This window comes from Microbacterium sp. BLY (genome assembly GCF_017939615.1).
Taxonomy (GTDB): Bacteria; Actinomycetota; Actinomycetes; order Actinomycetales; family Microbacteriaceae; genus Microbacterium.
In genome coordinates, this window is record NZ_JAGKSR010000001.1 from 1,506,943 (window position 1) to 1,734,198 (window position 227,256).

Below are 227,256 nucleotides of genomic sequence, written 5' to 3' on the forward strand. Positions count from 1 at the left end.
CCCGGGCTCTTCACGCCGACGACGGTGACCTTGTACTTGGAGCGCACGCCGGATTCGTTGAGCCCGACTCCGCGGATGAACTTCGGCGGATACATCTTGGCGAGCACGAAGTCGTCGTCGAACCGGATGAAGTCGAGCATGCGACCGCTGACGAGGTGGGCGACGCGCTCGCCGGCCTCGCGCTCCGGGTAGATGACGTGGTTCGCGCCGACGCGCGCGAGGATCTTCCCGTGCGACTGGGAGACCGCCTTCGCCCAGATCTGCGGCACCTTGAGGTCGACGAGGTTGGCGGTGATGAGCACGGACGCCTCGATCGAGGAGCCGACGGCGACGACGGCGACCTGGAAGTCCTGGGCGCCGATCTGGCGGAGGGCGTCGATGTTGCGCGCGTCGGCCTGCACGGTGTGCGTGACGCGGTCCGACCACTTCTGCACGAGTTCGAGGTTGTCGTCGATCGCGAGCACTTCACGGTCGAGGCGGTCGAGCTCACCGGCGCACGCGGCGCCGAACCGGCCGAGACCGATGACGAGGACGGGAGCGTCGCCCCGAAGGACTTCAACCAACGATCGGCCTTTCCACGGGCAGTGAGTAGTACTGCGTGCGCGATGTCGCGGCGACTGCCGCAGCGAGAGTCACTGTACCAACGCGTCCCATGAAGATCGTCGCGGCCATGACGTACGACGCGGAATCGGGCAGCTCCCCGGTGAGGCCGGTCGAGAGGCCCACGGTTCCGAACGCGGAGATGACGTCGAAGAGGACGTGGCTGATGTCCGCCTTGGTGATCTGTGCGATGACGATGGTGGACAGCGCCACGATCGTCGCGCCCCAGGCGACGACGCTGAGGGCGACGCGCTGCACGTCGCTGGGGATGCGCCGCCCGAAGGCCTCGACGGACTGGCGGCCTTTGGCCTCCGACCACACCGCGATCGCGAGCACGGCGAGCGTCGTGACCTTGATGCCGCCCGCGGTCGAGGCGGAGCCGCCGCCGACGAACATGAGCATGCTCGCCGCGAGGAGGGAGGAGCCGTTCAGATCGTCCATCTCGATCACGTTGAAGCCGCCGGATCGCGTCATCGCGGACAGGAAGAAGGCCTGGAAGGTCGTGTCCGCGGCGTCCATCGAGCCGAAGGTCTTCGGATTGTCGTACTCGAGGATGAGGAAGGCCGCCGCGCCGAGGATGAACAGGAGCACGGTGGTGACGATCGTGAGCTTGGAGTGCAGCGACCACCGCTTCACGTGCCAGACGTGCTTCGCGAGGGTGTAGATGACCGGGAAGCCGATGCTCCCGAGGAACACGCCGACCATCAACAGGGCGAGCACGAGGTAGTCGTCCGCGAAGACGGCCACGCCGCCGTCGTTGGGCGCGAACCCGGTGTTCGTGAATGCCATCGCCGAGAAGTAGGGGGCCTCCCAGAGGGCGGCGATGGGATCGACCCCGGCCATCACCAGCGCGGGGTAGAGCAGAGCCGCGAGGGCCGCCTCGATGAAGAGGGCGGAAAGGGCGACGGTGGTGAGCAGCTGCCCGACCTCGCCGAGGCGGACGGTCTGGCTCTCGTTGACCACACCGCCGTGGGCCCGGAGCGGGTTGGTGTCGCCCGCCGCCATGAGCTTCGCCCGCAGCCCCAGGCGCTTCGAGATGAGCATGCCCATGAGGGAGGCGAGGGTCAGCACGCCGAGGGCGCCGATGTTGACGCCGATGAACACCACCACGTGTCCGAAGGGCGACCAGTGGTTCGCCATGTCGACGGTCGCGAGGCCCGTCACGCAGATGGTGGAGACGGCGGTGAAGAGGGCGTCGCTGAGGGGGGTGACTGTGCCGCTGGCGGAGGCGATCGGCAGCGAGAAGAGGACGGTGAAGACGAGGATCAGCAGCGCGAACACCGCGATCGCGAAGCGGGAGGGCGACGACGTGATGAGGTGTTTCACGCGCCCGGCGGCTCCGGGAAGACCGGTGCGAGGGGACGACGCCGAAACGATGCCCGACATCGCTGGCCCCCTTCGTCTGCGCCGCCCGTTCTCCGGCGGCGGCGCGGCGCCTCTCGCCGAGCCTTCGTCATGGTACTCCGTGCCGGGGGCCACTACCCTGATCACATGACGGACATCTTCGACGTGATCGCAGACGGTACGAGGCGCGACATCCTCCAGCTCCTGCTCCGACGCACGTCCGAAGGGGAGTCCGGCACGAGCGTGAGCCAGATCGTGGCCGACCTCGGCATCAGCCAGCCCACGGTCTCCAAGCACCTCAAGGTGCTGCGCGACGCCGAGCTCGTGACCGTGCGCGAGGACGGGCAGCGCCGCTTCTACAGTCTCTCCGTCGCGCCTCTCGAAGCCGTCGACGACTGGCTGGTCCCCTTCCTCGTCGATGCGTACGGTGCTGCGGCTCCGGACATCGCCTACCCCGGGTCGGCGATCCCCGAGGGGGCCGCCCACGCCGCGGAGGTCGTCGGGCGGGCGGCGGCGTCGGCGAAGCACGTCGTCACGAACGCGTTCAAACGCCTCGGCGCCTGAGCGACGCCTCACTGATCACAACAGTCACGCGGGTTTACACGCGTCCCAGCGACCCCATAGAGTGTGCTCATCGAGAAAGGGGTACGTGGGATGCCCGAGGTTCCAGACGTCCGATTCCTGACGGTGGCCGAAGTCGCCGAGCTGATGCGCGTGTCCAAGATGACCGTGTACCGCCTCGTGCACGCCGGCGACCTCCCCGCCATCCGGTTCGGACGGAGCTACCGCGTGCCGGAGTCCGCCGTCGCGGAGGCCCTGCAGCGTCCCATCGCCGACGCCGGCTGACTCGGGGGCGCGGGGCACCCTCCCGAGTTTGCTAGGATGATCCGAGGCATTTTTCGTGCTCGTACCCGGGTGTCCGATTCCGGCGACACCCAGCCCCTGACTTAGTGAGGTTTCCGTGGGTTCTGTCATCAAGAAGCGCCGCAAGCGCATGGCGAAGAAGAAGCACCGCAAGCTGCTTCGCAAGACTCGCCACCAGCGCCGCAACAAGAAGTAAGCGGCCAGACACCGAGCGCCTGTCTTCGGACGGGCGCTTTGTGTCTCTGCGCGCCGTTCCGCACCGCCGAGAGGATGTCATGAAGTCGATCACCGTCGCCGAACTCGCCGAGCGCTCCGGCACGCCCCTCATCGACGTCCGGGAGGTGAACGAGTTCCAGGCTGGACACGTCCCGGGTGCCGTGAACATCCCGATGTCCGAGATCGGCAACCGTCTGGACGAGCTTCCCGCGGAGTCGTTCGACGTGATCTGCCAGGCCGGCGGACGCTCGGCCCGCGTGGTCGAGGCGCTCGAGGCCCGCGGCTACGACGCCACCAACGTCGAGGGTGGCACCGGCGAGTGGATCGCCCAGGGACGCGAGGTGGAGGTCCCGTCGTCGTGACGACGCTGACCCTCATCGGCAAGCCCGACTGCCATCTGTGCGACGTGGCCTCCGAGGTCGTCGACGCGGTCGTCGCCGAACTGCCCGAGGCCGCTGCCGAGCGCATCCGGATCGTGGAAGCCTCGATCCAGGACGACCCGGCCCTGTACGAGCAGTGGTGGGAGAAGATCCCCGTCGTGCTGATCGACGGGAACCTGCACGCCCATTGGCGCGTGAACCCCGAACGTCTGCGGGGAGCACTGGAGCAAGCCGTCGGTGCGGAGGCCCGCGCGGACGAGAAGGAGCTGCGATGACCATCCGTCATGTCGTCACCTGGAAGCTCGCCGCGGAGGACGCGGGAGAGCGCAAGGCCCAGGCCGCCGAGGTCGCGCGCCGCCTCAACGCGCTCGACGGCGTCGTCCCGCAGCTGCGCAGCATCTGGGCCGGCGCGAACGACGTCTACCCCGACGCGAACTGGGACGTGACCCTGGTCGCCGACTTCGACTCCGTCGAGGACCTGGAGCAGTATCAGGTGCACCCCGCGCACGAAGAGGTCGCCGGATTCATCCGCTCGGTCGTCTCCGGGCGTGTGGCCGTCGACGCCGAGCTCTGAGGCACGGTGCCGTCGAGCGGCACTGAAACACAAACGTAATGCGGCGCAGGCGCATGTCATTGGTCACGCGACGAGCCGCATGTTTAGATGAACTCCTACCCGTCCGTGGGCGCAGCAGCCCCCGACTCCCAGGAGCCGACATGTCCCGTCGTAACCTCTTCGCCGGCCTCGCGATCGCGGCCACCGCCACCCTCGCGCTCGCCGGATGCGCCACCGGCTCCTCTGACGCGGGCAGCGGCGGCGAGCCCGCCGCCGGCGACGAGTACGGCCTCGTCGAGGCGGGCAAGCTCACCGTCTGCTCCGACATCCCGTACCCGCCGTTCGAGTTCGAGGGTGACGACGGCGAGTACACCGGCTTCGACATCGACCTCCTCGGCGCGATCGCCGAGGAGCTCGACCTGGAACTCTCCGTGCAGGACGTCGGCTTCGACGCGCTGCAGTCCGGAACGACCCTCGCCGCCGGCACCTGTGACGTCGGCGCCTCGGCCATGACGATCACCGACGAGCGCAAGGCCAACATCGACTTCTCCGACCCGTACTACGACTCGCTGCAGTCGCTGCTCGTGCGCACGGATTCGGGCATCGAGTCCATCGACGACCTCGACGGCAAGAACGTCGGCGTGCAGCAGGGCACGACGGGTGAGGCGTACGCGACCGAGAACGCGAAGGGCGCTCAGCTCGTGCAGTACCCGTCGGACGGCGAGCTGTGGCCGGCGATCCAGGCGGGGCAGATCGACGCGATCCTGCAGGACCAGCCGGTCAACCTCGAGCACGAGAAGGCCGACTCCGCGTACAAGATCGTCGAGACCTACGAGACCGACGAGTCCTACGGCTTCGCCTTCGCCAAGGGCGAGAAGGACGAGCTCCTCGACGCGGTGAACGGTGCGCTCGCGGACCTGCGGGACAACGGCGAGTACCAGAAGATCTACGACCAGTACTTCACGGCGAACTGAGCCGGGGAACACGGAGGTCGGGAGGACCTTGACAATGGCGTTGAGGCGCACCACCAAGCAGAAGCTCTACCGGTACACCGTCTACGCGGTGCTGATCGCGATCGCCGTCTGGATCGCGTTCAGCACCGACTGGTCCCGACTCGGGCAGCTCTTCTTCAACCCCGAGGTCGCAGCCAAGATGCTGCCGGGGATCATCACGACCGCGCTCGTCAACACCCTGTGGTTCACGGCGGTGGCGTTCGCCGGCGGCCTGCTCCTCGGCGTCATCCTCGCGCTGATGAAGCTGTCGGAGATCGGCCCTTTCCGGTGGATCGCGACGGTCTGGATCGAGCTCTTCCGCGGACTCCCCGCGCTGCTCACGATCTTCGCCATCGGGTTCATCGTGCCGATCGCGCTCGGGGTCCGGGCGCAGGAGCTCGGCGGTCCTGTGGTGCTCGGTCTGATCGGTCTCGTGCTCGTCGCATCGGCGTACATGGCCGAGACCATTCGGGCGGGGCTGCAGGCCGTGCCGAAGGGACAGACCGAGGCGGCGCGTTCGCTCGGCATGTCGCCCATGAAGACGACCTTCTGGATCGTCGTGCCGCAGGGCTTCCGCATCATCATCCCGCCGCTGACGAACGAGTTCGTGCTGCTGTTGAAGGACACGTCGCTGCTGTTCGTCGTCGGCACCTTCGTCTGGTCGAAGGAGCTCACGACTTTCGCCCGTGACGCCAGTACGCAGAACGCCAACGGAACGCCGCTCATCATGGCGGCGATCCTCTACCTGATCGTGACGATCCCACTCACGCGTTTCAGCGCGTGGCTGGAGCGTCGGATGGCGAGGACACGATGAGCACCGACCTGATCGACGTGCAGGCCCCCGCGATCGCGATCCAGGATCTGCACAAGAGCTTCGGCGACAACGAGGTGCTCAAGGGCATCGACCTGACCGTCCTGGCGGGCGAGGTCGTCTGCGTGATCGGCCCGTCCGGTTCCGGCAAGTCGACGCTGCTCCGCTCGGTGAACCTCCTGGAGGAGCCGACGGGCGGGAAGGTGCTGATCGAAGGCATCGACATCACCGACCCCGACATCGACATCGACCGTGTGCGCACCCGCATCGGGATGGTGTTCCAGAGCTTCAACCTCTTCCCGCACCTGAGCGTGCTCGGAAACCTGACGATCGCACAGCAACGGGTCAAGAAGCGGTCGAAGGCGGAAGCGGAGAAGGTGGCCCGCGCCATGCTCGAGCGCGTCGGGCTCGCGGAGAAGGCCGACGCGTACCCCGGGCACCTGTCCGGCGGGCAGCAGCAGCGCGTGGCGATCGCCCGGGCGCTGTGCATGAATCCGGACATGATGCTGTTCGACGAGCCGACCTCTGCTCTCGACCCGGAGCTCGTCGGCGAGGTGCTGCAGGTCATGCGGTCGCTGGCGGACGAAGGCATGACGATGCTGGTCGTCACGCATGAGATGGGCTTCGCGCGCGAGGTCGGTTCGCGGCTGATCTTCATGGACGGCGGACACATCGTCGAGGAGGGCGACCCCCGTGAGGTGCTGGCGAATCCGCAGCACCAGCGCACCAAGGACTTCCTCTCCCGCGTCCTCTGATTCTCTCCCGGGCTCTCAGTCAGCCGCGGGGGCGTGCGACCACCGGGGCAGGGGTCACCGCGATGCGCACGCGGTCGCCGAAAGAGGGGTGCACGGTGGGAGCATGCTGCACGCGCACGAGCTCGCCGGACTCCGTGCGCACGAGCGTCCGCCGCATGCTGCCGAGGAAGGTGCTCTCCTCCACGAGGGCGTCGGTCGCCGCATCGTCCGCGGAGGTGAAGCGGACGTTCTCCGGGCGGAGGTACACGTCGACCGGACCGTCGGCGGGCGTCTGCAGCGGAAGCCGCTGCCCCCACACGATGACGTGATCGCCCTCGGCGACGCCGGACACGACGCTGGACAGCCCGACGAAGGCGGCGACCGCGGCGTTCGCGGGGGTCGTGTACAGCTCCTCCGGCGAACCGATCTGCTCGATCCGTCCGGCGTTCATGACCGCGATCCGGTCGGACACCGCGAGGGCCTCCTCCTGGTCGTGCGTCACGAACACCGTCGTGATCCCGAGGCGGAGCTGGATGCGACGGATCTCGTCCCGCAACTGCACGCGGACCTTGGCGTCCAGCGCGGACAGGGGCTCGTCCAGCAGCAGGACCCGCGGCTCCGTGACGAGGGCACGCGCCAGCGCCACCCGCTGCTGCTGTCCGCCGGAGAGCTGATGCGGGAAGCGATCCGCGAGGTCGGCGAGACCCACGAGAGCGAGCGCGTCCCATGCCCGACGCGCCGCTTCCGCCTTCCCGACGCCCCGCCGGCGGAGGCCGAACGCCGTGTTGTCGACGACGCGGAGATGCGGGAAGAGCGAGTACGACTGGAACACCATGCCGATGTCGCGCCGGTTGGTGGGCACACGGGACACGTCGCCCCCGCCGAGCAGGACCGCCCCGTCGTCGGCGGCCTCGAGCCCGGCGAGCACGCGCAGGAGCGTCGTCTTGCCGCAGCCGGACGGCCCCAGCAACGAGACGAACTCCCCGGGGGCGATGTCGAGGTCGACGCCGTGCAGCACCCGGGGGCCGCCGTAGCTCTTCACGATGCCGCGCAGCTCGACGCGGGTGCCCTCGCCGGCCTGGGCGAGCAGCAGGTTGTCCTTGGTGCGGGGAAGCGCGTGATCGAGGGTCATGACCGGGCCTTTCGCGAGCCGCGGGCGACGCGACCGATGAGGAGGAGCAGGAGGAAGGCGAGGAGCAGGGCGAGGAGGGTGAAGATCGCCGGCGCATAGGGGTCCTGCTTCTGCACCACGACCATCGCCGTCTGGAAGACCTGCCGGTTGAGGAGGGACGCGATCGTGAACTCGCCGAGCACCACCGCGATGGAGAGCAGGGAGGCGGCGAGCAGCCCCTGCCGCAGGTTCGGGGCGAGCACCCGGACGACGACGACCGGCCAGCTCGCTCCGAGCGAGCGCGCGGCTTCGGCGAGCGTCCGCAGGTCGGCGGCGTCGATCGACGCCTGGATCGCACGGAACGCGAACGGGAGCACCGTGATGCCGTACGCGAAGGCGAGCGTCCACGTCCCCGTCCCGAGAGTGCGCCCGATCTGCAGGTAGATCGGCGCCAGGCCCACGACGAGGACGATTGCCGGGATCGAGATCGGCAGGAGCGCCACGAACGCGAAGGACGACGCGAGGCGGGGGAAGCGCAGATTCACGAGGATCATCGTCGGCGCCAGCAGGAGAAGGACGATCCCGACGGTGACCAGCGCGAGCAGCAGCGAGTTGCCCAGGCCCGTCCAGATCGGCCGGATCGCCGCCGACGCGGCGGGGTCGAACAGCGCGGTCCAGTGAGCGAGCGTCGGGCCGTCCGGGCCGCGCAGCGTGAACAGGAAGGTGGACACCAGCGGCACCGCGAAGAACGCCCCCACGAGGAGACCGATCACCGCCCGGGTGAGACGGGACGGCGCGAGCGCGTTCATGCCTGCCACCGCGCTGCCCGTCGCTGGATGAGGGAGTACAGGGCCATGACGACGCCGACCACGAGGATCATGCCCAACGCGAGGGCACCGGCGAGGTTCTCGCGCCCCAGCAACGTCTCGCTGGTGAGGGCGGTACGGATCTGCAGCGGCACGATCTGCGACCCCTGGCTGGCGAGGGCGGCCGCGGTCGCGTACGACGAGAACGCGTTCGCGAAGAGCAGGAGCACGCTGGCCAGGAACGACGGCGCCAGCACGGGCAGGCCGACCCGCATCCAGAAGCTCGCCCTGTTGCCGCCGAGGGTGAGGTTCGCCTCCACCCACTGGGTCTTGAGCGCGGCGAGGGCGGGGAGGAACGTGATGACCATCAGCGGGATCTGGAAGTAGATGTAGGGGAGGACGAGGCCGGGAAGCTCGTAGAGCCAGGCTCCCTCGGCGAAGATGTCGAGACCGAAGGTGTCACGGAGGAACACGGTGATCACTCCCTGGAGGCCGATCGAGGCGATGAAGGCGAAGGCCAGCATGACGCCGCCGAACTGGGCGAGCACACCGGCTGCCGCGTCCACCGACTGCCGCACGACGCCGTCGGGATTCAGCCCGAGCAGGGCGTAGCAGACGAGGGCGCCGACGATCGCGCCCACGACCGCGGTGAGTAGGGACAGCCCCGCCGAGTTCGCGAACGTGGCGAGAACGACGGGATCGCCGAGAGCGGCGAGGTTCGTCCCGGTGAGCGCGCCATCGCCGTCGAAGAGCCCGGAGCCGATCGCGAGCACCGTGGGCACGGCGAGGAACAGCAGGACGTAGGCCGCGAACGGCACGAGTCCCAGCCACGCGAGAGAGGGCGCGGACGGCCGGGCCCGCGTGTGCGACGCGGGCACGGCCGGGGTGACGGGGGTGGGCGCCGCAGCGTCCACCCCCGGGGTAACGAGAGCGGTCACTGGACCGCCGCTGCCCACTTCTCGCCCAGCAGCGTGCCGGCGTTCTCGGACTGCTCCTCGGTCGGCACGACCGTCTCCTCCGGCGCCTCGGGGAGGGCCGACGCGAGCTTCTCGTCGATCGTGCCGGCCTCGGTCATCGCCTCCATGCGCACCGGGCGGGCGCCGCCCTTCAGCCAGAGGTTCTGCACCTCGTCGCTGTACAGGAACTCCTGCCACAGTCGAGCGGCGGCGGGGTGCGGGGCGTCGACGTTGATGGCCTGGTTGTAGTAGCCCGCGTATCCGGTGCCATCGAAGACGACGACCTTCCAGTTCGGGTTGTCGGCCGTGTGCGACGCGTTGAGGTAGTCCCAGTCGAAGACGACGGGAGTCTCGCCGCTCGCGACGGTCGCCGTAGTGACGTCGACCTTCAGCAGGTTCCCGGCCTTCTGCAGGTCGGCGAAGAAGTCGATGCCCGGCTGGTAGTCGTCGAGGGTGCCGTCCGACTGCACGGTCGCGAGGCCCACGGCCGCGAAGGCCGCTCCCGCCTGGGTGGGGTCGCCGTTGATGGCGACGGCGCCCTTGTAGTCTGCGGAGAGGAGGTCGGACAGCTCGGCAGGGGCATCGAACTTCGAGGAGTCGTAGCCGATCGACATGTACCCGCCGTAGTCGCCGACGAAGAGGCCGGAGGGCTCCTTCAGCTCCTCGGGGATGTCGTCCCACGTCTGCACCTTGTAGGGCGCGAACGTGTCGGTGTTCTGCAGGGCGACCGTCAGCCCGAGGTCGAAGACGTCGGGCGCCGTGTCGAGGCCCTTGTTCGTCTCGGCGGCCTGGATCTCCTCGGCGCTGGACACGTCCGGCGACGCCTCGTTGATCGTGATCTCGGGGTACTTCTCGGCGAAGAGGTCGAGGATCTCTCCGTAGTTCGCCCAGTCGCGAGGCAGGGCGATGACGTTCAGCTGCCCCTCCTCCTTCGCGGCGGCCTCGAGGTCGGCGAACGAGCCGAAGTCCTCGACGGAGGTCGCGCTCGCCGCGTCCACGGTGTCGTCGCCGGCGGCCGGGGCGTCGGTCGCCGAGGCGCAGGAGGTCAGTGCGATGACGGCCGTGGTGGCCAGGGCGATGCCGGCGCCGATGCGTGCGCGGCGGATGGAGCGTGCCATGAGTGTCCTCTCAGTGTCCGGCGTCGCGCGCCGGTGTCGGGTTGCGAGAGGACACTATGAGGCCGAGGTAGCCGCGCGGAGCGGCCCGGGTGAACGGTCGGTGACGCGCGGATGGCGTGCGGGGGCGGGGTGCTCAGTCCGCGGGGACCACGTATTTGAAGCCGCGGTGCGAGCCCACATAGCCGAGGCGCTCGTAGAAGCGGTGGGCGTCGGTGCGGGCGGCGTCGGAGGTCAGCTGCACCATCGCGGCGCCGAGGGCGGGTGCGGCGACCTCGCCGACCCAGCGCATGACGGCGGAGCCGATGCCGGACGAGCGGAGGTCGCTGCGCACCCGGACCGCCTCCACGAGAAGCCGCCGAGCCCCGCGCCGGGCCATGCCCGGGATCGAGGTGAGCTGCAGCGTGCCGACGACGGCGCCGCCGAGCTCGACCACGAGGAGGTCGTTCGAGGCGTCGGCGAGGATCTCGTGGAGCCCGCGTGCGTACGCGGGGCGGTCGTCCTCGGAGGCGACGTCGCCGCGGGCCGCGCTGATCGGATCGTCCGCGAGGAGGGCGATGACGGCATCCGTGTCGGCCGGGGTCGCCCTCCGAAGGACGGCGACCCCGCTCCGCGCGGCGAACGAATAGGGCAGCGGGAGGACGTCGAGCATGCCCCCAGTCTGACAGCGGAGCGGATGCGGGAGGGTGGCCCGGGGTCTGGAATCATGGCGGGGTGGATATCGGCAGCCTCCTCGGACTCGAGCAGCTCACCTGGGGGATGCTGATCCTCGTCGTCGTGGCGGCCTTCGGCGCCGGGTGGATCGATGCCGTCGTTGGCGGGGGCGGGCTGCTGCAGCTCCCCGCACTGCTCCTCATCCCCGGCATCGCTCCGGTCCAGGCGCTCGCGACGAACAAGCTCGCCTCCGTGTTCGGCACCGCCACGAGCAGCGTCACCTATTACCGGCGTGCGAAACCGGACATCCGGACCGCGCTGCCGATGGCGGTCATCGCCTTGATCGGCTCGTTCGGAGGGGCGGCCGTCGCGACGGTCCTGCCCCCGGCCGCGTTCAAGCCCATCATCGTGGTCGCGCTCCTCGCGGTCGCGTTGTTCACGGCGTTCCGCCCCCAGCTCGGTGCCGCCACGCAGCTGCGCTTCCACGGGCACAAGCACCACATCATGGCCGGTCTCGCCGGGCTCGGCATCGGCTTCTACGACGGCATGATCGGGCCGGGGACGGGCACGTTCCTCGTGATCACTCTCGTGGCGCTCCTGGGCTACGACTTCCTGCAGGCGAGCGCGAAGGCCAAGATCGTGAACTTCGCGACGAACGCGGGGGCCCTGCTGCTGTTCATCCCGCACGGGTCGGTGCTGTGGCTCCTCGGCGGGATCCTCGCGGTCGCGAACGTCGCCGGGAGCTACCTGGGCTCGCGCATGGCGATCTCGCGCGGCACGACGTTCATCCGCGTGGTGTTCCTCGTGGTGGTGGTGGCGCTGATCGCGAAGCTCGGCGTCGACGTGTGGAACGAGAACCTCGCACCGTTCCTGGCGTCACTCGCCTGACTCCTCCCGAGGCCCCGTGTACGTGACGAGACCCCGGGCTGCCAGCGGCAGTGTCCCGGGGTCTCGGCGGTAAGACGGGGTCTCGGCGATCAGGTCAGGCGTCGTCCTCGGGGGTGAAGTCGACGCCGGCCTCGGCGCGCTGCTCGGGGGTGATCGGCGCGGGAGCGGAGGTCAGCGGATCGAAGCCGTTGCCGGACTTCGGGAAGGCGATGACGTCGCGGATCGACTCGGTTTTCGTCAGGTGCTGGAGCACGCGGTCCATGCCGAGCGCGATGCCGCCGTGCGGGGGAGCGCCGAACTTGAACGCGTCGAGGAGGAAGCCGAACTGCTCCTGCGCGACCTCGTCGCTGATGCCCATGACCTCGAACACCCGCTTCTGGATGTCCTCGCGGTGGATGCGGATGGACCCGCCGCCGAGCTCCGAGCCGTTGCACACGATGTCGTACGCGTAGGCGAGGGCCGAACCGGGGTCGGTGTCGAACGTGTCCTCGAACTCGGGCTTCGGACCCGTGAACGCGTGGTGCACGGCCGTCCAGGCCCCCGCGCCCACCGCGACGTCACCGGAGGCGACCGCGTCGGCGGCCGGCTCGAACATCGGGGCGTCGACGACCCAGGTGAAGGCGAACTCGTCCGGGTTCAGGTAGCCGAGGCGGCGGCCGATCTCGACCCGCGCGGCACCGAGCAGCGCCCGGCTCTCCTTGGTGGACCCGGCGGCGAAGAACACGCAGTCGCCCGGCTCGGCGCCGACGAACTCCGCCAGGCCCGCCTGCTCGGCCTCGGACAGGTTCTTCGCGGCGGGACCGCCCAGGGTGCCGTCCTCGTTGAACAGGACGTAGGCGAGACCGCGCGCGCCGCGTTGCTTGGCCCAGTCCTGCCACGCGTCGAGCTGCTTGCGCGGCTGGCCGGCACCGCCGGGCATGCGCACGGCGCCGACGTACTCGGCCTGGAACACGCGGAACGGGGTGTCCTTGAAGTAGTCCGTCGCCTCGACGAGCTCGAGCCCGAAGCGGAGGTCGGGCTTGTCGGAGCCGTACTTCGCCATGGCGTCGGCGTACGTCATCCGCGGCAGCGGGGTCTGCACCTCGACCCCGATCGTCTTCCACATCGCGACGATGAGCGCCTCCATGAGGGCGATCACGTCCTCCTGGTCGACGAAGCTCATCTCGATGTCGAGCTGCGTGAACTCGGGCTGGCGGTCGGCGCGGAAGTCCTCGTCGCGGTAGCAGCGGGCGATCTGGAAGTACTTCTCCACACCGCCGACCATGAGCAGCTGCTTGAACAGCTGCGGGGACTGGGGCAGGGCGTACCAGCTGCCCGGGTGCAGACGGGCCGGGACGACGAAGTCGCGGGCGCCCTCCGGCGTGGAGCGGGTGAGGGTCGGGGTCTCGACCTCGGTGAAGTCCTCGGCGTGCAGCACGTCGCGGATCGCCTTGTAGACGTCGGACCGCAGGCGCAGGGCGGAGGCGGCCGCCGGGCGGCGGAGGTCGAGATAGCGGTACTTCAGGCGCGCCTCCTCGCCGACCGTCTCAGTGTCGGCCAGAGCGGTCGAGACCTGGAACGGCAGGGGCGCCGACTCGTTCAGCACCTCGACGTCGGCCGCGATGACCTCGATCTCGCCGGACGGGAGGTTCGGGTTCGCGTTGCCCTCGGGGCGGCGAGAGACCTCACCGGTGACCTTCAGGACGAATTCGTTGCGCAGCGGGTGGGCGACCTCTTCGTCACGGATGACGACCTGGGCGATGCCCGACGCGTCCCGCAGATCGATGAAAGCGACGCCTCCGTGGTCACGACGACGATCGACCCACCCGGTGAGGGTGACGGACTGACCGATGTTCTCGGCGCGCAGGGAGCCTGCGGAGTGGGTGCGCAGCACGGAGGATTCCTCCTGATCCGGGGAAAGATGAACCCGCCCAGTCTACGCGGGCGTCCCGGCCGTCCTCGGCCGGGTCGCGTGTGCCGAGCGACCACACCTCAGTAGGATCGCCAGGACGAAAGGCGCACCCCCATGAACCTCTCCATCTCGGACGGCAACGGCCTTCCCGACCTGTTCGGCGCGATCTTCTCCGGCACCACGGGACTCATCGCCCTCATCTTCTACATCCTCGTCGTGGTCGGACTGTGGAAGGTCTTCACGAAGGCGGGCTATCCCGGGATCCTCGCGATCATCCCGATCGTCAACGTCGTGTTCCTCGTGAAGATCGCCGGGATGTCGGGCTGGTTCGCCCTGCTCTATCTCGTGCCGATCGCGAACTTCATCCTCGGGGTGATCGTCGCGTTCAAGCTCGGCGCGCGCTTCGGCAAGGGCGGGGTGTTCTCGTTCTTCCTGCTCTTCCTGTTCCCCTACATCGGCTATCTGATCCTCGGGTTCGGCGACTCCCGCTACCGCGAGGTCTGACGTGGCGGCATCACTTCTGCACCTCGTCCGCCACGGGGAGGTGCACAACCCGTCCCGCGTGCTCTACGGACGGCTGCCCGACTATCACCTCAGCACCGCGGGGGAGGAGATGGCCCAGGCGGCGGCGGAGCACGTCGCGGGACTCGGCGATCCGGTGACCGCGCTGTTCGCGTCGCCCCTGGAGCGCGCGCAGGAGTCGGCCGCCCCGTTCGCGGAGGTGTTCGACCTCGAACCCGAGACCGACATCCGCCTGATCGAGCCGACGAACGTGTTCGAGGGCACCCGGATGCGGCGGTCGCTGATGAACCCGATGAACTGGTGGCACCTGCGTCAGCCGTCGCTGCCGAGCTGGGGGGAGCCGTACACCTCGATCGCGGAGCGGATGCTCGGGGTCATGGACGAGGCGTGGACGGCCGCGGCCGAGATCCCGACCGCGGGGGACATCGTGATGGTGTCGCATCAGGCGCCGATCTGGATCACGCACCTGCGCGTCGCCGGCCTCCCGCTGCAGCACGACCCGCGGACCCGCCGCTGCGCCCTGTCGAGCGTGACCTCATTCGCGCGCGTGGGCGACGTCTGGCGCGAGGTCTCGTACGCCGAGCCCGCCGCGACCGGCGGTGCTGTCGACGTCGGGGCTGTCTGACCCCCGTTCGAATCGCCGGAATGGCCCCCTCCGGCCCGGAAGGGGGACCAATCGGGCGATTCGAAGTCAGAGGGACTGGAGCGCCCCCACCGCGGCGACCTGTCCCGCGGCGGCGGCGAGCAGCACCGAGGCCATCGGACCGGGGAGGGTCGCGCGATGCGCGAGGTCGCCCGCGGCGAAGACGCCAGGAAGCGACGTCCGCCCGAACTCGTCGATCTCGATGGACCCCGACTCCCGCATCCCGAGCCCGAGGTCGGCGGCGAAGGGCGCCCGGTGCCGCATCGTGCCGGACGCCACGAACACCCCCGCGACGTCGAGGTCGCCCTCGGCGCTGCGCACCTGCACCCCGTCTCCGTGCGCGCTGACAGCCTCGACCGGAGCGGAGGTCACCCGGACCCCGAGCTCCTCCAGCGTGAGACGGTCATCCGCGGCGAACGGTTCTCCCACCGGGACCACCGTGATCTCGCCGACGATGCGGCCGAGCAACCCGATCAGGTGGGCCGCCCTGGGCGCCGCCCCGAGGATCGCGATCGGCCTCCCGGCGTGCTCGTGGCCGTCGCAGAACGGGCAGCTGAAGGCCCGGAGGCCCCACAGCTCGGCGAGACCCGGCACCGGCGGGAGGTCGTCCGCGACGCCGGTCGCCAGGATCACCCGTCGGGCGTCGGCCACCGACCCGTCGGCGAGGCTCACCGAGAAACCCGTCTCCTCGTCGCCGGAGATCCGCTGCGCCGCGACATCCCGCACCTCGACGTCCGGATACGCGGTGAGCTCGGTGCGGGCCTGCGCGCGGAGGTCGGCCGGGGCCTTCCCGTCGGCGCCGATCATGTTGTGCATGTGCTGCACGGTGCCGTTGCGGTACTCGCCGGAGTCGAGCAGGAGCACCGGTCGGTGCATCCGGCCGAGCGTCAGTGCCGCCTGGAGCCCGGCGGGGCCGGCACCGATCACGATCGCGTCGTACATGGGGGTTCCCTTCTCGCGTCTTGCGTTCGACCTCAGTCTGTGACTTCATGTCAACATGAAGTCAAGCGACCCGCACCCCTGGTCCGTCGGCGAGGTCGCCGCACGGTTCGACCTGCCGACGAACGTCCTGCGGCACTGGGAGACGGTCGGCCTGTTGCGGCCGCCCCGCGACCCGGCGGGCCGGCGACGGTACGGCGAGGACGAGGTCGTGCGCATCGCCGTCATCCAGCGCAGCAAGGCCGCGGGCATGAGCCTCGACCAGATCGCGGTGCTCCTCGACGACGGCAGCGCCGGGCGTCATCAGGTCCTGCAGCAGCACCTCGACGACATCGACCGGCGGATGGAGGAGATGCGGCGATCGCGGGAGATGACGGAGCACGCCATGGGATGCCGCGCGCATGACATCGCGACGTGTCCGCGGTTCCGCGCCGGAGTGGACGACGTGCTCGCGCGCTTCTGAGGCCCCCCGGGGGTACCCGGCCGATGCATAGGAAGCTCTGCGTAAACTCGGAGACGTGTCCCGCGCTTCCAGGATTCACCCGATCCGCAACGGCCGCCCCTCCCGTCTTCGGCCCCTCGGCCGCCTGGGCGGAGTCGCGCTCGCTGCGGTGCTCGGCGTCGGCCTGAGCGCCTGTGCGCCCGATGCCGTGAGCGAGTCGTTCCTGAACGGCGAGAACACCGGGTACGTCGCCGCCGACGGTGCGATCGTCGAGATCCCCGTCGCCGAACGCGGAGAGCCGGTCGAGTTCGCCGGGGTCACCGAGCACGGGGAGAAGTTCGACAGCGCCGACATCGCCGGCCAGGTCGCCGTGGTCAACTTCTGGTACGCGGGTTGCGCGCCGTGCCGCGTCGAGGCGCCCGACCTGGAGGCCGTCTGGCAGGAGCACCAGGACGCGGACGTGCAGTTCATCGGCATCAACACGCGGGATCAGGCCGACACGGCCGTCGCCTTCGCCGACGAGTTCGGGATCACGTACCCGAGCCTCATCGACGTCGACACCGCCCAGGCGAAGCTCGCCTTCGCGGAGGTCGTGCCGATCTCGGCCACCCCCACCACGCTCGTGCTCGACAAGCAGGGGCGCGTCGCCGCGAAGATCATCGGACCCATCGACGGCACGTCCGTCCTCTCCACGCTCGTCAAGGACGCGCTCGCGGAGGACTCCTGATGTCCGCGAGGTCGTCGTGAATCCCGACGCGATCATCGGATCCGGAGCCCTCTGGATCGCGGTCCCGGTGGCGATGCTCGCCGGACTCGTCTCGTTCCTCTCACCGTGCGTCCTCCCGCTCGTCCCGGGCTACCTCGGCTTCCTCGGCGGAGCCGTCACCCCGCGGGGATCGTCGGCGACCGGCGGCGCCACGCAGACGGCGACGCGCAGCCGCCTCGTGCTCGGGGTGCTGCTGTTCATCCTCGGCTTCACCGTGGTGTTCATCCTCTACACCGTGCTCGGCGGCACCGCCGGCGTGTTCCTGCTCCGGTGGGGCGATCTCATCACCCGCATCCTCGGCGTCGTCATCATCGCGATGGGCCTGGTCTTCCTCGGGCTCTTCGGGTTCGCGCAGAAGGAGCTCCGCTTCCACGTCGACTCGAAGGCCGGCATGATCGGTGCGCCGCTCCTCGGCGTCGCGCTCGGCATCGGCTGGGCGCCCTGCATGGGCCCCACGCTCGCCGCCATCCTCGCGCTCTCCTTCAACGCCGGCGACCCCGTGCGCGCGGGCTTCCTCGGCCTCGCGTACTCCCTTGGCCTCGGCATCCCGTTCCTGCTCGTCGCCCTCGGCTTCGGCTGGGCGACGAAGGCGATCGGCTTCCTGCGCCGCCACGTCCGGGTCGTGAACATCGTCGGCGGCGTGCTGCTGATCCTGCTCGGCGTACTGATGGTCACCGGCCTGTGGACCGACATCATGTCGCGGCTGACGGCGGTGATCGGCAGTGTCGACCTCCCGCTCTGACCGCTCCGAGACGACCATGACGAAGAACAAGGGTGCCGTGACCACCGACTCCAGCGATCCGCTCCGCCCGTCCGACCACGTCGACGGCGACGACACCATCACCCAGCCGCGCCTCGGCTTCGTCGGCTGGCTGCGGTGGGGGTGGCGCCAGCTCACCTCGATGCGCACGGCGCTCGTCCTCCTGCTCGTGCTGGCGATCGCGGCCATCCCCGGATCGATCTTCCCGCAGCGGATGGCCGACCCGAACGGCGTGACGCAGTGGGAGCGCGACAACCCCGACCTGTTCCCCGTCCTCGACGCGCTCAAGCTCTTCGACGTGTATCTGTCGCCCTGGTTCTCGGCGATCTACCTGCTGCTGTTCACCTCGCTCGTCGGCTGCGTCATCCCCCGCATCAAGCACCACGCCAAGGCGCTGCAGGCCCGCCCGCCGCGCACGCCCGCGCGGCTGCGACGCCTGGAGGACTACCGTGCCGTCACGCGCGACACGGTCGCCGACTCCGGCACCCGCACCGGTGACGCCGACGCGGAGGCGGCGGCCTCGATCGACGTCGCCACGAAGCAGCTCAAGGCGCTCGGCTACCGCGTCGAGCGCTACGACCGCGGGCGCACGTACTCCGTCTCGGCCGAGCGCGGCTACTGGCGGGAGACGGGCAACCTGCTCTTCCACCTCGCTCTCGTCGGCGTGCTCGTGACGATCGGCGTCGGCGGCGGCTTCGCGTACACGGGCCAGCGCGTGCTCGTCGAGGGCGAGACCTTCGCCAACACGCTGCTCGACTACGACTCCATGAACCGCGGACGCTTCGTCGCCGACGACGCCTTCGCGCCGTACTCCATGCGCCTCGACTCGTTCGACGTGACGTACCAGCCGTTCGGGGAGCCGGGCTCGGGCCAGGCGGGCGACTTCTCCGCGAACATGACCATCCAGGAGAAGGGCGAGGAGCGCGAGGGGGCCGTCAAGGTCAACGAGCCCTTGAGCGTGGCGGACGACGACGTGTTCCTGCTCGGCAACGGCTACGCGCCCACCGTGACGGTGCGCGACCCCGAGGGCAACGTGGTGTTCCACAACAGCACGCCGTTCCTTCCGCAGGACAACAACATGACCTCGCTCGGCGTGCTCAAGGTGCCGGACGGCCTGGCCGAGCAGGTGGGCCTCGTCGGCTTCTTCTACCCGACGACGGGTGTGCTCGACACCGGGGCCTTCTTCTCCGCCTACCCCGATCTCACCAATCCGACGCTCACGCTCGACGTGTACACGGGCGACCTCGGGATCAACGACGGCGTGCCCCGCTCGGTGTACGTGCTCGACACCTCCGACATGACGAAGCTCACCGGACGCAGCACGGACGTCGAGTCGATCGAGCTGTCCCCGGGCGAGACCGCGCAGCTGCCGAGCGGCCTCGGCTCGGTGACTTTCGACGACGAGTCGCCGGAGGGCGCCACCGACGCCTCGGAGTCCGTCAAGCGCTTCGCCTCCCTGCAGATCCACCGCGACGAGTCCGGGGTGTTCGTCCTCGGCTTTGCGCTGCTGGCCCTCGGCGGCCTCATGCTCGCCCTCTTCGTGCCGCGTCGGCGCGTGTGGGTCAAGGCCACCGCCGCCGACGGCGCTGTCGATCTCGAGTACGCGGCCCTGGCCCGGGGCGAGGACCCGACGCTCGCGCGCGCCGTGGACGACCTCCGGGCCGGGCACGCCCGGCTCCTCGACGCCGCGGGCGGCACGACCGCCCGCACCCCTGAAGACGCCGACGAGGACGCCGCGGACGCCGCCGCGGACCCCGCGGCCCCGGCACCCGGAAAGTAGACTGACACCATGCTCGAGCTCAACGTGATCTCGCCGGTCCTGCTCTGGACGGCGATCGCGATCTACGCGGCGGCCTTCGTGGCCTACGCCTTCGATCTCGCGCGCCGTTCGCAGGCCACGGCCGACGCCCACACGGTCCGCGAGGGCGTGCTCGTCGGCGCGGGCGGCGGGAGCGTCCCGGCATCCGTGGACGCGACCGGGGCACCGGTGTCGGCGCCGCAGCGCTTCGTCATGGCGCGGATCGGCACGTCGCTCACCGTCCTCGGCTTCGTCTTCCACCTGGCCGCGACGATCACCCGCGGCATCGCGGCCGGACGGGTGCCGTGGGCCAACCTGTACGAGTTCGGCATGGTCGGCACGCTGCTCATCATCGCCGTCTACCTGGCGGTGCTCACCCGCCTCGACCTGCGCTTCCTCGGCACCTTCATCACGGGCCTCGTGGTCGTCCTCCTCGGGCTGGGCGCGACGAACTTCTACGTCGAGGTCTCGCCGCTCATGGACCCGCTGAAGAGCGTGTGGCTCATCATCCACGTGTTCGTCGCCTCGCTCGCGACGGCGTTCTTCGCGCTCGCCTTCGCGCTCTCGGTGATCCAGCTGATGCAGGCCCGACGCGAGCGTCTGCTCGGTGAGGGGGCGGCCAAGACCGGCCCCGGCTTCCTGCGCACGTTCCCGCCGGCGGAGCGCCTGGAGAGCTTGGCGTATCTGTTCACGATCATCGGCTTCATCCTCTGGACCTTCACCCTCATCGCCGGGTCCATCTGGGCGTACTACGCCTGGAGCCGCTTCTGGGGCTTCGATGTGAAGGAGACCTGGACGTTCGTGATCTGGGTGCTCTACGCCGGTTACATCCACGCCCGCGCGACCCGCGGCTGGCGCGGCAACCCCTCGGCCTGGCTCTCGATCGTCGGCTTCACCGCCGTGATCTTCAACTTCACCGTCGTCAACGTCTTCTTCAAGGGCCTGCACGCCTACTCCGGCCTGAGCTGAGCCCATCGAGACGGAGCGTCAGCCGCCGAGGGGGATGACCTCGGCGTGCTCGACGCCGCCCTCGTACCAGACGAACTCGGCCTCGGTGACGACTTCCGTCGGAGCGGGGGTCAGAGGACGGGCCTCGGTCGCGGCGAGATGCTGCCACGTCTCGGGATCCAGCGTCCTGCCGTAGAGCACGGAGAGGTGGAAGGTCCACTCCTCGACCGAGAGCTCGTCGAGGCGGCGGAAGTCCGTCGGCCGGAGCGCCTCCGTCAGCGAGGCGTACGCGCGCACGAGGGCGGGCGTGCGGGCGAGGCGCAGGATCAGGACCTGCCACGGTGCGGGGAAGACGTCCACGGCGTCGGCGGTGAGTTCGAGAGGACCCTGTTCCGCGGCCCAGGCCCGGATCACGGCTCGGAGATCTTCGCGACGCTCCGGCTCGAAGAAGCCTCGAAGCGTCACGTGCTCCGTGTGTGGATGCCGCAGGGGCGTATCCAGACGCGCGAGCGCGGCCTCCTGGATCGCCCGGTAGGCCGCGGCGACCGCCCCGGTCGGCCGGAGGACGAGATACTGCTGCCCGTCGAGGCTCGCGAGCTGGTCCGGAGTGTCCATGAACGGTCGGCGCATGGCACGAGGGTACGGGGTGTCGTCGTCCCGTCTTTGCACGATTTCGGAGAGCGGACGCGACACGCCGCCGGCACGGGCTGTCCGGCGGCGTGTCGTCCGTGATTTCCGAAGATGTGACGGTGTCAGGCGGTGACGACGGCGCGGGCCGTGGTCGTGCGGCGGACCGCGACGACCACCGTCGTGGCGACGAGCGACAGCACACCCCAGACGACGAGGGCGGCGACCGCCGCGCCGCTCGCGTCGATGAGACCCGCGAAGGCCGGTGCGGTCGGCAGGGCCGCGCCGATGCTCGCGAGCCAGTCGGGCACGGTCGAGATCAACCCCGTCGCGACGGCCACGACGCCGATCAGCGCGGCGATCCAGCGTCCGATGCCGCCGAACACGGCCACGAGGGCCTGGTTCACTGCGGCGAACACCACCCCGGCGAGGACGGCCGTCCCGGCGAACGCCCACCAGTTCGCCGGGTCGTAGTCGGCAACGGTCTGCACGATGAGGGAGACGAGCAGCCCCTGTGCCGCGCCGATCGCCGCGGCCGGCCAGAACCCGCGGAGGGTGAGGGCAGCCGACGACCGACGGGACGTGAGCGTCCGCGCGGTGTGCGCCCGCAGGACGAGGAATGACGCGAGACCGCCGAACCAGAGCACCACCGCGGTGAGCAGCGGGATCGCGGTGGGACCGAAGAGCGAGCCCATCGAGGAGTCGGTCGCCACGGGGTCGGCGATCACCGACGCCAGCGACGTCGACTCCTCGTCGCTGAAGGACGGAAGGGAGTCCGCCGCGGTGCGCAGCCCGCCCGCGAGGTCGCCGGTGCCGGTCGCGAGCGTGTCGAGGCCGGTGGCGAGTTCGGTGCTGCCGTCGGCGAGCTGGGTCGCGCCGTCGGCGAGCTGCGTCGCGCCGGACGACAGCGCCCGGGCGCCCGCCGCGGACTGATCCACGCCCTCGGTCGCGAGCCGGTTGAGTCCGCCGGCGAGTTCGGTCGCCCCCGCGCCCGCCTCGCCCAGCTGGGTGGCCAGCGTGGAGAACGACCCGGGAAGCGCGGCCACGCCCGCGGCGATCTGCTTGTCGTTGAGGATGCCGGAGGCGGTTCCGGCCGACGTGGCCGCTGCCGCCGCCTGCGAGGCGAGGCCGGAGAGCTGCCCGCACTCCGGCGATTCCGGATCGGTGCCGCACGCCGTGGCCGCCATCGCCCCGAGCGTATGTGCGACCGCGGCCGAGTCCGCCGCGGCCGACTTCGCCGAAGCGCCCGCCGACTGGATGCTGCCCGTGAGCTGCTGGATGCCGGCGACCCGGCCCTGCAGCTCGGTCGCCCCGGAGGTGAGTCCGGCCCCCAGAGTGCCGGCGCCGGTCGCAGCCTGCCGGGTCTGCCCTGCGATGGTGTCCAGGCCGGATGCGAGGCTCGACGCCCCGGCGCCCAGCTCTCCGGCGCCCGCGGCGAGCTGCGTCGCGCCGTCCGGAAGGGCCGCGGCGCCGGTGGCCGCGTCGCGGGCGCCCTTCGCCAGCTCCAGTGCTCCGTCCGCCGCATCGCCGATCTGGTCGCCGATGGTGGTGAAGCCGACGAGGATGTTCTCGGTCGTGGCCTCGGACAGCGTGGTGCCGAGCGTCGAGGCCGCCACATCGGCGATCTGCCCCGTGATGAGGTCGTCCGCGACGAGCCCGTCGTCGGGGGTCGTCACCTGGATCGTCGCCTGCTCGGCATCCCCGCCGCCGTCCGCGACCGCCTGCCCTGCCGAGGTGGCCGCGGCCGAGAAGTCCTCGGGGATGGTGATGACGGCCTGGTAGGTGCCGTCGGCGAGCCCGTCGGCGGCGTCCTCCTCGTTGGAGATGACCCAGGTGAGGTTCGAGTCGAGATCGTCCGACCCCTCGACGAGCCCGGAGGCGAGCTGGCGTCCGAGGGGAGCGGTCTGACCGTCGATCTCGACGGGCTCGTCGAGATTCACGATCGCCGCGGTCATGGAGTCGAGGCGCTCGGTCGGGTTGTAGAGCGCCGCCATGAGGATGCCGCCGACGGCCGCCGGAAGCAGCAGCACGCCGAGGATCGTGAGCCAGGTGATCGGCTTGCGGGAGCGGGCACGCTCGAGGGGGAGGGTCATGCGGGCACCTCGGTGGTTTCTGCGGCGCTCGGGCGAGGCGCGCGCGTGTCGAGTACGTCGGCGGACGGCCATCCGGCATCCGCGAGGAGGGAGCGGGCCGCGTCAGGATCGGCGGCCGTGGCGAACACAGCGAGATCACGGCGCGACTTCGCATCGCGCAGCATGGCGGCGACCTGGTCGCGCGTGCCGTGGCGGAGGCGGTCGGCACCGTCGATCACCACGAGTGCGGAGCGGCCGCGGAGGGCTTCGCGGAGGTCCGCGAGGACGGTGTCGTCGTTCTCCGCCAGGACGCAGCCCACGTGGGCGCGGACCCAGGCCGCGCGGCCGGGGAGCAGGTGGCCTGCGACGCGGAGGCGTCCGTCGGCCGGGGCGATGCGGGCACCGACCGTCAGGGCAAGGGCGCGCAGGGATCCCGCATCCGCACCGCTGACGACGAGGGCTTCGCCGGGCGAGAGGCGCAGCGAGAGTCCCGCCACGGCCGGTGCGCCGGAACCGAGATCGAGGGCGTCCGCCGCGACGACCGATCCGTCGCCGGGCCACGCCTCGAGGTGGCGCTCGCGTTCCACCGCCTCGCCCTCGATGTCCACGCGGGGGAGAATCCGCTCGAGCCACGACGGGATCTCCCAGGCGCGCTCGCCGAGGATCGTCATGAGCGCCGGGATCAGCGTCATCCGCACGAGGAAGGCATCGAAGGCGATGCCCGCCGCGAGTCCGAGTGCGATGGGTTTGAGGGAGGAGTCGCCCTCGGGGACGAAGGCGACGAATACGGCGAACATGATGAGGCCGGCGGCCGTGACCACCTTGGCCGACCCGGTGAAGCCGCTCCGCACGGCCCGCAGGGCGGCGGCGCGGCGGGTGGCGCGGTCGGCGGTGCCCGCCGTGCCGCGCAGTTCGGGGTCGTGGACGAAGTCCTCGCGCATGCGCGACACCAGGAACACCTGGTAGTCCATCGCGAGGCCGAACAGCACGCCCATCAGGATGATCGGCATGAAGCTGATGATCGGCCCGACCTTCGCGACGTGCAGCAGGTCGGCGAACCAGCCCCACTCGAACACCGCCCCGACCACGCCGAAGGCGGCGACGATCGACAGCAGGTAGCCGGCCGCGGCGGTGATCGGCACCCAGAGGGAGCGGAACACGATGGTGAGGAGGATCAGCGAGAGGCCGATCACGAAGATCCCGAACGGAAGCAGGGCGGCCCCGAGCTGATCGGAGATGTCGATGCCGACCGCGGTGAAGCCGGTGACCTTGAGGTCGATGCCGAACTCGTCCAGCCATTCGTCGTGGTGGCTGCGGAGCTCGCGCACGAGGTCGGCCGTCGCCGGGTCGTCCGGGGCGGTCTCCGGGATGATCTGCACGATGCCGGTGTCGGCGGTCTCGTTCGGGGTGGCGAGCGCGACCTCCTTCACGCCGGGCACCTCGGACACGGCGTCCCCGAGGTCTTCCATGAGGCCGAGCGGGTCGGTGGAGGTGACGATGGTCCCGGTGAGGATGAGCGGTCCGTTGAATCCGGGGCCGAACTGCTCTCCGACGAGGTCGTAGGTCTGCCGGGCCTCGGAGTCCTTCGGCAGCACGCCGGCGTTGGGCAGGGCGAGGTCGAGGCTGAGAGCGGGCACGGCGACGATGCCCAGGCCGAGCACGACGGCGAGCGAGACGAGGACCGGGTGCCTGGTCACGCCCTCCACCCACCGACGGCTGCCGCGAGGGCGCGCGGCGGTGTTCTTCGCGGCCGCCTTCTTCGGGGCCTTCGCGCGCTTCGGTCGTCCCGCGACGCGCCTCTTGAGGAATCCGAGCAGGGCGGGGGTGAGGGTCACGGCGATCGCGACGGCGACGGCCACGGCGACGGAGGCGGCGACGCCCATCGTCGTGAGGAACGGGATCCCGGCGAAGCCGAGGCCGATCAGGGCGATCAGCACGGTGACGCCCGCGAAGACGACCGCCGATCCGGCCGTTCCGACCGCGCGCGCGGCGGATTCCTCGGGATCCACGCCCTCCCGCACCTGATCCTGGTGGCGCGCGACGATGAACAGCGCGTAGTCGATGCCGACGGCCAGGCCCAGCATCAGGGCCAGCAGCGGCGTCGTGGACGACACGGTCGCGAAGGCGGTCGCCGTGAAGATCCCGGCCATGGAGATGCCGACCCCGAGGATCGCGGTGAGCAGCGGGAGCCCGGCGACGACGAACGAGCGGAACGTGACGATGAGCACGAGGAGGGCGATGACCAGGCCGACGGCCTCGGTGAGGGTGACGCCGGGGATGGAGATCGCGAAGAGGTCGCCGCCGAGCGAGGTCTGTGCACCCTCCGGGAGTTCTCCGGCGAGGTCGTCGACGGCGGCCCGGAGGGCGTCCGTCGTCTCGTCCGACACGTCGCTGGCCTCCCCGTCGAACTGCAGGCGGACGATCGCGGCCGTGTCGTCGTCGTTGATCATGCCGGTGACCATCTCGTCGTACGGCGAGGTCGCGGCGAGGACCTGGTCGAGGTCGCCGAGGTCGGACACCGCATCCTCGATCGGCTCCCGGTACGCGTCATCGGTAACCTCGTCGCCGTCGGCCGCCACGACGATGAACTGCGCATTGGTTCCGCTCACCTGCGGGAACGAACGGGAGAGCTGCTCGAGACCCGCCTGCGACTCCGTGCCGGGGATGGAGAAGGTGTTGTCGGTGCCGGCACCGAGGAGGACCGCTCCGGCCCCGGCGATGCCGAGCGCGAGGAGCCACGAGACGAGGACGCGCCACGGGTGGCGGAAGGACCAGCGTCCGAGGGATGAGAGCAGTGTGGACACGCGAATCTCCGTGGGGGTGCGGGGTGGATACACAGGTGTATCCGATACATAGATGTATCGTAAGGTGATCGCCCACCCGGATGCTGTGCGCCGGGTGTGAATCGTCGAGAGGGAAGGTCAGGAGGTTCCGATGTCGTCACCCGCCACCCGCAGCCGCGAGAACACGAAGGCGCGCCTGCTGGAGGCCGCCGCGCAGGTGTTCGCCGAGGTCGGCCTGGAGGGCGCCTCCGTCGAGGCCGTCTGCGAGCGCGCCGGTTTCACGCGCGGAGCCTTCTACTCGAACTTCGACTCCAAGGACGAGCTCTTCCTCACCCTCGCGGCGGGCGTGGCGGACTCCCGGGTCGCGGCCGTCCGGACCCGTGTCGAGCAGATGCGGGCCGATGGCGAGCTCGCCGACGACTGCGACCCGAAGGACCTCGTGCAGCAGATCATGGAGCTCGGAAGCGACGACCGGGTCGGCGTGATGCTGATGAGCGAGATCCGCATCCGGGCGCTGCGCGATCCGCGGTTCGGGGAGGCCTATCTGACCCAGGAACGCGAGATGGTGGCGAGCATCGCGCGGATCGTGGAGGACATCGTGGAGGCGGCGGGGACGCTGCGCCTCCGCGTGCCCGCCGTCGATGCGGCGCGCATGCTCATGATCCTCTGGGAGGGCATGACCGTCCGCGGCGCCATGGCCGGTCGCGACGACGCCGCGCTGCGGCACTCCGGAGGCGAAGAGCTCGGTCGCCTCGTGGAGCTCCTCGTCGAGTCCTAGGCGCTGCGCGCCGCGAGCAGCTCGTGGTGACAGCGCGCCAGGCGGGCGGTCCACCACTCCCGACGCTCGTCCGCTGCGGCCAGTCGGGTGAGCGCTGCCGGGTCGGGGGACAGGCGTCCCACCGGGATCGCGCCGTCCACGGGGCGGAGGTCGGCGACGTCGTCCTGGAAGAGCGACGCGGTGCCCAGCCCGCAGTCGTAGTCGAGGACGGGGAGCGCCGCGGCCAGGGCGGCCCCCTGTGAGAGTCCGATCGCCGTGTCCAGCGCGCTGGAGACGACCGCGGGCAGGCCGGCCGCGGTGACGATCTGCAGGGCGTGCGTCAGCCCGCCGAGCGGCTGCGCCTTGATGACCACGATGTCCGCCGCGCCCGCGCGGGCGACAGCGAGAGGGTCGCCGGACTTGCGGATGCTCTCGTCGGCGGCGACCGGGATCCCCATGTAGGCGATGCGACGCCGCAGCTCGGCGAGCTCGGGCACGGACGCGCACGGCTGCTCGACGTACTCCAGATCGAAGGCGGCGAGCGCGTGCACCGCGTGCTCCGCTTCGTCGACGTTCCAGAGGCCGTTCGCATCGACCCGGATGCGCCCCTCGGGCCCCAGTGCCTCCCGGACGGCCTGCACGCGGGCGACGTCCTCCGCGAGGAGCTGTCCGGGCTCGGCGACCTTCACCTTCGCGGTGCGGCATCCGGCGAAGCGGGCGAGGACCTCGGGCACGCGCGCCGGCTCGACGGCGGGGACCGTGGCGTTGACGCGGACGTGGCGGCGCAGCGGTGCGGGCTGCGGCGCGTAGGCGTTGTCGATCGCCGCGGCCAGCCACGTCGCCGCCTCGGCGTCGTCGTACTCGACGAAGGGGGAGAACTCGGCCCAGCCTTCGGGCCCTTCGAACAAGAGGGCCTCGCGGGTGTCCACCCCGCGGAAACGGGTGTGCATCGGAAGGGCGACGACGCGGGCGGAATCGAGGAGCTCCGTGAGGGCGGGGATCATGACCCCATTGTGCGCCACCTGGTGGGTGCGCATGGCGCACGTATATGTGTCGTTGACAATGGTGTGTGACGCACAGTAATGTGGAGGGCATGAACGAGACGCTCGACACGCATCTGCAGGAGCTGCGCCGCGGCACCGTGGTGCTCGCCTGCCTGCAGCTCCTGCGCACCCCCGGCTACGGGTACAGCCTGCTCGAGCAGCTCGAGCAGCGCGGGTTCGCGACCGACGCGAACACGCTCTACCCCCTGCTGCGGCGTCTGGAGAAGCAGGAGTACCTGACGAGCGAGTGGAACACGGACGAGGCCCGGCCCCGCAAGTTCTACCGCACCTCCGAGGCCGGCGTCCGCCTGGCCGACACCCTCACCGACGAATGGCGCGCGCTCACCGCAGCGATCGCCTCCCTCACCCCCGAGGAGAACTGACATGCCCCCCACGGCCACTCTCACCGAGCGCTACATCAGCGCCACCGTCCGCAGCCTCGCCCCCGAGGCGCAGGACGAGGTCCGTGCCGAACTGGAAGCCGCCATCGCCGACGCCGTCGACGCCCGGCGCGAGCTGGGCGAGAACCCGGAGGAGGCGGAACGCGCCGTCCTCACCGACCTCGGCGATCCGGGCATCCTCGCGGCCGGGTACGCCGACCGGCCCCTGCACCTCATCGGGCCGCGGTACTACCTCACCTGGTGGCGGCTGCTGAAGCTGCTCCTGTTCATCGTGCCGCCGTTCGCGGCGATCGGAGTCGCGATCGGCCAGCTCATCAGCGGCGGAGGCCCGGGCGAGGTGATCGGTGCGATCGTCTCGGTCACCCTGTCCGTCATCGTGCACCTGTGCTTCTGGGTCACGCTCGTCTTCGTCGTGCTGGAGCGCACCGGCGCCGACACGGGCGTGCGCTGGAACGTCGACCAGCTCCCGGAGCCGACCGAAAACGGGGCCGCCCGCGCCGACGTGATCGCCTCGCTCGTCTTCCTCCTGGCCGGGATCGGTGCGATCGTGTGGGACGCGACGTTCGGCTTCTTCCCCACCGGTGGCGAGCCGATCCCGATCCTGGCGCCCCGCCTCTGGCCGGTGGGCATCGCCATCCTCGTCGCGCTCATGATCGCGGAAGCGGTGCTGGCGATCGTCATCTATGCGCGACGACGCTGGACCGTCGCCGCCGCCGTCGTGAACACCGTCCTGGCGGTCGCCTTCGCCGCCTGGGCGCTCACGCTGCTCCTGCAGGGAGAACTGCTCAATCCGGCCTTCCTGGAGTTCGTGTTCGCGGACAACGGGGTCGAGCCCGACACGATGCGCGTGCTCACCGTGATCACCGCCGTCTGCCTCGTGGCCTTCCCGCTCTGGGACATCGTCGACGGCTGGATGAAGACGGCCCGCGCCCGGGGAATAGGCTGAAGACCGTGACCGATGCCTTCGTCTCCGACCTCTTCGACCCCGCTGAGTGGGAGCTCGCGCCCGGCGCCGAGCACTACACCGACATCACCGCGCACGTCAGTCGCGACGGCGGGGTCGCCCGGATCGCGTTCCACCGGCCGGAGGTGCGCAACGCCTTCCGCCCGCACACCGTGGACGAGCTCTACCGCGCGCTCGACATCGCCCGCCAGGACGCCCGCATCGGGGCGGTGCTGCTGACCGGCAACGGCCCGAGCCCCAAGGACGGCGGGTGGGCGTTCTGCTCCGGTGGCGACCAGCGCATCCGCGGCCGCGACGGGTACAGGTACGCTTCGACAGGCTCAGCGACCCAGGGGGAAGGCGCAGCGACCCAGGGGGAAGCGGCGGCCCCGGGGGGAGCGGCCCCGGCCGTCGGGCGGCTGCACATCCTCGAGGTGCAGCGACTGATCCGGTTCATGCCGAAGGTCGTCATCGCGGTCGTCCCTGGCTGGGCGGCCGGCGGCGGGCACTCGCTGCACGTGGTGTGCGACCTGACGATCGCGTCGGCCGAGCACGGGCGTTTCAAGCAGACCGATGCCGACGTCGGCAGCTTCGACGCCGGGTACGGCTCCGCCTACATGGCCCGCCAGACCGGTCAGAAGTTCGCCCGCGAGGTGTTCTTCCTCGCCGAGGAGTACTCGGCGCAGCGGGCGTACGAGGCCGGTGCGGTGAACCGCGTGGTGCCGCACGCCGAGCTCGAACGCGAGGCGCTGAAGATGGCGCGCACGGTGCTGACGAAGTCCCCGACGGCGATCCGGATGCTCAAGTTCGCCTTCAACGCCGTCGATGACGGGCTCGTCGGCCAGCAGGTGTTCGCCGGCGAGGCCACCCGCCTCGCCTACGGCACGGACGAGGCCGTGGAGGGCCGCGACTCCTTCCTGGAGAAGCGCGACCCGGACTGGTCGTCCTTCCCCTGGCACTACTGAGACCGCACGAGCGAGACGGAGCTCACCGTGACCGCGCTGATCCCGACCGACGCCGACGACACCACGCTCCTCCGGCAGGCGCTGGTCCGGGCGCTCGACGAGGGGCCGGCTCTCGGCTTCGGGATGCTCGCCGATGCGCCGTCCGAGGTGGACGACGGCATCGCGGCGGTGATCGCGACCTCGGGATCCAGCGGCATCCCGAAGCGGGTGGCGCTGAGCGGCGAGGCGCTGCGGGCGAGCGCGGCCGCGACTGCCGAGCGGATCGGCAGCGGGCGCTGGCTGCTCGCGCTTCCGGCCGGGTACGTCGCCGGGCTCCAGGTGATGGTGCGGTCGATCCTCGCGGGCACCGAGCCCGCCCGGATCGAGGGGCGGTTCACCCCGCGCGCGTTCGCCGAGGCGTCGCGCGACCTGCAGCGCGCCACCGCCGCGGGCGTGGTGCCCGCGCTCTACACCTCGCTCGTCCCGGCGCAGATCGCGACGCTGCTCGACGCGACAGACGAGCCGGGAGTGCTCGCCGCGCTGCGGGCGTACGAGGCGATCCTCGTCGGCGGCCAGGCGCTCCCTGAGCCGCTGCGCGAACGGGCGGCCGACGTCGGCGTCCGCCTCGTGCGCACCTACGGCTCCACCGAGACGAGCGGGGGCTGCGTGTACGACGGCGTCGCGCTCGACACCGTGCAGGTGCGGGCGGTGGACGGCGAGCTCCGCATCGCGGGGCCGCTGCTGGCGGAGGGATACCTCGGCGATCCGGCGCTGACCGCGCGCACATTCGTCCGGGACGAGCACGGGATCCGCTGGTACCGGACCGGCGACCTCGGACTCGTCGAGGACGGCGTCGTGCGTGTGCACGGCCGCGCGGACAACGTGATCGTCTCGGGCGGGATCAACATCTCCCTCGACCGGGTCGAGCGCATCGTGCGGACGATCCCCGGACTGCATCAGGCGGTGGTCGTGGGGGTGCCGGATGAGCGCTGGGGGGAGGCCTCGGTCATCGTCGCCGCGCGCGGAGAGGCGCTCCGCCGCAGCGAGTCGGAGCAACTCGCCCACGCCAGGGAGGCCGTGGCCCGGGAGATCGGCGCCGCCGCCCGTCCGTCGCGCCTGATCCTCGTGGACGAGCTCGACCTCCTCTCCTCCGGCAAGCCCGACCGCGAAGCGATCCGCCGCATGGTGTCGTCGCTCTAGCCCGTCGACCCACCCCTTTCGCGCCGCCCCGGCCCCTTACGGACGCCCGGAAGAGGCCGGGACGCACGGAGAGGGGTGGGTCGACGGGAGTGCCAGACTGAGCGCATGGCCTCGTACACGCATGGACACCACGAATCCGTCCTCCGCTCGCACAACGTGCGGGACATCGCGAACTCGGCCGCCTACCTTCGACCGCACCTCCACGCGGACACGCGGCTGCTGGACGTGGGCGCGGGGCCCGGATCGATCACCGTCGACTTCGCCGGCGTCGTCGCGCACGTGACCGCGACCGAGATCGACGACTCCGCTCTCGCCCTCTCCCGCGCTCTCGCCGCCGAGCGCGGCCTCACGAACATCGCGTTCTCCGTCGAGGACGTGCACGCCCTGAGCTTCCCGGACGACAGCTTCGACGTCGTGCATGCGCATCAGGTGCTGCAGCACGTCGCCGACCCGGTGCAGGCGCTGCGGGAGATGCGCCGGGTGGCGGTGCCCGGCGGACTCGTGGCCGCCCGGGACGCGGACTACGCGGGATTCCTGTGGTTCCCGGTCATCCCGGCGCTCGACCGGTGGCTCGCGCTGTATCGGGCCGCGGCCCGAGCCAACGGCGGAGAACCGGACGCCGGACGGCGTCTGCTCTCGTGGGCGCGGGCGGCGGGGTTCACGGAGGTCGCGGCGACGGCGTCCACCTGGTGCTACGCGACGCCGGCCGAGCGCGAGTGGTGGGGCGGCCTGTGGGCCGACCGCATCCTCGAGTCGGCCCTGGCGCGGCAGCTGGTGGACCAGGACCTGGCGACCGCGGCCGATCTGCACGAGATCAGCGACGCCTGGAAGCGCTGGGCCGACGAGGGCGACGGCTGGTTCCTCGTGCCGCACGGGGAGATCCTCGCCCGCGCCTGACGGATACATCCCGCGACGGATGCCGCCTCCCGTGTGCTCGCGTAGCGTGGGGGAGTGATCCGTCCGCTGTCCCGCGCCGGCCTCGTCCTCGACATCGTCGGGGCGGCGCTGCTCTTCGTGCTCCTGACGCCGCTCAGCGTCGTCTTCTACGCGCCCCAACCGGAGCAGGGCACCTCGGCGGTCAACGTCATCGGCCTGGTGGCCTCGTCGGTGTTCCTCTTCGGCGGCGTCGCGATCGGACGGCTCGCACCCGGGCTCGCGCTCGCCGCCGCCTGGGCCGGGGCCATCGTGCAGATGCTCGCCGACTTCGGGCCGCTGCCGAGCGACTTCGCGATCCTCCTCGTGCTGTACGCGACCGCCGCGTGGGGCACCCGCCGCGTGCTGTGGTGGGGCTTCGGCTCGGTGATCGCCGGGGGGATCGTCGCTTCGCTCTACATGGTGTTCGTCGGTGGAGTGCGGTTCGGCTCCGGCAGCGGATGGGAGCTCGTGACGGGCGGCACCCTGCTCCTGTCGGCCTCGATCATGGCGCTCGGGTTCGCGTGGGTCTGCGGACTCCTCTGGCGCGTCGTCCTGCGCAACCGCCGGACCCGGTCCGCACAGCTGCAGGCGGAGGCGCTGGCGGCCGAGGAGCAGGAGCGGGTGCGCATCGCCCGGGACATGCACGACGTCGTCGCGCACTCGCTTGCGGTGGTCATCGCCCAGGCCGACGGTGCCCGATACGCCGCGGCCGTCAAACCGGAGATGGCGACGGAGGCGCTGGGCACGATCGCGCAGACCGCCCGCGGCGCGTTGAGCGACGTGCGGATGCTCCTCACCCAGCTGCGGCACCGGCAGGGCGACGGCCCGCAGCCCACCCTCGCCGATCTCGAGGCGCTGTTCGCACAGGTGCGGCAGGCCGGCATCGAGCCGCGGGTCACGGTCGACCCGATGCCGCCCGGAGAGCCGCCGGGTGCCATCCAGCTCGCCGTCTACCGGATCCTGCAGGAGGCCCTGACCAACGCGATCCGGCACGGCGACGGCGCGGTGGACGTGCATCTCGCGTGGCTGCCGGATCGGGTGGACATCGAGGTGCGCAACGCGGTGTCCGCCGACGGGACGTCCTCGGCCCCCGGCGGGCACGGTCTCATCGGCATGAGGGAGCGCGCGCAGCTCGTGGGCGGTAGTCTGCAAGCCGAGCGCCGTGGTGCGGAGTTCGTCGTCCAGAGCAGCCTTCCGATCGGAGCCCCGCAGTGATCAGAGTCGTGCTGGTGGACGACCAGGCGCTGTTCCGGGCCGGGATCCGCATGCTCGTGGCCTCGCAGCCCGACCTCGAGGTCGTCGGCGAGGCCGGCGACGGGCGGGAGGCGCTCGACGTCGTCGCGGCGACAAGGCCCGACGTCGTGCTCATGGACATCCGGATGCCGGTGATGGACGGGCTGACCGCGACCGCCGAGATCCTGGCGCGTCCGGAGCCGCCGCGCATCGTCATGCTCACCACGTTCGATCTGGACGAGGCCGCGGCGCGGGCCATCCGCCAGGGCGCGAGCGGCTTCCTCCTCAAGGACGCCGACCCGGAGTTCCTGCTCGCGGCGATCCGCACGGTGCACGCGGGGTCGAGCGTCATCGCGGCCTCGGCGACCAGGGAGCTGTTCGAGCACTTCGCGGAGGCGCCGAAGCCGGTGCCGCCGCAGTACGCGGAGCTGACGGAGAGGGAGCGGGAGATCTTCGCGCTCGCCGCGCGCGGCCTCTCGAACGCCGAGATCGCGGCGCGGGAGTTCCTCAGCGAGGCGACGGTGAAGACGCACATCAGCCGCATCCTCACGAAGCTCGCCCTCCGCGACCGCGTGCAGCTTGTGGTCTTCGCGTTCGAGCACGGTCTCGCCTGACCCCGACCCACCCCCTTCCGGTCGCCCCGGCCCTCTGCGGGCCGCCGTAAGAGGCCGGGATGAACGCAAAGGGGTGGGTCGAGAGGAGAGGCGGGATCATCCTCGCGATGTAGCGGGATGCTCCCGCAGGGCGACGCGGGGGACGGGAGCGCGGAAATAGCGTCGTCATCATGGAGATCACGACCACCGACCTCGGGCTCGCCGCCCGCGTCCAGCACCTGAAGAAGACCTACGGTTCGGGCGAGGGCACCGTCCACGCGCTCGACGACGTGAGCGTCGGCATCCGCCGCGGACAGTTCACCGCCATCATGGGCCCGTCCGGATCCGGCAAGTCCACGCTCATGCACATCATGGCCGGTCTCGACAGCCCGACCGAGGGGCGCGCGTGGATCGGCGACACCGAGATCACCGGCCTCGGCGACCTCGACCTGACGATCCTGCGCCGCCGCCGCGTCGGCTTCATCTTCCAGGCCTTCAACCTCGTCCCCACGCTCGACGCCCTGGGGAACATCCTCCTGCCCTTCGAGCTCGACGGCCGCCGCCCCAGCGCGATCGAACGCGCGCGGATCGACGGCCTCATCGAGACGCTCGGCCTCGGCAAGCGCCTCGGCCACCGCCCGCACCAGCTCTCGGGCGGACAGCAGCAGCGGGTGGCCATCGCCCGAGCCCTCGCCACGGCCCCCGACCTCGTCTTCGCGGACGAGCCCACGGGCAACCTCGACTCGCAGACCGGTCGGGAGGTGCTGCGCCTGCTCGCCGCCGCCAGCCGGGAGCACGGACAGTCGATCGCGATGGTCACCCACGACGCGATCGCGGCCAGCCACGCCGACCGGGTGCTCTACCTCGGCGACGGACGCATCGTCGCGGACCACCCGCGGCAGACCGCGGAGCAGATCTCGGCCTACATGCTCGCCGCGGAGGTGTCGGCATGACCGCGCTCGCCACGGTCGTCCCGGAGACGCGGACGACCGGACCCCGGCTGGCCTGGCTCCGCGACCGCGGCATGGGCGCGAGCGTCCTCGTCGCCGCGCTGTCGTCGGCGTTCGGCGTCTTCCTCGTCGAGATCACGGCGTACATCGGCGCCGTGCTCCAGGCGGACCCGTTCCTCGGCGACAGCGGCACGCTCGCCGTCGTCGTCGCCATCCTGTCCGTGCTGCTGACCGCGGTCGCGATGTACGTGGCGGCGATCGTGACGGCCAACACCTTCTCGACGATCATCGCCGGCCGCACGCGCCAGATCGCGCTCCTGCGTCTGATCGGGGCGACGTCGCGCTCGCAGCGGGTTCAGGTCGGTCGGCAGGGCCTCATCGTCGGCCTCCTCGGGGCCTCCCTCGGCCTGCTCGCCGGTCTGCTCCTCTCGGCGGCCGCCGTGCAGCTCGGCGCCCAGCTGGTCACCACGCCGCCCTCGTCCTTCTCGCTCGCGCAGCCGGGGATCGCGCTTCCCGCACTCGGCGTCGCCCTCACCACCTGGGCGGCCGCCTGGGTGGGGTCGCGCCGCGTGCTCGCCGTGACGCCGCTGCAGGCCCTCGGCGGGGCCGTCGAGCGCACGCGCGACGAGGTCTCCGGCCGCAAGGGCCGTCACGTCGGCGCCTGGGTGCTGCTCATCTCCGGAGCCGCGCTCCTGGTGGGCGGCGTGGTCCTGGGGCTCGTGACGCCGCTCGGGGTGATCGTCGCCTTCTTCGGCGGCATCCTGTCGTTCACCGGCCTGGCTCTGGGGTCCGTCCTGTTCATGCCGCCCGTCCTCCGGCTCGTCGGTCGGATGTTCGGGTCGAGTGCAACCGCCCGCCTCGCCGCCGAGAACGCCCTGCGGTACCCGGAGCGGTCGTCGCGCATGGCCATCGGCGTCGTCATGGGGGTCACGCTGGTGACGATGTTCGCGGTGGCGCTGGAATCGGCGAAGCGCCTGATGACGAGCCAGACCACGGAGGAGATCCCGGCCGAGTTCTTCGCGCCGTACGACGCCTTCGCCGCGATCATGATGGTGCTCGTGGCGGTCTCCGCGGTCATCGCCGCCGTCGGTCTCGTCAACCTCCTCACCATCGGCGTCGTGCAGCGTCGTCGCGAACTGGGGCTGCTGCGCTCGATCGGCCTGTCCAACCGCCAGGTGCGCCGCATGGTGCTCCTCGAGGCGACGCACATCACGGTGGCCGCGACGCTCACGGGACTCGTGCTCGGGGTGCTGTACGGATGGATCGCGGCGCAGTCGCTGCTGGGCTCGGTGCCGGTCCTGCCGGAGTTCACCCCCGCCGGCCTCGTGGCGCCGCAGGTGCCGTGGCTGCCCGTCGCGATCATCGTCGCGGCGACCGCGCTGCTCACGCTGGTGGCGGCGGCGACGCCGACCCGGCTGGCGACGCGCGTGGCCCCGGTCGAGGCGCTCGCCGCCGACTGACGGCTCTAGGCTGGACGGATGCCGTCGCCGTTCGATCAGTCTCCGTACCAGGTCCGACTCGACTGGGGTGTGGCCGGGCTCGCCCGGCTCGCTCCGGCCGACGTCGTGGTGGTGGTGGATGTGCTCCGGTTCTCCTCGACGGTGGCCGACGCGGTCGCCGGGGGAGCGGAGGTCGACCTCGCGTCCGCTCTCGAGTGGTCCCGCGACGGGGCGGCGGTGGCCGCCGCCGCCCCGGCCGGGTCCACCGTGCTGCTCGGCGCGATCCGCAATGCCGGTGCCGTCGCGCGGGCCGTGCAGGTCGAGCAGGAGCGGCGGCAGGGCCGCACCTCGGTCGCCCTCGTGCCGGCCGGCGAGATCGACGGCGCGGGGCAGTGGCGCGTGGCGGTGGAGGATCAGCTGGGAGCCGGAGCGATCGCGGCGGCTCTCACGGATCGGGGCATCGACCACACGGCGCCGGACGCGGCCGTCGCCGCCGAGGGGTTCCGCTCGCTGCGCCGCGCGCTGAAGCACCTGATCGGAGCGACGGGGTCGGGGCGCGAGCTCCAGGCCGGTGTCCCGGCGACCGAGCGGATCCGAGCCGCTGGGCTGGTGCCGACGAGCACGGCAGACGCGGCGCTGCTGGACGCGGTGGACGCGGTCCCTGTGCTGCGCGACGGGCGTTTCGTCCGCTACGAGTGAGCGGGCATCCCGCGTAGGGTCGAGGCATGAGGTTCCTCCCCGCTCTCCTCGTCGATGCCGTCTTCGTCCTCGTCTTCGCCGCCATCGGCCGGGCCTCCCACCAGGAGGACCCGGCAGGGTTCCTCCTCACGGCGTGGCCGTTCCTCGTGGCGCTGCTGCTCGGTCATGCGGTGGCGCTGGCCCTTCCCGCCCGCCCGCGCCGACCCTGGTCGCTGCTGTGGGGAGCGACGGTCTGGGTGGTCACCGTCGCGGGGGGCATGCTGCTGCGGGTGCTCAGCGGAGACACCGCGGAAGTGCCCTTCATCATCGTGGCCACCCTGGTGCTCGGCCTGTTCCTCCTCGGCTGGCGTGCGCTCGCCGTGCTCGTGCGGCGCCTCCGGGGCGGGCAGCCGCGGGAGACGGCTCCGCTGCCGGCGGACGGCTCCCGGGAGGACGACCCGTCCGCCTGACGCGCCGTCTGCGGCGATCCGCTCTACGGACGTCAGCGGGGTGCCTGCGCGGCCAGCCGTGTGTCTGTCGTGATCTCGCGCCGCGTCCACGCGAACAGGTGCTGCGCGTCGAAGGTGCGGGAGCAACGGGCGCAGGAGGTCGCGCGCGTCGGACGCCGATGCCGGTAGGTCACGTGCCCGGCCGGGCAACGGCCCACCCACGGCGCGAGCTCCACCGCGGTCTCCCCGCGGTGGGTCGTGCCGCCGACGTATCCGAGGTCGCGGGCGACGCGCTTCCAGGCGGGGCCGTGCGCGGCCTGGTGACCGGCCAGCGCATGAGCGACCTCGTGCAGGAGCACCTGGTGGATCTCGTCGTCCTCGAAGCGGGCGGCGAGGTAGCGCGACACCGTGATGCGTTTCCGGGTGTAGTCGCACTGTCCGGCACGCCGCTTGGCATGGTCGAAGTCGAACGACCAGGTGTCGTCCAGATGCAACCGGATCAGTGCTTCGCCCCAGACGCGCACGCGGTCAAGTTCCGCCATGCGCTCAGGTTATGGCATGCCGCCGACACCGGGGCGCTGCGACGTCATCCGGCGATGAGCTGGGACGGCCGGCGGCGCTCCACGGCCTCGATGGCGAGGAGGACGGTCTCGAGCTCGCGGTCCTCGGCGCCGGACTCGCGCCGCAGGAACAGCGACTGCTTGAAGCTCTCCCGCGCGGTCTCGTAGTCCCCGGCGTCGTAGGCGTTCTTGCCGTGGTGCTGGTACGCGAACGCCGCGATCGACAGCCAGCGCTGTCCTTCGGCCTCCGCCGCGCACGTGGCCAGCTCCTGCTCGGCGGCGGCATGGGCGCCCCGGTACTGCAGGATGGTCGCGTGGAGCACGCGGGCGCGGAGCACGTCCTTGCGGGTGCCCGCCATGCGCGCCTGTCGCACGGCCTCGTCGGCGAGCACGAGGGCGTCGTCGAGGCGGCCGAGCACCTTCAACAGCCAGACGCGCTCGAGCAGGGCGGGAAGGCTGCGCTGGTCCTCGATCTCGGACAGGCGGGCGGCGCACTCGTCGAGATCGACCCGTTCGCGGAGGCTCTCCTGGTCGTATCCCCGGATCAAACTCATTGCTCTCCTTCCGCGCGTCCCCGCCGCTGTCCTCGTCCAGTCTGCCTGCCGCATCCGTGCTCTGCGGGGCGGCGCGCCCGATCAGCGCAGGAACAGCGACGCATCCGGGCGAGGGGAGGCGACGGAATCGGCATCCGTGACGATCCGGGCGCCCTGGAGGAAGGCGCGGGCCTCGTCGCCCTGGGCGATCTTGGCCGGGTGCGGGCCGGCGGCGAGCAGGCGCGGCAGCCATTCCGTCGGCAGCGGAGCGGCGGAGGCGGCGACGACGAGGTTGCCGAAGCGTCGTCCCTTGAGCACCTGGGTGTCGGCGAGGATCCCGATCTCGGGGAGCACCTCGGCGATCGTCGCCGCCTGCCGTCGCGCGAATGCGAGGCCGGGCCCGTCGGCCACGTTCACCAGCAGCACGCCGCCCGGCGCGAGCAGGGCGGTCAGTTCGCGGTAGAACTCCACGCTGGTGAGGTGCGCGGGCGTCTGGGCGCCCGAGTACACGTCGGAGACGACGAGGTCGCAGGCGTCGTGCAGCGCGCTGGGGAGCTTCCGCACCCCCTCGCGCGCGTCGCCGATGCGTAGGCGGATCGCCGCGCCCTTCGGCAGGGGCAGGTGCTCGCGGACGAGCTGCACGAGCGGGGCCTCCAGCTCGATCACCTGCTGGCGCGATCCGGGCCTGGTGGCCTCGATGTAGCGGGGGATGGTGAGCGCGCCGGCTCCCAGATGCACCGCGGTGAGCGGTCCGGAGCGGAGCTGGTCGATCACGGCTCCCATCCGCACGATGTACTCGAAGTGCAGGTGGGTGGGGTCGTCCAGGTCGACGTGGGACTGCGGGGTGTCGTCGACGACGAGTTCGAAGCCGCTCGTGAACTCGGACGGCACGATGCGGGCGAGGCCGCCGTGGTCGAGCCGGGTCTGGGGGTGCTCGGCGTCCCGTGCTCTCGTCCGTCCCATGCCGTCGAGCCTACGCGGCGCCGACCACCGTCACCGCTGGTTGCCGAGCGCGCAGGTCTCCTGCTCGAGCGTCTGCCCCGAGATCTCCGGGGGCAGCGTCGCCCGCGGCGCCGGGGCGGCGGTCGCCTCGGGGGTCGACGGGGTCTCCGGTGTCGTGGGGGCCTCCGGGGCGGGGGTGACGAGCTCGACCCCGCGGTGCGTGGTCACGTCTCCGGTGAGCTGCAGCGGCCGGCCGGCCCGCACGGCGTCCCACAGGGCGGCCGCCGCGGTCTCGTTGGGCACCACCTTGTCGTCGTCGTCCGGGTCGGCGACGTTCGGGTACTGCACGAAGACGAAGTCGCTGAAGCGCACGTCCTTCAGGGCGAGGGTGAGCTGGGTCAGTCGGAGCGGGTCGGCGAGCTCGTCGCTGGGGTCGATGTTGTCGGCGATGGCGTTGGTCAGCCGCAGCACCTTGGGGACGTCGGTCAGCGTCTCCTCGCTGAGGACCTTCTTGGCCAGTCGCGACATGTACTGCTGCTGGTTGGAGATCCGCGCCAGGTCGCTCTCGTCTCCCACGCCGTGCCGTGTGCGGATGAACTGGAGCGCCTCGACGCCCGAGACCGTGCGCATGCCCGCCGGCCAGTCGATGCCGGTGTGGCGGTCGCGGATGCCGTCGCCGGCGATGCACACGTCGACCCCGCCGATCGCGTCCGTGACGTCCATGACGCCGTCGAAGCTGATGCGGGCGGCGAACTCGATGGGGATATCGCCCATCTCGCTGACGGTCTTCGCCACGCAGGAGAGCCCGGCGTGCTCGAACAGCGAGTTCATGGGCGCCTTCCGCATCGCCGAGGCGACGGAGCCGTCCTCGCGCGTGCATTCGGGAACGGGGACGCCGAGGTCACGCGGGAGGGAGACGACGGTCACGTTGCGCGGGGCGGCGGAGACGTGCACGAGGAGGTTGACGTCGTTGCGGCTCCGGCCGTCGGCTTCGGCGCAGCGCTCGTCGAAGAGCGCGGTGGCCTTGGGTCCGCATTCGTCGGTGCCCACGATCAGGATGCTGAAGGCCTTGTCGTCGGGGTACGCCCCGATCGTCGGCGGGTCGACCTCGGGCGCCGCCTCCAGGGTGACGGCTCCGTCGCCGATACGGTTGAACACGTCCCACACGAGGAATCCGGCGACCGCCGCCGTCGAGACGAGGACCACGGCGAGCCCGATCGCGAGACCACGGAGGACCCGGGAGGTGCGGCTGCGTGCGGACTGCGGCGCATGGCGGGCGAGGGGAGGGCGATCGGCGTCTGATCCACGTCGGGGCATGCGGGGGAGCCTACCGCGACGGCCTGATGTTACGGGGGTATGACGATTGTGGGAGGAACTTGCAGGGAATTAGTTAGTCGTGAATACTTTTTCCTAACCCCGGTACGCACCCGATGCACACCTGGACTTTCAAAGAGGAGATCCCCCCATGCACAAGCGCATTCTTCCGGCGGTGGCGCTCGGCGCCGTCGCCACGATCGCCCTGGCCGGCTGCGCCGGCGACAGCGGCGGCAACGGCTCTACCGACGGCAAGGGCCAGGAGCTGACCGTCTGGATCATGAAGGGGACCAACCCCGACGCCACCGCCTTCTACGACAAGGTCTCGGACGCCTTCGAAGAGGAGACCGGCGCGAAGGTCACCATCGAGGAGATCCAGTGGGCCGACGCCCACGACCGCTTCGTCACCTCGATCGCCGGCGGCACCACCCCGGACATCGCCGAGACCGGCACCACCTGGACCGCCGAGTTCGCCGACGCCGGCGCGCTCCTCCCGCTCGACGAGTACGTCGACGCCGAGGACGGCCTGCGCGACGACCTCGTCGAGGGGCTCGCCGTCGCCGGCACCTACGACAAGGAGCTGTACGGCATGCCGTGGTACGCCGGCGTCCGCTCCATCGTCTACCGCACCGACGTGTTCGAGGAGCTCGGACTCGAGGCTCCGAAGACCTGGGACGACATCGTCGCCGCTGGCGAGGCCATCAAGGCCGCCAAGCCCGACATGCTGCCCTTCCCCGTCGCCGGTGACGCCGAGTTCCAGGTCTACCCCTGGGTCTGGGGCGCGGGCGGCGAGATCGCCACGAAGGACGGCGACACCTGGACCAGCGAGCTCGACAGCGCCGAGTCGCAGGCCGGCATCGAGTTCTACACGGGCCTCGCCACCGAGCACGGCTTCTCGTCGGCCGGTGCGACCACCTGGAAGGAGACCGACCTCCGGGACGCCTTCACGCAGGGCAACGTCGCGATGATGCTCTCCGGCTCCTGGACGCCGAACGCGCTCATCGAGGCCAACCCGGAGCTCGAGGGCAAGATCGGCGCCGCGGTCATCCCCGGCCAGGACGGCGGCATCGCTCCGTCCGTGCTCGGCGGCTCGCACCTGTCGGTGTTCAACACCACCAAGAACGCCGACCTCGCGTGGGAGTTCGTCAAGCTGATGACCACCGGTGAGTTCGCCGAGCAGTGGTCCGACGAGACCGGCTACTTCCCGGGCGTCCAGTCCGCGATGGAGGAGGCCCTCGCCTCGACCGACCCGCTCGTCGCCCCGTTCGCGGAGCAGATGGTCGACGGCGGCGCGTCCGTCCCGGTCACGCCGAACTTCGGCGCCGTGCAGGCGAAGAAGACCACCAACGCCATGATCCAGGCCATCCTCAGCGGGCAGAAGGACGTCGCGACCGCGACGAAGGACGCCGCCGCCGAGATGACCGAACTGCTCAACCAGTAAGGAACCACTCCTTCCATGTCGATGGTGCAAGCGCCACTGCCGGCCACGAAGGCGGAGCCCTCCTCCGCCTCCGTGGCCGGCGGCCGGAAGCGTCGGGGTCTCTCGATCGTCACGGCCCGCCCCTGGCTCCTCCTCGCTCCCGGGCTGATCATCCTCGCGGGTCTCATGCTCTGGCCGCTCGTGCAGGTGTTCCTCTACTCGCTGCAGGACTACGGCCTGCGCGAGATCAACACCGGTGAGAGCAACTGGATCGGGCTGGACAACTACGCCGAGGCGCTCACCAATCCGACCCTGTGGACGGTGGTGCTCCCCAACACGGTCGGCTTCGCGGCCGTCGCGGTGTTCACCACCGTCGCACTCGGGACCCTCGTCGCGCTGCTGCTGGCGCGGCTGGGAACCGTGTGGCGCACCATCGTCTCCAGCTGCATCATGGTCGCGTGGGCGATGCCCGCCGTGACCGGCACCTACGTCTGGACCTTCATCTTCGATGCCGACCGCGGCATCTTCAACAGCGTCCTGCAGGACCTCGGCCTCATCGACGGCCAGGTCAACTGGTTCACGAACCAGTGGTCGTTCTACGCGATCGTGCTGCTGAACGTCGTCCACCACGGCTTCCCGTTCGTGGCGATCACCGTGCTCGCCGGCCTGCTCGGCGTCTCGAAGGAGATGCTCGAGGCCGCGGCGCTCGACGGAGCCGGTGCCTGGCGTCGCTTCTGGAAGATCATCTTCCCGACGCTCAAGCCCGTCTTCTCCGTCGTCATCATCCTGTCGACCATCTGGGACTTCAAGGTCTTCGCGCAGGTCTACCTCATGCCCGGCGGCAGCGGCGGCAACCGTCAGGTGCTCAACCTCGGCGTGTGGTCGTACGTCGAATCGTTCGGCCAGAACCGGTACGGCTTCGGCGCCGCGCTCGCGGTGCTGCTCACCCTCGTGCTGATCGGCATCACGATCGTGTACATCCGCTCCCTCATGAAGGAGGACGAGCTGTGAACCCCCGCCCCAGGCTCCGGTCGCGCATCGGACTCGGCATCGGCGTCGCCGCCGTCCTCGTCTTCACGCTGTTCCCCGTGTACTGGATGGTCTCCAGCGCGTTCGACGCCAAGGCCTCCAGCGGTGGGCAGTCGCTGCTCCCGCAGGAGTTCACGTGGGACAACTTCGCGTTCGTCCTCACCGAGGGCGGCTTCGGCACGTACCTGCGCAACTCCGCGATCGTGGCGCTCGTCACGGTGCTGGTCAGCGCCATCGTCTGCCTGCTCGCGGCGGTCGCCGTCGCGCGGTTCCGGTTCAAGTTCCGCACCACGGTCCTGATGATGATCCTCGTGGTGCAGATGGTGCCGCTCGAGGCGCTCGTCATCCCGCTGTTCCTCCAGGTCAAGAGCCTCGGCCTGCTCAACAGCATCATCGGCCTCATGGTGGTCTACGTGGCCCTGTCGCTCGCGTTCGGCATCTGGATGCTGCGCGGCTTCGTCGCGGCCGTGCCGGTCGAGCTCGAGGAGGCCGCGTACATCGACGGCGCGAGCTGGTGGCGGATGTTCCGCTCCATCCTGCTGCCGCTCGTGATGCCCGGTCTCGTCGCGACGAGCATCTTCAGCTTCATCACGGCCTGGAACGAGTTCATCTTCGCCATGACGATCCTGGGCGCGCAGACCGACCAGTACACGGTCTCCATCGGACTCAAGTCGTTCTTCGGCCTGTACTCCAACGACTGGGGCAGCATCATGGCCGCGTCGACGATCATCACCGTCCCGGTCATGATCTTCTTCGTGATCGTCCAGCGCCGGCTCTCCGCGGGCATGGTGGCGGGAGCGGTGAAGGGATGACCGACGACCTCGAGCGCCTCGCGAACGGCGTGCTCTGGCCCGGGTTCTTCGGCACCACCGCACCCGAGTGGCTCCGGGAGGAGCTGCGCGATGGGCTGGCCGGGGTCGTGTACTTCGGCCAGAACGTCGGAGAGGGACTGTCGGCACTCAGCGCGCAGATCCTCCACGCGAACCCGGACGCCTTGATCGGCGTGGACGAGGAGGGCGGGAGCGTGACCCGTCTGGAGTCCGCGACCGGCTCGACGCTCCCCGGAGCGGCGCAGCTGGGTGCCCTCGACGATGTCGACGCCTCGGAGCGCACCGGCGCGGAGCTCGCCCGTCGCGTGCGCGCGGTGGGGGCCAACGTCGTGCTCGGTCCGGTCGCCGACGTCAACACCGACCCCCGCAATCCCGTCATCGGCGTGCGGTCGTTCGGCTCCGAAGAGGCCCTCGTGACGCGCCACGTCGTCGCCACGGTCGACGGCATCCAGGACGGCGGCGTCGCCGCGTGCGTCAAGCACTTCCCCGGGCACGGGGACACCCATCTCGATTCGCACCACGCCCTGCCCGAGATCGCCCTCGACGTTGCCGAGTACGAGCGCGTGCACCTCGCGCCCTTCCGCGCCGCCGTCGAAGCGGGCGTCGACGCCATCATGACCGCGCACATCGTCGTGCCCGCGTGGGGCGCGCAGCCGGCGACCCTCAACCCGCGCGTGCTCGGCATGCTGCGGGAGTGGGGCTTCGAGGGCGTCATCATCACCGACGCGCTCGACATGGCCGCGATCAGGGAGACCGTCGGACTCGGCGGGGGCGCGGCGCTCGCGCTGGCCGCCGGTGCCGACCTCCTCTGCATCGGCAACCCGACGAACCCCGGTGACGCCGCGCTCCCCGATCAGGACCGGCGCGACTTCCTCGCCGCGCGTGACGGGATCGTCGCGGCCCTGCGCGACGGCACGCTCGCGCGGGAGCGGGTGGAGGAGGCCGCCGCCCGGGTGTCGGCACTCGCCGCTCGGCTGCGCGCCGGCACGCCGCTCGACGCGGCCGCACCGTTCGACGCCGCGGAGATCGTCCGTCGGGCTGTAGCGCTCGACGGAGGCGCTCCGGAGACCGCCGACGCCCTCGCGGTGATCGACGCCCGCCGACGCTCGACACTCGCCGTGGACAGCGCCGCCTCCTACGTGGCGGACGCGCTGGCGGGTGACGGCCTCCGGGTGCGACTGGACGTGGCCGCGCGGTCCGTGGACGAGCAGGATGCCGTGATCGACGAGGTCGCCGCGGCGCCCGGCACGACGGTCGTCCTGGTCGACCGTCCCGACGCCGAACCGGCGCAGCGCGCCCTCATCGAGCGGACGGCGGCCCGCGATCCGCACGCGGTCGTGGTGAACGTCGGTCTGCCCGTGCAGCAGCCGCTGCCGCTGCCGACCGTCGAGGTCGGTGCCGCCAGCCGGCTGGGCGCGCAGACCGCACGGGAGGCCCTGCTCGGGCGCTTCCGGCCCCGACAGAGGACGACCGCCGCCGGTTGAGACGGGATCAGCGCATGGACGACGACGTTCTGGCCGTGGTGCGGCGCTCCCTCCCCAAGCTGAGCGCGGCGGAGGGACGCGTCGCCGAGACCATCCTCGGAGACCCGACGCTCGTCGTCGATCTCGCGATCAACGACCTCGCGCAGCTCTGTCAGACCTCGCTCTCGACGGTCGCCCGCTTCGCGCAGTCGCTGGGATACAGCGGCTACCGGGAGCTGCGGGTGGCCGTCGCCCGCGCGGTCACGCTGGCGCAGGCGCAGCAGGCGCGGTTCGGTCTGGATTCCACGACGATCGACCGGGAGGACGGGCCGTCGGCCATCGCCGCCAAGCTCGCCGCCCAGGAGATCGATGCGATCGAGAAGACGGCGCGTGCGCTGGACGCGGAGGCCCTCGACCGGGTGGCCAGGGCCGTGGTCGCCGCCCGGCACATCGATCTGTTCGGTCAGGCCGCGTCGTCGCTGACGGCGCAGGACCTGCAGCTCAAGCTCTCCCGGATCGGCTGCTCGGTGACGCACTCGGCGGATCCGCACCTCGCGATCACCGCCGCGTCCCTGCGGTCCTCCGCCGATGTGGCGATCGCCTTCTCGCACGGCGGCGAGACGGCTGAGACCGTCCGGGCACTGGAGGTCGCGCAGGCCACGGGGGCGCTCGCGGTGGCCGTGACGAGCGCGGCCGACTCCCCGCTCGCGGCGATCGCCGACGTGGTGCTCCTCAGCCAGGCGCAGGAGTCACCGTTCCGGATGGCGGCCATGTCGAGCCGGATCGCGCAGCTCGCGCTCATCGACGTGCTCTTCGTGCGCATCGTCCAGCAGAGCGGGGAGCATGTCGCGGTGTCCTTGCAGCGGACGCATGACGCGGTGCCTCCGCGCCGCGGGCGCGAGACCGACTGAGGACTCCGTCAGTCGACGTGGTCGCGCGTGCTGGCGATGGCGCGCGTCGCGATGCGGTGCGCGCGGGCGAGGCTTCCCGCCAGCGACAACCCCGTGAGCACGCCGGCGAGGAAGCCGGCGGCGAAGGCGTCTCCCGCGCCGATCGTCTCCACGACGGGCACGTCCAGGGCATCGCTCTGCGCCCGCTCCGCCCCGTCGAAGGCCACGGCACCAGCGGGGTCGGTCACGACGAGGTAGCGGGGTTCGGGGAACAGCGCACGGAGGTCGTCCGGCGTGCTCGTGCCGAACACGATCGCGGCATCCGGGCGGGTGCAGAACACGATGTCGGCGCGGTGGGCCAGATCGGCGAGCAGGGCGCGGGCCTCGTCCTCGCGGCCGCGCCAGAGCGCGGGACGCCAGTTGAGGTCGAAGCTGACGAGGCGCCCCGGGCGCGGTGCCGCCACCAGGGCCTCCTGGGCGGCGCGCGCCGAGGGCGAGAGGGCGGGCGTGATGCCCGACGTGTGCACGAGCGCCGCCTCGGCGAGCAGCGCCGCGACTCCGGGCGACTCCAGCGTCCGCGGCGACAGCGCGGCGGCGGCGGATCCCGCGCGGTAGTAGTGCATGGTGCCGTCCACCGCGCCGTCCGCGCGCGGCGAGAGCTCCTTGACGTACAGGCCGGTCGGGGCGTCTTGGTCGACCTCGACGGCCCGATCGTCCACGCCGTGCGCACGGAGCTCGGCGGTGAGGAAGCGTCCGAAGCCGTCGTCGCCCACGCGCGAGACGACCGCGGCCCGCACGCCGGCGGACGCGAGGGCGATCGCGGTGTTCCACTCGGCGCCCGCGAGGGAGCGGTGGAACGTGCGGCTGTTCTCGAGCGGTCCGGCGGTGGCGGCGACGAGGGCGACCATGCCCTCGCCGAGGCACACGACGAGGGGGGTGGTGTCCGGCACGTTCTGGACACTACCGGATGCCGGGTGGCCGCGCGTCGATACCGGATCGCAATCTGCGACCCTTGGCATCCGCCGGGCCTCTGGGTACCTTCGAGGAATCACCGTCTCCGCGGCGACGCTGCCCGGAGACGCGCAAGGAAGCGCCCGACAGGGAAGGTCATACACCCATGCACCAGTCAGCCATGCCTCGGCGAGGAATCGCCGTCATCACCGGAGCGACCATCGCCGCTCTCGCTCTCGCCGGATGTGTCGCCAGCGAGCGCGGGGACAACGGGTCGGAGGGTTCCGGTGATGTCGACGGCACGTTCGTCTTCGCCGCCTCGTCCGATCCCGCGAGCCTCGACCCGGCGTTCGCGCAGGACGGTGAGACGTTCCGCGTCTCCCGCCAGATCTTCGAGGGGCTGGTGGGCACCGAGCCGGGGACGGCCGACCCGGCCCCGCTGCTGGCGGAGTCGTGGGAGTCGTCCGAGGACGGCATGTCCCACACCTTCGCGCTGAAGGAGGGCGTGACCTTCCAGGACGGCACGCCGTTCAACGCCGAGGCCGTCTGCGCCAACTTCGACCGCTGGTACAACTGGACCGGGCTGGCCGCCTCCGAGGCCTTCGGCTACTACTACAACAAGCTCTTCAAGGGCTACGCCTCCAACCCGGAGGACGCGGTCTACAAGTCCTGCACGCCGGACGGGGAGAACTCCGTCACGATCGAGCTGAACAAGCCGTTCGCCGGCTTCATCGCCTCGCTGTCGCTCCCGGCCTTCGGCATGCAGAGCCCGTCGGCCATGCAGGAGTTCGGTGCGGACGAGGTCGGCGGCACCGCCGAGGCCCCGCAGCTGTCCGAGTACGCCATGGGACACCCGGTCGGCACCGGGCCCTACCAGTTCGAGGAGTGGGCGCCGGGCGAGCAGGTCACGCTCAAGGCCTACGACGACTACTGGGGCGAGCCCGGCCAGATCGACGAGATCATCTTCCGCACGATCGACGACCCGACGGCCCGCCGTCAGGCGCTCGAGTCCGGTTCGATCGACGGCTACGACCTCGTGGGCCCCGCCGACACGAAGGCGCTGGAGGAGGACGACTTCACGATGGTGTCGCGTCCCCCGTTCACGATCCTCTACCTCGCCTTCAACCAGGCGATCCCCGAGCTGCAGGATCCGAAGGTGCGTGAGGCGCTCTCCTACGCGATCGACAAGGACGCCCTGATAAGCCAGGTCCTCCCGGAGGGCACCGAGAAGGCGACGCAGTTCGTCCCGCCGGTGGTCAACGGCTACAACGACGAGGTCACGACCTACGACTACGACCCGGAGAAGGCGAAGGAGCTCCTCGCGGAGGCGGGCTACGACGAGTCGAACCCGCTGGCGCTGGACTTCAACTACCCGGTCAACGTCTCACGTCCGTACATGCCGGACCCCGAGCAGATCTACACCGTCCTGTCGTCGCAGCTCTCCGAGGTCGGCGTGGAGACCACCCCGGTCTCCGAGGAGTGGGTCGAGTACCTCGACCGCACCACCGGCACCGCCGACCACGGCATCCACCTGCTCGGCTGGACCGGCGACTACAACGACACGGACAACTTCGTCGGCGTGTTCTTCGGCCAGAAGAGCTCCGAGTGGGGCTTCGACAACCCGGAGCTCTTCCAGGCGCTGACCGAGGCGCGCGGGGTCTCCAACCTCGACGACCAGACGGCGTTGTACGAGGACATCAACGAGATGGTCGCGGAGTTCATCCCCGGCGTCCCGCTCGCGCACCCGGCGCCGACGCTCGCCTTCGACCCGCGCGTCGAGAGCTACCCCGCCAGCCCGGTGAACGACGAGGTCTTCACGGACATCGTCCTCACGAAGTAGGCCTGACCATTTGATATGCCGTGCCCCGGTTCCGCTCTCGCGGGGCCGGGGCACGGCGTACCTTCTGATCGACGGAGAACTCTGTGCTGCGCACCATCGGCAGGCGACTGCTGTTCCTCATCCCCACCCTGTTCGGGCTCAGCATCCTGCTGTTCGCCTGGGTCAGGGCCCTTCCCGGCGGCCCCGCGGTCGCCCTCCTCGGCGAGAAGGCCACCCCGGAGGCCATCGCCAGGGTCAACGAGCTCTACGGCTTCAACAAGCCCCTCATCGAGCAGTACTTCATCTGGGTCACCCGTCTGCTGCAGGGTGACTTCGGTACCTCCATCCAGACCAACCGGCCGGTCACAGAGGAGTTCCTCCGGCGCTTCCCCGCGACGATCGAGCTGAGCGTCGCGGCGCTCATCTTCGCGATCGGCGTCGGCATCCCGCTCGGATACTGGGCGGCCCGTCGCCACGGCAAGTTCACCGATCACGCGTCGGTCGTGCTGAGCCTCATCGGCATCACGATCCCCGTCTTCTTCCTGGCCTTCATCCTCAAGTACGTCTTCGCCGTGCAGCTGGGCTGGCTGCCCTCGGATGGCCGGCAGGATCCCCGGATCGATGCCACCCATCCCACCGGCTTCTACGTCTGGGACGGCATCATCACGGGGGAGTTCGACGCCGCGTGGGATGCGATCCTCCACCTGATCCTCCCCGCGCTCGCCCTCGGCACCATCCCGCTCGCGATCATCGTCCGCATCACCAGGGCGAGCGTGCTGGAGGTGCAGAACGCGGACTACGTGCGGACGGGGCGGGCGAAGGGCGTCGGCTCCGGCACGCTGCGCAGCCGGTTCATCCTCCGGAACGCCATGCTGCCGGTCATCACGACGATCGGTCTGCAGACCGGACTGCTCATCTCCGGGGCGGTGCTCACCGAGACGGTCTTCGCCTTCCCCGGCATCGGGTCGTTCCTCGCGCGGGCCATCTTCACGCGCGACTTCCCGGTGCTGCAGGGGTTCATCATCTTCATCGCGATCGCCTACGCCCTCATCAACCTGGCTGTGGACGTGTCGTACAGCTTCATCGACCCGAGAGTGAGGGTGCAGTGATGTCCTCCTCCCTCATCCGAAAGGAGGCGCTCGTATGAGCATCGCCCTCCCACCCGCACAGGGACCGTCCGCCGAGAGCGGCGGGAGCATCGACACGGTCGCGATCGCGCAGGCCGACCTGAAGGACGGCGGCGGCGGCTTCTGGCGCGACGTCTTCCGCCGGCTGCGGCGCAATCCGACGGCGTGGATCGGCGCCGTCATCGTGCTCCTCTTCCTCCTCGTCGCGGTGCTCGCGCCGGTCCTCGCCCCCTACCCCGAGACCGCGCTCCCCGGGGCGAAGGAGATCACCCCCACGCACATCCCCGGACCAGGGGAGCTGCCGCAGTTCCCGCTCGGTCTGGACCGGTTCGGCGGCGACGTGCTGTCCAAGCTCATCTGGGGCGCCCAGGCGTCGCTGCTGATCGGCGTCGTCTCCACCGCCCTGGGTCTCGTCGGCGGCATGATCCTCGGGCTCCTCGCCGGCACCTTCGGCGGCTGGGTCGACACGGTCATCATGCGCGTCGTCGACATCATCCTCTCCGTGCCGAACCTCCTGCTGGCGGTGTCGATCGCCGCGATCCTCGGGCAGACCCCGTACGCCGTGATGATCGCCATCGGGGCGTCCCAGGTGCCGATCTTCGCGCGACTGCTGCGGGCGTCCATGCTCCAGCAGCGCTCCAGCGACTACGTGCTCTCGGCGCAGACGCTCGGCCTCGGCCGCGGCCGGATCACGATGTCGCACGTCCTCCCGAACGCGATCGGGCCCGTCATCGTGCAGGGCACCCTGACCCTCGCGACCGCGGTGATCGACGCGGCGGCGCTGTCGTTCCTCGGTCTCGGTGGCGGCGGCCCCGCGACGGCCGAGTGGGGGCGCATGCTCACCTACGCGCAGGCGGAACTGGCGATCGCCCCGTGGCTGGCGTTCCTCCCCGGCATCTGCATCGCCGTCACCGCACTGGGCTTCACCCTGCTCGGTGAGGCGCTGCGAGAGGCCATGGACCCGAGGACGAGGGCACGATGAACATCCGTGACGAGGGCGCCGTGCGCGCCGCGAAGGAGAACGGCATGGCGGACGAGCCCCTGCTGTCGGTCGAAGGCCTGGCGGTGGACTTCGCGACCATGGACGGCGTCGTTCACGCCGTCGAGGGTGTGGACCTCGAGATCCGCCCCGGGGAGACCGTGGCGATCGTCGGCGAGTCCGGTTCCGGCAAGTCGACGACCGCGATGGCGATCATCGGGCTGCTCGCGGGCGGAGGGAAGGTGGCCGCCGGCAGCATCAAGCTCGACGGGCGGGACATCTCCCACGCCTCCGAGAACGAGCTGCGATCGATCCGCGGACGGGACATCGGGCTCGTGCCGCAGGACCCCATGTCCAACCTCAACCCCGTCGCGAAGATCGGCACGCAGGTCGCCGAGACGCTGCTCGCCCACGGCCTCGCCACGCGGCAGAACGTGCAGTCCAAGGTCGTCGAGGCGCTCACCGCCGCCGGGCTGCCGGATCCGGAGCGCCGGGCGAAGCAGTATCCGCACGAGTTCTCCGGCGGCATGCGGCAGCGGGCGCTCATCGCCATCGGGCTGGCGTGCAAGCCGCGACTGCTCATCGCGGACGAGCCCACCAGCGCGCTGGACGTGACGGTGCAGCAGACCATCCTCGACCAGATCGCCGAGATGACGAGGGAGCTGGGCACCGCCGTGCTCCTCATCACGCACGACCTCGGGCTCGCCGCAGAACGCGCCGAGCGCGTGATCGTGATGCATCGGGGCAAGGTCGTCGAGCAGGGGCCCGCGCGGCAGATCCTGGAGGATCCGCAGCACCCCTACACGCAGTCGCTGGTGAAGGCGGCGCCGTCGGTGGCGGTGGCCCGGCTGCGTCCCGAGGCGTTCGTCCGGGACGCTTCGACGGGCTCAGCGACCCAGGCGGACGCTTCGACGGGCTCAGCGACCCAGGGTGCTTCGACAGGCTCAGCGACCCACCAGGGGTCTGGGTCCCTGAGCTCGTCGAAGGGCAACATCGTCGAGATCGAGAACCTCACGAAGGTGTACCCCGTGCGCGGGAAGCACGACGACTTCGTCGCCGTCGACGACGTCTCGCTCGCGATCCCGCGGGGGGAGACCGTCGCGATCGTGGGGGAGTCCGGGTCGGGGAAGACGACGACCGCCCGGATGCTGCTCAAGGTGATCGAACCCACGAGCGGACTCATCCGCTACGAGGGCAAGGACATCTCGACGCTGAACCGCGCGGAGACGAAGGAGTTCCGGCAGCGGGTGCAGCCGATCTTCCAGGACCCGTATTCGAGCCTGAACCCGATGTTCACGATCGAGCGCCTGATCGCCGAGCCGCTGGAGTTCTACAAGCGGGGGAGCGGGGCGGATCGGCGCAAGCGCGTGCGACAGCTGCTGGACGACGTCGCGCTGCCGCAGTCGATGCTGCGGCGCTACCCGTCCGAGCTGTCGGGTGGGCAGCGCCAGCGCGTCGCGATCGCGCGTGCTCTGGCACTGTCGCCGGATCTCATCGTGTGCGACGAGCCGGTGTCGGCGCTCGATGTGCTCGTGCAGGATCAGATCCTGCGGCTGCTGGGCGACCTGCAGCGCGAGTACGGGCTGAGCTACCTGTTCATCTCGCACGACCTCGCGGTGGTGCGTCTCATCAGCGACTACGTGTGCGTGATGAAGGACGGGAAGCTCGTGGAGGCCGCGTCGTCGGAGGAGATCTTCACGAACCCTCGCGACCCCTACACGCGTCGCCTCCTCGCCTCGATCCCCGGGAACGAGCTCAACATCGCCTCCTGACCCGAGACCCCGGTTTCGCGTCGAAACCGGGGTCTCGCCGGTCCCATTACCGCAGCATCGAAGATTGGTCAAGGATTGCGCTTGCCATGTCGCGAGATCGCGTCTATAGTTGGTAGTTGCGCTCGCTTCTCCCTGCCCTCATATGGTGGTCGGCATCTCGTGAGCTTCTGAGCGCACTCCACCTGACGACAAAGGAATCGAGAAGCCCTGCGGGGCTCACGGAGGTTATTCCCTTGGCTGCTGCTCCCAACGCATCCACATCCACCACCACCAAGAACGGACGCGGAGCTTCCCGTCTCTCGTTCGCCAAGATCTCCGACACGCTGACGGTCCCCGACCTTCTCGCCCTGCAGACCGAGTCCTTCGGTTGGCTGGTCGGCAACGACGCCTGGAAGGCGCGCGTGGCCGAGGCCAAGGCCGCCGGTCGCACCGACGTGAACGAGAACAGCGGTCTGGGCGAGATCTTCGAGGAGATCTCCCCGATCGAGGACCTCGGCGAGACGATGCAGCTGTCGTTCACGAACCCGTACCTCGAGCCGGAGAAGTACTCCATCGAGGAGTGCAAGGAGCGGGGCAAGACCTACGCGGCTCCGCTCTACGTCGAGGCCGAGTTCATGAACCACCTCACGGGTGAGATCAAGACCCAGACGGTCTTCATGGGCGACTTCCCGCTGCAGACCGACAAGGGCACGTTCATCATCAACGGCTCCGAGCGCGTCGTCGTCTCGCAGCTCGTGCGCTCGCCGGGTGTCTACTTCGACAAGACCCCCGACAAGACGAGTGACAAGGACATCGTCTCGGCGCGCGTCATCCCGAGCCGCGGTGCCTGGCTCGAGTTCGAGATCGACAAGCGCGACCAGGTCGGCGTCCGCGTCGACCGCAAGCGCAAGCAGTCCGTCACCGTCTTCCTCAAGGCGCTGGGCATGACCAGCGAGGAGATCCTCGCGGAGTTCGCCGGCTACACCTCCATCGAGGAGACGCTCGCGAAGGACACGATCGTCACCAAGGAAGACGCGCTGCGCGACATCTACCGCAAGCTGCGTCCGGGCGAGCAGGTGGCCGCCGAGGCCGCCCGCGCGCTGCTCGACAACTTCTACTTCAACCCGAAGCGCTACGACCTCGCCAAGGTCGGCCGGTACAAGATCAACCACAAGCTGGGTCTCGACACCCCGCTGACGGAGTCGGTGCTGACGGTGCAGGACATCGTCGCCACGATCAAGTACCTCGTGCGTCTGCACGCGGGCACCGAGGAGACCTTCGAGGGCATCCGCGGCGGCAAGAAGACCGAGATCCGTCTCGCGACCGACGACATCGACAACTTCGGCAACCGTCGCATCCGCGCGGTCGGCGAGCTGATCCAGAACCAGGTCCGCACGGGTCTGTCCCGCATGGAGCGCGTCGTCCGCGAGCGCATGACCACGCAGGACATCGAGGCCATCACGCCGCAGACCCTGATCAACGTGCGCCCCGTCGTCGCCGCGATCAAGGAGTTCTTCGGAACGTCGCAGCTGTCGCAGTTCATGGACCAGAACAACCCGCTCGCGGGTCTGACCAACAAGCGTCGTCTGTCGGCCCTGGGCCCCGGTGGTCTGAGCCGCGACCGCGCCGGCGTCGAGGTCCGTGACGTCCACCCCTCGCACTACGGCCGCATGTGCCCGATCGAGACGCCGGAAGGCCCGAACATCGGTCTGATCGGTGCGCTCGCGACCTTCGCGCGCATCAACTCGTTCGGCTTCATCGAGACGCCGTACCGCAAGGTCGTCGATGGTGTCGTGACCGACCAGATCGACTACCTGACCGCCTCCGAGGAGGTCGACTACAACATCGCGCAGGCGAACGCGCCGCTCGATGCGAAGGGTCGCTTCCGCGAGAGCCACGTGCTCGCGCGCCCCAAGGGCGGCAGCGGTGAGGTCGACCTGTTCCTCCCGGAGGAGATCGGCTACATCGACGTCTCGCCGCGCCAGATGGTGTCGGTCGCGACCTCGCTTGTGCCCTTCCTCGAGCACGATGACGCGCAGCGCGCGCTCATGGGCGCGAACATGCAGCGTCAGGCCGTGCCGCTGCTGCGTAGCGACTCGCCGCTCGTCGGAACCGGTATGGAGGGCTACACGGCCATCGACGCCGGTGACGTGATCACCGCCGAGAAGGCCGGTGTCGTCTCCGAGGTCTCCGCGGACCGCGTCGTCGTCATGCTCGACGAGGGCGGCACGCAGGAGTACCACCTGCGCAAGTTCGACCGCTCGAACCAGGGCACGTCCTACAACCAGAAGGTCGTCGTCTCGGCCGGTGAGCGCGTCGAGGTCGGAGAGGTCATCGCCGATGGTCCCGCCACCGAGAACGGCGAGCTGGCCCTCGGGAAGAACCTCCTCGTCGCGTTCATGACGTGGGAGGGCTACAACTTCGAGGACGCCATCATCCTGAGCCAGGACCTGGTGAAGGACGACACCCTCTCGTCGATCCACATCGAGGAGTACGAGGTCGACGCCCGCGACACGAAGCTCGGCAAGGAGGAGATCACCCGTGACCTCCCCAACGTCAGCCCGGAGCTGCTGAAGGACCTCGACGAGCGCGGCATCATCCGCATCGGCGCCGAGGTCCGCCCCGGCGACATCCTCGTCGGCAAGGTCACCCCGAAGGGTGAGACCGAGCTGTCGGCCGAGGAGCGTCTGCTCCGCGCGATCTTCAACGAGAAGAGCCGCGAGGTCCGCGACACGTCGCTGAAGGTGCCCCACGGTGAGCAGGGCACGATCATCGCGGTCAAGGAGTTCAACGCCGAGGACGGCGACGACGAACTCGGCTCCGGCGTGAACCGCCGCGTCGTGGTCTACATCGCCCAGAAGCGCAAGATCACCGAGGGCGACAAGCTCGCCGGCCGCCACGGCAACAAGGGTGTCATCGCGAAGATCCTGCCCGTCGAGGACATGCCGTTCCTCGCGGACGGCACCCCGGTCGACATCGTCCTCAACCCGCTCGGCATCCCGGGTCGAATGAACTTCGGCCAGGTCCTCGAGACCCACCTCGGGTGGATCGCGAAGCAGGGCTGGAAGGTCGAGGGCACCCCGGAGTGGGCCGCCAAGCTGCCGCAGCAGGCCTTCGAGGCCGCGCCCGGCACCAAAGTCGCCACCCCGGTGTTCGACGGTGCCAGCGAGGAGGAGATCTCCGGTCTGCTCGACTCGACGCTCCCGACCCGTGACGGCCTGCGCCTGATCGACTCGAGCGGCAAGACGCAGCTGTTCGACGGCCGCTCCGGCGAGCCGTTCCCGGCGCCGATCTCCGTGGGCTACATGTACATCCTGAAGCTCCACCACCTGGTGGACGACAAGATCCACGCCCGCTCCACCGGCCCGTACTCGATGATCACCCAGCAGCCGCTCGGTGGTAAGGCGCAGTTCGGTGGACAGCGCTTCGGTGAGATGGAGGTGTGGGCCCTCGAGGCCTACGGTGCGGCGTACGCCCTCCAGGAGCTCCTCACGATCAAGTCCGACGACATCCTCGGCCGCGTCAAGGTGTACGAGGCCATCGTCAAGGGCGAGAACATCCAGGAGCCCGGCATCCCGGAGTCGTTCAAGGTGCTCATGAAGGAGATGCAGTCGCTCTGCCTGAACGTCGAGGTCCTCTCGGCCGACGGCACGCTGGTCAACCTCCGCGACACCGACGACGAGGCGTTCCGCGCCGCAGAGGAACTCGGTATCAACATCTCCAGCCGCTTCGAGGCCGCCTCGATCGACGAGATCTAATCCTTCGACAGGCTCAGGGACCCAGTCTCTGGGTGGCTGAGCCTGTCGAAGCCCAGACTTCTCAAAAAGAATTTCCGACACAGGAGAACTAGTGCTCGAGTCCACAACCTTCGATGAGCTTCGCATCGGCCTGGCGACCGCAGACCACATCCGCGCGTGGTCCTACGGCGAGGTCAAGAAGCCCGAAACCATCAACTACCGCACCCTCAAGCCGGAGAAGGACGGTCTCTTCGGAGAGCAGATCTTCGGCCCGTCCCGTGACTGGGAGTGCGCCTGCGGCAAGTACAAGCGCGTCCGCTTCAAGGGCATCGTCTGCGAGCGCTGCGGCGTGGAGGTCACCAAGAGCTCCGTCCGTCGTGAGCGCATGGGTCACATCGAGCTCGCCGCTCCCGTCACCCACATCTGGTACTTCAAGGGCGTGCCCTCGCGCCTCGGCTACCTGCTGGACATGGCGCCGAAGGACCTCGAGAAGGTCATCTACTTCGCCGCATACATGGTCATCTCGGTCGACGAGGATGCCCGTCACCGCGACCTGGGCACCCAGGAGAACAACATCCGTCTCGAGCTGAAGACGCTCGGCGACCGCCGCGACGCGAAGATCGCGGAGCGCCTGGCGAAGCTGGAGGAGGAGCTCGCGGCCCTCGAGGCCGAGGGTGCCAAGGCCGACGCCAAGAAGAAGGTCAAGGACGCCGCCGAGAAGGAGATGTCGCTCATCCGCAAGGGTGCCGACGAGGCGATCCTGAAGCTGGAGCGCGTGTGGGAGGACTTCCGCACGCTCGAGGTCGGTGCCCTGCGACCGGAGGACGACGTCTTCCACGAGCTGCAGGACCGCTTCGGTCAGTACTTCGAGGCCTACATGGGTGCCGAGGCGATCCAGCGTCGCCTGGCCGCGTTCGACCTGGCCGCCGAGGCCGAGAGCCTGCACCTGCAGATCTCGGAGGGCAAGGGCCAGCGCAAGATCCGTGCGATCAAGCGCCTCAAGGTCGTCAACTCGTTCCTCGAGACTGGCATGAGCCCGGCCGCGATGGTGCTCGACGTCGTCCCGGTGATCCCGCCGGAGCTGCGTCCGATGGTCCAGCTCGACGGTGGCCGCTTCGCGACCTCCGACCTGAACGACCTGTACCGCCGCGTGATCAACCGCAACAACCGTCTCCGTCGCCTGATCGACCTCGGTGCCCCCGAGATCATCGTCAACAACGAGAAGCGGATGCTGCAGGAGGCCGTCGACGCACTGTTCGACAACGGCCGCCGCGGTCGCCCCGTCACCGGTACCGGCAACCGCGCCCTGAAGTCCCTGAGCGACATGCTCAAGGGAAAGCAGGGTCGCTTCCGCCAGAACCTGCTCGGCAAGCGCGTCGACTACTCGGGCCGTTCGGTCATCGTCGTCGGCCCGCAGCTCAAGCTGCACCAGTGCGGTCTGCCCAAGCAGATGGCGCTCGAGCTCTTCAAGCCGTTCGTCATCAAGCGTCTGATCGACCTGGGTCACTCGCAGAACATCAAGGCCGCGAAGCGTGCCGTCGAGCGCACCCGTCCCGAGGTCTGGGACGTGCTCGAGGAGATCATCCGCGAGCGTCCGGTGCTGCTGAACCGTGCACCCACCCTGCACCGTCTCGGCATCCAGGCGTTCGAGCCGCAGCTCGTCGAGGGCAAGGCCATCCAGCTGCACCCGCTCGTCTGCGCGGCGTTCAACGCCGACTTCGACGGTGACCAGATGGCCGTGCACCTTCCGCTGTCGGTCGAGGCTCAGGCCGAGGCCCGCGTGCTCATGCTCGCGTCGAACAACATCCTGAAGCCGTCGGACGGCCGTCCGGTCACCCTGCCCTCGCAGGACATGATCATCGGTCTGCACCACCTGACGACGGTCAAGGCCGGCGCCAAGGGCGAGGGTCGTGCGTTCGGCTCCGTCGGCGAGGCACAGCTCGCGTACGACGAGGGCACGCTCGACCTGCAGGCGAAGGTCCGCATCCGCATCCCGGGTCTGGCCTTCCTCGAGGGCGAGGCTCCCGAGGGCTACGAGAAGCACGGTCTGGTCGACGCGTCGCTCGGTCAGGCGATCTTCAACGACGCGCTGCCGAAGGGCTACCCCTTCGTCCGCGAGCAGGCCGATAAGGGCAAGCTGTCGCAGATCGTCAACAAGCTGGCCGAGGAGTACCCCAAGGTCGAGACGGCCGCCACGCTGGACCGCATCAAGGATGCCGGTTTCTACTGGGCGACCCGTTCGGGTGTGACCGTCGCGCTGAGCGACATCCTCACCCCGCCGAACAAGGCGGAGATCGTCGCCGGTTACGAGAAGCAGGCCGCGAAGGTCCAGTCCCAGTACGAGAAGGGCCTCACGACCGACGCCGAGCGTCGTCAGGAGCTCATCAAGATCTGGACCGAGGCGACCGACGAGGTGCAGGCCGCGATGAAGGCGCACTTCCCGGAGGACAACACCATCAACCGCATGGTGTCCTCTGGCGCTCGTGGTAACTGGCTGCAGATCCGGAACATCGCCGGTATGCGTGGTCTGGTGAACAACCCCAAGGGTGAGATCATCCCGCGTCCGATCATCTCCTCGTACCGCGAGGGTCTGTCGGTGGCGGAGTACTTCATCGCGACGCACGGTACCCGTAAGGGTCTGGCCGACACCGCTCTGCGTACCGCCGACTCGGGTTACCTGACCCGTCGTCTCGTGGACGTCTCGCAGGACGTCATCATCCGCGAAGAGGACTGCGGCACGTCGAAGGGCCTCGAGCTCCCGATCGCCGCTCCGAACTCGCAGGGTGAGCTGGTGCGCGACGCGAACGTCGAGAACTCGGTGTTCGCCCGTACGCTGGCCTCCGACGTGGTGAACGCCGCGGGCGAGGTCCTGGCCGCGGCTGGCGACGACGTGGGCGACGTGCTCATCGACAAGCTGGTCGCCGCGGGCGTCGAGACCATCAAGGTCCGCTCGGTCCTGACCTGCGACTCCGCCGTCGGCGTGTGCGCGCAGTGCTACGGCCGTTCGCTCGCGACCGGCAAGACCGTCGACATCGGCGAGGCCGTCGGCATCATCGCGGCCCAGTCGATCGGTGAGCCCGGTACCCAGCTGACGATGCGTACCTTCCACACCGGTGGTTCGGCGTCGGCGGATGACATCACGCAGGGTCTGCCCCGTGTGCAGGAGCTGTTCGAGGCGCGTACCCCCAAGGGTGCATCGCCGATCGCGGAGGCCGACGGCCGCATCACGATCGACGAGACCGAGAAGGCCAAGAAGGTCATCCTCACGCCCGACAACGGCGACGAGCCCGTCGTATACCCGGTGCTGAAGCGTGCCACCCTCCTCGTCGAGGACGGCCAGCACGTCTCGGTCGGTCAGCCCCTGCAGGTCGGCACGCTCGACCCCAAGGAGGTCATGCGCGTCATGGGTGCCCGCGAGGTGCAGAAGTACCTCGTCGGCGGCGTCCAGGGCGTCTACCGCTCGCAGGGTGTGCCGATCCACGACAAGCACATCGAGGTCATCGTCCGCCAGATGCTCCGCAAGGTCACCGTCGTCGACCACGCCGACACGACCCTGCTGCCGGGTGAGATGGTCGACCTGAAGCGCTACCAGCAGATCAACCGCGAGGCCGTGGCCGAGGGCAAGCGCCCCGCGTCCGGTCGCCCGGAGCTGATGGGTATCACGAAGGCGTCGCTCGCGACCGAGTCGTGGCTGTCCGCTGCGTCCTTCCAGGAGACGACCCGCGTGCTCACGCAGGCCGCCATGGAGGGCAAGCGCGACCCGCTGGTCGGTCTCAAGGAGAACGTCATCATCGGAAAGCTCATCCCCGCCGGAACCGGTCTCTCGAAGTACCGCGACGTCACGGTCGAGGCCACCGAGGAAGCCAAGAGCGAGCGTTACCCGAACCGGATCTTCGCATCCGACGGCGCGTACGCGGACGGCGACTTCGGCTACGTCGACTTCGACGCGTTCTCGACGGACGACATCACCCCCGGTACCTACAACTGAGGTGTGAGTGAGTGAACGAAGGCCCCGGGCATCAGCCCGGGGCCTTCGTCGTCCCGCGGCGCGTTCGGGTGTGCACAACTCAGGAGATCCGGGGCGGCACGCCGCCTTCGTGCGCCCCCCGCAGCCTGGGCGCCACGATCTCCTGAGTTGTGCACGCGCCCGCACGCGCTCCGGAGCGCGTGCGGGCGCGGTAGGGTCGGCGAGTGAGCACTGAGACTTCCCCCGGCGGGTCGGCCGTCGTCATCGGAGACGCCCTGATCGACGAGATCCGGGATGACAGCGGCGTCCGCGAGTTCGTCGGCGGAGCTGCCCTGAACGTGGCGGTCGGGCTGCGACGGCTCGGAATCCCCACGACGCTCATCGCGATGGTCGGGGAGGACATCGCGGGCGCGCACATCCGCGAGTATCTGGCCGATTACGGCGTGGGGCTGATCGCGAGTGCGGCGCCGCACGGGTCATCGCGTGCGGTCGTGACCCGGGCCACGAACGGTGAGCCGAGCTACGTCTTCAACCGGGCGGCGCAGGAGCGCACGATCCGATACTCGGAGGAGGCGAGGGCCGCCATCGCCGGCGCGGACATCGTCGCGGTCAGCTGCTTCCCCTTCGACGTCCCGGCAGAGGTCGATGCCCTCGCGGACGCGCTGGAAGGCGCGCGACTGGCGATCGACCCGAACCCGCGCACCGGCATGCTGTCCGAGCGGGAGGAGTTCGTCCGCGGCTTCGAGCGGCTGGCGGGCCGCGCGGAGCTGGTGAAGGTCGGTGCCGACGACGCGGACGTGCTGTACGACGGCGATCTCGACGCCCTGCGCGCACGGCTCCGGAGCCTCGGCGTCACGGCCGTGCTCGCGACGGCCGGTGCGGACGGTGCCGTGCTCGAGTCGGAGGCCGGATCAGTCTCGGCGCCCATCTCCACGCTCCCTGGTCGCGTGGTCGACACCGTGGGGGCGGGGGATGCGACTCTGGCCGCCGTCGCCGCCGGACTGGTGGACGGCGCCCCGCAGGCAGCCGAGGAGTGGTCGGCCCTGCTGGAGCGCGCGATGGACGTGGCCGCCGCGACCTGTCGCGCCGAGGGCGGCCTGCTGCGCACGCCGGAGTCGCTGCCGGACGCCGACCGCGGCGTGTACGGGAGCTGACGCCTCGATTTCTCGCGCCCGCATCCGGCAGGTATGATTGTTCTTCGTGCCCCCGGTTGGCTGTTCAAGTCGGACGGGTGCGCTCTGGCGAGTTACCCAAGTGGCCAAAGGGATCTGACTGTAAATCAGCCGTCTTCGACTTCGGGGGTTCGAATCCCTCACTCGCCACCACGGAAGCCCCCGCTCGCGGGGGCTTCTCCCGTTCCCGGCCTCACCTCCGCGCCGAGTTCCTAGACTGGAGCGATGCGACCTCTCACCGAAGCCGACGTCCGGGCCTCGTTCGTGAACGCGGACGCCGACGAGCTGCGCGTCATGGAGATGCCGCACGACTTCCTTCTCGTGGACTGGGATTACCTGGACTTCTTCGCCTGGCGGGATCCGAGCGCAGGCAAGCGCGGCTACGTCCTGATCCCGCACGAGGGGCGCGTGGTGGGCGTGGTACTGCGGGCGTCCGAGCCCGGGCGCGGTCGCTCGGGCATGTGCAACATCTGCCACACGATGCAGCCGGGCAACCAGGTGGCGTTGTTCGCCGCCCGGCGCACGGGAGAGGCGGGGGAGCGCGGCGACTCGGTCGGCACCTACATCTGCGCCGATCTGTCGTGTCATGAGAACGTGCGCCTGGCACACCCGCTTGCACCGAACGAGATCCGCGCGGCCGGTCAGGTGGACTTCCGGCTCGACGGCACCCGGCGGCGCATGGAGCGGTTCGTCTCCCGCGTCTGGGACGGCTCCTGAGCGCGACTAGCCTGGAGGCATCCACCTGTGCTCGAAGGAGACGCCATGAGTGATGCCATCCTGTTCGCCGTCGACGGAGGGCTGGCGCGCCTGACCCTCAACCGTCCGACCCGCCTCAATGCCTTCAACGCCGATCTGGCGTACGCGTGGCGGGATGCGACGGTCGAGGCGACGTCGCGGGACGACGTGCAGGCCATCCTCATCGACGCGGCGGGCCCGGCGTTCTGCGCGGGCGGCGACGTGATCGACATGGCGACGACGATGGGGTCGTCCGGGGCGGAGATCACCGCGCTGGCGGAAGTCATCAACACCGGGATCCGCGCGCTCACGGAGTCGAGCGTCCCGGTGGTCGCCGCGGCGCACGGCACGACGGCCGGCGGCGGACTCGGCATCCTGCTCGCCACGGACTATGCGGTGGTGGGATCACGGTCCCAGCTCGGGAGCCTGTACGCGAACATCGGCCTCACGCCCGACCTCTCCGTGTCCGCACAGCTCGCGCGCGCCGTCGGCCAGCGCCGCGCCCTCCAGCTCGTGCTGCAGGACCGGCTGCTCACCGCCGCGGAGGCCCTCGACTGGGGGCTGGTGGCGGAGGTCGTGGAGGGCGAGGACGGCAGGGCGGAAGCCGACCGCGTCCGCGCGCGAGCCGAGGAGGTCGCGCGGTTCTGGCTCGCCGGGGCCGCCGACGCGTACGGCCAGGCCAAGCGGCTGGTGCGGTCCCAGCCCGAACGCACCTTCGCGGAGCAACTGAGCGAGGAGGCCCGCTCCATCGGTGCCGCGCTGGAGACCCCGGACGCGCAGGCGCGGGTCGCGGCGTTCGCGGCAGCATCCGCGAAGAAGGCCGTCTGACCCTTCCTCCCCAGCCTCAGGGAGAGCGACTCCCTGTCGGATCCCCGAGGGAACCCCGGCCAAGCGGGTGCGCGCGTGGCAGGATGAAGGCATCGCCGCTCGACGAGAGGACCTCCATGTCGCAACCGGACACCGCCCGGCCACAGCCGCAGGGTGAGAAGAAGAACATGTCGCTGCTCATCCGGGGCTCGCTCTGGGTCGCCATCGGCGCGCTCATCGCCGCGGCCCTCGTCTGCGTCGTCTGGGTACTGGTGGGTGACCAGAACGGCCTCATCGGGCGCGCGTTCCTCACGATCCTGCTGCTCGCCGCGTTCGCCGGGATCGCTATCCTCGAGGCGGGCCTCGCCCCCAACCGTCCGGACTGGCTGCAGCTCGCGAGCATGGTCAGCTGGGTCATCGCGCTCCTCGTCGGTCTCGTGAAGATCTGGCTCCCGGAGGACGGCTTCTACTTCGGCGCAGAGCGCTTCTTCCAGCTGCTGCTCGTCATCGGGATCCTGCAGCTCGCGCTGCTGCATGTGCGGCTCTTCACCCGTGCCGCACAGCGCCACGTCACCTCGTTCACGCGGATCATCCACATCGTGACGATCGTCTTCCTCGGCGGGCTCGTGGCGATGCTGGTGTTCTTCCTCACCTTCCCGAACACCTTCGACTACAACGAGTTGTACTGGCGCATCGTCGTCGCGCTCACGATCCTCGTCGCCGTCGGCACCACCCTCATCCCGCTGCTGAACGCCCTCTTCGCGCCGAAGAAGGCGCCCGCCGCCCGCGCGGTCGCCACCGCGCCCGCCTGGCCGACCTATGCCGACGGGATCACGCCGCTCCCGGTCCTCCCGGACGGGAGCCCGGACTGGAACGCCTACTACACGGGCTACCCCTCCACGGCACCTCCGGCGCTGGGTCAGGCGCCCGCCGCGACGCTCCCCGCGTCGACGCCGCCGCCCGCTCCGTCCGTACCGCCGTTGCCGGACTACGCCGCGCCCGCACCGGGTTCGGCCCCGCCGGTGCCAACGCAGCCTGCTCCTCCGCAGCCTGCTCCTCCGCAGCCCGCGGCGCCGACGCACGGCGACCCCTCCGCGTTCCCGCCGCCTCCGCCCGCGCCCTCCCACCCGGCCCCGTGATCGACGCTCTGGAGCTCAGCGCCCTCGCCACGGAGATCGCTGAGGAAGCGGGAGCGCTCGCGAGTGCCCGGCGTCGTCAGGGCGTGCAGCTCGCCGCGACGAAGTCGACGCTGGCGGACATCGTGACCGAGGCCGATCGTGAGGTCGAGGCGCTCATCCGCGAGCGTCTGCGTGCCGCGCGACCGGCGGACGGGTTCCTCGGAGAGGAGTCCGGTGCGGCCAGCGGAGACAGCGGAGTCACCTGGGTCGTCGATCCCATCGACGGCACGGTCAACTACGCCTACGGCATTCCGTCCTACAACGTCAGCATCGCGGCGGTCACCGGGCCGCCGGAGCCGGATGCCTGGGAGGCGCAGGCCGCGGCGGTGCACGCACCGGCCATGGGGGAGACCTTCACGGCGGCCCGCGGCCACGGTGCGTGGACGGACGGCGGCCGGCTCGCGGTGACCGAGGTGACGGACGCCGGCGCCCTCCTGGCGACCGGCTTCGGATACGACCCGTCCACCCACGACGGAGACCTCGCGACGGTGCGGCGCGTGATGCCGATCGCTCGCGACGTCCGGCGGATGGGAGCGGCGGCCCTCGATCTGGCCTACGTCGCCGCCGGCCGCCTGGATGGCTACTTCGAACGGGGTCTTAAGCCGTGGGATCACGCCGCGGGCGCTCTGCTTGTCGAGGAGGCCGGCGGCCGGGTCAGTCGGATCGACCGCGAATCGTCGCGTCCCCTCCTCATCGCGGGTGGCGCGACCGTGCACGCCCGACTCCGGGCTATCCTCGATGAGGAAGAACACTGACCGATCCATGGCATTCTCAGGTGGATCCGGGTAGTGTTTACCCGATCGTTACTTTCACCACCCGAAGGTGAGAGTTGTCATTGCGCCCCCGAGCATCACGAACGACCGAGAGATTAGTTTTGCCCTTCGAGAACCCCCAGGCTGCCGCTGCGCCCACGCGCCGGTCCAGCCGCCCTCGCACTGCGGCCTCCGAGGCCTCGGCGAGCGGGTCGACGGCACCCCTCGCTGACGCGGAGACCGTGATCGCCCTCGCCGCCGCTGCCACGATCCCGCTCTCCCGCCGCGCTGCGCGCCAGCGCCAGGCCGGCGTCCCCCCGGTGCCGACCGCCCCCGACGAGCCCTTCATCGCCGCTGCGACCCCCGTCGTCGCCGATGTCCCCGCGGCACCCGTCGTCGCCGAGATCGTCGAGAAGGACGCCGACACCGTCCCCGCCGAGGACATCGCCCCGGCCTCCGAGCCGTTCGTCGCCGAGGCCGACGCTGACGGCGACGCATTCGAGCGGGCCTCGCGCGCATTCCGCCGCACCGGGCCCATCCCCACCGCGTCCACGACCCGGAGCGCCACGTCCGCGCCGAAGATCGACACCGCGGCGCTCACCGCCGTCGGCCCGCGTCGCACCCGCAGCATCCGCAAGGTGCTGACCGCGGGAGCCACCGTCGGCGCCATGGGGCTCGCCGGTCTCCTGGCCGTCTCGATGACCATGCCCGCCGAGGCCGTCGCCGCCGCTCAGAACGGCTCCGCCTCGACGTCGCTCGTGACCGCGGCCGCCGCTGACGCCGCCGGCGGGGCGGAAGAAGAGATCCAGGCGTTCGTCGCGCCCTCCGGCGTGCAGAACGAGCCGCTGTCCCGCGCCGACAACTTCAGCACCGTCTCGCTCGTCGAGGTCGCCGCGGAGCAGGGCATCAACTACTCGGGTGAGATCTTCACCAACGACCCGGACGCCGCGATCCAGTGGCCGTTCCTCGTCGGCGTCGGCATGAGCTACGGCTACGGCATGCGCAGCGGACGCCTCCACGAGGGCATCGACTTCGTCCCCGGCAACGGCGCGCCCATCCAGGCCATCGCCGACGGCACCGTCCGCATCGCCACCGAGCAGGGCGGCGCGTACGGCGTGACCGTGTACATCGACCACGTCATCGACGGATCCGTCATCACGAGCCACTACTCGCACATGCAGTACGGCTCGCTGCAGGTCAAGGCGGGCGACACCGTCAAGGTCGGCGACATCGTCGGCAAGACCGGTAACACGGGTCGTTCTTACGGCGCGCACCTCCACTTCGAGCTCATCGTCAACGGGACGACCATCGACCCGATGCCGTGGCTCAAGAAGAACGCCGGACGCACATCGCTGACGTCGGAGGAGTGACCGGCTCGATTTCATGAGGACGCCACAGGGATGGTATTCTCGTGTGGTTGCCCCGCGAGGGGCAGCACGCCCCGATAGCTCAGTGGCAGAGCACTTCCATGGTAAGGAAGGGGTCGTCAGTTCAATCCTGACTCGGGGCTCGGAGTTCGCATCTGCGATGCGGATGCCGTGCGGCAGGGTAGCTCAGTTGGTGAGAGCGCACGACTCATAATCGTGAGGTCGCGGGTTCAAGCCCCGCTCCTGCTACAGACGCAAACCCCCGGATTTCCGGGGGTTTTGTCGTATCCGAGAACAGCTGGCCTCCACGGCGGCGACACGGATGTCGGCACGACGGTACATCATGGCTACCGGAGGTGCAGATGAGTGACGTTGCTGTCGACAAGACCGGAACGCCGGTGACCATCGAGGCTGTCCTGCACATGCCGTCCGTGCCGGAACTCTGGTGCAACGGGAGGCTCCCGGATGGGTCTGCGTGCCGTGTTCCGCTCCGGGTGAAGGCATTGCACAGTGACTTCTACGCGCCCCACTTCCACGGCAGGCACCGGCCGGGCTGCGATCACGGATCCCAGCGATCACAGGACGAGCCCGGGGACCGCGGTCACGCCGTGGCGCAGGGGCCACGGAGTGTCACGTGGCGCCTGCAGCTGACGCGCTCCGCTCCCTCGACCGGTCCGGATGGGCGACGTCGCCCCGACGATTCCCTCCCCGCGTCGCGGACGCGGCGGAGCAGAATCGACGCGGGCATACGGCCCACGCCAGGCGTCGATCGTCATGCCCTGTCGGTGTTCCTGGATGCGGCGATGGCGGGGAGCCTTCCCCGCCGGATCGAGATCCCCCCGGCTCCGCCGCGCCCGACCGCCGACGTCGTGATCCCGGCGTCCGCCGCTCGACGTCGGCATCACGCCGGCCGCGAAGCGCTGTTCTGGGGAGAGATCGAAGGCATCCGACCGACGCCGCACAAAGGCGTCATGCTCCGGCTCACGGACGCCGCCGACGACGTTGCCATCCTTCTCACCCAGACCCAGCTGGAGCGGCTGCTCATCGACCCGGACAGACTCGTCGGGCGGCACGTCATCGCCTTCGGCATGTACGTGCAGCCCCACGACCGACGCCCGTACGTGAAGGCCGGATCCATCGACTGCGTCGCGTTCTCTCCCGGAGTCCGCGTCCAGAGGACGACCGGCCCCTGAGGCGACGGTCGACGACCGGGCCGCGTGTCACTCAGCGCCCGGGGGCGAAGGCATCGGGTGCGGACGCGCCGACCCGTCCGCGGATGAAGAGCATCAGCACGAGGCCCACGATGACCACGACGATGTTCCCCAGAGCCGCGAGCGCCGTCAACCCGCCCTCGGCGGGGTGCAGCGTCTGCAGGAAGATGCTCGGGTCGGTGCTGGCGTGCAGGAGGATCGGGGCCACGATGGTCCGTGTGACCCGGAGCGCGAGGTACATGCAGATGCCGAACGCGAAGGTGTAGACGAGCTGGAAGAGGGTCGGGAACAGATCCTGCCCCGTCAGCAGGTTGCCCGCGTGGAGCCCCGCGAACACGGCCGCCGAGACGACCGCGACGACGCGTTCGCGCGCCCCCGCGTCCCGCATCATCTTCACGACGAGGCCGCGAGTGAGGACCTCCTCCGCGAAGCCGATCGCGAGGCCGGCGAGCAACCACGTCGCCACCACGTCCAGTCCGACGCTGCCGTCGTCGATCGTGAGGAAGCGGAGGACGTTGAACAGCAGAACCGCGATGATCGCGACCCACATCCATCCCGCTCCCCGGATCGGCTGGCGCCCGAAGACGGGTCGCCACCATCCGACCGAGGCGATGAACGCGACGAGCAGCAGGCCGCCGACGAGGATCGGCAGGACGTCGTAGACGAGCACGCCGGCCGCGCTCGTCGGGTCGTCGACCTGACCGGCCAGCGGGAGGAACGCCAGCGAGAACAGCTGATAGAGGCCGTAGTACACCCCGGCCAGCAGGAGGGCGCGCCACCAGCCTCCGCGATCCCAGAAGCTCTGCCAGGCGGAACGGGGCGGTGCGGCGTCGATCGCGGGTGCTCCTCAAGGGGGAGGGGAGGGCGAACCGCTCCAGTCTGGCGGTTCCGTCCCGGCCCCGGCGGCGGTGCCCGACGACACGCCGTGTCAACCCCCTCGGCCCCGTGAGCATGCCCGCCCAGACTGGCCGTCCGGATCCCCAATCTCAGGAGGCGCGATGTCCGACACGTCGAACAGCCAGGACAATCAGGAGGAGATCGAGGCCATCGGCGTCGACCCCGACTTCGTCACGACCGACCACGACCCCGAGCCGGACGACCTTCCGTCGACCGGGGACGGGGAGGACGACGACGAGGTGGACGTCGCCGACCTCCCCTAGTTCGGGCTACCTGCCCGTGGACGCCGAGCCGGCCTCTCCCGGCTCGGCGTCCGTGCGTCCGGCGTCGACACGCCCTGCCGTGCGGAGCTCGGCCTCCAGACGCTCGGCCTCCTCACCGCTGATCGCCTCCCCGCGGGCGACGAGACCGGCCTGATCCGACAGCGGGATCTGCTTGAGGAAGAGCGACAGGATCAGCGCGAGCGCGATGAACGGGATGAGATACCAGAAGACGGGTGCGAGAGCGTCGGCGTACGCCGTCACGATGCCGTCGCGCACCTCGTCCGGCAGGGCGTTGAGCGTCGCCGGGTCGATGGTCGATGCCGCCTGGGATGCCGCCTCGGGAGAGGCTCCCGCCCCGGCGAAGACCCCGAGCAGGTTCTCCGTCAGCCGGGTGGTGAAGATCGTGCCGAACACCGCGGTGCCCAGCGAGGCGCCGACCTCGCGGAAGTAGTTGTTCGTGCTCGTGGCCGTGCCGATCTGACCCGCCGGGACGGCGTTCTGCACGACGAGCACGACCACCTGCATGATGAGGCCGAGCCCGGCGCCGAAGACGAACAGGAACACGCAGATCAGCCAGATCGGCGTCTCCGCCGACAGGGTGGTCATGGCGACCATCGCGACCCCCGTGATGATCGTGCCGAGGATCGGATACACCTTGTACTTCCCCGTCTTCGAGATCGCGATGCCCGAGAAGATCGAGGTGCCCATCAGACCCACCATCATCGGGATCATCAGCAGACCGGACGCGGCGGCGGACGTGCCGGACGACATCTGCAGGAACGTCGGGACGAAGCCGATCGCGGCGAACATGCCGATGCCGAGGACGAGGCCGATGGCCGTGGCGTTCACGAAGATCGGGTTGCGGAACAGGCTGAGCGGGATGATCGGGTCCTGCACGCGGGACTCGGTGACGACGAACGCCGTCGCCGACACCGCGAGCCCGGCACCCCACGCCCAGGTCGCGAGCGAGTCCCACCCGAACGCGGCGTCGCCGCCGAAGTCGGTGAAGAAGATGAGGCAGGTGGTCGCCGCCGACAGGAAGAGCACGCCGAGGATGTCGATCGGCTTCTCCGCCTTCTTGCTGGGCAGCTTCAGCGCCACGAGGGCGATGAGGAAGGCGGCGATGCCGACCGGGATGTTGATGTAGAACGCCCACTGCCAGGTCAGGTGGTCGACGAAGAACCCGCCGAGGAGCGGACCGGCGACGGCGGAAAGGCCGAACACCGCCCCGAGCGGCCCCATGTACTTGCCGCGCTCATTGGCGGGGACGATGTCGGCGATGATCGCCTGCGACAGGATCATGAGCCCGCCGCCGCCGAGACCCTGAAGGGCACGGAAGACGACGAACATCCAGAAGTCCGTCGCGAAGGCGCAGCCGATCGATGCCAGGGTGAACAGGGCGATCGCGACGAGGAAGAGCGACCGCCTCCCCAGCACGTCACCGAACTTCCCGTAGATCGGCATGACGATGGTGGTCGCGAGCAGGTAGGCGGTGGTGATCCACACCTGGTGGTCGACCCCGCCGAGCTGGCCCACGATCGTGGGCATCGCGGTCGAGACGATGGTCTGGTCGAGGCTTGCGAGCAGCATGCCGGCGATCAGGGCGCTGAAGATGATCCAGATGCGGCGCTTCGTGAGGAGGAAGGGCGCATCCGCGGTGGCCGTGGCGGACATTCACTGGGCTTTCTGTGCGGGGGCGTAGAGGGCGCGGGCGAGGCGGAGCCGTCGCTCGATGAGGTCGGCGAAAGGCTCGGGGGAATGATGGCGCAGCAGCTGCTCCATGCAGAGGCGCACGAGCGCGCCGACGGAGTGCACGAGCACCTCGGCTCGGAGCTCCGTGTCCGCCCCTTCGCCGATCCGGCGGGAGACGAGCGCGACGTCGCGGCGTTCATGCTTCTCCTGCTGCTCGAACGCTGCGCGCAGCAGTCGCGGTTCCTGCTCGATGATCGCGAACAGCTCCGCGGCCTGCTCGATCGGATCGAACAGGGAGAAGCGGTCGATGGTGAGCCGCACGAAGTCGTCGAGCAGGTCGTCGCTCCGCTCGAGGAAGGCCGCCTCGAGCTCCTCCTGGCGGGAGTCGATGACGGCGAACCCGAAGACCGCGTTCTCCTTGCTCTCGAAGTAGTTGAAGAACGTGCGCCGGGAGACTCCCGCCTCGGCGCACAGCTCCTCGACCGTGAAGCCGGAGAATCCGTGCGCGGTGGTCAGCCGCCGGGCGGCGTCGGTGAGCGCGCGAGCGGTGCGGCGCTTGCGCTGGTCTCGCGTCGATTCTGCACTAGAGGTCACAAAGTGCAACTTTGCACTTTCAACCTTGGAGTGCACTGAGAGCATCGGCTTACGGACGGGTCGAAAAATCACCCGAAGAAGTTTGTGACATCCGCCGCTCTCCGCGCGTCTTAGTGGTGTCGTGAGAACACGGCCCGCGCAGATCGCGCGGACACACGGATGAAGGAGCTCGAGATGGCGAACGTGACTGGGGGCACCCAGCCCAAGGCTCAGGTCGTTCCGGCGTCGCAGGGGGCGGCAGGGAAGACGACGATCGAGGATGCGGTGGTCGCGAAGATCGCCGGCATCGCGGCGCGTGAGGTCGACGGCGTCTATGCGCTGGGTGGCGGTGCCGCCCGCATGATGGGCGCGATCCGCGACGCACTCAACACCACCGACCTCGCCCAGGGCATCAGCGTCGAGGTGGGCGAGACGCAGGTGGCCGTGGACGTCACGATCGTGGCGGAGTACCCGGTCTCCCTGCAGAAGGTGGCCGAGCAGGTGCGTGCCGCGATCCACCGGGCCATGGTGGAGCTCGTGGGCATGGAGGTCGCCGAGGTGAACGTGACCGTCAACGACGTGCACATCCCGTCCGAGGACGACACCGAGGCCCCGGAGGCGCGAGTCCAGTGAACGCCTCGGTGATCGGCGGAGCTGCGGCGGCGGTGCTCGCGCTGACCTGGATCGCGCTCGGGTTCTGGGCGTTCCTGCTCGTCGCCCTCGCGATGCTCGTCGGCGCGGTCGTCGGCCGCATCGCCGACGGTCGCCTGGACGTGCGGGCGCTCGCCGAGGTGGTGCGGGGACGGCGATCGTCCTCATGAGCACCGCACGGACGGACGGGCACGGCGTGGCGGGGAGCACGATCGTCGAGGCCCGCGCCCTGCAGCGGCTCGCTCTCGGCCTGGTGCGCGACGCCGCCGCGGTGGACGCCCGCGACGTGAGCGTGGAGCTCACCGATCGCCACGGCGACCTGCGGGTCGCCGTGGTGGTGCCGGTGGTGCGCGGTCGCGGCCACGACGACCCCGTCGCCGTCCGCGGAGACGCGCTGCGTGAAGCGGTCGTGAACGGGATGCGCGATCTCGCGGCGCGCCGGGTGGGAGCGGTGGACGTGCGCTTCGCCGGACTGCGGCGCGAGACGGAGAGGAGAGTGGCATGACCACGCAGACGGCCCTGTCGCGGCGACTGCTGCGGCGGGAGACGCGGGCGACGCGCCGCGGTCCGGCGGTCGCGGTCGCCGTCGTGCTGACGGTGATCCTCCTCGTGCTGCTCGCCGGGGCGATCGCCTGGGCGGTCGACGGAGGTTTCCGGGCGCAGGCCGCGACGGTGATCGCGCCGGTGGCGACGATCGCGGGCACGCCTTCGGCGCTGATCGGGATGGGCGTGCTGCTCGTCCTCCTCGCCCTCCTTCTCATCGGCCTCGCTGTGGTGCCCGGTCGGCGCGCGCGCCGGACGCGCCTCACCGCGCGGACGGCGCTCGCGATCGATGACGGCGTGCTCGCCGACGCGATCGCCGACGGCGTCGCGCGCCGGCTCGGCATGCCGCGCGGCCAGGTGGCCGTGACGGTGGCGCGACGTGCCGCGCTGGTCCGCATCACGCCGACGAGCGGCGTCCCCGTGGCCCGGGCGGACGCGGAGGACGCGGCGAACCGGGTGCTGGGCGAGGCGGGTTTCCCGCTTGCGCCGCGGGTGCAGGTGGCGAGGGAAGGGGTGATCTCATGACGTCGTCGGGAACGGCTGCGAACAGGGGCGTCCTCCTGGGCGCGGGAGTCCTGCTGCTCGGCGCGGGCGCGGCTCTCCTCGTCGCGGGGCTGCGCGCCACGGGTGCGCTGCCCGCTCCCGTGGAGAGCGTGCTGGCACCGGTCGACGCCGCGGTGGAGTGGTCCGGCGCCCGGGGTCTCGTCCTCGCGGCGGGCTTCGTGCCGCTCGGCATCGTCGTCGCGATCATCGCCGCCGTGCTGCTCCTCGTCCTCCTGATCGCGTTCCTGCTGACGCGAGGACGGCGCAGGGAGCGCACGGTGCTGCGACTCGAGGGCCCGAACGGCGACACCGCCGTCGATCACAGCGTGGCCGAGGAGATCCTCGCGGCTCCGCTCGCTGAACGTGCGGACGTGCTCTCCGCTCGTGTGACGGCCCGGAGGATCGGTCACCAGACCGCTCTCGGGCTGGTCGTGACCCCGCGGCCGGGAGCGGCCCTGGGTCAGGTGCTGGCGGCCACCGATGCCGCGGTGCAGGAGTGGGATGCGCTCACCGGCGCGCGCATGCCCCTCGTGGTGCACGTCGCCGACCGCGGCTGGTGGGAGCTGTTCCGCTCGCGACAGCGCGTGCGTCGTTCGCTCGCCGGCGAGCCGACCGCCCCGTCGGGCGGACGGAGCGCCGGACAGACGTCGACCCCGACCGTCGGGGTCGTGTGAGGAAAGGAGGCGCCATGAGCGCGGAGGACAAGATCAAGGCCGCAGCGGAGAAGCTCGCCGGCAAGGCGAAGGAGGTCGTCGGCGAGGTCACCGACAACGACAAGCTCGTCGCCGAGGGCAAGGCCGAGCAGGCCAAGGGAGACGTCAGGAAGACGGCAGAGGATGTCAAGGACACCTTCCGCAAGTGACGGATCCGGAGGAGGCGCCCGTCGGGGCGCCTCCTCCCCGCGCGCGCACCGGACGGTTCCGATCCGATGCGCTGCGGGCTCCGAACGACGGGGGAACGGGGAACGAGGGGTGGGGGAATGGCAGCCGATCGGTGGGGCGAGGCTCTGGACCAGGCGGGCGACCGCATCGTCGCCGGACGCGCGATGGACGGCGACGTCGCCGCCTTCGCCGTGCTCGTGCGCAGGTACACGCCGATGATGAGGGCGTACACGCATCGCATGCTCAACGCCTCGGCCGAGGTCGACGACATCGTGCAGGACGCGTTCGTGACCGCCTGGCAGCGCTTCGGCGAGCTCGAGGACCCCGCGAAGGTCAAGAGCTGGCTGATGCGGATCGTGAGCCGCAAGGCCGTGGATCGGCTGCGACGGTCGCGCCCCGTGCTCGACGTCGACGAGATCGACCGGCCCGCGCCGCCCCAGGCGTCGCCCGCCGCGATCGTCGAAGCCAGAGAAGGCGTGGCGGCGCTCGGAGCCGCCCTCGGTGAACTCCCGGATGCGCAGCGCGAATGCTGGGTGCTGCGAGAGCTCGGCGGATACAGCTACGACGAGATCGCCGCGGAGCTCGGCATCCCCGTCAGCACGGTGCGCGGGCTGCTGTCGCGCGCGCGACGATTCCTGATCACACGGATGGAGGCCTGGCGATGACCGATCACCACGATGACGACCAGGTGCGCCGCCTGGGTCTGGAGCCCGGCGACCTGGACGGGCACACGATCGAGGAGCTCAGCGACTACCTCGAGGCCGGACGCACGCCGAGGAACGCCGCGATCGAGGAGTCGCCCGGGTGCCGGCTTGCGCTCGACGCCCTGGAGCGGCTGCACGGTCTCGGCGGGGCGCTGATGGTCACCGAGGAGTCGTCCGCGGCTCCGGCGGACGAGGGCTGGATCGACAGGATCCTCAGCGGCATCGCGATGGACGCGCAGGCCGGCCGGCGCATCCCCTACGCCGGTGACGACCCGGATGTCGACTTCGGGATCACCGAGGGGGCGGTTCGCGGCCTGGTCCGCGCCGCGGAGGAGGCCATCCCCGGTGTGCTCGTCGGCCGGTGCCGGCTGGACGGCGACGTGACCGCGCCGGGAGCGCCCGTCCGGGTCTCCATCGACGCGAGCGTGCGCCACGGTGACCCGCTCCGGGCCGTCGCGGACGGCCTGCGCGCCGAGGTCGATGCGCGGCTGCGGCGCCACACCACCCTGCAGGTCGAAGCGATCGACGTCGCGATCACCGACGTCCGGGAGGGAGCGTGATGAGCGGGTTCGAGATGACGGCGGACGCGCGGGCGGATCTCGCGACCCGCCTCGAAGCGGCGCTGCGTGCCTGCTCCGGCGTCCGCGGGGTGTACCGCTCGGGGTCGCTGGTGTCCACCGTGCTCCGGGCCGGCGCCGCGGCGCTGGGAGGACGGACGGGCACCGAGCCCGTCGTGTCGGTGACCGCAGGGGAGCGGGGCGTGGTGGTCGAGGCCGCGATCGGCGTGGATGGGCGCACGCCCGCCCTCGCGACCCTGCGGCACGCCCGTGCCGCGGTGGACGCGGTGCTGCGCGCGCAGGACCTGCCGCGGGAGAGCCTCGCGCTGACGGTGGTCCACGTGCAGGGACACCAGGAGCGGGAGGCGGGAGAGCGCCGCCGGCCGTGACGCGGTCGGCGGCGCTCCGCACCTCACCGCAGAGCGCGGAGGCCGTCGACGAGCGGCGTGGTCGGGCGTCCGATCAGACGGCGCAGTGTGCCGTCGGTGTCGGCGAGCGCCCCGTCGCGGATCCCGGAGTCGAGGGCGACGACGAATCCGGCCGTACCCTCGTCCAGGCCCGCGGCCCGCAGTGCGGCGAGCTGCTCGTCCGCGGAGAGCGGCACGAACGACACGTCGCGTCCCGTGACCTCGGACATCGCGGCGGCGAGCTCGCTGTAGGTCCACGCCACGTCACCGCCCAGTTCGTACACCGCGCCCTCGTGGCCGTCCTCGGTGGCGACGACGGCCGCCGCCTCGGCGAAGTCCCGGCGGCTGGCGGAGGCGACGCGGCCGTCCCCGGTGCCGGAGCTGAGCACACCGGTCTCCGCCGCGCGGGCGAGGTCGGCGGCGTAGTTCTCGGTGTACCAGTTGTTGCGGAGGATCACCGCGGGGATCCCGGCGGCGGCGATGAGCTCCTCGGTGGCCTTGTGCTCCGGCGCCAGGACGAGGGAGCTCGTCGTCGCCTTCGGAGCGCTCGTGTAGACGAGCTTCGAGACGCCGGCGTCCTTCGCCGCATCGATCACGGCCTTGTGCTGCGCGACGCGCTGGCCGACCTCGGACCCGGAGACGAGCACGACGGTGTCGACGCCGTCGACGGCCGCGGCCACGGATTCCGGGTCGGTGTAATCCAGATGCACGACGGGGACACCGAGGTCGGCGCCCTTGGCGACGTCGCGGGCGCCCGCGCGGATGGTCTGCGCGTCGACGCCGCGTGCGAGGAGCGCGTCGATGATGAGGCGGCCGAGGTGGCCGGTGGAACCGGTGACGAGGATGGTCATGGCAGTCCTTTCGTTGCTGACATCTGCGACAACCCCCGGGCCCTCCACGCGCATTCCTGCCAGGAGGTACCCACTTTTCGGTAAGGTACCCACATGGTGGTGAGTTTTGCGCAGATCCGGGGATCGCAGCCGGCACTTTTCGATCAGGGGTGTGGGACGCGTGTCGTCCTCGACCACATCATGAGCAAGTGGGGCGTGCTGGTGCTCTCGTGCCTCTCCGACGGGACCCGTCGCTGGGGCGAGCTGCGCCGCGAGGTGGACGGCATCAGCGAGAAGATGCTCGCCTCCACGCTGCGCACGCTCACGGACGACGGGCTCGTGCATCGCGAATCGCTGCCGACTGTGCCCCCGCACGTGGAGTACAGCCTGACGCCGCTGGGCCGCGACCTCATGGAGCGGATGCTGCCGTTGATGGAGTGGGTGGCGGCGCACGCCGACGGCATGCTGGGCCGCGACTGACCGACGGAATCCTTCGCAGCGCGTCGGAAGTAACGCGGAATCCGTCGCAGAAAGAAAAGGATTGACGGGATACCGCAGGTCCCCCTACTGTTCAGAACATGGCTACGACGCCCATTCACCTGGAACGACCCGACGGCAAGGGATTGGCCGCAGGCACGCTCGGCCTGTGGGGATCCACCGTCATCGGTCTGGCCTCCACGGCCCCCGTCTATTCGCTCGTCGCGACGCTCGGATTCGTCGTGCTCGCCGTCGGCGCGCAGGCTCCGATCGCCTTCATCATCGCCTTCGTGCCGATGCTGCTGATCGCCTTCGCCTACCGCGAGCTCAACAACGCCGTCCCCGACTGCGGCACCACCTTCACGTGGGGCACGAAGGCCTTCGGGCCCTGGGTGGGCTGGATGGGCGGCTGGGGCGTCGCGGTCGCCGGCATGGTCGTGCTCGCGAACCTGGCGCAGATCGCCTCGGTGTACTTCTGGTCGCTGATCGGTCAGGACCTCGAGAACAACGACTGGCGGGTCGTCGTGGTGGCCGTCCTCTTCATCGCGGCGATGACCTGGGTGAGCTGGCGGGGCGTCGAGATCGGCGAGCGCATCCAGAACGTCCTGCTCGCGATCCAGTACCTCGCCCTGGCGATCTTCATCGTCGCCGCCCTCTGGCAGTTCTTCACGGGGGACGCCCCCGACGCCACCCCGTTCTCGTGGGAGTGGCTGAACCCGTTCGCGTTCACCGACTGGTCGGGCTTCACCGAGGCCATCCTCCTCGCGCTCTTCATCTACTGGGGTTGGGACACCTGCCTCGCCCTGAATGAGGAGACGAAGGACCCGAAGCGCATCCCCGGCCGGGCCGCGGTGCTCACCTGCGTCATCCTCCTGGTGACCTACGTCGCCGTGACGATCGCCGCGATGATGTACGCCGGTCTGGGGGAGGACGGCACGGGCCTGGGCAACGAGGCCAATGCGGACGACTTCTTCCTGGCCATCAAGGACGGCCTGCTCGGACCGTTCGGGTGGGTGCTCGTGGTCGCGGTCATCATCTCCGCGATCTCGTCCACCCAGACGACGATCCTCCCGACGGCCCGCGGCACCCTCGCGATGGGCGTGTACCGGGCGCTCCCGGCGAAGTTCAAGGAGGTGCACCCCGTCTACAAGACGCCGTCGTTCTCGACCATCGTCATGGGCGTCGTGGCATCCCTCTACTACGTGGGGATGACCCTCATCAGCGACAACATCCTGCAGGACTCGATCCTGTCGCTCGGCCTCGCGATCGCCTTCTACTACGCCATCACGGGCTTCGCCTGCGTCTGGTACTTCCGGGCCGACTTGCGCCGCTCGACGCGCGACCTCTTCTTCAAGGGCATCTTCCCGGTGCTGGGCGCGCTGCTGCTGACCGGGGCGTTCATCCAGTCGGCGATTGACATGTGGGATGTCGACTACGGCTACACCGTGCTCTTCGGCATCGGTGGCACGTTCGTGATCGGCATCGGATCGCTCGCGATCGGTCTCGTCCTGATGTTCCTCTGGTACCTCTTCCCGCGGTCGAAGCGGTTCTTCCGCGGCGAGAGCCTGAACCGCGACACCGAGGTGATGGTGCCGGAGGAGCCGGGCGCGATGATCCGGTCGGTCGACGGCGGCATCTGACGCAGGGTGCGCGCGCGGCTGTCCTAGGCTGGCTCCGTGCGCATCCGGCTCGACATCGCCTACGACGGCACCCACTTCCGCGGGTGGGCCACGCAGCCCACGCTCCGCACGGTCCAGGGGACACTGGAGGCGGCGCTCGCCCGGATCGTCGGCTCCGACGTGCGGTTCGTCGTCGCGGGGCGGACCGATGCCGGCGTGCATGCGAGCGGGCAGGTGGCGCACGTCGACCTCGACGACGCCCAGTGGGCGCGGATCCAGGCGCGGCACGGCCGTGCCGCCGAGGACCCGGCGGGCAGCATTGCGGCGCGGATGCGCGGCGTGCTCGGCGCCTACCCGGACGTGACCGTCACCCGCTCCTCCCTCGCTCCGGAGGGGTTCGACGCCCGATTCTCCGCCGTCTGGCGGCGCTACCGCTACCGCCTGGCCGACGACCTCGCCGGCTATGACCCGCTGCGGCGTCTCGACACCACGACGATCCGCGGTCGGCTGCACGCGGAGGCCATGGACGCCGCCGCCCGGACGCTCATCGGGCTGCATGACTTCGCGGCGTACTGCAAGCCGCGGGAGGAGGCCACGACGATCCGCACGCTGCTGGACTACCGGTGGGCGCGGGACACCGAGGGAGTGCTGGTGGCGGAGGTCAAGGCGGACGCGTTCTGCCACAGCATGGTGCGGGCCCTCGTCGGCGCGTGCGCGGCCGTGGGGGAGGGGCGCCTCGACGTGGGCGATCTCGTGGTGCTCCGCGACGCGCTGACCAGGACGAGCGAGTTCAAGGTGCTCGCGGCCCGCGGCCTCACCCTCACCGAGGTGGGATACCCCGCCGACGACCTCCTCGCCGCCCGCGCGGCGCAGACGCGCGCCCGTCGCGACCACGAGACCGACTGATCCTCGGAATCGGAGCCGGGGCACAGATGGGGCGGGTAGCGTGGGGACGATCATGAAGGTCATCTCCTACAACCTGCGCAAGCACCGGGCCGCCGGCGAGCTCGCGGCGCTCGTCGATGAGCATGATCCCGACATCCTCTGCCTGCAGGAGTGCGACGTCCCGGAGCTGCCGGACCGGATCGGCGGTCTCGTGCTGGCGGATGCGACGCAGGGCAACCGCCTCGGACTCGCGCTGTTCTACCGCGAGAGCACCTATCGACTGCAGGGCATCCGCACCCTCGGCCTGAAGAAGTCGCTGCACGACCGGATCGCCAAGCCGGCCCACGAGCGCGTGCTCGGCGCGCGCCTGCGCGACATCGACGACGGCGGCGAGTTCATCGTCGCCTCCTTCCACGCCGCCCCGCTGACGGCGCTGAACTCGCTGCGCCGCCACCAGATCCGCGCGGCTCTCGCGGAGCTCGCCAGCCTCGGCGAAGGCCTCCCGCAGCTCATGGTCGGGGACTACAACTACCCCGTCTTCAAGGAGAACCTCGGGCAGGCGGTCCGCGACCAGGGCTACGCGCTCTCCCTCAGCGACGACCACACCTACACGCGGTACCGCGTCTTCCGCGGACACTACGACTTCGCCACCTCGTCCGGCTTCGAGATCGAGCGCATCACCACGCTGCCGCAGCGGTCCAGCGACCACCGGCCGATCCTCGTGACCGTCCGGCCGGACTGACGTCGCCGGACGGGTTTGGGAATGCCGTTCCGGTGGCGTATGCTGACTCTTTGGTGCCCTTCCCTGCCTGCGGGGAAGACGCACATCCGAACGTGAGCCCTCCACTGGCGTGTTCCTCCCCGTAGGGAAGAACCACCCCGGAGTGGGATTCACGAACACCTCCGTTCGACAAGAAAGCAGCACTATCGTGACGCGCACTTACACCCCCAAGGCTGGCGAAGTCCAGCGCGACTGGGTCGTCATCGACGCCACCGACGTCGTTCTCGGCCGTCTGGCTTCGCACGCGGCGACGCTCCTGCGTGGCAAGCACAAGCCGACCTTCGCCAACCACATCGACTCGGGTGACTTCGTCATCATCGTGAACGCCGACAAGGTCGCGCTCACCGGTCAGAAGCTCCAGAAGAAGATGGCCTACCGCCACTCCGGCTACCCGGGTGGCCTCAAGGCCGTCAGCTACGCCGAGCTCCTCGAGAAGAACCCGGTCCGTGCCGTGGAGAAGGCCATCCGTGGCATGCTCCCGAAGAACAGCCTGGGCCGCCAGCAGCTGTCGAAGCTGAAGGTGTACGCCGGTGCCGAGCACCCGCACGCCGCGCAGCAGCCCCAGCCGTACACCCTCGACCAGGTCGCCCAGTAAGCGCCGTACAGACTAAGGACATACTCGTGGCTGACATCCAGGACTCCACCGAAAACCTCCAGAACTTCTCGACGTCGACCCCGGAGACCGACGCGGTCGAGGCGGCTCCCCGCCCCGTGCTGAACGTCCCCGGCGCCGCTGTCGGCCGTCGCAAGCAGGCCATCGCCCGCGTGCGTCTGGTTCCCGGCTCGGGCACCATCACGGTCAACGGCCGCACGCTCGAGGACTACTTCCCGAACAAGCTGCACCAGCAGCTGATCAACGACCCGTTCACCGCGCTGAACCTCGCCGGTGCCTACGACGTGATCGCCCGCATCTCGGGTGGTGGCGACTCCGGCCAGGCCGGCGCCCTGCGTCTCGGCATCGCCCGTGCCCTCAACGGCATCGACGCGGAGAACAACCGTCCGACCCTGAAGAAGGCCGGCTTCCTCTCGCGTGACGCTCGCGTCAAGGAGCGCAAGAAGGCCGGACTCAAGAAGGCCCGTAAGGCGCCTCAGTACTCGAAGCGTTAAGGTCCACTGCTCCGATGCCGATCTTTGGCACGGACGGCGTGCGAGGACTCGCCAATGGCATCCTCACCGCCGACCTGGCGCTCACCCTGGCCCAGGCGACTGCTGTCGTCCTGGGCCAGGGCCGTACTGCGGAGGCTCGCAAGGCCGAAGGCAAGCGACTCACCGCAGTAGTCGCCCGTGACCCCCGGGTCTCCGGACACTTCCTGACCGCCGCCGTCTCCGCGGGTCTCGCCTCCTCCGGAGTCGACGTCCTCGAGGCCGGGGTCATCCCCACGCCCGCTCTGGCGTTCCTTGTCGCGGACCGCGACGCCGACTTCGGCGTCATGATCTCCGCGTCGCACAACGCGGCACCCGACAACGGCATCAAGATCTTCGCCCGCGGCGGTCGCAAGCTCCCCGACATCGTGGAGCAGCGGATCGAAGAGGCCATGCACGGCGAGATGCTGCGTCCCACCGGCGCCGGCGTCGGCCGCATCGACCGCTTCTCCGATGCGGAGGACCGGTACGTGGTGCACCTGCTCGGCTCGCTGCCCCACCGGCTCGACGGGGTCCACGTGGTGCTCGACTGCGCCCACGGCGCGGCCTCCGGCGTCTCTCCCGAGACGTTCCGCGACGCCGGTGCCGAGGTCACGGTCATCGGTGCCGACCCCGACGGGTGGAACATCAACGACGGCGTCGGCTCCACGCACCTCGACAACCTCGCGGAGGCGGTCGTCCGGCTCGGTGCCGACGTCGGCATCGCCCACGACGGCGACGCGGACCGCTGCCTGGCCGTCGACGCGCAGGGCAATGTCGTCGACGGCGACCAGATCATGGCGATCCTGGCCCTGTCGATGAAGGAGCGCGGCCGTCTCACCGACGACACGCTCGTCGCGACGGTCATGAGCAACCTCGGTCTGCACGTCGCGATGCGCGAGCACGGCATCACGGTGCGCCAGACGGCCGTCGGAGACCGGTACGTGCTCGAGGACATGAACGAGGGCGGCTACGCCCTCGGGGGCGAGCAGTCCGGCCACGTCATCATGAGCGAGTACGCCACCACGGGTGACGGTCTGCTCACGGGCCTGCACCTGGTGGCCGAGATGGCACGCCAGGGCAAGTCGCTCGCAGAGCTGGCGTCGGTCATGACGGTCTACCCGCAGCTGCTGATCAACGTCCGCGACGTCGACAAGGATCGCGTCGCGGATGACGAGGTCGTGCAGCAGGCGGTGCGCGATGTCGAGGCCGAGCTCGGTGACACCGGGCGTGTGCTGCTGCGCAAGTCCGGCACCGAGCCGCTCGTGCGGGTGATGGTCGAGGCGGCCGACTCCGAGTCGGCCCGGGCCTATGCCGAGCGCCTCGCGGCGGTCGTGCAGGAGCGCCTGGCGCTCTAGGACGCGTTTCTCCGAACCGGTCGGTCGCCTCGGCGGCCGGCCGGTTCGTCGTCTGCGGGGACCGCGTGTCAGGGAGCCGCGCAGAGGCGAGCGGTCGTCCCCTCGGCGAGGGTCTCGGTGGTGCAGGCCTCCCGCGTGAGCCGCGGCGCATCCGACATCGCCGGGGCATCGTGCAGCCCCAGGTGCGCCCCAGTGAGCACCACGAGGGGTACGGCCCAGCCCCAGGGCTCCGCGGCCACCCACTCGACGTCGTTCTCCTGCACCCACGCCGTCAACGGGGCGACGTCGGCGCGTTGCTGGGCCAGCGTCGGCTCGCGCGGCGTGAACGTGCCGGCGACGTGCAGGACGGCTCCCGCCGCGACGATGACCGCGACCAGCGCCACGGCCACACGGCCGGCGATGCGCCACGCCCGTCGCTCGGGGAGCCGGGAGACCGCCCAGACGGCGACGGCGGCGAGGACGGGGAAGAACGCGAGGATGCCCGGTGCCGGGTGGCGCACCCACAGGGGCAGCCGCGAGGCCGTCGCCCACCAGCCGACGAACGCGAGGGCCCCCACGATGGCGGCGAGGGCGGACGCGATGACGACGCGCTCGTCGGGGGTGGCGGTGCGCCAGCGCCGGATCACGCCGACGGTCGCGAGCGCGAGGACGAGGACCGCGCCGAGCACCGCGATGGCCGGGGGCAGGGACCACGAGTCGGCCAGGGCGCCGAGCTTCTGCAACACGGTCGTCGCGGCATCCGTCTGGCCCCCGCTGCGCACGAAGCGGACGAACGCGCGCAGGTGCTCCACGAATCCGGCCGGTCCGAGGGCCAGGAGCGCCCCCAGCTCGAACAGCAGCGTGGGCACGGCGGCGAGGAGCAGCGGCAGCCAGGCGCGCCGGACGGTGTCGCGGAGACGCGCCCACCCGCGACCGTCGGCCAGCACCCACAGCGCGATGGCGAAGGCCGGCAGGGCGAGCGCGGCGATGAGCTTGGCCTGCACGGCGAGGCCGACGAGCAGACCGGCCAGCCACGCCCGCCGCGGCAGCACGAGGAGGGCCCAGACCAGGAGGGCGGCCGCGGGGATCTCGCCCAGGAGGTCGGCCGGCCCCTGCAGGGGGGAGACGCCGGCGTCTCCGGTGAAGGCGAGAGGGACGGTCACGGCCAGCAGGGCGGCCCAGCGTCCTCCGATCCGGCGCCCGAGCACCGCGAGCCCCGCGAGCAGCAGGACCCAGAAGGCCAGCGGGACCAGACGCGCCGCCAGCACCGGGTCCATGCCGGTCGCCAGCAGCGCCGCCACCGGGAGGAGCACGACGGGACCGGTGGAGATGCGCGGGTCGAACGGCGTGATGGTCGATCCGGAGAGGGCGCCGTCGCTCGCGTAGCCGAGACCGGCGAGCAGGTTGCGGGGCACGGTCAGGTTGAAGGCCTCGTCCTCCCAGAAGCGCGCCACCGTGAGGCTGTGCCAGGCGAGGAGGACATGGCCGACCAGGAGGGCGGCGACCGCCGCCCAGAAGAGGGCCGTCCGCAGCCGCGTCATCGTCGCACGGGCTCCGGGCGGCGGACGGCCCGGAGGGGCGCGTGCGGGCGCAGCGAGAGGAGCCAGGCCTCGGTGAGGGCGGCGCGCACGAACACGCGCAGACGCTTCGGGGGCAGGGGAAGGCCGCCCCCGCGCCCCCACATGGTGCCGGTGGCCGATGTGCCCCGGCGCGGGATACTGGCGACCCGGACGTAGCGGACGCGGAATCCTCCGCGGGCCTCGGCGAGGGAGAAGTGCACGTGCGGCACCGTCGCGTCCGCCGGGACCGCATCGACGAGGACCTGCAGGGCCTCGGGGCGGTAGGCCCGCAGCGGCGTGTTCACGTCCGGGATCCGGCGCCCGGCGGCGGCCGCGATGAGGAGTCCCACCGCGCCGGTCAGGACCTTCCGGTACCAGGGGTCGGTCCGGCCGTCCCGCACGCCGTGCACCACGTCGGCCTGCTCGGCGACGAGGGCGCGGAGGAGCCGCGGGAAGTCGGCGCCGTGGAACTGTCCGTCACCGTCGACGTGCACGAGGGCGTCCGGGGCGGCGGCGAGACCGGCGCGGTAGGCCGCGAGGGCGGTCGGGCCATGGCCGCGGTTGGTCGGCTGCACCAGGACGGTGGCGTCGGCGACGTCGTCGAACGCGACGGCGGTGGCGTCGGTCGAGCGGTCGTCGGCGATGTGGAAGGAGACCTGGTCGGCCAGCGGGGCGACGGCACCCCGGATCTCGTCGATGAAGCCCCGGATGCCCTCGACCTCGTTGTAGGCGGGCATGACGATGGCGAGGTGGCGGAGAGTCACGGAGTCCTTGCGGTGGCGGTCTGCGGGGGGATCAGCCAGTAGCCTAGTTGAGCCATGAACCCTCCCTCCCGACTGCGTCGCCTCGCCGGCGTGGGCAGCCGCTTCCTCGTGGTCGGTGCCTTGAGCACGCTGATCGAGGTCGGCGTCTTCAACCTGCTGGTCTACGCCTGGGGATGGGATGTCGTGGCCGCGAAGATCGTGGCCTCGCTCGTCGCCCTCATCAACGCGTACATCGGCAACCGGGAGTGGACCTTCCGGCATCGGGACCGCCGGGGCCGCGTCGCCGAGGTCGCCCTGTTCCTCGCCACGAACGCCGTGTGCACGGCTCTCGGTGCGGCCATCGTCTGGGTCGGTGTGGAAGCGGTCGGCGGCATCCTCGGTCGCGCGCCGGGAGCCGTGGCCGTCAACGTGGTGAACCTGATCAGCATCGTGATCGTCGTGTTGCTGCGGTTCGTGCTCTACCACGCGATCGTGTTCCGGGTCGCGACGCCGAAGGCCTGAACGGCCGACGGCCTCCGCGTCAGACACGGGCGGTCGTGCGCTTCTTCGGAGCGCTCTTCCTGCCCTTCCAGCCCCCGAGCTTCGCGGTGGGCTTGGCGGACGCGGTGCCGTCGAGTTCGTGGGTCGCCCCGTAGGTGTACGCGCCGTAGCCGTAGCTGTCCGGTCCCTTGGTCGGGAGCATGGTGACCACGACGCCGAGCATCGGGACGCCGGCGTTCTCGAGGGCGCGCAGCGCGCCCGAGAGCTCCTGCTTCTTGGTCTTGCCCGAGGCCGCGGCGAGGATCACGCCCCGCGTCTTGGTGCCGAGGACGGCCGCATCCGTGACGAGGAGGAGCGGCGGAGCGTCGATCAGGACGTAGTCGAAGTACTCGCCCAGCGCGCGGAGCACGTCGTCCATCGCGGCGGAGCCGAGCAGCTCGCTCGGGTTGGGCGGCACCTGGCCGCTGGGCAGCACGTAGAGGTCGTTCCGGCCCCACTTCTGCAGGGCGTCGGCGACGTCCATCCGGCCGATCAGCACGTCGGTGAGACCGGCGCCGCCCTCCAGGCCCATGTAGTCGGCGACACGGGGGAGTCGGAGGTCGCCGTCGAGGAGCGCGACCCGTGCCCCCGTCTCGGCGAGGGCGATGGCGAGGTTGGCGGTGGTGGTGGACTTGCCCTCGCCCGGGCCCGCGCTGGAGACGACGAAGATGCGGGGGCCGCTGTCGAGGTTCAGGAACTGCAGGTTCGTGCGCAGGCTGCGGAAAGACTCGGCCCGCGGGCTGCGGGGATCGGCGTGGACGATCAGCGGCCGCTTCGGCGCCTCGGGGTCGAAGGCGATGCCGCCGAGTACGGGACGATCGGTGAGCGTCTCGATGTCGTGCAGGGTGTGGATGCGGTTGTCGAGCATGGTGCGCAGCACCGCGATCCCGACGCCCAGCGCCAGGCCGATGACGCCGCCGAGCAGGACGAGCATGCGCGTGTTGGGGCTCACCGGGGAGGTGGGCACCGCGGCCGGCTCGGTCACGGTGATCTGCACGGGGCTGACCGCGCCCTCGGCGGCCGGCTGCTCCAGGGTGTTCTGAACCGCGTTCTGGAAGCTGGCGGCCACGGCGTCGGCGATCTCGGCCGCCCTGGCCGCGTCGCCGTCGCTCACGCTGACGTCGATGAGCACCGTGTTCAGCGGCGTGGTGGCGGTGATCTTCCGGCTCAGGCTCGAGACGGTCTCATCGAGATCGAGCTCCTCGATGACCGGTTCCAGCACGAGGGCCGTGCCGACCACGTCGACGTAGCTGGTCACCATCTGCCGCGCGAAGGTCGTGCCCTGCACCAGGTCGCCGGTCGCGGCGCCCTCGGTCCGCACCGACACGTACAGCTGCGTCGAGGCGACATAGGTGGGCTGCTGCAGCGCCGCGTATCCGGCACCGCCCGCGACGCCGAGGACGAGCAGGATCAGGATCATGATCCAGTTGCGGTGCAGGATGCGCACATAGTCGCGAAGTTCCACGCGGCGGTTCTTTCTGTTGCTGGGCAGCTCCCGGTCGTCGGTGAGCCGCGGAGTCAAATCCCGATATTCTCACAGAACACGCGCGGCGCGCCCCACGTCTTCGTCATCCTGCGGCCCCGCCCGCGGCCGAGGCCTGGGCGGCGGCGTCCCGTCGACCGAACGGCACCTTCGTCAGGACGGTCCCGAGGACGGTGGCGCCGACCGCCTCGATGCTCTTCGCGGCGGCCGACAGACGGCCGGCCGGGGTGCTGCCGGACGCGGCGACGAGGATCGCTCCCGTCGTCACCCGCGCGACCACGGCGGCGTCGGTGACCAGCAGCAGCGGCGGCGCATCGATGATGACGACGTCGAACGCGGCGGACGCCGCCTGCACGAGCTCCTCCATCGCCGAGGACCCGAGCAGTTCCGCCGGGTTCGGGGGCACGGTGCCGGCGGGGAGCAGGAACAGCGCGCTGCGTCCCCAGCGCTGGATCACGTCGTTCAGGCGCACCCGGCCGACCAGGACGTCGCTGAGGCCGACCCCGCCCTCGATCCCGAAGTACTCCGCGACGCGGGGCAGGCGCAGATCCGCGTCGATGAGCGCGACGCGGTGGCCGGCGTCGGCGAAGGCGAGCGCGAGGTTGGCCGCCGTCGTCGACTTGCCCTCACCGGGACCGGAGCTCGTGACGACGAAGACGCCGCGGTTCTCCCGGAACAGGAAGTGCACGTTCGTGCGCAGCGCCCGGTAGGCCTCCGCCCGTGCGCTCTGCGGCGCCGCGCTGATGGCGAGGGGCCGTTCGGCGGTGTCGGTGTCGAAGGGGATGCGGCCGAGGAGGGGTACGGGCACCGCCGCCTCCACGTCCGCCGCCGTGCGCACGCGCTGATCGAGCAGCGAACGCAGCAGCGCGGCGGCGAGCCCGACGCCGACACCCAGCACCGCACCCACCGCGAGGGAGAGCTGCATGTTGGGGGCGACCGGCGTCGTCGGCACCTGCGCGGGCTGCAGGGTGACCACGCGGATGGAGAACGGGGTCTCCTGGCCGCGGTTCTCGAGGGTGTCGGCGACGACGGCCGTGAAGCTCTCCGCGATGCCGTTCGCGACCCGCGCCGCCTGCCCCGGATTCGTGTCGCTCACCTGGATGGACAGGATCGCGCTGTTCAACGCCGACGACACCGACGTGGCGCCGGCGATCTCGGACGGCGAGGCCGACAGACCGAGGTCGTCGATCACGCGGTCGAGCACGAGCGAGCTCGTGACGACGTCGCGGTAGGTCTGCACGATCTGGGTGGCGTAGCCGGTGGCCTGCGCGCGCTCGGTGGGGGAGGCGGTCTCCGAGAGCTGCACCGTGACCATGACCTGCGTGGTGGCCTCGAAGCGCTGCGGGGTGAGCATCGCCACCACCGCGCCGACGGAGAGCCCGATGAGCAGGCCGGAGAGGATCACGACGATCTGCCGTCGGACGACCCGGAGATAGTCCTGGAGCTGCATCGGTCTCCCGTGTGGTCGGTCCGGATCGGCGGTATGTTCTCTTGAGACTACCGATTCCCTGAAGGCGGCATGACGGCTCTCGACGAACTCTTCCCGGACGGCCGGCGCGCGGAGCACGGACGCTCCGCCGCCCCCGCGGCCTCGTCCGACGCCCGGCTGCGGGCGCTCGTCGGTGATCCGCGTTCCCGATCGCCGCGGCCCGCCGCCCTCACGGACACGCGGGAACTCGCCCGCCGCGCCGACGCCGCCGCCCGCAGCGCGGTCCCGTTCGCGGCCCTCGCACCCGCCGCGACACGGGAGGCCCCGCGTCGCCGTCGCCGCCCCGATCTGCTGTCAGCCTCTGCCGCCGGGCTCGCGGTGGTCGCGGTCGCCACGGCGGTCACCGTCGGCGGCATCCAGGCCGCGACCGCGAGTCCCGCGGTGAGCGCACTCGAGACCCTGCAGGCGGATGAGGCGACCATCCAGAACGCGCAGCAGGCGCTCACGGCCAGCCGGGACGGCATCGTCGCCGACATCGGCACGCAGACCGCGGACGCCACCGCGCTGCGGGCCGCTCTCCTCGACACGGCCACCGTCCCCGATCCGCTCGGCGCGGAAGGAGAGGTCCTCGATGTGACCGACCCGGCGCTCCGCCAGGCGGCCGTGACGGCTCTGGACACCTATCTCGCGGGTCTCGCGGCGATCGAGGTGCCCGCCGCCCCGGCGGAGTACCGGCGGGGAGAGCTCGACGAGGACTCCCTGGTCGAGGTCGGCAGCGCGATCGACGAGGCCCAGGAGTATCTGGACGCCCTCGACGGGGAGACGGCCGCGCTGCGCGCCGTGCGCACGAAGCTCGACGGCCTCCGCCCCGCGGCGGATCCCGCGCTCGCCGCCTTCGCCGCGTCCTTCGTCCCCGCTGCGGAAGCGGCGACGGGGGAGCGGCCGGGGGCCGAGGAGGCATTCCGGGTGGCCGTGACGCAGACGGCCGCCGCCGCGGCCGCCGCCGACCCCTGGACCGCGGAGGCGCGTGCCGCCTACGCCGCGTACCGGGATGCGTTCGGCGCTCTGGTGGACGATCAGCTGCGTGCGGAGCGCGAGGAGGCCGAGCGCCGCGCGCAGCAGCAGCCCAGTGTCCCGCAGAACCCGCAGAACGACGGGAACACCACGCCGGACCCGGGCGAGTCCCCGGCACCCACGGAGCCGGACACGCAGAGCGGCGAAGGAACGCCCTAACGCACCGACCTTCTCGTTCCCTGTGAGAACATTGCTCTCAGGTGGAGGAAGACGCGAGGGGGCAACAGGACGTGAGCGACGCACATGCGGTCGTCGACGAGTTCGGAGACACCCGGGTCGCGTCGCAGGCGTCGGTGAAGCAGCGGCGACGCCGCCTGTTCGCCGCGCTGGTGGACGGGGCCTGCTGGAGCTTCGGGGTGGTGCTCGCCGTCGCGCTCCGGTTCGAGTTCCAGATGGCCCCGCAGGGATGGATCGCGACCGGCGTCCTCGCCCTCGTCGCCGGGGCCATCCAGATCGTCGTGGGATTCGCGATCGCGCTCTATCGCGGGCGGTTCACCTACGGATCGTTCGACGAGGTCCGCACGCTCGCGTTCATCGTCGTGGCCGAAGCGCTCGCGCTGTCGCTGGCCGTCATCCCGCTCGGTCCGCTGATCGGGATCCCGCGGGCCACCCTGCTGCTGGCGTTCCCGTTCGTGCTCCTGCTCATGTTCGGGGTGCGGTACGTGGCCCGTCTCGTCATCGAGCGCTCCCGCAAGCCCGGGGCGGACGCCGAGCCGGCGCTCATCATCGGCGCCGGATTCGTCGCCGACAAGCTCCTCGCCAACATGACGACGGACCCGCTGTCGCCGATCCGGCCCGTCGGCCTCCTGGAAGACGACCCCGACAAGCGCAACCTGCGCCTGCGCGGGGTCTCGGTGATCGGCACCACGCGGGACATCGCGTCCGCGCGTGCCCGCACCGGGGCGACGCTCGCCGTGATCGCCATCGCCCGCGCCGACAGCGCGCTGCTGCGCGCACTCACCGACCGGGCCGAGGCGGCGGGGCTGCGCGTCGCGGTTACCCCCAGCATCGAGATGATGACCTCGGGGAAGCGGGCGCTCACCGACGTGCGCGACATCAGCATCGAAGACCTCATCGGCCGCCACCCCGTCGACACTAACGTCGAGCTCATCGCCGGGTACATCACCGGGCGCAGCGTGCTGGTCACCGGCGCCGGCGGCTCGATCGGCTCGGAGCTGTGCAGCCAGATCGCCAAATACGGTCCTCGCGAGCTCATCATGCTCGACCGCGACGAGACCGGACTGCAGGTGGCGCAGCTCGGCACCGCCGGTCACGGACTGCTCGACACCAGGGACGTCGTGCTCGCCGACATCCGCGAGACCGCGACGCTCGACCGGATCTTCGACGAGCGGCGACCGGAGGTCGTCTTCCACGCCGCCGCCCTCAAGCACCTGCCGATGCTCGAGCAGTACCCGGACGAGGCGTGGAAGACGAACGTCATCGGCACCCTCAACGTGATCAACGCGTCCCGTCGCGTGGGAGTGAGCACGTTCGTCAACATCTCCACCGACAAGGCGGCCAATCCGACCAGCGTGCTCGGACACTCCAAGCGCGTGGCGGAGAAGCTCACGGCGTGGGCCGGGGAGGACACCGGCATGCGGTACCTCTCCGTGCGCTTCGGCAACGTGATCGGCAGCCGCGGCTCGATGCTCCCGACGTTCCAGCGGCTCATCGCGGAGGGCCGGCCCATCACCGTGACGCATCCGCAGGCGACCCGGTACTTCATGACCATCCCGGAGGCATGTCAGCTGGTCGTGCAGGCGGGCGGCATCGGGCGGGCCGGCGAGGTGCTCATCCTCGACATGGGCGAGCCCGTGTCGATCCTCGAGGTCGCGAAGCGGATGATCGCCATGTCGGGCAAGAACGTCGAGATCGTCTTCACCGGGCTGCGCACGGGCGAGAAGCTGCACGAGGAGCTCGTGGGCTCCCGCGAGAGCCTCGAACGGCCGTTCCATCCCAAGATCTCCCACACGCGCGCGGACACCATCACGCCCGATCGCCTCGACAAGGAAGGCTGGCTGCGCCGGATGGTCGCGACGCCCCGACTGAACGACACCGTCACGATCGCCCCGGTGAAGATGGGGCAGGTGGCCGAGCGATGAGCACGCGGATCTACATGTCGTCCCCGGACGTCGGCGTCGCGGAGGAGGAGGCGGTCGTCGCGGCGATGCGCTCCGGGTGGATCGCGCCCCTCGGACCGGACGTCGACGCGTTCGAGCGGGAGCTGGCGGGCCGGGTGGGTGTCGCGCACGGCGTCGCGCTGAGCTCGGGCACCGCGGGGCTGCACCTGGGCCTGCTCACCCTCGGGGTGAAGCCGGGGGACGTGGTCCTCACCTCGTCGATGACGTTCGCCGCCACGGCGAACGCGATCACCTACACGGGCGCCGAGCCCTACTTCATCGACGCCGATCCGCGCACCGGGAACATGGACCCCGCGCTGCTGCGGGAGGCGCTGAGCGAACTGCGCGACGCCGGTGAGAGCGCGGCGGCCGTCGTGCCCGTCGACCTCCTCGGCAAGGCCGTCGACTACACCGCGATCCTGGCGGTGGCGGACGAGTTCGGCGTGCCGGTGCTGGCGGACGCGGCCGAGTCGCTGGGCGCGACCCACGCCGGGCGCGCGGCGGGGAGCTTCGGGCGCGCGTCGGTGGTGTCGTTCAACGGCAACAAGATCATGACCACGTCCGGCGGCGGCATGCTGCTGACCGACGACGAGGGCTTCGCGCAGCACGTGCGGTACCTCGCGACCCAGGCGCGGCAGCCGGTCGTGCACTACGAGCACACCGACATCGGCTTCAACTATCGGATGAGCAACCTCCTGGCGGCGCTGGGACGGGCGCAGCTCGCCCGCCTCGACGCGATGATCGCGCGGCGGCGGGAGATGCGCGAGCTGTACAAGAGCCTGTTCGCCAGCGTCGACGGCGTCGAGGTGTTCGGAGCCGAGGGCGACGAAGCCGACAACGTCTGGCTCACGTCGATCCTCGTCGACTCCGCGGCGACCGGGTGGGAGCCGGCCGCGCTGGCCGCGGCGCTCGCGGAGGACGACATCGAGAGCCGCCCGCTGTGGAAGCCGATGCACGCGCAGCCGGTCTTCGCGACGGCCCGTCGACGGGTCACCGGTGCCTCGGACGCCCTGTTCGCCCGCGGCCTGACGCTGCCCAGCGGATCCGCCCTCACGGACGACCAGCGGGAGCGCGTGGTCACCGCGATCCACCGCTTCCTCGCGCGATGAACACCCGATTCCGCCCGTACGACATCGTCAAGCGCGGCCTCGACGTGCTCGTCGCCGCCGCGGCCCTGATCCTGCTCTCACCGGTGATCGTCGCGACGGCGATCCTCGTCGCGGTGCGACTCGGCCGGCCGGTGCTGTTCACCCAGCCCCGCCCCGGCCGGCACGGCCGCATCTTCACGCTGTACAAGTTCCGCTCCATGCGGGCGGTGGACCCGACGCGAGGCTGGGTGACCGACGCCGACCGCCTCACGCCCTTCGGGATCCGCCTGCGGGCCACCAGCCTGGACGAGCTCCCGAGCCTGTGGAACGTGCTGCGCGGCGACATGAGCATCGTCGGACCGCGCCCCCTCCTGGTCGAGTATCTCGACCGCTACACGCCGGAGCAGGCGCGCCGGCATGAGGTTCGACCGGGCATCACCGGGCTCGCACAGGTGACGGGACGCAACGCCGTCACCTGGGAGCAGCGTTTCGCTCAGGACGTGCGCTACGTCGATCGCCGCAGCGCCGGGCTGGATCTGCGCATCGTCGTGGCCACGATCGGCGCGGTGTGGCGCCGCGAGGGGATCACGGCCGAGGGGCAGGCGACCATGACGAAGTTCGGAGGCGACGCATGACGGAGCGCATCATCGTGCTGGGGGCCGGCGGTTTCGGCCGGGAGACCCTCGACGTCGTCGCCGCCCTGATCGCGGGCGGTGCCGCGCTCGAACTCGTCGGCGTGATCGACCCCGGCGCCAGGGACCTCGACCGCGAGCGGCTCGCGGCGCGCGACGTCCCCCTGCTCGGCACGTTCGAGGAGTGGCGGGAGGAGGCGCGTGGCGACGAGCGCTTCGTCGTCGGCATCGGGGCGCCCGCCGTGCGCGGGAAGGTCGCCGCCTCCCTGCACGACGCCGGCTTCCGCGCCGCCACCCTGATCCACCCGTCGGCCGTGATCGGCACCCGGACGCGGATCGGCGAGGGCGTCGTCATCACGGCGGGGGTGCAGGTATCGACGAACGTCGACATCGGCGCCCACGTCCACCTCAACCCGGCCAGCGTGATCGGTCACGATGCGGCGCTCGCCGACTACGTCTCCGTGAACCCCGGGGCGATCGTCTCGGGGAACGTGGTCGTCGAGACGGGCGTCCTGCTCGGCGCCGGCTCCGTCGTCCTCCAGGGACTCACGGTGGGGGCGGATGCCACCGTCGGAGCCGCGGCCTGCGTGACCAGGGACGTCGCTCCGGGGGCGACGGTGGTCGGGGTGCCCGCGCGCCCGCTGGTGAGCGGGGGTCCGGCATGAGGGCTGTCAGAGAATGCACGCGTTGCATCATGAACTCCGACGTGGACCCGGACATCGTCCTGGTGGGCGGCGTATGCAACCACTGCCTCCGGTACGACGCTCTGTTGGAATCCCGTGTCGTGCCCGTCGAGCAACGCCCGGCGAAGCTGGCGCAGGTCGTCGAGGCGATCTCCCGCGCCGGCAAGGGGCGTGAATACGACTGCATCATCGGGGTGAGCGGGGGTGTGGACAGCTCGTATGTGGCGCTGCAGGTGAAGCGACTCGGCCTCCGTCCACTGGCCGTCCATGTCGACAACGGATGGAACTCGGCCCTCGCGGTCCTGAACATAGAACGCCTCCTCCGCACCCTCGACATCGACCTCCACACCGAAGTTCTGCGTCTCGACGAGTTCTACGACCTGCAGCGGTCGTTCCTGCTGGCGTCGACCCCGGACGCCGACATCCCGAGCGACCATGCGATCCAGGCGACGCTCTGGAAGGTCGCGCGTGAGCACGGCGTCAGGTTCATCATCTCCGGCATGAACTTCGCCACGGAGTCGATCAGCGTGCCCTCGTGGTCGTACGGTCATTCGGACTGGCGGTACCTCAACGACGTGCACCGCCGATTCGGCCGGGTGCCGTTGCGTACCTACCCGCACTTCGGATTCGTGACGCTCGCGTGGACGACGTTCGTGCGGCGGGTGCGGATCGTCTCCATCCTCAACTACCTCGAATACGACAAGTCGAAGGCGATGGAAGAGCTCGTCGAGAAGCTCGGCTGGGTGCCGTATGAAGGCAAGCACTACGAATCCATCTTCACCCGTTGGGTGCAGGGCTTCTACCTTCCGAAGAAGTTCGGCATCGACAAGCGTCGCGGCCACTACTCCGATCTGATCAATTCGGGACAGATCTCGCGCGAGCAGGCGCTGGCGGCTGTCGCGGAAAGCGACTACAGCGAGCGGCTGCGCGCTGAGGATGAGCTTCTGCTGCTCAAGAAGCTGTCCCTGACTCCCGCACAGCTCGCCGACATCGTCGAACGACCCGCGTCGAGCTACCGTGCCTATCGGAACTCTTACGGCTTTGTGCAGTTCCTTCGCGGCACGGTCAATCGGCTGAGAAAGCTGGGGCTCTATCCCCGATGACCGAGAACATGAACATCCACGTCTATCCCGCACCGATCGTCAACGAGAGCCGCATCTTCCGCGAAACGAAGGCGGTGGCGGAGGCAGGCCTGTTCGAGCAGGTGGTCGTGACCGGACAGAGAGCCACCGGTCTGCCCGACGTCGAGCGACTCGACGAAGTCCGGTCGATCGAACGTGTCGGTTCCGTCGGGGATGAGAGGCCGCGGTCGATCGTGGGACGCATCCTGGAACAGATCTCCTGGTCGTTTGCGGTCTACCGTCGGTGGCGATCGCGCCCGGTGCGCGTCGTCAACGCCCACTCCGTGGCCGTTCTTCCGGTGTGTCATGCGATCGCGCGCCGCCATCGCGCCGCATTGATCTACGACACACATGAGCTCGAGACCGAGACGTCGACGTCGAACGGCATCCAGGGGAAGATCTTCCGGATGATCGAGAGGCACTACGTGCGTCGGTGCGACGCTGTGTTCGTCGTCAACGAGTCGATCGCGGACTGGTACCGGGCCGCGCACCCCGGAGCGCGTGTGACCAGCGTGCGCAACGCACCTACCCGGGAGCGGGATCCGCAGGCCGTCGATCTGCGGCGGCGGTTCGCCATCCCCGCCGGCGACCGCATCTACGTGCACGTGGGCAACATCGTCGCCTATCGCCGCATCCCGGAGATCCTGGAAGCGTTCCGCGCGCGTGAGTCCGCCGGGGATCACATCGTCTTCATCGGGGCCGGGGTGCTGCAGAGCCTCGTGCAGGTCGCCGCGGAGCGGCACACGAACATCCATCTCCTCGGATCCGTCCCTGCGGACGAGGTGGTCGACACCGTCGCGGGCGGGGACGTGGGTCTCTGCCTGATCGAAGCGACCTGTCTGTCGTACGCGTTGTCGCTGCCGAACAAGGCACTGGAGTATTCGATGGCGGGCATCCCCTTCTTCTCCACGGACCTCGTCGAAGTGGACCGTCTTCTCGGATCCGAGGCAGCAGCCTGGAAGGTCGATGGCGATGCGGCATCGATCCTCCGCGCCCTGTCGTCGCTCAGCGACGCCGACATCGCGGCCGGACGCCGTGCGGTCGCCGCTGTCGAGCTGCCGGACTGGCCGACGGAATCCGCGCGCATGCTCGATGAGTACCGACGAGTGCGGGGAGCGGCATGAAGACCGTCTGGATCGTCAACCACTATGCGACGGACCCGCAGGAGACCGCCTCCGGGTCTCGTCACTTCTCGCTGGCACGGGGACTCGTCCAGCGTGGTTGGACCGTGGTTCTGCTCGCCGCAAGCACCGAGCATCCCTCCGGTCGCCGTCGAGCCGGACTCCCTGATGCGCGGGTGAGTGACCGGATACGCGACGGCGTCCGGTTCCGGTTCCTGCGAACTCCGCAGTACGACGGAGGGCTGGGCCGCCTTCGAAACATGGCCGCCTTCACTGTGGCTCTTCTGCGTCGGTCGAATGTGGCAGACCTCCCTCGCCCCGATGCGGTGATCGGGAGCACGGTCCACCCGCTCGCGGCGTGGTCGGCTTCGGTCCTGGCCCGCCGCGCCGGAGTTCCGTTCGTCTTCGAGATCCGCGACCTCTGGCCGCAGACCCTCATTGACATGGGGAAGCTCTCGCCCCGGAGTCCCCTTTCCTGGATGCTGCGCCGGCTAGAGCGCGTGCTGTGCGACCGTTCCGCAGCGGTCATCACGCTGCTTCCGTTCGCTTCGGAGTATCTGGTCGCTCAGGGGGTGCCGGAGGAGAAGGTGGTGTGGATCTCCAACGGCACGGATGCCGACGATTTCGACGGTGTACCGCCGACCGGTGGAGACGACTTCGTCTTCATGTACCTCGGGTCTGTCGGGCGAGCGAACGGTCTCGGAGCCATTGTGGAGGGTTTCCTCTCCGCCGCCGCAACCGACCCGAGGTTGCGGCTCGACATCGTCGGGACGGGCGCCGAGCTTCCGGCGATCCGGCAGCGGGCGGCGGAATCTGCCCAAGGTGGCCGGATCACCTTCGAGCCGCCGGTGCCCAAAGACCGGGTTCCCGCACTGGTCGGTCGAGCCGATGCGATGGTCATCAACATCCTTGATCTCGATGTCTACCGCTTCGGGGTGAGTATGAACAAGATCTTCGATTACGCCGCTGCTGCCCGCCCCATCCTCGTGGCGAGCAGTGCCCGGAACAACGTGGTGGCCGAAGCGGATGCCGGTATCGTCGTCCGCGCTGACGACGCGGAGGCCCTCGGTGCCGCGATGATCCGAATGGCATCCCCGGATGCCGCTGGTCACCGGGCACGATGGGCTGCGAATGCACGCGCTCATGTCATCGCCAACTATGACTATCGCGCCCTGGCCGAGCAACTGGACGGTCTGCTCGAGCGATGCGTCGCGCGGAATGGAGACGAGCAACGATGATCACGATCGTCGACTACGGGGTGGGGAACATCGGGTCCCTCATCAACATGTTCCGTCGGATCGGCCAGGAGGCCGAACTCACGTCGGAGCCGCAGCAGATCGTGAGCGCCGAGCGACTGCTGCTTCCGGGGGTCGGGGCCTTCGACGCCGCCACCGCGAAGCTCAGCGACGGAGGGTTCGATGTGGCGATCCGCGAGTTCGTCCGCACCGGACGCCCGCTTCTCGGGATCTGCCTCGGCATGCAGCTCCTGCTCGATTCAAGCGAGGAAGGCACCTCGCGAGGGCTGGGGCTTATCCCCGGCGGAAGTGTGCGCTTCGACGACTCCGGGGGGACCCGCGTGCCGCACATGGGCTGGAACCAGTTGGCCGTGCAGAAACCGGCGGCGATCGTCGACGGACTGCCGGAGAACCATCGCTTCTACTTCGTGCACAGCTATCGCGTCGTCGTCGCGGACGCGCGTGATGAGCTGGCACGGAGCGAGTACGGAGGTGAATTCACTTCGATGGTGCAGCGGGAGAACGTCACCGGTGCGCAGTTCCACCCGGAGAAGAGCCACGCTTTCGGGATGCAGATGCTCGACCAGTGGGCACGCTCATGATCGCCCCGCGGGTGATTCCCGTCCTCCAGATCGATGACGGAGGCTGGCTGGTCAAGACACGGCAGTATCGAAGCCCGCGCTACCTCGGCGATCCGATCAATGCCGTGAAGATCTTCAACGAGAAGCAGGTCGACGAACTCGTGGTGGTCGACATCGCCGCCAGCCGGACGCGTCGTGATCCCGCATACGAGATCCTCGCCGACATCGCCTCCGAGGCGTTCATGCCGGTGGCATACGGCGGCGGCCTGAGCTCGGTCGACCAGGCGCGCCGTGTGATCAATCTCGGCATCGAGAAGGTGATCGTCAACTCCGCCCTGTTCATCGTTCCGGAAGCGGTGGAGGCGATGGCGGCGGCCCTCGGATCGCAGAGCGTGGTCGCGAGCATCGACGTGCGCCGTGACGCGGACGGCAAACTCGTCACGACCAGCGGATCGGGCACACTCGCGGAGTCGGAGAAGGCCGACGCGCTGGCTGTGCGTGCCGTCTCGATGGGTGTCGGAGAGGTCCTGGTCTCTTCGACGGATCGTGAGGGTATGCGTGGTGGATACGACCTGGAGGCGATCCGCACCATCGCGTCCGTCGTGAGAGTCCCGGTGATCGCTCTCGGAGGGGCTGATGATATCGACGACTTCGGCGCCGCCCTGCGATCGGGCGCGAGCGCTGTCGCGGCAGGCAGCCAGTTCGTCTTCTATGGCCGTCGCGAGGCCGTGCTGATTACCTACCCGGATCCGAACGTCGTGTCTTCACTGGTCGGCAACCGTGCGAGCTAGGTCAACAACGATTCGGCTACCGATAGGCTCCCGGGTATGCGGGGGTATGCGAACACATCACGCGGTCCAGGTCTCCGCGTACGCACCGGCTGGATCGCCACACATGTCGGACGCACAGGCGAGTACGAGTGATGCGCGCTGACAAGGTGCGCCGTCCCAGCGGAACCTTCGGAGCCGTGGTTCTGGCGATCTTCGTTCACTCCGGTTCGCTGAAGTCGAACCCACTTCTCGCATGGGTGCCCGCCGACCTCACTGTTCTCCTCGGCGCTCTCCTCGCCGTCCTCGTCTTCGCGGAGATCATGCGGACGGGGTACATTCCACGAGCCATCTGGGTCCCTCTCACGATCGCGGCCACCATGCTTCTCGGCGTCGCCCGGATCCAGACGTCGTATGGCGCCGATAAGGCCGCGTCATTCTTCACGATAACGATGCTCGCCCTCATAGGCGCCGTCATATTCCTGCAAGAAGATGGCCAGCGGCGTGCCTTTCTCGGAACGCTCGCGGGTTTGGGTGTTGTCGTCGCGCTACTCGTCACGATCCTCCCGGAGCGCACAGCGGAGTGGAGTGAGGTCGTCACACTCGCCGGCACGAATACGATCTCGACGTCGCAGATGATCGTCGCCGGCGCCGTCATCCTTGGCATGTACGCGATCGTGGGGCCCAGTTCGACGTATCGCCGCGTCATCGCCGCGTTCAGCGCTGGCGTGATGCTCTTCATTGCTCTCGGCACCGGCTCCCGAGGGCCGATCGTCGCGGTGGCGATCAGCATTGCGGTGGCACTGCTTCTCGCGCCGGTCTTCAGCCGGCGCAGAGTCCGGTCGGTTATTGCTATCTGCGTGGTTGGAGGCGCCGGGCTCTTCGTCGCCCTGCAGCAGGGTGGCGAGGGGTTCTCGCGGGTCCTCGGCTTCCTTGCCGGCGAGCAGGACACGTCCACTGCTGCACGAACCGTGCTCTGGTCAACCGCCTGGAATCACATTTCTCAGCTACCGTTCGGCGGTGGCTGGGGCTATTTCGGTACGATCCCCGAACTTGCGATCAACGCCGTCAACGGCGGGCAAGCCTATCCGCACAGCGCCCCCCTCGAAATAGCGCTCGAAGCCGGTTGGGCGACCGGGATGTTCTTCGCCCTTCTCGTTCTCGCTAGTTTCGTGCGACTCGTCCGGCGCGCACAGGACCCCACTTCGGTGATGTTCCTCGTGCTCCTGATCTTCACGATCACCAACGCGCTGCTTTCCGGAGACATCAATGACAACCGATTGATGTGGGTGCTAATCGCAGCCGCGTGGGTGATGCCCGGACGCACTGAAACCAACGCCAGGGGTGCCATTAGCGGAAGTGGCGCGGAGCCGATGCCGTCGGCGCAGAAAGCGGCGGGCTAGAGGTCGCTCCGTTCACCGCCGCGCGACTCGCCTTTCGGTCCATCTCCCTACCCGCCCGGCCTGCCGCGGGTCAGGTAGGGAGCTCACCTCGTTTGATGTAAGCGAGGCGTCGGCCGACAACCACGCTTGTCGTGGGTGCAACTTCCGTGAAACCCGCGCGCTGGATCCCCTTCTGGGAAGCGGTGTTATCTGCCGAGGTGTCGACCGTCACTCGTGTTGCGCCCTGCTCTCGTGCCCAGGCGGTCGTCTCGTGCAGCATCTGCGCGTAGAGACCCCGACCACGCTGCTCCGGTGCCACGTAGCAGTAGTGGATCAGACTCTCTCCCGCCGTGAGCTTCGCGTAGGTGTTCACCACCTGCGGCCGGTCCGCGGGGGCCGTGACCCAGGCGTGGCCCACTACTGCTCCCTCGACCACGGCGAACACGCCGAAGCGACGGGAATCGAGGAACCGACGGAAGGTAGCGGCTACCGAGGCGTTTCTGAGTCCTTCTACCTGGCCGACGTTCTCCCGCGTGATCGGACGCAATTCCAGCGTGCGAGCAGGAGGCCGCACGTCGTCCGGCCAGACGTAATTGCGGTTGCGATAGACCTTCAGCAGGCGGCTCATGCAGTTCCCTCTCGAGAGACGATTCGGAGGCCATAGGCCCAGGTGACGATGTAGTTGAGCACCTGCGCCGCGTAGAGCGCCCATACAGCCGCCACCACATCGGCGCCGGTCGCGTGGACAACCGTTGCAGCCACGGCGATCAATGCGATTCGTGAGCCGTCAATGGCGAGCGACGCGGCAGACTGATGGACAGCGTAGACAGCGCTGAGCGGCGAGACGATGAGCCCGACGCTTGCGGATACGGCCATGGCTTGTGCGAGCAGCCCGCTCTGCTGCCAGCCTGGCCCGAGCAGCCAGGGCAGAAGCCATGGGGAGGCGATAAGGATTGCCAGGCACATCGGTGCGGCGACCATGCCGATCCTGAACGTCGCTTTCAGGTAGAGGCCGCGTGAGCTTCCTGCTCGATTTCGCAGGCGGTCCGCAATCTCGGCGCCGAACACCTGGGCGAGTGCTGCTCCGAGCAATGCCGCGGGCAGGAACACCAGCCTCTGGGCCATGCCGAGCTGCCCGGCTTCCGCGGTACCGAACCAGGCGGCCACGATGACCAGCGGAAGCTGGCTCCCGAGTGCGTTCAGTAGCGCAGAAGGGGCGAGGATGACAGGGCTTCGCCAATAGCTCCGGAAGAGTGCGCGTTGCGACGCCCCGCCGCGTTCAGCGAGTAAAGGCCTGAGGCCCCGATATAACGCGCCGAAGCCGAGAAGGCGGCCGAAGAGCGCGCCGCCGAGGAGGCCCGTCGCGCTGGGACTGAGCAACCCGAGCCCGAGCTGCCCGATCGTGATCCCGACGGATTGGATGGTGGAACGCCACCCCACGAGGCCGTAGCTCTTGGCTCGTAATGCGGCTTGCACGAGACTCGTGAACAGCCCCGTCATCAGAACCAGGCCGAAGATCCAGAGTGGCGCGAGCGGGATCTGGGCCCATGCGTCGGAGAGCATCGTCGGACCGAGGAACAGCGCTGCGAGTCCCGCTAATGCCGATACCAACAGCGTCGAGACCAGTGACAGACCGAGAACCCCGCGAGCGTCGTTCTCCGCTTTCGGCAGCAGTATCGCGGAGTCGAACTTCAGCGCGGCCGCAGGCCCGATCGCGCTGGCGATGGCGAGGATCGTAGAGAACGCGCCGAAGGCCTCGGGCGGATACATGCGCGAGAGCACTGGGGTGGCGAGAGCCACGACGAGCTGCCCGAGCAACGTCCCTGACGTGATCACCACCACGCCCCGAGAAGCTGAGCTCAATCGCAGACGCCGGACTCTCACCCGTTCATTGTGTCGCATCGTGCGCGGCGGATAGTCCGCCGACCTCTCCAGTAAGCTCGGCGCGATGGCCATGACGACCTCGGGAGACTTCCACGCAGTCTCGATCACGCAGAGTATTGCGCCGAACAAGCAAGTGGACCTCGGTGCCTCTGACGCTCGCTCCGCCGAATGGCAGGGGGTCGATTCAGACATCGAGATGAACGTGTTGGCCGTGTGGGCGGCAGAGGATCCCCTGCCGGTGCTCTTCGTGACGCTCGACCTCCTGTACCCCGGACAGAGGATCCGCGAGGCCGTCGAGGCGGCTGCGCCGAGTGTACCTGCTGACCGCATCGTGGTCGCGGCAAGCCATACGCACCGGGCCCCTATGACGGACCCCTCGAAGCCCGCCCTGGGAACCCCCGACGAAGAGTACATGCAGTGGGTGACGGGAGTGATCACACAGACGGTGCGGACCGTTCTGCTGTCGCCGCGGCAGCCGGTGTCGATATCTGTTGGGGACACGTCCGCGGCGCACAGCATCAACCGTCGCTTGCGGAAGAGGGTCGTCGTCGCGCGACGCCCGCGGCTTAACGCCGTCGTCAATGCGCCGAACCCTGACGGCCCCACGGACGAACAGCTGACCGCGCTCATGGTGAGGGACGCCGCCGGGAAGCCCCTGGCCCTGGTATGGAACTACACCTGCCACCCAGTTGGAGGGCCGGTGCGCAACGCCGTCAGCAGTCACTACCCAGGAGCCGTCCGTGAGACCGTTCGCGAGGCACTGGATGCCCCGGCGCTCCCGGTCCTCTTCTTCCAGGGATTCTCCGGCGACGTTCGCCCGAACGCCAGCACCAAGGTTCACAGCCTCCGCCGCCGGATGCGTCAGCTCATATCCGGTCGACTGTTCGAGGATATGACGTGGACGGACTACCGCGAATGGTGTCGAGGGCTGTCGGCGGTCCTCCTACGCGCGCTGGATGAGACCACAACGGTCGGAGCCGCCGGCCTCACTGGTCAACGGCACCTCGTCCCGGTGGAGCGTCTCGTCAAAGGCCGAGACGCGGGAGTCATGAGCTTCGGACGGCTGGGGATCGGTGACCTGGTCACGATCTACACAGCCAGCGGGGAACTCGTCGTCGACTACGCGCTACATGCGCGGAGAGCGGCCACTTCACGCTTCGTGCTCTGCGTGGGCTGTGTGGACGATGTGGTCGGCTATATCCCGAGCCACCGTGTGCAGGACGAGGGCGGGTACGAAGGCGGAGGATTCGCCCGAGCCTTCGGCCTCGAGGGTCTCCAGGACGACGTCCAAGAAGTCGTCGTCGACGCGTTCCGCGCTCTTGATAAGACCGGAGATCGCTGGGGCGATGGCCGGGGTCGCCTTGAGAGGAGCATCTAATCGTGGAGGCCAACGAATGATCCCCGCCTCGCAGTCTCTTGGAGGAGCGGATGTGCTCCTCGCTCCCGGTCTGGTCGAATGGAACGAGCGGCGCTGGGGGTTGAGCGCCCGCCACGTGGAGTACCTCTCCGAAGGCCGATCGGCCGCGCGCCTGCGCGCGGTGCTGTATACGGATGACCGCGGTCGAGTACGGCAACCCCGCCTCGATCCATATCTCGCGCTCTCCTTCGAGTCGTCAGCCCCTGAAGGGGGGCCGCAGCGCGAACGTCAGTGGCTGAGCGCCGCCTCTCAGCTGGCAGCCGACCTCGCCGATGGGCGGCTTCACGGAGCGGCCAACCTGCCCCCCGGGCTCGGCGACGCACGACCGTTCGCATGGCGCGGACTGACGACCGCTGTCCGCTACACATATACCGGGCCCCTCCCGCACGACGTATCACGTGCAGAGGCAGCCGTCCGCAAGCGCATCTCGAAAGCACGTCGCACCGGTTATACCTTCGAGTCCCATGCCAGCGCGGAAGATCTCCAGCGCATGCTCGACAGCACGGGCGCACGCCAGGGCTTCTCCTATGGATTGAATTCAGCTGATGTGGACGCATTGACCCGTCTGCTGGGCCCCGAGGTGTTCAGACGTCATGCCGTGAGAGACCCGCTGGGTGAAGTCGTGAGCGCAGGTGCACGGTTGGTGCAGGCGGGTGGTGTCGCTCTGGATTGGGTTCAGGGCACAGATCCCCGCGCGCTGAATGACGGAGCGGTCCAGCTCATGTACGCCGGCGTCCTTCAGGATCTTGACGAGGTCGGCGCCTCGACCTTCGACTTCGGTGGCGCGAACATCGCGGCGGTCGCGCGGGCGAAGTCTTCCTGGGGTCTTCGACTCACGCCCTACGTCGCAGTCTCCCGCCCGTCGGTGAAGCAGTTGGCTTTGCAGGTTCCTGCTCTGAGGGCACTAGCGCTTCGGGTCAGAAGATAACCACTCGCGCGGTGGCACGCGCAGCGTTGGCACGAGTCGCGCAGACAACCGTGGTTGAATCGCCGAGTGACTGATCCCGGCCTTCCGCCTGCGACGCGGCGGGAGCAGCGCGCGCTGCGCGCATCTCCCTCCGACGCTCCGACGACCGCTGCCGCCGACAAGGAGCAGGTTCGGCCACGCCGCCGACGCCGCGCCTGGCTCTGGGTGGGGGTCGTCGGCGTGCTCCTCGTCGCTCTCGCCGTCGCCGGAGTGTGGGCAGGCAGCCGGATCTACTCGCAGGCGATGCAGGCGCGCTCGCATCTGCTCGCTGCCATGCCGTACGTCGCAGAGGTGAAGACAGCGATGCTCGCCTCCGACCCCGAGGCGGCCGCGACGGCGGCGGCGGCCTTCCGGTCGGAGGCGGCGGAAGCGCAGGCGGCCGCATCCGGCAGGGTCTGGGACTTCTTCGAGTCGATCCCGCTCCCACCGCTCGAGAACCTTCGTGCCGTGAGCACCGTTGCCGATGTCGCGGTATCGCTGGCCGATGATGTGCTCGTCCCGGCGAGCGGTGTGAGCGTGGCAGCTCTCGCCCCGTCGGGCGGCAAGATGGATGTGGCGGCTCTTCGTTCTCTCTCGGGGTTGCTCGATCAGATCGAGGCGGGGACCGATGCTGCGGACGAGCGCCTGGCAGCGCTCGATCACGGTGCCCTGATGGACGAGGTGCGCTCCGGCGTGCAGCAGGTCGAGACGGCACTCACCGAGATTCAGGGGGTGGCAGGGCCGGCTCGCGATGTCGTCGCCGTGCTGCCAGACGCCCTCGGCGCGTCCGGGCCGCGCAACTATCTCGTCATGTTCCAGGGCAATGCCGAGGTGAGGGCGAGCGGCGGCGGCCCCGGATCGTTCATCCTCCTGAGCGTCGACGACGGTTCTCTGTCGATCGTCGGAGAGGCGGCGGCGACCGAGTTCGACTTTGCCATCCCCGAGCCCGTCGTGCCCATCGACGCCGAGACGGAAGCGCTCTACTCCGACATCGTCGCCCGGTGGATCGCGAACCTGACGGCGACCCCGGACTTTCCCACGAGCGCCGCACTCGCGAAGGGGTGGTGGTCGACACTGCACGGCGATCGGATTGACAGTGTGATCTCGATCGATCCGATCGGCCTGTCTTACATGCTGAACGCGACCGGACCGATCACGCTGCCGACCGGCGACGTGCTCACGAGCGAGAACGCAGCGCCCCTGCTTCTCAACGAGGCGTACTTCAAGTACCCGGACGGCGCCGACTCCAACCGGTTCTTCTCCGCCGTCTCCCTCTCCGTCTTCAGCGCCCTCACCGGGGGGAGCATTGAGCCCGTTCCAATGATGGCCGCGCTGACGCGAGCCGCTGACGAGGGCCGCCTGAAGATCTGGAGCTCCGACGAGGACGAAGCCGCGCTGCTTGGGGAGTCCCCGCTGTCCGGACGACTCCCGTCGACGAACGACACGGAGAGTGCAGTCGGGGTGTTCTTCAACGACACTACGGGTTCGAAGATGGACTACTACGTCGATGCCGCGGTCGCGGTTGATGCGGATACCTGCGCCGCTGATGCCCCGCGTTGGACGACGACGGTCACACTTCAGAACCACATCACAGCGGGTGAGGCCGGAGAGCTCCCGCGGTACATCACGGGCCCGTACTTCACGCCTGGGAACATCGGGACGGACTTCGTCGTCTATACGCCGGTCGGTGCCACGATCGAGGGATGGACGTTGAACGGCGAACCGTTCGACGCGATCGCACACACGACTCATCTCGGGCGTGACGCGGTGCGGGTGAACGTCGTTCTTCCGCCGGAATCGACGGCCACGCTTGAGGTCACTATGAAGGGCACAGCCGGGACCACAGCGGATGACCTCGGGCCGACGACGGTCCGTCACACGCCGATGGTGCGTGAGACGCCGGTGAGCATCGACGAGCCGACATGCGGCTAGCCGGTGCGTCGCGTCGTCTTAGCGGAGCGCCGCCCGGACGATGCGTTCGACCTCGTCGAGCGCGGGGGTGAGCTGGGCGGCGGAGAGCGCGTAGGTCTCCCGCGACCGGCGGTAGGGGTCGATCACGTCGTCGTCCTCGGGGGGTGCGGGTGTGAGGCCGCGCTGCTCGCCGACGGCGCGGAGCACGGCGGTGAACCGGTCGCGCGGCGATCCGTCGCTCTGCCGCGCCGCTTCCTGGGCCTCCTCGGTGCTCAGTGTCGAGGCGAGCCGGGCGAACTCGCGGAGCGTGAACGTGCGCCGGAGCGCGCCGGGCATCATCTTCACGACGGCGGAGCGGTGCTCGCGCGCCATCGTCAGCACGAGGTCGGCGTCGGCGAGGTACGGCTCCACGAGGTACCGGGCGCGATGGGCGGCCGCGGCGGCGGGGTCGGCGCCGGCTCGCGCGGCGAGTTCGAGCGCCTCCTCCGGCATGCCGTGTCCCTCCAGCGCGTGCGTCCCGGCGCTGTGCACGCGGACGCCCAGAGCCTCGAGTCGCTGTCGGAGCAGCACCTCGGCGAGGGGTGACCGGCAGATGTTGCCGGTGCACACCGTCAGGATCGTCAGGGAGTCGTCCGCCGTCGCGATGGTCGCGGGGGCGGCGGCGGTCTCGGGCGCGGGCTGTTCCTGCTGCTCGCGCCACTCTCGGCGGCTCATGCCGGACGGCGGGCCGTCGGGGGGAGGGATGGTCACGAGCCCAGCCTACGATCCCGCGCCCGCGCGGGATCGCGCGACAGAAGGGCCACCAGGACGGCCGCGACGAGGGCCCCGAGGAAGGTGCCGGTCGTGTTGGCAATCACGTCGCTGAGCGTCGGGAACCGGGACGGCATGAGTCCCTGCACCGTCTCGATCAGGACGCTCATCAGCCCGCCGGCGAGCGTGACCTGCCACAGCCGCAGGCGCGGCGCGGCGAAGGCGAGCAGCAGCCCGACGGGGACGAAGAGGGCGACGTTCGCGAGGATCTCGAGGAGCACGGCGCTCTGCTGATACGGGGCGATGCCGGCCTCGGCGATCCAGCGGGCCGTGATCCCCACCAGCCCCGTGACCTTCGAGGACACGCTCGCGGGGAGCCAGACGGTGAAGCCCACGAAGAGCAGGTAGACGACCAGGGCGACCCGCGCCGTCACCACGCCGCGGCGCGGGCGGACGGCGAGGGTCGAGGTCATGGCGTCATGCTATCCACGCTCCCGGGGCGTCCCTCTCAGGATCGGGGACCGAGCTGCTCGATGTAGCGCAGGAGCACGCCCTCGCGCAGCGCCCACGGCGACACCTCCAGCTCGTCCACCGCCAGCGCGGTCATCGCCGCATGCAGCGACACCGCCGCCGCCACGATCTGGAAGGTGCGATCGGGGGTGATGCCCGGCAGCTCCTGCCGGGCCGACGCGGGTAGCCGCGCGAGCCGGGGGAGCCACGAGCCGAGCGCCGCGCGCGGCAGCAGCATGCGCTCGATCCCCGACCAGCCAGGGGCGGGGTAGCCGACGAGCCGGGCGAGCGACCGGATGGCCTTGGAGGAGCCCACGACGTGGTCGGGTCGGGGGAGGGCGCGGAACCGGGGCACGACGGTCTCGAGCGTCGCCGCGGCGTGTGCCCGCAGTCGCTCGACCGCCTCCTCTCCCGGTGGGTCGGACGGCAGGAACCGGACCGTCATTCGTCCGGCGCCCAGCGGGACGGAGGCCGCGACGTCGGGGAGCTCCTCCGCTCCCGCGGCGATCTCCAGCGACCCGCCGCCGATGTCGAGGAGGAGCAGCTGTCCCGCTGACCACCCGAACCAGCGCCGCACGGCGAGGAAGGTGAGCTCGGCCTCGGTCTCGCCATCGAGCACCTGGAGCGGCTGCCCCAGCACGGCCTCGATGCGGGCGATCACCTCGGCGCCGTTGCGGGCGTCGCGCACCGCGCTCGTGGCGGTGGCGAGGAGCGCGTCCACGCGTTCGGCCTCGGCCACCCGCCGCGCCTGGGCGACCGCGGCTTCCAGCGCCCGCACGCCCTCCTCGGCGATCGCCCCGTCGGCGGTGAGATACCGCATGAGGCGCAGCACGGTCCGGTCGCTCGTCGTGGCGAGCGGCCGTCCGCCGGGGCGCACGTCGGCCGCGAGCATGTGGACGGTGTTGGATCCGATGTCGAGGACTCCCAGGCGCACGGGATGAGGATACTCGCGCGCGGTTACGATGGACCACGTGACCACCGCCGACCCCACGCTGCCGCTGTCGCCGTACCGGGAGATCGGGCGCGCGGAGTGGGCGCGTCTCGCCGCCGGACTCGACCAGCCCCTCACCGAGACCGAGGTCGTGGAGCTGCGGGGCATCGGCGACCGTCTCGATCTCACCGAGGTGCGGGAGGTCTACCTGCCCCTCAGCCGGCTGCTGAGCCTGTACGCGAGCGCGACGAAGCAGCTCGGCGCGGCGACCTCGACGTTCCTCCAGGAGGACGATTCGACGACGCCGTTCGTCGTGGGCGTCGCCGGCTCCGTGGCCGTGGGCAAGTCGACGATCGCCCGTCTGCTCCGTGAGCTGATGAGCCGCTGGCCGGGCACGCCGCGCGTCGAGCTCGTGACCACCGACGGCTTCCTCTACCCGAACGCCGAGCTCGAGCGCCGCGGCCTCATGGACCGCAAGGGCTTCCCCGAGTCCTACGACCGCCGGGCGCTGATCGAGTTCCTCACCGAGGTCAAGAGCGGTGCCCCCGAGGTGCGCGCGCCGTTCTACTCGCACATGCGCTACGACATCGTCCCCGACGCGCACGTCGTCGTGCGCCGGCCGGACGTCGTGATCGTCGAGGGGCTGAACGTGCTGCAGCCTCCGCCCGCCCCGAACGACGTGGCCGTCAGCGACCTCTTCGACTTCTCGATCTTCGTGGACGCCGACACCGCGCACATCGAGAAGTGGTACGTCGACCGCTTCCTCGCGCTGCGCCAGGGGGCGTTCAGCAACCCCTCCTCGTACTTCAACGTGTTCGCGCACCTCACCGACGACGAGGCGATCACGACCGCGCTGGGGTACTGGAACGAGATCAACATGCCGAACCTCGTCGAGAACGTCATGCCCACCCGGCATCGCGCGCGACTCGTGCTGCGCAAGGGCGCGGACCACGACGTGGAGAGCGTCCTCCTGCGCAAACTCTGACAGCACCGCGGCGGCGCTCTATTGTTCGGACGACTCGCAAAAATTGCCGCTTACCCTTATCCCCATGTGTGGAATCGTCGGATACGTGGGCCCGCGGCCCAGCCAGGACATCCTTCTCGCCGGCCTCGCCCGGCTCGAGTACCGCGGCTATGACTCCGCGGGCATCGCCGTGATCGACGGCCAGGGAACGCTGGGCATGCGCAAGAAGGCGGGCAAGCTCGCCATGCTGCGCGATTCGCTCGGCGACGCGCCCCTCGCCGACGGCACGACCGGCATCGGGCACACCCGGTGGGCCACGCACGGCGGCCCGACCGACGTCAACGCCCACCCCCACCTCGCGGACGACGACAAGCTCGCGGTGATCCACAACGGCATCATCGAGAACTTCGCCGCCCTCCGCGACGAGCTCCTCGCGGACGGCGTCGCGTTCCGCAGCGAGACCGACACCGAGGTCGCCGCGGCCCTCCTCGGTCGCGAGTACGCGAGCAACGGCGGTGACCTCGCCCTCGCGTTCCGCGCGGTCGTCAACCGCCTCGAGGGCGCCTTCACGCTCCTCGCCATGCACCAGGACCACCCGGGCCTCGTCGTCGGTGCCCGCCGCAACTCGCCGCTCGTGATCGGGCTGGGCGAGGGGGAGAACTTCCTCGGCTCCGACGTCGCCGCCTTCGTCGAGCACACCCGCAAGGCGCTCGCGATCGGCCAGGACCAAATCGTGTCGATCACCCCCGACGCCGTCACCGTCACCGACTTCGCCGGCACGCCCGTCACCGCGGAGCCCTTCGATGTGTCGTGGGACGCCGCCGCTGCTGAGAAGGGCGGCTGGTCGAGCTTCATGGCCAAGGAGGTCGCCGAGCAGCCGGAGGCCGTCGCCAACACCATCCGCGGCCGCATCCGCGACGGCCAGGTCGTGATCCCGGAGCTCGACGGCCTGGACGACCTGTTCATCGGCATCAACCGCGTCATCATCACCGCGTGCGGCACGGCCTCGTATGCCGCGCTCGTCGGCAAGTACGCGATCGAGCAGTGGGCCCGCGTGGCCGTCGACGTCGAGCTCGCCCACGAGTTCCGCTACCGCGACCCGGTCATCGGCGCAGACACCCTCGTCGTCTCGATCAGCCAGTCCGGCGAGACCATGGACACCCTGATGGCCGTGAAGTACGCCCGCGAGCGCGGCGCCCGCACGCTGTCGGTCTGCAACACGCAGGGCGCGACCATCCCGCGGGAGTCCGACGCCGTCGTGTACACGCACGCCGGCCCCGAGGTCGCCGTCGCCTCCACCAAGGCGTTCTCCGCCCAGATCACGGCCCTGCTGCTGCTCGGCCTGCACATGGGACGGGTCCGCGGCGTCGTGGCCGATGCCTCCACCGACGTCGAGGAGCTCTCGGCACTGCCGGAGAAGGTCGCGAAGGTGCTGGAGAGCGAGCACGAGCACGTCACCCAGCTCGCCGGCTGGATGGCCGACACCCGCTCGGTGCTGTTCCTCGGTCGCCACGTGGGCTACCCGATCGCGCTCGAGGGTGCGCTCAAGCTCAAGGAGATCTCCTACATCCACGCCGAGGGCTTCGCGGCCGGCGAGCTCAAGCACGGTCCGATCGCGCTGATCGAGCCGGGCCAGCCCGTCTTCGTGCTCGTGCCGTCGCCGCGGCACTCTGCGCTCGTGCACTCCAAGGTCGTCTCCAACATCCAGGAGATCCGCGCCCGCGGTGCCCGCGTCATCGTCGTGGCGGAGGAGGGCGACGCCGCGGTGCTGCCCTTCGCGGACGAGGTCATCCACATCCCGCTGGCCGGCCCCATGTTCGAGCCGCTGCTCGCCGTGGTGCCGCTGCAGATCTTCGCGATGGCGCTCGCCACCGCGAAGGGCCTCGATGTGGACCAGCCGCGCAATCTCGCGAAGTCCGTGACGGTGGAGTGACCGCCGACCCACCCCTTTCTGTTCGCCCCACCCCTCTGCGTAAGTATGCAGAGGGGTGGGGCGTTCGTATCGGGGTGGGTGGAGGAAGCGCGAGTAGGCTGAACGCGTGATCATCGGCACCGGCATCGACCTCGTGGACATCCCCCGGTTCGAACGCACGATGACCAGGACGCCGCGGCTGAAGGAACGGCTGTTCGCCCCCTCCGAACGCGACCTGCGACTGCCGTCGCTCGCCGCCCGGTACGCCGCGAAGGAGGCGCTGATCAAGGCACTCGGCGGCTCCGACGGCGTGCACTGGACGGAGATCGAGATCGCCTCCGAAGCCTCCGGGCGCCCGCACTTCGTCCTCTCGGGCTCCACCGCCGCCGTTGTCGAGGAGCGCGGCATCGTCACCCTCCACCTCACCCTCACCCACGATGCCGGCCTCGCCGCCGCTTTCGTCGTCGCCGAAGGAGCCCCGCTGTGACCGTCCCGTTCCGCGAGGCCACGATCGACCTCGATGCGATCGCCGACAACGTCCGGCACTTCCGCCGCCTCACCGGTGTGGAGGTGCTCGTCGTCGTGAAGGCCAACGCCTATGGGCACGGGGCGGCCGCGGCCGCCGTCGCCGCGCTCTCCGCCGGCGCCACGCGCCTCGGGGTGGCCGAGATCCCGGAGGCGCTCGAGCTGCGCCGCCAGGGCGTGCACGCGCCCGTCGTGGCCTGGCTGCATGCGCCGGGGGAGCGGTTCGTCCAGGCGGCGGCCGAGGGGATCGAGCTCGGCATCTCGTCGTACGAGCAGCTGCAGGCCGCCGCCGCGGCGGCCTCCGCCGACCGTCCGGTCGCCGTCCACCTCAAACTCGAGACCGGGCTGTCGCGCAACGGCATCGCCCCGCACGACTGGAGCACGGTCCTCGCCGAAGCCGCACGCCTCGAGCGCATCGGACGGCTCCGCATCGTCGGTCTCTTCAGCCACCTCTCGAACGCCTCGCCCGCGGACGACCGCGCCGCCCTCGCGCGCTTCGAGGAGGGCGTGGGGCAGGCCGCGGCACTCGGTATCCGCCCCGAGATCCGTCACATCGCCGCCACGGCCGCCGCGATCGATCTGCCGGAGACCCGCCTGGACGCCGTCCGCATCGGCATCGGCACCTACGGCCTCTCGCCCTTCGACGACCGCTCATCGGCGGAGCTGGGGCTGCGCCCCGCGATGACCCTGCGGGGTGCGGTGGCCGCGGTGCGTCGCGTCCCCGCCGGCACCGGGGTGTCGTACGACTACGCGCATCGCACCGACACGGAGACCACGCTGGCGCTCGTGCCCCTCGGGTACGCCGATGGAGTGCCCCGCAGTGCCTCGGGGCGGCTGCCCGTCGCGATCGGCGGCCGGCGGTACACGAACGTGGGCCGCATCGCCATGGACCAGTTCGTCGTCGACGTCGGCGACGCCCCCGTCGCAGTCGGAGACGAGGTCACCCTCTTCGGCGACCCGACGCTCGGGGTCCCCTCCGCCGCCGACTGGGCGGAGGCAGCCGGGACCATCGGCTATGAGATCGTCACGCGCATCGGGAACCGCGTGCCGCGGAGGACGACGTGAGCCTGGACCCGGCGTTCCTCGGACGCCGAGACATCGCCACCTCGGAGGAGATGGAGCAGCTCGGCCTGCGCATCGGGGAACAGCTCGAGCCGGGCGACCTGCTGATCCTCACGGGGCCCCTGGGGGCGGGCAAGACCACGTTCACCCGGGGACTGGCCGAGGGACTGGGCGTGCGAGGACCGGTGCAGAGCCCGACGTTCGTCATCGCCCGCACGCATCCGTCCCTGGTGGGCCGGGCCCCGCTGGTGCACGTCGACGCCTACCGCCTCGGCTCGGCCGCCGAGCTGGATGATCTCGACCTCGATCTCGACCGGTCGGTCGTCGTGGTGGAGTGGGGCCGCGGCATGGCGGAGGACCTCGCCGACGCCTGGTGGGACATCGAGATCGAACGTCCCGTCGGAGCGGGCGACGACGACCTCGATCCCGCCGAACTGGACGCCGACGCCCCGCGCTCCGTCACGATCACCCGCGAGGAGCGCTCGTGAGCGCCGAGGAGGCGGCGCCCCTCGTCGCCGTCATCATCGAGGACGACCCCGGCGTGCAGTCGCTTCTCGATGAGGTGTTCCTCGCCGCCGGCTTCCGCACGGTGCTGGCGGGCTCCGGCTCGGAAGGCCTCGACGCCATCGCGACCCACCGTCCGATCATCACCACGCTCGACATCAACCTCCCCGGCATCGACGGCTTCGAGGTGGCGCGCCGCATCCGCCAGGTGAGCGACACCTTCATCATCATGCTCTCCGCGCTGGCCGAGGAGTCCGACGTGGTGCTGGGCCTGACCTCCGGCGCGGACGAATACCTCGTGAAGCCCTTCCGCCCGCGGGAGCTCCGCGCGCGGATCGAGGCGCTCCTGCGCCGCACCCGCGCCACGGGGACCGATGCCGGGCCGCCGGCCGCCGCGCACGCCCCCGTGCCGACGACCATCGCCTCTTTCTCTCCGTCCGCGCCGCCGGGCTCTCCGATCCCGCCGGCCCCCGCCGCCGATGCCACGGTCGCCACGTGGCGCGGGCGCGTGCACCGCGACCTCAGCCTCGACCTCGACACGCGTCTCGTGCTCGTCGCCCAGCGGCCCGTCGAACTCACCCCCACCGAGTTCGACCTGCTCGCGGCGCTCCTGGACGCGGGGCGTCGCGTCTGCAGCAAATCCGAGCTCGCCCGCGGGCTGCGCGGTATCCCGGCCGATGCCCCCGACCGGGTGAGCGAGCCCGACAAACGTGCCATCGAGACCCATATGGCCAACCTGCGCCGGAAGCTCGGCGACAGTCCGACCACCCCGCGGTACATCGAGACGGTGCGCGGCGTCGGCTACCGGCTGACCTCCGACGATCGTCCCGTCTGAGGCGAGAGGCCGGGGCCGCGGCTCCCCCACCACGGCCCCGGAAGCCTGCGAATCCCCACTCGCGCGGCCCCAGCTTCTGCGAAATCCCCAGTCGCAGCGTCGGCTCCCACTCAGAAGCGTAGGGGGCCGGAGCCACCTGAAGAGCGCGAAGTGGCGATCTTTGAGTAATCTTGCGGGAATGCTGAGGATCGACCGGGAGGCGGGCCTTGATGATCCGCACGGTGTCGATCTGGCGCTGGCAACTGGTGTTCACGGCGAGCATCGTCGCCATCGTGGTGATGGTCGCGGGTTTCAAGCCGCTGGCCCTCACCGTCCCCCTGTTCCTCGGGGGGATCGCCCTCATCGTCCTGACCACTCTCGCCGCGCTGATCGTCCCGTGGCGTCGCCTGCCGCGGAGCGCCGTCACGATCGTCCCGCTGCTGGACGTGCTGGGGGTGGGGCTGACGACGAACGTCGCCGACCTCCGGCTCGGCTTCCTCTGGGTGTTCCCGGTGGTGTGGCTGGCGACCTACTTCTCGATGCCGTGGGTGTTCGCGGGCATCGCGCTCAGCGCCGGCTGCCTGGTGTACTTCTCGGACCGCTCCGGCCCGCCGGAGGACGTGCTGCTCCGCGTGCTCACGGTCGTCATCACGCTCAGCTTCCTCGGGGTGACCGTCCGCATCAACGCCCAGCGCTCCGGGGCGGGGCGGCGGCTGCTGGAGCGGCGTTCGGAGCAGGTGAACAGGGCGGCGGAGCGCGCGGAGACGAACCAGCAGCGGGTCACCCAGGTCATCGATGCGCTCGGTATCGCCCTGGTGGTCGTCACGGACAGCGGTCGCATCCTCCAGATGAACGACGCCTACCGCGCCCTCTACGGTCGTGACCGCTTCGGCACGGCGCTGCGGTCGGCGGCCGTCGAGTACGACGCGCGCCGCGGCACCGCCCTCACGCCCGAGCGCACCACGCTGGCGCGCGCGGCCGCGGGGGAGCAGATGCGCGAGGAGCGGGTGTGGCTCTTCGACGGCGCCGGCCAGTGGCACGCGCTGGCCGTGACGACGCAGCCGATCGCCGGCGCCAGGGAGGGCGAGCGCATCACCCTCGTCGTGATCGACGACGTCACCGCCCTCCTGGAGGCCGCCGAGGAGCGCCGCGCGCTCACCGCCGTCATCTCCCACGAGCTGCGCAATCCGCTCACCGCGATCATCGGGCACGTGGAGCTCCTGCGCGAGCGCGACGACCTCCCCGGAAGGGTCCCCGCGCAGATCGAGGTCATCGCGGACGCCGGCGAGCGGATGCGCGACCTCGTCACCAGCATGCAGAGCCAGACCGGACGGCCCTCGCACGATCCGTTCGAGCCGGTGGACCTGCGTGTCGTGGTCGAGGAGTCCGCGGCCTCCTTCGCGCCGCTGATGGCCGCCGCCCGGCAGGACCTGGTCGTCGAGGGGGCGGATCGGATGGTGATCGACGGGGACGCGTTCCGCCTGCGCCAGGTGCTGGACAACATCCTCGGCAACGCCGTCAAGTACACGACGGGAGGCGGACGCATCACGGTGCGCCTGGAGGAGTCCGGCGAGCATGCCGAGGTCACGGTGGCGGACACGGGCATCGGGATCGCCGAGGACGAGCTGCCGCGGCTGTTCGAACCCTACTTCCGCGCCGACAGCGCCATCCGCGGCGGCATCGCCGGCACGGGCCTGGGCATGGGGATCGCCCGGGACATCGTCGCGGCGCACGACGGCGTCATCCTCGTGGCGAGTGAGGTGGACGTGGGCACCACCGTCACCCTCCGCTTCCCCCGTCGATCGAAAGAGGTCACCGAATGACACCGCTCGTGCCCGTGAGCGCCGACGTCACCACCAGCATGGTCGCCGTCGTCACGGTGCTCACCGCGGTGGTCGTGAGCCTGGCGACGCTCGCCCGCCCGAGCAGGGCGACCGTGGTCTGGGGCGTCGCCTTCGGCGTGGGGATGCTGGGGGCCTACCTGTGGCTCGCCGGTCACCACACCGGCATCCCCGTGCTGCGCGCCGCGGCGTCCGCCGTCGTCGTCTCGTCCATGCCGCTCATCTGGATCGGCGTGCGGATGCACTTCCGCCGCTCCGCGCCCTGGCTGCCCGTCGTGCTCTCCCTGATCGGCGTGCCCGCGGCGCTCATGCTCACCGCCGGGACGCCCTGGTACCTGCCGGTCTTCCACGTCGTCTTCCTCGCGATGGCCGTGTTCGCCGGCCTCCTCGCCTGGGAGCTGCTGCGCGGGCAGCCCGCGCGGGACATCGTGATGCCGCTCGCGCTCGCCGCCTGCGCCTTCGTCGTCGTCGCCATCGTCAGTGCGGGATCGGCGCTCGCCTCCGGCGGGGTCAGCACGGCGGCGCAGCTGGACGCCCTGCGGGGGATGAACGCCATCGGGACCATCATCGTGAGCACCTGCGCGGCGTTCACGCTCGTGCTCCTCGTCCGGGCGGAGGAGGCGGCCGGTGTCGATGGCGGCCCCGCCGCCCGCGCCAGGGAGCGCCTGCGGAAGGCCGAGGCGCAGAACGACCCGGCCTGGTCGGTGCTGGACATCCGCCTCGACGACCCCACCGACCTCCGCGAGGCGTCGAGCAGTGGTGACTTCCGTCGCATCACCGACCGATTCCATGCCGACATCGGCGAGTCGCTGCCGGCGGCGGCCGACGCCGAGCGGGTGGCGGACGACCATTCGATCGTGCTCATCCACGGCAGCGATGAGGCGGTGCGCTTCCATCTGCGGGCCATCCTCGCGCGCATCTCCCTCATCGACCCGGACGCGCCGATGAGCGGCATCCGCTCGTCGGCGAGCATCGGCTGGGCCACGGCGTCCGTGGCCGGTTACGACTACGACGCGCTCGCCGCGGCGGCGGCCTCGGCCGCGACACGGGCACGCGACGCCGGGGGAGACCAGTGGAAGCGGGCGCAGGAGGCCGACCTGGTCGGCGGCTGACCGCCGGGGGAGACCCGGATCATCCGAGCAGGCCCGCGACGGCGTCGAGGTGCGCGCGGGTGAGGGCGGCGGCGCTGTCCGCCTCGCCGTTCGCGATGGCGTCGCGGATGCGGGCGTGGACGTCGTGGTCCGCGGCGTCGCCGTGGTGTCCCCGCAGCCGGAGCATGTCGGTCATGGCGGGGATCCAGCGCGGTGCGAACCCATCGAACAGGTCCAGCAGCACCGGGTTGTGGGCCGCGGCGACGATCGCGCGGTGGAAGGCCCTGTCCGTCTCGACGTGCGTCACGACATCCGCGCGTCCGCGGTCCCGCGCCGCGAGCGTCTGACCGAGTCGGTCGAGATCCGTCGCCGTGCGTCGCCGCGCGGCGAGGGACGCGGCCTCGACCTCGATCGCGGTGCGCGCCTCCAGGACGGCCACGATGTCGGCGCGCCGGACGACGTCGTCCCACGTCCCCGGGGCCTCCGTGGCCGTGACGAAGACGCCGGAGCCCTGACGCGTGGCGAGCACGCCGCGCCCGGCGAGCAGGCGGATCGCCTCGCGCGCCGTCGAGCGCCCGACGCCGAGCTGCGGCGCGAGGGTCGTCTCGCCCGGCAGCTTGCCGCCGACCTCCCATTCGCCCGCGACGATGCGCGCGAGCAGCAGCGCGGCGGCCTGCTCGGCGAGGGATTCCCGTCGCACGATGGTCATGCCGTCATTCTCCCACTTCAGGACTTGTCTACTTGTCTGAGGAGTTGTGCTACGGTCGATCCATGCACTCCTCCCGGTTCCTCCTCCTTCGCCGCCACGGCGGGGCCTGATCAGACCGGCTCCCCGTCGTGGAGCCGCTCTCGGTGCCGGTCGCCCCTCCCGCGACCCGAACAGGAACCTCCCCATGTCGACCACCGACGCCTTCCCCACCCTCACCACCCCCGCCGGAAGGATCCCCGACGATGCACCGTCGTGGAACCGCCAGCGCCCCTCCCGGATGCCGTCCCACCGCTATCGGGACGTGTACTCCCGCGTGGACATCCCGCTCGCGACCAGGGACTGGCCGACCGCGCGGCTGACACAGGCGCCGCTCTGGGTGCCGGTCGACCTCCGTGACGGCAACCAGGCCTTGGCCGAACCGATGGACCCGGCGCGGAAGCGGCGGTTCTTCGAGCTGATGGTCGCGATGGGATACAAGGAGATCGAGGTCGGGTATCCGTCCGCGTCCCAGACCGACTTCGACTTCGTCCGGCTCCTCGCCGAGACGGACCTCGCCCCCTCCGACGTGACGATCGTCGTGTTCACCCCGGCGCGCCGGGACCTCATCGAGCGCACCGTCGAGTCGGTGCGCGGCATCCGCAATCCCGTCGTCATCCACATGTACACGGCCACGGCCCCGGTCTGGCGGGACGTCGTGCTGGGCCAGGACCGCGCGGGACTGACCGCGCTGATCCTCGCCGGAGGTCGCGACGTGCTCCGATCCGCGGGCGACCTGGACAACGTCCGCTTCGAGTTCTCCCCGGAGGTCTTCACCCTCACCGAGCCCGACTTCGCCCTCGAGATCTGTGACGCGATGACCGGGCTGTGGGACGCGACGCCGGACCGTCCCGTGATCCTGAACCTCCCGGCGACGGTCGAGATCGCGACGCCGAACGTCTACGCCGATCAGATCGAGTACATGCACCGGAACCTCGCGCGCCGCGACGGCGTCATCCTCTCCGTGCACCCGCACAACGACCGCGGCACCGGCGTCGCCTGCGCGGAGCTCGCCGTCCTCGCCGGGGCCCAACGCGTCGAGGGCTGCCTCTTCGGCAACGGCGAGCGCACCGGCAACGTCGACCTCGTCACCCTCGCGCTCAACCTCCACGCGCAGGGCGTCGACCCGATGATCGACTTCTCGGACATCGACGAGATCCGGCGCACGGTCGCCCACTGCAACGGCATCGACATCCATGCCAGGCACCCCTACGCGGGGGACCTCGTGCACACCGCGTTCTCGGGGACCCACCAGGACGCCATCCGGAAGGGTCTCGCCGAGCATCGCGCCCGCGCGGCGGCGGAGGGGCGCGCCGAAGCGGACACCGAGTGGCGCGTGCCGTATCTGCCCATCGACCCGTCGGACATCGGGCGCAGCTACGACGCGGTGATCCGGGTCAACTCGCAGTCCGGCAAGGGCGGCATCGCGTACCTGCTGGAGACCGCATACGGCATCGAGCTGCCCCGGCGGCTGCAGATCGACCTCGCGCGGCACGTCCAGCGCCGCACCGAGCAGACGGGGCGCGAGGTGACGGCCGCCGACGTGTGGCGCATCTTCGCCGAGACGTATCTCCAGTCCACGGGCCCCGGTCCGGTGGAGCTGGTGAACGTGGACGTGGCGGGTCGGCGCACGACGATCACGCTGCGTGCGGACGGGGTCGAGACGCACTGCCAGCGCGACGACGTCGGCCCGGTCGAGGCGCTGGTCGCCGCGCTCGCCGAGCGCGACGTCGCCGTCGAGATCCTGAGCCTGCACCAGACCAGCGTCGGAACCGGAAGCGCGACCGAGGCCCTCACCCTGATCGAGTATCGGGACGGCGCGCGTTCCCGCTGGGCGGCGGGCCGCCACCGCTCGGTCCTCACCGCGACCCTCGACGCCGTGCTGAGCGCGGCGGGTCGGGCGGAGGGCGGGGCCTCCTAGGGCGTCTGCTTCTCGCGCCCGCGTGCGAGGGCGGCGGTGATGGCGTCGGCGGCCGCGGCGTCGGAGTCGGCGGCCGCGGAGACGTTCTCGGCGACGACGGCCTCGATGATCTCGGTGCGCTGGATGCGGGTCTCGCGCGGGGCCTTGACGCCGATGCGCACGCTGTCGCCCTTGATGTCGAGCAGCGTCACCTCGATCTCGCCGTCGATGCGCACGCTCTCACCGATCCGCCTCGTCAACACCAGCATTCGTTCAGCCTACTGGTGCGGCGGGCACGGCCCCGAGCGACGCGGTCGAGGAGTCGCGGACCACCCCGATCGTCTCGATCGTGAGGGGCGCCGCGGTCGCCTCGCTGTACGAGAGCACGGGCAGACCGTCGGTCTGGGCGGAGATGAGGCGGCGCACGGCGGGGCGCAGCGACGGCGCACACACGAGCACCGGTTCGCCGCCGTCCGTCTGCGCCGCCACGGCCTGCTTCACCGAGGCGATCACCGCCTCCATCCGCGGCGGGTCGAAGACGATCTGCGACCCCTCGTCGCCGGGACGGAGGCTCTCCAGCATCGCCTGCTCCAGCAGCGGGGCGATCATGACCACCCGGAGGGTGCCGTTCTCGGCGAACCGGGCGGCGATCGCCGGCCCCAGGGCCGCGCGCGCCGCCTCGATCAGGCCCTCCGGGTCGGTCGACGTCTTGGCCCGCAGGGCGAGTGCCTCATAGATGCGGCCGAGGTCGTTGATCGGCACGCGCTCCGCGAGCAGCCCCTGCAGCACGCGCTGCACCTCGGCGAGGGACAGCAGCGCCGGCGTGAGCTCCTCCACCGCCGACGGGGACACCTGCTTGAGCGCGTCGGTGAGCTGACGCACGTCCTCCCGGCTGAGCAGACGGGCCGCATGCGTCTGGATCACGCTCGACAGGTGCGTGATGATGACGCTCGCCCTGTCGATCACCGTGGCACCGGCGAACTCGGCGCTGTGGCGCATCTCCATCGGGATCCACTTGCCCTCGAGCCCGAACACCGGGTCCGGCGCCGCGGTCCCCGGCAGGCTGTCGAGTCCCTGGCCGAGCGCGAGCACCGAACCGACGGGCGCGGTTCCCCGCCCGGTCTCCACGCCCGCGATGCGGATCACGTAGGTGGCCTGCGGCAGCTCGATGCTGTCCCGGGTGCGGACCGGCGGGGTGACGAGCCCGAGGTCGAGCGCGATCCGACGGCGCAGGGCCTTCACCCGGGCGAGCAGATCGTCGGGCCCGCCCGTCACCAGGTCGACGATGTCGGGAGCGAGGAGGATCTCCAGCGGATGCACCCGCATGCGCTCGATGAGCTCCTCCGGCTGGTCCACCGGTGCGGGGGCGGGCGCCTGGGCGGCTTCCGCCTCCTCCCGCTTGCGGGTCGCCGTGATGCGCTGGGCGATGAGGAGCAGCAGGGCGCCGATCGCGACGAACGGGAGCATCGGCATGTGCGGGATGAGCGACATGATGATCGCCGCGCACCCCGCGATGATCAGGGCGTTGCGCGACTGGCCGAGCTGCGCGGACGCCGCCGTGCCCATCTCGGCCTCGGCGGTGGAGCGGGTGACGATCATGCCGGTCGAGACCGCCATGAGCAGAGCGGGGATCTGGGTGACCAGGCCGTCGCCGATCGTGAGCAGGCTGTACGTGCTGACGGCCTGGTCGATGGCCATGCCGCGCTGCACGAGGCCGATCGCGATCCCGCCGATGAGGTTGATGATGATGATGACGAGCCCGGCGATCGCATCGCCCTTCACGAACTTCGAGGCGCCGTCCATCGCGCCGTAGAAGTCGGACTCGGCTGCCACCTCCGCCCGGCGCTCCCTGGCCTCGGTGTCGGAGATGAGCCCGGCGTTGAGGTCGGCGTCGATGGCCATCTGCTTGCCCGGCATGGCGTCGAGCGTGAACCGCGCGCCGACCTCGGCGACGCGCTCGGCGCCCTTGGTGACCACGACGAACTGGATGACCACGAGGATGAGGAAGACGACCGCGCCGATGATGAGCGAGCCGCCGACCGCGATCGCCCCGAACGCCTCGATGACCTGTCCCGCATACGCCTCGCCGAGGACGAGACGGGTGGAGGCGACGTTGAGGCCCAGCCGGAACAGCGTCGCCACGAGCAGCAGCGACGGGAACACCGAGAAGTCCAGCGGCTTCTTCACGAACATCGACGTGAGCAGGATCACCAGCGCGAACATGATGTTGAGGATGATCAGCACGTCGAGCAGGAACGGCGGCACCGGCACCACGAGCAGCATGATGATGCCGACGACGCCGATCGGCACGCCGAGGGTGGGGAGCAACTTCTTCATACGGTCCTCCGGTAGGGGAGCGAGTGGATGCCGCGGGCGGCGCCGCGACGCCGCAGCGCGTCGACGAACACGAGCACGCGCGCCACGGCGTTGTAGAGGTCTTCGGGGATCTCCTGGCCCAGCTCGCACGCGGCGTGCAGGGAGCGGGCCAGGGTGATGTCGCGCACGAGCGGGACACCGGACTCCAGCGCCTTCTCGCGGATGCGCTCGGCGACGACGCCGCTGCCCTTCGCCACCACGCGCGGCGCGGACGTGCCGGGGTCGTATTCGAGGGCGATGGCGATGTGCGTCGGGTTGACGACCACGACATCGGAGCCGGCGACCGCGGCGATCATCCGATTGCGGCTCACGGCGAGCTGCCGCGACCGGCGCTGCTGGCGGATCAGCGGATCGCCCTCGGAGTTCTTGTTCTCGTCGCGCACCTCGCGCTTGGTCATGCGGGTGTGCTTGCGGTTGCGTCGCATGACCACGAACAGGTCGATGGCCGCGAGGACCAGACCGACCGCGATGGCCGTCTGCAGGAGCGCGGCGGTGCCGTCGCCCGCCGTGCCGAGGAGCCGGGAGATCGAGTGGGCACCGCTGGCGGTCAGCACCGGCATGAGCCCGGCGATGACCACCCAGAGGGCGAGACCGATCGCGGCGGTCTTCAGCAGCGCCTTCGCCCCCTCCCAGAGCGCCTGCAGGCCGAACACCCGCCGCACCCCGGAGACGAGGTTGAACTGCTCGTAGCGGCCCGACAGCTTCCGGAGGTGCACGCCGCCCTGCACGACCGCGCCGGACAGCGTGACGATCGCGACCGCGGTGAGCATCGCCCCGAGGGTCGGGAGGACGGACGCGAGCCCGCGCCCGAGGGAGGCGAGCGCGGCCTCCGGCGACGGCGCCTGCATGAGCGAGGTGAGGGTGATCAGCTGCTCGGTGCCCGCGGCCGCGCCCGCGGCGATCGCCGCCGGCATCATCACCGCGGCCGCCCCGATGCCGAGCCACGCCGTCAGGTCCTGGCTGCGGGCGATGCGCCCCTTCTGCCGCGCCTCGCGGAGGTGCTTGTCGGTGGCCTTCTCGCTGCGCTCCCCGCTGTCCGCGCCGCTCACGGGCCCACCCCCTGCATCAGGCGGAAGGCCTGGGTGGCGAGCGCGTCGACGATGCCCGGGAACGCCACGTAGACGGCACCCGCGAGCAGGAGCGTCAGCAGGATCTTGACCGGGAAGCCCATCGCGAATGCGTTGAGCGCCGGGGCGACGCGGGTGATGAGCCCCAGGCCGACGTCGGCGAGGAAGAGCACGAGGACCAGCGGACCGGCGATCTGCACGGCCGCCAGCACCATCTGGGACACCCCGTCGACGAGCAGCTCGGCGGGCCCGGCCACGCGGAAGACGCCGTCGACCGGCACGGCGTCGAAGCTGCGCGCGAGCCCCGCGAGGATGAGCTGGTAGCCGCCGGAGGCGAAGAGCAGCGTCAGGGCGGTGAGGTGGAACAGCCGGGTGAACTGCGCGCCGTTCACCATCGCCGCCGGATCGAAGGCCTGCGCGAGCTGGAAGCCGCCGAAGACGTCGATGAGGCTGCCCGCCGCCTGCACGGCCGAGAAGCAGACCAGCACGAGGAACCCCAGCAGCGCGCCGGTGAGCAGCTGGATCACGAGTGCGCCGAGGAACGGGCCCGTGTCGAGGCTCTCGTATCCGGGCGCGACGGCCCCGCCCACCGCGAGCGCGAGCCCGATCGCGAGCATCGCCTTCACGCGCACCGGGATCGCGCCGTACGAGAACGGCGGGGCGATCATGATGAACGCCGTGATGCGCACGGCCGCGAGCAGGGTGGCCTCCAGCCACGCGAAGTCGATCGGGATGAACATGCGCTCATCCGCTCAGCAACGACGGGATGCGGGCGAACATCTCGTTCGTGAAGGCGATGATCTCGGCGATCATCCAGTTCCCCGCGATGAGCAGGGCGATGCCCACGGCGACGATCTTCGGCACGAACGACAGCGTCACCTCCTGCACCTGCGTGATGGACTGCAGCAGCGAGATCGCGAAACCCACCACGAGAGCCGTGATCAGCATCGGTGCGGCGAGCTTCGCGGCGATCAACAGACCCTGGGCGCCGATGTCGAGGACGGCTTCGGGACTCATCCCACACCTCCGTAGCTCTCCAGGAGCGCTGTGATGATGAGCCCCCAGCCGTCCACGAGGATGAACAGCAGGATCTTGAACGGCAGCGAGATCATGACCGGCGGGAGCATCATCATTCCCATCGACATCAGCGCGGCGGCGACGACGAGATCGATCACGAGGAACGGCACGAAGATCACGAAGCCGATGATGAAGGCGGCCCGCAGCTCCGAGATCATGAAGGCCGGGATGAGGGTGTACATCGGGACGCTCGCGGCGTCCTCCGGGTTGTCCTGCCCGGCCATGCGGGTCATCAGCGCGAGATCCTCCTCGCGCGTGTAGTGCAGCATCCACTCCCGCAGCGGCCCCTGCCCGACGTCGACGGCCTGCGTGAAGGTGAGCGCCCCGTCGATGTACGGCTGGACGGCGAGCGTGTTGATCTCCGTCAGCACCGGCCACATGATGAACAGCGACAGGAAGAGCGACAGCCCGGCGAGCACCTGGTTCGGCGGGATCGTGGGCAGCGACAGGGCGTTGCGGGTCATCGCGAGCACCACGAAGATCTTCGTGAACGACGTCATCATCAGCAGCAGCGCCGGCGCCACCGACAGCAGCGTGATGCCCAGCAGGGTGAGGATCGAGCCGGAGGGGCCGCCGTCGATCCCGTTGATGTCGATCGTCACGCCCTCGCCGTCGTCCGGAGCGACCTCCGCGTGGGCGGCCGGGGCGGTGAGCAGGGCGAGGAGCACGGCGAGGAGGATCGCGACCGCGACGAGGACGAGCAGCCGCGAGGCGCGACCGCGGTCGACGGCACGGGGCGCGGTCATCGCGCGCGCCGGAGGGCCTCGGCGGTCTGCCGCCAGGTGTCGGGGGAGAGGATGGAACCGCGGAGCGGGTCGGCGCGGTGCCGGACGCGGCGACGGAGCTCCGGGGCGGGGGCGTCGGCGGCCGGGCCGCCGGTGAGGGCGGAGGCGGCGAGGATGCGGTCGAACTCGGTGTCGCCCGTCGCCGGTGCGGTGTCGCCCGGCGGCGTCCCGTCCTCCGCGGGCTCCGACCGGACCGGAAGGCGGTCGACCACGCTGACGCCGTGCTCGGTCACCCCCAGCACGTAGCGCGCGTCGTCGGTCTGCACCACCACGAGCTGCGCCTTCGGGCCGATGCCCTGCCGTCCGAGCACCGTGATCGCCTCGGCGTCGCGACGCCGCGCCTGGGTCTTCGCGACCCGGCGCTGCAGGAACCAGAGCAGCCCGAGCACTGCGGCGAGCGACAGCCCGACCCGCAGCGCGAGCAGGAGGTCGTCCAGGGTCAGGCCTCGACGTTCTCGAGGATGCGGGTGATCCGCACCGCGTAGTCCTGATCGACGACGACGACCTCGCCGTGCGCGATCGTGCGGCCGTTGAGTTTCACATCGGCGGGGGCGCCGGCCGACCGGTCGAGCTCGACGATGCGGCCGGGCTCGAGGTCCAGCACGTCGCGGACCGCCATGCGGGTGCGTCCGATCTCCACCGTGAGCTCCATCTCGACGCCCGCGATGCGGTGCAGCCGCCCGTCGCCGCTCGACGGGCGTGCGGGACGATGGGTGATGCGGACGGCGAGCCGCCCGATCGTGCGCTCGGTGTGGTCCACGAGGTCGAAGAGCTGCGTCTGCGGATCGGCGAACACGGCCGAGGCGTCCCCGACCGCGGCCTCGCCGAGCAGGCCGGGACCGAGGGCGGTCGCGGCGGCCTCCAGCGCGTCGAGCAGGCGATCGGTGAGCGGGCGGTCGCCCAGGCCGTCGACGAGGACGTCGGCGTCGAGGAGCTGGACGGCCAGCTGCGCGCTCGCCTCGCCCACGAACTGCGCCACGACGGCCTCGCCGGTGTCGCCCGAGACCTGGGAGGCACGGGCGGTGACCGGGGCGGCGGTGGGCAGCCGGGCCGCGAAGGCGGCGGCGACGGCGGACTCGTAGGCGGTGGTGCTGATCACGCGGACTCCTGTGCGGGGGCGGTGGCGGGGACGGTGGCGGTCACGACGCAGGCGAGGCGGGCGCCGGCGCTGCCGACGGCGGCCGTCGCGACGGCCTGGTCGCCGACCGTGAGGAGCAGCGGACGGTCGGCGGCGTGCGGCAACGGCAGCAGGTCGCCCACGGCGAGGTCGAGCACCTCGCGGGGGAGCACCGTGCGGGGAGCCAGACGCAGCGCGACCTCGACCGGGGCGGCCTCCACCTGCCGACGGACGAGGCCCGGGGTCTCGGTGCGGTCGGCATCGGCGGCGCGCACCGCGAATCCGGCGAGCACGGAGGCGGGGAGCATGATGCTCGCCGGCACCGTGCGCCCCCCGTGCCGCATCGACAGGCGGGCCACGATCACGGGTTCACCGGCGGCGGCGACCTGCGCGAACTGGGAGCTGTACTGGATGCCGGCCACGGCGACCCCCGCGGGCAGCAGGCCGTCGAGACTGCCCGTCAGGTGGTCGATCGCGTCCGTGACCAGCGAGCGGATGAGGGCCTGCTCGATCGGGGTGAACGTGCGGTCCTCGGCCGTGGTCGCCGACCGGCCGCCCACCATCTGCACGATCCAGGACGTGGCGGTGGGGATCGGTACCTGCACGATCATGCGCTCGTCCGAATCCGGCAGCGCACAGACGATCATCGTTGTGGTCGTGGGCAGCGACTGCGCGTACTCGCCGTACGTCAGCATGCCCACGTGCTCGACGGCGATGGTGGCGCGCACGTGGATCTTGCCGGACAACTGCGCGGACCACTGGCGGGCGAACGTCTCGAACGCGAGCTCCAGCGTGCGGGCATGCTCGCGCGACAGCGTCGCCGCCCGTCCGAAGTCGTAGACCTCGACGTCGGCGGTCGCCGTCTCCGTGCGCACCCGGGAGCGCACGCCGTCATCCATCACCACGACCCCGACTATCGGGCGGTGACCGGCGTGCGTTAGAGGACGGTCAGGGCGAGGTCTGCGCCGCACCCGCCGCCGGGATCAGCGCTCGCACCTCCTCGCTCGCGTCGGAGAGGATGACGATGTCGACCCGGCGGTTCTCCGCGAGCTGCTCCGCGGTGCTCCCGGCGGCCACCGGACGGGTGTCGCCGAAGCCCACCGACTTGAGGTGCGCGGGCGGCAGGCCGGCAGACTCGACGAGGTAGCGCAGCACCTGCGTCGAGCGTCCGGCGGAGAGCTCCCAGTTGGTCGGGAACGGGGCGACCGAGCCGCGGGCATCGGCATGGCCCTCCACCGAGATCTCGTTCGGCGCGGTGACCAGGACCGATCCCAGCGCATCGAGCACCTGGGTCGCGGCGGGGCTGAGGGCGGTGCTGTTGGTAGTGAAGAAGGTCTCCGCGCTCACGAGCCCGATCGTCAGCCCCCGCTCATCGATCGTGAAGGTGACGTCGGTCTCCAGTCCCCGCTCCGCGAGGACCTGGCGGAGGCGCTCGCGCAGCGCCGAGAGCTCATCGAACTCCCGCTGCGCGGCCTCCAGCCCGGTGTCGGCGAAGTCCTCGCCCTCGTCGTCGACGAGCTCCGGCGGGACGACCACCCCGCTGGTCACGTCCACGTCGTCGGAGGGCTCCTGGCCGAACCCGGTGGCCAGCGACGCGCTCAGCGCCTCGAACTTCTCCTGGTCCACGGTCGACATCGCGAAGAGGACGATGAACATGCACATCAGCACCGTGACCATGTCGAGGTACGACGCCATCCAGCGCTCATCGGGCCCGCTGTGCTCGGACTCCGGGACGCGCCGTCGGGTGCGGACGCTCACGAGAAGAGGTCCTCGTGATCCTCCGTCTCCGCGGGCTGCTCGCGGCGACGGGAGCGGCGGCCCCCGGAACGGTCGGAGACGAGGGCGCTGAGACGCTCGCGGACGTGGGCGGGAGCGGCACCGGACTGGACGGCGAGCATGCCCTCCATGAGCACCGTCATGCGCTCCAGCTCCAGCTCGCCCAGACGCTGCAGGCGGCCGCCGATCGGCAGCCAGATGAAGTTCGCCGACAGCAGGCCCCACAGGGTGGCGACGAAGGCGGCGGCGATCATCGGTCCGAGCGTGTCCGGCTTGTCGAGCTTCTCCAGAACGTGGGTGAGGGAGACGACCGTGCCGATGATGCCGACGGTGGGGGCGAACCCGCCGAGGGTCATGTAGAAGCGCGAGGCCGTGCGGTTGCGGGCGGCGGTCGACGTCAGCTCGTCCTCGAGCAGCACCCGCAGGTCTTCCGCGTCGGTGCCGTCGGCGATGCTCTGCAGGGCCTGCCGCAGGAACGGGTCCTTCTCCTCGTCCAGTCCCTGCTCCAGCGCGAGCAGGCCCTCGGCGCGGGCCTTCTCCGCGTAGCCGACGACCGTGTCGATGGTGCTCTGCGCGGTGCGGCGCTCGCCGCGGAACGCGCGGGGGAGGGACTTCACGGCGTGCAGGGCGTCGCGCAGGGTGCCGCTGGCGAGACCGACCGCGATCGTCGCACCGAACACGAGCACCATCGGCGCGGGGAGGAGCAGCGAACCGATCGTCGCGCCCTCCAGATTGATCATGGCGACCAGAGCGCCGAACGCGAGGACGAGACCGAGGATGAGGGACGGATCCATCAGACATCCCCTCCCGTCACAGGGGCGCCGGACGGCGCGCCGTCGATGTCGCCGTCGGCGGCGATCAGCGCGGCGGCCGTCGCGAGGACTCCGGCGCGGAACCGGGTGATGCGGGCGATCACGTCGTCCATCGTCTCCGTGACGACGAAGGTCGCGCCGTCGACCATCATGATCGTCGTGTCCGGCGTGGCCTGGACACGTTCGATCAGGTCGGGGTTCACCGCGAACCGGGAACGGTTCAGGCGCGTGAGGACGATCATGGGCTCCATCCTGGAAAGCTCGCCCCGCCCGGAGGCGAGGAACCGACGGCCCGTCCTGGGCTGTCGGAGGGGACTGTCGGCCGGACGCCGCGCGGCGTTAGCGCGGGGGCGGGACCGGGCGGGATCTTTCTCACGACGGGCGCGTCGCCGCCGATAGGGAGCAGGGGCGGGGGACGATGAGCAGCGGGCGAAGGGAGCCTTGTGCGGGATCGGAACGTGGAGGAGGCCGCCGCGACGGCGGCCGAGGAGTGCGGGTGCGCGCCGACGGCGGCCGAGCGGGGTGCCCTGTGGGGCCGCCCGGTGAGCCGGCGCAGCGCGTTCGGCATCGGCGCACTGGGCGTGGTCGCGCTCGCCGCGTTCGGCGTCGGTTCGGGCGTCACGGCCGCGCACGCCGCGTCGTACCCCAGCTGGGACGACGTGCAGCGCGCCAAGAACAACGAAGCCGCGAAGGCCGGCGAGGTCACCCGCATCCAGGGGCTCATCCAGTCGCTGGAGCAGAAGGTCGCCGACACGCAGGCGGCGGCACAGGTCGCGTCGGACGAGTTCTACGCCGCCCAGCAGGCCTACTTCGCGGCGATCACCGAGGCGGAGACGCTGCAGGCGCAGGCCGATGAGCAGTCCGCGCTCGCGGAGCAGACGGCGAAGAAGGCCGGTCAGATCGCGGCGCAGCTGTATCGGAGCGGCGGCGACGACACCGCGCTGGAGCTGTTCTTCGCCGGGTCGGGGGCCAACGCCGACGAGCTGCTGTCGCGCCTCGGCACGATGAACAAGTTCCTCGAGTACAACCAGACCACGTACGACAACGCCGTCTCGGCCCGCGACACCGCGCAGGCGCTCACCGCCCAGGCGCAGGTCGCCCGGGACGAGCGCGACCGCCTGCAGCAGGTCGCGGAGCAGAAGATGATCGCGGCGCAGCAGGCGGCGGACGCCGCCCAGGCAGCGCTCGACGAGCAGGCCGCGAACCTCGAGACCCTCAAGGCACAGCTGGCGGCCCTCAAGGACACCACGACGAAGACGGTCGCCGGATACCAGGCCGGCGTCGAGGCCCGGAAGCGGGAAGAGGAAGCCCGCCGCAAGCGCGAGGCGGCCGCGGCCGCCGCGGCGGCAGCCGCCGCCGGTCGCGGGAACAGCGGCGGCGGCGGTGGCGGCGGCGGATCGGCGGGCAACGGCGGCTGGGTGCGCCCGCACGGCGGTGCGCGCAGTTCGAGCTACGGTCCGCGCACTCCCATCTGCGGCCCCCAGGGCTGCTCGTCGAGCTTCCACTACGGGGCGGACCTCGCCAACGGCTGCGGCGCCCCCATCTACGCCGCGAACTCCGGCACCGTCGACTACGCGGGGCCGAACGGGAACTACGGCAACTACATCCGCATCCAGCACGGCGGCGGCGTCAGCACCGGATACGCCCACATCAAGCCCGGCGGCATCAACGTCCGCAGCGGACAGTGGGTGCGCTCCGGTCAGGTCATCGCCTATGCGGGGGACACCGGTCGCTCGTTCGGCTGCCACCTGCACTTCGAGGTCTACATCAACGGCGGGTACACGAACCCTGTCCGCTTCATGGAGCAGCGCGGCATCTACGTCTGACCCGCCCCGCCGCCCCGCGTTGTCGCCGACGCCCCGCCGTATCCGTGTGGAGAGGGCGGGGCGTCGGCGCGAAGACGGGGTCTCGGGAAGGGGTCAGCGCTTGAGGTTCGTGAGCTCCTGCAGCACCTCGTCGCTCGTGGTGATGATGCGGGCGTTCGCCTGGAAGCCGCGCTGCGCGACGATGAGGTTGGTGAACTCCTGCGAGAGGTCGACGTTCGACATCTCCAGGGCGCCGCTGATGATGCCGCCGAGGCCGCTCGTACCGGGCTGACCGAGCTCGGCCTCGCCCGAGTTGCCGCTCGGACGGAACTGCGACGAGCCGACCTTCTCCAGCCCGCCGGGGTTGACGAAGCCGGCGAGCGCGATGCGGGCGAGCACCTGCGTGTCGCCGTTGCTGAAGGTGCCGACGAGGCTGCCGTCGTTCGTCAGCGCGTACGAGCTCAGGGTGCCCGCCGGCTTGCCGTTCTGCTCCTTGATCGCGATGTCGCTGACATCGGCGAAGCCCGTCACCCCGGACAGGTCGACCGTGACGCCGCCCGAGACGATGCTCCCGGCGCCGTTCTGCACGCCGTCGGTGAACGTCAGTGCGGTGCTCGCGCCCGCGCCGTCGGTGACGTCCCAGCCGGTCGCGCTGCGCGTGAACGTCAGCCGCAGGGTGGACGCGGAGCCGTCGGCGCCGTAGGTCTTGATGTCGCGCACGAGCGTCTCGCCGACCGCGGCCCCCGACGGCAGGTTGCCGGTGGCGCGCGCGGTGGTGGTGGCGGCCGCGGGGCTGAGGGCGCCGACGGGGAGGGTGATGTCGCCGATGCCCTGTCCGGGGACGATCGCGCCGTTGCGCGCGGTCCAGCCCTGCACGAGAGCGCCGCCCGCTCCGACGAGGCGGCCGCTCGCGTCGAACGTGAAGCCGCCGTTGCGGGTGTAGAGGGTCTCTCCGCCGGAGCGGACGACGAAGAAGCCGTCGCCCGAGATCATCAGGTCGGTCGGAACACCGGTCGGCTGCGGGGCGCCGCCGGCGAAGTTCGTGCTGATGCCGGCGACCTGCACGCCGAGCCCGACCTGGGCGGGGTTCTGCCCGCCGGTCGCCTGCTGCGGCAGCATCGAGTTGCGCAGCAGCTGCGAGAGCGAGTCCTGGAACTGCACGGACGACGCCTTGAAGCCGGTCGTGTTGACGTTGGCGATGTTGTTGCCCGTGACGTCGAGCATGGTCTGGTGCGAGCGGAGTCCGGAGATGCCGGAGAAGAGCGAGCGGAGCATGGGGATGCCTTTCTGGGGAGCGGGGTCAGGCAGCGGTGCCGGGGACGAGGGAGACGCCGGAGACGGCGTCGAGGGGGATCGAGGCGTCGCCGATGGTGACGACGGGGACGGCTCCGGCGTACGAGACGGCGGTGACGATCCCCTTCCGGGTGGTGCCGTCGGCGTCGACGTACTGCGCCTCCTGGCCGAGGAGGGCCGCGGCGGTCTGGCGCATGCTGAGGGCGAAGCTCTCGGTGCTCGTGGAGGCGAGCGCCGTCAGCTGCTCCATGGAGGCCAATTGCGTGGTCTGCGAGATCATCTCGTTCGTGTTCATCGGCGAGCTCGGGTCCTGATTGGTGAGCTGGGTGACGAGCAGCTTGAGGAACACCTCGGAGTCGAGCGTCTTCTTGCGCTCGGTCGCCGGCGTCGTGCTGCCGGTCTGCACGCCCGTCGTCGGTGTGGCACCGGGGGGAAGCGTGCCGGGGATGGAGTCGACCGTGGTCATGGGGTCCTCTCTGGTCAGGCGTAGACGTCGATGCCGCCGCGGGGGGCTGCGAGCGGGGCGGGCGGGGAGGGGGGAGCGTCCGGGGGCGCCGGTGAGGCCGCCGGGGTACGGGCCGCCGGGTGCCGCTGGGCCTCGGGGCCGCCGCCCCCGGTCTGGCCTCCGTGCGCCGCTCCGTGCTGCGGCGAGGAGGGCGAGCCGTCCGAGGTCGTGAGTCCGAGGGTCGCCTGCGGGGCCGCGATGGCCAGGTCGCGGCGGAGATCTGCGAGGATGGCGCGCAGCGCGTCCCGCCCGAGCTCGCCGGGGGCGTGCAGTTCGATGCGGATCGAGGATCCGGCGATGAGGGCGCGCACGGTGACGGGACCCAGGTTCTCCGGGGAGACCGTGAGCGTGATGCGGTGGTCGCCGTCCGGGGCCTGGGCGAGCGAGACGACGGGCGCCGCCACCTGCGGAAGGAGAGCCGGTCGGGGCGGTGCGGCGACCGCGGTCGGCGGGGCTGCGGGGGCGAGGGGCGTGCCCGCCGCCGGGCTGGGGGCTGCGATGGCGCCCGCGGCGACCGGCTCGACGCTCGGCGCGGCCCCGGGCGAGGACGTCACCGCGGGAGGCGTCGGGGGTGTGGCCGCTCCGGAGGCGGTGGTCGTCGCCTCCGCGGTCGCCGGGGCGACGGTCACCGGGTCGGGTGCCGGGGCGGTCGCCGGGACCGGGAGGAGCAGGCCGTCCGCCGCGGCGCCCGGTGCGCTCTCCGCGCCGGCGAGCGCACCGGCCGCGGACCCTCCGGAGGGCGCACCGGCCGGCAGGCCCGCGCCGCTGCGCACGGAATCCGGAGACGGGGCCGCTGGCGGCGCGGAACTCGGGAGAGGGGCAGGCGCGGGCGCGGCGTGCGCGCCGGCAGGCGTCGCCTCGGGCATCAGGGGTGCGGCGGCGTCCGGGGCCGGGGCCGAGGAGAGGGTGCTCCCGGGTGCCCCGAGGGGCGCATCCTGTCCGGCAACGGACGGGAGGAATGCCCCCGCGGCCGCCGGAGTGCTCTCCGTCGACGCGGGAGGCGCGTCCGGCAGCGCCGCCGCGTCCTCGACGACCGGAGTGGGAGCCCCGGGCAGCGTGCCCGCAGTCGGCGGCGGCACGGGAAGCCCCAGCGGTGCGGCGGCCCCGTCGGTCGGGACCCCGGCCGCGGGATCGCCGTCGGTCCCGGGGGCCGGGGCCGTGTCCGCGCCGGCGGATGCGTCAGGACCGGCGGGCGTCGTCTCCCGTGCCGCATCCCGGACGGCCGCGGCGAACGCGGCCGCGCCGGCCGTGCCGGTGCGCGCGTCCGCGGCGGAAGCACGCGGCCCGCGCGCATCCAGAGCGAGGAGGAGGTCGAGGGCGGTCATGCCGGTCCCTCCGTCCGGGGGCGTGAGCCGATCTCGTCCAGCTCCGCCTGCTCGGCGTGCAGGTCGGCGGCCCGCACCCGGTCGGCATGGCCCTCCGCGAGTCGTTCGAGGCCGCGGAGCGTGCGCCGGGCGTCGGCGTGCGCGTCGCGCGCCTCCGCCACGGTCTCCTGCTGCAGGTCGGCGAGGGCGGTGAGATCCGCGAGCAGGGCGCGACCGGAGACCCGCGCGGCCGCGAGCGCGGCGAGCGTGCGCACGTCCACGGCCTCCGTCTCGGTTCCGGCGAGGTGCGCCCGCAGCGCGCGCTCCCTGGCCTCGGTGTGCTGCGCGTCGATCACCGCGCGCGACAGGCGCTGGGCGGCCGCACGTTCCTGGATCTCCCGCACGCGCAGGAGACCGGCGAGGGAGAAGCCTCTGCTCATGACACCCCTTCGAACGCGGCGACCAGGCTCTCCAGCCGCTCCCAGGAGTCGCCGATGCGGCTCGTCTCGTCCAGCGGCTGCGTGAGGAAGGCGGTGATGGCGCGCTCGTGCGCGATGGCCGCGTCGATGCGCGCGTCGGCCCCGGCGTGGTACGCGCCGATGTCGATGAGGTCGGTGGCGCGGCGGCGGGCCGCGAGCACCGCACGGAGGGTGGCGGCGTGTGCCCGGTGCTCCGGGCTCGTGATCTTCCCCGCGACGCGGGACACCGATCCGAGGACGTCGATGGCGGGGTGGTGCCCGGCGAGCGCGAGGGCGCGGTCGAGCACCACGTGCCCGTCGAGGATGGAGCGGACCGTGTCGGCGATGGGCTCGTTGTGGTCGTCGCCGTCGACGAGCACGGTGTAGATGCCGGTGATGGAGCCGGCGCGGTCGGTGCCCGCGCGCTCCAGCAGCCCGGCGAGGAGGGAGAAGGTGGAGGGCGGGTAGCCGCGTGTCGCCGGGGGTTCGCCGGCCGAGAGCCCGATCTCGCGCTGGGCCATCGCGACCCTGGTCAGCGAGTCCATCATGAGGATCGCGTGGGCGCCCTCGTCGCGGAAGGCCTCCGCGATGCGGGTGGCGGTGAAGGCGGCGCGGATGCGGGCCATCGCCGGCTGGTCGGAGGTCGAGACGATGACGACGGATCGCGCGAGTCCCTCAGGCCCCAGGTCGTCCTCGATGAACTCGCGCACCTCGCGGCCGCGCTCGCCGACGAGGGCGATGACGGTCACCTCGGCCTCGGTGCCGCGGGCGATCATCGACAGGAGCGACGACTTCCCCACCCCGGAGCCGGCGAACAGGCCGACGCGCTGCCCGCGTCCGACGCTGACGAGGGTGTCCAGAGCGCGCACGCCGAGGGGCAGCGGGGTGACGATGCGGTCGCGTTCCATGATCGACGGCGTCGCGTGGTCGAGGCTCACGTGCGGCGCCGTCAGCGGGCCCTTGCCGTCGATGGGCCGTCCGAGACCGTCCAGCACCCGACCGAGCAGGGCACGCCCGGTGGGGACGCGCACGGGGCCCCCGCGTCCGCGGACCGGTGCGCCGACGGTGAGTCCGGCGACGGGGGCCAGCGGCATGCAGCGCAGCCCATCCTCACCCGTCGCGACGACCTCGGCGTCGATGCCGTCGAGGGTGACGACGTCGCCCACGGCCCCGTCGAGTCCGCGGACCTGGACGCTCAGTCCGCGCACCTGCGACACCTCTCCGACGCGTTCGGGGAGCGCGGCCGCACGTACGGCGGTCCACACGCTCACGACGCGTTCTCCCGCAGGGCGCGGCGGGCGCGGTCGAGCGCCGCGCCGACCCGGGCATCGATGACGCCGTGGGCGAGCACGGCCACGGCGTCGCCGCGGGTGAGCGTCACGTCGGACAGGAGGGGGAGCGCGCCGTCGCCGTCACCGTTCTCCGCGGCGAGGACGCGGAGATCGTCGGGGTGCACCCGGATCGCGCGCACGGCGGCGGCATCGGTCGCGCTGAGGGCGCGGCGGGCGGCGGGGGCCGCGGACGACCCCGCAGTGCTCAGCTCGGCCGCGAGGATGAGCTCCGCGAGGTCGATCGCGTGGGCGAGCACCTGCGTCGTCGCGGCGGCCTCCAGCTCCGCCTCTCGGGCGGTCAGCGACCGCGCCGCGGCATCGAGGGCGGCGATCGCGGCGGCGACGTCCGCGGCGCGCACACGCTCCCGCTCCGTCGCGGCGGCTTCGGCGGAGCGTCGCGCGGCGGCGGCCTCCGCGGCGCCGGCCCGGAAGCCCTCGGCGTGCCCCTCGGCGTACCCGCGGCGGCGGGCGCGCTCCTGCTCGGCCCGGTGGTCGGGACCGCCCAGCCGGGGGAACGCCGCGGGCGCGAAGGCGTCAGTAGACATACTCGTCCTCGTCGGCGCGCTGCACGGTGATGTCTCCCGCCGCCTCGAGCGCCCGGATCGTGCGGACGATCTCGGCCCGCGCCTCTTCCACCTGCGACACCCGCACCGGGCCCAGCGTGCGGGCCTCCTCGTCGAGGTTCTCGCGGTTGCGCTCCGACACGTTGCGGCGGATCAGGTCGACGATCGGCTGCTGGGCGCCCTTGAGCGCGAGCGCCAGGGAGCGGATGTCCATGCCCCGCAGCACGCGCTGGGTGTCGCGGTCGTCGAGCTTCACGATGTCGGCGAAGGTGAACATGCGCGAGCGGATGTCCTCCGCGAGGGCGCTGTCGCGGTCCTCGATGCTCGCGAGCAGGGCCTTCTCGATCGTCGCGCCCGAGCGGCCGATGATCTCCACGAGCGGTTCGACGCCGCCGAGCACCTCGGGGCTGTCGCGCGAGGCGAGACTGCCGGTCCGCGCTTTCAGAGCCTCGGCGACGATCGCGATGGCGTCCTGCGAGGCCGTGCCCATCGTGGCGATGGCCTGGGCGACGTCGGTGCGGGCCGGGTCGGGCAGCGCGGCGAGGACGGCGGCGGCCTGATCGGCGGGGAGGTGGGCGAGCACGAGGGCGACCGTCTGCGGCAGCTCCCCGTCGAGGAGCGTCGCGAGGTGGGCCGCGTCGGCGGAGGCGAGGAATTCGAAGGAGGCGCTCATCGAGCTCGACCCGACCCGGCCGAGCACCGCGGCCGCCCGCTCCGATCCGAACGAGGCCTCCAGCAGCCCGGCGGCGATGTCGCGACCGCCGCGGGCCGGGGGAAGGTGACCGGCGGCGATCCGGTGGAACTGCCCGAGGGCCTGCGCGGTCGTCTCGACATCGAGGTCCTGCAGGCCGATGATCTCGGCGGCGACCGCCTCGGCCTCCGCCTCCGAGAGGTGCTTCATGACCTCGACGGCCTGCGCACGGTCGAGGTTCATGAGCACGATGGCGGCGGTCTGCCGGTCCGTCAGTCCGCTCATGCGTGCGACCTGTCGTCGATGAGGGTGCGCAGCAGCTCGGCGGTGCGCTGCGGGTCCTGCCGGGTGAGCGCGTCGATCTCGGCGCGGCGGCGCTCGAGGCTGATCTGGGCGGGCTCCGGCTCCGGGTCGGGGTCGAGGTCCGGCGCCGTCTCGAGGAAGGCGAGCGGGGTGGTCGGTGCCTCCAGGACGGCGGTCGGCGCGTCCGCGGAGAGCGCGGACAGCTCGGCGGGACGCTCGCCGAAGAGCTGGTCGAACTCCTCGACGCGTTCCGCCTTCCGCCGGGAACGGACGATGAGGGCGGCGATCGCGGCGATGAGGGGGATGGCGATCGCGGCCGCGACGATGATCGTGTTCAGGAGCGCGGCCTGACGCGCGGAGTCCTCGGCCTCCTTGGCCGCCTGCAGGGCGGCCTGCGCGGCCTCGGCGTCGGTCTGGCTGAACGCGACGAGCTCGACGGCGAGCTCGTCGCCGCGGGTGCGGTCGATGCCGGCGGCGGTGGCCACGAGGTCGCTGAGCTGGCCCGCGCCGATGTCGCCGCCCGCTCCCGCGTCCACCGCGACGGACACGGACTGCCGCAGCAGGGTGCCGGCGGGGGTCGAGGTGCTCTCGGTGGCCTTGTTGACGGCGTTGGTGCGGGTCTCCTCGGTGGCGGTGTAGGTGCCGTCGCCGTTCCCGTTGGGCACGGCGATGTTGTCGGGGCCGAGCACGCCGGCGTCGGAGGTGGAGCCGTTGCTGTTCTGCTCGCGCACCTCCTCGGTCAGCGGGGGTGCGCCCTCGGCGGGCGTGTAGGTCTCCTCGACGCGCTCGTTCACCGACCGGTCGATCTCCGCGACGACGGTGACGGTCGCGTTGCCGGGTCCGACGACGGTGTCGAGCATCTGCTGCACGCTCGCGGCGACGCGGGCCTCGTAGTCGCCGGCCTGCTGGTCGAGTCCGCCGGTGGCGCCGCCGCCGACCGTGGACAGCGTCCGTCCGGTCTGGTCCACGACGGCCACGTTCTCCGGCTTCATGCCGCTCACGGCGGCCGAGGTGAGGTGCACGATGGCCTCGACCTGCTTCTGGTCGAGCGTCGTGCTCCCCGCGGTCTCCACGAACACGGAGGCGGTCGGGTCGACGGTCTCCGCGACGAAGACGCTCTCCTCGGGGATCGCGAGCTGCACGGAGGCCGCGGAGACGCCGTCGATGGCGCTGATCGTCGCGGCGAGCTCGCCTTCGATCGCGCGCTTGTAGGTGACCGACTGCTGGAACTCGCTCGTCGTGACGCCCATGTCGTCGAGCAGCGAGTAGCCGGCCGATCCGGCACTGGGCAGTCCGGCGGAGGCGGCGGCGAGCCGCTGGTCGTACACGTCCTTCTCGGGCACCAGCACGGTGGCGCCGCCGTCGGCGAGCTCGTACGGCACGGAGGCGGAGCGCAGCTGCTCCACCACGGCGTTCGCGTCCGACGCGTTCAGCCCGGAGAACAGCGGCGTGTAGGTGGGGCGGCTGAGCCAGCTGGACAGGGCGATGATGCCGAGCGCGAGCACGGCGATGCCGATGACGGCGATGGTGCGCTGCGCGAGCGAGAACCCGGCGATCATGCGCCGCATCCGCTGGAACGCCCCGGTCACTGCGGGAGGCATCAGGCCTGCATCCGCATGATCTCGTTGAACGCGTCGACGCCCTTGTTGCGGACGGCGGCGACGAGTTCGAGGGTGACGGCGGCGCGCGAGGAGGCGATCATCGCGGCGTGGATGTCGTCGAGGTCGCCGGTCACGGCGGCGACCTTCAGGGTGTCGGACTCGGACTGCAGCGAGCGCAGCTCGTCGATCGCGCCGGTGACGCTGTTCGCGAAGGCGGCGTCGTCGCCGGTCTTCGCCCCCGTCACGGGTGAGGTGGTCATGCCGAGGGACGAGGCGACGGCTTCGATGCCGGCGACGGCGCTCACGCGTTGCGTCCGATCTGCAGCGCCGCCTCGTAGGAGGTGCGGGCGCGGTCCACGGTCGCCGCGCTCGCCTGGTATCCGCGCTGCGCGAGGATCAGCTGGCTCATCTGGTCTCCGAGGTCGATGTCGGGGTAGCGCACGTAGCCGTCGGCGTCGGCGAGGGGGTGGTCGGGCTGGTGCACGAGACGGCCCTCCGCGTCGCCCTGGACGGTTCCGGCGACGTAGACCCCGGGGGATCGGTCGCTGGTCTGTGCCAGGATGTAGCGGGCCCGGAACGCCGCGCCGTCGGTCGGTGTCGCCGTGTTGATGTTGGCGATGTTGTCACTGATGGCGTCGAGCCACTTGCGGTGCACGGTGAGTCCCGTACCGGCGATGCCGATCGCGTCGAAGGTCATGAGGTCCTCATCGCCGTGCGCATCGACGAGAACGAGCCGTTCACGGCCTGTGTCGCGAACTGGTACCGCAGCATCGTGTCGATGCTGGAGAGCGTCTCGGTGTCGAGGTTGACGTTGTTGCCGTTCAGGCGGGTCGGTTCGAGCGAGGTCCCGACGGTGGCCGTCACGTCCCCGTCGCCGGCGGCGATCGAGTCGGCGAGTGCGGCCTCGAACTGCACGCGCTTGGCGTGGTAGTCGGGGGTGTTGATGTTGGCGATGTTGTCGGCGATCGCTCGCTGGCGCAGCGAGAGCCCGTTCAGCGCACTCGTCAGCGCGGTGATGGTCACAGAATCGAACACGAAACGGCTCCCCGTGTGTGGGTGAAGTGGCCGTTCCCTGGCCGAGTCTTGCGAGCGATCCGTGCTCTCGGGGCACTGTCGGCCGGCCCGGTGGTTTCGTTAGGGGAGTCGCTCAACCGTCCACGTCGAGGAACGCGGGGGCGTCAGGGGTGCGGGGCGCCGGGATCCGGCGGACCGCGCCGAGGTGTCGCCGCAGCCCCTCGAGCTCGGAGCGGGCGCGCGTCATGGCCTCGTGCTGCCGGTCGATCACGGCGCGGGCCCGGGCGGCCAGGTGCGCGGGCAGCGGGGTGGGCGGCGGGGCCCACGGCACGATGTCGTGCACCTCGACCGCGCCCGGGGGCGCTGCGAGGATCCGGTCGGCGTCCGCTTCCAGGCGGTCCAGCAGCGCGCTCCAGTCGTCGTCGGTCACGCGCGGCCCTCCGCGACGGCCAGGGCGGCGGCGTGCCACGCGTCGCGCAGCGGCACGACGAGCTCCCGGCAGGCGCGGGTGCGCTCGGGGTCGCGGCCGATGTTGGCCCCGATCAGGGTCTGGGTGAGGAAGACGTAGAGGGAGCGCAGCCCGGCGCTGCCGTTCCAGTCGTCGGTGAGGGACGACGACAGCTCGGTGACGATGGCCTGCGCGTGCTGGAGCTGGGCGTTGGCCTCGCCCCAGTCGGCTGCCCGCTGCGCGGTCTCGGCGCGTTCGATGTCGAGCAGAAGGCGGTCGTAGAGCATCGTCACCAGGCGCTCCGGCGGGGCGGAGAGGATGGCGTCCTCGCGGTAGCGCTGCTGGGCGCGCAGGGCGGCGTTCATGCTCATGAGTCCCCCGAACGGCTGCTGGGCAGGGCGCTGATCTGCGACGCGAGGTACGAGGACTGCGACTGCATCTGCGACAGCATCACCTCGAGGCGGGCGTAGGTGCGCTCCAGGGAGGCCTTGCGCTGGGCGAGGCGCACGTCCCAGCGCTCCATCTGCTCGCCGAGGCTCTTGACCTCGCTCTCCTGCCCGGTGATCCGCGAGGTCAGCAGGCCCTCGTACTTGTCCGAGTACGACGTCGCCGTCTCCTCGATGCGGCTGGCGACCGCGGAGAAGAGGCTGCCCACGGCCGCCGGGTCCTTCGCGAGCGCCTCGGCGAACTTCTCCTCGTCGAAGGTGAGCTTGCCGTACATGTCGGTCGAGATGCCGATCGTGGAGGGCGAGACGCCGTCCACGGGGTACTGGACGGCGTCGGCGAGGGCCGTGCGCAGACTGCGGATGGTGCTGTCTCCGGTGAACACACCGAGCGTCGTCTTCTCGCCCTGTCCCGTGGCGACCGTGGCCTTCGAGCCGTTGTCGATGCGGGTGAGGATGTCGGTGAGGAGGGCGATGAACTCGCCGGAGGCCGCGGTCCTGGCCTCGCCGTCCACGGCGACGGTGACGGTGACGGGCGTGGCCGATACGGCGGAGACCGTGACGTCGACGCCGTCGAAGAGATCGGTGAAGGTGTTGCCAGACGAGGTGATCACCTGTTCGGCGGCAGTGCCGGCCCAGAGGCGCAGCTGGGCGTCGGTGCCCGTCGCGATGACGGCGGCGCCGGGCTCCGCTGACACGTCCGCGGCGGTGCCGGCGGCGACCGCGGCGAGGTCGCCGCTGTACACGCGGAACCGTCCGGCCTCGCCGGACTCCTCGGCCCGGAGCTGCAGGCGGTAGACGGGAGTGCCGTCGGCGGCCGTGCCGGCGGGGACGGCGGTGGCGAGGATGCCGGTGTCGGCGTCGTTGATGGCCTGGGCGATGTCCTGCATCGAGGTCGAGTCGGCCTGCACCTCGATGCGCTCGCCCGCGGCGTCCTCGAGCACCAGGACGGGCGGGTCCGCGGGCCAGCGGGACGCGGCGGCGGAGACGACGGTGTGCGCCTGGGCGAGACGGTCGACGACGATGTCGGTCGACACGGGGGCGGCGCCGGTGCGCAGCGCGACCTTCACCGATTCGGAGGACGAGGTGCCGGTGAAGCGGTCCAGACCGCCGGGCGCTGCGGCCTTCTCGGCGGCGGCGGCGAGGTTCTGCACGGCCGTGTTGAGGGTGCGCAGCTGCGTCATGATGACGTTCTTGTCGTCGATCTTGGCCTTGAGCAGCGTGCGGGGGATGGCGTGCACGTCCATGAGCGCCTTGATGACCTCGGTGGTCTTGAGCCCCGAGACGAGGCCGTCGAGCGAGAGCGACATGCGGCTTCCCTTCTGTGTGCGGCGGGGCCCGGGCGATGGCCGAAGCCGTCACCCGGACCCCCGGAGTGATTCCGTGCGGCGGCGCGGATCAGCGCAGCAGCTGGAGCACGCCCTGGTTGGCCTGGTTGGCCTGGGCCAGCATGGCCGTTCCCGCCTGCGACAGGATGTTCGCGGACGTGAACTTGACCATCTCGGACGCCATGTCGGTGTCGCGGATACGGCTCTCGGCGGCGGCGAGGTTCTCCGCCGACACGTTGAGGCTGTTGATGGTCGACTCGAAGCGGTTCTGCAGCGCACCGTAACCGGCGCGTGCGGTCGAGACCGCCTGGATCTCGGTGTCGATGTCGGCGAGTGCGGCGCCATACGTCGCCGCGTTCGTCATCGTCGCCGCGTAGCCCTTGATGTCCGCGCCGAGGTCGGCGAAGTCGGTCAGGGCGACCGAGATCTGGTCCTCGGCGGCGACCGCGCCCGCACCCACCTGGAACGTCAGCGTCGTGCCGCCCGAGAGCAGCTTGATGCCGTTGAAGTTCGTGCTCTCGGCGATCCGGGTGAGCTCGTCACCGAGGGTGTTGATCTCCTTCTGGATCGCGTCGCGCGACTTCGCGTTGTTCGAGTCGTTCGCACCCTGAGCGGTCAGGTCGCGGACGCGCTGCAGGATGGAGTGGACCTCGGTCAGGGCGCCTTCTGCGGTCTGGATGACCGAGATGCCGTCCTGGGCGTTGCGGGCCGCGACGTTCAGGCCGTTGACCTGCGAGCGCAGGCCCTCGGAGATCGCGAGGCCGGCAGCGTCGTCCGCTGCGCGGTTGATGCGCAGGCCGCTCGAGAGCTTCTCGAGCGACTTCGACAGGTCGTTCTGCGTGCTGGACAGGTTGCGGTAGGCGTTGAGCGCCGACACGTTGGTGTTGATCTGCATACCCATGAGGGTTTCCTCCGTGATGTGTTGTACAGGAGACCGTCCGTGGTCTCCTGCTCTCACCTATCGGCGGAGGGCGGGGGTGCGTTAGGCGGGCGCGGCGGCGCGGAACACATCGCCGATCCGGGCGCCGGCGGCTTCCGCGATGCGGCCGAAGTAGGCGTCCCGCGCCGCGGGTGACACCCGCGTGGTGGTGGGCGCGGGCACGGCGCCGTCGGCGAAGTACCGGTCGAGGGCGTCGCGGAGCAGGCGCACCGCCTCAGAGCGCTGCTGGGAGACGGCCGAATGGGTGACGCCGAGCTCCTCGGCGATCTCCTTCACCGGACGCTCCTCGAAGTAGACGGCCACGATGATGCGGCGCATGCGCTCCGGGAGAGCGGTGATGGCGTGCTCCAGCACCTCCCGCCGTTCGCCGACCAGTGCGGACTCCTCCGGGAGGGGGATGTCGGCGACGAGTTCGCGGGTCGCAGGGTCGTCGAGGGTCGACACCGTGCGGGCGGCGTCGGCGAGGGCCTCGACCACGGCCTCCTTGGGGGAGCCCATCGCGGTGGCGACCTCGGTGGCCGTGGCCGTGCGTCCGAGCGCGGCGGTGAGAGTGTCGCGGACGGCGACGGTCTCCTTGATGCGTTTGCGGATGCCCCGCGAGGCCCAGTCCATCGCGCGCATCTCGTCGGCGAACGCGCCGAGGATGCGACGCCGGGCGTAGGCGCCGAAGGGGACGCCGAGCGCGGGGTCGTACGCGTCGGCGGCGGTCACGAGGGCGAGCGCGCCGACGGCGGCGAGCTCTTCGCGGGGGATGTGGGTTGCCCGAGCATGGGTGTCCGCGGCGAGATAGCCGACCAGGGGGAGGTTGGCCTCGACGAGGCGGTTGCGCTCAGCGCGCGACGACATGGGGGATGATCCACCTCTCTGGATGCACTCCGGAAGCTCCATGACGAGAGGTAGATGGCCATATCACAAGGTCCGAGATATGTCCATGGGGAGAACTACCCACCGCCGCTCCACATAGTAACCTTAGGGGCGCGGTGGCCGATAGAGATTAATGAACCGTTAACAGGCGGGTCGATCACACCGGCGTTGGGGCGGGGGATCGCTGGGGGAACAAGGGGATCATGGGAGCCAACGAACTATCGATGCAGCTCTGGCGAGAGCGCGAGCTGCTCGAGATGCTGCTTTTCAAACTCGATGAGCAGCAACTGCTGCTCGCCGCCGGACGTTCGCAATGGATACAGTTTGCGGCACGCGAGATCGATCAGGTACTCGATCGTCTCCGCTCCGCGGGACTGGCCAGGACCGTCGAGGTCGCCGGCGTCGCCGAGGAGTGGGGGGCGCCGGAGGACGCGACCATCTCGCAGCTCATCGAGCACGCGCCGGACGGCGCCTGGGGCGACGTCTTCTCCGACCACATGCGCGCCCTCGTGCGGCTGACCGCGGAGGTCGAGCAGATGCGCGACTCCACCGCGGAGCAGCTCAGCGGGGTCCTCCGCGCCACGCAGGAGACCATCGCCGCGCTCGGCCAGGAGAGCGGCGAATACACCACGCGCGGCGACCGTGCCCGCGAGGACGCCGCCCGCATCATCGACACCGAGATGTGACCGAGAGGGGATCATGTCGACCTTCAGTGGATTGACCACCGCCGCCAGCGGCCTCGCCGCCGCGCGGCGGGGCATGGACGTGGTCGGGCAGAACATCGCCAACCAGAAGACCGAGGGGTACACGCGGCAGCGCGTCGAGACCTCGTCGATCGCCGCCGTCGCGCAGACCGGACGATTCAGCATGGGCGCCCTGCCGGGGCACGGCGTGTCGATCGACGGCGTCGCCCGGCTCGGCGACGCGCTGCTCGACGCCCGGGTCCGTGACACGATCGGCGCCGCGGGCTACTGGGCGACGCGGGCGCTCGCGGCCACGACGGCGGAGTCGGCGCTGGCCGAACCGACCGACAAGGGCCTCGCGAACCGGCTGACGACGTTCTGGGCGGGGTGGCAGGACCTCGCCAACACCCCCGACTCGGGGGCGGCCGCCGCGAGCGTGCTGGAGTCGGCGAAGGAGCTCGCCGCGCACATCTCGGGCGGCTACCGCACCGTCGCGGCCCAGTGGACGGCAGCGCGCGGGACCGCGGAGCGGACCGTCAGCCAGGTCAACGCCGCCGCCGACCAGATCGCCGTGCTCAACACGGAGATCCGCGACGCGCTCGCCGCGGGACGCTCCGCCAACGAGCTCACCGATCGCCGCACCGTGCTGGCGGAGGATGTGGCCCGGCTCGCCGGAGCGACGGCGACGGTGGAGGCCGACGGGACGCTCACGGTGCGACTGGGCGGCAACGCGCTGGTCGCCGGCGGCGACGCCCGGCACATCGCCCTGACCGGATCCGCGACCATCGACGGCGCCACCCGCGTCGGCGTGGCGTGGGAGTCCGTGCCCGACCTCCCCCTCGTCGTCGACGGCGGAGAGCTCGGCGGCTCGCTGTCCGTGCTGGCGCCGGCCGCCGACGGCGGGATGCTGGCCCAGCTCGCCGCGACGTACGACCGCGTGGCCACGGCGCTGGCCACGGCGCTCAATGAGCAGCACCGCGCGGGCGTCACCGCGACCGGACAGCCCGGAGGGGACTTCTTCACGGTTCCGGCGACCGGTTCGGCCGCGCTCGGCCTGCGGGTCGCCGTCGCGACGCCGGCGGAGCTCGCCCTTGCCGCACCGGGGGCGGGCGCGAAGGACGCGAGCAACGCCGACCTGATCTCGCAGATCGGTCAGCGCGCGACGTCCCCGGACGCGCTGTGGACGGACCAGGTGACGCGCTTCGGCGTCGCGACCGCCGCCGACGTGCAGCGGGCCACGGTGTCCGACGCGGCCGCGGTCGGCGCGGTCGGGGCCCAGCAGTCGGTCGCCGCGGTCGACGGCGACGAGGAGACGATCAGCCTCCTCACCTACCAGACCGCCTACCAGGCCGCGGCCCGAGTGCTCACCGCCGTCGATGAGGCGCTCGACGTCCTCATCAACCGCACGGGCGTCGTCGGACGCTGATCGGAGGAGCATCGTGATCTCTCGCGTGACCCAGACCACCATGACGCAGACGGCGATGCGCCAGCTGCAATCCCACCTGTCCGAGCTGGCGCGGCTGCAGGACCAGGCGACGTCGCAGAAGGCCTTCGCCGCCCCCTCCGACGACCCGGCCGCGGCCGCGGCGGCGCTCGCGCTGCACGCGGAGCAGCGGCGCACGGAGCAGTACGCGCGCAACATCGACGACGGCCTGGCCTGGGTGACGGCGGCGGACTCCGCCATCACCTCCAGCACGTCCCTGCTGTCCCGCGTCCGCGATCTCACGGCGCAGGGGGCCAACGACGGGGCGTTGGACGCCGCGGCGAAGGAGGCTCTGGCCGTCGAGCTCGAGGGCATCCGCGACGAGCTCCTCGCCCAGGCGAACACCCGGCTGCTCGGCCGTTCCGTGTTCGCCGGCACCTCGGACACGGCGGCGTTCGCCGCCGACTACTCGTACAGCGGGGTGGCGGGTTCGGACGTCTCCCGGCGGGTGTCGGATGCGGCGGCGGTCCGCGTGGACACGGACGGCGCCGCGGTGTTCGGCGTCGGCGACGACTCGGTGTTCGCCCTCGTCGACCGCATCGCCGCCGACCTCCGCTCCGGCACCAACGTCGGCCCCCGGCTGGCGGAGATCGACTCCCGCCGGACGGCGATGCTCGGTGTGCAGGGCTCGGTGGGCACCAGACAGGCTCAGATCGAACGCGCCAAGGAGGCGGCAGTGCAGAATTCCGTGTCCCTCGAGTCCCGCCGGGCGGCGGTCGAGGACGTCGACTCGGTCGAGGTGCTCATCCGCCTACAGGCGCAGGAGCTTGTGTACCGCTCGGCGCTCGCCGTCAATGCGCGGGTGCTGCAGCCCACGCTGATGGAGTTCCTGCGATGACCGCGGCGCTCACCTTCACGTCTCCGCCGCCCGGGCTCGCCCCGCACGTCGACTTCGCGCTCGCGCCCGTCGACGGCGCGGACGGCCTGTTCGCGATGCGGGCCGTCCAGGACGAGTCCCTGCGGCTGTATCTGGTCGACCCGAACACGGTGCTCGCCGAGTACGCCCCGACGCTCAGCGACACCCAGGTCGCCGACCTCTCACTGGGCTCTCCGGAGGACGCCCTCGTGCTCGTGGTCGCCCACCCGGCATCCGACGGCGTGAGCGTCAACCTCCTCGCGCCGGTCGTCGTCAACCGCACGACCGGGGCGGCGGCGCAGGTGATCCTGGAGGATCAGGACTACCCGGTGCGGGCCCCGCTGGGCTGACCGGCGGGGGCCGAGACCGGGCGTTCCCCGGCGGCACGGCGACTACCCTGGAGGGGTGATCCTCGCCGTCGACACGTCCCTTGGCACCGCCGTCGCCCTCATCGACCCGGATGGCACGCGGCGCGCCGACGCCGGCACCGCCGACCCGCTCGGTCACGCCGAGGTCATCGGCGACCTGGTGCGCGACGTGCTCCGCGACGGCGGCGCCGACAGCATCACGCACGTCGTGGCCGGCATGGGGCCCGGTCCCTTCACGGGGCTGCGCATCGGCATCGCCACGGCGCGTGCGTTCGCGCTCGGCCGCGGCGTCCCCGTCGTCCCCGTCCCGAGTCATACGGCAGCGGCGCTGACCGTCCTCGAGACGGTGACCGGACCGTTCGCGGTCGTCACCGACGCCCGGCGGCGCGAGGTCGCCGTGACGGTGTTCGACGGCCAGGACGAGGACGGGATCCCGCGGACGGTCGCCGACACGGTGCTCGTGCGGGCGGCGGACGCGGATGCGCACCTGGGCGACATCCGCCGCGTCGACGTGACGACGCTCTCCGCGGTCGACCTCGCCCGCGTCGGTGCCCGCGCCCTCGCCGCCGGCCGGACACTCGCCGGCGACGAACCGCTCTATCTGCGGCACCCGGATGTGACGCTGCCGGGCGCCCCGAAGAAGGTGGGTGTATGACGCTGCGGGAGGCGCGTCCGGACGATCTGGACGCCGTCATGGCGATCGAGGATCGCTCGTTCCCGACCGACGCCTGGAGCCGGGAGACGATGGCGAGCGAACTGTCGAGCCCGCACGGCCGCTACCTCGTGGACGAGGAGGCCGGGGCGATCATCGGCTACGGCGGAGTACGGGCGCTGCAGGGGAGCCCCGACGCCGACATCCAGACCATCGCGCTCGACAGGGCGTTCCGCGGGCGGGGACGCGGGCGGGCGCTGCTGCACGCGCTGCTCCGCGCAGCCGCGGCGCGCGGGGCCCGAGAGGTGTTCCTCGAGGTCCGCGCCGACAATCCGGCGGCGGAGAACCTGTATCGGTCGGAGGCCTTCGAGGAGATCGGCAGGCGCCCCCGCTACTATCAGCCCGACGACGTCGACGCGATCGTGATGCGACGGGATCTGCGCCGCCACCCCGTGGCCGCCGACACGCCGGAGGAGGCGAACGCATGAGGGAGCCGCTGGTGCTCGGCATCGAGACGAGCTGCGACGAGACCGGGATCGGCATCGTGCGCGGTCGCACGCTGCTGTCCAACACGATCGCGTCGAGCATGGACGAGCACGCCCGATACGGCGGCGTCGTCCCGGAGGTCGCCGCCCGCGCCCACCTGGAGGCGCTGCAGCCCGCCATCGATGCCGCCCTCGCCGAGGCCGACGTGCGCCTCGCCGACCTCGACGCGGTCGCAGTGACCAGCGGTCCCGGGCTCGCCGGTGCGCTCATGGTCGGCGTCGGGGCGGCGAAGGGCCTGGCGGTCTCCCTCGACAAGCCCCTCTACGCCGTCAACCACCTGGTCGGACACATCGCCGCCGACATCCTCACCCCGGACGCCGCGCCCCTGGAGTACCCGACGATCGCGTTGCTCGTATCGGGCGGCCACACCTCGTTGCTCCACGTGCGCGATCTCACGACCGACGTCGAGCTGCTCGGCGAGACGGTGGACGACGCGGCGGGCGAGGCCTTCGACAAGGTCGCGCGGCTGCTCTCCCTGCCGTACCCGGGCGGCCCCGAGATCGATCGGGCCGCGGTCGGCGGCGACCCCGACGCGATCCGCTTCCCGCGCGGTCTCTCCCGGGCGTCCGACCTCGCGAAGCACCGCTACGACTTCTCGTTCTCCGGTCTCAAGACCGCGGTCGCCCGGTGGGTGGAGCGCTTCGAGGCCGAGAACGCCGCGGCCGGCGCCGAGGCGCGCGCGCTGCCGATCGCCGATGTCGCGGCGAGCTTCCGGGAGGCCGTCGTCGACGTCCTCGTCACGAAGGCGCTCAACGCCTGTGCCGACCTCGGGGTGCCGCGGCTGCTGCTCGGCGGCGGTGTGATCGCGAACCGGCGGCTGCGTGAGGTCGCGCTGGCGCGGGCCGCCGCGGCCGGGGTCACGGTGCGCATCCCGCCGTTGTCGCTCTGCACCGACAACGGCGCCATGATCGCCGCGCTGGCCGCGGAGCTCATCGCCTCAGGACGCCCGGCGTCGACGCTCGGCTTCGGTGCCGACTCGACGCTGCCGGTGACCGAGATCCAGGTGGCGGAGGCGGTGCCGGCGTGAGCGGGCTCCCCGAGGATCCGGCGCCCGGCGCGGGCACTCCCCGCGCCCGGGTCGAGCGCGCCAGCGGCCAGGTCGAGCGCCCGGCGGGGTCCGCCCGCCTGCCCGGGGCGCCGCGGGAGGGGTACACGAAGCTGCCGACGGGTCCCGTGGGCATCGAGCCGGTCGTGGTGAGCGGCCCGGACCTCGATCACGCGGAGGAGGATACCTGGGAGCCGGCCACGGAGCCGGCGACCGTCGACGATACGCGCCTGGCACCGTGGGCGCTGCTGGCAGCGATCGTCGCGCTCGGCGCCTCGTTCTTCGTCGGCTGGGGCATCCCCGTCGCCATCGTCGCGGTGATCGCCGCGATCATGTCCCTCCGCCGCCCCGTCGAGAACCGGGCGATCGCGCGCTGGGCGCTCGTCCTCGGGCTCTGCGCCACGGTGTACAGCCTCGGGTGGCTGGTCTGGGCGGGCATGCAGTTCGAGAGGCTGGGGTAGGCGGGATGAGCGCGGCGAGCGACGACGGAGTCGAGGAGCGCAGGGCCCTGCAGCGCAAGGCCTTCGGGCCGGGCGGTGATCTGACGGAGGCCGAGGCCGCGCGGCTGCGCGAGCTGGATGAGGCTCGCCGGCGTCCGCCCTCCGCCGCGCTCTCCCACGACAGCACCGAGCCCTCCGCTCCCGTCGCCGCGCCTGCGGACGACGACGATTCCCCTCACGCCGCCGCACCCGCCGGGGAGGAGACGGGTGACGACGGCGCCGTCCCGGAGCCCGGGACCGGCAGCGAGGACACGGAGCCGAGTGCGGAGCCGTCCGCGACCGCGCCCGTCCGTCGTCGGCGGCTCGGCGTTCTCGCGCTCGCCGCCGTCGTGGTCCTGCTCCTCGGCATCGGCGTCGGGTGGCTGGCCTTCGGGCGGGGCGGCGAGGCCGTCGCCCTCGGGCCGGAGCAGCAGCAGTGGCAGGCCGACCTCATCGCCTCCGGGCGGTACGACAGCGGATCGGTGCGCCCGATCGCGGTCGAGGACGACGCGGTGATCTGGATGGCGACGCAGAACGGCGGGAAGAGCATCTGCCTCGTGCTGGGGTCAGGGACCAGCGTCACGCCGAGCTGCAACGGCCGTGAGGCCGTGCAGGCGGAGGGCCTCTGGGGCTCGATCACGACGAAACGGGACGCGGAGGACTCCCGGGAGGTGATGGCGCAGCTGCTCCTCACCGCCGACGGGCAGCCGGCGGTGGCCGTCAGCGTGTCCGAGTACGGGCCGGACGGTCTCGGCGGCATCACCTACTCCACCGAGGCGGAGACCGCCACGGCTGAGCGGCTGGCCGCCGAGGGGTTCGCCGCGAACTCGATCTGGATCGCCGGTTACGACGGGGACGTGCCGGTCTGGACCGCATCCGACAGCGAGACCGGGCGGCAGTGCCTCATCTACGACGGCTCCACGCCGGACGCCCCGATGGTGTGCGAGACGACGGAGACCCTGCAGGAGCACGACGGCCGCCTGCGCCTGCAGGTGACCGACACGGAGAGCGGCGGCGTCACCACATACGAGCTGCCGACCGCGGGCCCCGGGTCGTTCGTGATCATCCGAGAGGGGATGGGCGTCGGTGCGGGAGGAGACTGAGCGGCCGGACGGCGACGACGCGGACGAGCTCCGCGCGCTCGAACGGGCGGCCTACGGCCCCGACGGCGGCCTGGACGCCGCCGGCGCCCGGCGACTGCGCGAGCTCCAGGACGAGCGCCGCCGGCGCACCGCGGCCCCGATCGCCGACGCCGGGACTCCCGTGCCGCCGCCCCCGGCTACGGCTGCCCGGGAGGACGAGGACGCGGCCGCCCCCGGTTCCGCCCTCGCGATCGCGCCGTCACCGCCGGAGTCGGCGCCCGCCGTCGCCGTCGCGCGGCGTCCGCGCATCCTCCCGGTGCTGGGCGCCGCCGGCGCCCTCCTCGCGATCGGCCTCGGCGCCGGATGGGCGCTGTTCGCCCCGCGGGCGGAGACGCCCTCGCTGACCCCCGCGCAGGAGCAGCGTCGCGCCGGGCTGGCCGAGGACTACGATCCCGGCTCCGTCCGCGCGGTCGCGGAGGGGGAGGGCGCGCTGGCCTGGTACGCCTCGCAGGACGACGGCGACACCCGCTGCCTGATCCTCGACGTGGGCGAAGACTCCCAGTCGACCTGTCTGCCGCGGGACGAGGTGGCGCCGGGGCTGTACGCCTCGGTCCCGGTGGCCGGCACGACGTCCGCCGACGAGGAGGACGCGTACGCCGTGGACAGCGTCACCGCGACGATGGTGTTCTCCACCACGGACGAGCCGATGGTCAGCATCCAGCGCTGGGGGTCGTCCTCGGCCCTCGTCGACCAGTTCGGCGCGGCGCAGCGCCCGCGGGCGGAGGAGCTGATCGAGGACGGCTACACCCTCGGTCTCACGCTCCTGGGCTCGTTCCGCGAGCAGCCGGTCTGGCTCGGCGACCGGCCGGTGGACGAGGGCCCCGTCCAGCGGTGCCTCATCGTCGACGTCGACGGCTCGCGCCAGTGCACGGCCCTCGCGGATGCGATCGACGCGGGCCTCGGCGTCCAGGTCGTCGACATCGCGCAGGAGACCGGCGAGGTGCTGTCCGTCTCGGTGATCGAGGTCGCCTTCACCCGCTGGCAGGTGCCGTACCTCACCGTCACCACCGCGTCGGCCACCGCGACCTCGGCCTCCGGCGACTCGTTCCTCGTGACGACCGGGCCGCCGGGGGACCCGATCCGCGTGGACATCCCCGGTCGCGATCCGGACGGCTGACGCCGTCAGTCCGCGGCGGGCACCCGGTCGGCGAGGATCGCGCGGCGCTGATCGCCGTACCGCGCGAGGATGAGGGTCGCCTCCGCATCGCCGCGCAGGGTCAGTCGGCGCCGGAAGGCGGCGGGGTCGACATCGACACCCCGCTTCTTGATCTCGATGCGGCCGATGCCGTGCGCCTTCAGGGCCGCGTTGATCGTCTTCGGCGTGATCGGCAGCGTCTCCCGCACGCGGAACGACTGCACGAACGGACTCGTGAGAGCCGCGTCCGACGTGAGGTAGGCGATGCGCGGGTCGAGCATCCCGGCGTCGAGACTGCGCGCGACGTCTCCGATGAGGCGGGCCCGGATGACGGCGCCGTCGGGCTCGTGGAGGAAGGTCCCGAGCGGCCGGACGGCGGCGTCCTCGGCGTCGTCGGCGCCGGTGAGCTCGTGCGAGCGCTCGCCGCGGATCACGAGGGCGGACCGACGGACCCCCGCGCGCGCCAGCTCCCTCGTCCACACGACGAGCTCGACGACGCTGCCGTCGGCGCTGACCCACTGGGTCTCCGCGTCCGGGGGGAGCAGATCCCGGTCGTGGGCCGGACCGAGCTTGATCCCGGTCGGCCGCTGCGCGGCGACGGCGAAGGCCCAGTCGAGAGAGGGGGAGTAGTCGTCGGCGGAGACGCGCCGCGTCTCGCCGTGGCCGGCGGTGCGCCGGGCGGGGTCCATCCAGATCGCCTGTCCGGGCACGGGGTCGCCGAGCGCCTCCTCGGCGGACTGGTGCCGGACCGTGGCCTCGTCCCCGAAGGGGGCGAGGTTGTAGGCGGCGAGGGCGGCGGTCACCTCGTCCGCATCGACCGCGAGGACCGTCAGCCCCGCGCCGGCGAACGCGAGGGCGTCGCCGCCGATCCCGCAGCCGAGATCCGCGACCCCGGTGAGGCCGACGCGGCGGATCCGCTGGGCGTGCCGCGCGGCCACGGCGAGGCGGGTCGCCTGCTCCAGGCCCGCACGGGTGAAGAGCATGCGCGCGGCGAACGGACCGAACTTCGCCGTGGCCTTGGCGCGCAGGTGCGCCTGCCCGACGACCGCGGAGACGAGGTCGGGGGAGTGGCCGGCGGCGCGGAGCCGCGAGACGGCGGTCGCGGCCTCGGCGGTGGACGTGATCGGCCCGACGGCGTCGAGCAGTTCGAGGCCGGCAGGGGTCAGCAGGGCGCGCAGCTCGGACATCTCCACCCTCTCAGCCTAGGTCCCGACCGGCGACCGACCCGGGTTGGCACTCGCATTGCATGAGTGCCAGCCGACCGCCTACACTGGCATTAGCACTCTCGGGTTGAGAGTGCGAACGAGTCTTTCGTGTCAGCGTCAAGAAAGAAGAGGTAGACCGTGTCGGTTTCCATCAAGCCGCTCGAGGACCGCATCGTCATCAAGCAGGTCGAGGCCGAGCAGACCACCGCGAGTGGGCTGGTCATCCCCGACACCGCCAAGGAGAAGCCCCAGGAGGGTGAGGTCGTGGCGGTCGGCCCCGGCCGCATCGACGACAACGGCAACCGCGTTCCGCTCGACGTCGCCGTCGGTGACCGCGTGCTCTACAGCAAGTACGGCGGCACCGAGGTGAAGTTCGGCGCGGACGAGTTCCTCGTCCTGTCGGCGCGCGACGTCCTGGCGGTCGTCGTCCGCTGATCGCAGACCCCGGCTCCCTCCGCCCGCGGACGGGAGCGCCGGTCCGAAGAGGGCCCGGATGCTTCGGCATCCGGGCCCTCTTCCGCGTCCGGCGCGACAGCGGGCGGTCCGCCGGGCATAGGGTTGTGCGGTGACCCCCGAGACGACCCGCGCCACCCGCACCGCCGGCGTCGCCTTCGCCGGGAGCGCTTACCTGCTGTGGGGCGTTCTCCCGCTGTACTTCCTGCTGCTGCAGCCCACCGGCGCGTGGGAGACGGTGGCCTGGCGCGTGCTGCTCTCGTTCGTGTTCTGCCTCCTGCTGCTCACCGTCACCCGCGGCTGGCCGGCGTTCCTCGCGATCGTCCGCAACCCGCGGCTCCTGGGGTGGACGGCGCTGGCCGGCCTCCTCATCTACGTGAACTGGCAGGTCTTCGTCCTCGGCACCCTGAGCGGGAATGTGGTCGAGACCGCGCTGGGCTATTTCATCAACCCGATCACGACCGTGCTGCTCGGGGTCTTCGTGCTGAAGGAGCGCCTCCGCCGCTTGCAGTGGGCGGCCATCGGGATCGCCGGAGCGGCCGTCCTCGTCATCGTCCTGGCCTACCGTTCGTTCCCCTGGATCGCCCTGTCGCTCACCGCCTCCTTCGGCCTGTACGGGCTCATCAAGAAGAAGATCGGGCCCGCGGTCGACGCGATCAGCGGGCTGACGCTCGAGTCCTTCTGGCTGATCCCGATCGCGGTCGTCCAGCTCGTGGTCGTGGCGCTGACGCCCGCCGGGCTGACGATGGGGACCAACGGCTGGCCGCACGCCGTCCTGCTCGCCTTCGCGGGCGTGGCCACGGCCGTCCCGCTTCTGCTGTTCGCGGCGGGCACCCGCCGGGTCGACCTCACGGTGATCGGCATGCTGCAGTTCCTCACCCCGGTCCTGCAGTTCGTGATCGGCGTCGCCGTCCTGCACGAGCCGATGCCACCGGAGCGCTGGATCGGGTTCCTCCTGGTGTGGGTCGCGATCGCCGTCTTCGTCGCCGATCTGCTCCTCGCCGGTCGTCGTGGCCGTCGCGTCACGCGCGCCGCCGCCCTCTGAGATCGCCGCGTCCGGCCCGGAAACCCGGGGTTCGGATCGTTAACGCACCGAAACACTTGCCCCTCCTGTGCGGAGGCCTCACGCCCTAGTGTTAGAGCACCCGACTGTGGTCACCATCCACGTTCGTTTACGCAAGGGAGCATCATGAACGCACTGAAGGGCTCGCGCAGCGCGAGGATCTTCGCCGGGATCGCGCTGGTCAGCGCCTCCGCCCTCATCATCGCGGGCTGCAGCAGCACGCCGAACGCGGAGCCGTCGGACGGGGGCGGCGAGAAGCCCGCCGCCGACCTCACGCTCAAGCTCGGTTCGCTGCTGCCCGCCACCGGTACGCTCGCGTTCCTCGGCGCGCCGATGGAAGCCGGTGTCCAGCTCGCCGTCAACCAGATCAACGAGGCCGACGCCGGCATCACCATCGAGCTCACCGGTGCCGACGAGGGCGACCTCGACAACAAGGCGTACGAGACCTCGATCACGAACCTGCGCAACGAGGGGATCACGGCCATGGTCGGCGCCGCGTCCTCCAGCGTCACGAAGCTCATCCTCGACGGCAACGCGGGCGCCGACATCCTCACGGTGTCGCCGTCCAACACGTCGCCGGACTTCACGGGCATCAACCCGCTGTACTTCCGCACCGCCCCGAGCGACCTGCTGCAGGGCGAGGTGCTGGGCAACCAGATCGCCGAGGACGGCCACAAGACGCTCGGCATCATCTACCAGAACGACCCGTACGGCACGGGCCTGTTCGAGGCGATCAAGTCGACCTTCGAGAGCACCGGCGGCGAGGTCGTCGCCGACGCCTCGTACAACCAGGGCGACGGTCAGTTCAACGCCCAGGTGTCGGAGATCGCCGCCGCCAACCCGGACGCGGTCGCGGTCGTCTCCTACGAGCAGTTCGCCACCATCGCGCCGCTGCTCGGCAACGCGGGCGTCGACACCAGCTCGCTGTACCTCGTCGACGGCAACCTCAAGGACTGGGGTTCGGACATCTCGGTCAACCTCGAGGGCTCGAAGGGCACCCGCGCCGGAGCCGAGCTGCCGCAGGACTTCCTGGACCAGCTGAACGAGGTCTGGACCGCCGAGGGCAACGACCCGATCGACGCCGTGACGTACTCCGCCGAGGCGTACGACGCCGTCATCCTCATGGCGCTGGCGGCTCTCAAGGCCGGCTCCGTGGAGGGTCCGGACATGGCCGCCGAGATGATCGCCGTCTCCGGCGGTGAGGGCGACGGGGAGAAGTGCGACAACTTCGCCGACTGCGCCGCGATCATCAACGACGGAGGCACGCCGGACTACGACGGCCTCTCGGGCGAGATCACGTTCGACGAGAACAACGACCCGAAGGGTGCGGCGATCGGCGTCTACGAGTTCGACGCCGAGAACGTCACCTCGCGCATCAAGTAATCCGCACGAGGAAGGCCCCGGATGCATCGGCATCCGGGGCCTTCCTCGTGTCCGCGGGGTGTCAGGCGGCGTCGGTGCCGAGCGTGCCGAGGTAGAGGCCGATGACCTTGGGGTCGTTCAGCAGCTCCCGGCCGGTGCCCTCGTAGGCGTCCTTGCCTTGGTCGAGCACGTAGCCGCGGTCGCAGATCTGCAGGCAGCGACGGGCGTTCTGCTCGACCATGATCGTCGTGACGCCGGCCTTGTTGATGTCGGAGACCCGGATGAAGGCGTCGTCCTGGCGCACGGGGGAGAGGCCGGCGGACGGCTCGTCCAGCAGCAGCACGGACGGGTCCATCATGAGCGCCCGCGACATCGCGACCATCTGCCGCTCGCCGCCCGAGAGCGACCCCGCGCGCTGCTTGAGGCGCTTGCCGAGCTCGGCGAAGATGCTGCTGACGAACTCCAGCCGCTCCGCGAAGATCTTCGGGTTCTGGTAGAGGCCCATCTCCAGGTTCTCCTGGATGGTGAGCGACGGGAACACGTTGTTCGTCTGCGGCACGAAGGCGACGCCGCGGCGCACGAGCTTGTCGGCCTTGAGGCCCACGATGCTCTCGCCGTGGAGCGTGATGTCGCCGTCGCGCACGTTCACCATGCCGAAGATCGCCTTGAGCAGCGTCGACTTTCCGGCGCCGTTCGGGCCGATGATGCCGATCAGCTCGCCCTTCCGCGCCACGAGGTTCGCGCCGTTGAGGATGTTCACGCCGGGCAGATACCCCGCGTGCACATCGGTCAGCTCGACGACGACCTCGCCGGTGGGGGCGGTGCCCTCGGTGGGGGATGCGGTGCTCATGCCTTGCCCTCCTCGGCGGCGTCCTCGGCCTCGACCTCGGCCTCGACCTCCGTCTCGATCTGCTCGCGGATGCGCTCCGCGTCGGCGTCGGAGATCACCGGGAGACGTCCGGTGACGGCGCCGAGGTCCACGTCCTGGTGGGCGCCGAGGTAGGCGTCCACCACCGCCGGGTCCTCCATGACGGTCTCCGGCGGCCCCTCGGCCACCACTCTGCCCTCGGCCATCACGACGACCCAGTCGGCGATGTGGCGCACCATGTGCATGTCGTGCTCCACGAAGAGGACCGTCATGCCGAGGTCCTTGAGGTCGAGGATGTGATCGAGGAGGGACTGCGTGAGGGCGGGGTTCACCCCGGCCATCGGCTCGTCCAGCATCACCAGGCTGGGGTCGCTCATGAGCGCCCTGGCCATCTCCAGGAGCTTGCGCTGCCCGCCCGACAGGGACGCCGCGAAGTCCTGCTCCTTCGCGTCGAGCTTGAAGCGCACGAGGAGCTCGTGGGCGCGCTGCTCGATCTCCTGCTCCTGCTTCCGCCAGAGGAAGGGGAACAGGCCGGCCCAGAAGCCCTCGCCGCGCTGGTCCTTCGCGCCGAGCTTCATGTTCTCCAGCACGGTCAGCAGCGACAGCGACTTGGTGAGCTGGAACGTGCGGACCTGCCCCATCCGGGCGACCTTGAAGGACGGGATGCCGGAGAGGTTCTTGCCGTCGTACGACCAGGTGCCGCTGTTGGGCTTGTCGAAGCCGCACAGGAGGTTGAACAGCGTCGTCTTGCCGGCGCCGTTCGGTCCGATCAGAGCGGTGATGGCTCCGCGGGGGATCTCGAGGTGATCGACGTCGACGGCGGTGAGGCCGCCGAAGCGCCGCTGGACGGCGTCGACGACGAGGATCGGGTCGACCTTCTTGACGCCGGGCGCCGGGGGACCGACGGCGAGACCGGTGGTCTTGGCGCGCGGGGTGCTCTTCGCGGGCGTGACGGCCGCGTCGTTCTCACTTGACAAAGGTCATCTCCCTCTTGTTCCCGAGGATGCCCTGCGGGCGGAACACGACGATGAGCATCAGCACGACGCCGATGAGGATGTAGCGGACCACGTCGGCCTGCGCGCTCGTCATGGGCAGGTAGCCGGCGGTGGCCATCGCGGGCAGCAGGGCGCCGAGGAAGGCGAACACCACCCAGAACAGCACCGCGCCGAGGGTCGGACCGAACACCGTGGCCGCGCCGCCGAGGAGGAGGATCGTCCACAGGAAGAACGTCAGCGACGTCGAGTAGCTGCCGGGGATGACCGCCGACGGGAGGACGAAGACGATGCCGCCCAGGGCACCGATCACGCCGCCGACCACGAGCGCCTGCATCTTGTAGGCGAAGACGTTCTTGCCGAGCGACCGCACGGCGTCCTCGTCCTCGCGGATGCCCTTCAGCACCCGGCCCCACGGGCTGCGCATCAGCGCCCACACCACGAGGATCGTCAGCGCGAGCGTGAGCAGACCGAACACGCGCACCCACAGGTCGTTCGCGTTGTAGGTCCACGGCCCGAAGCCGTACGTCCCCGGGGGGAACGGGTTCGCGTCGCGGAAGCTCTGGTGGTAGCCGGAGAGCCCGCCCGCGGAGTTCGTCCAGTCCTTGAACAGCTCCGTCACGAACATCAGGCGCACCACCTCTGCGGCCGCGATGGTCGCGATGGCGAGGTAGTCGGCGCGCAGGCGGAGGGTCGGGATGCCGAGCAGCAGGGCGAAGAGGGCTCCGCCCGTGACGCCGACGAGGACGCCGATCCACCACGGCACGCCGAAGGTGAGGATCGAGATCGCGTAGCCGTAGCCGCCGATCGCCATGAACGCCGCCATGCCGAAGTTGAGCAGACCCGTGTAGCCGAAGTGCACCGCGAGTCCGGTGGCCGCGAGCGCGTAGGCGATCGTCGTCGGGCTGAAGAGGTAGGAGGCGGTGTTGCCGAAGATGCTTCCGAAGTCCATGTGTCAGCCCAACCTTTCCTTGCGTCCGAGGATGCCCTGCGGTCGCACGAGCAGGATGATGATCAGCGCCACGAGTGCGCTGGCGTACTTGAGGTCGGTCGGCACGCCCAGCAGTGTGGAGACCTCGACCGCGAGTCCGACGATGATCGAGCCGATCAGGGCGCCGATCGCCGAGCCGAGGCCGCCGAGCGTAATGGCGCAGAACATCAGGAGCAGCATCTGCATGCCCATGTCCCACTTCACGCCGGGCCGGAAGTACGCCCAGAGGATGCCGGAGATCGCCGCCAGGGTGCCGGCGAGGATCCACACGATCCGGATGACCTTGTCGACGTCGATGCCGGAGGCCGCGGCCAGCTGCGGGTTGTCGGAGATGGCTCTGGTCGCCTTGCCGGTGCGGGTGCGCGTGAGGAAGAACGCGACGCCGAGGATGACGATGATGCTGACCGCCATGCCGACGAGGTCGATGTACGACAGCGAGATCGGCCCGAAGCGGATCGGCTCCGGGCTGGCGCCGGGCAGCTGATACGTGTTGCCGCCGATGATGTACTGCAGGCCGTAGCGCAGGGCCAGCGAGAGGCCGATGCTGACGATCATGAGCTGGACGACGCCGAGGCCCCGCCGCCGCAGCGGCTTCCAGATCCCCGCGTCGAGGGCCCAGCCGAGCGCGGCGCCGCCGATGACCGCGGCGATGATGCCCGCCCAGAGCGGCAGCTGCCAGAAGGAGGTGAAGACCAGCGTGATCACCGCACCCCAGGTCACCATCTCGCCGTGCGCGAAGTTCGACAGCCGCGTGGTGCCGTAGATCAGCGCGGCGCCCATCGAGGCGAGCCCCAGCAGGAGCCCGAAGTTCAGACCACCCACCATGCGGGACAGGAGCTGGTCGAGGAAGGACACGGTCACCCGCTCGCCTTCGCCGAGGAAGAGGTTCACGATCTTCGTCCCGGTGAGACCGAACTCCAGCTCGAACGAGGCGGTGGTGCCGGAGACCGGCTGGATCCCCTCGGGCAGCTGCGTCGCGTCCACGATCACGCCGTCCGGGAGGGTCGATTCGTCCACCGTGAGGGTGTACGTCTCCTTCTCCGGCACATATAGCCGCCACTTGCCCTCGGCGTCCGTCTCGGTCTCGGCGTCGAAGCCATTGCCCTCGATCGTCATGACGACGCCCTCGACCGGCTCGTCACCGTTCGTGACCACGCCGGCGAAGTAGAAGTCGGTGACCTCCTGGCCGTCGTCCGTGGTCTCGGCGGAGGCCGCTGAGGGAGGGAGGAGGAGCGATGCCGCGAGCGCCATCAGGATTCCGAAGAAGGCGAAAGCCCAGGGGCGCTTCCGCGGTCCGGCGAGTGCTGTGGGTCCCACGCAACCTCCACTGTGAGTGCTGTCTCCGCGGACTCGGGTCGAACCGCGGGGATGGACGACGCATTTGAGCGTAATGCGCGATCGGCGATTCACCTATCGTCCGGACCAACGGTCCGGTAACGACCCGGGGCTGGGAATGTTCTCGGGCGTGTCTCGCTTAGAATCTCCATACGGGTCACGCCCGCGCACCGGCCGACGTCGACCACCCACTCGCACCCGGATTCGCGCCACTCGCGCAGGAGGAGATTCCATGGACCAGCACGATCCCTTCGGCTTCGTCGGACTGACCTACGATGACGTGCTGCTGCTCCCGGGGCACACCGACGTCATCCCCAGCGAGGCCGACACGTCGTCCCGGATCACGCGACGCATCTCCGTCGCGACGCCGCTGCTCTCCAGCGCGATGGACACCGTGACCGAGTCCCGCATGGCGATCGCCATGGCGCGCGAGGGCGGCATCGGCATCCTGCACCGCAACCTCTCCATCGCCGACCAGGCCGCGCACGTCGATCGCGTCAAGCGCAGCGAGTCCGGCATGATCACCGACCCCATCACCACGACGCAGGACGCGACGGTGGAGGAGGTCGACGCGCTGTGCGCCAAGTACCGCATTTCCGGCCTGCCCGTCGTCGACGACGATGGCCGGCTCGTCGGCATCATCACGAACCGCGACATGCGCTTCGTCTCCGGCTTCGAGCGGCAGAGCACCTTCGTCAAGGACGTCATGACGAGCGAGAACCTCGTCACCGCGCCGGTGGGCGTGGCCGCGGGCGAGGTCATCGCCCTGTTCGCGAAGCACCGCGTCGAGAAGCTGCCGCTCATCGACGAGGACGGCAAGCTCGCCGGTCTCATCACCATCAAGGACTTCGACAAGAGCGAGAAGTACCCGCTCGCCACCAAGGACGACCAGGGTCGGCTGCGCGTGGGCGCGGCGATCGGCTTCTTCGGCGACGCCTGGGAGCGCGCCGAGGCCCTCCGCGACGCCGGAGTGGACGTCCTCGTCGTCGACACCGCCAACGGCCAGTCGCAGGGCGTGATCGACCTCGTCAAGCGCCTCAAGGCGGATGAGTCGTTCGCGCACATCGATGTCATCGGCGGCAACGTCGCGACCCGCGAAGGGGCGCAGGCGCTCGTGGACGCCGGTGTCGACGCGGTCAAGGTGGGCGTCGGCCCGGGCTCCATCTGCACGACGCGCGTCGTCGCCGGCGTCGGGGTGCCGCAGGTGACCGCGGTCTACGAGGCGTCGCTCGCCGCGCGCCCCGCCGGCGTGCCGGTGATCGCCGACGGTGGCCTGCAGTACTCGGGCGACATCGCCAAGGCCCTCGTCGCCGGGGCCGACGCGGTCATGCTCGGCTCGCTGCTCGCCGGCACCGACGAGTCGCCGGGCGAGATCGTCTTCCAGTCCGGCAAGCAGTTCAAGCAGTACCGCGGCATGGGGTCGCTCGGCGCCATGCAGACGCGCGGCAAGCAGACGTCCTACTCCAAGGACCGCTACTTCCAGGCCGATGTGCCCAGCGACGACAAGCTGATCCCGGAGGGCATCGAGGGCCAGGTGCCGTATCGCGGGCCGCTCTCCGCCGTGGCGTACCAGCTCGTCGGCGGGCTGCGGCAGTCGATGTTCTACGTCGGCGCCCGCACCATCGAAGAGCTCAAGCAGCGCGGCAAGTTCGTCCGCATCACCTCGGCCGGGCTCAAGGAGTCGCACCCGCACGACGTGCAGATCGTCGTCGAGGCGCCGAACTACAAGAAGTGACCGCGGCCCCCGACCCGCGGGAGCGCACGAGGGGCCGGATGCGATGCATCCGGCCCCTCGTCGTGTGCGGTGCGGTCAGCCGCAGCGGTAGGTGACCCCGCCGACATCCCAGACGCCGGGGCCGAGCTCGGCGCACATCCCGATCACGCCGGCCAGGACGGTCACCAGCAGGACGATGCCGATGATCGCGAGGATCGTCAGGATCGCGCCGACGACGATGCCCGCGATCGCAAGGCCCTTGGGCGCCTTCGCCTTGCCGAGCTGGACGGCCGCGATGATGCTGAGGATGAGCCCCACGGGCGGCAGCAGGAACGCCAGCACGAGCCCGATGATCGACAGCACCCGCCCCGGGGGCGACGTCGGCGCGTCCTGCGCGTACGGGGAGCCGGGAGGCGGCGGAGCGGGCGCCGCGGGGAAGGACGAGGGCTCGCCGCCGGCGGGAGGCGGGGCAGCGGGCGGCGGGGAGTCGGGGGGTGGCGGGTTCGTCATGGTCTCTCCTTGGTTTCCGGTCGTTGCCCAGAGCGTAGCGACGGCGGCGCGGACGTGCCATCCCCCTTCCGTCGCCCGGGTGCCGGGCGTACCGTGCCGGTATGTGCCGGAACATCGTCCCGTTGAACAACCTCGAACCCGCGGCCACCGATGAGGAATGCCGTGAGGCGGCCCTGCAGTTCGTGCGCAAGATCGCGGGGACGACGGCGCCGTCGCGCGCGAACCGCGAGGTCTTCGACCGCGCCGTGACCGAGATCGCGGACGCGACACGGCGACTGCTCGACGACCTCGTCACCTCCGCGCCGCCGAAGAACCGCGAGGAGCAGGCCGAGAAGAGACGCGCCCGGTCGGCGGAGCGGTACGAGGCCATCCGGCGCTACCAGGAGGAGAAACGGACGGCGCGCGCGGGCTGAGGAGCCTGCGGGCCGGGGCCGAAGCCCTGTGCCAGAATCGACGTACCCCGCTCGACTTTCCCCGCGGCCCGGTGATGAAGGCACCGCCGCCGCTATGCCGATCCCCCTCGGCAGGGAACCTCCCCAAGGAGAGCTGTACATGGCCGAGGCCGCCCCTCGCATCCTCGTCGTCGATGACGACCACGACGTCGCCCTGCTCGTCAAGACCGTCCTGGAACGGCGCGCGGGCTGTGTCGTCGACCTCGCCGACGACGGCCCCTCCGCGATCGAGAAGGCGGCGCAGACGCCCCCCGACGTCGTGGTCACCGACATCGAGATGCCGGGGCTCAGCGGCCTCGAGCTTCTCGAGGAGCTGCGGCGCACGATGCCGACCGTGCCGGTCGTCGTGATGACGGCGCACGTCTCGGTGGAGTACGCGGTGTCCGCCCTGCGGGCGCAGGCCGACGAGTTCCTCACCAAGCCGCTCGACAACGCCCGCCTCGTCGAATCCGTCACGCGTCTCGTGGAGGAGTCCCGGCGTCGGAGGCGGGAGGCGAAGGACGGCGAAGTCGTCCTCGCGATCGGGGCGCACCCCGACGACGTCGAGCTCGGCGTCGGCGGCATCCTCGCCGCGCACGCCGCGGCCGGCGACCGGATCACGATCCTCACGCTCTCCCGCGGCGCCCGGGGCGGCGATGCGGACAGCCGTCAGCACGAGTCCCTCGCGGCGGCGGAGCTGCTGGGCGCCCGCCTCTTCGTCAAGGACCTCGTCGACACCGAGATCTCCGGCGGGGGGTCGACCGTACGCCTCATCGAGGAGGTCGTGCAGGAGATCCAGCCCACGATCGTCTACACCCACTCGCATCAGGACCGTCACCAGGACCATCGTGCGGTGAACGAGGCGACCGTCGTCGCCACCCGCCGCGTCGGGACGGTCGCGTGCTACCAGAGTCCGTCGGCGACCATCGACTACCGGCCCACCCGGTTCGTCCGGATCGACCGCTTCCTCGACGACAAGCTGCGCCTGCTCGCGTGCTTCGAGTCGCAGACCTCCGTGAACCGCGACTACCTCGCTCCGGAGCTCGTCACGGCCACCGCCCGCTACTGGTCGCGGTTCGGCGGCGGACAGGCCGTCGAGCCGCTGGAGGTCGTGCGCGAGACCGCCGAGTTCGTCGGCGCCCATGAACTGACTCGACGGGAGAGTTGAATGACGAAGCGCGTACTGGTCACCGGAGCCGGCGGTCCCGCCGGAGTCGCCGTGATCCGGTCCCTCCTGAAGCGGGCCGACCTGACCGTGTTCGCCGCCGACATGGACGGATGGGCGAGCGGCATCTACCTCGTGCCTCCGGCGCAGCGCCGCCTGGTGCCTCCGGGGCGTGACGCGGACTTCGTCCCGGCGATCGCGCGGATGGTCGAGGAGGACGGCCTCGACCTCGTCATCTCGACGGTCGATGTGGAGCTGATCGCCCTCGCGGACCGCCGGGAGGAGCTGGCGCCCGCCGTGCTGGCCGCGCCGCCCGCGGACACCCTGCACACCGCGCTCGACAAGCTGGCGCTGGCCGAACGCTGCGCGCCGACCGGTCGGGTGCCGCGCACCGTGCTCGCCGGCCCGGACGCCGCGGAGGTCGCGTGGGAGTTCCCCGTGTTCGCCAAGCCCCGCCAGGGTGCGGGCAGCCGGGGCGTGCGTCTCGTCCCCGATGCGGATGCCCTGGCGGCGCTGCCGCTGGACGAGGGCCTCATCGTGCAGGACTTCCTGCCGGGCGAGGAGTACTCGGTCGACGTGATCGCCGATGCGGCGGGCGGCGTGGTCGCCGCGGTGCCCCGCACCCGTGCCCGCGTGGACTCCGGCGTCGCCATCGCCGGCCGCACGCTGCGCGATCCCGAGCTGGAGGAGACGGCGGCGGCGATCGCCCGGGCGATCGGTCTCGTGGGCGTCGCGAACGTCCAGCTGCGCCGCGACCGGAACGGCCGCGCGGTGCTCCTCGAGGTCAACCCGCGTTTCCCCGGCGCGCTGCCGCTGACCATCGCGGCCGGCGTCGACATCCCGTCGCTCGTCGCCGACCTCTTCCTCGGCCGGGAGATCCCGGTGCAGGTACCCTTCCGCGAGGTCGCCTCCGTGCGCTTCCTGGAGGATGTGATCGTCGAGGTCGACGACGTGCTCGTCTCCGCCCATGCCGGGCACCAGGAGGAACTGTGAGCCATCCCGCCCTGCGCGGGGACCACCACGTCCACTCCACGTTCTCCGACGACGCGGTCTCCACCCTCGAGGAGAACGTGGCGGCCGCGGCGGCCGCGGGACTCGAGACCGTCCGTCTCGTCGATCACGTCCGGCAGAGCACCACGTGGGTGCCGGAGTACCTCGCGGCCGTCCGGCGCCTGCGGGTCCCCGAGGGGCTGACGGTGCTCACGGGGGTGGAGGCGAAGATCCTGGATGTGTCGGGCGCCCTCGACATCCCGACGCTGCCCGAGGGCATCGACCGCATCCTCATCGCCGACCACCAGTTCCCGGATGTCGACGGGCCGCTCGGCCCCTCCGCCGTCCGGGAGCGGATCGCCGCCGGCTGGGCGCCCGCCGACGTGCTGGACCGGTTCGTCGACGCGGTCATCGCGACCATGCGCCGGCACCCCGGCAACCAGCTCGCGCACTGCTTCTCGATCCTGCCCAAGATCGGTCTCGCCGAGGAGGACCTCGGGGCGGAGCGCCTGGACGCGTGGGCCCGTGCCGCCGCCGAGACGGACACCCTCGTCGAGGTCAACGAGAAGTGGACCTGCCCCGGCACGGACGCCCTGCGCGCCCTGGAGCGCGCCGGCGCCGCGATCGTCGCCTCGACCGACAGCCACGTCGCCGCGGATGTCGGCCGCTACGCGCGCATCCTCCCGCTGCTCGCGCGGACGGAGGGCCGCTGATGCCCGAGCTCACCGGGATCGAGACCGTCGTCGTCGTCCTCCTGCTCCTGTGCGTGCTGATCGGCACCCTCCCGGTCGTGAACACCGGCCTGCAGTTCCTGATGCTGCCGTTGCACGCCTTCCGCAACCACTACGCCCGCGCCGCACCCCACCACCCGCACGTGGCGGTCGTGATCCCGGCGTGGAACGAAGGACTCGTGATCGGACCCGCGATCGAGCGCCTGCTGCAGCTGGAGTATCCCGCCGACCGGCTGCGCGTGTTCGTCGTCGACGACGCCTCGACCGACGACACCCCCGCGATCGTGCAGCAGAAGGCGGCGACCTATCCGGGCCGCGTCGTGCACCTGCGGCGGGAGAAGGGCGGGGAAGGCAAGGCGCACACCCTCAACCACGGCCTCGACGTCGTCCTCGCGGACCCGTGGACCGAGGCGGTGCTCATCATGGACGCGGACGTGATCTTCGCGCGGGACTCCCTGCGCAAGCTCACCCGCCACCTCGCCGACGAGAAGGTCGGCGCGGTCACGGCGTACATCGCGGAGGGCAGCAGGGACCGCAACTACCTCACCCGCTTCATCGCGATCGAGTACGTGATCGGTCAGCTCTCGGCCCGTCGGACGCAGAACGTGGGCGGAGCCATCGCCTGCCTCGCCGGGGGCGCGCAGCTGCACTCCCGTGCGAACCTCGAGGCGATCGGCGGCCGCATCCCGACCGGGACGCTCGCCGAGGACACCATGACCACGTTCGAAAGCCAGCTCCACGGCCGCCGGATGGTGTTCGAGCCGCACGCGGTCGTGTACGCGGAGGAGCCGCGGACGATCGACAGCCTATGGAAGCAGCGTCTGCGCTGGGCGCGCGGGAACGTGCAGCTCACCTCGATCTACAAGAACCTCTGGTTCCGGCCAAGCCGCGCGCACAACCTCGGCAGCGTCTCCTTCGGGCTCGCCTGGTTCACGATCCTGCTGATGCCGGCGCTCATGCTCCTCGCCGCCGCCGCGATGATCGTCCTCCTCGTCCTGCACAGCGACATCGCGGAGTTCGTCTTCCGGTTCATGTGGGTCGCGGCCGCGGGCATCTACATCTTCTCGATGCTCTTCTCCGCGCAGCTCGATCCGCGCATCGGGCGGCAGTCGTGGCGCGAGGTGATCATGTTCCCCGGACTCGGGGCCCTGATGCTCATGGCGCTGGCGCTCTTCCCCTGGGCGCTCGACGACCTGATCCGCGCCGTCGGACAGGAGCCGACCGAGCAGGCGCGTGTGCTGTGGCTCATCGCGTTCAACCTCTGGGGACCCGTCTCCCTGCTCGGCATCTGGCTCGCCCGTGCGGTCGAGCCGCTGCCGGGCGGGCGCTTCTTCGCCGGGCTGCTGCTCTACGTCTGCGGGTACGGATCGCTGCTCTGCGCGATCACCGCCGATTCCTACCTCAAAGAATGGCGCCGCGCGGACGCCTCCTGGATCAAGACCGAGAAGATCGGACGGGTCGACTCATGAGCGATGCCCCTGCGCACGATGCCGAGGTCGAGGAGATCGCCGCCGACCGGCGCGCGGAGTGGCGCCTCATCCCGCAGGCGCTCCTCTCGCTGGCCGTCGTCGTCGTGATCGTCGTCGTCCGAGAGATGCTGCTGCGATGACCGGACGGCCGCTCGCCCTGGTCGTCGAGGATGCGCCGGACCAGGCCACCCTCCTCGGACGCTACCTCGATCGCGAGGGCTTTGACGTGTTCATCGCCCCCGACGCGGAGTCCGCGATCGCCGCCTTCCCCGACATCGATCCCGTGGTGGCCGTGATGGACCTCCTGCTCCCGGGGATCTCCGGTCAGGCGTGCTGCCGTCTCGTCCACGAGCGCTACCCGGACTGCGTCCTCATCGTCAGCTCGGTCCTCGACGTCACCGAGTATCCCGCGGCCGACGTCGCGCTCCCGAAGCCCATCACCGGAGCGGATCTGCACCGGGCCGTGGAGCGGGTGCCCCGGTGAGGGCCACGCCGCTGGAGCGGGCCGAGAGCCGCTGGTACCGCGTCCTCGACAATCCGAGCCCGATCGTCAAGCAGATCCCCACGCTCGTCGCCACGAGCATCGCGGCGGGGCTGACGTTCGCGATCCCCGACCTGCCGTTCACGGACACGACCGCCGCGTTCCTCGGCATCGGCCTCGTCCTCGTCGCCACGGTCCACGCGGGCATCCTGAGCGCGCTGCACCGCCGCGAGGGCGTGATCGTCCTCCTCGTCCCGCTCCTCGACATCATGGGGCTCGGTCTGTTCCGCGACGGGACCGGCGGGGCGACATCGGTGTTCACCTCGCTCGTGCTCCTCCCGGTGGTGTGGATCGCCGCCGCGCCGGGCATCCGGTGGGTCTTCGTCGTGGGGGCCGCGACGTCCGTGGCACTGCTGCTGCCGTATGTCACCGATCCGCCGTCCAGCCGCGTCGAGTGGCTTCGCGGCGTGGTCGGCCCCCTCGTGTTCGCGACGCTCGCCGCCGTCGTCAACGAGCTGTCGCGTCAGCAGCGGGTGCGGGTCCAGCAGGCGGAGCAGCTGGTCACCGAGCGGACGGCCGCGCTCTCCGACAACGTGTCGATGATCGTGCAGCTGCGCCAGAAGGAACACGAGTACCGCGTACTGCTCGACTCGTTCGAGGGGCTGTGGGCCTCCATCACCGCGCAGGCCGTGATCGGCACGGACAGGACGGGGACCGTCACCGCCTGGAACCCGGGATCCGTGCGTCTGCTCGGCCTGTCGCACGACGAGGCGCTCGACGGCGTGCGCGTCGACCGCTTCTTCTCGACGTCCGCCCTGTCGCTGCTCGCCGACGACAGCGCGGCGCGCGACGAGCTCGCGGGGGCGTCGCCGCTCCCCGACGGTCCGGCGGAGCCGTCGGACCTGCCGGACGGTCTCCAGCGTCTCTTCGCACAGGCGGATGCCGGACGGACCGTCGACGGCGACATCGAGGTGAGGACCGCGGGCGGGACCCGGGTGCCCGCGCGCGTGACCGTCACCCCCCACAGGGATCCCTCGGGAACGCAGCAGGGGTATCTGTTCGTCCTCACCGACGAGACCAGGGCGGTCGAGGTCGCGCGGATGAAGGACGAGTTCGTCGGCATGATCTCCCACGAGCTGCGCACCCCGCTGAGCGCCATCATCGGCTTCCTCGACCTGCTCCAGAACGATCCGGCGCAGCCGCTGACCGAGGAGCAGCAGGAGTTCGTCGGCATCATCGAGCGGAACGCGAAGCGCCTCCTCAACCTCGTCGGGGATCTGCTCTTCACGGCGCAGGTGGAGTCCGGGCGCTTCCCTCTCGAGAGGGACGAGGTCGACATCGCCGACCTCGTGCGTTCCGCGGTCGCGTCGGCGGGTCCCCACGCGCAGCGGGAGGGCATCGAACTGGATCTGCGGGTCGGCGACGAGCCGATCCCGCTGTTCGTCGATCCGGGGCGCATCGGGCAGGCCGTGGACAACCTCCTCTCCAACGCGATCAAGTTCACCCCCCGCGGCGGCCGGGTGACGGCGAGCGTGCGTCGCTCCGACGGCGGCGTGCAGATCGCCGTCGCCGACACCGGAGTGGGGATCCCGGAGGACGAGCAGGGCATGCTCTTCACCCGGTTCTTCCGGGCATCGACGGCCACCCGCAATGCGGTGCCCGGCGTCGGCCTCGGACTCACGATCACCCGGGCGATCGTGCTCGCCCACGGCGGGACGATGGACGTGACGAGCCAGGAGGGCGTCGGCACCGAGTTCCGTTTCGCGCTCCCGGCCACGCCCCGCACCGAGATGCTGCAGGTGCTCAGTCGTCCGGACTGATCGGCCGGAGCCGGCCGTCGTCGCGGGACGCCCGGTGGGCTGATAGCCTGGTCGGCTCGCTGTCCGCGGGCGGAAGGACGGCCACGCTCGTGGGCTACATCGACGCATCCGGGATCTCACTGACGCTTCCCGACGGCAGACCGCTTCTCGACGACGTCTCGTTCCGGGTCGGCGCGGGATCGACCAGCGCCCTCATCGGGCCGAACGGGGCGGGGAAGACGACGCTGCTGCGCATCATCCGCGGCGTCCAGCCCGCCGACGACGGCGTGGTGACGATCGACGGCGGCCTCGGGGTCATGGACCAGTTCGTCGGACACGGCGAGCCGGGGCAGACCGTGCACGAGCTGCTGGTGCGCGTGGCATCGACCCGCATCCGCGCCGCCGCCGAGGCGCTGGACGCGGCGGAGAACGCCCTCATCGACCGGGACGAGCACGATACGCAGATGGCGTACGCCGCCGCGATCGCCGAGTACGCGGACGCCGGGGGGTACGAGCACGAGACGGTCTGGGACCAGTGCACGGTCGCGGCGCTCGGCGTGCCGTTCGAGCGCGCCCGCTACCGTGAGCTCACCTCGCTCTCCGGCGGCGAGCAGAAGCGGCTCGCGCTGGAGGCGCTGCTCCGCGGCCCCGACGAGGTCCTCCTGCTCGACGAGCCGGACAACTACCTCGACGTGCCGACCAAGCGCTGGCTCGAAGAGCAACTGCGGGCCACCCCCAAGACCGTGCTCCTGGTCTCGCACGACCGTGAGCTGCTCGCCCGCGCCGCCGACCGTCTCATCACGCTCGAGCCCGGCGCGGCCGGGTCGACCGCCTGGGTGCACGGCGGCGGGTTCGCGACCTACCATCAGGCCCGGACGGATCGGATGGACCGCCTCGACGAGCTCCGCCGCCGCTGGGACGAGCAGCACGAGAAGCTGCGGGTCCTCGTGGCGAACCTCAAGGTGAAGGCCGCGGCGAACGACGGCTTCGCGTCGCGGTATCAGGCCGCCCAGACGCGGCTGCGGCGGTTCGAGGACGCGGGACCTCCCCAGGAGCGTCCCCCGGCCCAGGAGTTCGACATGCGACTGCGCGGCGCGCGGACCGGGAAGCGGGCGATCGTCACCGACCGTCTCGAGCTGACCGGGCTGATGCGTCCGTTCGACGCGGAGATCTGGTACGGCGACCGGGTCGCGGTGCTGGGCTCGAACGGGTCCGGCAAATCGCACTTCCTGCGGCTGCTGGCCCGGGGAGGGACCGACCCCGATCCGTCGCTCGGTCACGTGACCGCGGCGGCGGAGGAGCTGCGTCCCGTCGCGCACACCGGCCGGGCGGTGCTCGGCGCGCGGGTGGTGCCGGGGCTCTTCGCCCAGACGCACGCGCATCCGGAGTTCGTCGGACGCACCCTGCTGGAGATCCTGCACCGGGGCGACGACCGCCGCGCGGGCCTGCCCCGCGACGCGGCGAGCTCGGCCCTCGACCGCTACGGTCTCGTGCGTCAGGCGCAGCAGACGTTCGACTCCCTGTCCGGCGGGCAGCAGGCGCGGCTCCAGGTGCTCCTGCTGGAGCTGTCCGGCGCGACGCTGCTCCTGCTCGACGAGCCCACTGACAACCTCGACCTGGAATCCGCCGAGGCGCTCGAGGAGGCGCTGGTGCGCTTCGAGGGCACCGTCGTCGCGGTCACGCACGATCGCTGGTTCGCGCGCTCGTTCGACCGGTTCCTCGTGTTCGGCACCGAGGGGGAGGTGTACGAGTCCGACGAGCCGGTGTGGGACGAACGGCGGGTGGCCCGTGCGCGCTGACCGCCGCGGGGGCGGCCGGGCGCCGGGTAGGCTGGACGGGTGACCATGGAGATCGAGCTCGGCCGAGGAAAGCGCGCGCGTCGCGCGTACACGTTCGACGACATCGCGGTGGTGCCCTCGCGGCGCACGCGCAACCCGGAGGACGTGTCCACCGCGTGGACGATCGACGCCTTCGGCTTCGAGATCCCCGTGCTGGGAGCGCCGATGGACTCGGTCGTCAGCCCGCGCACCGCCATCATGCTCGGCCAGCTCGGCGGTCTGGGCGTGCTCGACCTCGAGGGCCTCTGGACCCGGTACGAGGACCCCGAGCCGCTGCTCGCCGAGATCGCGGGACTCGCCGAGGACCGCGCGACCGTGCGCATGCAGGAGCTCTACTCCGAGCCGATCAAGCCCGAGCTCATCACCCGCCGCATCGCCGAGATCCGTGAGGCGGGCGTCACCGTCGCCGGCTCGCTGACGCCGCAGCGCACGCAGGAGTTCTACGACACCGTCGCCGCCGCCGGGGTCGATCTCTTCGTCATCCGGGGGACCACCGTCTCCGCCGAGCACGTCTCGAGCGTCGCCGAGCCGCTGAACCTCAAGAAGTTCATCTACGACCTCGACGTGCCCGTCATCGTCGGCGGAGCGGCGACCTACACCGCCGCCCTCCACCTCATGCGCACCGGTGCGGCCGGCGTCCTGGTGGGCTTCGGCGGCGGCGCGGCCTCCACCACCCGGGCGACCCTCGGCATCCACGCGCCCATGGCCACCGCGGTGTCCGATGTGGCCGCGGCGCGCCGCGACTACCTCGACGAGTCGGGCGGGCGCTACGTGCACGTCATCGCCGACGGCGGCGTCGGCACGTCGGGCGACATCGTGAAGGCGCTGGCGATGGGTGCCGACGCGGTCATGCTCGGCGTCGCCCTGGCCCGTGCCACGGACGCCCCCGGTCAGGGGTTCCACTGGGGCCCCGAGGCACACCACCCCAAGCTTCCGCGCGGACGACGCGTCGAGGTGGGCGGCATCGGCACGCTGGAGGAGATCCTCTACGGTCCTGCGCCCGTCGCCGACGGCACCGCGAACCTCATCGGCGCGCTGCGCAAGTCGATGGCCACCACCGGGTACTCCGACCTCAAGGAGTTCCAGCGGGTGGAGGTCGTGCTTGCCCCCTACGAGGCCTGAGGTCTCCGCTCCACCGTGACTTCCCCTGCCCCCTTCCCGCCCACCCTTCGTGAGGTGATGCTGCGGGGACGCTGGATCGCGATGCTCCTGCTGTGTCTGGTCGTCGCCGGCGTCTTCGCCTGGCTCGGGCAGTGGCAGCTGGAGCGGGCGATCGAGACCGATCCGCCGCCGCCGGGCGCCACCGAGCAGGTGCGGTCGCTCGATGAGGTGGTGGCGCCGGGGGAGTACCTCCCGGAGCCGCTCGTCGGCCAGCGCGTGGAGACCGAGGGCTCCTGGATCCCCGGCGACTTCCTCGTCGTCGGGAGTCGTTTCAACGACGGCGTCGAGGGCTACTGGGTCACCGGCCAGCTCCGGGTCGCCGAGCGCGTGTCCGTGGCGGTCGCCATCGGCTGGGCGCCCGACCGCCGGTCCGCGGACGCCGCGGTGGAGCGGCTGGAGGCGGAGGCCGACGGCCAGGTGGTGGAGGTGACCGGCCGCATCATCTCGGACGAGGGCCCCTCCGTGCCGCCGCGCACGGATCCGATGCAGATGGACCGGATGTCGCCGGCCGCGCTGCTGAGCCGCTGGCACGATGTCGAGCAGCTGGACGTGTACCGCCCCTACCTGGCGTCGACGACGGCCACGGCCGGTCTCGACGACATCGCCTCCCCGGCGCCGGAGGAGAGCTCTCCGATCAACTGGCTCAACGTGTTCTACGCCGCCGAGTGGGTCATCTTCGCGGGGTTCGCGTTCTACCTCTGGTACCGCCTCGCGAAGGACGCCTGGGAGCGCGAGCTAGAGGAGTTCGAGGACGCCGAGGCCTCCGCCGCGGTCTGAACGGACCTGCGCATCCGCGCGCGTCATCGTGCGCTTCTGCGCGCCGTCGGCTCGTCGTGTGAACCTTCGTCAGGGGGTCTCGCGGCCATTCGGTGAGCGCTCGGTGACCAATGGGAAAACTCCGTTGAGGATGTCCGAACCGCTCCGTATGCTCGCTCCATGTGCGCACGCTGGGAGTTCCCGATGTGTGCGATGACAGCGTCCTGAGCAGCGCCGGAACACGATCGAGGAGACAGCACCGATGATGTCCGCTCCCGAGCACGGGGAGACCCTGACCCCCGTCTCACCCCGCAGAATCGGAGGGCGCGTCGGCGCTCTCGCCGCGACGTGCGTCGCCGCCCTGAGCCTCGGCTCGCTGGTGGTCGCCCCCGCGTCCGCGAACACCGAGGGCACCGGGGTGGTGATCAACGAGGCCTACCTGTCCGGCGGCAGCGCCGGGGCGGCGTTCGCGAACAAGTTCGTCGAGCTGTACAACCCGACCACAGCCCCCGTCACGCTCGACGGGATGTCCCTGCAGTACCGCTCCGCCGCGGGCACGGGAGCCTTCAACGGCGTCGCGCCGCTGACCGGCACGATCCCCGCCGGCGGCTACTTCCTGGTGCAGGCGAACAGCAACGGCGCCAACGGTGCCGCGCTGCCCACACCCGACGCGACCACGACGCTGAGCCCGAGCGGCACCAACGGCACCCTCGCCCTTGTCGAGGGCACGGCGGCGGTCACCCTCACCCCGGGCTCGACGGTCGGCGTCGACGGCGTGATCGACCTCCTGGGCTACGGCTCCTCGAACACGTTCGAGACGGCGGCCGCCGCCGCCCCTTCGAGCAACACCGACGTCCGCTCGCTGAACCGCACCGCGGGTGCCGACCAGGACGACAACAAGTCGGACTTCACGCTCTCGGCCACCATCACCCCGCAGAACTCCGGCGGCACCGACCCGGGCGAGGAGCCGGGGGAGGAGCCGAAGACCGCCACGATCGCCGAGGTCCAGGGCACCGGTGACGTCTCGCCTCTGGCCGGACAGCGCGTCCGCGTCGAGGGTGTCGTCACGGCCGACCACCGCACCGGCGGCTACAAGGGCATCGTCATCCAGACGCAGGGCTCCGGCGGGGCCACCGACGCCACTCCCGGCGCGTCGGACGGCGTGTTCGTGTTCCTGAACGCCCTGGCGCCCACGCTCGAGATCGGCGACCTCGTGTCCGTGACGGGCACCGTCAGCGAGTACTACGGCCAGACCCAGATCGCCCCCGCCGCGGTCGCCGACGTCTCCGTCGTCACCGCCGGCGTGGGCGTCCCCGAGCCCACGCCGCTTCCCGACACGGTCCGCGGAGCCGATCGCGAGCAGTACGAGAACATGTACGTCGTCCCGACCGGCACGTACCGTCTCGCCTCGAGCCACCAGCTGTACAACTACGGCACGCTGTGGCTGAACGCCGGAGACGACCTCAACGTCAAGAGCACCGAGACCACGCGTCCCGGCGTCGACGCCGCCGCCATCGCGGCCGAGAACCGCGCCAACCGCATCCTGCTCGACGACGCCTGGTCCATCCAGGTGACCAACAACGGCCACCCCGGTGAGCAGCCGTACTTCACGGAGGACACGGTCGTCCGCAACGGCGACACCGTCGACTTCGGCTCCAACGGCTACGTGCTCCAGTGGGGCTTCGACGACTGGCGACTCCAGCCGGTGGTGCCGATCGACGACGCGTCGCCGGCCGACCGCAAGGTGACGTTCGAGCCCACGAACCCGCGCCCCGAGAAGGCTCCGGACGTGGGCGGCGACGCGCAGGTCGCCTCGTTCAACGTCTACAACTACTTCACGACGCTGAAGAGCGAGAACGCCGACGCCCGCGGCGCGGCGAACGCCGCCCAGTTCGCGATCCAGAAGTCCAAGATCGTCTCGGCCATCAACGGCCTCGACGCCGAGATCGTGGCGCTGATGGAGATCGAGAACTCGGTCAAGCTCGGCAAGCCGGTCGACACCGCCCTGAAGGACCTCGTCGCCGGCCTCAACGCCGACGCGGGCTCCGACGTCTGGGACTACGTGCGCACGCCCGAGGCGCTGCAGGACCCGGCGACGACGGACTACATCACCAACGCGATCATCTACAAGAAGGACGCCGTGAGCGCGGTCGGCGACAGCGCCACCGTCACGGACGAGTCGGTGTGGGGCAACGCCCGCGAGCCGATCGCGCAGGCCTTCGACATCGACGGCCGCGTCGTCACGGTCGTCGCCAACCACCTGAAGTCCAAGTCGCCGCCGCAGGGCGCCGGTGCCGAGCCGGCCGACGGTCAGGGCTTCTTCAACGCCGACCGGGTGACGCAGGCGCAGGCCGTCCTCGCCTTCACGGACGAGCTCGCCGAGACCAGCGGCAGCAGCGACATGCTGCTCATCGGCGACTTCAACGCCTACGGCAAGGAAGACCCGATCGACGTCTTCACCTCGCAGGGGTGGAGCGACGTGGCCGCCGACAAGGCCGCCGGCCAGTACACGTACACGTTCGACGGCGAGCTCGGCTCGCTCGACCACGTGATCGCGTCGCCGTCGCTCGCCGCCTCGATCACGGGCGCGGGCGTGTGGGGCATCAACTCGCCGGAGTGGAGCGACCGCGGGTACGCGTTCGGTGCCGCCGAGGAGGGCACGCCTTACCGTTCCAGCGACCACGACCCGATCCTCGTCGGCGTCTCCTCGGAGATCCCGCCGGTGAACATCGACGTCGTGACCGTCAACGACTTCCACGGCCGTATCGAGGCCGACGGGGCGGCGGCGGGTGCCGCGGTGCTCGCGGGCGCGGTACAGCAGTTCCGGGAGGCGAACCCGAACACGATCTTCGCCGGCGCCGGCGACCTGATCGGTGCCTCGACGTTCACCTCGTTCATCAACGATGACAACCCCACGATCGATGCGCTCAACGCCGCCGGTCTGGACGTGAGCGCTGCGGGCAACCACGAGTTCGACCAGGGCTGGGAAGACCTGCGTGACCGGGTGCAAGAGCGCGCCGACTGGGAGTACATCTCCTCGAACGTGTTCCTCACCGAGACCGGGGAGCCCGCGCTCGCCCCGGCCTGGGTCAAGGAGCTCGACGGGGTGCGCGTCGGTTTCGTCGGCGCCGTCACGGAGGACCTCGACTCGCTCGTCTCGCCCGAGGGCATCAAGGACCTCGAGGTGCGCAGCATCGTCGACTCCGTGAACGCCGTCGCCGACGATCTGCGCGACGGAGACCCGGCCAACGGCGAGGCGGATGTCGTCATCCTGCTCGTCCATGAAGGCGCCGAGAGCACCGCGCTGTCCGCGATCACCGAGGACTCCCCGCTGGGCGAGATCGTCTACGGGGTCGACGACGACGTGGACGCGATCGTCTCCGCGCACACGCACCTCGCGTATAACCACGTCATCGACGGGCGTCCGGTCGTCTCGGCCGGGCAGTACGGCGAGAACCTGGGGCTCATGAACATCCAGGTCGACCCGAAGACGAAGGAGCTGCTCTCGATCACCAACGAGATCAAGCCCCTCACATCCGCCGGCAAGCCGCTGTACCCGGCGGTGCCGGAGGTGCAGGCGATCGTCGACAAGGCCAAGGCCGAGGCCGACGTGCTGGGGGCCGTGAAAGTCGGCGACATCACCGCCGACTTCAACCGCGCGCGGCAGACCAACGGCTCGGAGAACCGCGGTGGCGAGTCCACCATCGGCAACTTCGTCGCCGACGTGCAGAAGTGGTCGACGGGGGCGGACATCGCTCTGATGAACCCGGGCGGTATCCGCGCGAATCTGACGTACGCGTCGAGCAACGCCGAGGATCCGGACGGCAACGTCACGTACCGGGAGGCGGCGACGGTGCAGCCGTTCGCCAACACCCTGGTGACGCTGACGCTCACCGGCACGCAGCTGAAGGCGGTGCTGGAGGAGCAGTGGCAGCCGGCCGGATCGGCGCGGCCGTTCCTCAAGCTGGGCGTCTCGGAGGGGCTGGTGTACACCTACGACCCGACGGCCGCGCAGGGCTCGCGGATCACCTCGATCACGCTGAACGGCACCGCGATCGATCCCGACGCGGAGTACACGGTGGCGGCGAACTCCTTCCTCGCAGCGGGCGGCGACAACTTCGCCACCTTCAAGGAGGGCGCGGGCAAGCGCGACACCGGCAAGATCGACCTGCAGTCCATGGTCGACTGGTTCGACGAGAACAAGACGGCCTCGCCCGACCTCGCGCAGCGGGCGGTCGGTGTGACCGTCAGCCCGGCGGACGCCGACGGCTACCGCGCGGGTGACCAGGTGACGGTCTCGCTCTCGTCGCTGGCGTTCAGCGGTGGCGAGGCGGCTCCCGGAGCGGTCACGCTGTCGCTCGGCGACACCCAGCTCGCGGCCGGCACGGTCGACCCGACCATCGTCGACACCACCGACGAGGGTGGCCGTGCCACCCTCACCTTCACGGTGCCGTCGGGTGTCTTCGGAGACCAGCAGCTCACGGTCGAGGTCCCGGCGACGGGCACGACGGTGCAGATGCCGTTCACCATCGCCGGCGAGGAGGAGTTCGCGGGGACCATCGCGCTCGGCTCCTCGAAGGTGGCCGCGGGCAAGAAGCTCGATGTCACGGGCACGGGCTACCAGCCCGGCGAGACGGTCACGGTGGAGCTCCGGCCGAAGAAGGGCCAGGGCGTCCAGGTGGGGACGGTGCAGGTCCGTCAGGACGGCACGTTCCGCACCTCGGTGACGGTGCCGAAGAACGCCCAGCCCGGGAAGTACACCGTCGCGGTGGCGCAGGCGGACGGTGACGAGGCCACGGCCACCGTCACCGTCAACCGGGCCGGCGGCATCGGCGGCATCATCAAGGACATCGTCGACTGGCTGTGGGACCTCCTGACCGGGTGGTTCTGACGCCGATCGGCGGATGACGAGGCGGAGGCCGTCGGGGCGACCCGGCGGCCTCCGTCGTTCCCGCGGGGTCGGGGTGCTGCCCGCCGCCGACTAGACTGGGGGCATGCCCGAACCGAAAGTCGCCAGCTTTCCGGCGATCCGCGGTGCGCTGAAGTTCTACCAGATCGCGTCGATCATCACGGGAGTCATGCTGCTCCTGCTGCTCGCCGAGATGGTGCTGAAGTACACGCCGATCCACCTCGAGCTCTTCGCCGGGGGTTCGGGCGGCCCGCTCTGGTTCGCCGGCGTCATCGCCGGACCGGACTGCCAGTGGTGGTCGCTGTTCGCCCCGTGGACGAACTCGTGCGAGATGACCTCCCTCGGGGACGGCTTCAACATCTCGCTGTTCATCCTGGTCGCCCACGGCTGGTTCTACGTCGTCTACCTCTTCGCGTGCTTCCGCATGTGGAGCCTGATGCGCTGGCCGTTCCGCCGGTTCATCCTCCTCGCGCTCGGCGGCGTCATCCCGCTGCTGTCGTTCTTCATGGAGGCGATCGTCGCCCGTGAAGTCAAGACCTATCTCGCCACCCGGGAGGCCGCCGAGGCCTCCGCGATCGCCCCGGAAGGTGTCCGTTGACCGAACAGTCCGAGACCCAGCAGCGCCCCGCGCTCGTCGTCGACTTCGGCGCCCAGTACGCGCAGCTCATCGCCCGCCGCGTGCGGGAGGCGGGTGTCTACAGCGAGATCGTGCCGCACACGGCGACCGCCGAGGAGATCGCCGCGAAGAACCCGGTCGCGATCATCCTCTCCGGCGGGCCGTCGTCGGTGTACGAGGAGGGGGCACCGCAGCTCGACCCCTCCGTCTTCGACCTCGGCGTCCCCACGCTCGGCATCTGCTACGGCTTCCAGTACATGGCGCAGACGCTCGGCGGGGAGGTCGCGCACACCGGCCTCCGCGAGTACGGCGCGACCGACGCGGTCATCTCCGGCGATGGCGGCACCCTCCTGGGCGGCCAGCCCGCTGAGCAGAACGTGTGGATGAGTCACGGCGACCAGGTCGCCAAGGCTCCAGAGGGCTTCGAGGTGCTCGCGACGACGGAGGCCACCAAGGTCGCCGCCTTCGCGAACGAGGAGCGCGGCTTCTACGGCGTGCAGTGGCACCCGGAGGTCAAGCACTCCGACCACGGTCAGCGCGTGCTGGAGAACTTCCTCCACAAGGGAGCGGGTCTGGCGTCCGACTGGAACCCCGACAACGTGATCGCCGAGCAGGTCGAGCGGATCCGCGAGCAGGTGGGTGACGCCCGCGTCATCTCCGCGCTCTCCGGCGGCGTGGACTCCGCGGTCTCGACCGCTCTCGTGCACAAGGCCATCGGCGACCAGCTCACGGCCGTCTTCGTCGACCACGGGCTCCTCCGCAAGGGCGAGCGCGAGCAGGTCGAGAAGGACTACGTCGAATCCACCGGCGTCCGCCTCATCACGGTCGATGCCGCCGAGACCTTCCTCGGCCACCTGAAGGGCGTGACCGACCCGGAGGAGAAGCGCAAGATCATCGGCCGCGAGTTCATCCGCGCGTTCGAGAAGGTGCAGCTCGACCTCGTCGAGGAGGCGAAGGCCGATGGCGGTGCGCCCGTAAAGTTCCTCGTGCAGGGGACGCTCTACCCGGACGTGGTGGAGTCGGGCGGCGGCGCGGGGACCGCGAACATCAAGTCGCACCACAACGTCGGCGGCCTGCCGGACGACCTCGACTTCGAGCTCATCGAGCCGCTGCGCGCGCTCTTCAAAGACGAGGTCCGTGCGATCGGGCGCGAGCTCGGCATCCCGGAGGCGATCGTCGGCCGCCAGCCGTTTCCGGGGCCCGGCCTCGGCATCCGGATCATCGGTGAGGTCACCGCTGACCGTCTCGAGATTCTGCGTGAGGCCGACGCCATCGCCCGCGAGGAGCTGACGAAGGCCGGACTCGACCAGGAGATCTGGCAGTGCCCGGTGGTGCTGCTCGCCGACGTGCGCTCGGTGGGCGTGCAGGGCGATGGTCGTACCTACGGCCACCCGATCGTGCTGCGCCCGGTCTCCAGCGAGGACGCGATGACCGCGGACTGGACCCGGTTGCCGTTCGAGGTGCTGGCGAAGATCTCGAACCGGATCACGAACGGCGTGCGCGACGTGAACCGCGTCGTGCTCGACGTCACGTCCAAGCCGCCGGGGACGATCGAGTGGGAGTAGGGGGCACGATGCCCCCGGTCTCGGCGCCGGTCCTCCCGAACGCCGAGTACCTCGTGCTGTCCAGCCGGCTGATCCCGGGGCTGGACGGCGGCTACACGATCGCGACGCTCGCGCGTGCGCGGCTCCTCGCCGCCGCCGGTGCAGGCGGGGGCCGGGGCCCGGAGCTGCTGACGTTCGATCCGGGGACGGCGGCGGATCATGCCGCGCATCGCCGGGTGTTCGCCGAGCGCGGGGCGCTCACCGATCCGTCGCGCCTGCGGAACCTCTTCGATGAGGCCATCGGCCCGGACGGCGGAGCGTCCGCCTGGCTGCGCGCCGCCGCCGACACGGCGGTCACGGCCGACCCCGATGTGGAGTACCGGGTGCTCGCCGACGTCGAGGGACGTCCGTTCGCGGCGCTGCCGGTGATCCCGGGCAACCCGGACTGGCATCTGACCGAGGAGCCGGTCCTCGTGTACGACGAGGCGGGGACGGTGACGGGGGCGTTGCACGGCTTCCGCGGGCTCTACCGGGCGTGGCTCACCCACGTGACCGCGCGACGAGGAGACCGTCCGATCGTCGTCATCTGCGAGTCGCGTCAGCTCGGCGAGCTCATCGCGGACTGGGACGACCCGCGGGTCCGCATCGTCCACACCGTGCACACCATCCACGTCGAGGCCCCGTACACGCCCGATGCGGACATGAACACGCTGTGGACACGGTGGTTCCGGCTGGCCGACCGGTTCGACGCCGTGGTCTGGCCGACCGCCACGCAGCGGGACGACGTCGTGGCCCGTTTCGGCGGCGCGGCGAACCACGTGGTGGTGCCGAACCCCATCTCTCCGGTCGAGCGGCGCGATCACCTGCGCGAGGACGGGCTCGTCGTGGTGCTGGGCCGCCTCGCGGCGGGCAAGCGCATCGATCACGCCATCCGTGCCTTCCTCGCGGCGGACGTGCCGGGCACCCGCATGGAGATCTGGGGCACCGGTCCGGAGGGGGAGCGGCTGGCGACGCTGATCGACGAGCTCGACGCCGCCGACCGGGTCCGCCTCTGCGGCTACACCACGGATCCGGCGACGGTGCTCGACCGCGCCGCGCTCCTGGTCACGTCGACCGCGTTCGAGGGGCAGCCGCTCGGAGTCGTCGAGGCGCTTCTGCACGGCACGCCCGTCGTGTCCTACGACGTGCGGTACGGTATCCGCGATGTGCTCGGCGCCGGGGGCGGCGCGCTCGTGCCTGCCGGCGATGTCGAGGCGTTGGCGGCAGCGCTGCGGCAGCTGCTGACCGATCCGGAGCGTCTCGCCGCCGCGCGTGCGGAGGCGCCGTCGGTCGCGGCGGCGTGGAGCCCGGAGCGTTCTCTGGCGGCCCTGGCTGAGACGATCACCGCGGTCCTGCAGGCCCCGCCTCGACGCTGACCGTGAGGTGCGCTCCGGCCGCAGGGAGGTCGGGGACGACATCCCGGCGGCCGGAGGGGGTCAGCGCGTGCGGCGGCGCGACGCGGCCACGCCGGCGGTGACGGCGCCGGCGGTCAGCAGCAGCCCACCCAGCAGCAGGCCTCCGAAGGGCACCTCACCTCCGGTCGCGGCGAGATCATCGCGGTCTCCGCGCGACGCGCTTCCCGGTGCGGCGGCACCGCCTCCGTCGCCCGCGGTGTCCGGGTCGGTGGGCGTCGCAGGGCCTGTCGGATCCGTCGGCGTGCCGGGGCCGGTCGGGTCCACCGGGTCGACCACGACGGCCGCGGGCGCGCTCTCGACGGCCGCGGCATCCAGCGCGGTCACCACCCACGTCACCGCGGCGGCGCGGGCGGCGAGCGGCGCGGTGACGCTGGGGAGCGGGTAGCGGAGCGCGGTGGCCCCGCCCGCCCACACGGTGTCGATCAGGGTGCCGGGTGTCGCGACGATCGTCGCGGGATCGCCCGTGCCGCGATAGATCGCGTACCGGCGCGCCTCCTGTGCGTCCCCGGCCTGCCAGCGGAGCTCGCCGTCGACCACGGTGGGAGCGGCGGGGGCGGTCACCGGGCCGTCGGAGAGCCAGGGCTTCGCGGGGACGAGCGTGGGGTGGGCGAAGGCCTCGTTCGTGAGGAGGTCGATCGCGGTGTTCTTCGCCCCGTGCTTCGGCTGCTGATCCGCCGGCAGGGTGCTCAGGTCGCTGGGTTTCATGTCGTTGTAGCTGAACAGGACGCTGCCGTCGATGCCGTCGAGATTCTGGGTGAAGCGGATCTGGTTCGGCACCTCTTCCGGGTTCATCCAGGCCTGCTCCCAGCCGCCGTTGTTGACGTGCTTGTAGAGCGCGTGGCCCACGTAGACCTGGGTGCGGCTGTCCGCGGCGGCGGCGCTCCACCACTGCGCGAGCTCCCCGTACGGCGCCGCGGCCTGGTCGAAGCTCCAGTAGATCTGCGGGACGATGTAGTCGATCAGCTCGTCCTGCACCCAGCCGCGGGTGTCGGCGAACACGGCCTGGCTGTAGGTCTGCGACGAGCTGGTGGGCGTGTGGGAGCCTGCCGGGTCCAGCGCCTCGTGCTCCCAGATGCCGAACGGGCTGATGCCCAGCTGCACGGCCGTGCCGCGGGCGGCGTTGCCGGCATCGACGGCGTCGCCCACGAGCGTGATCAGGTGGGTGATGTTGTCGCGGCGCCAGGCCTCGATTCCGGCCACGGCGTCCGGGTACCCGGCGGTGAGGCCGAACTCCTCGAAGGTCGCGCGGTCCTCGCCCTGCGCGCCGAAGAACACGTTCTGTCCGTCGACGGTGATCCGGTACGGGTAGAAGTAGTCGTCGAAGTGGATGGCGTCGACGTCGTAGTTCGCGGTGATCTCCGCGACGGTGGCGGCGACGTAGGCCGGGACCTCCGGCTGGCCGGGGTCGAGGAAGAGCTTCTCCTCGAACGACAGCACCCAGTCGGGATGCTGCACGGCGAAGTTGTCGTCGGCGAGGATGCCGGCCTCGTTCAGCGCGGCGATGTACTGGGGGATGGTGAGCGCCTTCACGTCCTCGGCGGTCATGTCCAGCGCGGTGAGGATCGCCGGGGAGGTCATCTTCGCGTTGGTCACGCGGTAGGGGTTCAGCCAGGCGTGGAACTCCATGCCGCGGGCATGGGTCGCCGCGACCATGCGCTGCAGGGGGTCGTATCCGGGATCGGCTCCCTGCGTCCCGGTGAGGAATTCGGACCACGGGTTCAGCGCCGAGGGGTAGTAGGCGTCCAGGAGGGGCCGCACCTGGAAGATGACGGCGTTCATGTTCCAGGAGGAGAAGTCGTCGAGCACCGTCGCGTAGCGGGCGTCGAAGTCCGCGGCGTCCGCCGGCCAGCCGAAGTTCAGGTTGCCGATGGTCCCCACCCATGCACTGGAGAAGCGTCGATTCTCGGGGGTCAGCGTCGTCGGGATCGTGACCTGTTCCCCGGAGCCCGGATAGGTGGACACGGGCTCGGTGCCGTAGCCGTAGGCGCCGGACGCATCCTTGACGTAGCGGGTGAGCGGCGCCTCGTCGGGGGCCGCTCCCGCGGCCGTCGGGAGTGCCAGCAGCAGCAGGGCGGCCGCGGCGGTGGCGGCCAGTCGTCTCTTCATCGAGTCCTCGTTCGTTCTGGAAAAAATTTCCACTGGAAAGGGGTGAACTGAAACTCTATGTCTTTCGCATCGCCGGGTGAAGTGCGCAAAGAAAGTTCTGGACGGATGTCGATATCCGGTGTTCCCGTTCGACGTCTGTGGTGAGAGGGTCGACACACGGCCCTTCGGAACAAGGAGAACATCATGAAGTTCATGCTCATCATGCGCGCGACGGACGACGCGGTGGCCGCCTACAAGGAGATGCCCTTCGAGCAGGTCATCGAGGCCATGGGCCGGTACAACGAGTCAATGATGAAGGCGGGCGTCCTCGTCGCCGGAGAGGGCCTGACCGACGCGGCGGAGGGCTTCGTCGTCGACTTCAGCGCCGAGAAGCCGCTCCTCACCGACGGCCCCTACGGCGAGACGAAGGAGCTCTTCAACGGCTTCTGGATCATCGAGGTGTCGTCGCGCGAAGAGGCCGCGGAATGGGCGAGTCGGGCCCCGCTGGGCCCGGGCTCCTTCCTCGAGGTGCGCCGGGTGACGGGTCCCGACGACTTCCCGGCCGACAACGAGTGGATCGAGAAGGAGGCGGGTTGGCGGGAGGAGCAGGCCCGCCGCGCCGAGCAGGCGTGACGCCGGCACCCCTGATGACTCTGCCCGAAGACCCCGCGACGGCCCCCGCCGACTCCGCGAAGGAGGCGGCCGAGCGGGCCGTCGCGGCGGTGTGGCGCATCGAGTCCGCGCGCATCGTCGGGACGCTGATCCGTCTCGTGGGCGACTTCGGCCTGGCCGAGGATCTCGCCCAGGAAGCCCTGGTCGACGCGCTGCGGCAGTGGCCGGTCGAGGGGGTCCCGCGCAACGCGGCAGCCTGGCTGACCGCCGTCGCGAAGCGCAAGGCCGTGGATGGCTGGCGGCGTCGCGAGCGCGGGAACGAGCACCTCGCGCTGCTCGCGCACGACCTCGAGCAGCAGCAGGCGGACGCCCCGGATCTCCTGTGGGATCCGGACGCCGTGGACGACGATGTGCTGCGACTCCTCTTCATCGCGTGCCATCCCGTGCTCTCCCGGGAGGCTCAGGTCGCGCTCACGCTGCGGGTGGTCGGCGGCTTGTCGAGTGAGGAGATCGCGCGCGCGTTCCTCGTGCCCACGGCGACCGTGCAGCAGCGGATCGTCCGTGCGAAGAAGACGCTCGCCGCGGCCCGGGCGCCGTTCGAGGTTCCGCCGCGCGAGGATCGCACGGCCCGCCTCGGCGGTGTCCTCGCGGTGCTGTACCTCATCTTCAACGAGGCGCATGCCGCGAGCAGCGGTCCGGACTGGATGCGACCCGAGCTGAGCGACGAGGCGATCCGGCTCGGCCGGATGCTGACGGCGCTGCTGCCGCGGGAGCCGGAGGTGCACGGTCTGCTCGCCCTGATGGAGCTCACGGCGGCGCGCTTCCCGGCCCGGGTCGACGCGGACGGGGAGCCGGTGCTCCTGGCCGATCAGGACCGTCGCCGGTGGGACCGCGGCCGCATCATTCGCGGGCGCGCGGCCTTGGCGCGCGCGGATGGTCTCGGTCGCGGCCGTGGCGCGTACGGTCTCCAGGCCGCGATCGCCGAGTGCCATGCCCTCGCTCCGTCCGTCGCGGAGACCGACTGGGACCGGATCGTCGTCCTCTACGAGGCTCTCGGGCGGATCGCCCCATCACCCGTGGTCGAACTGAACCGCGCGGCGGCGGTGGCGATGGCGACCGGTCCCGCCTCGGCCTTGCGCCTGCTCGACGAGGTGGCGGCGTCCGGCGCGCTGCGCGGATACCACCTGCTGCCGGCGACCCGCGGCGAACTGCTGCGGCGGCTCGGACGCGAGGACGAGGCGCGCAGCGAGTTCGCGGTGGCCGCGGGACTGGCGGGCAACGATCGCGAGCGCGCCCTCCTGGAACGCAAGTCCCAGGGCGCGGCGACCTGACGGGGTGTGAAAAGGAAGACCCGCCCCTCACGGATGCTCTCGCAGCCGTGAGGGACGGGCGTGGGTGACGCGCAGGCGCGTCGAGTGGGGTCTGCGTCAGTCGTTGACCCGCTGACCGCGGCCCGCGATGAGGCCGTAGATCAGCAGCACGATGATCGAACCGCCGATGGCGAGGAGCCAGGTCCCGAGGTCCCAGAACTCCGTGAGCGGACGGTTGAGGATCAGGCTGCCGAGCCAGCCTCCGAGCAGGGCGCCGACGACGCCCAACAGCAGGGTGATGAACCATCCGCCGCCCTGCTTTCCGGGCAGGATCAGCTTCGCGATGGCTCCGGCGATGAGGCCGAGGAGAAGAAAGCCGAGAAAACTCATGGTCAGCTCCTTGCGTCAAGAGCCCCGGGGTGCCGGGGCTTCGTGACACCCACTGTGCCCGCTCGCCGGATCGCGTGCCAACCCCTTGCGCGCTCCCTCCCGGATATGGCAAGAGGCCCGCCTCCGAAGGGAGACGGGCCTCGTGTGCGCGCTGTCGCGTCAGTTGTTGCCGCGGGCGATCGCGATGATCCGGAGGATCTCGACGTACAGCCAGACGACGGTGACCATGATGCCGAAGGCGCCGAGCCAGCCGTACTTGCGCGGAGCGCCGTTGCGGACGCCCTGCTGGATCTGGTCGAAGTCGAGCACCAGAGAGTAGGCCGCCATGATCACGACGAGGACGCCGATGATGAGACCGAGCGGGATGCCCATGATCTCGGCGCTGAAGAGACCGAACGCGTTGGTGTTGATCCCGGTCCACATGAGGACGAGGTTCAGGAGCGAGAAGACCAGGTAGCCGATCATCGCGATCATGAAGATCTTGGTCGCCTTCTTCGAGGCGCGGATCTTGCCGCTCGCGAAGAGGGCGAGGGTCACGCCGACGACCGAGATCGTCGCGAGCGTCGCCTGGAAGACGATGCCGGGCCAGCGGACCTCGAAGAACGCCGAGATACCGCCGATGAAGAGTCCCTCGAAGGCCGCGTAGGCGAAGATCAGCGCGGGGCGGACCTTCTTGCGCGACGTGAAGGTGATGACCATCGCGAGCACGAAGCCGCCGAGCGCGCCGAGTGCCCACGGCAGCACGTTGACGGCGGCCGGGTTGTAGGGGTCGTAGCGGGGCACGTCGAGGCCCCCGAGCGTCAGCACCCAGCCGACGGCGGCGGTGACGAGGAGGATGCCGAACAGGCCGGCGGTCTTCCACACCGTGTCCTCGACGGACATCCGATCGGTCTCGATGGCGCCGGCGGCCGGGGCGGCGTACATGCCCTCGAGCTGCGCGTTGGCGGCGGCATCCATCGCACCGTGCTGGAACGACGCGGCCTGGGCACCCTGAGCAGCCTGGGGCGCACCCGGGTACGTCGCGACGTTGCGCGGGTCCTGCTGCTGGAAAGCAGGATTGTTGAAAGCGAAGTTGCTCATCGGTGGGCCTCACTCCAAAAGGGGGGTCGTAGGTCGCTTTCCTCCACGATACCCGCGTGGCGACACTCCCGGGGTGCCTTACGCTGTGAGCGTGCCCAGCAAATCCCCGCTCGTCATCGGGCATCGCGGCGCTCCCGGGTACCGCCCGGAGCACACCCGTTCGTCGTACGAGCTCGCTCTCGCGATGGGGGTCGACGCCGTCGAGCCGGATGTGGTCGCCACCAAGGACGGCGTCCTGGTCGTGCGGCACGAGAACGAGATCTCCGGCACCACGGACGTCGCCGATCGACCGGAGTTCGCTGATCGCCGGACGACCCGGCAGGTCGACGGCGCGGCACTGACCGGCTGGTTCACGGAGGACTTCACCTGGGCGGAGCTGTCCACGCTGCGGTGTCGGGAGCGGCTGCCGAAGCTGCGGGCGTCCAGCGCGTCGTTCGACGGCACCGAGCCGATGCTGCGGCTGCGCGACGTCCTCGACCTCGTGCGCGCGGCCGCGGTCGCGCAGGGCCGGGACATCGGCGTCGTCCTCGAGGTCAAGCACGCCACGCACTTCGCGCGCATCGGGCTCGACCTCGCGCCCCTCATCGCGCAGGAGCTGCGGGACGCCCGGTGGGCTGAGGGGGAGCTGCCGCTGATCGTGGAGAGCTTCGAGTCGACCGTGCTCGGGCGGCTCCGTGCCGAGGGCATCGTCGCGAGCTTCGTGTACCTCATCGAGGCGGCGGGGCACCCGTACGACCTCCTCGTCGCCGAGGGGTCGGAAGCGCTGAGCTATCCGGAGACGGTGGCCCCCGCCAACCTCGACCGCCTGGTCGGGCAGGTCGAGGGGATCAGCGTCGACAAGAAGATGCTGCTCGTGCCGGGGACGACCCTGGTCGCCGATGCGCATGCCCGGGGCCTGACCGTCTTCACCTGGACGTGCCGTCCCGAGAACGCGTTCCTCGCCGCGCCGTTCCGCCGGCCGGGAGGCAAGCGCGCGTTCGGCGACTACGCAGGGGAATGGGACGTGATCGCCCGGCAGGGCGTGGACGGCGTGTTCGTCGACCACCCCGACCTCGGCATCGCGTTCTTCCGGGGCTGAACCGGCGCGATCAGAGCGTGCGATCGAACGCGCCCTGACGAGTGGAGACGATCTCCTTGCCGAGGGGCATGAGCGAGACCGGCACCATCTTGAAGTCGGCGATGCCCATCGGGATGCCGATGATCGTGATGCACAGCGCCAGGCCCGACACGATGTGACCGAGGGCGAGCCACCATCCGGCGAGGATGACCCAGAGCACGTTGCCGAGGAACGACCCGACGCCGGCCGTCGGCTTGCTGACGACCTCGCGGCCGAACGGCCAGATGGCGTAGGCGGCGATGCGGAACGAGGCGATCGCCCACGGGATCGTGATGATCGGGATGCACAGCAGGATGCCGGCCAGGACGTAGCCGAGGAAGAGCGCCCAGCCCGCGAGGATGACCCAGATGATGTTGAGGATCGTGCGCATACAGCGATTGTGTCACCCGTGGGGCGGCGCGGCTGGGGATCAGCCCCGAGGTCCCCGGTGCCGATGCCGCGCGATGCCAGACTGACCGCATGACCGGAATAGTGGTGGACGACGTCAGCAGAGCGTTCGGGGACGTGCAGGCCGTGCGAGGGGCCACCCTGCGCGCCGAGGCGGGGAGGGTGACGGGCCTCGTCGGTCCGAACGGGGCGGGCAAGACGACCCTGCTGCTCATGCTCGCCAGCCTGCTCGCTCCCGACAGCGGCACGATCCGGATCGGCGGCGTCGACCCCGAGGCCGATCCGCTCGCCGCCCGGAGGGTGCTGGGGTGGATGCCCGACGCGCTCGGCGCCTGGCCATCGCTCACGGCACGCGAGACGATCGTCACCACGGCACGGCTCTACGGGATCGCGCGGCCGGACGCGGAGCGGCGCGCGCAGCACCTCCTCGGCCTCGTCGGCCTCGGCGAGCTCGCGGACTCCGCGGCGAAGGTGCTCTCACGCGGCCAGAAGCAGAAGCTCGGCCTCGCCCGGGCGCTCGTCCACGACCCGCAGGTCCTGCTGCTCGACGAGCCGGCATCGGGTCTCGACCCCGAGGCCCGCGTACAGCTGCGGGTGCTGCTGCGACGCTTCGCGGCCGAGGGACGCACCGTCCTGATCTCCAGTCACGTGCTGTCCGAGCTCGAGGAGGTCGTCGACGACGCCGTGTTCCTCGTCGGCGGATCCGTCGTGGACGCCGCGCCGGCACAGAGCACCATCCGGGCCTGGCGGGTGCGGCTCGCCGGCGCCACCCCGGAGCGCCTGAATGCGGACACCTGGCAGGTCGCCTCCGCGCTCGGGCTCGCCCCCGAGGCCCTCGCCGTGGATCGCGGTGCCGTCCTCGTCGGCTTCGCGGGGGAGGACGCCGCCGCGCAGTCGCTGCGTCACCTCGTGGAGGCCGGCCTTCCGGTGGCGGAGTTCGCCCCCGCGCAGAGCGACCTGGAGCACACGTTCCTCGCGCTGCGGCACCCGGCGGCGCCCGACCCGACGACACCGCCGCCTGCGGCATCCCACGGAACGGAGGCGGGCGCATGAGCCTCGCGAACATCAGCGTCATCGCGCGCCTCGAACTGACGCAGCGGCTGCGGAGCGTCGGCTGGTACGTGCTCCTCGGCGTCTTCGCCCTGGTGCTCCTCGGGGCCACCGGCCTGTCCTTCGCCGTGTACTCCTGGGGCGACGCGGTCGGTGCCGGCGTCTCCTCCATCGTCCTCAACATCGTCCTGCTGCTCGTCGTCCTCGTCTCGCCCACCCTCAGCGGAAACGCGATCAACGGCGACCGCGAGGCCGCGACGCTCGCACCGATCCAGGTCACGGCGGCGTCGACCGGCGACATCATGCTCGGCAAGCTGCTCGCCGCGATCGCGACGGGCGGCGCCTTCCTCCTCGTGGCCCTCCCGTTCCTGGCGGTGTCGCTGCTGGGCGGCGGGACCGCCCCGGGTGCGCTGTTCGTGGCGCTGCTGATCCTCGCCGCGGAGATCGTGATCGTCGCCGCCATCGGTGTGGGACTGAGCGGCCTCATCGCCCGGCCGCTCTTCTCCGTCGCGACGACCTACCTCGTGGTCTCGGCGCTCGTCATCGGGACGCTCATCGTCTTCGCACTGGGCGGCATGGCCGTGCGCAGCGAGGCCACGACCTACAGCCGACCCTACGACAGCAACGGCAACGTGGACTGCGAGAGCTGGGACTCCTACACCTACCAGGCTCCGCGGTTCGACCTCGTGTGGTGGGCGCTCGCCGCCAACCCGTTCGTCGTGCTCGCCGACGCGACCCCCACCGAGTTCAGCGACGCGGGGTACCCGCTGGATCTGTACGGGCAGATCAAGTTCGGCGTCCGCAGCGCACAGCTCTCCCCGCTGGAGCAGCGCTGGGACGACTGTGATCCGGACAGCACGTCGCGGACGGCCGAGCAGGTGATCGATGAGACCGTGCCGAGCTGGTTCGTGGGTCTCGGAGTGCAGGTGGTGCTGGCCGGGTCGCTGTTCGCCGGGGCCTGGGCCCGCACGCGGACGCCGGCGCGGCAGCTGCCTCCCGGCACACGCATCGCCTGACGGGGCGGGAGGGCCCGCCCCCGGAGCCGGGGACCGCGATGTCGGTGCCGCCGCCTAGACTCGAGAGGTCATGACCGAAGCCCCTCTCATCGTCCCCGGTTCCGTCGGCCCGCAGTCCTCCGGCGCCCCCGCGCAGGACGACCTCCTCGCCGGCCTCAACCCCCAGCAGCTCGAGGCCGTCACCTACCGCGGCCCCGCGCTGCTCATCGTCGCCGGCGCCGGATCGGGCAAGACGAGCGTGCTCACGCGCCGCATCGCCTCGCTGCTGCGCAGCCGGGAGGCGTGGCCGAGTCAGATCCTCGCCATCACCTTCACCAACAAGGCGGCCGGTGAGATGCGCGAGCGCGTCGAAGGTCTCATCGGCGACGCCGCGCGCGGCATGTGGATCTCGACGTTCCACTCCGCATGCGTGCGCATCCTGCGTCGTGAGGCGCAGCAGTTCGGGTTCACGAAGAACTTCACCATCTACGACTCCGGCGACTCCCGCGCGCTGCTCAAGAGGCTCGTCAAAGAGCACGAGGCCGACGCCTACGGCCTCACGCCGGCGGCGGTGCAGGGGCGCATCTCCAAGCTCAAGAACGAGCTCTCCGACGCCGAGGCCTACGCGCGTCAGGCCAACATGAGCGACCCGGCCGAGCGCGTCTTCGTGGACGTCTTCGCCGACTACCAGCGGCAGCTCCAGAAGGCCAACGCCTTCGACTTCGACGACCTCATCGGGCAGACGGTCTACCTGTTCCGGGCGTTCCCGCAGGTCGCCGACACGTACCGCCGCCGGTTCCGGCACATCCTCGTCGACGAGTACCAGGACACCAACCACGCGCAGTACGCGCTCATCCACGAGCTCACCCGGCCGGTGTCCGGTGTCGGTGCCACGCCGGAGCCCTATGCCTCGAACGGCATGATGATCTTCGAGCCCGATCCCGAGCCGGCCCCCGGCGCGGGCGAGGCCGGGGCGTCGCTGACCGTGGTCGGCGACTCCGATCAGTCGATCTACGCGTTCCGCGGTGCGGACATCCGCAACATCAGCGAGTTCGAGCGCGACTTCCCCGGGGCGAAGGTGGTGCTCCTCGAGCAGAACTACCGGTCGACGCAGAACATCCTCTCCGCGGCGAACGCGGTCATCGGCAACAACTTCGACCGCAAGGACAAGAAGCTCTGGAGCGATCGCGGCGAGGGCGACAAGATCATCGGCTTCACCGGCTACTCGCAGCACGACGAGGCCCAGTTCGTCGCCGACGAGATCGAGGCGCTGCACCGCAAGGGCGTACCGTACTCGGAGATGGCCGTCTTCTATCGCACCAACTCGCAGTCCCGTGCGCTGGAGGAGATCTTCATCCGCTCGGCCGTGCCATACAAGATCATGGGCGGCACCAAGTTCTACGAGCGGGCCGAGATCAAGGACGCGCTCGCCTACCTCGTGGCGGTCGCCAACCCCGCCGACGAGATGGCGGTCCGCCGCATCCTCAACAAGCCCCGGCGCGGCATCGGCGACGTGACCGAGACCGCCATCGCCCGCTTCGCCGAGGAGCACGGCATCACCTTCCGTGATGCCCTGTCGCTTCCCGGCCAGCTCGGCGTCGGTCCGAAGATCCAGGCCGCCATCGCCCAGCTCGACGCGGTGCTCGCCGAGGCGACGGCGATCATGCTGCCGCCGACGGGGGAGGTGCCCCCGCCGACCTCGGTGGCGGACGGGCTCAGCGTGCTGCTGTCCAAGAGCGGCTACCTCGACGCGCTGCGCGCCAGCCGCGACCCGCAGGACGAGGCCCGCGTGGAGAACCTCGACGAGTTCGTGGCCGTGACGCGCGACTTCGCGCGCAACAACCCCGAGGGCACGATCACCGACTTCCTCACCGAGGTCGCGCTGGTCTCCGACGCGGACGACCTCGACGACGAGTCCGGATCCGTCTCGCTCATGACCATGCACACGGCCAAGGGCCTCGAGTACGACGCGGTCTTCGTGACGGGTGTGGAGGAAGACCTCATCCCGCACCGCATCTCGGCGGGCGAGCCCGGCGGGCCGCAGGAGGAGCGACGGCTCTTCTACGTGGGCATCACCCGGGCCCGCAAGCGTCTGCACCTGTCTCTGGCCATGACCCGTGCGCAGTTCGGCGAGGTGACGGTGGCGATGCCCAGTCGGTTCCTGCAGGAGATCCCCGCCTCCCTCATCGACTGGCGCCAGTCGCCCGGCGATGTGAACTCGCGCGGCGGCATGCAGTCCCGCGCGCTCAACGCCCGCCGGTCCGGCGGCTCCGGAGACCGGTTCGGCGTCAAGGCGCTGCCTCGCGAATCGCTCCGGCCGCTGTCGACGGCGATGGACAAGATCCCCAACCGCGTGACCGCCAAGATGCGCGACAACGGTGACCTCGAACTCGCCGCGGGGGACCGCATCCGCCACGATGACTTCGGTGAGGGGCGGGTCGACGCCGTCACCGGCGAGGGCGCGAAGCGCATCGCGCACGTCCGCTTCGACACGGCGGGGCAGAAGAAGCTGCTCATCAAGGTCGCACCGATCCAGAAGCTCTGACGCTCGGTGAGGCGCTCTGGGCGAGACGGTTAGGCTGGCTCTCATGGCCCTCTTCTCCCGCCGCAAGAAGTCCGGCGACGACGCCGTCGCTCCCACCCCCTCCGCCGCTCCGCCCGCCGAGACCGAGGAGGGCGCGAGCACGGCGACCGAGGAGGCGGAGGCTCCCACGGTCCAGGCATCGCCCGCCGTCGGCATCTCCGTCCAGGCGTTCCGCGGTGTCGGCGCCGAGGCCGGACCCGAGGTCTCCCTTCCTGATCCGGAGGCCGCGACAGCTCCGGCGCCCGCGGCGGCGCCGACGCCGCCGCGCCCCGCCGCGGAGTCCGCGACGCCGGCTGCCGAGCGCAAGCTCCCGCTCGCTCCCGCCCTCCCGCCGGAGCAGACCGAGACCGTCCCCGGCATGAAGGACAACGTGCTCCTGCGCGAGGCCTTGAGCCAGATCGAGGCGGGCGCCAGCAACGAGCAGCTCCTCGGTGTGCTGCGTCAGGCCCTCCAGGGGCACCTCTACATCCGGGTGAACGGCGATGCCCGCGCGCAGATCAGCGAGGGCAAGCCCCTGGCCGTCGCCGTCGTCCGCGACGGGGAGCGGCAGTTCATGCTCGCCTTCAGCTCGGCGGCCGCCGTCCGCGACTCCGTCCAGCTCGAGGCCGATCCGTCCGCGACGTCGGCGGTCGCCCAGCCGGCCACGTCGGTCATGCAGCAGGTCGTCTCGGGCGACTTCGCCGGCCTCATCATCGACAACGCGTCCGCGCCGCACCGGGTGGTGTTCCCGACCGAGCTCCTGCAGAAGACCCTGGAGCAGGCCGACGCCGACATGACCGTGAAGTCGCTGCTCGCGGCGCCGCGGGAACAGGACTCCCCGGCCAAGGTGGGGCGTGCCCTCGCCACGACCCGGATGTGGGTGGCGGTGAACGACGGGTCCGGCTCCGGGCAGGTCGGCATCGCCGAGGCGCAGACCGCGGACGGACGTCGTTTCCTCCAGCTCTTCACCCACCCGCTGGAGGTCATCGCGCTCGGGCGCGGCGACCGTCCCCTCCCGTTCGAGCCCGAGCAGCTCGCCAAGGTCCTGTCCAGCCACGCGGAGATGGCGGGCGTCATCATCGACTCCGCCGGTCCGTCGATGGTGGTCGAGCGCGAGGCGCTGGGCCCGGTGCTCGTGCGTGCGGTGCAGATCGACGACTGACGGCCCGCGCAACCCCGGGCGGCGGGGGTTCCCCGCGCCGGGGACGCGCCCTAGGGTCGGAGCATGGCCTCCGAACGCGTGACCCTGACCGTCGCCGACACCGACGGAGAGCGCGAGGTCGCGCTCTCCAGCCCGAACCGGGTGGTGTGGCCCGACCTCGGCATCACCAAGGCCGAGCTCGCGGAGTATGTGCAGTTGGTCTCCGGACCGTTCCTGTCGGCGAACGGCAACCGCCCCGTGTCCCTGGAACGCTTCCGCGACGGCGTGGGAACAGCCGGCGGACCGCGCCCGGAGGGCTTCTTCTCGAAGAACCCGCCGAAGGGCACCCCGGACTTCGTCGATGCGGTCACCGTCACCTACAACAGCGGCCGGCGGCATCCGCAGATCGTGTTGAACCGCACGAGTGCGATCGTGTGGGCGGTGCAGATGAACACGATCGTCTTCCACCCCTGGGCCTCTCTCGCGACCGACTCCGACAATCCCGTGGAACTGCGCATCGACCTGGACCCGCAGCCGGGCACGGGCTTCGCCGAGGCCGTGCCCGCGGCGCACGCCCTGCGTGAGGTGCTGCGCGAGGCGGGCCTGGAGGCCTTCGCCAAGACGAGCGGCAACCGGGGCCTGCATGTGTTCGCGCCGATCGAGCCGACCCACGAGTTCCTCGACGTGCGGCACGCGGTGATCGCCGCCGGCCGGGAGCTGGAACGGCGGATGCCGGACCGGGTGACGACGAACTGGTGGAAGGAGGAGCGCGGCGAGCGCCTCTTCGTGGACTTCAACCAGGCGAACCGCGACCGCACGATGGCCGGCGCCTACAGTCCGCGTGCCCTTCCGGGGGCGACCGTCGCGACTCCCGTGCACTGGGAGGAGCTCGACGACCTCGACCCGCGTGTCTTCACCGTGCGGAGCGTCCCGCAGCGCCTCGAAGAGGTCGGCGACCCGTGGGCTGACATGCAGGCGAAGCCCGGGCGCATCGACACGCTCCTGGAGTGGTGGGAGCGCGACACGGCGGACGGCCTCGGAGAGCTGCCCTTCCCGCCGGAGTTCCCGAAGATGCCGGGCGAGCCCCCGCGGGTCCAGCCCAGCAAGAAGAACGCCGCGAACTGGGACGCCGACGGCAACCCCGTCGACGACTGAGAGCGCTCAGCTCAGGACGTCGGCGAGGTCGTAGCCGGCGACGGTGTCGAGCTGGTCGTAGGTGCAGGAGCGGGCGTCGCGGTCCGGACGCCACCGCTCGAACTGCACCGTGTGGCGGAAGCGGGCGCCCTCCAGCTGGTCGTACCGCACCTCCAGCACCCGCTCGGGGCGCAGCCGCACGAACGAGACGTCCTTCGACCCGCTGAACCGCGATCGCTCACCCTCGCCGGTCACGGCTGCGCCGTCCTCGTCGCGCTCGACCAGCGGCGCGAGCTCCTGCACGAGCTGCTTCCGCTTCGCGTCGCTCCACGCCGCCACGCCCCCGACCTGGCGGAGGGTCCCGTCCGTGTCGTAGAGCCCCACGAGCAGCGATCCGACCCCGGAGCCGGACTTGTGGATGCGGTAGCCGAGGGCGACGACGTCGGCGGTCCGGGCGTGCTTGACCTTGAACAGGGTGCGCTTCCCCGGGGCATACGGCTGCGCCAGCGGCTTCGCCACGACGCCGTCGAGCCCCGCTCCCTCGAACTCCTCGAGCCAGCGGAGGGCCGCGTCGCGATCCCGGGTGGTCCTCGTCAGGTGCAGGGGGTGCTCGATCGAGTCCAGAAGCGTCTCCAGACGGGCGCGTCGCGTCTCGAACGACTCGCTCTGCAGGTCGTCCTCCCCGGACGCGAGGAGGTCGAAGGCGATGAACATCGCGGGGGTCTCTGCGGCGAGCTTCGCGACCCGGGAGGCCGCCGGGTGGATGCGCTGGCTCAGCGCCTCCCAGTCCAGCCGCTGCGCCCCGCGCGGGCCGGTCGCGACGACGATCTCCCCGTCGAGCAGGCAGGGGACGGGGAGCAGCTGCGGGATCGCGTCGACCAGCTCGGGGAAGTACCGCGTGAGGGGTTTCGCACCTCGGGAGCCGATCTCGACCGTCTCACCGTCCCAGGCGATGAGGCCGCGGAAGCCGTCCCACTTCGGCTCGAACAGCAGGCCACCCGGCGTCTTGTCGGGGTCGGGGACGGTGGCGACGGCCTTGGCGAGCATGGGAGCCGGGATCTCGTAGCGCATGCCCCCATCCTGGACCGGGCGGCGAGCGGGGGAAAGAGCCGGGTCAGCCGAAGAGATCGTCCAGCTCTGCGGGCGTGCCGGCGTCGCGGAGCACGGTGTGCGCGGCGTGCCAGCCGGCCATGCCGTTCACCGCGGGGCCGGGCGGAGTGGAGGCCGAGGCGAGGTAGACGCCGCGCATCGGGGTCCGCCACGGCGTGGGCGACAGCACCGGGCGGCGCAGGGCCTGACGCATGTCGAACACGCCCCCGGAGATGTCGCCGCCGACCTCGGCCGGGTTGAGCGCCTCACGGGACGACGCCGGGACGGCGTGGTGGGCGAGGATGCGATCACGGAAGCCCGGCGCGAACCGCTCGACCTGTGCGGTGATGAGCTCCGTCGGGTCGAGGTCGGAGCCGTTCGGGACGTGGATGTACGCCCAGAGCACGGCCTTGCCGTCGGGCGCCCTGGTCGGGTCGAAGAGCGACGGCTGGACGGCCAGGACGTAGGGGCGCTCGGACACACGACCGACGGCCACCGTGTTCTCGCTGTTCCACACCTCGTCCCTTGTTCCGGCCACGTGCACGGTGGGGGCGTTCCGCACCTGCTCGTTGGCCCACGGGACCGGGCCGTCGAGTGCGAAGTCGACCTTGGCGGCGGCGGCGCCGTAGCGGTATCCGCGGAGCGCACGGGCGTAGGAGGCGGGGATGTCCGGGTGGGTGAGCGCGAGCCGGGGAGAGGTGTTCAGCAGCAGCACGTCACCGCGGTCCGGGTCGCCCCAGTCCAGAGCGGCGAGGTCGGTGATGCGGGCACCGGTCTCGATCGTGCCGCCGTGAGCCTCCAGATCCGCGACGAGCGCGTCCGCGATCATCTGCGACCCGCCGCGGGGGTAGGGCCAGCCGCCGGCGTGGGCGAGTCCGGCCAGCAGCAGCCCCGCCGCGGCGCCGGCGAGCGTGGGCTGCGGGGAGTTCGCGTGCGCGACGACCCCGGCCATGAGCGCGGCCGCTTCCTCCGTGCGGAAGGCGTCACGCGCGAGGGGCGTGCCCTGATCGAGCATGCGGACGGCGTAGCGCACGGCGGTGACGGGATCACGGGGCACGCGCAGGAGCTGGTTGCCGGTGAAGTCCGTGACGCCGTCGATGTGGGTGCTGAGAGGCCGCAGCCGACGCAGCCATGCGTCGCCGTCGATGCCGAGCTCGGCGGCGGTGCGCTCGATGTCGCGCCAGGCGATGGCGGCGCGGCCGTCATCGAGGGGGTGGGCGAACGAGATCTCCGGCCGGATCCACTCGATCCGCTCGTCGAGCCCGAACGCCCGGAAGAAGGGGGAGGCGACGGCCGCCGGGTGCACGGCGGAGCACACGTCGTGACGGAAGCCCGGGAGCGTGGCCTCCTGGGTGCGCAGGCCGCCGCCGATCGTGTCCGCAGCCTCCCGCACCCGTACCCGATAGCCGGCGCGGGCGAGGGAGACGGCGGCGGCGAGGCCGTTCGGTCCGGATCCGATGATCGTCGCGAGTGCCATGCGGCCAGTCTCGCACGCGGGCCCGCGGTCGGCGGAGGGGGTTGCGCCGTGCGATCCTGGAAGGGATGAATGAAGTCCAGGGCCCGACCCCCGCCGGCACCTCCCGTCCGTACCGTTCACTTCCCGAGGCGCTCCGCGCGCACCGCATCGATCCGGTGAACCACGCGTTCATCACCGAGATCGTCGCGTCCGCGGGGGTGACCTCGCTGATCGACCGCGGTCGTTACATCGAGGCGATCCGTCGCGAGGGGGCCGCGCTGCACATCGGGCGCACCTACACGAACGGCTTCACGGAGGACGAGGTCGTGACCGTCGGTTCGACCCGGCCCCGCCTGCAGCCCAGCGAGGGGCGCGCGCCGTACTTCTACGTCACGCACCCGAGCGAGTTCGCCCCGCAGGCCCCCGTCAAGGCCAAGCGCTCCTCGACGCCGCGCACCCCCGCCGCTCCGCGCACCCCCGCCGCTCCGAAGCCCGTCGAGCGCGACTACGGCGTGTGTGACGTGTGCTTCATGGTGAAGACCCCCGCCGGCGGCTGCGGCTGCGACTGATGCACGCCGCTTCCGCACGCGGCGGCGTCACCGTCCGCGAGGCGGAGTGGCCGGGTGACGCGGCTTTCGTGAGTGCGGCCGTATCGACATATCTCCGGCAGACCGAGCAGGAGAAGCACGACATCCTGGGTGACCCGGCGGAGCCCGAGGGCGGACTCCCCGAGCGGTACCGGCCGGAGGTCCGGGACCCCGCGACCGCGTACGCCGGAGGGCGGGTGCTCGTGGCGGAGATCGACGGGGGTCCGGTCGGCGTGGTGATCGCCCTTCCGCATGCCGGGTACACCGAGATCAAGCGGCTCTGGGCGGATCCGACGGTCCGCGGCCGAGGCGTCGGATCCGCGCTGCTCGACGCCGTCCTGCGGGAGGCCGAGGGGGCGGTGCAGCTGTCGGTCTGGGACTGGCGCGACGCCGCGATCCGGCTCTACACGTCCCGCGGCTTCCGCCCCGTCGATGCCCGGGACGACCGCGATCGCCTTCTCTGTTTCGAATCGCGCACTTCGCTGCATCCGGCCGCCGAAGGCAGCGAAGGGCGCGATTCGAAGGGCTAGGCGAAGGCGCTCATCCCGGTGATGTCGCGGCCGAGCAGCAGTGCCTGGACCGACTCCGTGCCCTCGTAGGTGTGGATGGCCTCGATGTCGGCCATGTGCTGCATCACGCCGTTCTCCAGCAGGATGCCGTTGCCGCCGAGGAGATCCCGCGCGGTCGCGGCGATCCGCCGGGCGGCGCGGGTGTTGTGGAACTTCGCGAGCGACGCCTGGGTCGGCCGCAGGGCGCCCGCCTGCTCCAGGTCGGCCATCCGGCGGCAGTACAGCTGCATCGCCGTGAGATCTTCCAGCATGTGGGTCAGCCGCTCTTGGACCATCTGGAACTTCGCGAGCGGTTTGCCGAACTGCACCCGCTCCTTCGCATACGCCAGCGCCGCCTCGTAGCAGGCCGTCGCGTGACCCAGCGCCGACCAGGCGACCCCGGACCGCGTGGCGTAGAGCACGGTCGAGGCGTCCCTGAAGCTCGTCGTCCCCGGCAGCACCGCGTCTGCCGGCACCCGCACGTCGTCCAGGCGGATGTGGGCCTGATGGATCGCGCGGAGGGAGGCCTTCCCGCGGATCACGGTGCCGGTGTATCCGGGGGTGTCCTGCTCGACGAGGAAGCATCGCACCGCCCCGTGTTCGGCAGCGGACTCGTCGTCCACCCGCGCCCAGACGAACGTGATGCCGCCGGAGGCCCCGTTGCCGATCCACTTCTTGGCGCCACGCAGCACCCAGCTGTCGCCGTCGCGGCGGGCCACGGTCTCGAGCGAGACGGAGTCGGAGCCGTGGTCCGGCTCGGTCAGCGCGAACGACCCGAGCACCGAGCCGTCGGCGAGCGCGGTGAGCCAGCGGTCCTGCTGGGCGGGGGAGCCGAAGAGAGCGAGGGTCCGGAGGGCGAGGCCGCCCTGCACGGCGAGGATCGTGCCGAGCGAGCCGTCGCCGCGGGAGATCTCCATGTTCACCAGGCCCGCCGCGAGCGGGGAGAGCCGGGTGAGGGAGGGGTGGTCCACGCCGTCGACGACGAGGTCCATCTCACCCATACGGCGCGCGGCCTGGAGCGGGTACTCGGCGCGGTCCCACGCCTCGGCCATCTGCGGGGCGACCTCGTCGATGTACGCCTTCGCGCGGTCCCAGGCCTCCCGGTCGGCGGCGGGGATATCGGCGAAGACCGCGTAGTAGTCGCTGTCCTGCCGACCGGTGACGTCGTAGGACGAGACGCGCTCGCCGGGGACGGGGGAGGCTTCGGTGCTCATGACTGCTCCTTCGTGACACCAGGTATCGTACTCCTCGATACTCGGTATCACGACCTCCCTGCCGCGGCTCAGTCGAGCTCGGAGCGCAGCCTCCGCGTCACCTCGGCGATGGGCATGGACCGGGGGAAGACGGCCACGACGACATCGTCCGGAGCGCCGGCCGCGGCGTCGTCGCCCACGCCGTAGCGGCGACGCGCATCCGCGAGTGCGGACTGGAGGGTCGCCAGCGGCACCTTCTTGCGTCCGCGCAGCAGTTGGCGCAGCACGTGGTTGTGCACCGCGGTGACCAAGGCGGCGAACCCGACCGCATCGAGCGGGTCCACCCCCGGCAGCGCGGCGCGGAGGTACTCGTCGAACAGCCGCTCGTACCGGAAGACGGTGATGATCTCGCGCTCGCGGAGCACCGGCACCTGGCGCACGATCTGGTAGCGCCGCCGCGCCAGCTCGGGGTCGTTCGCGAAGTGCGTGAACACGGATTCGGATGCCGCGCACACCGCGCCCCACGGGTCGTCGTGGCCCTCGGCGAGGAACTCGCGGAGCTGCTCGAGCAGCACCTCGTGATCGGCGAAGACGACGTCCTCCTTGCCGCCGAACTGGCGGAAGAAGGTCGATCGGGAGACACCCGCCGCTTTCGCGATCTGCTCGACGGACGTCTGGTCGAAGCCCTGGGTCTGGAACAGTTCGAGCGCGGCGGCGACCACGGCGTCGCGCGGATCGGAGAAGTCTCGCATGACGCAAAGCCTAGGACCTTCCGACCGCTCCGCACCGGCCCTGCCGAGGCGCCGTCGGCCGCGGGAGCGCCCAGACCGAGGTAGTAGGCTGGGGGACTGGTCGATGTCTCGACATCGAGAGAATCACCACACCAGACCGCAGCCCAGTGAAGGAAGCACAGTGGATCTGTACGAGTACCAGGCACGAGACGTTTTCGAGAAGTACGGAGTGCCGGTCCTCGCCGGCATCGTCGCGGACACCCCCGAGGAGGTGAAGGCGGCTGCCGAGAAGATCGGCGGTGTCGTGGTCGTCAAGGCCCAGGTCAAGACCGGAGGCCGCGGCAAGGCCGGCGGTGTCAAGGTCGCCAAGACTCCCGACGAGGCGTACGAGGCCGCGAAGGCCATCCTCGGGCTCGACATCAAGGGCCACGTCGTCAAGCGCGTCATGGTCGCGCAGGGGGCCCGCATCGCCGAGGAGTTCTACTTCTCCGTGCTGCTCGACCGCGCCAACCGCTCCTACCTCTCCCTGTGCTCCGTCGAGGGCGGCATGGAGATCGAGCAGCTCGCCGTCGAGAAGCCCGAGGCCCTCGCCCGCGTCGAGGTGAACCCGCTCACGGGGATCGACAAGGAGAAGGCGGTCGAGATCGCTCGCGCCGCGAACTTCCCGGAGGACCTCGTCGAGAAGGTCTCCGACGTGTTCGTGAAGCTCTACGACGTCTACAAGGGTGAGGACGCGACGCTCGTCGAGGTCAACCCGCTCGTCCGCACCGAGGACGGCGACATCATCGCGCTCGACGGCAAGGTCACGCTCGACGACAACGCCTCCGAGATCCGCCACCCCGAGCACGAGGCGCTCGAGGACAAGGACGCCGCCGACCCGCTCGAGGCCAAGGCCAAGGCGTCCGGCCTCAACTACGTCAAGCTCGACGGCGAGGTCGGCATCATCGGCAACGGGGCGGGACTCGTCATGTCCACGCTCGACGTCGTCGCCTACGCCGGCGAGAACCACAACGGCGTCAAGCCCGCCAACTTCCTCGACATCGGCGGCGGCGCGTCGGCCGAGGTCATGGCCGCCGGCCTCGACGTCATCCTCGGCGACCCGCAGGTCAAGAGCGTGTTCGTCAACGTGTTCGGTGGCATCACGGCGTGCGACGCCGTCGCCAACGGCATCAAGGGTGCTCTCGAGACCCTGGGAGACACGGCCTCGAAGCCGCTCGTCGTCCGCCTCGACGGCAACCGCGTGGACGAGGGTCGTGCGATCCTCGCCGACTACGCGCACCCGCTCGTGACCCTGGCCGCCACGATGGACGAGGGCGCCGACAAGGCCGCCGAGCTCGCCAACGCCTGACGCTTCGACAGGATTTAAGGAACAGAACATGTCGATCTACCTCAACAAGGACTCCAAGGTCATCGTCCAGGGCATCACCGGCGGCGAGGGCACCAAGCACACGGCGCTCATGCTCAAGGCCGGCACCCAGGTCGTCGGCGGCGTGAACGCCCGCAAGGCCGGCACCACGGTCTCCCACACGGACAAGGACGGCAACGCCGTCGAGCTCCCCGTCTTCGGCTCGGTCGCCGAGGCGATGAAGGAGACCGGCGCCGACGTGTCGATCGCGTTCGTCCCCGGCGCGTTCACGAAGGACGCGATGATCGAGGCCATCGACGCCGAGATCCCGCTGCTGGTCGTCATCACCGAGGGCGTGCCCGTCGGCGACTCGGCCGAGGCCTGGGCGTACGCGCAGAGCAAGGGCAACAAGACCCGCATCATCGGTCCGAACTGCCCCGGCATCATCACCCCCGGTGAGGCGCTCGTCGGCATCACGCCCGCGAACATCACCGGCAAGGGCCCGATCGGCCTCGTGTCGAAGTCGGGCACGCTGACGTACCAGATGATGTTCGAGCTGCGCGACCTGGGCTTCTCCACGGCCATCGGCATCGGCGGCGACCCGGTCATCGGCACCACGCACATCGACGCGCTCGCCGCGTTCGAGGCCGACCCCGAGACCAAGGCCATCGTCATGATCGGCGAGATCGGCGGCGACGCCGAGGAGCGCGCGGCCGAGTACATCAAGGCGAACGTGACCAAGCCGGTCGTCGGCTACGTCGCGGGCTTCACGGCTCCGGAGGGCAAGACCATGGGTCACGCCGGTGCCATCGTCTCCGGCTCGGCCGGTACCGCGCAGGCGAAGAAGGAGGCCCTCGAGGCCGCCGGCGTCAAGGTCGGCAAGACGCCGTCCGAGACCGCCGCTCTCATGCGCGAGATCGTCGAGTCGCTCTGATCTGAGCTACGCTGAATGACGAAGGCCCCGGGCTCCACCCCGGGGCCTTCGTCATGCCACTCACTCGAATCACGCAAACGGCCCCATTCCGAGGCGGAATGGGGCCGTCTGCGTGATTCGAACGGGTCAGATCCCGACGCCGAAGAGGGCCTCGATGGGACCGCGGGCGAAGAAGATGAGGAAGCCGGCGCCGACCACCCACAGCAGCGGGCTGATCGTCTTGGCCTTGCCGGAGAAGGCGTGGATGAGCACCCAGCTCACGAAGCCCGCCCCGATGCCGTTGGCGATCGAGTACGTCAGCGGCATGACCGACACCGTGAGGAACACCGGCAGCAGCACGCGGAAGTCGCCGAAGTCGATGTGCCGGATCTGCGCCATCATCATCGCGCCGACGATGATCAGCGCCGCGGCGGCGATCTCGGTCGGGACGATCGAGGTCAGCGGCGTGAGGAACATCGCGACGAGGAACACGATGCCGGTCACGACGTTCGCGAGTCCGGTGCGGGCTCCCTCTCCGATGCCGGCGCCGGACTCGATGAAGACCGTGCTGGAGGACGACGAGGTGGCACCACCCGCGATGGCTCCGACACCCTCGACCACGAGCGCCGACTTGATGCGCGGGAAGTCGCCGTTGTCGTCGGCGAGGTTCGCCTCCTTCGCCAGGCCCGTCATGGTGCCCATGGCGTCGAAGAAGTTCGTGAAGAGGAGCGTGAAGACGATCATCACGAGCGCGACGAGGCTGACCTTGCCGAGGTCGAACGAGAAGTCGACGGCGCCGATGAGGCTGAGGTCGGGAACGCTGACGGGGGAGCCGTTCAGCGCCGGGACGGTCAGGCCCCAGCCGCCGGGGTTGACGACATTGCCCTCATCGTCGACGCCGCGGGCGCCGATGTGCCAGATCGCCTCGACGACGACCGCGAGCACGGTGCCGCCGATGAGGCCGATGAGCATCCCGCCCTTGACCCGCAGCGCGACGAGGATGCCGGTGAGCAGCAGCGTGATCACGAACAGGAGGCTCGGCACGGTCGCGATCGAGCCGTTGACGCCGAGGCCGACGGGAGGCGACGACGCGCCGGTCGCGGTGACGAAGCCGGAGTTGACGAACCCGATGAACGCGATGAAGAGGCCGATGCCGACCGTGATCGCGATCTTCAGCTGGAAGGGCACCGCGTCGAAGATCGCCTTGCGCAGCCCGGTGGCGGCGAGGAGCACGATCACGACGCCGTTGATCATCACGAGCGCCATCGCCTCGGGCCAGGTGACCTGGCCGACGACGGAGAACGCGACGAAGGCGTTGATGCCGAGGCCGGCGGCGAAGCCGAACGGCAGGCGGGTGACGACACCGAAGAGGATCGTCATGACGCCGGCGGTCAGGGCCGTCGCGGCCCCGACGGCGTTGAAGTCGAGCATGTCGCCGGCGACGTCCGGCTTGCCGGACAGGATGATCGGGTTCAGGATCACGATGTAGGCCATCGTGACGAACGTCACGAGGCCTCCGCGGATCTCGGTGCCGATCGTCGATCCGCGCTTGCTGATCTCGAAGAAGCGGTCCAGGGTACCGGTGGGCTCGGTGGACGTCGGGGCGGGTGGGGCAGTAGTCATCGGGAAACCTCCGGAGAAACGCTATCGTGTCGTCCGCCTCGCGCGCGCCCACGGGGAGCGGACGGGAACTCGTCGTAGTCTCGGAAGCGCTATGCAACGCCTCCTCGTCGCGCTCCTCGCCGCCCTCGACGCCGCCATCGCGGCGGCGATCGGACTCGTCGTGCTGCTGGCGCCGCTGACGCTCCTGTGGACCCTGGCGTTCGGCGTCACCGCCGACTGGGGTGCGCTCTGGCCGCTCACCGGCACGCTCTGGGAGTTCGGGCACGGCGTCCCCCTGGAGATCACGATTCCGGACGCCCTGCTCGTCGCCCTGGCGATCCCCGCCGACGCCGCGCGCTTCGTCGTGTCGATCACGCCGCTGGCGTTCCTCTTCTTCACCCTCCTGTTCGCCGCGCGCTCGGGCGGGCGGGCCGCGCGCTCCGGCGCCTGGCTGCTCGGCTCGCTGGCGGGAACCCTCGTGTTCGCCGTGATCGCCACGGTCGTCGCCCTCACCTCGGCGCTGGAGGCGGCGCGCGTGCCGATGGCGCTCGCGATCCTGCTCCCCACCGCCGTGTACCTCGTGGGTGTCGTGTGCGGCGCCGTGCGGGTGGCGTGGGAGGACGGCGACGGCGGGATCCTCGACCGGATCCACGACGTGCTGGACGCCCGGGAGGAGTGGGCCCCGGTGCCGGCGGCGATCGTGCGCGGGGCCGCGTTCACGCTGGTGGGGGTGGCCGGCGCGGCCGCACTCGCCGTCGCCGTCTCCGTCCTCCTCCGTGGCGGGGAGGTCGTCGCCCTGTTCCAGGCGGCCCGGGTCGACGCGCTCGGTGCCACGGTGATGACCCTCGGGCAGCTCGCGTACCTGCCGACGGCGGTCGTGTGGGCGGCCTCGTGGCTGGCCGGACCCGGGTTCGCGGTCGGGGCGGGGACCGCGGTGTCGCCGGCCGGCACGCAGCTCGGGGTCGTCCCCGGCATCCCGGCCTTCGGTCTGCTGCCCGAGAACACGTCCATGTGGATGCTGATCGTCATCCTGCTCCCCGTGGCAGCAGGGGCGTTCGCCGGGTGGGCCGTGCGTTCGCGGCTCGTGTGGGAGGGGACGCCGCTCGGCGTCCTGCAGCGCGCCGTGATCGCCGTCGGGATCGCCGCGGTCTCGGCCGGCGTCGCCGGTCTCGCCGCCGCCCTCGCGAACGGATCGATGGGCCCGGGCCGGCTGGGGGTCGTGGGGCCGGCGGTCCTGCCGTTCGCGCTGTCCCTCGGTGGGGAGGTGCTCGTCGGCGCGGCGATCCTGCTGCTCTCCCCCCGGAACCGCGACGAGGTCGCCGAGGAGCGCACGGACCGCTGGATCGCGGAGATGTCGGCGCTCGGCTCCGAGGGTCCGATCGGCGGCCGCGCGGCCGACACGGATGTCCCGGCCCCCGACGGCACGGTGCCGCTGGACGGACTCCCCGGACGGGACGGTGCGCCTCCGGCGCGCCGGTAGACTGGGCGCGTGCTCACGGTCGCCGTACTCATCTCGGGCGCCGGCTCGAACCTTCGCGCCCTCCTCGAGGCCGCTCGTCACCCCGATTTCCCGGCGAGGGTCGTCGTCGTCGGGGCGGACCGCGAAGCCGACGGGCTGGCCCACGCCGAGGAGTTCGGCATCCCCAGCTTCACCGTGCCGTGGCATGAGCACGAGAGCCGCGAGGCCTGGGGGGAGGAGCTGGGCCGTCAGCTCGCCGTCTGGACGCCCGACCTCGTGGTGCTCAGCGGCCTCATGCGGCTGCTGCCGTCGTCGCTCGTCGCCGCCTATGCGCCGCGGATCATCAACACCCATCCCGCGTATCTGCCCGAGTTCCCGGGGGCGCACGGCGTCCGCGACGCCCTCGCCGCCGGGGTGCGCGAGACCGGCGCGAGCGTGATCGTCGTGGACGACGGCGTCGACACCGGTCCCATCCTCGCGCAGGAGCGGGTGCCGATCCGGGCCGACGACACCGAGCACACGCTGCACGAACGCATCAAGCCGGTCGAGCGCCGGCTCCTCATCGACGTCGTCCGGCGCATCGCGACCGGCGACCTCACCCTGACCTCCGCCCCCTGACCCCCCGACGCCCCGCACGAAGGAGCCCATCATGGCCGGCCCCCGCCACGACCCCACGCTCTACCGCGATCGCGACACCGTGCCGATCCGGCGCGCGCTCGTCTCGGTCAGCGACAAGACCGACCTGCTCGTGCTCGCCGCCGCGCTCGCCGAGGCGGGGGTCGAGATCGTCTCGACGGGATCGACCGCGTCCACGATCCGCGACGCCGGGTTCGAGGTGACCGATGTCGCCGCCGTGACCGGTGTCGCCGAGATGCTCGACGGCCGGGTGAAGACCCTGCACCCGAAGGTGCACGGCGGCCTGCTGGCCGACCTGCGCCTGGAGGACCACGAGCGCCAGCTGGCCGACCTCGACATCGCGCCGTTCGAGCTCGTCGTGGTCAACCTCTATCCGTTCGTCGAGACCGTCGCCTCCGGGGCGGCCGGAGACGACGTGGTGGAGCAGATCGACATCGGCGGGCCGGCCATGGTGCGCGCGGCCGCGAAGAACCACGCGAACGTCGCGATCGTCGTGTCGCCGCAGTCCTACCCCGCGATCGTCGCGGCCGTCGCCGACGGCGGCACCTCCCTCGCACAGCGGCGCGAGCTGGCCGCCCGGGCGTTCGCGCACACCGCGGCCTACGACACGGCCGTCGCGCAGTGGTTCGCCGAGGGGACCCTCACCGAGCCGGGCGACCTGCCCGCGCACCTGACGATCCAGGCCGAGCGGCTGGCGACCCTCCGCTACGGCGAGAACTCGCACCAGCGCGGCGCCATCTACACCCGCGCCGGCGGACACGGCATCGCCCAGGCCACGCAGCTGCAGGGCAAGGAGATGTCGTACAACAACTACGTGGACGCCGACGCCGCCCTGCGCGCCGCCTACGACATGATCAAGCCCGCCGTCGCCATCATCAAGCACGCCAACCCGTGCGGCATCGCGACCACGGCGCCGAACGCCCTCGACCCGATCGCCAGCGCGCACCTGCGCGCCCACGAGTGCGACCCGGTGTCCGCGTACGGCGGCGTGATCGCCGCGAACGGCACCGTGACGCTGAAGATGGCCGAGAACCTTAAGGACATCTTCACCGAGGTCATCGTGGCGCCGTCGTTCGAGCCGGCGGCGCTGGAGGTCTTCAAGGCCAAGAAGAACCTGCGTCTCCTCCAGCTGCCGGAGGACTGGCAGCAGGAGCGCATGGACGTCCGCCTCGTCTCCGGCGGTCTGCTGCTCCAGGACGCCGACCGCTTCCCGGACGACATCGTCTCGGTCGCGAAGGACTGGGAGCTCGTCTCGGGGGAGCGTCCGAGTGACGAGGAGATGGAGAACCTCATCTTCGCGTGGAAGGCGTGCCGAGCGGTGAAGTCGAACGCGATCGTGCTCGCGAAGGACAACGCGACGGTCGGTGTCGGCATGGGCCAGGTCAACCGCGTCGACTCGTGCCGCCTCGCGGTCGAGCGCGCCGGCGACCGCGCGGCCGGATCGGTCGCGGCCTCCGACGCCTTCTTCCCGTTCGCGGACGGCGCGCAGGTGCTCATCGACGCCGGTGTCACGGCGATCGTGCAGCCCGGCGGCTCCGTCCGTGACGAAGAGGTCGTGGATGCCGCGCGCAAGGCCGGCGTCACGATGTTCTTCACCGGGGAGCGTCACTTCTTCCACTGAGCCGAGACCCCGCTCTTCCGCCGAGACCCCGGCGTGCGCACGTGTGCACGCCGGGGTCTCGGCGCGTGGGCGGGGTTTCCGCGCATCACCGCGATGTCCGATTTCCGCCAGCCGGACGCCCGTGGGGGTGAGAGGGTGGAGGACATGAGCCACTCCTTCGACGAGCGCTACCGGGCGATCAGCGCCCGGGACACCCGCTTCGACGGGCAGTTCGTCACGGCCGTGCGCTCGACCGGCATCTACTGCCGCCCGAGCTGTCCTGCGCGCACGCCGAAACCGCAGAACGTCACCTTCTTTCCGACGAGCGCCGCCGCCCATGAGGCCGGGTATCGTGCGTGCAAGCGCTGCCTCCCCGAGGCCGCCCCGGGGTCTCCCGCGTGGGACGTCCGCGGGGACACCGCCGCGCGGGCCATGCGCCTGATCTCGTCGGGGGTGGTCGAGCGGGAGGGTGTCCCGGGGCTCGCCGCGCGGCTCGGCTACTCCAGCCGTCACCTCACCCGGCTGCTGACGACCGAGCTCGGCGCCGGCCCGCTCGCGCTGGCCAGGGCGCACCGCGCCCACACCGCCCGCATGCTCCTCGTGGGCACGGACATGCCCATCGCGGATGTCGCCTTCGCGGCCGGCTTCCACAGCATCCGGCAGTGCAACGACACGATCCGCGAGGTGTTCGCCCTCACCCCGGGGGAGCTGCGTGCCCGCCGCCGGACGGCGACGGCGGCGGTGCCGGGCGCGATCGACCTCATCCTGCCGTACCGGGGGCCCCTGGACGCGGCCGGCGTCTTCGCCTGGATGGCCGCCCGTGCGGTGACCGGCGTCGAGGAGACCACGCCGACCTCCTTCTCCCGTCATCTCCGGATGCCCGGTGGTCCGGCGTGGTTCGAGGTGCGGCAGGATGAGACGGCGCGGTTGCGCCTGCGCGCGCGGGTGGCGCAGCTCGGCGATCTCGCGCCGCTCGTGGCGACCGCGCGGCGCATCTTCGACCTGGACGCCGACCCGCTCGCGATCGAGGAGGCGCTGGCGGCGCACTCGCCCCTCGCGCCGCTCGTCACGCGGACCCCCGGCATCCGCGTGCCGGGCGCCGCCGATCCGCACGAGATGCTGATCCGCGCGATGATCGGGCAGCAGATCACGGTCGTCGCGGCCCGCACCGCGCTCACCGCGCTCACCGCCGCGCTGGGGGAGCGCACACCGGACGGCCTGCTGTTCCCGACCATGACGGCCATCGCGACCCACGGCGCGGAGGTGCTGCGCGGGCCCGCCGCCCGGATCCGCGCCGTCACCGGAGCCGCCGCCGCGCTCGCCGACGGGAGCCTGACCCTCAGCGTCGGTGACGACGGCCCCACGCAGCGGGCCGCTCTCCTCGCGATGCCCGGAATCGGCCCCTGGACGGCCGACTACGTGCGGATGCGGGTGCTCGGTGATCCGGACGTGCTGCTGCCCGGCGACGTCGCCCTGCGCGCCGGTGCGGCGGCGGCCGGACTCCCGTCCGACCCGAAGAGCCTGACCGCGTGGGCGGAGCGCACCGCGCCGTGGCGCAGCTACCTCAGCGCGCACCTGTGGCGTGCGGCCCCCGTCCGTCCCGCCGGACCGCGGAGCAGATCCGCCGTCCGCCCCGCCCGTGGCCCCGCGCCCGACACCGAGGAGACCTCATGACCGCTCTCATCCAGACCCTCGACACCGCCGACGGTCCCTTCACGATCCTGGCCGACGAGCGCCAGCGCGTGCTCGCGTCCGGGTGGACCGACGACGTCGAGGCGATCCTCGTCCGGCTGCCCGCCCGCACACGACCGGAGACCGTGCGCGAGGTGGAGACCGACGCGGCGGGGGCCGTCCGTGCGTACTACGCGGGCGACGTCACCGCGATCGACGCGGTCGCGGTCGCGCAGACGGGCACGGCCCTGCAGCTCGCCGGTTGGGCGGCGCTCCGCGGCATCGCCCCCGGAGAGCCGCTGACGTACACGAGCTTCGCGGCGCAACTCGGCAATCCGCAGGCGGTGCGGGCAGCCGCGTCGATCTGTGCCCGCAACGCTCCGGCCCTGTTCGTCCCGTGCCATCGCGTGCTGCGCACCGACGGCTCCCTCGGCGGCTTCGCCTGGGGGTTGCCCGTGAAGGAGAGCCTCCTGGCGCGGGAGCGCGCCGCGCGCTGAACCCCGCGGGGAATGCCTCTTGCGCTCAGCTGGTTCACAGGAATAGGCTGATGGGCTGTCGCGCCAACCGGACGACCTCGCCGAGCCCTTGAGGAGGACACCATGACCACGATCGCCACCGCGCGGATCGCCACCCTCGGCTCGACCCCGGCGGCCGCGCTCTCGTAGAGCCCGCGCGCCTTCTCCTGCACCGGACGCCGGGCTCCGTGAGCCCGCTCTCGCGTCCGCCTTCTCACTTTTTCCTTCCTCGACTCCTCTGAGAGACATGTCTTCCTCGTCTTCCGCGCAGAATCCGTCCCCGTCGTCCTCCCTCTCCACACCCGCCGCGCTGTGGCGGCTCAAGCCGTTCGTGAAGCCGGTCATCTGGCGCCTCGCCGGCGGTGCCGCCAGTGCGCTCGTCGCCGCGCTCATCGCGCTGATGATCCCCATCGTGCTCGAGCAGATCATCCGCGGGCCGGTGCGCTCCGGCGCCCTCGACGCCATCATCTGGGGCGCGCTCGCCGTCTTCGCCCTCGGCCTCGGTGAAGCCCTCATGGTGTGGCTGCGCCGCCAGTTCGTGCTGTTCCCGGCCACCCAGGTCGAGTACCGCATGCGCACCGAGCTGTACTCGCGCCTGCAGACGCTGCCGGTCGCGTTCCACGACCGCTGGCAGTCGGGACAGCTGCTGAGCCGCATGATGCAGGACATCGGGCTGATCCGCCGGTGGCTGGCCTTCGGTCTCGTGCTGCTCGTCGTGAACGTGCTGACGATCATCATCGGCTCGGTGCTGCTGTTCCGCTGGCACTGGCTGCTGGGCACGATCTTCCTCGTGACGGCGATCCCGCTGTGGATCCGCGGCTACCTCTTCGAGAAGCGCTACGGCGCCCTGACCCGCCGCAGCCAGGATCAGGCCGGCGACCTCGCGACCAGCGTCGAGGAGAGCGTGCACGGCATCCGCGTGCTCAAGGCGTTCGGCCGCGGCACGCACGCGCTGCGCCGCTTCAGCCGTCAGGCCGAGACGCTGCGCGAGACCGAGATGAGCAAGGCCGGGGCCATCGCCTCGATCTGGTTCTGGCTCGACCTGATGCCGCAGATCGCGTTCGGTCTCAGCCTCGTGTCCGGCATCTGGCTGATCTCGCAGGGGGCCATCGACGAGGCCCAGCTGTTCGCGTTCTTCGCGATGGCCGTCGTGCTCCGGTGGCCGATCGAGTCGATCGGGTTCCTGTTCTCGTTCATGCTCGACGCGCGGACGGCGACGGACCGCGTGTTCGACATCTTCTCGGAGACGAACACGATCACCGATCCGGCGCAGCCGGTGCGCATCGAGAACCCGCGTGGCGAGCTCGCGTTCGAGAACGCGCACTTCCGCTATCAGGACGCGGGCCCGGACGAGCGCGACCTCCTCGACGGGATCGACCTCGTGCTGCGACCGGGCGAGACCATGGCACTCGTGGGCCTCACCGGCAGCGGCAAGACGACGCTGACGACCCTGCCCACGCGCCTGTACGACGTGACGGGCGGGCGGGTCACCCTCGACGGCGTCGACGTGCGCGACCTGACGCTCGCGGAGCTGCGGGAGCACATCGCGATGGCGTTCGAGGACGCCACCCTCTTCTCCGCCTCGGTCCGCGAGAACGTCCTCCTCGGACGTGCGGACCTCGACGTGCACAGCCCGGAGGCCGAGCGAGTGCTGCGCGAGGCCCTCGACGTCGCGCAGGCGTCGTTCGTCGACACCCTCCCCGAGGGCGTCGAGACGGTGATCGGCGAGGAGGGCCTGAGCCTGTCCGGCGGGCAGCGACAGCGGCTCGCCCTGGCGCGCGCCGTGGCCGCCAACCCCAAGGTCCTCGTCCTGGACGACCCGCTGTCGGCGCTGGACGTCGACACCGAAGCGCTCGTCGAGGAGGCGCTGCGTCGCGTCCTCGCCGACACCACGGCGATGATCGTCGCCCATCGTCCGTCCACCGTGGCGCTCGCCGACCGGGTGGCGCTGCTGCAGGACGGCCGCATCACCGCGGTGGGCACGCACGCCGAGCTGCTGAAGACGAGCCGGCACTACCGGCACGTCATCTCGAGTCTGGAGGCGGAGGAGGCCGCGCGCACCGGCGCGATCCCGATCATCCGGGATGAGCAGGCCGAGATCCACGAGACCGTGCAGGAGGGCCTCCGCGAGGAGGCCGACGACGAGGCGCCGGGAGGCGCCCCCCGATTCGCAGGAGAGGAGGTGCAGCGATGAGCTCTCTCACCGGAACCCAGGACGAGGACCGCTCCCGCCTCACCACGGAGGAGAGCAGGGCGGTCCGCCGCCGCTCGCTGCGGCTGCTCGGCTCGCTCGTGCGCCCGCTCAAGCCGCAGATCGCGCTCGCCGCGGTGGTGCTCGTCGTCTCGACGGCGCTGCAGGTCGCCGGCCCGATCCTCATCAGCATCGGTCTAGACCGGGCTCTGCCGGCGGTGCTGGATCACGCCGACTGGATGCCGACCTTCGTCGTCGGCGGGATCTACCTGCTCGCCGGGGCTCTCGCTGCCGTGCTCATCGCCTGGTACGTCATCATCGCGGCGAAGCTCACGCAGGCGGTGCTGCTGGACCTGCGTAAGCGCATCTTCCTGCACACCCAGCGCCTGAGCCTCGAGTTCCACGAGTCGTACACGTCGGGCCGGATCATCTCCCGGCAGACGAGCGACCTCGACTCCATCAAGGAGCTGCTCGACGGCGGACTCAACGAGCTGGTCTCCGGTGTGCTCTTCGGCATCTTCACCTTCATCGCGCTGTGCGTGTGGGACTGGCAGTCCGGGCTCATCCTCGCGATCGGCGGCATCCCGCTGTTCTTCCTGATGCGCTGGTTCTACTCGCGCTCGCAGCTCGTGTACCGGGAGTCCCGGGTGATCAGCGCGAAGGTGATCGTCCAGTTCGTCGAGACCATGACGGGCATCCGCGCGGTCAAGGCGTTCCGCAAGGAGCCGCGCAACGACGAGGTGTTCCAGGGCGTCGCGGGGGAGTACCGGGATGTGAACCGTCGCTCGATGCTGCTGTTCGGCACGTTCGAGCCCGGGCTCATGGGTGTCGCGGCGCTCGTGCTCGGCGTGGTCGTGCTGTGGGGCGGCATCCGGGTCTCGGAGGGCGCCCTGACCGTCGGCGTGCTGCTGTCCGCCGTGCTGTACGTGCGCAACTTCTTCGCTCCGATGCAGGAGATCGCGATGTTCCTCAACTCCTACCAGTCCGCCACCGCGGCGCTGGAGAAGGTGTCCGGCGTCCTGGAAGAGGTGCCGACGGTGCCGGACCCCGAGAAGCCGGTGGACCTCTGGGAGTCCCGGGGCCACATCCGCTTCGACGAGGTCACGTTCGCGTACAACGAGGACAAGACGATCCTGCCGAACTTCTCGCTCGACATCCCCGCGGGGCAGACGATCGCGCTGGTCGGGACGACGGGGGCGGGCAAGTCGACGCTCGCGAAGCTCATCTCGCGGTTCTACGATCCGTCGGCCGGGGTCGTGACGCTCGACGGCGTCGACCTGCGGTCGCTGCACCCGAAGGACCTCCGCCGGGCGATCGTCATGGTCACCCAGGAGGCCTACCTGTTCAGCGGGACGGTCGCCGACAACATCGCGCTGGGCCGCCCCGACGCGACGCTCGACGAGGTCCGCGAGGCCGCCAGGGCGGTCGGCGCCGACGCGTTCATCTCCGCGCTCCCGGACGGGTACGACACGGACGTCAACAAGCGGGGTGGTCGCGTCTCGGCGGGGCAGCGTCAGCTGATCTCGTTCGCCCGCGCCTTCCTCGCCGACCCGGCGGTGCTGATCCTCGACGAGGCGACCGCCTCGCTGGACATCCCGTCCGAGCGCCTGATCCAGGATGCGCTGCAGACGCTGCTCGCGGACCGGACGGCGATCATCATCGCCCACCGGCTGTCGACGGTCGCGATCGCGGATCGCGTGCTCGTGATGGAGCACGGCCGGATCATCGAGGACGACACGCCCGCGGCCCTGATCGGCGGCACCGGGAAGTTCGCGCAGCTGCACGCGGCCTGGCAGGAGACGCTCGTCTGACGGTCCTCCACGATCCGGCAGGGGCCCGGCATCCGCACGGATGCCGGGCCTCGTCCGTCCCGCCGCGCGTCCTCCGCGGTCGGTAGCATCGAAGGATGGACCCCTTGCTGCTCGTCGCGGAGTGGTGGTGGCTCGCCCCCACCGCGGCCGCCGGCGTGACCGCGGGCGCCATCGGTGTCCGTCGGAGCCGCACCCGCAGCGGCCGCCGGCTGGAGTACGACGCGGCCCGCCACGACCTCCGTGAGGCACGGCAGCGTGCGGTCGTCCGTCGGACCGCTCTGAAGGTGGCGCGGGCGGATCTCGCCCGTGTCTCGGCCGAGCGCGCCGCACAGCGGGCGAGCGCCGAGCAGGTGTCAGGCGCCCGTCGCATGCTCAAGGAGCGCGAACGCGATGCCCGGGCCGCCGCTGCCGAGGTGCGCGCCCGGCGCGTGCGGGTGAACGCCGCGCGCGCGGCGATCCCCGCCGGCTCCGCACCGCGCCCGCTGGAGCGTCTGTACGCGGAGCACGATGCCGTCACCGCCCGGTGGATGCGCTACGAGACCGACCCCGCGCTCCAGATCACCTACCCGGAGATGACCGACGTCAAGCGGCCGGAGACGGCCGCCTACCTGCGTGCCGCCGGCGCCGCGGTCGAGGCTCGGCGGCAGACGACCGGACGGATCACCGCGGCCGAGTACGCGGCGTACCGCGACGCCGTGGCGGAGCTGGAGCGGGCGTTCGAGGCCGCCGAGCACGCGGCGAAGGTGCAGACCGGCGAAGCGCCTCCGACGCCGGCCTGGCAGGACGCCGCGCAGGACATGCTCCACCGTTCCGCCGAGGCCATCGATCGGGCGGCCGGCGCGGCGGCGTCGGCGTTGGCTGCGTGGAACAGCCGTCGCGGCAAGGGCACGCCGCCGGACGGCAGCGGACCACGCTGAGCCCGGTCGAGACGGCGGGCGTCGAGGGCGACGGAGTCTCGATGGGGGAGGGGATTCGAGACCCCGCCGCCGGTCTCAGGAGGGGACGCGGATCTCGGCGATGACCTCGCCGTAGGCGGTCTCCCCGACCGGGGTGAAGCCGACGCGGCGGAAGAATGCCTCCGGGCCGTCCTCCCCGGCTTCGTAGATCACGTTGACGTGGTCGACGCCGCGGTTGCGCGCTTCGTCGATGAGGTTCTCGACGGCGAAGCGGCCGATGCCGCGGCCCTGGTCGTCCGCGTCGACGTTGATGCGCCACAGCACGGAGCGGAAGTGCTCCTCCGGCGCCTCGTCGTCGAAGTTCGCGCTCACGAAGCCCACGACCTCGTTGCGGTCCAGGATCACCCGCTGCCAGGAGGTCTGCGGGTTGATGACGGTGGCCGCGATGCCGTACGAGACGGGGGCGAGGAACTGCTCCTGTCCGGGCTTGAGCGACAGGTTGTTCACGGCGACGATCGTCGCGGCGGAGAGTTCGACCATGCGCAGTTCGGACATGCCCCCAGGCTAGCCCCTCCCGTCGACGCATTCATCACTCGGGCCGGACTTTTCCCGGACGTCGCGGCCCGTGCGCGGCGGCGACCGGGGCGCCCGCTTCGGACCGGGAGCCGCTCAGGTATCTTGGTATCGAGACAAATCGCCCCGTGAACGGAGAACCTCCCGGTGACCGACGACGCCATCATCTACACCTACACCGACGAGGCACCGGCGCTGGCCACCGCCTCGTTCCTGCCGATCATCCAGGCCTACACGGGCCAGGCGGGCATCGAGGTCGAGACGCGCGACATCTCGCTCGCCGGCCGCATCCTCGCCGCCTTCCCGCAGAAGCTCACTCCCGAGCAGCAGGTCGGCGACGCCCTCGCCGAGCTGGGCGGGCTCGCCACCCTGCCCGAGGCCAACATCATCAAGCTGCCGAACATCTCGGCGTCGATCCCGCAGCTCAAGGCGGCGATCGCCGAACTGCAGAAGCAGGGCTACGACATCCCCGACTTCCCGGACGAGCCCTCCTCGCTGGAGGAGAAGGACATCCGCGCCCGGTACGACCGCATCAAGGGCTCCGCCGTGAACCCGGTCCTGCGCGAGGGCAACAGCGACCGCCGCGCGCCGCTCGCGGTGAAGAACTACGCCAAGAAGCACCCGCACCGCAACAAGGCGTTCGCCGAGGGCTCGAAGACCCGCGTCGCGACGATGGGCCACGACGACTTCAAGCACAACGAGCGCTCCTGGGTGGCGGCCCACGACGACGTCCTCTCCTTCCGGCACACGGCGAAGGACGGCACCGTCACGGTCCTGAAGGAAGGCCTCAAGGTCCTTCCGCGCGAGATCATCGACGCCACCTTCCTGTCCGCCAAGGAGCTCGACGCGTTCCTCGCGGACACGCTCGCGGAGGCCAAGGCCGACGACGTGCTGTACTCGGTGCACCTCAAGGCCACCATGATGAAGGTCAGCGACCCGATCATCTTCGGTCACGTGGTGAAGGCGTTCTTCGCGGACGTGTTCGACCAGTACGGCACGCAGCTCGCCGCGGCGGGCCTCAGCGCGAACGACGGCCTCGGCTCGATCCTCGCGGGACTGGCCGACGTCGCCGGCGGTGACGAGATCGCCGCGGCGTTCGACAAGGCCATCGCCGAGGGCCCGCGTCTGTCGTACGTGAACTCCGACAAGGGGATCACCAACCTCCACGTGCCGAGCGACGTCATCGTCGACGCGTCCATGCCCGCCCTCGTCCGCAACGGCGGGAAGCTCTGGGGCAAGGAGGGCGAGGAGGCCGACACCATCGCGGTCATCCCCGACTCGTCCTACGCGAGCGTCTACCAGGCGGTCATCGACGACGTCATCGCGAACGGCCCTCTGGACCCCGCCACCATCGGCACCGTCCCGAACGTGGGTCTCATGGCGCAGGCGGCCGAGGAGTACGGCAGCCACGACAAGACGTTCGAGATCGCCGAGGACGGCATCGTCCAGGTGCTCGACAGCGAGGGCACGGTTCTCATCGAGCACGAGGTCGGCAAGGGTGACATCTGGCGCGCGACCCAGACCAAGCACATCCCGGTCATGGACTGGGTGAAGCTCGCGGTCGGCCGGGCTCGCGCGACCGGGGCCCCCGCGGTGTTCTGGCTCGACGCCAACCGCTCGCACGACGCCCAGATCATCGCTAAGGTGCACCAGGGCCTCGCCACGCTCGACACCAGGGGCCTGACGATCACGATCCTCGCGCCGGAGGAGGCGACGCGGTACACGCTCGCCCGCATGCGTCACGGCCTGGACACCATCTCGGTGACCGGCAACGTGCTGCGCGACTACCTGACCGACCTCTTCCCGATCCTCGAGGTCGGCACGAGCGCCAAGATGCTGTCGATCGTGCCGCTGCTCGCGGGCGGCGGACTGTTCGAGACGGGCGCCGGCGGCTCCGCGCCGAAGCACGTGCAGCAGCTGGTCGAGGAGAACTATCTGCGCTGGGACTCGCTGGGCGAGTTCTTCGCGCTCGCGGCCTCGCTCGAGCACTTCGCCGACCGGACCGGCAACGAGAAGGCGCGCGTGCTCGCCGAGACGCTCGACGCCGCGACCGGCACCTTCCTCGAGGAGGACCGCTCGCCCGGCCGTGCGCTCGGCACGATCGACAACCGCGGCAGCCACTTCTACCTCGGCCTGTACTGGGCGAAGGAGCTGGCGGCGCAGACGAAGGACCCGGAGCTCGCCGCGGCCTTCGCGCCGATCGCCGAGAAGCTCGCCGCGAACGAAGAGGCCATCGTCTCGGAGCTCAACGCCGTGCAGGGCCGGCCCGCGGAGATCGGCGGCTACTACCGACCGGACGAGAAGCTGGTGGAGGCGGTCATGCGCCCGTCCACGACGCTCAACGCGATCGTCGACGCGCTGCGCTGAGACGACGGAAGGGGGCGGATGCTGCGGCATCCGCCCCCTTCTGCTGTCTGCCCTCTGCCGACGCAGAACTCCGGGTCAGTTGTAGACGGCGACCTCGAGGCCCACGGGGGACCAGTCGTAGACGTACTTGGCGAGGTCGATCGGCAGGTTCACGCAGCCGTGGCTCATCCGGTTGCCGAAGTTGTTGTGCCAGTAGGTGCCGTGGAAGCCGATGTTCGGCGCGAACCACGTGATCCAGGGCACGTCCTCGGTGCAGTACGGGGCGCCTTCGTAGCAGCCCATGTCCTGCATGGCGGTGTGCGCGAAGACCTTGAAGTTGCCGGTCGGGGTCGGCGTGCCGGGAAGACCGGTGGACACCGCCCAGGACTGCACGACCTTGTCGTTCTCGAACAGGTACGCCCGCTGCGTGCTGAGGTTGATCTCGGCGCGGCGGTACAGGTTCGTCGTCTCGAAGGGCGTCTCGGTGACCGAGAGCGCGAAGACGCCGTCACCCGCGGCCAGCTGCGTGGCGAACTGGTCGGCGATCTGCGAGGTGTCGCCGAGGGCGCGGCCGGTGGCGCCCTCCTGCTCGGCGCGGAGCACGGTGCCCGCCGAGTCGACGATGTTGGTGGCGTTCACCGGAGCGCGGTCCACCGCGGCGGGCAGCGTGTCGACGGTCGCCTGGATCGCCTGCGGGTCGGCCTCGATCCGGAGCTGACCGTCGTCGTCGACGACCGTCAGCCAGGACGCGGCGACGGCGGGGGCGACCGGGACGGTCCGCTCCTCACCGACGTAGAAGCCGATGGTCGCGAGCATGGTGTTCAGTGTGCCGGCCGTCGCGGCGGCGTCGTCATCGGACACGGCGGGCAGCGCTTCCGCCGGACCGCCGGGGTACTCGAACGTCGTGCGCCCATCGGCCACCGCCTCGGCGAAGGCCGTGTTCAGGTCGGCGACGTCGATGCCGGTGCCGGGGGCGGAGGCGGTGACGGTGTAAGTGGCCTTGGCGGCATCGAAGACGACGCCGGCGTCGACCGGGTCGACGAAGCTGGCGGGCACGGCGTCGCGGAGCGCGGCCGTGGCCGTCTCCGGGTCGAGCACGATGTCGGCGGGCACCGGGTCGCCCATCCAGGCGCCGAGGTTCCACATCGGGTGCGCGGCGAATGCCGCATCGGCGAGGGCCGTGGCGTCCGTGGTCGCGCCGAGGTCGGCGCCGGTGAGCACGACGTCGTCGCCTTCGCCGGTCAGGGTGACCTCGGTCTGCGCGAGGTGCGAGCTGATCGCCTCGGCGGCGGCGCCCGGCGTCATCCATCCCACGGGGATGCCCGCGACGGTGGTGCCGGGGGCGATCAGGATCAGGGACGCCGCGCCGGCGCCGAGTGCGAGCACACCCACGCCCAGCCCGATCCACAGGCCGAGGTGCCGCTTCTTGGGCGCCGGGTCCGTGGGGGCCCAGGCCAGGGGCTGCTCGCCGGTCTGCGGCGGGACGGTGTCGGTCGGTGTCTCGGACGGCGTCAGAACGCTCGTCGGTGTCGCATCGTCGGGCTGTGCCCCCGTTGCAGCGCCCGGCGCTGAGATCAGATCGGTCACGAACCACACCCCCCGCAGTTTCGACGTGCCTGTGGTCTATGGTACGGGATGGCTGGTAACGGGGAGGCAACGGTCCTGATAGGGTGCCTCCCCGCCGGTCCGGGGTGGGAGGGTCAGCCGATGACGGCGAGGCCGTCGATCTCGACGAGCATCTCCTCGCGGGGGAGCCCGGTGAAGACGGTGGTGCGGGCCGGCAGGACGCCGCTGGTCGTGTGGGCCTCCACGAACGCGCCGTAGGCCTCGTTCATGATCGGGAAGTCGTCGCGCGTGGTCAGGTAGACGCGCAGCATCACGACGTCGTCGAAGGTGGCCCCCGAGGCCTCCACGATGGCCTTGACGTTCTCGAGTGTGCGGGTGGTCTGCGCCGCGACGTCGCCGGGGTGGAGGTACTCGTTGGTCTGCGGGTCGACGGGTCCCTGGCCGGAGACCTGGACGATCGGGCCCTTGCGGACGCCCTGCGAGAAGGTGTGCGCGGGAGCGGGGGCGGCGTCGGTGGAAACTCGTGTCTTCGCGGTCATGCCGCCAGCCTAGTAGCCTTGTTAGATGCCTCTACAAATTCCGGATCCCGTTCTCGGCGCCTGGGCGAAGGGGTTCCCGGCGCGTGCCGCGGGGCTGCGTCTGTCGGAGGTCGCCGGAGCCGGCCTGCGTCTGTCCGATCTCCGCACCCCGGTGCTCACGGTGCACGCCGATGCGCTCGCGCACAACGAGGCCACCGTGTTCGGCTGGGCCGAGCGGAGGGGCGTCCGCCTCGCCCCGCACGGCAAGACCACCATGGCACCCGCGTTGTGGCAGCGCCTGCTCGACGCCGGCGCCTGGGGTCTCTCCGTCGCGACGCCGTGGCAGGCCCGGGTGGCGGTGGACGCGGGCGTCCCCACGGTGCTCATCGCCAACGGCGTGACCGACGGCGCGGCCGCCAGGGAGCTGGGCGCGCTGCTCGCCGCCGACGAGGGTCTGCGGATCCTCTGCGGGGCCGATTCGCTCGCCGGTGTCGCGATCCTCGCCGAGGCGCTCGCCGACGCCCCGCGTCCGCTGGACGTCCTCGTGGAGCTCGGCGGCGCCCAGGGGCGCACGGGGGCGCGGACCGTCGCGGAAGGCGAGAGCATCGCCGCGGCGATCACGGCCGCTCCCGGTCTCCGCCTCGCCGGGGTGACCGGCTATGAGGGGCCGTTCGGCCCCGACCGGTCCGCGGCCTCGGTGGCGGCGGTCGACGGCTTCCTCGCCACCCTCGGCGAGCTGCACCGCCGCCTGCAGTACCCCGATGGTCTCCGCCCCGTGCTGAGCGCGGGCGGGAGCTCGTTCCCCGACCGCGCCGCCGCGGTCCTCGGTGCCGCCGCCGGAGAAGCGGAGGTCGTCCTGCGCTCCGGGGCCTTCCAGATCCACGACGACGGCTTCTACTCCCGCATGTCGCCGTTCGGGCCGGCGACGGACACCGCGCCGCTGCGCTCCGCGATGCACGCGTGGGCGCGCGTCGTGTCCCAGCCGGAGCCCGGGCTCGCGCTGCTCGACGCCGGGCGCCGGGATGTGCCGTTCGACATCGATCTCCCCGTACCGCAGTCCGTCGCCGGGGCGATCACGGCGCTCAACGACCAGCACGCCTTCCTCCGACCCGCCGACGGCGCGACCGTCGCGGTGGGCGAGGTCGTCCGCCTCGGGCTGTCGCACCCCTGCACCGCGTTCGACAAGTGGCGGGTCGTCGCGGTGATCGACGACCCCGACGCCGCCGACCCGCGCGTGATCGATGCGGTGGCGACATGCTTCTGAGCGCCGAGAAGGCGGCGGCAGGCGGTGTGCGCGTCTATCGGCGTGCCACCGTCGTCGACGGCACCGGGGCCGCGCGGTACATCGCGGACGTCGCCGTCGAGGGCGCCAGGGTCGTCGCGATCCGCCGCGAGGGCGACACCGACGGTCTCGTGGTGCCCGACGGCGCGATCGAGGTGGACGCGTCCGACCTCGTGCTGGCCCCCGGGTTCATCGACATGCACGCGCACAGCGATCTCGCGGTGCTCGACGGCGCGGCGCACGACGCCAAGATCCGCCAGGGCGTGACCACCGAGGTGCTCGGCCAGGACGGTCTGGGGTACGCACCGCTGGACGAGGCCACCGCCGCCGTCATCCCCGCGCAGATCGCCGGGTGGAACGGTCTGCCGGACGAGGTGCCCTGGCGGTCGATGGACGACCTGCTGACGGCCATCGACCGCGTCACCGTGGCCAACGCCGCCGTGCTCGTGCCGCAGGGCAACCTCCGGATGATGGTGGTCGGGCACGAGAACCGCGCGGCCACGACCGCGGAGATCGCCGCGATGGCCGACCTCCTCGGGCAGGCGCTCGACGCCGGCGCATTCGGCATGTCGAGCGGACTCACCTACACCCCGGGGATGTACGCCGACACGGCCGAGCTGGAGGCGCTCTGCCGCGTGGTCGCCGAGCGCGGAGGCTACTGGGCGCCGCACACGCGCAGCTACGGCGGCGCCGCGTTGGACGCGTACCGCGAGGCGATCGAGATCGGCCGCCGCACCGGGTGCGCGGTCCACCTCACGCACGCGACCATGAACTTCGCCCCCAACCGCGGGCGCGCCGCCGAGCTGCTGGCTCTCGTGGACGAGGCCGTGGCGGACGGGGTCGACGTGACGCTGGACACCTACCCCTACCTGCCGGGCGCGACCACGCTGTCCGCGCTGCTGCCGAGCCGGCTCGCGGCCACCGGCGACCTCCTCGGCGCCCTCGCCGCCCTCGACGCCGACGGACGCGAGGCGGTCAGGGTCGAGCTGGAGGAGATCGGCTGCGACGGCTTCCACGGGGAGGTCGCCGACTGGACGGCGATCCAGATCTCGGGCACCGCGCATCCCGCGCTGGCCGGACTCGTCGGGCGCACGGTCGCCGACATCGCCGCGGACTCCGGGCGGCGCGCCGTCGACGTGGTGATCGACACGATCCTCCTCGACGCCGGAGCCACAGGCGTGCTCATGCACATCGGCGACGAGGACAACGTCCGCGCGATCATGCGGCATCCGCGGCACTCCGGCGGCAGCGACGGGATCCTCATCGGCGCGCGTCCACACCCCCGTGGCCGCGGCACCTTCCCCCGCTACCTCGGCCACTATGTCCGCGAGCTCGGCGTGCTGAGCCTGGAGGAGGCCGTGCGCCATCTCTCGGGCACCCCGGCCGCCCGGCTCGGTGTGGACCGCGGCGATGCCCCGCGCGGCGTCCTCCGCGAGGGCGCGACGGCCGATCTCGTGCTGTTCGACCCCCGGACCATCGCCGCCGGCGCCACCTTCGACGACCCGCACGGTCGCCCGCAGGGGGTGCGCGAAGTGCTCGTCGGCGGCGTGCCGGTGGTCCTCGACGGCGAGCCGACGGGGGTCGTCGCCGGGCGGGCCCTGCGGATGCCGCCCTCGGCCGCCCGGGCGACCGTCCCGCACATCGCGGCCCGGATCGATCCGCAGGCGATGCCGTTCCGCTGGACCCCCGCGACCCCGATCACGGCCCCGCCCGCGTTGTCCGCCGCCGTCGCCCGTCTCGGCGGCGGTGCCGGCGACGCCGCCCTCCCGGCCATTCGCCTGCTCGTCGATCCGGAACTCGGCGTCACCGCGGCGGCGGAGGGACGTCGGGGGGAGGAGGCGTTCCGCGTGACCGTGACCTCCGCGGGGATCGAGATCGTCGGGGCGACCCCGGCCGGCGTGTTCCGTGGCGCCACCACGCTCCGTCAGCTCCGCGACCCCGATCTCGGCCCCACGGCGCCCGCCGTGATCCCCGCCGGGCAGTGGGAGGGTGCTCCCGCCTCCTCCTGGCGGGGAGCGATGCTCGACGTGGCGCGGCACATCCGCCCGGCGGAGGACGTCCGCCGCCTCATCGACCTGCTGGCCGATCACCACCTCAACATCCTCCATCTGCACCTGACGGACGACCAGGGATGGCGTTTCGAGGTGCCCGGCTACCCGCGTCTCACCGAGATCGGGGCGCATCGGTCGGCGACGCAGCGTGGCCACGGGCCGGAGGCGACCGTCGAGCCCGGGGTGCACGAGGGGTTCTACACCACCGCCGAGCTGCGCGATCTCGTCCGGTACGCGTCCGACCGCTTCGTGACCCTCGTGCCCGAGGTCGAGCTTCCCGGACACGTGCAGGCGGCACTCGCCGCGTATCCGGACCTCGGCAACACCGACGTCGCGGAACCTGCGGACGGCCCGTGGGAGCGCTTCGGCGTGAACGCGCGCACGCTCGCCCCGACCCCGGAGGCGCTGGCGTTCGGCCGTGCCGCCATCGACGCGCTGTGCGAGGTGTTCCCGTCGGCATGGATCGGGATCGGGGGCGACGAGGTGCCCGTGACGGAGTGGGCCGCGAGTCCGGCCGCGGCCGTGCGGATGCAGGAGCTCGGACTCGCCACGCCGCACGATGTGCAGCCGTGGTTCACGGCGCAGTTCGTCGCCCACGTGCGGGCGCGGGGGAGGACGGCGCTCGCGTGGGACGAGGTGCTGGAGGGCGACGTCCCCGACGGGGTGCGCATCCTCGCCTGGCGGGGTCCGGTCGCGATGGGCGCAGCGCTGCGGCGCGGGATCCCGGTCGTCGCCTGCCCGGACCTCGAGGTCTACCTCGACTACCCGCAGTCGGAATCCGCCGAGGAGCCGATCCGGGTCGGTCCGCCGCTCACGCTCGAGCGTGCCTACTCGTTCCGGGTCGTCGACGGCGCGGTGGGCGGCCAGGCGAACGTCTGGACCGAGCACCTGCCGACGCGGGACCGGGTGGACTTCGCGATGTTCCCCCGCCTGGCGGCGATCGCCGAGCGGCTGTGGGACGGGGGAGACCCCGCGCCGTTCGCCGACTTCGCGCGTCGTCTGCCCACGCACCTGCGGCGGCTGGCGGCGGCGGGCGTGCGGTATCGTCCGCTGGACGGCCCGACACCGGCGCAGCGGCGTCCGGGTGTCCCCGGTAAGCCGATGACGGTGGAGACGAGGGAGGGGATCGTCGCCGGGCTGGTCGAGCGGCTGCGCCGGATGGCGCAGGACCAGGCGGCACCGCCGTCCCTCTGATGTCACGTTTCGGTAACCCTGCCCGCGGAATCGCGGGGGAAGGTTGCACAATTCCTGTTCGTAAGGTCTACTAACAAACATGTCCGTTTCGGATGATCAGCGCCCGGCGGCGACGACAGACTTCGTCGCCGCGAACGCGCACGCCTTCGGCCCCGCGCGGCATCTCCGTTCGCGCACCAAGGTGCTCCCCGAGCACGCCCGCGGCCACAACCGCGCGCTCGTGCTCCAGACGCTCTACCACTCCGGCGCCATGAGCCGCGCCGACCTCTCCCGCGAGACCGGCCTCACCCGGGTGACGATCTCCGACCTGGTGGCCGAGTTCATCGCCGACGGCATCGTCGTCGAGATCGGGGTGCGCGAGGCGGTCGGTCCCGGCAAGCCCCCGATCCTCATCGACATCGACCGCGTGGGGCACCAGATCATCGGTCTCGATCTGTCCGGCCCGACCGCCTTCGAGGGCGCCGTCCTCAGCCTCGACGGCGACGTGCTGGAGCGCCGCGAGGTGCCGCGGCCGGAGACGCCGGACGGCGATGCTGCCTACGACGCCCTGCGGGGCCTCGCGCAGACCCTCGTCGAGATCGCGACGCAGCCCGTCCTCGGCGTCGGCATCGGCACGCCGGGCGTCGTGCGCCCCGACGGCGTCGTGCTCAGCTCGCCGAACCTCGGCTGGACCGACTTCCCGCTGGAGGCGAAGCTCAGCGCAGACCTCGACCTCCCGGTGCTCGCCCGCAACGACGCCAACGCCGCCGTGCTCGCCGAGTACACCTTCGGCGAGGCGGAGGCCGACTTCATGCTCATCAAGATCGGTCGCGGCGTCGGCGCCGGCCTGATCACCGGCAGCCAGCCGCTGCTGGGCAGCCGGTTCGCAGCGGGGGAGATCGGCCACGTCGTGGTCGGCACCGACGGCGGACCCCGCTGCGCCTGCGGCAAGATCGGCTGCCTCGAGGCCTGGCTGAGCGTGAGCCGTCTGCGGCAGGCGATCGAGGCCGACCCCGCGGCGCGCGACGAGATCCTCCGCGATTCCGGCACCCGCATGGCGATCGCCATCGCCCCGATCGTGGCCGCGCTGGACCTCTCCGAGGTCGTGCTCTCCGGCCCGGCGGAGCTGCTGGACGGCACGCTCATCGACGCCGCCGTCGAGACCCTCCACGCCCGTACGCTCGAGGGCGTC

Annotated in this window: 220 protein-coding genes and 3 tRNA genes (2 of these 223 cut by a window edge); 145 read left to right on the forward strand and 78 right to left on the reverse strand. The window is 70.9% G+C overall.

What is annotated here, in order from left to right:
* Both KAF39_RS07485 and KAF39_RS07490 read right to left on the reverse strand, forming a co-directional pair.
* Positions 1–563 carry the 5' portion of a TrkA family potassium uptake protein gene (locus tag KAF39_RS07485; protein WP_025104470.1) on the reverse strand. The gene continues 109 nt to the left of window position 1, outside the view, so 563 of the gene's 672 nt are visible here — the first part of the coding sequence; the start codon lies at positions 561–563; its stop codon lies off the left edge, out of view.
* Positions 556–1,986, reverse strand: a complete 1,431-nt coding sequence (locus KAF39_RS07490; RefSeq protein ID WP_210676691.1) for a TrkH family potassium uptake protein — start codon at positions 1,984–1,986, stop codon at positions 556–558. The genes KAF39_RS07485 and KAF39_RS07490 overlap by 8 nt, the downstream gene beginning before the upstream one ends.
* A gap of 105 nt (positions 1,987–2,091) precedes the next feature.
* Here KAF39_RS07490 and KAF39_RS07495 point away from each other — a divergent pair, with 105 nt between their 5' ends.
* The 9 genes from KAF39_RS07495 (at position 2,092) to KAF39_RS07535 (ending at position 6,515) form a co-directional block, all read left to right on the forward strand.
* Positions 2,092–2,508, forward strand: coding sequence for a helix-turn-helix transcriptional regulator (locus KAF39_RS07495; protein ID WP_210676692.1), 417 nt, complete (start codon positions 2,092–2,094; stop codon positions 2,506–2,508).
* Between the two features lie 90 nt (positions 2,509–2,598).
* Complete coding sequence (locus KAF39_RS07500) at positions 2,599–2,790, forward strand: helix-turn-helix domain-containing protein (protein ID WP_025104463.1); 192 nt, start codon at positions 2,599–2,601, stop codon at positions 2,788–2,790.
* Between the two features lie 115 nt (positions 2,791–2,905).
* Positions 2,906–3,004 carry a 30S ribosomal protein bS22 gene (locus KAF39_RS07505; protein ID WP_003792170.1) on the forward strand — a complete coding sequence of 33 codons (99 nt, stop codon included), beginning with the start codon at positions 2,906–2,908 and terminating at the stop codon, positions 3,002–3,004.
* 79 nt (positions 3,005–3,083) lie between these two features.
* Positions 3,084–3,386, forward strand: coding sequence for a rhodanese-like domain-containing protein (locus KAF39_RS07510; protein ID WP_210676693.1), 303 nt, complete (start codon positions 3,084–3,086; stop codon positions 3,384–3,386).
* Positions 3,383–3,679 (forward strand): glutaredoxin family protein, encoded by a 297-nt coding sequence (locus tag KAF39_RS07515; protein WP_210676694.1) that lies wholly within the window; start codon positions 3,383–3,385, stop codon positions 3,677–3,679. Before KAF39_RS07510 ends, KAF39_RS07515 begins: the two co-directional genes overlap by 4 nt.
* On the forward strand, positions 3,676–3,978 hold the full coding sequence (locus KAF39_RS07520; RefSeq protein ID WP_210676695.1) for a Dabb family protein: 303 nt from the start codon (positions 3,676–3,678) through the stop codon (positions 3,976–3,978). The genes KAF39_RS07515 and KAF39_RS07520 overlap by 4 nt, the downstream gene beginning before the upstream one ends.
* A 140-nt stretch (positions 3,979–4,118) precedes the next feature.
* Positions 4,119–4,931: a basic amino acid ABC transporter substrate-binding protein gene (locus tag KAF39_RS07525; RefSeq protein ID WP_210676696.1), complete on the forward strand. Its 813-nt coding sequence runs from the start codon at positions 4,119–4,121 to the stop codon at positions 4,929–4,931.
* Positions 4,932–4,965: 34 nt separating this feature from the next.
* Positions 4,966–5,763 (forward strand): amino acid ABC transporter permease, encoded by a 798-nt coding sequence (locus KAF39_RS07530; RefSeq protein ID WP_210676697.1) that lies wholly within the window; start codon positions 4,966–4,968, stop codon positions 5,761–5,763.
* Positions 5,760–6,515, forward strand: coding sequence for an amino acid ABC transporter ATP-binding protein (locus KAF39_RS07535; RefSeq protein ID WP_060921706.1), 756 nt, complete (start codon positions 5,760–5,762; stop codon positions 6,513–6,515). The genes KAF39_RS07530 and KAF39_RS07535 overlap by 4 nt, the downstream gene beginning before the upstream one ends.
* Before the next feature lie 19 nt (positions 6,516–6,534).
* On the opposite strand, the gene KAF39_RS07540 is transcribed toward KAF39_RS07535, so the two are convergent.
* From KAF39_RS07540 to KAF39_RS07560, 5 genes are all read right to left on the reverse strand, one after another.
* The gene (locus KAF39_RS07540) at positions 6,535–7,626 is read right to left on the reverse strand and encodes an ABC transporter ATP-binding protein (RefSeq protein WP_210676698.1); all 1,092 of its coding nucleotides are present in this window, start codon (positions 7,624–7,626) and stop codon (positions 6,535–6,537) included.
* Positions 7,623–8,414, reverse strand: a complete 792-nt coding sequence (locus tag KAF39_RS07545; RefSeq protein ID WP_210676699.1) for an ABC transporter permease — start codon at positions 8,412–8,414, stop codon at positions 7,623–7,625. The genes KAF39_RS07540 and KAF39_RS07545 overlap by 4 nt, the downstream gene beginning before the upstream one ends.
* Positions 8,411–9,349 carry an ABC transporter permease gene (locus KAF39_RS07550; protein WP_374093391.1) on the reverse strand — a complete coding sequence of 313 codons (939 nt, stop codon included), beginning with the start codon at positions 9,347–9,349 and terminating at the stop codon, positions 8,411–8,413. Before KAF39_RS07550 ends, KAF39_RS07545 begins: the two co-directional genes overlap by 4 nt.
* Positions 9,346–10,485, reverse strand: a complete 1,140-nt coding sequence (locus KAF39_RS07555; RefSeq protein ID WP_210676701.1) for an ABC transporter substrate-binding protein — start codon at positions 10,483–10,485, stop codon at positions 9,346–9,348. Before KAF39_RS07555 ends, KAF39_RS07550 begins: the two co-directional genes overlap by 4 nt.
* A gap of 133 nt (positions 10,486–10,618) precedes the next feature.
* Positions 10,619–11,134 carry a GNAT family N-acetyltransferase gene (locus KAF39_RS07560; protein WP_210676702.1) on the reverse strand — a complete coding sequence of 172 codons (516 nt, stop codon included), beginning with the start codon at positions 11,132–11,134 and terminating at the stop codon, positions 10,619–10,621.
* Positions 11,135–11,241: 107 nt separating this feature from the next.
* On the opposite strand from KAF39_RS07560, the gene KAF39_RS07565 reads away from it, so the two are divergent.
* The gene (locus KAF39_RS07565; protein ID WP_210677984.1) at positions 11,242–12,024 is read left to right on the forward strand and encodes a TSUP family transporter; all 783 of its coding nucleotides are present in this window, start codon (positions 11,242–11,244) and stop codon (positions 12,022–12,024) included.
* 94 nt (positions 12,025–12,118) lie between these two features.
* On the opposite strand, the gene aspS is transcribed toward KAF39_RS07565, so the two are convergent.
* On the reverse strand, positions 12,119–13,897 hold the full coding sequence (gene aspS, locus KAF39_RS07570) for an aspartate--tRNA ligase (protein WP_210676703.1): 1,779 nt from the start codon (positions 13,895–13,897) through the stop codon (positions 12,119–12,121).
* Between the two features lie 132 nt (positions 13,898–14,029).
* Here aspS and KAF39_RS07575 point away from each other — a divergent pair, with 132 nt between their 5' ends.
* Both KAF39_RS07575 and KAF39_RS07580 read left to right on the forward strand, forming a co-directional pair.
* Positions 14,030–14,419: a DUF5684 domain-containing protein gene (locus tag KAF39_RS07575; protein ID WP_126894018.1), complete on the forward strand. Its 390-nt coding sequence runs from the start codon at positions 14,030–14,032 to the stop codon at positions 14,417–14,419.
* A gap of 1 nt (position 14,420) precedes the next feature.
* Positions 14,421–15,062, forward strand: a complete 642-nt coding sequence (locus KAF39_RS07580; RefSeq protein WP_210676704.1) for a histidine phosphatase family protein — start codon at positions 14,421–14,423, stop codon at positions 15,060–15,062.
* A gap of 66 nt (positions 15,063–15,128) precedes the next feature.
* On the opposite strand, the gene KAF39_RS07585 is transcribed toward KAF39_RS07580, so the two are convergent.
* Positions 15,129–16,022 (reverse strand): NAD(P)/FAD-dependent oxidoreductase, encoded by an 894-nt coding sequence (locus tag KAF39_RS07585; protein ID WP_210676705.1) that lies wholly within the window; start codon positions 16,020–16,022, stop codon positions 15,129–15,131.
* Positions 16,023–16,077: 55 nt separating this feature from the next.
* On the opposite strand from KAF39_RS07585, the gene KAF39_RS07590 reads away from it, so the two are divergent.
* Genes KAF39_RS07590 through ccsB form a run of 5 tightly spaced genes read left to right on the forward strand, consistent with a single transcriptional unit; the run spans position 16,078 to position 20,754 of the window.
* Positions 16,078–16,482 carry a MerR family transcriptional regulator gene (locus KAF39_RS07590; RefSeq protein WP_210676706.1) on the forward strand — a complete coding sequence of 135 codons (405 nt, stop codon included), beginning with the start codon at positions 16,078–16,080 and terminating at the stop codon, positions 16,480–16,482.
* Between the two features lie 55 nt (positions 16,483–16,537).
* Positions 16,538–17,188 (forward strand): TlpA disulfide reductase family protein, encoded by a 651-nt coding sequence (locus KAF39_RS07595; RefSeq protein WP_210676707.1) that lies wholly within the window; start codon positions 16,538–16,540, stop codon positions 17,186–17,188.
* Positions 17,189–17,204: 16 nt separating this feature from the next.
* Positions 17,205–17,969 carry a cytochrome c biogenesis CcdA family protein gene (locus tag KAF39_RS07600; protein ID WP_210676708.1) on the forward strand — a complete coding sequence of 255 codons (765 nt, stop codon included), beginning with the start codon at positions 17,205–17,207 and terminating at the stop codon, positions 17,967–17,969.
* Positions 17,970–17,985: 16 nt separating this feature from the next.
* Positions 17,986–19,767 carry a cytochrome c biogenesis protein ResB gene (locus tag KAF39_RS07605; RefSeq protein WP_210676709.1) on the forward strand — a complete coding sequence of 594 codons (1,782 nt, stop codon included), beginning with the start codon at positions 17,986–17,988 and terminating at the stop codon, positions 19,765–19,767.
* A gap of 9 nt (positions 19,768–19,776) precedes the next feature.
* A complete protein-coding gene (ccsB, locus tag KAF39_RS07610) occupies positions 19,777–20,754 on the forward strand; it encodes a c-type cytochrome biogenesis protein CcsB (protein ID WP_210676710.1) in 978 nt (325 codons plus the stop codon).
* Positions 20,755–20,772: 18 nt separating this feature from the next.
* Here ccsB and KAF39_RS07615 read toward each other — a convergent pair whose 3' ends face one another.
* The 3 genes from KAF39_RS07615 to KAF39_RS07625 all read right to left on the reverse strand — a co-directional run bounded on the left by KAF39_RS07615 (position 20,773) and on the right by KAF39_RS07625 (position 26,236).
* Positions 20,773–21,363 carry a 2'-5' RNA ligase family protein gene (locus KAF39_RS07615; protein WP_246878256.1) on the reverse strand — a complete coding sequence of 197 codons (591 nt, stop codon included), beginning with the start codon at positions 21,361–21,363 and terminating at the stop codon, positions 20,773–20,775.
* Between the two features lie 122 nt (positions 21,364–21,485).
* Entirely contained in the window at positions 21,486–23,453 is a 1,968-nt protein-coding gene (locus KAF39_RS07620; protein WP_210676711.1) for a YhgE/Pip domain-containing protein, read from the reverse strand.
* Positions 23,450–26,236: an efflux RND transporter permease subunit gene (locus KAF39_RS07625; protein ID WP_210676712.1), complete on the reverse strand. Its 2,787-nt coding sequence runs from the start codon at positions 26,234–26,236 to the stop codon at positions 23,450–23,452. The genes KAF39_RS07620 and KAF39_RS07625 overlap by 4 nt, the downstream gene beginning before the upstream one ends.
* A gap of 130 nt (positions 26,237–26,366) precedes the next feature.
* Between KAF39_RS07625 and KAF39_RS07630 the strand changes: the two genes are divergently transcribed.
* Complete coding sequence (locus KAF39_RS07630; RefSeq protein WP_210676713.1) at positions 26,367–26,993, forward strand: TetR/AcrR family transcriptional regulator; 627 nt, start codon at positions 26,367–26,369, stop codon at positions 26,991–26,993.
* Here KAF39_RS07630 and KAF39_RS07635 read toward each other — a convergent pair.
* Positions 26,990–27,976, reverse strand: coding sequence for an o-succinylbenzoate synthase (locus tag KAF39_RS07635; RefSeq protein ID WP_210676714.1), 987 nt, complete (start codon positions 27,974–27,976; stop codon positions 26,990–26,992). The two genes, KAF39_RS07630 and KAF39_RS07635, sit on opposite strands and share 4 nt — an antisense overlap.
* An 89-nt stretch (positions 27,977–28,065) precedes the next feature.
* Here KAF39_RS07635 and KAF39_RS07640 point away from each other — a divergent pair, with 89 nt between their 5' ends.
* The 11 genes from KAF39_RS07640 (at position 28,066) to KAF39_RS07690 (ending at position 37,781) form a co-directional block, all read left to right on the forward strand.
* Positions 28,066–28,398 carry a PadR family transcriptional regulator gene (locus KAF39_RS07640; RefSeq protein ID WP_210676715.1) on the forward strand — a complete coding sequence of 111 codons (333 nt, stop codon included), beginning with the start codon at positions 28,066–28,068 and terminating at the stop codon, positions 28,396–28,398.
* A 1-nt stretch (position 28,399) separates the two neighbouring features.
* A complete protein-coding gene (locus KAF39_RS07645) occupies positions 28,400–29,362 on the forward strand; it encodes a permease prefix domain 1-containing protein (protein ID WP_210676716.1) in 963 nt (320 codons plus the stop codon).
* 5 nt (positions 29,363–29,367) lie between these two features.
* Positions 29,368–30,324, forward strand: a complete 957-nt coding sequence (locus KAF39_RS07650; protein WP_210676717.1) for a 1,4-dihydroxy-2-naphthoyl-CoA synthase — start codon at positions 29,368–29,370, stop codon at positions 30,322–30,324.
* A 27-nt stretch (positions 30,325–30,351) separates the two neighbouring features.
* Positions 30,352–31,503, forward strand: a complete 1,152-nt coding sequence (locus KAF39_RS07655) for an AMP-binding protein (RefSeq protein WP_210676718.1) — start codon at positions 30,352–30,354, stop codon at positions 31,501–31,503.
* 105 nt (positions 31,504–31,608) lie between these two features.
* The gene (locus KAF39_RS07660) at positions 31,609–32,400 is read left to right on the forward strand and encodes a class I SAM-dependent methyltransferase (RefSeq protein WP_210676719.1); all 792 of its coding nucleotides are present in this window, start codon (positions 31,609–31,611) and stop codon (positions 32,398–32,400) included.
* A 54-nt stretch (positions 32,401–32,454) separates the two neighbouring features.
* A complete protein-coding gene (locus KAF39_RS07665; RefSeq protein WP_210676720.1) occupies positions 32,455–33,633 on the forward strand; it encodes a sensor histidine kinase in 1,179 nt (392 codons plus the stop codon).
* Positions 33,630–34,265: a response regulator transcription factor gene (locus KAF39_RS07670; RefSeq protein ID WP_210676721.1), complete on the forward strand. Its 636-nt coding sequence runs from the start codon at positions 33,630–33,632 to the stop codon at positions 34,263–34,265. The genes KAF39_RS07665 and KAF39_RS07670 overlap by 4 nt, the downstream gene beginning before the upstream one ends.
* 170 nt (positions 34,266–34,435) lie before the next feature.
* The gene (locus tag KAF39_RS07675; protein WP_101847289.1) at positions 34,436–35,197 is read left to right on the forward strand and encodes an ABC transporter ATP-binding protein; all 762 of its coding nucleotides are present in this window, start codon (positions 34,436–34,438) and stop codon (positions 35,195–35,197) included.
* Positions 35,194–36,654, forward strand: a complete 1,461-nt coding sequence (locus tag KAF39_RS07680; RefSeq protein WP_210676722.1) for an ABC transporter permease — start codon at positions 35,194–35,196, stop codon at positions 36,652–36,654. Before KAF39_RS07675 ends, KAF39_RS07680 begins: the two co-directional genes overlap by 4 nt.
* 18 nt (positions 36,655–36,672) lie before the next feature.
* Positions 36,673–37,332 (forward strand): 2-phosphosulfolactate phosphatase, encoded by a 660-nt coding sequence (locus tag KAF39_RS07685; RefSeq protein ID WP_210676723.1) that lies wholly within the window; start codon positions 36,673–36,675, stop codon positions 37,330–37,332.
* Positions 37,333–37,358: 26 nt separating this feature from the next.
* Entirely contained in the window at positions 37,359–37,781 is a 423-nt protein-coding gene (locus tag KAF39_RS07690; RefSeq protein WP_210676724.1) for a DUF3054 domain-containing protein, read from the forward strand.
* A 32-nt stretch (positions 37,782–37,813) separates the two neighbouring features.
* Here the strand turns inward: KAF39_RS07690 and KAF39_RS07695 are convergent, their stop codons facing one another.
* From KAF39_RS07695 to KAF39_RS07710, 4 genes are all read right to left on the reverse strand, one after another.
* Positions 37,814–38,302, reverse strand: a complete 489-nt coding sequence (locus KAF39_RS07695) for a SprT-like domain-containing protein (protein ID WP_210676725.1) — start codon at positions 38,300–38,302, stop codon at positions 37,814–37,816.
* Between the two features lie 44 nt (positions 38,303–38,346).
* Positions 38,347–38,874 (reverse strand): hypothetical protein, encoded by a 528-nt coding sequence (locus KAF39_RS07700; protein ID WP_210676726.1) that lies wholly within the window; start codon positions 38,872–38,874, stop codon positions 38,347–38,349.
* Positions 38,875–38,955: 81 nt separating this feature from the next.
* Positions 38,956–39,816, reverse strand: coding sequence for a spermidine synthase (locus tag KAF39_RS07705; protein WP_210676727.1), 861 nt, complete (start codon positions 39,814–39,816; stop codon positions 38,956–38,958).
* A 30-nt stretch (positions 39,817–39,846) separates the two neighbouring features.
* The gene (locus KAF39_RS07710; RefSeq protein WP_210676728.1) at positions 39,847–41,112 is read right to left on the reverse strand and encodes an LCP family protein; all 1,266 of its coding nucleotides are present in this window, start codon (positions 41,110–41,112) and stop codon (positions 39,847–39,849) included.
* Positions 41,113–41,260: 148 nt separating this feature from the next.
* Between KAF39_RS07710 and KAF39_RS07715 the strand changes: the two genes are divergently transcribed.
* The 5 genes from KAF39_RS07715 to KAF39_RS07735 are packed head-to-tail and all read left to right on the forward strand — an operon-like array spanning position 41,261 to position 46,762.
* A complete protein-coding gene (locus tag KAF39_RS07715) occupies positions 41,261–42,550 on the forward strand; it encodes a sugar ABC transporter substrate-binding protein (protein WP_210676729.1) in 1,290 nt (429 codons plus the stop codon).
* A 15-nt stretch (positions 42,551–42,565) separates the two neighbouring features.
* Positions 42,566–43,540 carry a carbohydrate ABC transporter permease gene (locus KAF39_RS07720; protein WP_187663353.1) on the forward strand — a complete coding sequence of 325 codons (975 nt, stop codon included), beginning with the start codon at positions 42,566–42,568 and terminating at the stop codon, positions 43,538–43,540.
* Entirely contained in the window at positions 43,537–44,370 is an 834-nt protein-coding gene (locus KAF39_RS07725; protein ID WP_025104419.1) for a carbohydrate ABC transporter permease, read from the forward strand. The genes KAF39_RS07720 and KAF39_RS07725 overlap by 4 nt, the downstream gene beginning before the upstream one ends.
* Positions 44,367–45,872, forward strand: coding sequence for a glycoside hydrolase family 3 N-terminal domain-containing protein (locus KAF39_RS07730; protein ID WP_210676730.1), 1,506 nt, complete (start codon positions 44,367–44,369; stop codon positions 45,870–45,872). The genes KAF39_RS07725 and KAF39_RS07730 overlap by 4 nt, the downstream gene beginning before the upstream one ends.
* A gap of 14 nt (positions 45,873–45,886) precedes the next feature.
* A complete protein-coding gene (locus tag KAF39_RS07735) occupies positions 45,887–46,762 on the forward strand; it encodes a MurR/RpiR family transcriptional regulator (protein ID WP_210676731.1) in 876 nt (291 codons plus the stop codon).
* A gap of 8 nt (positions 46,763–46,770) precedes the next feature.
* On the opposite strand, the gene KAF39_RS07740 is transcribed toward KAF39_RS07735, so the two are convergent.
* Entirely contained in the window at positions 46,771–47,691 is a 921-nt protein-coding gene (locus KAF39_RS07740) for a sugar kinase (protein WP_210676732.1), read from the reverse strand.
* A 167-nt stretch (positions 47,692–47,858) separates the two neighbouring features.
* Between KAF39_RS07740 and KAF39_RS07745 the strand changes: the two genes are divergently transcribed.
* The 16 genes from KAF39_RS07745 to KAF39_RS07820 all read left to right on the forward strand — a co-directional run bounded on the left by KAF39_RS07745 (position 47,859) and on the right by KAF39_RS07820 (position 68,276).
* On the forward strand, positions 47,859–49,532 hold the full coding sequence (locus tag KAF39_RS07745) for an ABC transporter substrate-binding protein (RefSeq protein ID WP_210676733.1): 1,674 nt from the start codon (positions 47,859–47,861) through the stop codon (positions 49,530–49,532).
* Positions 49,533–49,615: 83 nt separating this feature from the next.
* Complete coding sequence (locus tag KAF39_RS07750) at positions 49,616–50,620, forward strand: ABC transporter permease (RefSeq protein WP_210676734.1); 1,005 nt, start codon at positions 49,616–49,618, stop codon at positions 50,618–50,620.
* A 34-nt stretch (positions 50,621–50,654) separates the two neighbouring features.
* Positions 50,655–51,620 carry an ABC transporter permease gene (locus tag KAF39_RS07755; protein ID WP_210676735.1) on the forward strand — a complete coding sequence of 322 codons (966 nt, stop codon included), beginning with the start codon at positions 50,655–50,657 and terminating at the stop codon, positions 51,618–51,620.
* Positions 51,617–53,389: an ABC transporter ATP-binding protein gene (locus KAF39_RS07760; RefSeq protein ID WP_210676736.1), complete on the forward strand. Its 1,773-nt coding sequence runs from the start codon at positions 51,617–51,619 to the stop codon at positions 53,387–53,389. Before KAF39_RS07755 ends, KAF39_RS07760 begins: the two co-directional genes overlap by 4 nt.
* 233 nt (positions 53,390–53,622) lie before the next feature.
* Positions 53,623–57,126, forward strand: a complete 3,504-nt coding sequence (locus KAF39_RS07765) for a DNA-directed RNA polymerase subunit beta (RefSeq protein WP_210676737.1) — start codon at positions 53,623–53,625, stop codon at positions 57,124–57,126.
* A gap of 91 nt (positions 57,127–57,217) precedes the next feature.
* Positions 57,218–61,093: a DNA-directed RNA polymerase subunit beta' gene (gene rpoC / locus KAF39_RS07770; RefSeq protein WP_210676738.1), complete on the forward strand. Its 3,876-nt coding sequence runs from the start codon at positions 57,218–57,220 to the stop codon at positions 61,091–61,093.
* 203 nt (positions 61,094–61,296) lie between these two features.
* Positions 61,297–62,226: a PfkB family carbohydrate kinase gene (locus KAF39_RS07775; protein ID WP_210676739.1), complete on the forward strand. Its 930-nt coding sequence runs from the start codon at positions 61,297–61,299 to the stop codon at positions 62,224–62,226.
* Between the two features lie 86 nt (positions 62,227–62,312).
* Positions 62,313–62,397 (forward strand) — tRNA-Tyr (locus tag KAF39_RS07780).
* Positions 62,398–62,469: 72 nt separating this feature from the next.
* On the forward strand, positions 62,470–62,961 hold the full coding sequence (locus KAF39_RS07785) for an FBP domain-containing protein (RefSeq protein ID WP_210676740.1): 492 nt from the start codon (positions 62,470–62,472) through the stop codon (positions 62,959–62,961).
* A 45-nt stretch (positions 62,962–63,006) separates the two neighbouring features.
* Complete coding sequence (locus tag KAF39_RS07790; RefSeq protein WP_210676741.1) at positions 63,007–63,807, forward strand: enoyl-CoA hydratase/isomerase family protein; 801 nt, start codon at positions 63,007–63,009, stop codon at positions 63,805–63,807.
* A 116-nt stretch (positions 63,808–63,923) separates the two neighbouring features.
* Positions 63,924–64,925 (forward strand): hypothetical protein, encoded by a 1,002-nt coding sequence (locus tag KAF39_RS07795; protein WP_210676742.1) that lies wholly within the window; start codon positions 63,924–63,926, stop codon positions 64,923–64,925.
* Positions 64,925–65,719, forward strand: a complete 795-nt coding sequence (locus tag KAF39_RS07800) for an inositol monophosphatase family protein (protein ID WP_210677986.1) — start codon at positions 64,925–64,927, stop codon at positions 65,717–65,719. The genes KAF39_RS07795 and KAF39_RS07800 overlap by 1 nt, the downstream gene beginning before the upstream one ends.
* 239 nt (positions 65,720–65,958) lie before the next feature.
* Positions 65,959–67,086 (forward strand): peptidoglycan DD-metalloendopeptidase family protein, encoded by a 1,128-nt coding sequence (locus tag KAF39_RS07805; RefSeq protein ID WP_307805127.1) that lies wholly within the window; start codon positions 65,959–65,961, stop codon positions 67,084–67,086.
* 68 nt (positions 67,087–67,154) lie between these two features.
* Positions 67,155–67,226: transfer RNA gene (locus tag KAF39_RS07810), tRNA-Thr, on the forward strand.
* A gap of 32 nt (positions 67,227–67,258) precedes the next feature.
* Positions 67,259–67,332 (forward strand) — tRNA-Met (locus KAF39_RS07815).
* Between the two features lie 554 nt (positions 67,333–67,886).
* Positions 67,887–68,276 carry a hypothetical protein gene (locus tag KAF39_RS07820; RefSeq protein ID WP_210676744.1) on the forward strand — a complete coding sequence of 130 codons (390 nt, stop codon included), beginning with the start codon at positions 67,887–67,889 and terminating at the stop codon, positions 68,274–68,276.
* 31 nt (positions 68,277–68,307) lie between these two features.
* On the opposite strand, the gene KAF39_RS07825 is transcribed toward KAF39_RS07820, so the two are convergent.
* Complete coding sequence (locus tag KAF39_RS07825) at positions 68,308–69,048, reverse strand: type II CAAX prenyl endopeptidase Rce1 family protein (RefSeq protein ID WP_307805128.1); 741 nt, start codon at positions 69,046–69,048, stop codon at positions 68,308–68,310.
* Between the two features lie 244 nt (positions 69,049–69,292).
* Between KAF39_RS07825 and KAF39_RS07830 the strand changes: the two genes are divergently transcribed.
* Entirely contained in the window at positions 69,293–69,454 is a 162-nt protein-coding gene (locus tag KAF39_RS07830) for a hypothetical protein (RefSeq protein ID WP_210676745.1), read from the forward strand.
* Positions 69,455–69,460: 6 nt separating this feature from the next.
* Here KAF39_RS07830 and KAF39_RS07835 read toward each other — a convergent pair whose 3' ends face one another.
* Positions 69,461–71,128, reverse strand: coding sequence for an MDR family MFS transporter (locus tag KAF39_RS07835; protein WP_210676746.1), 1,668 nt, complete (start codon positions 71,126–71,128; stop codon positions 69,461–69,463).
* Positions 71,129–71,740: a TetR/AcrR family transcriptional regulator gene (locus tag KAF39_RS07840; protein ID WP_307805129.1), complete on the reverse strand. Its 612-nt coding sequence runs from the start codon at positions 71,738–71,740 to the stop codon at positions 71,129–71,131.
* 174 nt (positions 71,741–71,914) lie between these two features.
* On the opposite strand from KAF39_RS07840, the gene KAF39_RS07845 reads away from it, so the two are divergent.
* From KAF39_RS07845 to KAF39_RS07885, 9 genes are all read left to right on the forward strand, one after another.
* Entirely contained in the window at positions 71,915–72,352 is a 438-nt protein-coding gene (locus KAF39_RS07845; RefSeq protein WP_210676748.1) for an Asp23/Gls24 family envelope stress response protein, read from the forward strand.
* Positions 72,349–72,540, forward strand: coding sequence for a DUF2273 domain-containing protein (locus KAF39_RS07850; protein ID WP_210676749.1), 192 nt, complete (start codon positions 72,349–72,351; stop codon positions 72,538–72,540). Before KAF39_RS07845 ends, KAF39_RS07850 begins: the two co-directional genes overlap by 4 nt.
* Positions 72,537–72,875 (forward strand): hypothetical protein, encoded by a 339-nt coding sequence (locus KAF39_RS07855; protein WP_210676750.1) that lies wholly within the window; start codon positions 72,537–72,539, stop codon positions 72,873–72,875. The genes KAF39_RS07850 and KAF39_RS07855 overlap by 4 nt, the downstream gene beginning before the upstream one ends.
* On the forward strand, positions 72,872–73,438 hold the full coding sequence (locus KAF39_RS07860) for a hypothetical protein (RefSeq protein ID WP_210676751.1): 567 nt from the start codon (positions 72,872–72,874) through the stop codon (positions 73,436–73,438). Before KAF39_RS07855 ends, KAF39_RS07860 begins: the two co-directional genes overlap by 4 nt.
* The gene (locus tag KAF39_RS07865) at positions 73,435–74,130 is read left to right on the forward strand and encodes a hypothetical protein (protein WP_210676752.1); all 696 of its coding nucleotides are present in this window, start codon (positions 73,435–73,437) and stop codon (positions 74,128–74,130) included. The genes KAF39_RS07860 and KAF39_RS07865 overlap by 4 nt, the downstream gene beginning before the upstream one ends.
* A gap of 14 nt (positions 74,131–74,144) precedes the next feature.
* Positions 74,145–74,318, forward strand: a complete 174-nt coding sequence (locus KAF39_RS07870; RefSeq protein ID WP_210676753.1) for a CsbD family protein — start codon at positions 74,145–74,147, stop codon at positions 74,316–74,318.
* Between the two features lie 117 nt (positions 74,319–74,435).
* Positions 74,436–75,002, forward strand: coding sequence for an RNA polymerase sigma factor (locus KAF39_RS07875; protein WP_210676754.1), 567 nt, complete (start codon positions 74,436–74,438; stop codon positions 75,000–75,002).
* Positions 74,999–75,601 (forward strand): hypothetical protein, encoded by a 603-nt coding sequence (locus KAF39_RS07880; RefSeq protein WP_210676755.1) that lies wholly within the window; start codon positions 74,999–75,001, stop codon positions 75,599–75,601. The genes KAF39_RS07875 and KAF39_RS07880 overlap by 4 nt, the downstream gene beginning before the upstream one ends.
* Positions 75,601–75,987 (forward strand): hypothetical protein, encoded by a 387-nt coding sequence (locus KAF39_RS07885; RefSeq protein WP_246878257.1) that lies wholly within the window; start codon positions 75,601–75,603, stop codon positions 75,985–75,987. The genes KAF39_RS07880 and KAF39_RS07885 overlap by 1 nt, the downstream gene beginning before the upstream one ends.
* 23 nt (positions 75,988–76,010) lie before the next feature.
* Here the strand turns inward: KAF39_RS07885 and KAF39_RS07890 are convergent, their stop codons facing one another.
* Positions 76,011–76,856: an SDR family oxidoreductase gene (locus KAF39_RS07890; protein ID WP_210676756.1), complete on the reverse strand. Its 846-nt coding sequence runs from the start codon at positions 76,854–76,856 to the stop codon at positions 76,011–76,013.
* Positions 76,857–76,949: 93 nt separating this feature from the next.
* Between KAF39_RS07890 and KAF39_RS07895 the strand changes: the two genes are divergently transcribed.
* From KAF39_RS07895 to glmM, 7 genes are all read left to right on the forward strand, one after another.
* Entirely contained in the window at positions 76,950–77,315 is a 366-nt protein-coding gene (locus KAF39_RS07895) for a helix-turn-helix domain-containing protein (protein WP_210676757.1), read from the forward strand.
* Positions 77,316–77,413: 98 nt separating this feature from the next.
* Positions 77,414–78,952, forward strand: coding sequence for an APC family permease (locus KAF39_RS07900; protein ID WP_210676758.1), 1,539 nt, complete (start codon positions 77,414–77,416; stop codon positions 78,950–78,952).
* 36 nt (positions 78,953–78,988) lie between these two features.
* Positions 78,989–79,837 (forward strand): tRNA pseudouridine(38-40) synthase TruA, encoded by an 849-nt coding sequence (truA, locus tag KAF39_RS07905; RefSeq protein ID WP_210676759.1) that lies wholly within the window; start codon positions 78,989–78,991, stop codon positions 79,835–79,837.
* 52 nt (positions 79,838–79,889) lie between these two features.
* On the forward strand, positions 79,890–80,558 hold the full coding sequence (locus KAF39_RS07910) for an endonuclease/exonuclease/phosphatase family protein (RefSeq protein ID WP_210676760.1): 669 nt from the start codon (positions 79,890–79,892) through the stop codon (positions 80,556–80,558).
* 187 nt (positions 80,559–80,745) lie between these two features.
* Complete coding sequence (rplM, locus tag KAF39_RS07915; protein ID WP_025104385.1) at positions 80,746–81,192, forward strand: 50S ribosomal protein L13; 447 nt, start codon at positions 80,746–80,748, stop codon at positions 81,190–81,192.
* A 26-nt stretch (positions 81,193–81,218) separates the two neighbouring features.
* Positions 81,219–81,704 carry a 30S ribosomal protein S9 gene (gene rpsI, locus KAF39_RS07920; RefSeq protein ID WP_210676761.1) on the forward strand — a complete coding sequence of 162 codons (486 nt, stop codon included), beginning with the start codon at positions 81,219–81,221 and terminating at the stop codon, positions 81,702–81,704.
* A 14-nt stretch (positions 81,705–81,718) separates the two neighbouring features.
* Positions 81,719–83,077, forward strand: a complete 1,359-nt coding sequence (gene glmM / locus KAF39_RS07925; protein WP_210676762.1) for a phosphoglucosamine mutase — start codon at positions 81,719–81,721, stop codon at positions 83,075–83,077.
* A 68-nt stretch (positions 83,078–83,145) separates the two neighbouring features.
* Here the strand turns inward: glmM and KAF39_RS07930 are convergent, their stop codons facing one another.
* Positions 83,146–84,597, reverse strand: coding sequence for a hypothetical protein (locus KAF39_RS07930; RefSeq protein WP_210676763.1), 1,452 nt, complete (start codon positions 84,595–84,597; stop codon positions 83,146–83,148).
* The gene (locus KAF39_RS07935; RefSeq protein ID WP_210676764.1) at positions 84,594–85,379 is read right to left on the reverse strand and encodes a glycosyltransferase family 2 protein; all 786 of its coding nucleotides are present in this window, start codon (positions 85,377–85,379) and stop codon (positions 84,594–84,596) included. The genes KAF39_RS07930 and KAF39_RS07935 overlap by 4 nt, the downstream gene beginning before the upstream one ends.
* 54 nt (positions 85,380–85,433) lie before the next feature.
* Here KAF39_RS07935 and KAF39_RS07940 point away from each other — a divergent pair, with 54 nt between their 5' ends.
* A complete protein-coding gene (locus KAF39_RS07940) occupies positions 85,434–85,880 on the forward strand; it encodes a GtrA family protein (RefSeq protein ID WP_210676765.1) in 447 nt (148 codons plus the stop codon).
* Between the two features lie 19 nt (positions 85,881–85,899).
* On the opposite strand, the gene KAF39_RS07945 is transcribed toward KAF39_RS07940, so the two are convergent.
* Together KAF39_RS07945 and KAF39_RS07950 are read right to left on the reverse strand one after the other, a co-directional pair.
* Positions 85,900–87,363, reverse strand: coding sequence for a polysaccharide biosynthesis tyrosine autokinase (locus KAF39_RS07945; RefSeq protein ID WP_210676766.1), 1,464 nt, complete (start codon positions 87,361–87,363; stop codon positions 85,900–85,902).
* A 103-nt stretch (positions 87,364–87,466) separates the two neighbouring features.
* Positions 87,467–88,831, reverse strand: coding sequence for a polysaccharide biosynthesis tyrosine autokinase (locus KAF39_RS07950; RefSeq protein WP_210676767.1), 1,365 nt, complete (start codon positions 88,829–88,831; stop codon positions 87,467–87,469).
* Between the two features lie 69 nt (positions 88,832–88,900).
* Here KAF39_RS07950 and KAF39_RS07955 point away from each other — a divergent pair, with 69 nt between their 5' ends.
* The 11 genes from KAF39_RS07955 (at position 88,901) to KAF39_RS08005 (ending at position 100,635) form a co-directional block, all read left to right on the forward strand.
* Positions 88,901–90,043 carry a hypothetical protein gene (locus KAF39_RS07955; protein ID WP_210676768.1) on the forward strand — a complete coding sequence of 381 codons (1,143 nt, stop codon included), beginning with the start codon at positions 88,901–88,903 and terminating at the stop codon, positions 90,041–90,043.
* Positions 90,044–90,114: 71 nt separating this feature from the next.
* Positions 90,115–91,986 (forward strand): nucleoside-diphosphate sugar epimerase/dehydratase, encoded by a 1,872-nt coding sequence (locus tag KAF39_RS07960; protein WP_307805130.1) that lies wholly within the window; start codon positions 90,115–90,117, stop codon positions 91,984–91,986.
* On the forward strand, positions 91,983–93,113 hold the full coding sequence (locus KAF39_RS07965) for a DegT/DnrJ/EryC1/StrS aminotransferase family protein (protein ID WP_210676769.1): 1,131 nt from the start codon (positions 91,983–91,985) through the stop codon (positions 93,111–93,113). Before KAF39_RS07960 ends, KAF39_RS07965 begins: the two co-directional genes overlap by 4 nt.
* A complete protein-coding gene (locus KAF39_RS07970) occupies positions 93,110–93,727 on the forward strand; it encodes a sugar transferase (RefSeq protein ID WP_210676770.1) in 618 nt (205 codons plus the stop codon). The genes KAF39_RS07965 and KAF39_RS07970 overlap by 4 nt, the downstream gene beginning before the upstream one ends.
* Positions 93,724–94,389: an acetyltransferase gene (locus tag KAF39_RS07975; RefSeq protein ID WP_210676771.1), complete on the forward strand. Its 666-nt coding sequence runs from the start codon at positions 93,724–93,726 to the stop codon at positions 94,387–94,389. Before KAF39_RS07970 ends, KAF39_RS07975 begins: the two co-directional genes overlap by 4 nt.
* Complete coding sequence (locus KAF39_RS07980; RefSeq protein WP_282595487.1) at positions 94,386–95,510, forward strand: N-acetyl sugar amidotransferase; 1,125 nt, start codon at positions 94,386–94,388, stop codon at positions 95,508–95,510. Before KAF39_RS07975 ends, KAF39_RS07980 begins: the two co-directional genes overlap by 4 nt.
* Positions 95,507–96,652: a glycosyltransferase gene (locus KAF39_RS07985; RefSeq protein ID WP_210676773.1), complete on the forward strand. Its 1,146-nt coding sequence runs from the start codon at positions 95,507–95,509 to the stop codon at positions 96,650–96,652. The genes KAF39_RS07980 and KAF39_RS07985 overlap by 4 nt, the downstream gene beginning before the upstream one ends.
* A complete protein-coding gene (locus tag KAF39_RS07990; protein ID WP_210676774.1) occupies positions 96,649–97,887 on the forward strand; it encodes a glycosyltransferase family 4 protein in 1,239 nt (412 codons plus the stop codon). Before KAF39_RS07985 ends, KAF39_RS07990 begins: the two co-directional genes overlap by 4 nt.
* The gene (hisH, locus tag KAF39_RS07995) at positions 97,884–98,486 is read left to right on the forward strand and encodes an imidazole glycerol phosphate synthase subunit HisH (RefSeq protein WP_210676775.1); all 603 of its coding nucleotides are present in this window, start codon (positions 97,884–97,886) and stop codon (positions 98,484–98,486) included. Before KAF39_RS07990 ends, hisH begins: the two co-directional genes overlap by 4 nt.
* Positions 98,471–99,256: a HisA/HisF-related TIM barrel protein gene (locus tag KAF39_RS08000; protein WP_210676776.1), complete on the forward strand. Its 786-nt coding sequence runs from the start codon at positions 98,471–98,473 to the stop codon at positions 99,254–99,256. Before hisH ends, KAF39_RS08000 begins: the two co-directional genes overlap by 16 nt.
* Positions 99,257–99,387: 131 nt before the next feature.
* On the forward strand, positions 99,388–100,635 hold the full coding sequence (locus KAF39_RS08005; RefSeq protein WP_210676777.1) for an O-antigen ligase: 1,248 nt from the start codon (positions 99,388–99,390) through the stop codon (positions 100,633–100,635).
* 70 nt (positions 100,636–100,705) lie between these two features.
* Here the strand turns inward: KAF39_RS08005 and KAF39_RS08010 are convergent, their stop codons facing one another.
* Positions 100,706–101,242, reverse strand: coding sequence for a GNAT family N-acetyltransferase (locus KAF39_RS08010; RefSeq protein WP_210676778.1), 537 nt, complete (start codon positions 101,240–101,242; stop codon positions 100,706–100,708).
* Positions 101,239–102,456 carry a lipopolysaccharide biosynthesis protein gene (locus KAF39_RS08015; RefSeq protein ID WP_210676779.1) on the reverse strand — a complete coding sequence of 406 codons (1,218 nt, stop codon included), beginning with the start codon at positions 102,454–102,456 and terminating at the stop codon, positions 101,239–101,241. The genes KAF39_RS08010 and KAF39_RS08015 overlap by 4 nt, the downstream gene beginning before the upstream one ends.
* 106 nt (positions 102,457–102,562) lie before the next feature.
* Between KAF39_RS08015 and KAF39_RS08020 the strand changes: the two genes are divergently transcribed.
* From KAF39_RS08020 to KAF39_RS15970, 3 genes are all read left to right on the forward strand, one after another.
* Positions 102,563–103,876 (forward strand): hypothetical protein, encoded by a 1,314-nt coding sequence (locus KAF39_RS08020; protein ID WP_210676780.1) that lies wholly within the window; start codon positions 102,563–102,565, stop codon positions 103,874–103,876.
* A gap of 52 nt (positions 103,877–103,928) precedes the next feature.
* Positions 103,929–104,843 (forward strand): GNAT family N-acetyltransferase, encoded by a 915-nt coding sequence (locus tag KAF39_RS08025; protein WP_210676781.1) that lies wholly within the window; start codon positions 103,929–103,931, stop codon positions 104,841–104,843.
* 66 nt (positions 104,844–104,909) lie between these two features.
* On the forward strand, positions 104,910–106,793 hold the full coding sequence (locus KAF39_RS15970) for a DUF4012 domain-containing protein (protein ID WP_210676782.1): 1,884 nt from the start codon (positions 104,910–104,912) through the stop codon (positions 106,791–106,793).
* Between the two features lie 18 nt (positions 106,794–106,811).
* Here KAF39_RS15970 and KAF39_RS08035 read toward each other — a convergent pair whose 3' ends face one another.
* Genes KAF39_RS08035 through KAF39_RS08045 form a run of 3 tightly spaced genes read right to left on the reverse strand, consistent with a single transcriptional unit; the run spans position 106,812 to position 108,966 of the window.
* On the reverse strand, positions 106,812–107,522 hold the full coding sequence (locus tag KAF39_RS08035; protein ID WP_307805132.1) for a low molecular weight phosphatase family protein: 711 nt from the start codon (positions 107,520–107,522) through the stop codon (positions 106,812–106,814).
* Positions 107,519–107,995 (reverse strand): VanZ family protein, encoded by a 477-nt coding sequence (locus KAF39_RS08040; protein ID WP_210676783.1) that lies wholly within the window; start codon positions 107,993–107,995, stop codon positions 107,519–107,521. Before KAF39_RS08040 ends, KAF39_RS08035 begins: the two co-directional genes overlap by 4 nt.
* A gap of 35 nt (positions 107,996–108,030) precedes the next feature.
* Positions 108,031–108,966 carry a Ppx/GppA phosphatase family protein gene (locus KAF39_RS08045; protein WP_210676784.1) on the reverse strand — a complete coding sequence of 312 codons (936 nt, stop codon included), beginning with the start codon at positions 108,964–108,966 and terminating at the stop codon, positions 108,031–108,033.
* Positions 108,967–108,994: 28 nt separating this feature from the next.
* Here KAF39_RS08045 and coaA point away from each other — a divergent pair, with 28 nt between their 5' ends.
* The 8 genes from coaA to KAF39_RS08085 all read left to right on the forward strand — a co-directional run bounded on the left by coaA (position 108,995) and on the right by KAF39_RS08085 (position 117,697).
* Complete coding sequence (coaA, locus tag KAF39_RS08050) at positions 108,995–109,948, forward strand: type I pantothenate kinase (RefSeq protein ID WP_210676785.1); 954 nt, start codon at positions 108,995–108,997, stop codon at positions 109,946–109,948.
* A 64-nt stretch (positions 109,949–110,012) separates the two neighbouring features.
* Complete coding sequence (gene glmS, locus KAF39_RS08055; protein ID WP_210676786.1) at positions 110,013–111,860, forward strand: glutamine--fructose-6-phosphate transaminase (isomerizing); 1,848 nt, start codon at positions 110,013–110,015, stop codon at positions 111,858–111,860.
* A 106-nt stretch (positions 111,861–111,966) separates the two neighbouring features.
* Positions 111,967–112,326, forward strand: a complete 360-nt coding sequence (locus KAF39_RS08060; RefSeq protein ID WP_210676787.1) for a holo-ACP synthase — start codon at positions 111,967–111,969, stop codon at positions 112,324–112,326.
* On the forward strand, positions 112,323–113,429 hold the full coding sequence (gene alr / locus KAF39_RS08065; RefSeq protein WP_210676788.1) for an alanine racemase: 1,107 nt from the start codon (positions 112,323–112,325) through the stop codon (positions 113,427–113,429). Before KAF39_RS08060 ends, alr begins: the two co-directional genes overlap by 4 nt.
* Positions 113,426–113,914: a tRNA (adenosine(37)-N6)-threonylcarbamoyltransferase complex ATPase subunit type 1 TsaE gene (gene tsaE, locus KAF39_RS08070; protein WP_307805133.1), complete on the forward strand. Its 489-nt coding sequence runs from the start codon at positions 113,426–113,428 to the stop codon at positions 113,912–113,914. Before alr ends, tsaE begins: the two co-directional genes overlap by 4 nt.
* Positions 113,911–114,765: a response regulator transcription factor gene (locus tag KAF39_RS08075; protein ID WP_210676789.1), complete on the forward strand. Its 855-nt coding sequence runs from the start codon at positions 113,911–113,913 to the stop codon at positions 114,763–114,765. The genes tsaE and KAF39_RS08075 overlap by 4 nt, the downstream gene beginning before the upstream one ends.
* A 209-nt stretch (positions 114,766–114,974) precedes the next feature.
* Entirely contained in the window at positions 114,975–116,567 is a 1,593-nt protein-coding gene (locus KAF39_RS08080) for a cell wall metabolism sensor histidine kinase WalK (protein WP_210676790.1), read from the forward strand.
* Positions 116,564–117,697, forward strand: coding sequence for a hypothetical protein (locus tag KAF39_RS08085; RefSeq protein ID WP_210676791.1), 1,134 nt, complete (start codon positions 116,564–116,566; stop codon positions 117,695–117,697). Before KAF39_RS08080 ends, KAF39_RS08085 begins: the two co-directional genes overlap by 4 nt.
* Positions 117,698–117,716: 19 nt before the next feature.
* Here the strand turns inward: KAF39_RS08085 and KAF39_RS08090 are convergent, their stop codons facing one another.
* The gene (locus KAF39_RS08090) at positions 117,717–118,385 is read right to left on the reverse strand and encodes a FadR/GntR family transcriptional regulator (RefSeq protein ID WP_210676792.1); all 669 of its coding nucleotides are present in this window, start codon (positions 118,383–118,385) and stop codon (positions 117,717–117,719) included.
* 277 nt (positions 118,386–118,662) lie between these two features.
* Here KAF39_RS08090 and KAF39_RS08095 point away from each other — a divergent pair, with 277 nt between their 5' ends.
* On the forward strand, positions 118,663–120,342 hold the full coding sequence (locus KAF39_RS08095) for a 2-isopropylmalate synthase (protein WP_374093874.1): 1,680 nt from the start codon (positions 118,663–118,665) through the stop codon (positions 120,340–120,342).
* On the opposite strand, the gene csrA is transcribed toward KAF39_RS08095, so the two are convergent.
* Genes csrA through KAF39_RS08155 form a run of 12 tightly spaced genes read right to left on the reverse strand, consistent with a single transcriptional unit; the run spans position 120,339 to position 129,573 of the window.
* Positions 120,339–120,590: a carbon storage regulator CsrA gene (csrA, locus tag KAF39_RS16130; protein WP_210676794.1), complete on the reverse strand. Its 252-nt coding sequence runs from the start codon at positions 120,588–120,590 to the stop codon at positions 120,339–120,341. The two genes, KAF39_RS08095 and csrA, sit on opposite strands and share 4 nt — an antisense overlap.
* Positions 120,591–120,594: 4 nt before the next feature.
* A complete protein-coding gene (locus KAF39_RS08105; protein ID WP_210676795.1) occupies positions 120,595–122,658 on the reverse strand; it encodes a flagellar biosynthesis protein FlhA in 2,064 nt (687 codons plus the stop codon).
* Positions 122,655–123,746: a flagellar biosynthesis protein FlhB gene (locus tag KAF39_RS08110; protein ID WP_210676796.1), complete on the reverse strand. Its 1,092-nt coding sequence runs from the start codon at positions 123,744–123,746 to the stop codon at positions 122,655–122,657. Before KAF39_RS08110 ends, KAF39_RS08105 begins: the two co-directional genes overlap by 4 nt.
* Positions 123,743–124,504, reverse strand: coding sequence for a flagellar biosynthetic protein FliR (locus KAF39_RS08115; RefSeq protein WP_210676797.1), 762 nt, complete (start codon positions 124,502–124,504; stop codon positions 123,743–123,745). The genes KAF39_RS08110 and KAF39_RS08115 overlap by 4 nt, the downstream gene beginning before the upstream one ends.
* Before the next feature lie 4 nt (positions 124,505–124,508).
* Complete coding sequence (fliQ, locus tag KAF39_RS08120; protein ID WP_025104366.1) at positions 124,509–124,781, reverse strand: flagellar biosynthesis protein FliQ; 273 nt, start codon at positions 124,779–124,781, stop codon at positions 124,509–124,511.
* A complete protein-coding gene (gene fliP, locus KAF39_RS08125; protein ID WP_210676798.1) occupies positions 124,778–125,587 on the reverse strand; it encodes a flagellar type III secretion system pore protein FliP in 810 nt (269 codons plus the stop codon). The genes fliQ and fliP overlap by 4 nt, the downstream gene beginning before the upstream one ends.
* Positions 125,584–126,015, reverse strand: coding sequence for a flagellar biosynthetic protein FliO (locus tag KAF39_RS08130; RefSeq protein ID WP_307805134.1), 432 nt, complete (start codon positions 126,013–126,015; stop codon positions 125,584–125,586). Before KAF39_RS08130 ends, fliP begins: the two co-directional genes overlap by 4 nt.
* Positions 126,016–126,065: 50 nt before the next feature.
* Positions 126,066–126,725, reverse strand: coding sequence for a flagellar motor switch protein FliN (gene fliN, locus KAF39_RS08135; protein WP_210676799.1), 660 nt, complete (start codon positions 126,723–126,725; stop codon positions 126,066–126,068).
* On the reverse strand, positions 126,722–127,642 hold the full coding sequence (locus tag KAF39_RS08140) for a flagellar motor switch protein FliM (RefSeq protein ID WP_246878549.1): 921 nt from the start codon (positions 127,640–127,642) through the stop codon (positions 126,722–126,724). Before KAF39_RS08140 ends, fliN begins: the two co-directional genes overlap by 4 nt.
* Positions 127,643–127,691: 49 nt before the next feature.
* Positions 127,692–128,501 carry a flagellar motor protein MotB gene (locus tag KAF39_RS08145; RefSeq protein ID WP_210676801.1) on the reverse strand — a complete coding sequence of 270 codons (810 nt, stop codon included), beginning with the start codon at positions 128,499–128,501 and terminating at the stop codon, positions 127,692–127,694.
* On the reverse strand, positions 128,498–129,313 hold the full coding sequence (locus KAF39_RS08150; protein WP_210676802.1) for a motility protein A: 816 nt from the start codon (positions 129,311–129,313) through the stop codon (positions 128,498–128,500). Before KAF39_RS08150 ends, KAF39_RS08145 begins: the two co-directional genes overlap by 4 nt.
* Positions 129,313–129,573: a flagellar FlbD family protein gene (locus tag KAF39_RS08155; RefSeq protein ID WP_210676803.1), complete on the reverse strand. Its 261-nt coding sequence runs from the start codon at positions 129,571–129,573 to the stop codon at positions 129,313–129,315. The genes KAF39_RS08150 and KAF39_RS08155 overlap by 1 nt, the downstream gene beginning before the upstream one ends.
* 216 nt (positions 129,574–129,789) lie before the next feature.
* Here KAF39_RS08155 and KAF39_RS08160 point away from each other — a divergent pair, with 216 nt between their 5' ends.
* A complete protein-coding gene (locus KAF39_RS08160) occupies positions 129,790–131,157 on the forward strand; it encodes a M23 family metallopeptidase (RefSeq protein ID WP_307805135.1) in 1,368 nt (455 codons plus the stop codon).
* Positions 131,158–131,250: 93 nt separating this feature from the next.
* Here the strand turns inward: KAF39_RS08160 and KAF39_RS08165 are convergent, their stop codons facing one another.
* From KAF39_RS08165 to KAF39_RS08240, 16 genes are all read right to left on the reverse strand, one after another.
* Positions 131,251–132,411, reverse strand: a complete 1,161-nt coding sequence (locus tag KAF39_RS08165) for a flagellar hook protein FlgE (RefSeq protein WP_210676805.1) — start codon at positions 132,409–132,411, stop codon at positions 131,251–131,253.
* 25 nt (positions 132,412–132,436) lie between these two features.
* A complete protein-coding gene (locus tag KAF39_RS08170) occupies positions 132,437–132,895 on the reverse strand; it encodes a flagellar hook assembly protein FlgD (RefSeq protein WP_210676806.1) in 459 nt (152 codons plus the stop codon).
* 14 nt (positions 132,896–132,909) lie between these two features.
* The gene (locus KAF39_RS08175) at positions 132,910–134,259 is read right to left on the reverse strand and encodes a flagellar hook-length control protein FliK (protein WP_210676807.1); all 1,350 of its coding nucleotides are present in this window, start codon (positions 134,257–134,259) and stop codon (positions 132,910–132,912) included.
* Positions 134,256–134,678 carry a hypothetical protein gene (locus KAF39_RS08180; RefSeq protein ID WP_210676808.1) on the reverse strand — a complete coding sequence of 141 codons (423 nt, stop codon included), beginning with the start codon at positions 134,676–134,678 and terminating at the stop codon, positions 134,256–134,258. The genes KAF39_RS08175 and KAF39_RS08180 overlap by 4 nt, the downstream gene beginning before the upstream one ends.
* Positions 134,675–135,967, reverse strand: a complete 1,293-nt coding sequence (locus KAF39_RS08185; protein WP_210676809.1) for a FliI/YscN family ATPase — start codon at positions 135,965–135,967, stop codon at positions 134,675–134,677. Before KAF39_RS08185 ends, KAF39_RS08180 begins: the two co-directional genes overlap by 4 nt.
* A complete protein-coding gene (locus KAF39_RS08190; protein ID WP_210676810.1) occupies positions 135,964–136,572 on the reverse strand; it encodes a FliH/SctL family protein in 609 nt (202 codons plus the stop codon). The genes KAF39_RS08185 and KAF39_RS08190 overlap by 4 nt, the downstream gene beginning before the upstream one ends.
* Positions 136,562–137,566 carry a flagellar motor switch protein FliG gene (gene fliG, locus KAF39_RS08195; protein WP_210676811.1) on the reverse strand — a complete coding sequence of 335 codons (1,005 nt, stop codon included), beginning with the start codon at positions 137,564–137,566 and terminating at the stop codon, positions 136,562–136,564. The genes KAF39_RS08190 and fliG overlap by 11 nt, the downstream gene beginning before the upstream one ends.
* Positions 137,563–139,185, reverse strand: coding sequence for a flagellar basal-body MS-ring/collar protein FliF (gene fliF, locus KAF39_RS08200; protein WP_210676812.1), 1,623 nt, complete (start codon positions 139,183–139,185; stop codon positions 137,563–137,565). Before fliF ends, fliG begins: the two co-directional genes overlap by 4 nt.
* Positions 139,185–139,445 carry a flagellar hook-basal body complex protein FliE gene (fliE, locus tag KAF39_RS08205; RefSeq protein WP_210677993.1) on the reverse strand — a complete coding sequence of 87 codons (261 nt, stop codon included), beginning with the start codon at positions 139,443–139,445 and terminating at the stop codon, positions 139,185–139,187. The genes fliF and fliE overlap by 1 nt, the downstream gene beginning before the upstream one ends.
* 41 nt (positions 139,446–139,486) lie before the next feature.
* Positions 139,487–139,882 carry a flagellar basal body rod protein FlgC gene (locus tag KAF39_RS08210; protein ID WP_210676813.1) on the reverse strand — a complete coding sequence of 132 codons (396 nt, stop codon included), beginning with the start codon at positions 139,880–139,882 and terminating at the stop codon, positions 139,487–139,489.
* Entirely contained in the window at positions 139,879–140,220 is a 342-nt protein-coding gene (gene flgB / locus KAF39_RS08215; protein WP_210676814.1) for a flagellar basal body rod protein FlgB, read from the reverse strand. The genes KAF39_RS08210 and flgB overlap by 4 nt, the downstream gene beginning before the upstream one ends.
* 112 nt (positions 140,221–140,332) lie before the next feature.
* The gene (locus KAF39_RS08220; protein ID WP_210676815.1) at positions 140,333–140,629 is read right to left on the reverse strand and encodes a hypothetical protein; all 297 of its coding nucleotides are present in this window, start codon (positions 140,627–140,629) and stop codon (positions 140,333–140,335) included.
* Positions 140,626–141,018 carry a flagellar export chaperone FliS gene (fliS, locus tag KAF39_RS08225; protein WP_246878259.1) on the reverse strand — a complete coding sequence of 131 codons (393 nt, stop codon included), beginning with the start codon at positions 141,016–141,018 and terminating at the stop codon, positions 140,626–140,628. The genes KAF39_RS08220 and fliS overlap by 4 nt, the downstream gene beginning before the upstream one ends.
* On the reverse strand, positions 141,015–142,400 hold the full coding sequence (fliD, locus tag KAF39_RS08230; protein WP_210676816.1) for a flagellar filament capping protein FliD: 1,386 nt from the start codon (positions 142,398–142,400) through the stop codon (positions 141,015–141,017). The genes fliS and fliD overlap by 4 nt, the downstream gene beginning before the upstream one ends.
* Positions 142,401–142,488: 88 nt before the next feature.
* Positions 142,489–143,319 carry a flagellin gene (locus KAF39_RS08235; protein ID WP_210676817.1) on the reverse strand — a complete coding sequence of 277 codons (831 nt, stop codon included), beginning with the start codon at positions 143,317–143,319 and terminating at the stop codon, positions 142,489–142,491.
* An 81-nt stretch (positions 143,320–143,400) separates the two neighbouring features.
* Entirely contained in the window at positions 143,401–144,204 is an 804-nt protein-coding gene (locus KAF39_RS08240; RefSeq protein ID WP_210676818.1) for a sigma-70 family RNA polymerase sigma factor, read from the reverse strand.
* A gap of 221 nt (positions 144,205–144,425) precedes the next feature.
* Here KAF39_RS08240 and flgN point away from each other — a divergent pair, with 221 nt between their 5' ends.
* From flgN to KAF39_RS08290, 10 genes are read left to right on the forward strand one after another with little or no spacing between them, the layout of a single operon-like run.
* Positions 144,426–144,908: a flagellar export chaperone FlgN gene (flgN, locus tag KAF39_RS08245; RefSeq protein WP_210676819.1), complete on the forward strand. Its 483-nt coding sequence runs from the start codon at positions 144,426–144,428 to the stop codon at positions 144,906–144,908.
* A gap of 13 nt (positions 144,909–144,921) precedes the next feature.
* Positions 144,922–146,331, forward strand: a complete 1,410-nt coding sequence (flgK, locus tag KAF39_RS08250; protein ID WP_210676820.1) for a flagellar hook-associated protein FlgK — start codon at positions 144,922–144,924, stop codon at positions 146,329–146,331.
* Between the two features lie 13 nt (positions 146,332–146,344).
* Positions 146,345–147,226, forward strand: coding sequence for a flagellar hook-associated protein FlgL (gene flgL, locus KAF39_RS08255; RefSeq protein WP_210676821.1), 882 nt, complete (start codon positions 146,345–146,347; stop codon positions 147,224–147,226).
* Positions 147,223–147,594, forward strand: a complete 372-nt coding sequence (locus KAF39_RS08260) for a flagellar assembly protein FliW (RefSeq protein WP_210676822.1) — start codon at positions 147,223–147,225, stop codon at positions 147,592–147,594. The genes flgL and KAF39_RS08260 overlap by 4 nt, the downstream gene beginning before the upstream one ends.
* Positions 147,595–147,649: 55 nt before the next feature.
* Positions 147,650–148,267 (forward strand): tRNA (adenosine(37)-N6)-threonylcarbamoyltransferase complex dimerization subunit type 1 TsaB, encoded by a 618-nt coding sequence (gene tsaB / locus KAF39_RS08265; RefSeq protein ID WP_210676823.1) that lies wholly within the window; start codon positions 147,650–147,652, stop codon positions 148,265–148,267.
* Entirely contained in the window at positions 148,264–148,752 is a 489-nt protein-coding gene (gene rimI / locus KAF39_RS08270; RefSeq protein WP_210676824.1) for a ribosomal protein S18-alanine N-acetyltransferase, read from the forward strand. The genes tsaB and rimI overlap by 4 nt, the downstream gene beginning before the upstream one ends.
* Positions 148,749–149,837, forward strand: a complete 1,089-nt coding sequence (gene tsaD / locus KAF39_RS08275; protein WP_210676825.1) for a tRNA (adenosine(37)-N6)-threonylcarbamoyltransferase complex transferase subunit TsaD — start codon at positions 148,749–148,751, stop codon at positions 149,835–149,837. The genes rimI and tsaD overlap by 4 nt, the downstream gene beginning before the upstream one ends.
* Entirely contained in the window at positions 149,834–150,316 is a 483-nt protein-coding gene (locus tag KAF39_RS08280) for a hypothetical protein (RefSeq protein WP_210676826.1), read from the forward strand. Before tsaD ends, KAF39_RS08280 begins: the two co-directional genes overlap by 4 nt.
* Positions 150,317–150,321: 5 nt before the next feature.
* Complete coding sequence (locus tag KAF39_RS08285) at positions 150,322–151,437, forward strand: hypothetical protein (protein ID WP_210676827.1); 1,116 nt, start codon at positions 150,322–150,324, stop codon at positions 151,435–151,437.
* A complete protein-coding gene (locus KAF39_RS08290; protein ID WP_210676828.1) occupies positions 151,421–152,593 on the forward strand; it encodes a hypothetical protein in 1,173 nt (390 codons plus the stop codon). Before KAF39_RS08285 ends, KAF39_RS08290 begins: the two co-directional genes overlap by 17 nt.
* Positions 152,594–152,598: 5 nt before the next feature.
* Here KAF39_RS08290 and KAF39_RS08295 read toward each other — a convergent pair whose 3' ends face one another.
* The gene (locus KAF39_RS08295) at positions 152,599–153,798 is read right to left on the reverse strand and encodes a class I SAM-dependent methyltransferase (RefSeq protein WP_246878555.1); all 1,200 of its coding nucleotides are present in this window, start codon (positions 153,796–153,798) and stop codon (positions 152,599–152,601) included.
* A 156-nt stretch (positions 153,799–153,954) separates the two neighbouring features.
* Here KAF39_RS08295 and groES point away from each other — a divergent pair, with 156 nt between their 5' ends.
* The 3 genes from groES (at position 153,955) to KAF39_RS08310 (ending at position 156,715) form a co-directional block, all read left to right on the forward strand.
* A complete protein-coding gene (gene groES, locus KAF39_RS08300) occupies positions 153,955–154,251 on the forward strand; it encodes a co-chaperone GroES (RefSeq protein WP_017203655.1) in 297 nt (98 codons plus the stop codon).
* Between the two features lie 130 nt (positions 154,252–154,381).
* A complete protein-coding gene (rarD, locus tag KAF39_RS08305; RefSeq protein WP_210676830.1) occupies positions 154,382–155,314 on the forward strand; it encodes an EamA family transporter RarD in 933 nt (310 codons plus the stop codon).
* A gap of 144 nt (positions 155,315–155,458) precedes the next feature.
* Positions 155,459–156,715: an ABC transporter substrate-binding protein gene (locus KAF39_RS08310; RefSeq protein WP_210676831.1), complete on the forward strand. Its 1,257-nt coding sequence runs from the start codon at positions 155,459–155,461 to the stop codon at positions 156,713–156,715.
* Positions 156,716–156,776: 61 nt separating this feature from the next.
* Here KAF39_RS08310 and KAF39_RS08315 read toward each other — a convergent pair whose 3' ends face one another.
* Genes KAF39_RS08315 through KAF39_RS08330 form a run of 4 tightly spaced genes read right to left on the reverse strand, consistent with a single transcriptional unit; the run spans position 156,777 to position 160,796 of the window.
* Positions 156,777–157,544: an ABC transporter ATP-binding protein gene (locus tag KAF39_RS08315; RefSeq protein WP_210676832.1), complete on the reverse strand. Its 768-nt coding sequence runs from the start codon at positions 157,542–157,544 to the stop codon at positions 156,777–156,779.
* Positions 157,541–158,539, reverse strand: coding sequence for an ABC transporter ATP-binding protein (locus KAF39_RS08320; protein ID WP_210676833.1), 999 nt, complete (start codon positions 158,537–158,539; stop codon positions 157,541–157,543). Before KAF39_RS08320 ends, KAF39_RS08315 begins: the two co-directional genes overlap by 4 nt.
* Complete coding sequence (locus KAF39_RS08325) at positions 158,529–159,506, reverse strand: branched-chain amino acid ABC transporter permease (RefSeq protein WP_210676834.1); 978 nt, start codon at positions 159,504–159,506, stop codon at positions 158,529–158,531. The genes KAF39_RS08320 and KAF39_RS08325 overlap by 11 nt, the downstream gene beginning before the upstream one ends.
* Before the next feature lie 3 nt (positions 159,507–159,509).
* Positions 159,510–160,796, reverse strand: coding sequence for a branched-chain amino acid ABC transporter permease (locus tag KAF39_RS08330; RefSeq protein WP_210677995.1), 1,287 nt, complete (start codon positions 160,794–160,796; stop codon positions 159,510–159,512).
* Between the two features lie 316 nt (positions 160,797–161,112).
* Here KAF39_RS08330 and guaB point away from each other — a divergent pair, with 316 nt between their 5' ends.
* Positions 161,113–162,615 (forward strand): IMP dehydrogenase, encoded by a 1,503-nt coding sequence (gene guaB, locus KAF39_RS08335; protein WP_210676835.1) that lies wholly within the window; start codon positions 161,113–161,115, stop codon positions 162,613–162,615.
* 75 nt (positions 162,616–162,690) lie between these two features.
* Here the strand turns inward: guaB and KAF39_RS08340 are convergent, their stop codons facing one another.
* The gene (locus tag KAF39_RS08340) at positions 162,691–163,104 is read right to left on the reverse strand and encodes a hypothetical protein (protein WP_210676836.1); all 414 of its coding nucleotides are present in this window, start codon (positions 163,102–163,104) and stop codon (positions 162,691–162,693) included.
* A 101-nt stretch (positions 163,105–163,205) separates the two neighbouring features.
* Here KAF39_RS08340 and KAF39_RS08345 point away from each other — a divergent pair, with 101 nt between their 5' ends.
* From KAF39_RS08345 to KAF39_RS08415, 15 genes are all read left to right on the forward strand, one after another.
* The gene (locus tag KAF39_RS08345; RefSeq protein WP_210676837.1) at positions 163,206–163,517 is read left to right on the forward strand and encodes a DUF2277 domain-containing protein; all 312 of its coding nucleotides are present in this window, start codon (positions 163,206–163,208) and stop codon (positions 163,515–163,517) included.
* Positions 163,518–163,656: 139 nt separating this feature from the next.
* Entirely contained in the window at positions 163,657–164,703 is a 1,047-nt protein-coding gene (locus KAF39_RS08350; protein ID WP_210676838.1) for a response regulator, read from the forward strand.
* Positions 164,704–165,693, forward strand: coding sequence for an ATP-grasp domain-containing protein (locus tag KAF39_RS08355; RefSeq protein ID WP_210676839.1), 990 nt, complete (start codon positions 164,704–164,706; stop codon positions 165,691–165,693).
* The gene (locus tag KAF39_RS08360; protein WP_210676840.1) at positions 165,690–166,403 is read left to right on the forward strand and encodes a PHP domain-containing protein; all 714 of its coding nucleotides are present in this window, start codon (positions 165,690–165,692) and stop codon (positions 166,401–166,403) included. The genes KAF39_RS08355 and KAF39_RS08360 overlap by 4 nt, the downstream gene beginning before the upstream one ends.
* On the forward strand, positions 166,403–167,890 hold the full coding sequence (locus tag KAF39_RS08365) for a glycosyltransferase (RefSeq protein WP_210676841.1): 1,488 nt from the start codon (positions 166,403–166,405) through the stop codon (positions 167,888–167,890). Before KAF39_RS08360 ends, KAF39_RS08365 begins: the two co-directional genes overlap by 1 nt.
* Positions 167,887–168,030 (forward strand): hypothetical protein, encoded by a 144-nt coding sequence (locus KAF39_RS08370; protein ID WP_210676842.1) that lies wholly within the window; start codon positions 167,887–167,889, stop codon positions 168,028–168,030. The genes KAF39_RS08365 and KAF39_RS08370 overlap by 4 nt, the downstream gene beginning before the upstream one ends.
* Positions 168,027–168,374: a response regulator gene (locus KAF39_RS08375; protein WP_210676843.1), complete on the forward strand. Its 348-nt coding sequence runs from the start codon at positions 168,027–168,029 to the stop codon at positions 168,372–168,374. The genes KAF39_RS08370 and KAF39_RS08375 overlap by 4 nt, the downstream gene beginning before the upstream one ends.
* On the forward strand, positions 168,371–170,191 hold the full coding sequence (locus tag KAF39_RS08380; protein WP_210676844.1) for a cell wall metabolism sensor histidine kinase WalK: 1,821 nt from the start codon (positions 168,371–168,373) through the stop codon (positions 170,189–170,191). The genes KAF39_RS08375 and KAF39_RS08380 overlap by 4 nt, the downstream gene beginning before the upstream one ends.
* Before the next feature lie 89 nt (positions 170,192–170,280).
* Positions 170,281–171,969: an ABC-F family ATP-binding cassette domain-containing protein gene (locus KAF39_RS08385; protein WP_210676845.1), complete on the forward strand. Its 1,689-nt coding sequence runs from the start codon at positions 170,281–170,283 to the stop codon at positions 171,967–171,969.
* Between the two features lie 45 nt (positions 171,970–172,014).
* On the forward strand, positions 172,015–173,130 hold the full coding sequence (locus KAF39_RS08390; protein WP_210677996.1) for a GuaB3 family IMP dehydrogenase-related protein: 1,116 nt from the start codon (positions 172,015–172,017) through the stop codon (positions 173,128–173,130).
* A gap of 57 nt (positions 173,131–173,187) precedes the next feature.
* Entirely contained in the window at positions 173,188–173,946 is a 759-nt protein-coding gene (locus tag KAF39_RS08395) for an SURF1 family protein (protein ID WP_210677997.1), read from the forward strand.
* Positions 173,947–174,187: 241 nt separating this feature from the next.
* On the forward strand, positions 174,188–178,816 hold the full coding sequence (locus KAF39_RS08400) for an ExeM/NucH family extracellular endonuclease (protein ID WP_210676846.1): 4,629 nt from the start codon (positions 174,188–174,190) through the stop codon (positions 178,814–178,816).
* Positions 178,817–178,919: 103 nt separating this feature from the next.
* Positions 178,920–179,432 carry a DUF3817 domain-containing protein gene (locus KAF39_RS08405; protein WP_062635876.1) on the forward strand — a complete coding sequence of 171 codons (513 nt, stop codon included), beginning with the start codon at positions 178,920–178,922 and terminating at the stop codon, positions 179,430–179,432.
* A complete protein-coding gene (gene guaA / locus KAF39_RS08410; protein WP_210676847.1) occupies positions 179,429–181,015 on the forward strand; it encodes a glutamine-hydrolyzing GMP synthase in 1,587 nt (528 codons plus the stop codon). Before KAF39_RS08405 ends, guaA begins: the two co-directional genes overlap by 4 nt.
* A gap of 8 nt (positions 181,016–181,023) precedes the next feature.
* Complete coding sequence (locus KAF39_RS08415; RefSeq protein WP_210676848.1) at positions 181,024–182,409, forward strand: glycosyltransferase; 1,386 nt, start codon at positions 181,024–181,026, stop codon at positions 182,407–182,409.
* Between the two features lie 60 nt (positions 182,410–182,469).
* On the opposite strand, the gene KAF39_RS08420 is transcribed toward KAF39_RS08415, so the two are convergent.
* Positions 182,470–184,554 carry a glycoside hydrolase family 10 protein gene (locus KAF39_RS08420; RefSeq protein WP_210676849.1) on the reverse strand — a complete coding sequence of 695 codons (2,085 nt, stop codon included), beginning with the start codon at positions 184,552–184,554 and terminating at the stop codon, positions 182,470–182,472.
* 183 nt (positions 184,555–184,737) lie between these two features.
* Between KAF39_RS08420 and KAF39_RS08425 the strand changes: the two genes are divergently transcribed.
* Together KAF39_RS08425 and KAF39_RS08430 are read left to right on the forward strand one after the other, a co-directional pair.
* Entirely contained in the window at positions 184,738–185,166 is a 429-nt protein-coding gene (locus KAF39_RS08425) for a YciI family protein (RefSeq protein WP_210676850.1), read from the forward strand.
* Positions 185,167–185,180: 14 nt separating this feature from the next.
* On the forward strand, positions 185,181–186,476 hold the full coding sequence (locus tag KAF39_RS08430; RefSeq protein WP_210676851.1) for an RNA polymerase sigma factor: 1,296 nt from the start codon (positions 185,181–185,183) through the stop codon (positions 186,474–186,476).
* A gap of 96 nt (positions 186,477–186,572) precedes the next feature.
* On the opposite strand, the gene KAF39_RS08435 is transcribed toward KAF39_RS08430, so the two are convergent.
* Entirely contained in the window at positions 186,573–186,845 is a 273-nt protein-coding gene (locus tag KAF39_RS08435; protein WP_025103755.1) for a GlsB/YeaQ/YmgE family stress response membrane protein, read from the reverse strand.
* A 159-nt stretch (positions 186,846–187,004) separates the two neighbouring features.
* Positions 187,005–187,925 (reverse strand): Bax inhibitor-1/YccA family protein, encoded by a 921-nt coding sequence (locus KAF39_RS08440; protein ID WP_210676852.1) that lies wholly within the window; start codon positions 187,923–187,925, stop codon positions 187,005–187,007.
* A 91-nt stretch (positions 187,926–188,016) separates the two neighbouring features.
* On the opposite strand from KAF39_RS08440, the gene KAF39_RS08445 reads away from it, so the two are divergent.
* Positions 188,017–189,003, forward strand: coding sequence for a glycerophosphodiester phosphodiesterase family protein (locus tag KAF39_RS08445; RefSeq protein ID WP_210676853.1), 987 nt, complete (start codon positions 188,017–188,019; stop codon positions 189,001–189,003).
* A gap of 10 nt (positions 189,004–189,013) precedes the next feature.
* Here KAF39_RS08445 and KAF39_RS08450 read toward each other — a convergent pair whose 3' ends face one another.
* Positions 189,014–189,412: a YccF domain-containing protein gene (locus KAF39_RS08450; protein ID WP_210676854.1), complete on the reverse strand. Its 399-nt coding sequence runs from the start codon at positions 189,410–189,412 to the stop codon at positions 189,014–189,016.
* Between the two features lie 89 nt (positions 189,413–189,501).
* Between KAF39_RS08450 and KAF39_RS08455 the strand changes: the two genes are divergently transcribed.
* From KAF39_RS08455 to ligD, 5 genes are all read left to right on the forward strand, one after another.
* A complete protein-coding gene (locus KAF39_RS08455) occupies positions 189,502–190,482 on the forward strand; it encodes an ABC transporter ATP-binding protein (protein WP_210676855.1) in 981 nt (326 codons plus the stop codon).
* On the forward strand, positions 190,479–191,495 hold the full coding sequence (locus KAF39_RS08460) for an ABC transporter permease (protein ID WP_210676856.1): 1,017 nt from the start codon (positions 190,479–190,481) through the stop codon (positions 191,493–191,495). The genes KAF39_RS08455 and KAF39_RS08460 overlap by 4 nt, the downstream gene beginning before the upstream one ends.
* 70 nt (positions 191,496–191,565) lie before the next feature.
* The gene (locus KAF39_RS08465; protein WP_210676857.1) at positions 191,566–194,019 is read left to right on the forward strand and encodes an ATP-dependent helicase; all 2,454 of its coding nucleotides are present in this window, start codon (positions 191,566–191,568) and stop codon (positions 194,017–194,019) included.
* A gap of 43 nt (positions 194,020–194,062) precedes the next feature.
* Positions 194,063–195,199, forward strand: coding sequence for an SseB family protein (locus tag KAF39_RS08470; protein ID WP_210676858.1), 1,137 nt, complete (start codon positions 194,063–194,065; stop codon positions 195,197–195,199).
* Between the two features lie 63 nt (positions 195,200–195,262).
* Entirely contained in the window at positions 195,263–196,333 is a 1,071-nt protein-coding gene (ligD, locus tag KAF39_RS08475; RefSeq protein WP_210676859.1) for a non-homologous end-joining DNA ligase, read from the forward strand.
* Positions 196,334–196,339: 6 nt separating this feature from the next.
* On the opposite strand, the gene KAF39_RS08480 is transcribed toward ligD, so the two are convergent.
* The gene (locus tag KAF39_RS08480) at positions 196,340–197,383 is read right to left on the reverse strand and encodes an ATP-dependent DNA ligase (protein ID WP_210676860.1); all 1,044 of its coding nucleotides are present in this window, start codon (positions 197,381–197,383) and stop codon (positions 196,340–196,342) included.
* Between the two features lie 43 nt (positions 197,384–197,426).
* Positions 197,427–198,878, reverse strand: coding sequence for an NAD(P)/FAD-dependent oxidoreductase (locus tag KAF39_RS08485; RefSeq protein ID WP_210676861.1), 1,452 nt, complete (start codon positions 198,876–198,878; stop codon positions 197,427–197,429).
* A 65-nt stretch (positions 198,879–198,943) separates the two neighbouring features.
* On the opposite strand from KAF39_RS08485, the gene KAF39_RS08490 reads away from it, so the two are divergent.
* Together KAF39_RS08490 and KAF39_RS08495 are read left to right on the forward strand one after the other, a co-directional pair.
* Positions 198,944–199,426: a hypothetical protein gene (locus KAF39_RS08490; RefSeq protein WP_210676862.1), complete on the forward strand. Its 483-nt coding sequence runs from the start codon at positions 198,944–198,946 to the stop codon at positions 199,424–199,426.
* A complete protein-coding gene (locus KAF39_RS08495; protein ID WP_210676863.1) occupies positions 199,426–199,974 on the forward strand; it encodes a GNAT family N-acetyltransferase in 549 nt (182 codons plus the stop codon). Before KAF39_RS08490 ends, KAF39_RS08495 begins: the two co-directional genes overlap by 1 nt.
* Here the strand turns inward: KAF39_RS08495 and KAF39_RS08500 are convergent.
* A complete protein-coding gene (locus tag KAF39_RS08500; RefSeq protein ID WP_210676864.1) occupies positions 199,971–201,206 on the reverse strand; it encodes an acyl-CoA dehydrogenase family protein in 1,236 nt (411 codons plus the stop codon). The genes KAF39_RS08495 and KAF39_RS08500 overlap by 4 nt on opposite strands.
* Before the next feature lie 68 nt (positions 201,207–201,274).
* The gene (locus KAF39_RS08505) at positions 201,275–201,937 is read right to left on the reverse strand and encodes a TetR/AcrR family transcriptional regulator (protein WP_210676865.1); all 663 of its coding nucleotides are present in this window, start codon (positions 201,935–201,937) and stop codon (positions 201,275–201,277) included.
* 160 nt (positions 201,938–202,097) lie between these two features.
* Between KAF39_RS08505 and sucC the strand changes: the two genes are divergently transcribed.
* On the forward strand, positions 202,098–203,264 hold the full coding sequence (gene sucC, locus KAF39_RS08510) for an ADP-forming succinate--CoA ligase subunit beta (RefSeq protein ID WP_025103777.1): 1,167 nt from the start codon (positions 202,098–202,100) through the stop codon (positions 203,262–203,264).
* A gap of 28 nt (positions 203,265–203,292) precedes the next feature.
* A complete protein-coding gene (sucD, locus tag KAF39_RS08515; RefSeq protein ID WP_149084650.1) occupies positions 203,293–204,195 on the forward strand; it encodes a succinate--CoA ligase subunit alpha in 903 nt (300 codons plus the stop codon).
* 126 nt (positions 204,196–204,321) lie between these two features.
* Here the strand turns inward: sucD and KAF39_RS08520 are convergent, their stop codons facing one another.
* Entirely contained in the window at positions 204,322–205,797 is a 1,476-nt protein-coding gene (locus KAF39_RS08520; RefSeq protein WP_210676866.1) for an NCS2 family permease, read from the reverse strand.
* A gap of 91 nt (positions 205,798–205,888) precedes the next feature.
* Between KAF39_RS08520 and KAF39_RS08525 the strand changes: the two genes are divergently transcribed.
* The 8 genes from KAF39_RS08525 (at position 205,889) to KAF39_RS08560 (ending at position 216,576) form a co-directional block, all read left to right on the forward strand.
* Positions 205,889–207,256, forward strand: coding sequence for a DUF6350 family protein (locus KAF39_RS08525; protein ID WP_210676867.1), 1,368 nt, complete (start codon positions 205,889–205,891; stop codon positions 207,254–207,256).
* Between the two features lie 9 nt (positions 207,257–207,265).
* A complete protein-coding gene (gene purN, locus KAF39_RS08530) occupies positions 207,266–207,853 on the forward strand; it encodes a phosphoribosylglycinamide formyltransferase (protein WP_210676868.1) in 588 nt (195 codons plus the stop codon).
* 31 nt (positions 207,854–207,884) lie between these two features.
* On the forward strand, positions 207,885–209,492 hold the full coding sequence (purH, locus tag KAF39_RS08535) for a bifunctional phosphoribosylaminoimidazolecarboxamide formyltransferase/IMP cyclohydrolase (RefSeq protein ID WP_210676869.1): 1,608 nt from the start codon (positions 207,885–207,887) through the stop codon (positions 209,490–209,492).
* Between the two features lie 144 nt (positions 209,493–209,636).
* Positions 209,637–211,145, forward strand: coding sequence for a DNA-3-methyladenine glycosylase 2 family protein (locus KAF39_RS08540; protein ID WP_210676870.1), 1,509 nt, complete (start codon positions 209,637–209,639; stop codon positions 211,143–211,145).
* Positions 211,142–211,639: a methylated-DNA--[protein]-cysteine S-methyltransferase gene (locus KAF39_RS08545; protein WP_210676871.1), complete on the forward strand. Its 498-nt coding sequence runs from the start codon at positions 211,142–211,144 to the stop codon at positions 211,637–211,639. The genes KAF39_RS08540 and KAF39_RS08545 overlap by 4 nt, the downstream gene beginning before the upstream one ends.
* A gap of 265 nt (positions 211,640–211,904) precedes the next feature.
* Positions 211,905–213,851 (forward strand): ABC transporter ATP-binding protein, encoded by a 1,947-nt coding sequence (locus KAF39_RS08550; RefSeq protein ID WP_246878262.1) that lies wholly within the window; start codon positions 211,905–211,907, stop codon positions 213,849–213,851.
* Positions 213,848–215,659, forward strand: a complete 1,812-nt coding sequence (locus KAF39_RS08555; RefSeq protein WP_210676872.1) for an ABC transporter ATP-binding protein — start codon at positions 213,848–213,850, stop codon at positions 215,657–215,659. Before KAF39_RS08550 ends, KAF39_RS08555 begins: the two co-directional genes overlap by 4 nt.
* Before the next feature lie 95 nt (positions 215,660–215,754).
* Positions 215,755–216,576 carry a hypothetical protein gene (locus KAF39_RS08560; RefSeq protein ID WP_210676873.1) on the forward strand — a complete coding sequence of 274 codons (822 nt, stop codon included), beginning with the start codon at positions 215,755–215,757 and terminating at the stop codon, positions 216,574–216,576.
* Between the two features lie 75 nt (positions 216,577–216,651).
* Here KAF39_RS08560 and KAF39_RS08565 read toward each other — a convergent pair whose 3' ends face one another.
* A complete protein-coding gene (locus tag KAF39_RS08565) occupies positions 216,652–217,110 on the reverse strand; it encodes an N-acetyltransferase (protein WP_060922841.1) in 459 nt (152 codons plus the stop codon).
* 165 nt (positions 217,111–217,275) lie between these two features.
* Here KAF39_RS08565 and KAF39_RS08570 point away from each other — a divergent pair, with 165 nt between their 5' ends.
* On the forward strand, positions 217,276–219,495 hold the full coding sequence (locus tag KAF39_RS08570; protein ID WP_210676874.1) for an NADP-dependent isocitrate dehydrogenase: 2,220 nt from the start codon (positions 217,276–217,278) through the stop codon (positions 219,493–219,495).
* A gap of 75 nt (positions 219,496–219,570) precedes the next feature.
* On the opposite strand, the gene KAF39_RS16135 is transcribed toward KAF39_RS08570, so the two are convergent.
* Positions 219,571–221,061, reverse strand: coding sequence for a L,D-transpeptidase family protein (locus KAF39_RS16135; RefSeq protein WP_307805148.1), 1,491 nt, complete (start codon positions 221,059–221,061; stop codon positions 219,571–219,573).
* 113 nt (positions 221,062–221,174) lie between these two features.
* Entirely contained in the window at positions 221,175–221,579 is a 405-nt protein-coding gene (locus KAF39_RS08580) for a RidA family protein (RefSeq protein WP_210676876.1), read from the reverse strand.
* Between the two features lie 25 nt (positions 221,580–221,604).
* On the opposite strand from KAF39_RS08580, the gene KAF39_RS08585 reads away from it, so the two are divergent.
* From KAF39_RS08585 to KAF39_RS08595, 3 genes are all read left to right on the forward strand, one after another.
* A complete protein-coding gene (locus KAF39_RS08585; protein ID WP_210676877.1) occupies positions 221,605–222,822 on the forward strand; it encodes an alanine racemase in 1,218 nt (405 codons plus the stop codon).
* Positions 222,813–226,085 (forward strand): family 20 glycosylhydrolase, encoded by a 3,273-nt coding sequence (locus tag KAF39_RS08590; protein WP_210676878.1) that lies wholly within the window; start codon positions 222,813–222,815, stop codon positions 226,083–226,085. The genes KAF39_RS08585 and KAF39_RS08590 overlap by 10 nt, the downstream gene beginning before the upstream one ends.
* A gap of 79 nt (positions 226,086–226,164) precedes the next feature.
* On the forward strand, positions 226,165–227,256 hold the 5' portion of the coding sequence (locus tag KAF39_RS08595; RefSeq protein ID WP_210676879.1) for an ROK family transcriptional regulator. Its footprint extends 96 nt past the window's final position; 1,092 of the gene's 1,188 nt are visible here — the first part of the coding sequence; the start codon lies at positions 226,165–226,167; its stop codon lies beyond the right edge, outside the window.

Coding starts and splice junctions, on each gene's coding strand:
- KAF39_RS07535 (WP_060921706.1), top strand. CDS start 5,760: ATGAGCACCGACCTGATCGACGTGCAGGCCCCCGCGATCGCGATCCAG.
- KAF39_RS07940 (WP_210676765.1), top strand. CDS start 85,434: ATGAACCCTCCCTCCCGACTGCGTCGCCTCGCCGGCGTGGGCAGCCGC.
- KAF39_RS08465 (WP_210676857.1), top strand. CDS start 191,566: ATGACCGAAGCCCCTCTCATCGTCCCCGGTTCCGTCGGCCCGCAGTCC.
- KAF39_RS07910 (WP_210676760.1), top strand. CDS start 79,890: ATGAAGGTCATCTCCTACAACCTGCGCAAGCACCGGGCCGCCGGCGAG.
- KAF39_RS07560 (WP_210676702.1), bottom strand. CDS start 11,134: ATGCTCGACGTCCTCCCGCTGCCCTATTCGTTCGCCGCGCGGAGCGGG.
- KAF39_RS08010 (WP_210676778.1), bottom strand. CDS start 101,242: ATGAGCCGCCTGCTGAAGGTCTATCGCAACCGCAATTACGTCTGGCCG.
- KAF39_RS07785 (WP_210676740.1), top strand. CDS start 62,470: ATGCGACCTCTCACCGAAGCCGACGTCCGGGCCTCGTTCGTGAACGCG.
- KAF39_RS08170 (WP_210676806.1), bottom strand. CDS start 132,895: ATGACCACGGTCGACTCCATCCCCGGCACGCTTCCCCCCGGTGCCACA.
- KAF39_RS07630 (WP_210676713.1), top strand. CDS start 26,367: ATGTCGTCACCCGCCACCCGCAGCCGCGAGAACACGAAGGCGCGCCTG.
- KAF39_RS08460 (WP_210676856.1), top strand. CDS start 190,479: ATGAGCCTCGCGAACATCAGCGTCATCGCGCGCCTCGAACTGACGCAG.
- KAF39_RS08585 (WP_210676877.1), top strand. CDS start 221,605: ATGCCTCTACAAATTCCGGATCCCGTTCTCGGCGCCTGGGCGAAGGGG.
- KAF39_RS08235 (WP_210676817.1), bottom strand. CDS start 143,319: ATGGGTATGCAGATCAACACCAACGTGTCGGCGCTCAACGCCTACCGC.
- KAF39_RS07890 (WP_210676756.1), bottom strand. CDS start 76,856: ATGACCATCCTCGTCACCGGTTCCACCGGCCACCTCGGCCGCCTCATC.
- KAF39_RS07735 (WP_210676731.1), top strand. CDS start 45,887: ATGGACGACGACGTTCTGGCCGTGGTGCGGCGCTCCCTCCCCAAGCTG.
- guaB (WP_210676835.1), top strand. CDS start 161,113: ATGGACCAGCACGATCCCTTCGGCTTCGTCGGACTGACCTACGATGAC.
- KAF39_RS07680 (WP_210676722.1), top strand. CDS start 35,194: ATGACCGCGCTCGCCACGGTCGTCCCGGAGACGCGGACGACCGGACCC.
- KAF39_RS08390 (WP_210677996.1), top strand. CDS start 172,015: ATGGAGATCGAGCTCGGCCGAGGAAAGCGCGCGCGTCGCGCGTACACG.
- rimI (WP_210676824.1), top strand. CDS start 148,264: ATGACGCTGCGGGAGGCGCGTCCGGACGATCTGGACGCCGTCATGGCG.
- KAF39_RS08415 (WP_210676848.1), top strand. CDS start 181,024: ATGCCCCCGGTCTCGGCGCCGGTCCTCCCGAACGCCGAGTACCTCGTG.
- KAF39_RS08405 (WP_062635876.1), top strand. CDS start 178,920: ATGCCCGAACCGAAAGTCGCCAGCTTTCCGGCGATCCGCGGTGCGCTG.
- fliF (WP_210676812.1), bottom strand. CDS start 139,185: ATGCCTCCCGCAGTGACCGGGGCGTTCCAGCGGATGCGGCGCATGATC.
- KAF39_RS07565 (WP_210677984.1), top strand. CDS start 11,242: ATGCTGATCCTCGTCGTCGTGGCGGCCTTCGGCGCCGGGTGGATCGAT.
- KAF39_RS07675 (WP_101847289.1), top strand. CDS start 34,436: ATGGAGATCACGACCACCGACCTCGGGCTCGCCGCCCGCGTCCAGCAC.
- KAF39_RS07880 (WP_210676755.1), top strand. CDS start 74,999: ATGACCGATCACCACGATGACGACCAGGTGCGCCGCCTGGGTCTGGAG.
- KAF39_RS08545 (WP_210676871.1), top strand. CDS start 211,142: ATGACCGCTCTCATCCAGACCCTCGACACCGCCGACGGTCCCTTCACG.
- KAF39_RS07790 (WP_210676741.1), top strand. CDS start 63,007: ATGAGTGATGCCATCCTGTTCGCCGTCGACGGAGGGCTGGCGCGCCTG.
- KAF39_RS08470 (WP_210676858.1), top strand. CDS start 194,063: ATGGCCCTCTTCTCCCGCCGCAAGAAGTCCGGCGACGACGCCGTCGCT.
- KAF39_RS08240 (WP_210676818.1), bottom strand. CDS start 144,204: ATGTCGTCGCGCGCTGAGCGCAACCGCCTCGTCGAGGCCAACCTCCCC.
- KAF39_RS07640 (WP_210676715.1), top strand. CDS start 28,066: ATGAACGAGACGCTCGACACGCATCTGCAGGAGCTGCGCCGCGGCACC.
- KAF39_RS07865 (WP_210676752.1), top strand. CDS start 73,435: ATGACGTCGTCGGGAACGGCTGCGAACAGGGGCGTCCTCCTGGGCGCG.
- KAF39_RS08315 (WP_210676832.1), bottom strand. CDS start 157,544: ATGAGCACCGCATCCCCCACCGAGGGCACCGCCCCCACCGGCGAGGTC.
- KAF39_RS07755 (WP_210676735.1), top strand. CDS start 50,655: ATGAGCATCGCCCTCCCACCCGCACAGGGACCGTCCGCCGAGAGCGGC.
- KAF39_RS07545 (WP_210676699.1), bottom strand. CDS start 8,414: ATGAACGCGCTCGCGCCGTCCCGTCTCACCCGGGCGGTGATCGGTCTC.
- KAF39_RS07720 (WP_187663353.1), top strand. CDS start 42,566: ATGTCGATGGTGCAAGCGCCACTGCCGGCCACGAAGGCGGAGCCCTCC.
- KAF39_RS08155 (WP_210676803.1), bottom strand. CDS start 129,573: ATGATCGTCCTCACGCGCCTGAACCGTTCCCGGTTCGCGGTGAACCCC.
- KAF39_RS07975 (WP_210676771.1), top strand. CDS start 93,724: ATGACGGAGCGCATCATCGTGCTGGGGGCCGGCGGTTTCGGCCGGGAG.
- KAF39_RS07525 (WP_210676696.1), top strand. CDS start 4,119: ATGTCCCGTCGTAACCTCTTCGCCGGCCTCGCGATCGCGGCCACCGCC.
- KAF39_RS08140 (WP_246878549.1), bottom strand. CDS start 127,642: ATGGATGACGGCGTGCGCTCCCGGGTGCGCACGGAGACGGCGACCGCC.
- KAF39_RS08480 (WP_210676860.1), bottom strand. CDS start 197,383: ATGCGCTACGAGATCCCGGCTCCCATGCTCGCCAAGGCCGTCGCCACC.
- purH (WP_210676869.1), top strand. CDS start 207,885: ATGGCCGGCCCCCGCCACGACCCCACGCTCTACCGCGATCGCGACACC.
- KAF39_RS07500 (WP_025104463.1), top strand. CDS start 2,599: ATGCCCGAGGTTCCAGACGTCCGATTCCTGACGGTGGCCGAAGTCGCC.
- KAF39_RS08150 (WP_210676802.1), bottom strand. CDS start 129,313: ATGGATCCGTCCCTCATCCTCGGTCTCGTCCTCGCGTTCGGCGCTCTG.
- KAF39_RS07695 (WP_210676725.1), bottom strand. CDS start 38,302: ATGGCGGAACTTGACCGCGTGCGCGTCTGGGGCGAAGCACTGATCCGG.
- KAF39_RS07900 (WP_210676758.1), top strand. CDS start 77,414: ATGGCTACGACGCCCATTCACCTGGAACGACCCGACGGCAAGGGATTG.
- KAF39_RS08425 (WP_210676850.1), top strand. CDS start 184,738: ATGAAGTTCATGCTCATCATGCGCGCGACGGACGACGCGGTGGCCGCC.
- KAF39_RS07760 (WP_210676736.1), top strand. CDS start 51,617: ATGAACATCCGTGACGAGGGCGCCGTGCGCGCCGCGAAGGAGAACGGC.
- KAF39_RS07950 (WP_210676767.1), bottom strand. CDS start 88,831: ATGCAGCTCCAGGACTATCTCCGGGTCGTCCGACGGCAGATCGTCGTG.
- KAF39_RS07540 (WP_210676698.1), bottom strand. CDS start 7,626: ATGACCCTCGATCACGCGCTTCCCCGCACCAAGGACAACCTGCTGCTC.
- KAF39_RS07930 (WP_210676763.1), bottom strand. CDS start 84,597: ATGACGCGGCTGCGGACGGCCCTCTTCTGGGCGGCGGTCGCCGCCCTC.
- KAF39_RS07490 (WP_210676691.1), bottom strand. CDS start 1,986: ATGTCGGGCATCGTTTCGGCGTCGTCCCCTCGCACCGGTCTTCCCGGA.
- KAF39_RS07555 (WP_210676701.1), bottom strand. CDS start 10,485: ATGGCACGCTCCATCCGCCGCGCACGCATCGGCGCCGGCATCGCCCTG.
- KAF39_RS07700 (WP_210676726.1), bottom strand. CDS start 38,874: ATGAGTTTGATCCGGGGATACGACCAGGAGAGCCTCCGCGAACGGGTC.
- KAF39_RS07585 (WP_210676705.1), bottom strand. CDS start 16,022: ATGTACGACGCGATCGTGATCGGTGCCGGCCCCGCCGGGCTCCAGGCG.
- KAF39_RS08190 (WP_210676810.1), bottom strand. CDS start 136,572: ATGTCTACTGACGCCTTCGCGCCCGCGGCGTTCCCCCGGCTGGGCGGT.
- KAF39_RS08520 (WP_210676866.1), bottom strand. CDS start 205,797: ATGACTACTGCCCCACCCGCCCCGACGTCCACCGAGCCCACCGGTACC.
- KAF39_RS07530 (WP_210676697.1), top strand. CDS start 4,966: ATGGCGTTGAGGCGCACCACCAAGCAGAAGCTCTACCGGTACACCGTC.
- KAF39_RS07955 (WP_210676768.1), top strand. CDS start 88,901: ATGACGGCTCTCGACGAACTCTTCCCGGACGGCCGGCGCGCGGAGCAC.
- KAF39_RS08330 (WP_210677995.1), bottom strand. CDS start 160,796: ATGGCGCTCGCGGCATCGCTCCTCCTCCCTCCCTCAGCGGCCTCCGCC.
- KAF39_RS07590 (WP_210676706.1), top strand. CDS start 16,078: ATGAAGTCAAGCGACCCGCACCCCTGGTCCGTCGGCGAGGTCGCCGCA.
- KAF39_RS08395 (WP_210677997.1), top strand. CDS start 173,188: ATGCTGCGGGGACGCTGGATCGCGATGCTCCTGCTGTGTCTGGTCGTC.
- KAF39_RS07715 (WP_210676729.1), top strand. CDS start 41,261: ATGCACAAGCGCATTCTTCCGGCGGTGGCGCTCGGCGCCGTCGCCACG.
- KAF39_RS07645 (WP_210676716.1), top strand. CDS start 28,400: ATGCCCCCCACGGCCACTCTCACCGAGCGCTACATCAGCGCCACCGTC.
- KAF39_RS08550 (WP_246878262.1), top strand. CDS start 211,905: ATGTCTTCCTCGTCTTCCGCGCAGAATCCGTCCCCGTCGTCCTCCCTC.
- KAF39_RS07835 (WP_210676746.1), bottom strand. CDS start 71,128: ATGTCCGCCACGGCCACCGCGGATGCGCCCTTCCTCCTCACGAAGCGC.
- KAF39_RS08260 (WP_210676822.1), top strand. CDS start 147,223: ATGACCGCGGCGCTCACCTTCACGTCTCCGCCGCCCGGGCTCGCCCCG.
- KAF39_RS08350 (WP_210676838.1), top strand. CDS start 163,657: ATGGCCGAGGCCGCCCCTCGCATCCTCGTCGTCGATGACGACCACGAC.
- KAF39_RS07660 (WP_210676719.1), top strand. CDS start 31,609: ATGGCCTCGTACACGCATGGACACCACGAATCCGTCCTCCGCTCGCAC.
- KAF39_RS08485 (WP_210676861.1), bottom strand. CDS start 198,878: ATGGCACTCGCGACGATCATCGGATCCGGACCGAACGGCCTCGCCGCC.
- KAF39_RS08345 (WP_210676837.1), top strand. CDS start 163,206: ATGTGCCGGAACATCGTCCCGTTGAACAACCTCGAACCCGCGGCCACC.
- KAF39_RS07985 (WP_210676773.1), top strand. CDS start 95,507: ATGACCGAGAACATGAACATCCACGTCTATCCCGCACCGATCGTCAAC.
- KAF39_RS08490 (WP_210676862.1), top strand. CDS start 198,944: ATGAATGAAGTCCAGGGCCCGACCCCCGCCGGCACCTCCCGTCCGTAC.
- KAF39_RS08440 (WP_210676852.1), bottom strand. CDS start 187,925: ATGAGCAACTTCGCTTTCAACAATCCTGCTTTCCAGCAGCAGGACCCG.
- flgN (WP_210676819.1), top strand. CDS start 144,426: ATGGGAGCCAACGAACTATCGATGCAGCTCTGGCGAGAGCGCGAGCTG.
- KAF39_RS07705 (WP_210676727.1), bottom strand. CDS start 39,816: ATGGGACGGACGAGAGCACGGGACGCCGAGCACCCCCAGACCCGGCTC.
- tsaD (WP_210676825.1), top strand. CDS start 148,749: ATGAGGGAGCCGCTGGTGCTCGGCATCGAGACGAGCTGCGACGAGACC.
- flgK (WP_210676820.1), top strand. CDS start 144,922: ATGTCGACCTTCAGTGGATTGACCACCGCCGCCAGCGGCCTCGCCGCC.
- KAF39_RS08365 (WP_210676841.1), top strand. CDS start 166,403: ATGCCCGAGCTCACCGGGATCGAGACCGTCGTCGTCGTCCTCCTGCTC.
- KAF39_RS08180 (WP_210676808.1), bottom strand. CDS start 134,678: ATGAGCAGAGGCTTCTCCCTCGCCGGTCTCCTGCGCGTGCGGGAGATC.
- KAF39_RS07575 (WP_126894018.1), top strand. CDS start 14,030: ATGAACCTCTCCATCTCGGACGGCAACGGCCTTCCCGACCTGTTCGGC.
- KAF39_RS07635 (WP_210676714.1), bottom strand. CDS start 27,976: ATGATCCCCGCCCTCACGGAGCTCCTCGATTCCGCCCGCGTCGTCGCC.
- KAF39_RS07745 (WP_210676733.1), top strand. CDS start 47,859: ATGCACCAGTCAGCCATGCCTCGGCGAGGAATCGCCGTCATCACCGGA.
- csrA (WP_210676794.1), bottom strand. CDS start 120,590: ATGCTGGTGTTGACGAGGCGGATCGGTGAGAGCGTGCGCATCGACGGC.
- KAF39_RS07965 (WP_210676769.1), top strand. CDS start 91,983: ATGAGCACGCGGATCTACATGTCGTCCCCGGACGTCGGCGTCGCGGAG.
- fliE (WP_210677993.1), bottom strand. CDS start 139,445: ATGACCACCTCACCCGTGACGGGGGCGAAGACCGGCGACGACGCCGCC.
- ccsB (WP_210676710.1), top strand. CDS start 19,777: ATGCTCGAGCTCAACGTGATCTCGCCGGTCCTGCTCTGGACGGCGATC.
- fliS (WP_246878259.1), bottom strand. CDS start 141,018: ATGAGCATGAACGCCGCCCTGCGCGCCCAGCAGCGCTACCGCGAGGAC.
- KAF39_RS08555 (WP_210676872.1), top strand. CDS start 213,848: ATGAGCTCTCTCACCGGAACCCAGGACGAGGACCGCTCCCGCCTCACC.
- KAF39_RS08095 (WP_374093874.1), top strand. CDS start 118,663: ATGCCGTCCCACCGCTATCGGGACGTGTACTCCCGCGTGGACATCCCG.
- KAF39_RS07510 (WP_210676693.1), top strand. CDS start 3,084: ATGAAGTCGATCACCGTCGCCGAACTCGCCGAGCGCTCCGGCACGCCC.
- KAF39_RS07980 (WP_282595487.1), top strand. CDS start 94,386: ATGAGGGCTGTCAGAGAATGCACGCGTTGCATCATGAACTCCGACGTG.
- KAF39_RS08370 (WP_210676842.1), top strand. CDS start 167,887: ATGAGCGATGCCCCTGCGCACGATGCCGAGGTCGAGGAGATCGCCGCC.
- glmS (WP_210676786.1), top strand. CDS start 110,013: ATGTGTGGAATCGTCGGATACGTGGGCCCGCGGCCCAGCCAGGACATC.
- KAF39_RS07870 (WP_210676753.1), top strand. CDS start 74,145: ATGAGCGCGGAGGACAAGATCAAGGCCGCAGCGGAGAAGCTCGCCGGC.
- fliG (WP_210676811.1), bottom strand. CDS start 137,566: ATGAGCGGACTGACGGACCGGCAGACCGCCGCCATCGTGCTCATGAAC.
- KAF39_RS07495 (WP_210676692.1), top strand. CDS start 2,092: ATGACGGACATCTTCGACGTGATCGCAGACGGTACGAGGCGCGACATC.
- KAF39_RS07710 (WP_210676728.1), bottom strand. CDS start 41,112: ATGCCCCGACGTGGATCAGACGCCGATCGCCCTCCCCTCGCCCGCCAT.
- KAF39_RS08565 (WP_060922841.1), bottom strand. CDS start 217,110: ATGTCCGAACTGCGCATGGTCGAACTCTCCGCCGCGACGATCGTCGCC.
- KAF39_RS08040 (WP_210676783.1), bottom strand. CDS start 107,995: ATGACCTCGACCCTCGCCGTCCGCCCGCGCCGCGGCGTGGTGACGGCG.
- KAF39_RS08105 (WP_210676795.1), bottom strand. CDS start 122,658: ATGAAGAAGTTGCTCCCCACCCTCGGCGTGCCGATCGGCGTCGTCGGC.
- KAF39_RS08505 (WP_210676865.1), bottom strand. CDS start 201,937: ATGCGAGACTTCTCCGATCCGCGCGACGCCGTGGTCGCCGCCGCGCTC.
- KAF39_RS07690 (WP_210676724.1), top strand. CDS start 37,359: ATGAGGTTCCTCCCCGCTCTCCTCGTCGATGCCGTCTTCGTCCTCGTC.
- glmM (WP_210676762.1), top strand. CDS start 81,719: ATGCCGATCTTTGGCACGGACGGCGTGCGAGGACTCGCCAATGGCATC.
- KAF39_RS07970 (WP_210676770.1), top strand. CDS start 93,110: ATGAACACCCGATTCCGCCCGTACGACATCGTCAAGCGCGGCCTCGAC.
- KAF39_RS08455 (WP_210676855.1), top strand. CDS start 189,502: ATGACCGGAATAGTGGTGGACGACGTCAGCAGAGCGTTCGGGGACGTG.
- KAF39_RS08115 (WP_210676797.1), bottom strand. CDS start 124,504: ATGTTCATCCCGATCGACTTCGCGTGGCTGGAGGCCACCCTGCTCGCG.
- KAF39_RS08340 (WP_210676836.1), bottom strand. CDS start 163,104: ATGACGAACCCGCCACCCCCCGACTCCCCGCCGCCCGCTGCCCCGCCT.
- KAF39_RS08420 (WP_210676849.1), bottom strand. CDS start 184,554: ATGAAGAGACGACTGGCCGCCACCGCCGCGGCCGCCCTGCTGCTGCTG.
- KAF39_RS08400 (WP_210676846.1), top strand. CDS start 174,188: ATGATGTCCGCTCCCGAGCACGGGGAGACCCTGACCCCCGTCTCACCC.
- sucD (WP_149084650.1), top strand. CDS start 203,293: ATGTCGATCTACCTCAACAAGGACTCCAAGGTCATCGTCCAGGGCATC.
- coaA (WP_210676785.1), top strand. CDS start 108,995: ATGGACCACGTGACCACCGCCGACCCCACGCTGCCGCTGTCGCCGTAC.
- KAF39_RS07820 (WP_210676744.1), top strand. CDS start 67,887: ATGGCGGGGAGCCTTCCCCGCCGGATCGAGATCCCCCCGGCTCCGCCG.
- hisH (WP_210676775.1), top strand. CDS start 97,884: ATGATCACGATCGTCGACTACGGGGTGGGGAACATCGGGTCCCTCATC.
- KAF39_RS07685 (WP_210676723.1), top strand. CDS start 36,673: ATGCCGTCGCCGTTCGATCAGTCTCCGTACCAGGTCCGACTCGACTGG.
- KAF39_RS07520 (WP_210676695.1), top strand. CDS start 3,676: ATGACCATCCGTCATGTCGTCACCTGGAAGCTCGCCGCGGAGGACGCG.
- ligD (WP_210676859.1), top strand. CDS start 195,263: ATGGCCTCCGAACGCGTGACCCTGACCGTCGCCGACACCGACGGAGAG.
- KAF39_RS07615 (WP_246878256.1), bottom strand. CDS start 21,363: ATGCGCCGACCGTTCATGGACACTCCGGACCAGCTCGCGAGCCTCGAC.
- KAF39_RS08210 (WP_210676813.1), bottom strand. CDS start 139,882: ATGACCTTCGACGCGATCGGCATCGCCGGTACGGGACTCACCGTGCAC.
- KAF39_RS08430 (WP_210676851.1), top strand. CDS start 185,181: ATGACTCTGCCCGAAGACCCCGCGACGGCCCCCGCCGACTCCGCGAAG.
- KAF39_RS07605 (WP_210676709.1), top strand. CDS start 17,986: ATGACGAAGAACAAGGGTGCCGTGACCACCGACTCCAGCGATCCGCTC.
- KAF39_RS08450 (WP_210676854.1), bottom strand. CDS start 189,412: ATGCGCACGATCCTCAACATCATCTGGGTCATCCTCGCGGGCTGGGCG.
- KAF39_RS07795 (WP_210676742.1), top strand. CDS start 63,924: ATGTCGCAACCGGACACCGCCCGGCCACAGCCGCAGGGTGAGAAGAAG.
- KAF39_RS08590 (WP_210676878.1), top strand. CDS start 222,813: ATGCTTCTGAGCGCCGAGAAGGCGGCGGCAGGCGGTGTGCGCGTCTAT.
- KAF39_RS08080 (WP_210676790.1), top strand. CDS start 114,975: ATGATCCGCACGGTGTCGATCTGGCGCTGGCAACTGGTGTTCACGGCG.
- KAF39_RS08500 (WP_210676864.1), bottom strand. CDS start 201,206: ATGAGCACCGAAGCCTCCCCCGTCCCCGGCGAGCGCGTCTCGTCCTAC.
- KAF39_RS07830 (WP_210676745.1), top strand. CDS start 69,293: ATGTCCGACACGTCGAACAGCCAGGACAATCAGGAGGAGATCGAGGCC.
- KAF39_RS08580 (WP_210676876.1), bottom strand. CDS start 221,579: ATGACCGCGAAGACACGAGTTTCCACCGACGCCGCCCCCGCTCCCGCG.
- KAF39_RS08325 (WP_210676834.1), bottom strand. CDS start 159,506: ATGGACTTCGGAAGCATCTTCGGCAACACCGCCTCCTACCTCTTCAGC.
- KAF39_RS07885 (WP_246878257.1), top strand. CDS start 75,601: ATGAGCGGGTTCGAGATGACGGCGGACGCGCGGGCGGATCTCGCGACC.
- fliQ (WP_025104366.1), bottom strand. CDS start 124,781: ATGAGTCCCGAAGCCGTCCTCGACATCGGCGCCCAGGGTCTGTTGATC.
- KAF39_RS07845 (WP_210676748.1), top strand. CDS start 71,915: ATGGCGAACGTGACTGGGGGCACCCAGCCCAAGGCTCAGGTCGTTCCG.
- fliP (WP_210676798.1), bottom strand. CDS start 125,587: ATGACCGCGCCCCGTGCCGTCGACCGCGGTCGCGCCTCGCGGCTGCTC.
- KAF39_RS08005 (WP_210676777.1), top strand. CDS start 99,388: ATGCGCGCTGACAAGGTGCGCCGTCCCAGCGGAACCTTCGGAGCCGTG.
- KAF39_RS07855 (WP_210676750.1), top strand. CDS start 72,537: ATGAGCACCGCACGGACGGACGGGCACGGCGTGGCGGGGAGCACGATC.
- KAF39_RS07895 (WP_210676757.1), top strand. CDS start 76,950: ATGGTGGTGAGTTTTGCGCAGATCCGGGGATCGCAGCCGGCACTTTTC.
- KAF39_RS08560 (WP_210676873.1), top strand. CDS start 215,755: ATGGACCCCTTGCTGCTCGTCGCGGAGTGGTGGTGGCTCGCCCCCACC.
- KAF39_RS07730 (WP_210676730.1), top strand. CDS start 44,367: ATGACCGACGACCTCGAGCGCCTCGCGAACGGCGTGCTCTGGCCCGGG.
- KAF39_RS07620 (WP_210676711.1), bottom strand. CDS start 23,453: ATGACCCTCCCCCTCGAGCGTGCCCGCTCCCGCAAGCCGATCACCTGG.
- KAF39_RS08355 (WP_210676839.1), top strand. CDS start 164,704: ATGACGAAGCGCGTACTGGTCACCGGAGCCGGCGGTCCCGCCGGAGTC.
- KAF39_RS08495 (WP_210676863.1), top strand. CDS start 199,426: ATGCACGCCGCTTCCGCACGCGGCGGCGTCACCGTCCGCGAGGCGGAG.
- KAF39_RS08085 (WP_210676791.1), top strand. CDS start 116,564: ATGACACCGCTCGTGCCCGTGAGCGCCGACGTCACCACCAGCATGGTC.
- KAF39_RS08175 (WP_210676807.1), bottom strand. CDS start 134,259: ATGACCGCCCTCGACCTCCTCCTCGCTCTGGATGCGCGCGGGCCGCGT.
- KAF39_RS07860 (WP_210676751.1), top strand. CDS start 72,872: ATGACCACGCAGACGGCCCTGTCGCGGCGACTGCTGCGGCGGGAGACG.
- fliD (WP_210676816.1), bottom strand. CDS start 142,400: ATGTCGCTCTCGCTCGACGGCCTCGTCTCGGGGCTCAAGACCACCGAG.
- KAF39_RS08295 (WP_246878555.1), bottom strand. CDS start 153,798: ATGTCCGAGCTGCGCGCCCTGCTGACCCCTGCCGGCCTCGAACTGCTC.
- KAF39_RS08435 (WP_025103755.1), bottom strand. CDS start 186,845: ATGAGTTTTCTCGGCTTTCTTCTCCTCGGCCTCATCGCCGGAGCCATC.
- KAF39_RS07990 (WP_210676774.1), top strand. CDS start 96,649: ATGAAGACCGTCTGGATCGTCAACCACTATGCGACGGACCCGCAGGAG.
- KAF39_RS08375 (WP_210676843.1), top strand. CDS start 168,027: ATGACCGGACGGCCGCTCGCCCTGGTCGTCGAGGATGCGCCGGACCAG.
- KAF39_RS08020 (WP_210676780.1), top strand. CDS start 102,563: ATGGCCATGACGACCTCGGGAGACTTCCACGCAGTCTCGATCACGCAG.
- KAF39_RS08285 (WP_210676827.1), top strand. CDS start 150,322: ATGAGCGCGGCGAGCGACGACGGAGTCGAGGAGCGCAGGGCCCTGCAG.
- KAF39_RS08525 (WP_210676867.1), top strand. CDS start 205,889: ATGCAACGCCTCCTCGTCGCGCTCCTCGCCGCCCTCGACGCCGCCATC.
- KAF39_RS08090 (WP_210676792.1), bottom strand. CDS start 118,385: ATGACCATCGTGCGACGGGAATCCCTCGCCGAGCAGGCCGCCGCGCTG.
- KAF39_RS08540 (WP_210676870.1), top strand. CDS start 209,637: ATGAGCCACTCCTTCGACGAGCGCTACCGGGCGATCAGCGCCCGGGAC.
- KAF39_RS07875 (WP_210676754.1), top strand. CDS start 74,436: ATGGCAGCCGATCGGTGGGGCGAGGCTCTGGACCAGGCGGGCGACCGC.
- KAF39_RS08310 (WP_210676831.1), top strand. CDS start 155,459: ATGAACGCACTGAAGGGCTCGCGCAGCGCGAGGATCTTCGCCGGGATC.
- KAF39_RS08165 (WP_210676805.1), bottom strand. CDS start 132,411: ATGCTCCGCTCGCTCTTCTCCGGCATCTCCGGACTCCGCTCGCACCAG.